Raw genomic sequence first — 230,686 nt, forward strand, 5'->3', positions numbered from 1 at the left:
ATCGAACTCCAAATACCAGGCCCGCGGCCCGAACATCGACCGGCGCACCTACCAAGCCACCATCGCCATCAACATCATCACCAACGGACCTTGACGAACCCGACGCTGGCCTAACTGAACGGCGTTGCCTCTAGTCCACAGTGGTCATCGAAGAGTCCCCATCATGCCAGGATCCCGGCCGGTACGAACACGTGGGTTCCTCGGCGAAGACGTCACCGGTCATCGCGTACGCCCGGGCCCGCGAGCCGCCGCAGACCGTGCGGAACTCGCACACCCCGCACCGGCCGCCCAGCCGGTCCGGGTCGCGCAGGGCCGTGAACAGCGACGAGGTGCGGTAGATGTCGGTCAGCGGCTGATCGCGGACGTTGCCGGCGGCCATCGGCAGGAAGCCGCTCGGGAACACGTCGCCGCGGTGCGAGACGAAGACGAAACCGTTGGCGGCGCTCACCCGCAGCGGTGGGCGGCGGGACCGGCGGCCGCCGTCGAGCAGGCCGAGGGCGGCCAGGTCGCGGTGGAGGCGCCGGTAGAGGGCGCCACGACCGTCCGGGCCCTGCCCGCCGCCACGCTGGATGCAGACCCGGCGGAAGTGGTGGGCCTCGGTGGTCTTGACCGGAACGGTCTCGCCGATGTCGTACAGAGCGTGCAGGACGTCCTCGGTGTCGTCCGCGCCCAGGGCCCGCAGGGCGGATCCGCGGCCCGTCTGGACCAGGAAGAATACGCTCCAGAGCAGGGCGCCGCGGTCGCGTACCAGGGCGGCGACGCCCGGCAGATCGGTCACCGTGTCCGCGGTGACCGTGGTGTTGATCTGCACCTTGAGCCCGAGTTCCCGGGCGTCCTCCCAGGCGCGCAGCGTCGCCGTGAAGACGCCGGGCACGCCCCGGAACCCGTCGTGGCCGGTGGGTTCGGCCGCGTCGACGCTGAGCGAGATCGCCCGGGCGCCCGAATCGTGGAGAGCGGCCAGGGCGTCGCGGGTCAGGGTCGGGGTTCCGGACGGCGACACCGACACCGCCAGGCCCAGGGCGGTGCCCGCACCGACCAGGGTGTTCAGGTCCGGGCGCTGGAACGGGTCGCCGCCGGTGATGACGAACAGCGGGGACGGGCGGCCGAAGGCGGCCACCTGGCGCATCAGGCCGACGGCCTCGGCGGTGGACAGTTCCCCGGTGTCGCGTTGCGGCCGGGCCTCGGCGCGGCAGTGCCGGCAGGCCAGCGGACAGGCCTGGGTGGCCTCCCAGATCACGATGAAGGGGCGGTCGGTGCTGTCCTGCCGGGGGATCCGGACACCGGTCGCCGTGCTCGACCGCATGAGAAGCTCCTCGGGATTGATGACCGGCTCCGGTGCACTCTGCGCCGGGCGCCGCCGGTCCGGTCAGGGCCGGAGGTCACGTTCCGGCCGGGACCCACCGGGCTCAGCGGCGCGGATCCCAGACGAAGGCCCGGGTGGCCGCCGCGACCGCCGCCACCGCCGTGACGAGCAGCAGCGCCACCGCCACCGGTGACCCGTCCGCGCCGGGAACCCGCCAGGCGATCCGGGTCAGCTGGGTGATCGCGGCTCCGGGCAGCAGCAGCATCGCCCAGCCGACCTCGGCCGGCGGGGTGCGGGCCACCCAGAACGCGCCACCGAGGAACGCCAGCGCGATCGGCGTGGTCGTCAGCTGCGCCAGTTCGGGCGCCGAGGTGAAGGCCGCGGTCAGGGCGGCGAGCGCGCAGGCCGTCACGATTCCGGCCAGTACGGCGGGCAGCAGCGGGCCGGGCCGGACCCCGCGCAGGTCGAGGGCGGCGGACAGCAGCAGCGCCTGAGCCAGGGTCAGCGCCGCGGGCGGGGTCAGGACGGCGGTCAGGATCGCCGCGTCGGAGGCGCCGCTGCCACGCAACCGGCGCAGCACGTTCTGCTGGCGGCGGGACGCCAGGGTGGTGGTGCCGGAGACGTACGCGGTGAGCGTGACCAGCGTGACCAGCAGCAACCCGGCGGACGTTCCGGAACCGGCCCGCCCGGTGTCCGCCTCCGCCCACAGGATCAGCCCGCCGAGCGCCAGTGGCAGCACCGCGCCCATCGACAGTGTGAACGCGCTGCGGCGCAGCATGGTGAACTCGGCGCCGGCGATCAGCAGCCAGGCCCTCATCGCAGCATCCCGCCGTCCATCACCACGATCCGGTCGGCGAGCCCCTCCGCCTCCTCCGGGTAGTGGGTGCTGACCAGGATCGAGGTGCCCGCGTCGCGGTGTTCCCGCAGCAGCTTCCAGGTCCGGGCCCGGGAGTCCGGGTCGAGCCCGGAGGTCGGCTCGTCGAGCAGCAGCAGCCGCGGCCGTCCGCACAGGGCGACGGCCAGATCCAGGCGCCGCCGTTCACCGCCGGACAGCTGCCGTACCCGCATCCCGGCCCGGTGCTCCAGGTCCACCGCGCCGAGCAGTTCCCCGCCGACCGGGCGGCGGTGCAGGCGCAGCCACAGCCGCAGCGTCTGGGCCACCGTGAGGTCCGGGGCCAGGCCGCTGTCCTGCGGCACCACGCCGACCTCGGAGGCGAGGCGGCGGCGTTCGGCGTACGGATCCCGGCCCAGCACCCGGATCCTGCCATCGGCCGGCCGCCGGTGCCCGATCAGCAGCTCCATGGTGGTGGTCTTCCCGGCGCCGTTCACGCCCACTAGCGCGACCATCTCCCCGGCGGCGACTTCGAGATCAACACCGCGGGGGCCGTACGCGAACCGCAGGCCCCGGCACGAAACAGCATTCATGTCGTCGACTATCAGCGCCGGCCCGCCGGGTTCGTAGTGTCAGGCGCACACGAGCCCGGATGACAGATGTCATCGACTTTCGCGTCCGGGCCGGATCGAACCGCATCATGGTGGCGTGACATCGCTGCGCCGCTTCACCTGGTACACCCTGCTCGTCTGCCTGGCCGGCGTCGTGCTGATCGTCGTCGCCCAGCCGCCGGGCGCCACGGCACGAGTCGCCGTGTTCGCCGTGGTGGTGCCGGTGTGCCTGGTCGCTGGCCGGCTTCTGGCCGTGCCGGTCCTCGGCACGCCACCGCCGCCGGCCGCCCTGACGATCGCCGCCGTGCCGGCCGCGGCGGGCCTCCTGCTGTACTCACGGATCGACGGCGCGGGCGGGTTCCCGTGGGTGCTGCCGTTGGCCGTCGTGCTCGCCGGCGTCCCCCGGGCGCTGTGGCCGGCCGGTCTGGCGCTGGCGTTCGCCGCCTCGCTGGCCGGCGGCCGGCACGACCTCGGCGGCGCCCTCTCCGACACCGCGATCACGGCCCTGTGCACGGCCTCGGTCTACGCCCAGATCTGGATCTGCACCGTCGCGGAAGGCCTCGACCGGGCCCGCCAAACCGAGCGGACCACCGCGGTCACCGGCGAGCGGCGCCGGTTCGCCGCCGAACTGCACGACATCCAGGGCCACAACCTCCAGGTCATCGCGCTGAAGAGCGAACTGGCCGAACGGCTCGCCGCCACCGACCCGGCCCGTGCGGCCGAACAGATGCGCGAGGTGCAGGAACTGGCCCGGCAGGCGCTGGGCGACACCCGGGAGCTGGTCCGCGGCTACCGGTCGGTGTCCCTGGACACCGAGATCGCCAACGCGGCCCGGGTCCTCGGCGCGGCCGGGATCCGGTCGTCGATCTCGCTGCCGCCGGATCCGCCGGTCCTGGCGCCGGCCGTGGAGAACCTGTTCGGCCTGGTCGTGCGCGAGTGCACCACCAACGTGCTGCGGCACAGCACGGCGGCCCGCTGCGAGATCACGCTGACCGGCGACGGGGCGCTGCGTTTCGTCAACGACAACCCGTTCGAGGGCCCGGACGGCCCGGCGGGCGGCCTGGCCGGGCTCCGCGACCGGCTCACGGCCGCCGGTGGCAGCCTGCGATTCCGGCGTACGGACGGCGAGTTCACCGTGACGGCGGCCCTGCCGGTGGCGGCGGCCCGGTGATCCGGCTGCTTCTCGCCGACGACGAGGGCCTGATCCGGGGCGCTCTCGCCGCTCTGCTCGCCCTGGAGCCGGACCTGACCGTGGTGGGTGAGGCCGCCGACAGCGTGACCGCCGTCCGGGTGGCCCTGCGTGAACGCCCCGACCTGGCGGTCCTGGACCTGGAGATGCCGCCCGGTGACGGTTTGCGGGCGGCGGCCGAGATCCGGTCGAGACTCGGCATCCCGGTGGTCCTGGTGACCCGCCACGCCCGTCCGGCCGTGCTGCGCCGCGCCCTGGCCGCCGGGGTCGCCGGGTTCGTCCCGAAGACCACGCCGGCCGCTCGCCTCGCCGAGATCATCCGGACGGTGCATTCCGGTCGCCGCTACGTGGACCCGGAGATCGCGGCTAGCGCCCTCACCGAGGACGAGTGCCCCCTCACCGACCGTGAGCTGGAGATCCTGGCGGTGGTCCGCGGTGGCGCGCCGATCGCCGAGGTGGCCGCCACCGTGCACCTGGCTCCCGGCACGGTCCGCAACTACCTCTCCGTCGCGATGGCCAAGCTCGGTGCCGACACCCGCCACGCGGCCGCCCACCACGCCTGGCAGCAGGGCTGGATCTGAAACCGCCTCAGGCGGAGGCACGCTCGGCTGACGGCCTTGATCATGTGTGGTTGGATCCCGGGCTGTGACGACACAGACCGCACCGGCACAGCCCGGCTGGTTCACCCGAGAGCGCTACGGCACCCCCGCGACCGTGGCGGTCTCCGTACTGGCCTTTCTCGGCCTGCTGATCTTCGCCGGCTTCACGCTGTCCGAGGGCGCCCCCATGATGTCGAACGCCTGCGTCGGCGACACCGGCCAGATGGTCTGCCCGATCGACGGGCCGGACTGGGTTCGCCCGGTCCCCGGATGGGCCGTGCTCCTGGGCCTGCTGGCGGGCCTGGCCGGTACCGCCGCGGGCCGCCCGCTGCGCCGCCCCGGCCTGATCGCCGGTTTCGTGTGGGTGACCGTCGCTCTGATTCTCACCTGGGTGTTCGGGTAGGCCCGCGAGGGATGACCGAAGTGGTATGGGTCCGCCGGGCGCCCGTTCGTTCACAATTAAAGCTGTCTATACAGCCTGGTGAACGGAGCTCCCCCCATGCCCGCTCCCACAGTCCATCGTCGCCTCGTGGCGCTGCTGATACCGGTCCTCACAGGACTGCTGGTCGCCTCCGTCACGGTGCTCCGGGCACCGTCGGCGGCAGCCGCCGCGCCGCTGACGGTCGCCCAGGCGATCAGCAGCCAGAGCGGCACCGGGACCGTCGTCGGCTACATCGTCGGCGAACCCACCGCCACCGACACCGTCCGGTTCAGTTCCTTCATCGGCGACACGGCGCTGGCCATCGCCGACAGCGCGGCCGAGACCAGCACGAGCCGGATGCTGTACGTCCAGATCACCAGCTCGTACCGCTCGGCGTTCGGGCTGGCCGGCAACCCGTCGAACGTCGGCCGGGCGCTGACGGTCACCGGCACGCTGACCGCCTACTTCTCGCACGCCGGGCTCAAGTCGCCGACCGCCATGACGTTCGGCGGCACGGCCACGACCAGCCCGACCGCCACGGCCGGCCCCACGGCCTCCAGCACCACCGACACCTACTACGCGGCGGCGCTCGGCAAATCCGGGTCCAGCCTCAAGTCGGCGCTGCACACGATCGTCTCGACCGGGGTCACCACGATCTCGTACGACGCGGTGTGGAACGCCCTGAAGGTCACCGACCAGGACCCGGCGAACTCGGCGAACGTGATCCTGCTGTACTCCGGGATCAGCCGGTCCAAGACGCTCAACGGCGGGGCGACCGGCAACTGGAACCGGGAGCACGTGTGGCCGCAGTCGCACGGTGACTTCGGCACCGCCAACGGCCCCGGCACCGACCTGCACCACCTGCGGCCCGAGGACGTCACGATCAACGCGCTGCGCGGCAACAAGGACTTCGACACCGGCGGCAGCGCGGTCTCCGGCGCCACCGGCAACTACACCGACGCCGACTCGTGGGAACCCCGCGCCGCGATCAAGGGCGACGTGGCCCGGATGGTGTTCTACATGGCGGTGCGCTACGAGGGCGGCGACTCCTGGGCGAACCTGGAGCTCAACAACTCGACCGCGAACGGCTCCAACCCGTACCTCGGAAAGCGCTCCACCCTGCTGGCGTGGCACACGCAGGACCCGCCGACGGCGGCCGAGCGCACCCGCAACCAGGTCATCTACGCGAGCTACCAGCACAACCGGAACCCATTCATCGACCACCCTGAGTGGGCGGCCTCGATCTTCGGCTGAGCCGAGAGCCGAGCCCGGCCCCCCGAGCGGCCACCGTCGTCCCCCCGGCGGTGGCCGCTCTACATCATGATGTGCTGCATGGCGATTCATCGATGGCGGCCGTGCGCGGCGCTGGTGGCCCTGCTGGTGCTGCTCGCGACGTCCGGCTGCAGCGGCATCAGCAGTTGCGGGTGCATTCAGTCGCTGCCGGCCGACTGCGTCCCGGAGACGACCACGATCACCTGGTCGAACGTGGACCATCGGGTGGATCTGGTGTACACCTACCAGCACCTGGTGGTCGAGTACCCGGAGGCCGGCGTCCAGGCTCCCGATCAGGGCCCGGTCTATCCGGGGTTGCCCGTCATCGGCCTGCAATGGATCCGGATGGACCATGCGACATGGGACCCGGTGCTCGCCGCCTCGCTCGGCGAGCACCTCGGCGTACCGGTGCGGATCGACCGGCCCGCCGACACGGCCAAGGACGCCGGCAAGGGCTTGAAGTACGACCCTGACGTGCCGGCGTACATCACCTACGACGCACTCAAGCTGGTGACCGCCGACTTCACGCTCTCCTGCGGTGACTACTCCGAGGGCACCTTCACGGCCTGGACGGAGAAGCGGTCCGGGGTGCACGCGTGCGGCTCCCCGATCACCGACGACTACGTGGCCGAGGCCGACTGGGGGTGCCCGCCGCGGGCGGAGTCGCCTACGCCGACGTGGACGTCGATGCCGGGGAAGAAAGATGCCGGTGCAGGAACGACGCCGCCGACTCGGCCGCCCGGGTGACGTGCGGCTCCACGTCGTACAGATCGATGTGCTCCTCCGCGTCCAGCCAGACCAGCTCCTTCGGGCCGGGTGCCGCGTCGTACGCCGCCTCGGCCAGCTCCGGGGAGCAGTAGGCGTCGATGCGGCCGTGCACGATCAGCAGCGGGGTCGCCCCCAGTAGCGGGGCGGCGCCGAGGGCGTCCAGGGTCATCAGCGAATGCAGCGAGCCGTAGGTGACCCGGTTGTCCCAGCGTTCGGCGGCGCCCCGGGCGGTGCCGTAGTAGGCGTACGGCTCGTCGCCGCCCATCGCCGCCGTCCCACCGTTCGGGGCGACGGCGGGCAGCTCCTCGTCGTACCGGTCGATGAAGGACCGGATCGCCGCGCGGTAGCCCTCCGGATTCCCGTCGCTGAACCGGGCCGGGCTGTTGTACGCCCCGGCGATCCCCACCACCGCCCGGATGCGCGGATCGGTGGCGGCGGCCCGCACCGCGTAACCGCCGCCGAGGCACACCCCGACCACCGCCACCCGGTCGGTGTGCTCGCCGAGCAGGCTCACGGCCGCCCGCAGATCGGACAGTTTGCCCTGGCTGTCCTCATGCGCCCGGCGGCCGCCGCTCTCCCCGAACCCGCGGTGGTCGAACGCCAGCGTGGTGAACCCCCGTGCCCGCAGCAGTGCCGCATAGGTGCCCACGACCTGCTCCTTGACCCCGGTGAACGGCCCGGTGAGCACCACGGCCGGCGCTCCGTCCGCGGCGACCGACAGGTTTCCGGCCAGGGTGATCCCGTCGGCGGTGAACGTGACCTGTTTCGACATCCGGCGCTTCCCCTTCGACGTACGTCGTTGCGTGCATCGAACCTAGGCCGCGCCGGTGGTCCGGGGCTACCTGAAATAGGTAACCGGGTCAAATCGGGGCATAACTGGACAAAGTTAAGATCGTTGAGTGCAGTATCGGTGGTCGTGGGCGGCATCACCGGGTGAGCCGGGGGGACTGCACCGAAGTGAACACTGCAACGATCATGGCCGTCACCCCCTTCGGGCTCCCGGACGGGCGGCTGCTGGCCGCCTGCTGCCGGGCCGGGGTGCAGGGCGTGCTGGATCTCAGCGGACACGACGGCCCGGCGGCCGCCGAACTGCGCCGGGCGGCGCGATGGGTGCCGGGCCGGTTCGGGGTACGGGTGAACGCCACCCTGACGGCGGCGGACCTGCCGGAGCAGGTGGACACCGTGGTCGTGCCGGCCGGGATCAGCGCCGCGGCCTGGGGCGGCCGGACTGTGCTGGCCGAGGTGACCGGCCTCGTCCAGGCCCGCGCCGCGATCACCGACGGCGCCGACGGCCTGCTCGCCCGGGGCGTCGAGACCCGCGACCCGGACGCCGGACTGTCCGTCTTCGTCCTGCTCCAGCAACTGCTCGCCGAACTGGGCGTGCCGGTGTGGGCGTGGGGCGGCATCGGCCCGCACACCGCGGCGGCCGCGGTCGCCGGGGGAGCGGCCGGCGTCGTCCTCGACACGGCTCTGGCGCTGCTGCCGGAAGCGTGCCCGCCGCCGGCGATGGCCGCCGCGCTGACCCGGCCCACCTCGGGCGCCGGCCTGGACGCGTACCTGGCCGCCGACCTCGCCCGCCGCCACCGCGACGTGCCCGGCGTGATCCGGGCGATCCGGGCGGCCGTCGAATCCGGGCGCACCGCGCCCGCCCTCGGCCCGGGCGCCCCGCTCGCCCGGCGGCTCGGCACCACCCTCCCGGTGGTCCAGGGACCGATGACCCGGGTCAGCGACCGTCCCGAGCTGGCGGCCGCCGTCGCCGCCGGCGGCGGGCTGCCCTGTGTCGCGCTGTCGCTCGCCGACGGCAAGACCAGCCATTCCCTGCTGCGGGCGACGGCGCGGGCGGTGGCCGGGCGGCCGTGGGCGGCCGGTATCCTCGGCTTCGCCCCGGAGGAGACCCGCGCCGCCCAGCTCGACGCCATCCTCGAGGCCCGCCCGGCCGCCGTGATCATCGCCGGTGGCCGCCCCGACCAGGCGGACCGGCTGGAGTCGGCCGGTGTCGCCGCGTTCCTGCACGTGCCGTCGCCCGGCCTGCTGCGGCAGTTCCTCGGCGCCGGGGCCCGCCGGTTCGTCTTCGAGGGCGCCGAGTGCGGCGGGCACATCGGCCCGGCCAGCAGTTTCGCGCTCTGGCAGGCGCAGATCCCGGTCCTGCTCGACTGGCTGGACGAGCACCCCGGCGACCACCTCGACGTGCTGTTCGCCGGTGGCGTGCACGACGCCCGCTCGGCGGCCATGGCGACCGCCGCCGCGGCGCCGCTGACCGCCCGCGGCGCCGGAGTGGGCCTGCTCATGGGCACGGCGTACCTGTTCACCGCGGAGGCGGTCGGCTCGGGCGCGATCGGGCCGGTGTTCCAGCAGGAGATCCTGCGGGCCCGGGCCACCACCGTCCTGGAGACCGCGCCCGGCCACCTGACCCGCTGCGTGGACAGCCCGTACGCCGCCGAGTTCACCGCGGCCCGGGACCGGCTGCGTGCCGCCGGAACACCGGACCGGGAGATCTGGGACGCGCTGGAACGCCTCAACCTGGGCCGGCTGCGACTGGCCAGCAAGGGCCTGCGGCGTACCGGCGGGGACCTGGAACCGGTCGACGAGCGGGTGCAGCGCGACGGTGGCCTGTTCATGGCCGGTCAGGTGGCGGTGCTGCGCGACGCCGTCACCACCGTGGCCGAGCTGCACGCCGAGGTGACGGCCGGCGCCGCCGCGTGGCTGGCCGTGCCGCCGGCCGACGCCGGGGCGCGGCCGGAACCGGAGCGCGCCGCCGCACCGCTGGACGTGGCGATCGTCGGCCTGGCCGGCATCTTCCCCGGAGCCGGGGACACCGCCGCCTTCTGGTCCCGGGTGGTCGCCGGCACCGACGCGATCACCGAGGTGCCGGCCGACCGGTGGGACCCGGAACGGCACGACGTGCCGTCGCGGTGGGGCGGATTCCTGCCCCGGGTGCCGATCGACCCGGTCGCCTGGGGCATCCCGCCGGCGTCGCTGGCCGCGATCGAGCCGGTGCAGCTGCTCGCCCTGGAGGCGGCCGGCCGGGCCCTCGCCGACGCCGGATACCAGCCGTTCCCGGACGCCGCCGGCAGCGGGCGGGTGTTCGACCGGTCCCGTACCGCGGTGGTCTTCGGCGCCGAGTCCGGCGGCGAACTGGCGCACGCGCTCACCCTGCGGGCTGTGCTGCCCGCCTACCTGGACCGGGTGCCCGAGACCCTGGACGCGCAGCTGCCCGCCTTCACCGAGGACACCTTCCCCGGCGTGCTCGCCAACGTGATCACCGGCCGGATCGCCAACCGGATGGACCTCGGCGGCGCCAACTACATCGTGGACGCCGCCTGCGCCTCCTCGCTGGCCGCCCTCGACGCCGCCTGCCGCGAACTGGTCACCGGCAGCGCCGACCTGGTGCTGTGCGGCGGCGCCGACACCCACAACAGCCTGCTCGACTACCGGCACTTCGCGGCCGCCGGGGCGCTGTCGCCGACCGGCCGGTCCCGCCCGTTCGACGCGGCGGCCGACGGCATCGCGCTCGGCGAGGGCGTCGGCTGCCTGGTGCTCAAACGGCTGGCCGACGCCGAACGCGACGGCGACCGGGTGTACGCGGTGATCAGCGGTGTCGGCAGCGCCAGCGACGGCCGGGCCCGCGGGCTGACCGCGCCCCGCCCGGAGGGCCAGCGGGCGGCGCTGCTGCGCGCCTACCGGCAGGCCGGGGTGTCACCGGCCGAGGTGGGGCTCGTCGAGGCGCACGGCACCGGCACGGTGGTCGGCGACCGCACCGAACTGGCCACCCTCACCGGCGTGTACACCGAGGCCGGCGCGGCTCCCGGCACGGCGGCGCTCGGCTCGGTGAAGTCGCAGATCGGCCACACCAAGTGCGCGGCCGGCATGGCCGGTCTGATCAAGACGGCACTGGCCATCCACACCGGCATCCGCCCGCCCACCACGCACCTCACCCGCCCGCACGACGACTGGTCGGAGGAGAGCCCGTTCGCCTTCGACCGGGTGGCGCGACCCTGGCCGGACACCCTGGAACGACGGGTGGGCGCGGTCAGCGGGTTCGGGTTCGGCGGCACCAACTTCCACGCCGTACTGACCGGCCACCGCGGGCCGGAACCACGGCACGGCCTCGACCAGTGGCCGGTGGAGCTGTTCCTGTTCGCCGGCCGGGCCGACGCCGTCTGGCTGCGCGGACTGCTCGACACCCATCCACAGGCCCGGCTGCGGGATCTTGCCCGGACCGCGGCCGCGCGGCTGTCGCGCACCGCGGCGGCGCCCACCCTCTCGGTGCTCGCCACCTCGATCGACGACCTGCGGTCCCGCCTGGAAGACCTCGACCACGACGGGGTACGGGCGGCCGAGCGCCCGAAACTCGCACTGCTCTTCCCGGGCCAGGGCAGCCAGCGCGTCGACATGTTCGCGTCGCTGCTGGTCACCTTCCCCGAGCTGCGGGAACCGGCCGAGCGCGGCGGTGACTGGGTGCGGGCCCTCTACCCCGGCGCGGCCTTCGACCCGGACAGCGCCCACCGCCAGCGCAAGCGGCTGCGCGACACCCGCAACGCCCAGCCCGCCCTCGGGCTCACCGGCCTGGCCGCCCACCGCTTCCTCACGATGCTCGGCATCACCGCCGACATGGCCGCCGGCCACAGCTACGGCGAGCTCGTCGCCCTCACCGCCGCCGGCGCGCTGCCGGACACCGCCCTGTCCGCGCTGAGCCTGCGGCGGGCCGAGGAGATCCTCGCGGCCGCCGGATCCCAGCCCGGCACGATGGCCGCGGTCACCGGCCCGCCCGACGAGATCGCCGACGAGATCGCCGCCGTCGACGGGGTGGTGCTGGCCAACCACAACGGTCCCGACCAGACGGTCATCGCGGGCGTTCCCGGCGCCGTCGAACAGGCCGGCGCCCGGCTGCGGGCGCTCGGCCACACCGTCACCGCCCTGGACGTGGCCTGCGCCTTCCACAGCCCGCTCGTGACCGCGGCCGGGCCCGGGTTCACCGCGGCGGTCGCCGGACTGTCGCCCCGGGCGCCCCGGATCCCGGTCTACGCCAACCGCACCGCCCGGCCCTACCCGGACCGGCCCGCCCTGATCGCCGTCGAACTGGGTGACCAGATCGGCTCCCCGGTCCGCTTCGCCGAACAGATCGAGGCGATGTACGCCGCCGGCGCCCGCGTCTTCGCCGAATGCGGCCCCGGAACCATCCTCAGCAACCTGGTCGGCGCCATCCTGGCCGACCGCCCGCACCGGGTGGTGAACTTCGAGCAGGCCGGCGGGGGCCTGGCCGGCGCCCTGTCCGCGGTCGCCGAACTCGCCCTGGCCGGGGTGCCGGTGCACCTCGACCCGCTCTACCGGGGCCGGGACGCCGCCGACCTCACCGACACCGTCCCGGCGGCACCGCCGCGCTGGACCGTCGACGGGCACGCGGTCCGGACCGCCGACGGCGCCTACCTGACCGGCGGGATCGCCGCCGCCCGCCCGCTGCCGGCCGCCGCCCCGGCCGGCGACGCCGACCGGCTCATCGAGGACTACCTGCGCACCACCCGGGAGTTCGTGGCCACCCAGCGCGACGTCATGCTCGCCTACCTGGGTACGCCACCGCCGGCCGCGATCGAGCCGGACCGCGCCCCGGAGCCCACGGCGGCACCGGCGGTCGCGGCCGCCGTCCCGGCCCCGGCCGAGCCGGTGGACACCCTCGACCGGGTACGGGCGGTGATCAGCGCCCGTACCGGCTACCCGGTCGACCTGATCGGCCCGGACGTCGACCTGGAAGCCGACCTCTCCATCGACTCGATCAAACGCACCGAGATCGTCGGCGAGCTGACCGGCGGCGCCGGGCCCGTCCTGGAGCGGCTGGGCCGTGCCCGGACCGCGGGGGAGATGGCGGCGCTGCTCGACGGCGGGCCGGCGGCCGCCGCGCCACAACGGTTCCTCCGTGAGTGGGCGCCGGCCCCGCCGGGCGCGGACGCCGTGCCGGCCGGGCGCACGGTCACCGTCGACGGGCCGGACGAGCTGGCCCGGGCGCTGCGCGAGCGGGGCGTTGCGGTCGTGGCCGACGGCGACGACCTCGTCCTGGCCGAGGCGCTGGGCGACGGCGACGACGAGCAGCCGTGGCTGCCGGTGCTGTTCGAGAAGCTGCGGGAGGCCGCCGGGACCGGCCGCGGGGTGCTGGTCGCCGCGGTCGACGGCGACCCCCGCGCCGACGGGCTGCCGGGCTTCATCCGGTCGATGCGGCAGGAACGGCCCGGCGTCCTGACCCGGCTGGTCAGCGTGCCGTCCGGGGCGGACCCGGCGACCGTCGCCGCGCTGCTGACCGCCGAACTCGGTGACCGCGACGGTGAGCCGGTCGTCCGGCACGACGCGAACCGGTCGGCGCCGTCGGTACGGCCCGTGCCACCGCCCCGGCCCGCCGGACGGGCCACCACCGAACTGAACCGGGACTCCGTGGTGTTGCTGGTCGGCGGCGGGCGCGGGATCACCGCGACCGTGGCGGGCGAGTTCGCGGCCCGTACCGGCTGCCGGATCGTGCTGGCCGGGCGGACCGCGCCGGACAGCGAGCCCGAGGACGCCGAACTGGCCGCCGCCACCGACCTGAACGCGCTGCGGCGTGTCCTGGCCGTCCGCGACCCGGCCGGCGTCGACCAGCGGGCTCGGGCCGTGCTGGCCCGGCGGGAGGTGGCCGCCACCGTCGCCGAGCTGCGCGCCGTGAGCCGGACCGTCGAGTACCACACCCTCGACGTGACCGACGCCGACGCGGTGCACGCGCTCGTGAAATCGGTGCACGCCGCGTACCGGCGGCTCGACGGGGTGGTGTTCGCGGCCGGGGTGATCGAGGACCGGCTGCTGGCCGACAAGACCACCGACTCGTTCCGGCGCGTCTTCGGCACCAAGGTCGACGGCGCCCGCAACGTCCTGGACGCCCTCGACCACCTGCCGGACGCGCCCGGGTTCGTGACCCTGTTCGGCAGCGTCGCGGCGGTCCGCGGCAGCCGGGGCCAGTGCGACTACGCGGCCGCCAACGACGCCCTCGACGACTGCGGCCGCCGCTGGGCGGCCCGCACCGGACGGCGCTGCCTCACCGTCCACTGGGGGCCGTGGGCGCCGGACCGCCGGCACGGTGGCATGGTGACCGCCGAGCTGGCCGGCCGGTACGCCGCACAGGGCGTCCAGCTGATCGACCCGGCCGCCGGCGCCGCCGCCCTGCTGGACGAGCTGACCCACGGCGACCCGGCGCTGACCAGCGTCGTCTACGCGGCCCCGGGCTGGTGACCGTGGAACCGGTCGCCGTCGTCGGCATGGCGGTGCTGTTCCCCGGCGCCCCCGACCTGGACACCTACTGGCGCAACATCGTCACCGGCACCGACAGCGTCACCGAGGCCCCACCCGGGTACGGGCTGCCCGCCGGCCGTCGCGGCGGCTTCCTCGGTGACCTGGCCACCGTCGACCCGGCCGCCCTCGGGGTGATGCCGGCCGCGCTGCCGCTGACCGAACCCGATCAGTTGATCGCCCTGCACGTGGCGAACGCGGCGCTCGCCGACGCCGGCTTCGAACCCGGCACGTGCGACCCCGGCCGGATCGGTGTGATCCTCGGCCGCGGCGGCTACCTCACCCCCGCCCTGTCCCGGTTCGACCAGCGGGTACGCGGCGCCCACCAGCTCGCCCACACGCTCACCGAGCTGCTGCCCGACCTGGACCCGGACACCGCGGCCCGGATCCGGGACGCGTTCGCCGACCGGCTCGGCCCGGTGTCGCCGGGCGCCGAGATCGGCCTGGTGCCCAACCTCGCGGCCGCCCGGATCGCCCACCGGCACGGGTTCGGCGGCCCCGCGTACACCGTCGACGGCGCCTGCGCCTCGTCGCTGCTCGCCGTCGACCAGGCCGTCGCCGAACTCGCCCGCGACCGCTGCGACGTGGTGCTCGCCGGCGGCGTCCACCACGCCCACGACGCCACCCTGTGGAGCGTCTTCGCCGGGCTCGGCGCGGTCAGCCCGACCGGCCGCAGCCGGCCCTTCACCGGCGCCGCCGACGGCCTGGTCATCGGCGAGGGCAGCGGCATCGTGGTGCTCAAACGGCTGGCCGACGCGCGCCGCGACGGCGACCGGGTCTACGCCGTGGTCCGCGGCACCGGGGTCTCCGGCGACGCCGGCGCGGCCAGCCTGATGAACCCGGTCTCCGCCGGTCAGGCCGCCGCGCTGCGCCAGGCGTGGTCCACCGCGGGACTCGACCCCACCGGCCCGGACGCGGTCGGCCTGATCGAGGCGCACGGCACCGCCACGGCGGCCGGCGACGCCTGCGAGCTGGCCACCCTGCACGACGTGTTCGGGCCCGGCGGCCCGGCCGTTCTCGGTTCGGTGAAGGCGCTGATCGGCCACACCATGCCGGCCGCCGGGATCGCCGGATTCGTCAAGGCCGCCCTCGCCGTCCACCACGGCGTGCTGCCGCCGATGCCCGCCTGCGACGACCCGCACCCCGGGCTGGCCGCCACCCGGTTCCGGCCGATCCCGGTGGCCCGGGCCTGGTTCGGCCACACCCGGCGGGCCGCCGTCAACGCGTTCGGGTTCGGTGGCGTCAACGCCCACGCCGTCCTGGAAGCGGCCCCGGCCGTCGGCCGCCCGCCGCGGGTCCGGGAACCGGTGCCGGTGCTGCGGCTGGCCGCCGACACCACCGACGAGCTGGTCGCGCTGCTGGACCGGCCGCCGTCCGTACCGTCCGGGACCGGCCGGATGCGGCTCGCGATCGTCGCGCCCACCGCCCGCACCCTGGCCACCGCACGCCGGGTGGTCGCGGCCGGGCAACCGTGGCGGGGACGCCAGGACATCTGGTTCAGCCCACGGCCGCTGCTGGCCGGCGGGCAGGGCCGGATCGCGTTCCTCTACCCGGGCCTGGAGGGCGAGTTCGAGCCGCGGGTCGCCGACGTCGCCGCCCGGATGGGCCGGGACCTGCCACTGCCCGGCACGGGCGGCCTGCACGCGCACGGCGTGTCGGTCTACCGGGCCAGCCGGCTGCTCGACGCCGCGCTGCGCGACCAGGGGGTACGCCCGGACGTGCTGGCCGGGCACTCACTGGGGGAGTGGACCGCCATGGCGGTGGCGGCCGGCTACCACGACGGCGAACTGGAACCCGTGCTGGAGGAGTTCGCCGACGCCGTCCGGCAGGTGCCCGACGTGGTGTTCGCCGCGATCGGCGCCGGCACCGGCGCCGTGGAGCCGTTCCTGGCCGGGACCGGTGTCACCGTCTCGCACGACAACGCGCCCCACCAGTGCGTGGTCTGCGGCCCGGCCGGCGAGGTCGGCAAACTGCTGCTCGCCCTGGCCGGGAACGGGATCACCGGGCAGGTGCTGCCGTTTCGGTCCGGCTTCCACACATCCCGCCTGCGGCCGTACGTTCACCGGCTCACCGCGGCCGCCGAACTGCTCGACGCGAGGCCGTGGCGGATGCCCCTGTGGTCGGCGACGACGGTGGCGCCGTACCCGGACGAGCCCGGCGCGATCCGCGAGCTGTTCGTCCGCCACCTGCTCGAACCGGTCCGGTTCCGGCCGCTCGTCGAACAGTTGCACGCCGCCGGGGTCCGCGCCTTCGTCCAGGTCGGACCGGGCGGCCTCGCCTCACTGGTGCACGACGTCCTGCGCGGCCACGACCACCTGGCGATCGCCGCCACCACCCCCCGGCGGACCGGGATCGGGCAGCTCACCAGGGTGCTCGCCGCGCTGTGGGCCGAGGGCGCCGAGCCCGGCGGGGACCTGCTCGCGCCGGGGAACCCGCGGTCGTCCTCCGGGGCGACGGTCCGGCTGCCGCTGGGCAACCCCGTGGTGTCGCTCGGCGAGGACGCCGCCGCGCTTCTCGGCCGTGTCGCCGTACCCGCCGGATCCGGTGACCACCGGGCCGCCGCCATCGCCGCCGAGACCGCCCGGGCCGCGGCCGACGTCGTCGCCGCCGTCCGGCGGCGCGCCACCCCCGCCGCCACCACCACGACGCGCCGCCAGCTGTCCCTGGACCGGCTGCCCTACCTGCGCGACCACACGTTCGTGCAGCTGCCGCCCGGCTGGCCGGAACCCGGCGACGGCTTCCCGGTGGTCCCCGCCACCGACCTGATCCGGCACCTGTGCGACGCGGCCCGGCCCACCGCGAGCGGCGTGGTGACCGGCGTCCACGACGCCGGGTTCGACCGCTGGCTCGCTGTCGCGCCGCCGGTCACCGTCACCTTCGCGGTCGACACCGACACGCCCGACCGCCGCCGGGTCACGGCACAGGGGTACGCCCGCGCCACCGTCGCGTTCAGCGGCGCCTACCCGCCCGCCCCGCCGGTGTGGCCGCAACCCGCCGAACCGGGCCGCGCGCCACGCCTGACCGCGGCCCAGATGTACGCCGGCCGCTGGATGTTCCACGGCCCCGCCTACCAGGGCGTGACCGGCATCGACGGGATCGGCGCCCGGCACGTGCGCGGCACCCTCACCACCCCGGCCGCCGGCGGCGCCCTGCTGGACAGCGCCGCCCAGCTCGTCGGCTACTGGATGACGGAGGAACTGGACGGCGACAACCGGGCCTTCCCGGTCGCCCTCACCACGCTGCGCCTGTACGGCCCCGACCCGGCCCCCGGCGAGACGCTCACCTGCCACGTCCGGATCGCCGCCGTCACCGGCGGCACGGTCACCGCCGACCTCCAGCTCGTCCACGACGGCACGGTGTGGGCCGAGATGCACGGCTGGCGGCTGCACCGGTTCACCAGCGACGACGCGGTCCGGGCCGTGGACCGGTCGCCCGGCACCGCCCGGCTGGCCCGCCGCCACGAGGCCGGCTGGCACTGGGCCACCACCCACTGGGCCGACCAGGCCAGCCGCGACCTGATCGCCCGCACCTATCTCACCCCCGCCGAATGGGCCCTCTACCAGCGGCGCCCGGCCCGCGGCCGGGACGCCTGGCTGCTCGGCCGGATCGCCCTCAAGGACGCGGTCCGCACCATGCTCACCGACCCCGAGGTCTTCCCGATCGAACTCGACACCGGCAACGACGAGGCCGGACGGCCGTGGATCACCGGACGGCACGGGCGCCGGCTGCCGCCACTGGCCGTGTCCATCGCCCACCACGGATCGATCGGCGTCGCCCTGGCCCGCCCGTCCGGACCGGTCGGCATCGACGTCCTCGAGGTCGCCGACCGCGACGACGCCACCGTGGCCGCGGCGCTCACCCCGGCCGAACGGGAGCTGCTCGGCGGCGACCGGGCCGTCTGGTTCACCCGCTTCTTCGCCGCCAAGGAGGCCGCCGGCAAGGCGCTCGGCACCGGCCTCGGCGGCAACCCGCACACGCTGCGCGTCATCGCCGCGAGCGACACGGAGGCCACCGTCGCGACCACGGCGGGCGATCTGCGCGTACGCCTGACCGATCTGCATCACGAAGGCCGACGGCACGTCGTCGCCTGGACCACCGACCGAGAGGTGCTGCCGTGACCACCGAAACCGTTCTCGCCGAGATCGGTGACCTGATCCGCGAGGTCCTCGACGGGTACGACCTCGGCGCCGTGCCGATCACCCCGGACACGTCGTTCGACGCCGACCTCGCCTTCGAGAGCATCGACCTGGTGGTGCTCGGCACCCTGCTCACCGAACGCTACGGCCCCGGCATCGACGTGGCCGGATTCCTGTCCACCCGGACGCTCCCGGAGATCATCACGTTGCGTGTCGGCGACCTCGCCGGGTACGTGACGGCCCGGTTGGAACACGCCTGAGCCGATGGCCCACATCACCACCAACGGGGTACGCCTGCACGTCCAGCGGATGCCGTCGCCCGATCCCGGCGCGCCGCCACTGGTCCTCATCCACGGCCTGCTCGACACGATGGCCAGCTACTACTTCAGCATCGCGGCGGCGATCGCCGGCCTCGGGTTCGACGTCATCGCCTACGACCTGCGCGGCCACGGCCGCAGCGAACGACCACCGCGGGGGTACCGGGTGGACGACGCCACCGACGACCTCACCGGACTGCTGGCGGAACTCGGCGTCGCCGGCCCGGTGCACCTGATCGGCTTCTCCTGGGGCGGCACCGTCGCCTTCCGGTACGCCCACCGCTTCCCGGACGGTGTCGCCTCCCTGATCGTCATCGAATCCGAGCCGCCGACCGTGGCGTGGGCCGACCGTGCCACCGACGGACTGCGCGAACTGTCCGCTCACCTCTCCGACGCCGAGGAGATCGCGCGGGCCGAACTCGGGGCTCTCGTGCCCGCCATGGCCCGGCGGCTCACCAGCAGGGCGCGCGAACTCGCCGTCGCGACCACCCTCGTCGAGGACGTCATCGACCGTACCGGTCTGGTCGACGTCTATCCGGACGGCTGGCTGCGATGCCCGCTGCTGCTGATCGTCGGTGGCGATTCCCGCCTGCACTCCCGTCTGGACAGCATCGTCGGCCTGCTGCCGCCGTGCGACGTCGTGGTGGTGCCCGGCCAGCACCACCAGCTGCTCGCCTTCGCGCCGCAGGAGGTGGCCGCCGCCGTGCTGCCGTGGCTGGCCGCCCGCCGGGACGCCCTCGCCGGGGCCGTGACGCCGTGAGCCGTTTCCTGTTCGTGGTGCCGCCGCTGACCGGCCACCTCACCCCGTTGCGGCCGGTCGCCGCCCGCCTCGCCGCCCGCGGCCACCACGTGGTGTGGGCCGGGATGGGCCCGTGGCTGCGGGAACGTCTCGGGCCCACCGCCGAGGTCCACGACTGTGTCCCGGCGTCCTTCACCGTCGGCGCCCGCGAACCCGGCCTGCGCGGGCTCGCCGCGCTGCGGTTCCTCGTCGAGGACTTCCTGCTGCCGCTGGCGACCGCGATGCTGCCCGGGCTCCGCGCCGCGATCACCCGGCACCGCCCCGACGTCGTCGTCGCCGACCAGCAGGCGTGGGCCGGCGCCTACGCGGCCGCCGAGGCCGGACTGCCCTGGGCCACCTCCGCCTCCACGTCGGCGGAACTGCTCGACCCGTACCCGCCCGCCCTGCACGACTGGCTGTCCGGCTGCTTCGCCGCGGTCGCCCACCCGCGGGCGGTCGCCGACCCACGCCTGTCACCGCACCTGATCCTGGCGTTCACCATCCCGGAGCTCACCGGCCCCGCCACCGCCGCGCCGGCCTCGGTGCGCTGGGTCGGCCCGGCCCCGCAGGACGACCCCGGCGCCTGGACCCCGCCCTGGCCCACCCGCCGGCCGCTGGTCCTGGTCACGCTCGGCACCCAGTCCACCGAGACCGGGGCCCGCTTCCTGCGGGCCTGCGCCGAGGCCCTGGCCGCGCGTCCCGGCCTGCACGCGGTGATCGCCGACCCCGGCCGGGTGGTCGGGCCGTGCCCCGGCCACGTCCACGTGACGCCGTGGGTGCCGCAGCAGGCCGTCCTGGAACGGGCCGGCCTGGTGATCTGTCACGCCGGGCACAACACCGTCACCGAGTCGCTGTGGCACGGCCGGCCGCTGGTGGTGGCCCCGATCCGCGACGACCAGACCATCGTCGCCGGCCAGGTGGTGAGCGCCGGCGCGGGTGTCCGGCTGCGCTTCGCGCACGCCACCGCCGCCCACATCGGCGCGGCCGTCGACACGATCCACAACGATCCGGGGTACGCCCACGCGGCGGCCCGGATCCGTACGGCCTTCCACGCCGCCGGTGGCGCGGACGAGGCGGTCACCCACCTGGAATCTCTCGCACGTTCCACGACTCTGATCCCGGAGGCCACCCGTTGAACGGGTCGATGCTGCCCGCCGCCGTCGCGGCCGCCGTCCTGCTGCTGGACGGGCTGCGCCTGCGCGCCCGCCTCCGCGCCATCCCGGCCCTCTCCCCGGTCCCCGCCCGGAATCCGGTAGTGGTGCCGGCCAAGCCCGCCCGGAATCCGGTCACAGTGTCCGCCTCATCCGGTGTCACGGCCGGCGAGGCCATCTACGTTCCGGCGGTGCGGGAGCCGGACGCCCGGTCCGACGGGGGCGACGCGCCGGAGGACGGGACCGACCGCTTCATCCTGATCACCGCCGCCGGGGTCACCGTCGACGAGCGGACCCACCGGGAGGCCGTGGCCCACGCGGAGGGGGAGGGCCTCGCCGTACTGGACCTGGTCCCCGCCGACCTGCCGATGTCCGAAGCGTTCACCCTGGTCCGCCAGGTCGACCCGGCCACCTACCGGACCGATCCGCTGGCGCCCGGCCGCGGCGCCGGTCAGGCCCTGCTGGTCGACGCGGCCCTGGCGGCCCGGGCCGGTGTGGAAGCCGGCGGGGGCCACGATCCGGCCACCATGATCCGGATCACCGACCGGCTCAAGAAGTACGCCGCGGCCGACGTAGGGCTGGTCGTGACCCCGGCGGTCACCGCCGTTCCCGCCGGCCCGGCGACGTTCCCCGCCCGGCTGCGCGCCTCCACCACGTCGGTGCACGCCACCCTGGCCGTCCGCCTGTACGGCTACCTGCTGCTGGCCACCGCGATCGTCCTCGACCCGGCGTGGGGACTGCTCGCCCTGGCCGCCTACGCCGCCCAGCCCTACCTGGTGACGGCCGGCACCGCCCTGCGCCCGGCCGACCGCGCCCGGGCCGCCTGGCTGCGCCCGGTCCGCGATCCGCTGCGCTGGTGGCGCTGCGCCCGGGGAACGTGGCGGTCACCGTACGACCGGGAGATGGACGAACGCCGGGCCCACGCCCGGACCGCCTATGCCCGGGACCTGGCCGACGGAACCGGCCGCTTCTTCGAGCCCCGCCGTGACGACTGTCCCTGGTGCGGCGGCACCAGCCTGCGGCGCCGTCTCACCTCCCCGGACCGGATGGTGGGCAAGCCCGGTTCCTTCTCGCTCGACCGGTGCGCAGACTGCGGGCACATCTTCCAGAACCCCCGGCTGAACGCCGCCGGCCTGGAGTTCTACTACCGTGACGTCTACGACGGACTGGGCCAGTCCGCCGCCGAGAAGCTCCTGGCCGGCCACGTCGACTCCTACCGTGGCCGGGTCGACATGGTCCGCGCCCACACCAGCCCGCGCGGGTGGCTGGACGTCGGCACCGGTTGGGGCCACTTCTGCCGGTACGCGGCGCCCGAGCTCCCCGGCACCGTGTTCGACGGCCTCGACATGGGCGACGGCGTCCTGGAGGCCCAGCGCCGCGGCTGGATCGACACCGCCCACCAGGGCATGTTCCCCGAGTCTGCGGACGGTCTCACCGGCCGCTACGACGTCATCAGCATGCACCACTACCTGGAGCACACGCTCGATCCGCGGGCCGAGATCGAGGCCGCGGCCCGTGCCCTGCCACCCGGCGGCCACCTGCTCATCGAGGTCCCGAACCCGCGGTTCGGCCCGGCACGCCTGTTGCGCAGCCTGTGGATGCCGTACTTCCAGCCACAGCACCTGAACCTCATCTCGCTGCCCCGGCTCGTCGAGGCGATCACCGCCCGGGGCCTGACCGTGGTCGCCACCGACACCGGCCGGGCCCACCAGCCGTGCGATCTGTCCGCCGCGGTCCTGCTCTGGGTGAACAGCCACTTTCCCGACCCGAACCGGCCGTGGGCGCCGCGGCCCGCGACCCGCCTGATCCGCGCCCGGCACGCCGTGGCCTGGTGCGTGACCGGTCCAGCCCTGGTCCTCGCCGCCGTGGCGGACCGGCTGCTGGGCGCCGCGATCGCGCCCACCTCCGGCGGCAACTGCTACCGCCTTCTGGCCCGCAAACCAGCGGCGGGCTGAACGTCAGCCGGCGGCCGTGACGGGCGCGCCGCTCCGCGTACCCTCGACGGGTTTCGGCGATCCACCACGGCTATGGGCCACGTGAGCGACCACGACACCGTCACCGTGTGCGCCCACCCACCGGGTGACCGAATGCAAGGCGGAGCAGGACCCCTCAGCCCGCGCCGAGGTAGCGCAGGATGGCCAGCACACGGCGGCTGTAGCCGGTGACGTGGGACAGGCCGAGCCGGTCGAAGATGGTGTTCACGTGCTTCTCGACGGCGCTCTGCGAGATGTGCAGCCGGGCCGCGACGGACGCGTTCGTGTGGCCCTGCGCCATCTCGTGCAGCACCTCCCGCTCGCGTGGGGTGAGGGCGCGCAGCGGGTCGCCGTGTGTGGTCGTGGACATCAACTGCTGGACCACCTCCGGGTCGAGCGCGGTGGCCCCGCCCGCGACCCGTTCCAGCGCGTCGAGGAAATCGCCGACGTGCGCCACCCGGTCCTTGAGCAGGTAGCCGACGCCGTCGGAACGGTCGGCCAGCAGGTGCGCGGCATACCGCTTCTCGACGTACTGGGACAGCACCACGACGGCGGTGCCCGGCCATCGGCGGCGGATCTCGACGGCGGCCCGCAGTCCGTCGTCGGTGCCGCCCGGCGGCATCCGGACGTCGGTGACCACCATGCCGGGCCGGTGCTCGGCGACCGCCGCCAGCAGCCGGTCGGCGTCGGCGACCGCGGCCACCACGTCGTACCCCTCCTCGGCCAGCAGCCGGACCAGGCCCTCCCGTAGGAGTGTGGAGTCTTCGGCGAGGACTATCCGCACGGCAGCTCCACCCGGATCGTGGTGCCCTCGCCGGGCGGGCTGCGCACCTCGAAGCGGCCGTCCAGGGCGGCGACCCGGCGGGCGAGCCCGTGCAGGCCGGAGCCGTCCGGGTCGGCGCCGCCCACCCCGTCGTCGGCTATCACCATCTCCACCCCCGTGGCGCTCGGCCCGACCGCGATGGTGATCACGGTAGCCGCGGCGTGCTTGGCGGTGTTGGTCACGGCCTCGCACGCCACGAAGTAGAGCGCGGTCTCGACCGGCCGGCCCGGTCGGGGGTGCGGCGCGAAGTCGATCCGCACCGGTACGGCGGACCGCTGCGCCACCATGGCCAGCACCTCGTCGAGGGAGCTGTGCGCCAGCGCCGACGGGTACACCCGCCACGCCACCTCGCGCATCTCCTCGACGGCCCGCTGGGCGTCGGCGTGCGCCTGGTCCAGCAGCATCCGTGTCCGCTCCGGGTCGGCGCCGCGGCGGGCCCGGCCGAGCAGCATGCCGAGCGCGACGAGCCGCTGCTGCAACCCGTCGTGCAGGTCGCGTTCGATGCGCTGCCGCTCGACGTCGACGGCCGCGACCACCTCGGCCCGGCTGGCCGCCAGCTCGCCGATCCGCCGTTCCAGCTCCTCGCGGGTGCTCGACTCGAGAAACGTCCGGGCCAGCCGGGCGTCGAGCCCGGCCACCGTGACGAAGCCCTGGAGGTTGAGCGTGAGCAGGGCGAGGCCGAGCAGCACCTGACCCAGCAGTTGCGGCACGGTCATGGTCCCGGCCAGGACCGAGCGGACCACGATCCCGGCGAGCGCCACGCCGGTGACCAGCAGGGCGGTGACGAGGCCGCCGAGAAGGGCGGGCAGGGCCCGGGCCGCGAGATAGCCGAACACCCGCGGCCCGGCCGGCGGCAGGGGTGGGGGAGCGGGTTCGCCGGCGGCCCACGCCAGCCGGCGCCGTTCCCGGCCGGCGATCCACCGCGCCGCCCCGGCGGACGCCGCGGCCACTCGGCGACGCGCGGCCGGCGCGACCGCGACCAGGCCCAACGTCAGGGCGGTGACCAGCAGGAAGATCAGCTCCGCGAGCCCGGTGAAGGCCCCGGCGGTGACCGCGGCCGGCACTCGCGCCCACTTCCGCAGCACGGCGATCGACATCCGTCCCCCTCGGAGTCAGCGCTCGCCCGGCCGGCGCGCGGTCCGGTATACAGTGCCACGCTCGCCGGAACCCGCCGGGCCGGTCGCCGGCCTCACCGCCCGCTCGCGCCGGATCCGCCGCAGCCGGAGTGCCACGAAGATCGCGGCGGCGATCGCGCACACGACGATGACGGCCTTCTGGAGGAGCCCCGCGTACTCCTCGACACGATGCCAGTTCTCCCCGAGCTGGTAGCCGGCCAGCACGAACACGACGTTCCAGATCGCGCTGCCCGCCGTCGTGTACAGCAGGAAGCGGCCCACCGGCATGCGCTCCACCCCGGCCGGGACCGAGATGAGGCTGCGGAAGATCGGGATCATCCGCCCGAGGAACACCGCCTTCGCCCCGTGCCGCGCGAACCACGCCTCGGTCCGGTCGAAGTCCTCCACCTTCACGAGCGGCAGCCGCTCGACGATCGCGCGCAACCGGTCCCGCCCGAGCAGGGCGCCCACCCGGTAGAGCGCGAGGGCGCCGGCCACCGAGCCGAGCGTCGTCCAGAGGATCGCCGCGGGCAGGCTCATCCGCCCCTGCCCGGCCGCGAACCCGGCCAACGGCAGGATCACCTCACTGGGAATGGGCGGAAACAGGTTCTCCAGGGCCACCGCGAGGCCCGCCCCGGGCGCGCCGAGGGTCTCCACCAGGCCGACGACACCATTTTCCAGGTCACCGAAAGTCATGCCCCGACGCTATGAATCCGCGGGCCCGGCGACCATGAGGCCGGCCCTCCGACCTGGACGGACCGTTCCACACCGCCGCTCCTGCGGAAAACCACACCCCCGGATTCGGCGGAGCCGTGGGTCAAACCTCTGGGTTACCTGGTGTGACGAAACTCGCGAACGGTGTAGCTTGCGATCTCGCTGGTTAACCTGGTCAGAGTGACTGGCAAGCCTCTCGGTGAACATCGGACCATCCGCAGCGCCGGCGTGCTCGGCATGTGTGGCCTGCTCGCGGGCCTCGCCGTGGCCTCCGCAGCCTTCCCGGCCGTCGCGATGGCCGGCCTGGCCGCCAAGGTCGGGTCCGAGGAGCTGCAGGAGCTCCCGACCGAGTTGATCGAGCAGGCGTCACCCCAGGTGACAAGGGTCTACGCGTCCGACGGTAAGACCCAGATCGCGCTGATGTACGACGAGTTCCGCAGCGACGTGCCCCTGGCGAAGGTCTCGCAGAACATGCAGGACGCCATCGTGGCCGCCGAGGACCACAAGTTCTTCGAGCACCGGGGCGTCGACCTCAAGGGTGTGGCACGGGCCTTCGTCAACAACAACCAGGGCGGCGGCAAGCAGGGCGCCTCCACCCTGACGATGCAGTACGTGCGGATGGCGCTGGCCTACTCGGCGACCGACCCGCAGCAGGTCGTCGACGCCACCAAGGACACCGTGCAGCGCAAGGTGTCCGAGATGAAGTACGCGGTCCAGGTCGAGAAGGAGCTCACCAAACAGGAGATCCTGGAGCGCTACCTGAACATGGCGCCGTTCGGCAACGGCGCGTACGGCATCAGCGCCGCCGGCCAGGTCTACTTCGGCAAGTCCCCGGCGAACCTGTCGGTGGCCGAGTCGGCGCTGCTGGCCGGCATGGTGAAGGCCCCGACCGCGTTCGACCCGACCACCGCCACCGGCTACCCGCAGGCGCTGGAGCGGCGCGACTACATCATCGACAACATGCGGGACCTCGACCAGATCACCGCGGCCGAGGCCACCGCCGCCAAGAAGGTGAAGGTGCCGAAGACCGCGACCCGCCCGTCGCGGGGCTGCGTGTCGGTGGCGAAGAACCACTGGGGCTTCTTCTGCGACTACTTCTACCGGTGGTGGCTGAGCCAGAGCGCCTTCGGCGAGACCTCGTACGACCGGGAGCGCCTGCTCAAGAACGGCGGCTACCGCATCGTCACCACCCTGGATCTGGACGCCCAGTCGGACGCCCGCAAGGAGATCACCGACCGGCAGAGCGACGACAACAGGAACGCGCTGATGCTGGCCGCCGTCGAGCCCGGCACCGGCGCGGTCCGGGCGCTGGCCGCCAACCGCAAGTACGGGATCGACGACGCCGACGACCCCCGCAACGAGCTGTCCTCGAACCCGGACCTGGCGGGCAAGGGCATCCGCGGCACCTACCCGAACACCACCAACCCGATCATCACCGGCAGCGCGGACGTCCCCGGCTACCAGGCCGGCTCGGTGTTCAAGATGTTCACCATGGTGGCCGCACTGGAGACCGGCAGGGAGCTGGACACCACCATCTACTCGCCGCAGCGCTACAAGTCCGGCTACCTGGACTCCTCATCGGAGTCGTGCGACGGCTACTACTGCCCCGGCAACGCCTCCTCCCGCGAGTCCGGCAACTTCACCATGTGGACCGCGTTCGGTAGGTCGGTGAACACCTACTTCGTCCCGCTCCAGGAGGAGATCGGCGCGGAGAAGGTGGTCGACGTGGCCAAGCGCTTCGGCGTGCAGTTCCGCGACGGCGACGACGCCAACCGGGCGAACGACCCCGGCCAGGCCCACGAGTGGGGCGCCTTCACCCTCGGCGTCTCGGCCTCCACCCCACTGGACATCGCGAGCGCCTACGCCACCCTGGCCGCCGACGGGAAGTACTGCACGCCCACGCCGATCGAGAGCATCACCACCGCCGACGGCACCGAGATCGGCGCCGGTCAGCCGGACTGCACCACGGCGACCACCAAGGAGGTGGCCCGCAAGGCGCTCGACGCGGCCCGCTGCCCGGTCGGCGACCGGGCCCAGCTCGGCGACTGCGCCGGCGCGACGGCCCCGCAGGTGCGCGACGTGGTCGGCCACCCGGTCTTCGGCAAGACCGGCACCACCGACAACGACAAGACCGCCGCCCTGGTGGTCGGCACCCGCTCCCTGGTGGTGGCCGGCTACCTGGCCAACCCGGACTGGGCCGGCCACACCGACCGGATGTCGCACAGCATCGTCAACCCGGCGGTGTACGAGACGCTCGCCGACTACATGGAGGGCAGACCGGAGGAGGACTTCCCCACCCCGTGACCATGTCACTCCAGCCTGCGGCACATCCGCAGGCTGGAGATGTGGTCGTCGACCCGGGACAGGGCGGCCCGCACCGTCTCCACCGGCTGGAAGCCGCGAGCCCGGTAGAACCCGATCCCGGCCCGGTCCCCGAGGAACACCGACACCCACAGCTCGGTGCCACCCGCGGCCCCGATCTGCTCGGTGACCCGGTCCAGCAGCAGCGTGCCCAGCTCACCCTCCCGCACCGCGGCGTCCAGATAGACCCGGGACAGCTCGCCGGCCGCCGGACCGGTCATCCCGCCGCCGGCCACCCCCAGCACCAGGCCGTCCTCTTCGACGACCTGATAACCGAACCACCCCGGCGGCGCGGGCGCGATCTCCTTCGCCACCCGCTCCCTGCTGTAGAACTCGACGACGCTGCGCTCGATGTAACCGTCGGGCAGCAGCTCACGGTAGGCGTCCCGATACCCGCTGGAGCAGATCGCGGCGATGCGGGCCACATCGGCATCGACGGCGGGACGGACGACGGCGGTCAACGATGATCCAGGCACGCCCGCAACATTAGGCCGCGTTCAGCCGTACTCTCAATCGGTCAGCGACCTCCGTTGGCGGCCACGGTGAGGATCTCGGTGACCACGTGCTGGGCGGCGCCCGGCTTTCCGTGTGCCGCCGCCGCCTGAGCCATGGCGGCCCGCCGGTGCGGGTCGGCGAGCAGCCCGACGACCTCGGCGTGCAGCCGCCGCGGCACGGCCGAGTCACCGTCGAGCATCACGGCCGCGCCCTGTGCGGCCAGATGCCGGGCGGTGATGCGCTGCTCGTCCCCGGCCGACTGCGGGTACGGAATGAGCACGCAGACCTTGCCGAGGGCGGTCAGTTCGGCGACCGTCCCGGCGCCGCTGCGGGCCACCACCACGGTCGCGGCGGCGATCACGTCGGGCAGCTCCTCGTGGATGAACTCGACGAGCCGGTAGCGCTGCACCAGGTGCGGCGGCAGTTGCCCGGCGGCCTCCTGCATCTCCGCGTACCCGTGACTGCCGCACTGGTGCACGATCTGGCAGTGCGGCAGCAGGTCGGCCAGCGCTCCGATGAGCATCCGGTTGACCTGCTGGGCGCCGGTCGCGCCGCCGGTGACGAGCACGACCGGGAGGGCCGGGTCCAGCCCGTACGCCGCGAGGCCTTTCGCCGGATCGCCCTGGAGCATGGCCGAGCGCACCGGGTTGCCGGTGACCACGGCCCGCTGCCGGGCCGACTCCGGCAGGTGTTCGAGGGACGCCTCGTGGCTGAGCAGGATCCGGTTGGCGAACCGGGCCAGGATCCGGTTGGCCAGCCCGAGCGCGAGGGTCTGCTCGTGCATGAGGTAGGGCACCCGCAGGCAGCGCGCGGCGAGCCCGATCGGCACCGACACGTACCCGCCGGTGCTGAACACCACGGCGGGCCTGGTGCGGGCGACGGTGAACACGGCCTGGAGGATGCCGAGCGGGATCCGGAACGCGTCGACGACGTTGCGGGCCAGCTCACGCGGGTTCGGTGAGCGCCGCAGTTTGCCGGTGGTGACGGCTTTGAAAGGGATCCCGTTACGCTCCGCGATCCTGGCTTCGAGGCCGTCGGCGACCCCGACCCAGAGCAGCTCGGGTGCGGTGCCGGTTTCGGCGAGGCGGGCCTGGAGGGTATTGATCGTGGTGAGGGCAGGGTAGGTGTGCCCGCCGGTGCCACCACCGGTGACGATCATGCGGAACGACTGCAGGCGCTGGGTGCTGTAGAGAGACATCAGGCCGCCTACCCTATGCGACACCGCCGAGCATGGCACGGTGCAGGTCGGCCGGATTCAGGGGACTGAGCGGCCGGGCGGCCAGCCACGCCGCGCCGGCTGCCGGGTCCAGGCTCGTCCGCGGCTTCCGCCCGCGTTCCGACAAGACCTTCAGGACCCCGTCTCGTACGGGTGTGCCCGCCGCCAGCAGTCCGCCCGCGAGCACGACGGGCCCCGGTTCGGCCAGGTCGTCGAGGGTGCGCACGAGACAGCCGACGGCCTCCCTGACGATGGCCGTGGCGTGCGGGTCGTCGTCGCGGGCGGCCGCGCACACGACCGGCGCGAGCCCGTCGATCGCGGGGAACGGCAGCGCCTGCGCCCAGTAGACCAGGTCGTCGGCGCTGCCCACTCCGGCTCGCGCGGCGATCAGCGCGGCGAACGGCGTGTCCCAGTTCCGCACGGCGACGCGGACCGCCCGCAGCCCCAGCCACCGCCCGGATCCCTCGTCACCGAGCAGCCAGCCGAGCCCGTCGCTCGTCCGTACCACCTGATCGTCCTTGATCGCGGCAGCGATCGCGCCGGTCCCCGCGATGAGCACCGCCCCGCCCGGCGCGGCTGTGCCGGAGGCGAACGCGGTGACCGCGTCGCCGGCCACGGTGACCGGCCCGCCGATGCCGAGCGCCGCCCCGAAGGCGCAGGCCGCCGCGGGTCCCGCGATGCCGAGCGTGGCGGCCCGGACGAGTGCGGGGGAGCGCCCGCCGAGCGCTTGCCGGACGGCGGCGGCGACCTCGGCGGCGGCCCGTTCCGGCCCGTGGGCCAGCGGGTTGCCGGGCCCGGCCCGTCCACGGCCGACGATCTCGCCGTGGACGGTCGCGACCACGGCGCGTGACGAGGTGCCGCCCGCGTCGACTCCTGCCACCAGCTCCATGGCGGAAATCGAAACATAGGCAACAGTTATTGACTAGCCCTCTCGGTGGTCGTAATTTTCATCGGCAACAGCAATCGATGAAAAGGATGACCGACGTGACGGGTGAGAGCGGCGGACTGCTCGGACGACTGCGTATCGAGGGACCCGGCATGCCCGAGGCGCTCGCCAGGATCGCCGAGACGATCCTGGCCGACCCGGAGACGACCGCCCACCTGAGCATCGTCGACCTGGCCGAGCGTTCCGGGACCTCGACGGCGACGGTGACCCGGTTCAGCCGGACGCTCGGGTTCCGTGGCTACGCCAACCTGCGCGTGGCCGTCGCCACCGAGACCGGCCGGGCCGAGCAGGCCCGGTGGGACACCGACATCAGCGGCGACATCGCCCCCGGCGACGCGCTCACCGACGTGCTCGGGGTCGTCACCGCGGCCGACACCCGGGCCATCCAGGACACCGCGGCCGGCATCGACGTGGCCGCCGTCGAACGGGTCGCCGGCGCCATCGCCGCCGCCGGCCGGGTGGAGATCTTCGGCCTGGGCAGCAGCGGCACGTCGGCGCGGGAGATGGCGTTCCGGCTGGAGCGCATCCGCGTACCGGTGTGGCACCGCACCGACTCGCACACCGCGCTGACCAACGCCGCCCTGCTGGGGCCGGGTGACGTGGCGATCGGGCTGTCGCACTCCGGCCGCACCCGGGAGGTCATCGAGACCCTCGCCGAGGCCGCCGACCACGGCGCGCTCACCGTGGCGGTCACCAGTTTCAGCCGTTCACCGCTGGCCGAGGTGGCCGACGTCGTCTTCTCCACGGTCGTGCAGGAGACCACCTTCCGCCTGGCGGCTCTCTCCTCGGTGCACTCCCAGCTGCTGATCCTCGACCTGATCTACGTGGCCGTCGCCCAGCGCACCTACGAGCGCACCGCCGAAGCCCTCGAACTCACCGTCCGCGCGGTCGAGGCCCACCGCCTCCCCGAGAAGTCGCCCACGCGACGGCGGCCGCGCAGGCAGAACCCCTGATGAGGAGCGCACATGTCACATAGAAGGATCGCCGTCGCCGTCGCCACCGTGCTGAGCCTGGCCGCCTGTTCCGGCGGCGGCGGGAACAACGGCTCGGACGGATCGCCGCAGGGCGTCCCGGCTGTCCGCGGCGAAGGCAGGACGATCACCGTGTGGGTGATGGACGGTGACTACACCGACACCACCCTCCAGGCGATCAACAAGAAGTTCACCGAGGCCACGGGGGCCTCGGTGGACCTCCAGATCCAGCAGTGGGAAGGCATCACCACCAAGATCAGTACGGCGCTGTCGACCACCGGCACACCGGACATCCTCGACCTCGGCAACACGCAGGTGCCCGGCTTCGCGGCCAACGGCGGACTGCTCGACCTCACCCCGTACCAGAACGATCTGAAGCAGGGCCGGACCTGGCTGGCCGGTCTGGAGGATCCGGCCACGGTCGACGGCGCGCTCTACGCGGCGCCGGGCTTCGCCGGAGCGCGGGCGGTCATCTACAACAAGAAGACGTGGGCCGCCGCCGGCATCACGGCCGTGCCGAAGACGTACGCCGAACTCGCCGCCGCCCTCGACAAGATCAAGTCCGGGAACCCGGCCGCCGACTTCGCCCCGTTCTACCTGCCCGGCCAGTACTGGTTCGCCGGCCTGCAATTCCTCTGGGACGCGGGCGGCGAGATCGCCACCCACGAGGGCGGCACCTGGAAGGGCGGCTTCTCCACCCCGGCCGGGCAGAAAGGCCTGACCGAGTTCAAGACCTTCCAGAACACCTACTCCACGCCCGCGTCCCGGACCCTGGACACCATCACGCCCGACCAGACGCAGCTGTTCGCCGACGGCAAGACCTCCGCCATCCTGGCCACCAGCGGCTCGATCGGCCTGATCCAGAAGGCCAACCCGGCCATCAAGAGCGAGGACATCGGCACCTTCCCGTTCCCCGGCACCTCCGGAAAGACCCAGCCGGTCATGCTCGGCGGCTCCGACTGGGGCATCGCCGCCAAGAGCGACGCCCACGACCTGGCCCTGCAATGGGTGAAGATCGCCGCGAGCCCGGCCGTGCAGGACGAGTTCGTCTTCGGCACCGACGGCTGGATCCCGAACAGCACCGAGGGCATCCAGGCCGCCCAGGCCAAGGGCCTCACCGAACAGCAGCAGGGCTTCTTCGGCGGCGCCCTGTCCTCGAAGGCCACCCCCGCCGCCGCCCAGTGGCCCACCATCGAGGGCGACAAGAGCATCAACCAGGTGTTCTCCGCCGTCGCCTCCGGCGCCGAGACCCCCGAGGCCGCCGGCAAGGAGTTCGACGCCCACCTCGAAACCACCCTGGCCACCGGTCAGTGACCGCACGGCTCGACCGTAGGGACCTGGCCCCGCTGTGGCTGCTCAGCCCGGCGGGCCTGGTCCTGGCCGTGGTGACGCTCGCACCGATCGGCTTCCTGGTCTTCACCTCGTTCACCAGCTACAACCAGCGCACCCTGTTCACCGGCGTCTACACCTTCGTCGGCGCCGACCAGTACGCCGAACTGCTCGAAAGCCCGGCGTTCTGGGCCTCACTCGTCCGGACCGTGCTGTTCACCGCGGCGATGGTGGCCGGCAGCGTACTGATCGGCATGGGTGTCTCCCACCTGCTGACCCGCCTGGGCCGAGCATGGCGCTACACGGTGACCGTCGTCCTGATCGTCGCCTGGGCGATGCCCACCGTGGCGTCGTCGCTGGTCTGGAACTGGCTCTTCCAGCCCGGGTACGGCGTAGCCAACTGGATGCTCGCCCAGCTCCGGATCTTCGGCGACACCACCAGCCTGAACTGGGCACAGGACCCGGCACTGGCGTACGTCTCGATCTGGTTGTTGATCGTCTGGCAGGCGGTGCCGTTCATCGCCCTCACCCTGTACGCGGCCGAGACCCAGGTCCCGCACGAGTACAAGGAGGCGGCCCGCCTCGACGGCGCGAGCGAGTTCGCCGTCTACCGGATCGTGGTGCTGAACTTCCTGCGCCCGACCCTGCTGCTGGTGACCCTCCTGTCGGTGATCTGGGACTACAACGTGTTCAACCAGATCTGGCTGATCTCCCGGGGCGGCCCCGGTGACGCCACGTCGACACTGGGCGTCTACACGTACAAAACAGCCTTTGTCGGTTTCCAGATCGGACACGGCGCCGCCATCTCGGTGGTGACCACCGTGTTGCTGCTCGCCCTGACCGCCGTCTACATCCGTAACCTCCTGAGAGCGGGCGAGGACCTTTGAAGAACGCCGTCGCCGCCGTCTTCTGCCTGGTGTGGCTCTTCCCGGTCTACTGGATGGTCAACACCGCCCTCAAACCGCGCCCCGAGGTGATGACGCCGACCCCGCACTTCTGGCCGCACGAGCCGACCCTGAACAACTTCACCGCCGCCGTCACCCAACCGCAGTTCCTGACGAATCTCCGCAACAGTGTCGTCGTGGTCGCGGCGACCGTGCTGGCGTCCATCGTGCTCGGCATCTTCGCGGCGGCCGCGCTGTCGAGGTTCCGGTTCCCCGGCCGCCGGGCGGTCATGGTCGTGATCCTGGCGGTGCAGATGCTTCCGGCCACCGCCATGCTCATCCCGCTGTTCACCATGTTCAACAGCCTCGACCTGCTCGGCACGTACCTCGCCCTGATCCTCGCCTACGTGGCGACCGTGCTGCCGTTCTCGATCTGGGTGATGCGAGGCTTCTTCGTCGCCATCCCGGCCGAGGTGGAGGAGGCCGCCCAGATCGACGGCGCGGGCACCTGGCGGATCCTGGTCAGCGTTCTGTTCCCGCTGGTCGCGCCGGGCGTGATCGCCACCGGCATCTTCGCGTTCATCGCCGCGTGGAACGACTACCTGATCGCCTACACGTTCATGCAGGACGAGAGCCGCTACACGCTGCCGGTCTGGCTGGCCTCGTTCACCAACCCGCACACCGGCACCGACTTCGGCGCGCAGATGGCCGCTTCGGTGCTCTTCTCCGTACCGGTGATCGTGTTCTTCCTGCTCATCCAGCGCAACCTGGTCGCCGGCATGTCCGCCGGCGCCGTGAAGGGCTGAGTCCGTTGCTCCTTCCCCGTCCGCTCACCGCCGTCCCCGGTCAGGGCGAGTTCGTCCTCGACCACCGCACCACCCTCGGCGCCCCGGCTTCACTGGCCGGCGTTCTCGCCTCGTTGCGGGCGGCGCTGCGCCCGGCCACCGGGCTGCCGCTGCGCGAGGCCGAGCCGGCCGGCATCACGCTCGCCCTCGACGGCACCCTCGGCGCCGAGGCCTACCGGCTGCGGGTCACCGCCGAATCGGTCACCGTCACCGGCGGAGCGCCGGCCGGCGTCTTCCACGGCTGCCAGGCGTTGCTCCAGCTGCTGCCGCCGGCCATCCACCGAAAGGCCGCGGTGGCCGGCGTCCGATGGTCGCTTCCGGCGATTCAGGTGTACGACCACCCGCGCTTCCCCTGGCGCGGCCTGATGCTGGACGTGGCCCGGCACTTCCTGCCCAAGCACGAGGTGCTGCGGATCATCGACCTGATGGCCCTGCACCGCCTCAACACCCTGCACCTGCACCTCACCGACGACCAGGGCTGGCGGGTCGAGATCCGCCGCTACCCCCGCCTGACCGAGGTCGGGTCGTGGCGGCGGGAGAGCCAGGTCGGCGCGTCCGGCGGCCGGCCCGACGGTCGCCCGCACGGCGGCCACTACACCCAGGACGACATCCGGGAGATCGTCGCCTACGCGGCCGAACGGTTCGTCACCGTGGTCCCGGAGATCGAAACCCCGGGTCATGTGCAGGCCGCGCTGGCCGCCTACCCGTCACTGGGGGTGACCGGCGAGCCGCTGGAGGTGTGGACCCGCTGGGGCGTCAACCGCAACGTCCTCAACGCCGAGGAGTCCACGGTCGCGTTCTTCACCGGCGTCCTCGACGAGATCATGGACCTGTTCCCGTCCCACCACATCGGCGTGGGCGGCGACGAATGCCCGCAGGACCAGTGGCTGGCCGACCCGCGCAGCCGCCAGCGGATGGCCGAACTGGGCGTCACCGACCTGCGGGCCTGGTTCGTGGGCCGGCTGGGCGCCCACCTCACCGCCGCCGGCCGCCGCCCCTTCGGCTGGGACGAACTCCTCGAAGGCGACCCGGTCCCCGGCGCCGTGATCGCCTCCTGGCGCGGCACCGCCGGCGCGGTGACCGCCGCCCGCCGCGGCCACGACGTGGTCTCCTGCCCCGACGACATGGTCTACCTCGACTACCGCCAGTCGGAGCTGCCGACCGAGCCGATCCCGGTCTCCATCCCCCTGACCGTGCGCGACGTCTACGCCTTCGACCCGGTCCCACCCGCCCTGACCGCCGACGAGGCCCGCCACATCCTCGGCGGCCAGGCCAACCTGTGGACCGAACACGCCGACTCCCCGCGAACCGTCGACTACCTGCTCTTCCCCCGCCTGTGCGCGGTGGCCGAGGCCCTGTGGAGCCCACCCGGCGGCGACTACGCGGACTTCGACCGCCGCCTCACCCACCACCGTCAACGCCTGACCGCCTTCGGCGTCGAACACCGCCACCCCGACGGCCCCCACCCTTGGCAACAACGCCCCGGCATCCCGGGCCGCCCAGCCACCCGCGAACAACGAGCCGCCCACATAGCCCGCCTGGTCGCGGCCTTCCAAAACCCATGATCCCCGGTACGCCGACGCGCCCGCCCCGGGACAGCGCTCAGGACCCACGGCTCATCCCTCGGCCACAGCAGCATCCCCCCGACGTGGCTGTCCGACACGCTGGGCGTCCCCGGCCGCGGGTGCAGCCGCGTCGCCGTGCGCGCGAACGCCCCGATGCCCCCGAACGTCGGCTCAGGCTCCGCCCCCTGAAGCGGCGACCCGACGGCCGGTTGCGGGCCGGCCTGGACAAGTAGGTCGAGACATGGGCGAGTCCTGGAAAGGCTGCCGGCGTCTCAACCATCCCGGGGGCGCCCGGCGTTATGGATAGCGAGAGGGGTGATGCATGGGCGAGGTCGACGACGACTTCCGTGAGTTCGTGGTGTGCCGGTCGCCGGCGTTGTCCCGGGTCGCCTACCTGCTAACCGGGGATCATCACCTTGCCGAAGATCTCCTGCAGGCCGCTCTGGCCAGGGCCTTTCCGCGCTGGCGGCGGATCCGCGACGGAGATCCGGCGGCCTATGTCCGGCGGGTCATGTACCACCAGCACATCTCGTGGTGGCGGCGCCGGCGGGTGGTCGAGGTCCAGGGGTGGGAGGGGCTGGATCCGGCGGGGGCCGATTCGTCCGAAGCGAGCGCGTTGCGGCTGACGCTTGCGGCGGCGTTGCGCCGGCTGACCCCGCGTCAGCGGGCTGTGCTCGTCCTGCGGTTCTACGAGGATCTCACTGAGGCGCAGGTGGCCAGTGAACTGGGGCTCAGCGTGGGCACGGTCAAACGGCACGGGCACGACGGCCTGAGCCGGCTGCGGACGATCGCGCCGGAGCTCATCGAGGCGGCGACGGACCGGGCGGAATCGGATGTCAGCACAGAGTGGAGGGTCGGATGACAGCGCGACTGCGGGAGGTGATGCGGGCGGCGGCGCAGGACGTCCCCACGTACGCCGTCCATGACCAGGCCCGGGCGGCAGCGCGGCGTACCCGCCGGCGGACGCTGGCCGCGACGGCGGCCGTCGCGGTGATCGGCGTGCTGCTGGTGCTGTGGAGCCCGATCAGTCAGGCGCCGGGACCGGACCGGGCCGCGGAGCAGCCCGCCGCGCTGCCCGACCGCATTGGTGTGCCGCCACCCGGGACGCTCCGTGTCACCGACCGACCGCGGCTCGAGCAGGCGGCCGTGCTGTTCAGCGGCGGCTACTCCGCCGGAACGTGCCCGTTCGTCGACGAGTGTGATGCGCTGACACTCGTCGACGCGCACACCGACCGGTACCGCATCTTTCTCACCAGCATCCCGGAGGCCCCGGCAGGGCAGGAGGTCGTCCTGGCGGCCGACGGACGTCGTGTCGCCCACTCGGGCGGCTACATCGACGACCCGTATGTCAGGATCATCGATCTCCGTACCGGGCTGACCCGGGACGTGCCGAGCGCGATCAAAGGAAGCGGCGGGTCCTTTCCGGTCAGCTGGTCGCGGGATGGGCGGTGGATCGCCGTGCGGGACGCGATCAGTGCGGACCAGGACGGCGTCCCCGAGTCGATACTGTCCATCGTCGACCTCGACAGCGGACAGTGGCGAAGACTCGCCTCCGGCCCGACGATGGACGGTTTCAGCGTCGCGTTCGCACCGGACGGGCGGCGGTTCGCCTACCAGGTCGCGGGGACAGTCACCGTCGCCGCACTGGACGGCTCGACGGCCGGCACGTCGTTCAGCGTATCGGACGATCAGGCGCTCGGCGGCAAAGGCGCGTGGACGCCCGACGGCCGGTCGCTGACGATCGTTGAGCGGCAGGGAGCTGACTGGACGCTGCGATACGTCGATCCCGTGACCGGCGCCGCGACGGGTGGCCCGGCGACCCCGGCCGTCACCGGGAGGACGGGGATCCGGCTGCTCGCCTGGCGCGACGACGGGTCCGCGCTCATCGCCGCATTCGAGCCGAGTCCGAATTCACCCACCCGTTTCGACAAGTCGTTGTCGCTGGACGAGCGGACCTACTACGGCGAGGTGCACCGCGTCGACCTGCTCGCCCTGACCCCGGGCGGCGCCGCGCCGACGACGGTGCTGTCGTCCGAGGACGGGGTGCGGGCCATCGACGTCGCCGACGACATCGCCGTCACCGGGCGGATGCGGGAAGGCAACCCACCGAACGGGTTCGGCCCGCGATTCTGGTTCTGGACCGGTTTGGTGACGGTCATCGGGGCGTCCGTCTTCCTGTTCCGGCGACGCTGGGAGATCCTGTTCGGTCCATCGCGGTGGCAGTTCGAACTGGTCCGCCGCATCCGCTGAGCTTGGATGTCGTACGAGAGCACCGCGCACCCCGACGCAACCCGGCAGCGGCCCGTCCGCGCCGGCGTGATCCGGGTGCGTGGGCCGTGCGCGGTGACTCTCGCGCGCCCGTTGATCGTGACCTTGCTGTCAATCTTGATGCCACCGGATCTTCCCGGCCGACATGGCTTTGGAGTAGGACGGCTCAGTCCGGCTGGCGATGGCGCTTGTAGACGAGCCGTCAGAGGGTGGTTCGGGATCGTTCGGGTTGATATATGCGTTGGGTCCGTTTGGAGATCGTTCTGCGGGTTCGCTCCATGACCTGCTGCGCTGCCAGACGAGGGAGAAGGCCGGCAGCTGGGAGGATCCGAGCGCGGTCGCGGTGGACACCCAGTCGGTCCGGGCGGCGAACCACGTCCCCGCCGCCACGACCGGCAAGGATGCGGGTAAGCGGGTGCCGGGCCGCAAACGCGGCCTGGCCGTGGACGCCCTTGGCCTGATCATCGCCGTGGTCGTGACCGCGGCGTCGGTCACCGACAACGCGATCGGCATCCGACTACTGGACAAGATCGCCGAACACACCCCGACGGTGACCATGGCCTGGGTCGACGCCGGGTTCAAGCAGAACGTCGCCGCGCACGGCGCCGTGCTGGGCATCGACGTCGAGGCCGTCAAACGCACCGACACCCAGCCCGGGTTCGTGCCGGTCAAGAAACGCTGGATCGTCGAGCAGGTATACGGCACCCTGATGCTGCACCGCCGCCTGGCCCGCGAATACGAGAGCCGCCCCGAATCGTCGGCGTCACGCACGCTCTGGGCGTCGATGGCCGGCATGGTCGCCGGCTGACCGGAACCAGCACCCCGACCTGGCGCAACGCGTAAGGCCCAGCCGGTGCACCTCGACACCATCCTCGGCCTGATCACCGAACGCGAGACCACTGCCGCCGCGACCGCGGGACGGCTCCGCGAGCAGATCACCCTGCTGCAGACGGAACTGAGCCGCATCGATCGTGAGCTGGCCGATCTGGCGACCACCCGCACCATGCTGCAGCACCTCGCCGCGACCGAGTTCACCGCCGACGACCCCACCATCGTCAGCTCTGCCTACCAGCAGATCCTCGCGGTCCTGGGCACCGCGACCGCCGGCATGCGGGCCAAAGACGTGGTTCTGGCCCTCATCTCGTGATCGCATCTGACCCCGGGCGTCTCTGATCAGGGGCTCAGAAGGACCCGCTTGCGGAGGAGATCGAAACCGGCTCGGCCATACATTTGCCGTTTGAGCATTTTGATGCGGTTCACGTTGCCCTCGACCGGTCCGGAGCTGTGGTCGAGGGTCAGACCGTTGACGACCGCGTCGTAGTCGCGGATCAAGCCGTTGGCGAAGGAGTGCAGGTCGGGCTGGTCGTCCGCGCGGACCTCAGCGATCCACTGGGCGAGGTTCTGGCCTTGACGCCGGACGAGCATGGTCGCGAACGTAGCGACGTGGGCGGCCAACTGATCCAGGTGCGGACAACGGCTGCGGAGGTTGGCGAAGGTGGCCTGATCCTCGGCGGTGAGGGCATCCGGGTGTTGCAGGACCCACGAGACGATCTGTTTGGTCTTGACCGGTTTCGGGAGGGCCGGAGGTGGTGGCTTCTCCTGCTGCCAGGGCCGCAGCCAGTCACGCAGGGTGCTGTAGCCACCGGTGTAGCCCAGCGCCTTGATCTCCTGGTGCAGGACGGTGATGGTGGTGCAACCGCCGGTCCAGCGCTTCCGCAGGTGGTCGGCGTAGGCGTCGACCTTGCTGAGCCGGGATCCTGGGCCGTACTGCGTGAGCAGGTCCTCGACCTGTTCAGCACGTAGGTAGCGACGCACGGTTTCTCGGGCCAGGCTGGTCTCCCGCACGATCGCTTTGATGCTCTTGCCGACGGCATGTAGTTCTTGAACCTGCTGGTAGTGGAGCCGGGTTCGGGCAGCAGCGCGTCCTTCAAGACGCGTCGGCGCTGGCTGGCCCGCGGCTTCGGTGGCTGCGGGCGGGTGGTGCCTGGTGCCCGCGAGGCAGCGTGGATGGCGGGCGACGGTCTTCTCGACGTATCCGGCCAGGTTGTGCAGCAGGTGCCATCGGTCGGCGACCTGCACCGCGGCCGGTGCGTGGGCTCGGACGGCTTCGGCGTAGGCGCCTGCCCGGTCACGGCAAACTACTTCGACACCGGGATGTTGCTGCAGCCAGGCGCCGACGGTGTCGACGTCGCGTCCCGGGAGCACGTCGATCGGGCGGTGCGTCGCCATGTCGATCAGCACGGTGCCGTAGCGGTGCCCGCGGCGCAGAGCGAAGTCGTCGATTCCCAGGACCTTCACCTCTGACGCAGGCGGTGCGGGGATTCGCCGGATGACCCGCAGCATCGCAGTCCGGCCGACCCGCATCCCGAGCCGGACGGCCAGCCGAGTGCCGGCACGACCGGCCAGGGCCAGCCCAATCTCCTGAAGCGCGTCCGTGGCCGGCTGGCTGCGTCGGGCGTATCGGCTGGTCAAACCTGGCACCTGCTCGACGAACGTCACCGCCGAACAGCCCGCTGACGAGCAGAAGAACCTGCGGACCTGGAGTTGCAGCACCAGCCGCCGGCCACCGAACACGGCGTCCGCGATCCGCCTGGTGTAGCGGCTGTGCACCCGGTCGGCGCGGTGGCCGCACGCCAAGCAACGAGCCTCCGACGTCCGAGCATGCGCCTCAACCAGGAGATATCCGGGCAAGGTCCGGAGCCGGTCAACAATCACGCCATCCAGATGCGGGAACAACGCCCCAAGATCAAACTCGGCACGCCCGCACGAAGATACACAGTGGATCAAGCGCGACGGGGGTTAGATGCGATCACGAGATGAGGGTCAGAACCAAAGACGTCTGCCTCGCCCTCGACATCGAGCCCTTACCGAAGAACGTCGAAGGCGCCCGCGCGAAGTTGAAATGCCTGGTAAACCGCGGAATCGTGACGGAGAAGCAGCCCGGAATCTTCGCCCTGATCCAGAAACGGAGCTAACCTCCCGGAACGCCCTCTGAATACGGCTCCGGGTCTCGTGCCAGTGTCTCCCACGTCACCGGCGTCTGCGCGCGTCCTGCTTATTCCAGATGGAGTAGCCGCCCTCCCCGTACTGTTCGACAGCCTTGGCGTGCGCCTCTTCAAGTGATGTCGCGAAGACTCGAAGGTCAAGCACCGGCTGGCCATCTACGATCTTCTTTCCTACGTACTCTCGAACCATCCCACGAGCGCCAGATTGCGCATCGGCCTGAGTAAATCCATCATGCTCTGATCCGTTACTCACAGCACACTCCATCTCGTATCAGGCAGCCGTCACGACGACAACCTATACAACTAGCGCATTGTGATGCTGATCTATTCACTGGCAGCCGGATCGCGCTCACGATCTCCCGCAGATCATGCTCACCCGTGCGGCCCGCTACCGAACACGTCGCGACCGCCAGGCCTCCAGGAACGGGCCCAGCAACGCCCACTGCTCATCGGTGACGTCACTCGGATACGGCTTTCGATCTCCCATGAGCGGCCAACGCCGCAGCTACCAGCACCGTTGTGACCAGGATTCATCTCTCGCGCCATCGAGTGATCACTATCTACCGCGAACCCGCAGAACGATCTCCAAACGGACCCGACGCATAGATCAACCCACCGCCCCAAAGCCACGTGGGCGGTGGGTTCCTCGCGCCTCAGTTGGACCAGGTGTAACCGGCCAGGGCCTCACCCGGGCCAGCGAGGACGGCCGCGATGGTGGCGAGCAGAAATGTCGTGACGGTCAGGACCACAGTTCGCAGACGCACAATGATCTCCCCACATGAGGTGAACGTGCCTGTTCGAGCCGAGAGTACCGACTGTCGTCGACATAGGCGTCCCTCAGCCGGCGTCGTCCAGCGTGACGCAACTGCGTGCCGGGCTGCTCGCCCACGCCACTTGCAGGGCCGGGTGCCGCGCCAGCCGTTGCTCGACGGCTCGGATGGCGCGGTCCCGTTGCGGGCCGGGCGCGCTGAAGTTCAGGCCGGTGTCCGCAGGGACGGGCCGGCCGAGGTCGGCCAGTCGGGGCGTGTCCGGGAAGACCATGTCCAGGTTGACCTGCCAGATTTCCGGCTGGTACCGGTCTTTGTCGATCCACGTATCCCGAACGTCGACGGTGAACTGCCGGGTGAAGGTCAAACTGGGCAGTCGGTCGTTCCAGCTGTACCGGCCCCATTGCACCATGAAGCCGTCGACGTCGTTCTCCACCGGTTCCAGACCGTGGACCGGCAGCGCCAGGAACTCGGTGAACGCCTGCCATGCCGCCGCGACGTCGTGCACATGGTCAGGATCGACGCCGTGCCGGCGGAGCAGACCGGCCAGCATCTGCGCCGTGTCACGCCACGGGAGTCCCACGGCGGGCAACGCTACCGGAGGCGATCCTTACCGGATCGTCAACGCAGTAATGAGAGCCAGGTGGGGCACGTCGGGAGCAGGGTGGCGGATCGACACCACAATCACGCCCCGGCTCGGGTCGGTTGGGGTGACCCGGTCACGTCGTACCGATGGGTCTTCGACAAGCCTACGGCCCGTCGGTGCTGGGAAGCGGCTGAGGGCGGTTCAGCTGGTTCACAGGGGGCATCTCACAGGATCGGCGCATGTCGCTACGTCGATTCTTTGCGGCCACCTGCGTGGTGTTCGTTGTCGGTGAGGTGGTGCTCCGGCTGTCCTGGATCGCCGGTGGCCGTTGGGGGTACACCGCCTGTGACCGGACCGACCTCGGAGATCAGCCGGCCGGCGGGTGTGGCGCTGACCAGGTGGTCGCGGTGCCGTTCGGGGCGGGGTGGGGCGCGCTCGGCCTCTGCGTTGTGCTTGCGGTGGTCATCGCGTACGCGGATCGGTTGAAGCCTGCCGTGACCTGGGTGGCGGCCGTGATTCTGCTTGTCCTGGCTTTTCCGCTGCATCTGCTCTTCGAGATTCCGGCGGGAGTCGCGGGGCATCCCACGGACTGGCGGGATATCGGTGGCCGGGTCGTGTTGCTGGCCGGTGGCATCGCCTTCGCCGGGTTGGCGAACGCGGTGGGGCCGCCGCGCGGCCCGGCGCCGACCGGGTTCCGGCGGGTGCCGGGGTGGGCGCGGCGCTGGGCCTACGTGGCGGTGGCGCTGCCGGTCGTGGGCTGGGCCGTGCCGCACGGGCTGTGGGTGCTCGGGGTGCCGTTCGGGATCTCCGAGCAGACGCTGCGCGGCGCCGACGGGGACCTGTCGACGGCGACCGGGGTGGCGATCACCGTGGTGCCGCCCCTGGCGGGACTGCTCGTGCTCGGGCTGGTGCAGCGGTGGGGGCAGCGGTTTCCGCGGTGGGTGCCGGGGCTGGGCGGTCGGCGGGTTCCGCGGCTGCTGGCGGTGCTGCCCGCCGGAACCGTGGCGATCACTCTGGCGACCTACGGCGTGTTGAGTTTCGGGGTGTTCGCCGGGCAGGTGCTGGACGGGGAGCAGAGTTGGGCGCAGGTCCGGGACGGCTGGGCGACGGTCGCCACGTTGCTGGTCTTTCTCGGCTGGGGCGTGGCCGTGGGCGTGACGACCGCCGGATATGTCGTGGCGACCCGCGGGCCGGCCGACGGATAGTGCCGAGAAGAACCACGGCCGGACGTCCGCTATCTGCGGCGAATGAGACGGTCCGAAGGGCCGGATTGCATCCTCCCGCTACGATAGTCGGTGTGACGGAACCGCAGCTTGCTTGCCCACTATGTCGCGGAACGGATTTCCGGCAGGAGGAGTCTCGTCAAGACAGTCGGTGGGGATTCACCAGTCATCGCATGACATTGATGATCTGTGTCCGTTGTCGCTATGTCCTCCACTTTTACGACAAGAACAGCATCTTCGACTTCGACTGATCGCTGAGCAGCGTCTCGGCGACGTGACGATGTTGCCTGTCAAACCCTCGGATGGCCTAGCGGTGCAGGCTCGAATCGAGTGAGAACAGCTGCTCCTCCAGCGTGGGAAAGGCTGCTTCCGAGCGTGTCCAACTGATCATCCTCAAGAGCCAGGATGTGTTCACGCGCTCGTGCTCCGGCTGGAGAGTTCAGCCTGGAAAGCGGCGATCAGGTCGTCGAAATCCTCTGCGGTCGCGCCGTCGAGAATGCTCATCATTCGCAGTCGCCGCTCGAATTTGTTGCTCACTCTTCGCATGGTGTTCCGGTGAGGCGAGAACGTTCCGGACAGTTCCTGCCGGACACCGATGGGTCGCGACGGAAGCCATTTGCCAAGCGATGGTGTCGTCAGGTTCGGTCGGTGCGGCGGGCGTAGGCGCGGGCGGCGCGGGCGCGGTCGCCGCAGCGGACGGAGCACCAGTGGCGGCGGCCGGTGCGCAGCAGGTAGCGGACGCACGGGCTGGAGTCGCAGGCGGTCAGGCGGGCCGCGTCGGCGCCGGTGAGCAGGTCGGCGGCGGAGGCCGCCAGTACTCCGAGGGCGTGGTCGACGGCCTGGTCGGTCGGGTGCGGCGCGGCCCGGTGCAGGCCGGCGGCCGGGTCCCACCGTAGTTCGGCGGCGGTCGGGACCCGGGTGAGGGCCGTGTTGATCGCGGCCAGTGATCCGGCCGGCGGCTCGGTGCCCTGGAGGTGGGCCGCGAACAGTTCCCTGATCCGCTCCCGTAGGGCCCGCAGCCGGCCCGCGCAGATCTCGTGCAGGGCGGTGCCGGCCGGGGCCAGGTCCCGTTCGGTCAGCCAGCGGGTCGCGTCCTCCGGGGTGCCGAGCAGGTCGACGGCCTGGCCGGCGGGCATCGAGAGCCGGCTGTTGGCGAGGTCGAGACCGGGGTAGCGGTCGGCGCCGGGCGCTGCGGGAATCACGAGCCTCACGGTACAGCTTGCGTTTATCCGTGACAAACGGCTAGCTTCACGGATGACGGCCCTTCTATCCGTGAGGTTTCCATGTCAGAGGTCATCCCTGTCCAGGCCTTCGGCGGCCCGACCGCCCTGTTCGAGTACGGCGGCCTGCGCCTGCTCACCGACCCCACCTTCGACGAGCCGGGCAGCTACACCTCGCCCAGCGGCACCACCCTGACCAAGCTGGCCCCGCCCGCGGCCTCGCCGGACTCCCTCGGCCGGATCGACGTGGTGCTGCTCTCGCACGATCAGCACGCCGACAACCTGGACGACTCCGGCCGCGCCCTGCTCGCCGGCGTTCCGCTCACCCTCACCACGGTCAGCGGCGCGGAACGGCTCGGCGGCACCGCCCGCGGTCTCGCCCCGTGGGAGTCCGTCCAGGTCGGCGCGGTGACGATCACCGGTGTCCCGGCCCGGCACGGCCCGGCCGGGTGCGAGCCGATCACCGGTGAGGTGACCGGATTCGTGTTGACCGGTGCCGGATTGCCGTCGGTCTACGTCAGCGGCGACAACGCCGCCCTGGAGTTGGTCGAACAGGTCGCCGAGCGGTTCGGGCCGATCGACACGGCGCTGCTGTTCGCCGGGGCGGTGCGGACTCCGCTGTTCGACGGGGCGCTGCTCACCCTCGACAGCGAGCAGGCCGCCGAGGCCGCTCGGATCCTCGGCGCGCGACGGATCGTCCTGGTGCACTTCAACAGCTGGGCGCACTTCACCGAGGGCCGCGACGCCCTGGTCAAGGCGTTCACCGCGGCCGGCCTCATCGACCGGGTGCAGCTCGACTGATTCCGGCGGCGGAGTGGCGGGCTGGCCTCGTCGCCGGATGCAGTCGGACTGACAGGGCCTCATCGGCCGGGTTCGGCTGGAACGGCCCGGCGGTGGGCGCGCAGGCCGGTCCGGAGCAGGGCCGCGGACAGGACGATCAAGACCGGTTCGAGTACGAAGGCCGCGCTCAGCCCGTACCGATCAGCGAGAGTGCCGAGCAGGAAGGGCGACGCCGCCGTGACCAGGCCGAGCGCCACCTGGGATCGCGCGTTGGCGGTGTCGCCCTGGCCGGGCGCGGCGTCCAGGGTGAGGCCGACGGCCAGCGGGTACAGGTTGGCGACGCCGGCGCCGCACAGGAACAGGCCCGCGATGGCCGGAGCCGGGTGGTCGGCGAGCCAGAACATCAGGAACGCGCCGCCGGTCAGCGCCAGCGACGCGTACAGAAGGGGAATGCTTCGCCCGGGACGGCGGGTGACCGCCGCGCCCAGCGTGCGCCCGATCAGGATGCCGAGGTAGTTGGCGCTCAGCGCGGTGCCGGCGGCCGCCGCGGACAGGCCGGTGGTGAGCAGCATCTGCGGGCCGAAGTAGACCAGGCAGAACTCGATGGCCGCGCTCATCGCGGTCAGCACGGCGAAGAGCCAGGCTGCCGGTGGTAGGCGGCCGGGCTCCTCGCCGGACCGGTGTCGCGCCGTGGCCGGCAGCGTGGTGCCGCGACAGCGCAGGTAGAGCGCCAGCAGGCAGACAGCCGGCAGGGCGAACGCCACCCGCCAGCCGAGGGCGCCGGCCGCCAGCGCGCCGAGGATCAGTGGCGCGAACACGGCGGACGCGCCCGCGCCGATGTTGGCCTCGGTCAGCGCCTGGTCGCGGCGGCTGCCGTGCCGGTCGGAGAGGATCGCCTGGGTCACGGCGACCAGGGCGGCGCCGCCCACGCCGAACAGGACGGCGGCGGACAGCGTGACCGGCACGCCCCGGCCCAGGGTGAACATCGCCGCCGCGACCGTGTTGATCGCGGCTGAGCCCCAGAGCAGCACGGCGCGGGGCAGACGGTGGGCCGCGAAGGCGAACCCGGCGCCGGCGGCCGCGGAGCCCAGGGACCAGAGCACCGAGTAGAAGCCGAGCAGTGTGTACGAGAACCCGAGCTCGTCGCGGAGCAGGGTGACGGCGGGGCCGAACGCGTACAGCCAGAAGGTGAAGGAGCCGAGCACGGCGTAGGAGAGGACGGTCGGCGCGTCCCGCTCGAAGGTTGTGTAACGATACACAAGTAGAGTCTGCGGCATGGCACGCGATTCCGGCAACTCCAAACGACGACCGACCATGGGCGAGGTCGCCCGGGCCGCCGGGGTGTCACCCATGTCGGTGTCGTACACGTACTCCCAACCGGAACGGGTCTCCGCCGAGACCGCCGAGAAGGTGCGCGCCGCCGCCCGGCAGCTCGGCTATCCCGGCCCGCACCCGGCCGCCCGGTCGCTGCGCCGCGGGCGGGTCGGCTCGCTCGGCGTGGTGCTCGGCGAGCGGTTGAGCTACGCGTTCGACGATCCGCAGGCGGCCCGCTTCCTGGCCGGGGTGTCCGATGTGTGCGCCGCGGAAGGGGTGGGTCTCACCCTGGTCCCGGTGACCGGCGCCGCCAGCGACGCGCAGCGGGTCGCGCAGGCCGCCGTGGACGGGTTCGTCGTCTGGACGACCAGCGACGACGACCCGATCCTGGACGCGGTCACCGGCACCGGCCTGCCCGCGATCATCCACGCCGGACCGGAACGCCCCGGCCTGCCGGCGATCGGCGCCGACGACCGTGCGGCGGCCGTGGCGATCGGCCGGGTAGCGTTCACGGCGGCCCGGCGGCCGGTCGTGCTCGGGTTCCCGCTCGACCGCGACCGCGCCCGGCAGCTGCTCACCGGTGACCGGGTCGGGGAGATCCGCTACCACGTCACGCGCCGGCGCTGGGAGGGCTTCCGGGAGGCCTGGGGCCACGCGGCCGTCGACCTGAGGCTGGCGGCGTGCCCCGTCAACCACACCGCCGAGGGTGAGGCGTTCGCGGCCGAGCTGTTCCGCGCCGCCGACCCGCCGGACGCGATCGCCGCGATGAGTGACGAGCTGGCTCTCGGGGCGCTGCGGGCGGCGGCGAGCGCGGGTCTGCGGGTGCCCGCCGATGTGGCGGTGACCGGTTGGGACGACAGCGACGCGGCCGCGCCGGCGGGTCTCACCACGGTGGCGCAGTCGCTGCGTGACCAGGGCGCCGACTGCGCGCGGGCGGCGCTGGGGCAGGCCCCGCGGACCTCCTGCCGTGACGCGTGGCGGGTGGTCGCCCGCGCGACCACCCGGCCGTAGGGGCCGCGGTCAGTGGATGGGGCGGCCGTGGGCGTCGGGGACGCCGGACTTGCGGTAGAAGTAGGTGTTGATCTGGTCGCGCCACTCGTCGGCGCTGCGCTGCTGTTCGTCGAGGCGTTCGGTGACGCGGGCGTGCAGGGCGGGGTCGACCAGACCGGCCGCCTCCTGCCAGCGGTCGCGCATGGCGCTGACCCGGTGGGCGCCCGCGAAGTGGGTGTCGTAGATGTGCTGGATCACCGTGACGCCGCTGTGCAGGACGTGGCCGTACGGCACGTGGTGGAAGAAGAGCAGCAGCTCGTCGGGGCAGGTGGCGAGTGACTCGTAACGGTCGGCCCACGCGGGCGGGTACTGGGCGGTGAAGCCGGTCCCGGTGGCGACGGTCCGGTCCACGCCGACGCCGTCGCGGTCGGCGAAGTGGTAGGTGCCCCACGGTGTGTACTCGTAGCCGTCCACGTCGGGGCCGTAGTGGTGGCCGGGGCGGACCATGAAGCCGGCGCCCAGCGGGGCGGTGTACTGCTCGTAGGTCTGCCAGGACTCGTCCATCAGGTCGTGCAGGATGTCACGCAGCTCCGAAGCGGCTCCGGGGAAGGTCAGGTCGATCCACTCGTCGAGGATCGCGATCGGGTCGCGGGCGGGGTTCCAGGCGAGACGGCCCACCGCGTACAGGTTGGCCTGGGCCAGGGGGTGGCCGGTCCAGAACGGGTCGTCGCCGGCGTTCGAGACGGCGGCCAGCCCGGACACGTGACCGGCGACCGCCCGCAGCACCTCGCTCCACATCGGCGGCAGGTAGCAGACGTGCCGCTGCTGGCCGGTGTACTCACCGGTGACCTGCAACTCCACGGCCAGGCGGGTGGACGGCATGCCGAGCAGCACCGGGGAGATCGGCTCGCGCGTCTGGAAGTCCATCGGACCGTGCTTGACCTGGAGGATCACGTTGTCCCGGAACGCGCCGTCCAGGCCCGCGAAGTGGTCGTGGGCGGCCCGCGCGCGATCGGTGGAGCGGTCCCGCCAGTCCTGCCGGTGGTTGTAGACGAAGGCCCGCCAGTGGACCACCCCGCCGTACGGCTCCAGGGCCTCGGCCAGCATGTTGGCCCCGTCGGCGTGGCTGCGGCCGTAGGTGAACGGGCCGGGCTGCCCCTCCGAGTCGGCTTTCACCAGGTAACCGCCGAGGTCGGGGACCGCCTCGTGGACCCGTGCCGTGGTGCTCTTCCACCAGGCGCGGACGGCCTCGTCGGCGGGGTCGGCGGTGGACAGGTCGCCGAGGATCACGGGGGCCGCGAAGTTGACCGACAGGTGGACGCGGATCCCGTACACCCGAAAGGTTGAAGCGAGAGCCGCGACCTCGGTGAGCCGATCGGTGAGCAGACGGGTCTCGGTGGTGTGGACGTTGACGTTGTTGATCGCGACGGCGTTGACGCCGGAGGCGGCGAGCAGCCGGGCGTAGTCGCGGACCCGGCCGAGATCGCACGGCCGCCCGTCGTGCCAGAAGAGCGAGCCGCCGGAGTAGCCGCGCTCGACCTGGCCCATCACCGGGTGCACGTCGATGTTGTCCCAGTGGTCGAGCATGCGGCGGGCCAGCGCGGGCACGTGCCGTTCGTCGGCGAGGGCCGCATCGAAGGCGCGTTCGCCACGCCGGGCCACCTCGAAGAAGCCGTTGAGCAGGCCCGATGGCCCGTCGGCGCTGATCACCGTGGCGTCGCCGCGGCGTCCCAGCCGAAAACCCTCGCCGCCCGGGCCGGCGATCGACAGGATCAGCTCCGCGGTCTTTCGATCCTGTACGACGACGCCGCCGAACCGGGCGCAGGCCTGGGCGATCTCGTCGCGGACCGTGTCGGCGAGCGGCCCGCTGCCCTGGACCAGGACCCGCCGGGAGCCGATCGCCCGGAACGCCTCGGCCGGCAACCAGGCTGGGTGGATCATGCACGCCTCCGCAACTCATCGACGACTCACGATATCGGACACCGTGCCATATCATGCCGCCCTTCACGCGGATGGGGTGATTACTCCTTTATGCTCCTGATGTCCGTTTACGATCCCCCCGCCGGAGTCCGTGATGCCCTACCCGACCGCGATCTTCCGTAGAGTCGTCGCCGCCTGCGCGGCCATGGCGATGACCTCGACAGCCTGGGCCGCCCCCGCGGCCGTCGCCGCCCGCGCCACCGCGCCGGACCCACTCCAGTACGTCGCGCTCGGCGACTCCGTCGCCGCCGGGCACGGGGCCGCCGCCACCGGTGACGCCTGCGGCCGGAGTTCCGCCGCCTACCCGACCCTGCTCGCCCGGCAGGCGCGCGGCTCCATCACGCTGCGCTTCGCGGCCTGTTCCGGCGCGACCGCCATCGACGTCGCCACCCGGCAGGCGGCCACGCTGAGCCGGGAGACGGATCTGGTCACCATCACGGCCGGCGCCAACGACCTGGGCGTCAAGCAGGTCCTGCTGGCCTGCCAGAGCCCGGCCCGGGTGGCCGCCTGCCGCACCGGCTACGCCGCGATCAACCGCAGACTGTCCACGACCCTGCCGCGCGATCTCGCCCGGATGATCCGCACGGTCACCACCGCCGCGCCGAACGCCCGGGTCGTGGTGACCGGTTACCCGCTGCCGTTCGCCCGGACCAGGCGCTGCGCCGGCGTACCGGTCCAGCCGGCCCTGCGGGTTCGCTCGAACCAGGTGATCCACCAGCTCAACGTGGCCATCGCCGAGGCCGCGAGGCAGTCCCGGGTCCGCTACGTCGATGTGGCGCGGCCGTTCGCCGGGCACGAGCTGTGCACGGCGCGCCCGTGGCTGATCGGCGCCGAGGGCATCCGCGACAACACGGTCCTGCACCCCACCGCCGCGGGCCAGGCCAAGGGCTACTTCCCCGCCCTGGTCGAGGCCGGTCTCGCGGGCCGTCCCTGACGGCCGTCCGTGCCCGCCGGGCCGTCCTCCCGGTGGGCACGGACGCGGTCCTTCACGAGGCCTGCCGCACCGGCATGTCGGTCAGCCAGACCTCGGCGAGTTCATTCAGGGGTACGCCGAGCGCCCGGCTCAGGCACACCACGGTGCCGAACGCGGGCGCCGGCAGCCGCCCCGCCTCGATCTTGCGCAGCGTCTCCGGGGAGATGCCGGCCGCCAGGGCCACCTCGACGAGGCCACGGCCACCGCGTGCGGCCCGCAGTGCGGCGCCGAGGCGCTGACCAGCGGCGATCTGTTCGGCGGTGAGCGGTTGGCGAACCATGGCAGCAGGATATCCTCCCCTCCACGGCGTGGTATATAAATACCGGTATAGAAATACCGCGCCGGGAAGGGAAGGCTGTCGTGATCGAGCTCAAGTCCGCCGAGGAGATCGGCCGGATGGCGGTGACCGGCCGGTTCGTCGGCGAACTGCTCGCCGAACTGAGCGGTGTCGCCGGTGTCGGCGTCAACCTCATGGACATCGAGCACCACGCCCGCCGCCGCATCAAGGAACGCGGCGCGGAGTCCTGCTACTGGGACTACGCCCCAGCGTTCGGCCGCGGACCGTTCCGCAACGTGCTCTGCCTCTCGGTCAACGACGCGGTGCTGCACGGCCTGCCGCACGACTACCTGCTGCGCGACGGTGACCTGCTCAGCATCGACATGGCGGTCGGCATCGACGGCTGGGTCGCCGACTCCGCGATCTCCGTGATCGTCGGCACGCCAGACCCGGCCGACCTCAAGCTGATCGAGGCCACCGAGGTCGCCCTGGAGGCCGCCATCACGGCCGCGCAGCCCGGCGGGCGCCTCGGTGACATCTCCGCGGCGATCGGCGAGACCGCCCGCTCGTACGGCTACGGCGTCAACGGCGAGTTCGGCGGCCACGGCATCGGCCGCACCATGCACGAGGACCCGCACGTCGCCAACAACGGCCGGGCCCGCCGCGGCATCCGCCTCGACCCGGGCCTGACGATCGCCATCGAGCCGTGGTTCTGCCGCACCACCGACAAGATCCGGTACGACGAGGACGGCTGGACGATCCGCTCGGCCGACGGCTCCCGCACCGCCCACTCCGAGCACACGGTCGCCATCACCGAATCCGGCCCGCAGGTGCTGACCCGGCGGGACTAGCCAGGACCTCGTCGATGCCGGTCACATCCGGCTCGCCGAGGGTGTCGTACACCAGGTGCACGGTCGCGTCGGTGATCCCGCAGTACCCCGAGATCCCCACCCGCAACTGCAGGTCGATGGCCTTGTCGAACCCGTGGGTGGTGTAGTGGGCCGCCGAACCGGCCGCCAGCCCGACCCAGCGCATCCGCTTGCCCTCCAGGGTGGACGGCTCGTAGGCGAACCCCCGGTTCCACACCCGGTCCACCCACCCCTTGGCGATCGCGGGCAGCCCCCACCACCAGACCGGGAACACCACCACGATCAGGTCGGCGGCGGTGATCCGTGCCATGTGCGCCCGCACCTCGGCCGAGTACTCCTTGGCGGCGTCGTTCCAGTCGGGCTCGTCGTCGGGGCGCAGCACCGGGTCGAAGCCCTCCCGGTACAGATCCAGGAGGTCGACGGTCCAGCCGTCGGCGGCCAGCATCCCGTGGGCGCGGGCCGCTGCGGCCGCGGTCAGCGAGTCCGGGCGCGGGTGGGCGACGACGACGAGTGCGTGCGGCCGGCTCACTCGGAACCGCCCTGGGCGAGCGCCGGGTAGTCGGTGTAGCCGGTGTGGTCGCCGCCGTAGAACGTCGCCGGGTCGGCGTCGTTGTACGGCCCGCCCGCCAGGATGCGGACGTCGAGATCCGGGTTGGCCAACCACAGGGTCGCCAGCGCGACGGCGTCCGCCACCCCGGACTCGACCGCCTCCACGGCCGACTCGGGCGAGGCCGGGTACGCCTCCGCCGACGGGTGCGGGTTGAGGACCAGGGCGCCCGGCCACGCGGCGCGCAGTCGCCGGGTCAGGTCCCGGTCGCCGCCCTCGATCAGGTGGACATAGGCCAGCCCCTGCCCGGCCAGCGCCGCCAGCAGGGCCAGGTAGACCGGCGCCGGATCGGCCTCGCGTACGTTGTTGAATGGGTTTCCCGGAGACAGCCGGATGCCGGTGCGCTCGGCGCCGATGCGGTCGGCGACCGCGGTGACGACCTCGACGGCGAAGCGGATCCGGTTCGCCACCGGTCCGCCGTACGCGTCGGTGCGCAGGTTGGTGTTGTCGGCGAGGAACTGGTGGATCAGATAGCCGTTGGCGCCGTGGATCTCCACACCGTCGAACCCGGCGTCGACGGCGTTGCCGGCCGCGGCGGCGAAGTCGGCGACCGTGGTGTGGATGTCCTCGGCCGTCAGCGCGCGCGGCACCGGATGGTCGAGCATCCCGTCGAGGCTGAACAGCTGCTCACCGGAGGCGACCGCGGACGGCGCCACCGGCAGTTCCCCGTTCGGGTAGAGAACCGGATGGCCGATCCGGCCGGTGTGGGTGAGCTGGGCGACGATCCGCCCACCCCGCTCGTGGACCGCGCCGGTGACGGCACGCCAGCCCTCGACCTGGTCGGCGGTGTGCAGTCCCGGGGTCAGGAGGTAACCCTGCCCGATCACGCTGGGCTGGATGCTCTCGCTGATGATCAGGCCCGCACCGGCGCGCTGCCGGTAGTACTCCGCGGTCAGCGCCGTGACGACGCCGTCCGCGGACGCACGGCTCCGCGTCATCGGGGCCATCAGCAGGCGGCTCGGCAGTTGCAGCTTGCCGAGCGTCACCGGATCGAAGATTTTGGGCATGAGGAGACCTCCGAGAATGCTTGATTGACTCAAGCATCACCCTGGCACAATTGCTTGAGTCAATCAAGTGTTAGAGTTTCGGCATGGCCGTCCCTTCCGGTCCCGTCTCCCCGTCGACCGAGGCCGAGCGCGCGATGTTCGACTTCGTCGACGCCTACGACCGCGCCTACGAGGTCGCCGCCGACCGCCACGGGATGACCGTCGCGCAGGCCTGCGTGCTCGGCCGGATCGCCCGGCCCCGGGGGATGCGGGAACTGGCCGACGAACTGGGCTGCGACGCCTCCAACATCACCCAGATCGTCAGCCGCCTGGAGGCCCGCGACCTCGTCGAACGCCACGCCGACCCGCACGACCGCCGGTCCCGCCGCCTCACCCGGACCGCCGCCGGCGACGAACTCAACGCCGCCTTCGAGAAGACCTTCGAGTTCGCCCGGGCGGCCACGTCCAACCTCACCCTCGACGAGCAGGCCCAACTGGCCGAACTCCTCCGCAAGGCACTCGGCCGGCCGTCCTGACGGCTGCGATCATGGGTGACCGAGAAACCGACTTCAGGACAACCCGGATTCACCACGCGCCCACGCGCCCGCCGCCACGGTCACGGTGAGTGACTCCGGCAGGTACCCCGGGGCGCGACCGGCATCAAGCGCCACCACCCGCCTGGCGCGAGTGGCGTGACGGCCGGGAGCAGCACCCCGGATGCCTGGCAAGCAGCACCGCGACCACCCATCCGGCGCGAGTGGCCGTCCATGCGGGGGTGTCCAACCGATCTCAGCCCGGCGGGGGCGGCACAGGCCGGAGTAGGCAGCGAGATCGCGCCGACCGGACGGGACGGCACTGATAAGGCGGGGGCGAGGACGCGCGTACCGGAAAGGGGTTGGAAGTGGACCTTGAACCGCGAAGGATCTTCAGCTGCCGTCCTGGACAGCCTGGTGGATCAGGTAGTAGACCCAGTCGACGCTGATGTTGTGTTTGTGGGCGATCCACTGGACGTCGTACCCGGCGCCGTACTCGGCCACGATGGTGTCCACGTCCGGATAGGACGGGGCGGACGGCGTGTAGTACGACGGCGTGTGGTACGGCGACGCCGGCTGGGGGTCGAAGCGGACCTCCCGCTCGACCACCAGGTAGACCTGCGCCACGGTGAGGCCGTACCGCGCCGCGATGTCCTCCACGGCATGACCCTCACCGAATTCGGCCACGATGCGGTCGTCCCGGCTCTCCGTCACGTCGTCAAGGTAGCCGGTCGTGGCTATTCCAGGCCCTCGCGTGGGATCGGGGCGCCGATCCGGAAGTCCCGGAAGGTGACCTCCAGGCCCTCGCGCTGCGGTGAGCAGCACATGACGCCCACGTCGACAGTCTCCGGCAGGTCCAGGTGGCCGAGCCGGACCAGATGCCAGGTCCCGTCCGGGTCGCCGCGGTGCACGCACACCGCCGAGCCGAAGCGGGTCAGGCGCAGCGCGAGCTCGCCGCCGAACCCGGGCAGCGCCACGACGGACAGGTCGGAGAAGTCGCGGGTGACGACGGTGCTGAGCTGCACGGCGCCGGAGGTCACCTCGACGCCGGTTTTCAGCCAGGTGGTCTCGCCGGCCCGCAGCATCAGACCGGCCTGGTCGAACAGCGCCGAGTGCCCGGCGGACACCACCACCTCGGCGGTGAAGTCGCCGGTCACCGGCCGGTGGTAGAAGTGCCCGTCGTCGGTGACGTAACCGTAGAACGTGCGCCGCCAGAAGTCCGTCTTCGGGCCGGTGGTGACCCGGATCGTCCCGTCCTGATCGGACCACTGCGGGGGCTCGTTGAGCCACGACATCGACATCACGTGATCATATTTATGATCCGCACTCCGTAGGGTTCGAGGGTCAGTGGATCTCCGGGGAGGAGGCCATCCCCGGCGGGGACGGCCGGGAGGTCGACCGGCGACGATCCGTGGTTGAGGATGAACAGCAGGCGGGAGCCGTCCGGGGCGACGCGGACCGCGGTCTCCACCTCGCCCAGATCCGGGTAGGGGCCGAGCAGCCAGTGCCGCTCCAGCACCTGACGGACCACCCAGGTGACGCCGGCGCAATCCAGACCGGCGCCCACGTACCAGCCATGACCGGCGCCGAAGTCGTTGCGGGTGACCGCGGCAGTGCCGGCGTACCAGTCCTCCTCGTACCGGCCGACCACCTCGGCGCCCTGCGGCAGGACCAGTTCGAACAGCAGCCGGGACTGGAATGTCGCGTCGCCCACCCGGACCCGGTTGACGTAGACGGGTTCGCGGGCGTCCCACTCGTCCACGCGTACCCCGAGCAGCGCGCCCAGCGGGCCGGGCACGTCGGTGAGGAACGCGTTGTCGTTCTGGTCGACCCGCCCGGACAGGAACGTGGTGACCACCGAGCCGCCGCGGAACGCGACCGCCGACAGCCGCTCGGCCAGATCGCCCTTGATCATGTGCAGGGCGGGGGCGATCACCACGTCGTAGCCGTCCAGCGGCGCGGTCACCGGTATCACGTCGAGGTCGGCGCCGAGCGTCCACAGCGCCCGGTGGTAGGCGGTGACCACGTCCAGGTAGCGGACCAGCCGGGACGGGCCGTCGGAGATCTCCAGCGCCCACCACGAGTCCCAGTCGAACAGCAGCGCCACCCGGGCCGGGGTCCGCGCGCCCAGGGTGACCCCGCCGAGGGCGGACAGTTCGGCGCCGAGCGCGGCCACCTCGCGGAACACCCGGGTGTCCGCGCGGCCGGCGTGGCCGATCACCGCGCCGTGGTATTTCTCGCTGGCCCCGCGCCCGGCCCGCATCTGGAAGAACAGCACCGCGTCGGCGCCGTGTGCGACCGCCTGCCAGCTCCACAGTCGCATCACGCCGGGCCGTTTCAGCGGGTTGACGTCGCGGCAGGCGGTGACGCTGGGGGTCTGTTCCATGAGCCAGAACGGCTGCCCGTCCTTGAGGCCGCGCATCAGGTCGTGGGCGAGCGCCATCCGGGCGGGGGAGCGGTCGTCGGGCGGGTAGTTGTCCCAGGAGGCGAAGTCCAGGTGCGGCGCCCAGCGGTGGTAGTCGATCGGCCGGTACAGGCCCATGAAGTTGGTGGTGACCGGGGTGTGCGGGTCGGATTCGCGGATCGCCGCCTTCTCGTCGCGGAAGTTGGCGAGCATCGCGTCCGACATGAACCGCAGGTAGTCGAGGGTGATGCCCTGGAAGGCGGTGTGGTCAGGGCCGCGCCAGTGTTCGGTGAGCGCGGACGGCGGCTCGATCTGGTCCCAGTCGGTGAACGTGTGCGACCAGAAGGTGGTGTACCAGGCCTCATTCAGAGAGGAAAGGCTGCCGTAGCGGGTGCGCAGCCAGTCACGGAAGCCGTCGGCGCACAGATCGCAGTAGCAGGCGCCGCCGTACTCGTTGCCGACGTGCCACGCGATGACCGCCGGGTTCCCGGCGTAGCGCTGGGCGAGGCGGCGGGCCATCTCGGTGGAGAGCCGCCGGAAGACGGGGGAGCTGGGGCAGGAGTTGTGCCGCTGCCCGTACCGGTGCTCGCGTCCTTCGAAGTCGGTGCGGGTCACCTCCGGATGCCGCTTGGCGAGCCAGGCGGGGTGCGCCCCGGTTCCGGTCGCGAGGCAGATCCGGCGGCCCTCGGCGGCGGCCGTCTCGACGATCCGGTCCAGCGTGGTGAAGTCGTAGACGTCCGGTCCGGGCTGGGTGAGGCCCCAGGTGAAGACACCGACCGTGAGCGTGTCGATGTGCGCCTCGTCGAACAGGCGAGAATCCTGTTTCCACACCTCTGAGGGCCACTGCTCCGGGTTGTAGTCGCCGCCGTAACCGATCTTCAACGGGTGAACTCCTTCCGGACGACGGCGATCAGCCGCCGGCTGTTGTGCAGCAGTGCCAGGACCAGCACCGATCCGGCCAGCGCCACGACCGCCTCGGAACTGGCCAGCACGCCGCCGAGAACCACGATCACGAGACAGCAGTTGCCGAGGCTCACGCCCGGTGTCCGGATGACGAGGTACGCGGCCAGGCGCGCCACGTCTCGGGTACGGAACGCGAACAGTGAGGTGATCACGAGTGCGTTCAGCATCCACACCGTCGCCGCGGCGCCGACCAGCAGCGACGGCGCCACCCACCACCCGGGCAGCCCGGCCGCGCCCAGGTTGGCCAGGTTCACGGCGAGGACCGTGATCCAGCCGAGCCAGAACGCCCAGACCAGCAGCGCGCCCCGGGCGTTGAGACGGTAGCCGCGCCGGAACGCCGCCGCCGGCCGCAGCTCGGTCAGGTCGCTGCCGCGGTGGTGCAGCGCGTAGAGCGCCGCCGACAGCGCGGGCCCGACCGGCAGCGCGCACAACGCGACGAGCGGCAGGTTGCCGACGGTCCGGTCGAGCAGGAGCGCCACGAGCCCGGGCAGGGTGGTGACCACGAGCAGCGCCTCGACGACGAGCAGGTTGTGCACCGTCGCGGCGGCCCGCGACAGCGGTCCGGCGCCGAACGCCAGCTCGCTCATGCCGTCACCTCCGCTTCGCTCCGGCGCCGCCATGAGTTGAACACTGAGCCTGATGACTCGCTCGCAAGCTCGCTCATGGTTCGTCCCCGGACACCAGGCGGGAGTCGTCCCACCACGGCGGGGTCTCGTCGACCACCGGCGTGAGCTCCAGCAGGGTGACCTCGTGCCGGGCCAGGACGATCTCGATCTCCGCGCGGCCGTCGGCGACCGGCACACTGCGGTGGACGCGGGCCGGTTCCGCGGCCTCCCGCAGCATGTCGATCTGCCGGGGGGTGGGGGAGTGCGGCCGCCCCATCTCCCGCCACGCCGACCACGCGTTGCCGCGTTCGTCGTCGACGCTGGACCGCAGCAGGAACACGGCCGGGCCGGGCGCCGGGACGGACAGCAGCACGTGGTGGGTGGCCGGCGAGTTGGCGGCATCGGTGTGGTCGACCGGCGCCCAGGCCAGGACGGTGACCCGGCCCGAGGCGTCGGCGGTGACCAGGTGGTCGGGTCCCCGCGAGACGAGGTCGGGCGCCAGGCGCGCGAGGAACGCGTACAGATGAAAGATCGGCTTTTTGATCTGGCGGTGTGTCAGCAGGCCGAATCCGCCGTGGAAGAGCGCGGTGGGTACGCCCTCCTCCTCGAACATGTCGCTGAACGTCCAGTAGGCGAACGAGTCGCACAGGTCGCCGCCGCCGGCCAGCACGGGGGCGAGGTAGGCGGCGTGGAACGCGGTGTCGTGGACCGGGTTGTCCGGCCGGTACGACGAGTTGAATTCGGTGATGTGCACCGGCAGACCTCCCAACGGTGTTCCGGCCAGCTGTCTACGGGGGAGCGCGAACTGTTCGAGCAGTGCGGACGCCGGCGCCAGGCTCTGGTGGACGCCGAACGGGACGTGCCGGGCCGGCCCTGACGTGTAGGCGTGCCGGCTCACGAAGTCGATCGGCACGTCGTGGCGGGAGACGAATGCGGCGAACGTCTCCAGCCACTTGTCGTCGCCGGGGGAGATGGCCGGGCCGCCCACCTGGAGCGAGGCGTCCACGTTCTTGACCGCGTTCGCGGACACCTCGTACAGGTGGTGGTAGGCGTCCGCGTCGGCGTCCTGCCAGAACTGCGGCAGGTTGGGCTCGTTCCACACCTCGATCGGCCAGCCGCGTACCTCGTCGATGCCGTAGCGGCCGATGAGATGCCGCAACGTGGCACCGATGAGGCCGGCCCACTCGGTGTGCGACGCCGGTGGGGTGACGTTGCCGCCCCACCAGAAGACCGTCTGGTCGCCGGAGGCCAGCCCGGACGGCATGAACCCCAGCTCCAGGAAGGGGCGGACGCCCAGTTCGAGATAGGCGTCCACGACCTGGTCGAGGTAGGTGAACGCGTGCCGCACCCGCCGTTCGCCGTCGTGGACGTACGGCCGGTGGATGCCCATCCCGTCGCTGAACAGCCCGTGCCCGCGGATGTGCCGGAACCCGATCTCCCGCTGGATCAGTGCCAGAGAGTCCTGGTGGTCACGGCGCAGCGCGAGTTCCATCCGGCCGGTGCCGACGCATTCGCGCCACGCGGTGGGGAAGCGGCTCATCAGCCGTGTTCCTTCTTGTACCGCTCGTACGCCTTGTTCTGGATGTCCATGTACTGGGCGGAGTTCTTGCCCTCCAGCTCCTTGACGTAGGCGTCCCATTCGCTGAGCGGCCGCTGCCCGAGGATGAACCGCAGGGTCTGCTGGTTGACGTGGTCCTTGAGTGCCGACGCCCACAGGGTGACCTGCTCGCGCTCCACGTCGTTGAGCGGGGCGGGCGGGTCGACCGGGCGGATCTCGCGCTTGTTCATCTCGGCCTGGAACGTCTTCTCCTCCTCGGAGAACTGCGAGTTGAGCATCGCGGTGCTGCCGCCGTACGCGAACACGCCGTTGAAGAACCCGTAGTCGACCTGGAGGTCCTTGGGCGCGTCCGGGTTGAGGCCGCCCCACTTGACGCCCGGGTCGAGCTTGAAGCTGCCGTCGTCGACCTTGCCGGAGTACGTCTGTCCCTCGATGCCCCACTTGCTGAACATCAGGCCGGCGTCGGAATACCAGAGCCAGTCGATGAACTGCATCATGGCCACGAAGTTCTTGCCCTCCAGCGCCTTCTTGCTGATCATGATGCCGTTCTCGAGGCGGCTCTCGCCGGGCAGCGTGGCGCCGGCCGGGCCGGTCGGCAGGATCAGCTTGGACACCTTCGCGCCGGGGACCTTGGCGATGTCCTTGCGCAGCTCGTTCACCAGGGTCTGCGCGTTCGCGCTGATCATGAACGACTTCCCGTTGGCGAATTTCTGGCGGGCGATGTCGTCGGTCTGGGTGAAGCTCTCCGGGTCGATCAGCTTCTCGGCGACCAGCGTGTTCAGGTACTGGAGCATCTGCCGGTACTCGTCCATGGCGCCGGAGAACACGAACTTCCCGGCGGCGGCGTCCCAATGGGCCGGCCGGTAACCCCAGCCGGCGTGCGTGCCGTACGAGGTGGCGATCAGGTTCAGCAGGTTGTTGGCGCCGGGCTGCGGCGGCGTGCTCCACCGGTCGGAGAGCGGGTAGACGTCCGGGTGGGCCTTGCGCATCTCCCGCAGCACGGTGGTCAGGTCGTCCCAGGTCTGCGGCTGGGACAGCCCGAGCTTCTCCATGACGTCGGCGCGCACCCCGAGCGAGTAGTCCTGCCAGGTGTTCTCGTGCAGGCCGGGCAGCAGGTAGTACTTGCCGTCCTGTGCCTTGAAGCCGTCCAGGTTGGGCTGGAGGTTCCAGCGGGCGACCTTCTCCTTGTAGTGCGGCATGAGGTCGATGTAGTCGCTGACCGGGAGGATCGCCCCGCTGGCGATGAACGCCTCCTCGTCCGGGTGGTACGTCTTCGGGATGATCATCGGGGCGTCGCCGGCGCTCACCATGACGCTGCGCTTCTGGTTGTAGTCGCTGCCCGGCACCGCGGTCGACTCCAGCGTCACGTTGGTGCGCTTGGTCAGCTCGGCGAAGAACGGCCAGTCCGCCTTGTACGGGTAGCCCTGGTTGCTGAGCATCATGATCGAGAACGTGATCGGCTCGGTGGCCTTGAACTGGTCACCGGCCTTGAACCCGTCCATGGCGCCGGCGCGCTTGCCGTCCAGGCCTTCGGTGGACTCCTCGCCGTCACCGCAGCCCGCGACGGTGGTGACGGCGGCGGCTCCGAACGCGGTGAGTAGGTGTCGTCGGGTCAGCTGAACCATGGGAGGACTCCTCGGTTATCCCTTGACGGCGCCGAGCATGACGCCGGAGACGAAGTAGCGCTGGATGAACGGATAGACGAGCATGATCGGCAGCATGGTCAGGACGATGGTGACGGCCTGGATGCTGGCGGCGACCTGGAGCGCGGTCTCGCTGGACGCGGTGATGTCCGTGCCGGAGGTGGCGCCGGCGATGAGGTTGCGCAGGTAGACGGTGACCGGGAACAGCTCCTGCCGGTCCATGTAGAGGAACCCGGCGAACCACGAGTTCCAGAACTGGACGGCGTAGAACAGCAGCATCGTGGCGAGCACCGCCTTGGACAGCGGCAGCACGATCCGCGCCAGGATGCCGTAGGTGCCGAGGCCGTCGACCGCGGCGGCCTCCTCCAGCTCGGTGGGAAGGCTCTCGAAGAACGCCTTCATCACCAGCAGGTTGAACACGTTGATGGCGTTCGGCAGCACGATGGCCCACAGCGTGTTGCGCAGCTCCAGTGAGCTGACCAGCACGTAGTTGGGGATCAGGCCGCCGTTGAAGAACATCGTGAAGACCGCGACACCGACCAGCAGGGCGCGGCCGCGCAGCCGGTGCTTGGACAGCACGTACGCGTAGCAGGTGGTCAGCACCAGCGAGATGGCGGTGGCGACCACGGTGTAGACGACGGTGTTGCGGTAGTTGATCCAGAACAGCGGGTCGGACATGACGTTCTGGTACGTGGTGAGGTTGAACCCCTTGGGCCAGAGCGTCACCTGCCCGGACCGGATCTCGTGTTCGCCGCTGAACGACCGCGCCACGATGTTGACGAACGGGAACAGCGTCACGACCACGACCCCGGCCAGCACGAACCCGTTGACCGCCTGGAAGACCCGGTACCCCCGGGTGGGCCTCACCACAGGCTCGTCCCGACCGTGCGGCGCGAGAGGGTGTTGGCGCCGAGCACCAGCGCCAGCCCGATCAGCGACTCGAACAGGCCGATCGCGGCCGCGTAGCTGAAGCTGCCGGAGACGATGCCGACCCGGTACAGGTAGGTGGCCACCACGTCGGCGGTGGAGTACGTCAGCGGGTTGTAGAGCAGCAGGATCTTCTCGAAGCCGACCGCCAGGAACGTGCCGATGTTCAGGATCAGCAGCGTGATCATGGTGGGCCGGATGCCGGGCAGCGTGACGTGCCAGGTCTGCCGCCACCGGTTCGCGCCGTCGATGCTCGCCTGCTCGTACAGGTCGTTGTCGATGGTGGTGAGCGCGGCCAGGTAGAGGATCGTGCCCCAGCCGACGGTCTGCCAGACCTCGGAGGAGACGTAGATGGTCCGGAACCAGGCGGGGTCCTGCATGAACGCCACCGGATCCTGCCCGAGCGTCCGTAGCCCCTGGTTGACGACGCCGTCGACCGCCAGGGTCTGGAAGATCAGGCCGGCGATGACCACGATCGACAGGAAGTGCGGCAGGTAGGAGATGGTCTGTACGAACCCTTTGAGCCAGCGGGTGCGGACCTCGTTGAGCAGCAGCGCCAGCACGATCGGCAGCGGGAAGCAGAACAGCAGGGTCAGCCCGCCGATGATCACCGTGTTGGCGAACACCTGCCAGAACGTCGGGTCGTTCAGGAACATCTCGAAGTAGCGCAGCCCCACCCAGTACTCGCCGAGCAGGTCGCCGCCGGGTTCGTAGCGCCGGAACGCGATGACGTTCCCGATCATCGGCAGGTAACGGAAGATCAAGAAGAACAGCAGCGGGAGTACGGCCAGCGAGTACAACTGCCAGTCCCGGCGCAGCGCCTGGCCCCAGGTGCGACGGCGGGGCCGCAGGGGAGTGGTGGGCGGTTCGGCCACCCGTTGCGGGGTGCGGGTCATTGTCATGGCCGCACCCTTTCCACGGCACAGTCCGGCTGGAGGCGACGGTCGTGGCGGGCGCGTCGCTCCTCACCGGTGATTCGCAGCCGGACGGTGGCCGCGATGTCCGTGCTGGAGCGGCCGAACCGCAGCTCCACCTCACCCGGCTCGACGATCCGGTGCCCGTCGAGACCGGTGAACGACGTCAGATCGGCGTGCACGGTGAAGGTGACCCGCGCCGCCTCCCCGGGTTCCAGGGCGACCCTGGTGAAACCGATCAGCCGCACTACCGGCCGGGTGACCTGCGCGACCGGATCGTGCAGGTAGAGCTGCACCACCTCGGTGCCGGCCCGGTCGCCGGTGTTGCGGACCGTGACGCCGACGGTTGCGTCGCCGTCGACCGGCCACTCCACCGGCTCGCCCGGCTCGTCACCGCTCCAGTCGAACGTCGTGTAGCTCAGGCCGTGACCGAAACCGAACGCGGGCGTCGGATCCACCGACGACACCTCGGTGCGCCGGCCCAGCGGCGGGGACAGATAGGTGGCGGGCAGGCCACCGGCGTCCCGGGGCACGCTCACCGGCAGCCGCCCGGACGGGTTCACGGCGCCGGTCAGGATCTCGGCCAGCGCCGGCCCGCCGCACTGGCCGGGGAAGAAGGCCTGCACGATCGCGGCGACCCCGTCAAAATCGACATCGATCGGGTACGGGCGCCCGGCGAGCAGAAGCAGGACGACCGGGGTGCCGGTCGAAAGCAACGCCCGGACCAGTTCCGCCTGCACCCCGGGCAGCCGCAGGCCGGTGGCGTCGCAGCCCTCGCCCGAGGTGCCCCGCCCGAACAGCCCGGCCCGGTCACCGACCGCCACCACGCACACGTCGCTCGCGGCGGCGGCCGCCACAGCGGCGGTGAACCCGGAGGTGTCCGTCCCGGTGATCGCGCAGCCCTGGGCGTACGCCAAACCGGGAACGACGGCCGTGAGCGACGCGCGCAGGGTGGGGACCGCGACGCCCGTGTCGTGTTCGGGATGGTGCTGGCCGACGTGAACCGGGAACGAGTAGCAGCCGAGCATCGCGAGCGGGTCGTCGGCGACCGGGCCGGCCAGAGCGACCCGCAGCCCCGGCCGCAGTGGCAGGATCCCGCCGGTGTTACGCAGCAGCACCACCGACTCGCGGGCCAGGCGCAGCGCGAGGTCACGGCTGTCCGGGTCGTCGAAGGTGAGGTCGCCGGCGCCGTCGGGCAGCGGTTTCCAGTCGTCGTCGAGCAGCCCGAGTTCGGCCTTCTGGGTCAGCACCCGCAGCAGCGCCCGGTCGATCAGCGCCTCGTCGATCCGCCCGTCCCGGACCGCTTCGACCAGCGGCGCGCCGAACGTGTCGACGGTCGGCAGTTCGACGTCGATCCCGGCGCGCAGCGCGATCCCGGCGGCGTCCACGCCGTCCTCGGCCACCCGGTGCAGCCGCTCCAGGAAGCGGATCGCGAAGTAGTCGGCCACCACGGTCCCGGTGAAACCCCAGTCGTCGCGCAGCAGGTCGGTGAACAGCCAGGCGCTGGCGGCCGCCGGGAGGCCGTCGATCTCGGCGTACGAGTTCATCACCGACCGGGCCCCACCCAGGCGCAACGCCATCTCGAACGGCGGCAGCACCACGTCGGCCAGCTCGCGGGCGCCCATCGACACGGGCGCGTGGTTGCGGCCGCCGCGCGATGACGAATACCCGGCGAAGTGCTTGAGGGTCGCCACCACGCCGGCGCCCTCGATGCCCCGCACGTACGCCGCCCCGATCGTCCCGACCAGGTAGGGATCCTCGCCGATGGTCTCCTCGGTGCGGCCCCACCGGTAGTCGCGGGTCACGTCGAGCACCGGGGCCAGGCCCTGGTGGATGCCGGCGGCCCGCATGCTCTCCCCGATCCGCCCGGTCATCTCCTCGACCAGGTCCGGGTCGAAGGCCGCACCCCAGCTCAGCGGCGCCGGGTAGACCGTGGCCTTCCAGGCGGCCAGCCCGGTGAGGCACTCCTCGTGCACCTGCGCCGGGATGCCGAACCGGTTGGCCGCCTGGATCCGCTCCTGCGACGCGGCCAGCGCCCGGGCCGCGGCCGCCGGCTCCACCGGAACCGTGCCGAACGGCCGGGTCAGCTGGCCGAGACCACTGCCGATCAGCGCGTCCAGCGGTGGTGTCGTGCCGGTCATGTCGGCCTGGTGCGGGGCCACCCCGGCGCCGTCGGCGCCGGCGCCCACCCACACCCCGGCGAGCTGCGCGATCTTCTCCTCCAACGTCATGAGGGGCACGAGAATCTCGGCCCGCTCGATGGGGGAGAGGCGCGGATCGTGCCAGCGTGCGTCCGGTCCGGAAGTGATGCTCATGCCACCCCAGTCGGTAGATTCTCCGAAAGTTTCATCGAAGTTACGGCATGTATGGCGGCGAACGTAAGCCCCGGTTTTCGGTCATGTCAAGGGCCTTGACCTGGCAAGCCTGATGACGCTCAATGTGGACTACATCGATGTGCTGCGAGTATCGTGCTCGTCGATGACGACAGATGATCACGAAAAATCCGAGGCTAGGGCGTGATGTTTCGATGACCGAGTCGGAGTCCGGGCCCGCCACCATCGCCGTCATCGCGGACGAGGTCGGCGTCTCCGCGGCAACCGTGTCCAAGGTGCTCAACGGCCGCGCCGACGTGGCCGCCCGAACCCGTGCCCGGGTCGAGGAGAGCCTGGAACGGCACGGCTACCGGCGCCGCAGCCGGCGGCTCCCAGCCGTCACCGGGCACATCGACCTGGTCTTCCACGAGTTCGACTCGGCCTGGGCGATGGAGGTGATCCAGGGCGTCGAGGCGGTCACCGCCCCGGCCCGGGTCGAGCTGGTGGTCTCCCAGCTCGGCGGGAAGCACCGACCACCCCCGCACTGGGCCGACGACGTGCTCGGCCGCAGCCCGCTCGGCGTGCTGCTGGTGCTGTGCAGCCTCACCGACACCCAGCGCCGCCAGCTGGAACGGCAGCGGATCCCGTTCGTCGTGCTGGACACCGACAGCGCCACCGCCGCCAGCGTGCCCACGGTCGGCTCCAACAACTTCAACGGTGGCCTGCTCGCCACCCGCCACCTGCTGGAACTCGGCCACCGCCGGATCGCCGTCATCTCCGGGCCCCAGGACGTGCTGTGCAGCCGGGCCCGGGTGGCCGGCTACCGGTCGGCGCTCGACGAGACCGGCCTGCCCGCCGACCCCGACCTGGTGCGCTACGGCCTGTTCACCGGCCACACCGGCTACCAGCACGGCCTCGAACTGCTCGACCGGCCCGACCCGCCGACCGCCATCTTCGCCGGCTCCGACATGCAGGCGATGGGCGTCATCCGGGCCGCCCGCAGACTCGGGCTCCAGGTCCCGGCCGACCTGTCCGTGGTCGGCTACGACAACGTGCCGATGGCCGCCTGGTCGGCCACCGCGCTGACCACCGTCGACCAGCACGTGCAGACGATGGCCGGCACCGCCGCCCGGATGCTGCTCGACCTGGCCCAGGGCGCGCCCGTCCCGATGACCCGGATCGACCTGGTCACCGAGCTGGTCGTGCGGGAGAGCACCGCCCCGCCCCGGAGCACGTGATGTCCTCCATCGCCGAACCCGACGGCTTCGACGCGTTCTGGAAGGCCACCCTGGACGCCGCCCGCGGCCCGGCCCTGCTCGACGTCACACCCGGTCCGGACGACCTGCCGCTGTTCGAATGTTTCGACGTGACTTTCGGCGGGTTCGGCGGTGACCCGATCCGGGCCTGGTACACCCGGCCGGTTTCACTGGGCGCGAACCTGCCGGCCGTCGTCGAGTTCGTCGGGTACGGCCGCGGGCGCGGCCTGCCGTTCGAACGGCTCACCTGGCCCGCCGCCGGCTACGCCCACCTGCTCATGGACGTGCGCGGGCAGGGCGACCAGTACGGCTGCGGCGGCGACACCCCCGACCCGCGCCCGTACTCCTCCGGCGGTCCCGGCCCGGTCACCCGCGGCATCCTCGACCCGTACGACTACTACTACCGCCGGCTCATCACCGACGCGGTCCGGGCCGTCGACGCCGTCCGCGCCCTGCCCGGCGTGGACCCGGCCCGGGTCGCGGTCGCCGGCAACAGCCAGGGCGGCGGGCTGGCGATCGCCGTCGCCGGCCTCGTCCCCGACCTGACCGCGGTGCTCACCTCGGCCCCGTTCCTCTGCGACATCCGCCGCGCCGTCGACCTCGCCGGCGCCGAGCCGTACGCGGCGATCGCCTCCTACCTGTCCGTGCACCGCGACGCCGCCGACACGGTGTGGCACACGCTGTCGCATTTCGACGGCGTCCACTTCGCCCGCCGGGCCGAGGCTCCCGCCCACTTCGGCATCGGCCTGCGCGACACGGTCTGCCCGCCGAGCACCGGTTTCGCGGCCAGCAGCCGGTGGCGGCCGCCCCACGAGATGCGGGTGTACCCGTTCAACGGCCACGAAGGTGGCGAGGCGTACCACGTACGCGATCAGCTCCGCTGGCTCCGCGACATGGTCACCCGATAGAAGGAAGCCGTTCCCCTTCAACCCCGGCCCCGGAAGACTGGCGGGGCCCGAGCCGGTGGAGGAGACGAGATGAGGCCTGCGGTCGTCGAATACGTCGCCGCGCGCACCCTGGAGGAGGTGCTGGCCGCGCTGGCCGACGGGGAGACCGCGGTGCTCGCCGGCGGTCAGAGCCTCATCCTGGAGCTGACCGCGCAGGAGGCGGCGCCCCGCCGGGTGGTCGACATCAACGAGGTGGCCGGGCTGGACATGCTCACCGAGTCGGGCGGGTTCGTCCGGGTCGGGCCGCTGATCCGGCATCGTGAGTTCGAGTCGGACACGATAGGCGGGGCGATCGGCGAGCTGATGCGCACCGTGGTGCGGCACATCGGGCATCCGCCGATACGCGCCCGCGGCACGATGCTGGGGAGTCTGGCGAACGCGAATCCGGCGGCCGAGTGGCCCGCGCTGGCGGTGGCGGTCGGCGCGCACCTGGACCTGATCGGGCCGCGGGGGTGCCGGACCGTGGCGGCCGGCGACTTCTTCACCGGGCCGTTCACGACCGTACGCCGTCCGGAGGAATTTCTGCTGGAGGCCCGCCTGCCGGTGCTGGCGACGGGCACCGGCACCGGCTACGCCGAGGACCGCCGGATGACCGTCTATCCGCAGGCGGCCGCCATGGCCGCGGTCACGGTGACCGGCGGCGTGGTCGGCACGGCGTCGATCGGCCTGGTCAACGCCGGCCCGTGCCCGGTCCGCGCGCGGGCCGCGGAGCGGGCGCTGACCGGGTCGGAGTTCTCGGACGCGGCCATCCTGGCCGCCGCGGAGGCGGCCGCGGAGGTCGACGCCATCACCGACCGGCGGGCCTTCCAGACGCTGACCCGCCGGGCGCTGACCCGGGCCCGCGACCGTCTTCAGGGTGCTTCGAGCATCGGGGCCAGGTAGCGGCGGGCCAGGACGCGCAGCTGCTCGGTGTCGTCGAGGTCGACGACCCGGCTCGGGATGGCCAGGAACGAGGCGGACAGGCGGGTCCACATCTCGGCCACCAGGTTCACGTCGACGCGCTCGGAGATGTAGCCGGCCTCCTGCTCGCGGCGTAGCTGGCCGGCGACGAACTGCTGGACGGTGGACAGGGTCTCGCCGCCGTCGCTGATCATCGACGGGACCAGCAGGTCGGGTTCGGCGGACATCAGGCCGCCGATCAGCGGGTTGCTCCGGAACGCCTGCAACGAGCTGACGAAACCCACCACCACGCGGTCGGCGGCGGTGCGGGCCTCGGCGATGTCCAGCAGGAACTGGTCGAAGTAGCGCCGGAACTCGCGCCGGACCACGTGCTCCACCAGCAGATCCTTGGTGGCGAAGCGGCGGTACGCGGTGATCCGGGAGACACCGGCGCGGCGGGCGACGTCCTCCATGGTGGAGCGGCGGATGCCCATCCGGCAGAACTGGTCGTAGGCCGCGTCGAGCAGCCGGGCGGTGACCTCGTCGCCGGGGTCGGCCGGCTCGAAGGCGTCGGCCAGGGCGCGTCCCAGCATCGACATGGTCATCCTCCCCCGAAATGTGTTTACACGATGCGTATCAGCGTATCAACGTCTCGCACATATCGATGAACGTAAAAATTCAAGCTTGTGAACGAGGAAGCCCTGTGCTCTCATGGCTGATACACCGAAGCAGTTCGTGTTTCACCGTATCAAGGCTGGAGTGAAGCATGGAACCACTCAGCAGGCGCAACATGTTGAGAGCCGGCGGCGCGCTGGGCGCCCTCGGGGCGATGAGCGTCGCCGCGCCGGCACAGGCACAGACACTGTGGACCTGGTCTCCCACCGGATCCGTGGCGGGCAAGGGCGCCGGCGCCGACCCGCGATGGGTGTGGGACGAAGAGGCCGACCCGCTGGTCGCGTCCCTCATCGAGCGCGGCGACGTACCCCGGGTCAACGCCCTCCTACGGACCTGGAAGAAGAACGGTCAGCCGCTGCCCGACGGGCTCCCGGCCGACCTGCGCGCCTTCATGGAACGCGCCCGGCAGCTGCCGTCCTGGGCCGACCCGGCCAAACTCGACCTCGCCGTGAAGTTCAACGAGAAGCGCGGCCTCTACCTCGGCGTCCTCTACGGCCTGGCCAGCGGAATGATGAGCACCGTCATCCCCAAGGAGGCCCTGGCCGTCTACTACTCGCAGGGCGGCGCGGACATGAAGGACCGCATCTCCAAAACCGCCAAACTGGGGTACGACATCGGCTCGGTCAACGCCTACAAGCCCGACGGCGAGATGATCGTGACCGCCGTCAAGACCCGGCTCGTGCACGCCGCCGTCCGCCACCTGCTGCCGCAGTCTCCGTACTGGACACCGGTCGCCGAGGAGGACATCCCGATCAGCCAGGCCGACATCATGGTCACCTGGCACAGCCTGCCCACCACGGTCATGCGGAAGCTGACCGACTGGAGGGTCCCGATCCCGGCCGCCGAGTCCGCGGCGTTCCTGCACTCGTGGCAGGTCGGCGCGTACCTGCTCGGCGTCAAGGAGGAGTACATCCCCAACTCCTGGGCCGAGGCGAACTCGCAGGCCGAACAGGTCCTCGACCCGATCCTGCGGCCCACCCCGGAGGGCATCAAGCTCGCCGACATCCTGCTCAACCTCGGCGCCCCGATCGACGCCGGCATCCTCAGCGCCCCGATCCTCGGCGCGTTCACCCGGTTCATGCTCGGCGACGAGATCGCCAACTGGCTGAAGATCCCCCGCGAGCTGATCTGGGACCCGCTGCTGCGGACCGCGTGGGGACCCTTCATCGCCGTACGCGAAGGATTGTTGCCCTTCCCGTTGGCCCCGAAGGCCTACTGGCTGTTCGACGAGTTCCTGCGCAAGGCCGCGCTGCTGTTCCTGTCCAACGCCAAGCCGATCAGCATCGAGATCCCGCTCACCAACCGCCCCACCTGATTCTTCAAGAGGAGAGAACAGCATGGCCGAGCTGAGCCGGCGCAAACTACTGGTCGGGGGCGGGGCGCTGGGTGCGATGGGCGCCTTCGGATTCCCCACCCCGGCCTTCTCCCGCGAGGTCTCACCCTGGACCTGGTCGCCGACCGCCTCGATCGCCGGCAGCGGCACCGGCGCCGACCCGCGCCAGATCTGGGACACCGAGGCCGACCCGGTCTCGGCCGAGCTGCTCGACACCGGCGCGGTCCCCGAGGTCAACCGGCTGTTGTGGAACTGGACCCGCAACGACCAGCCGCTGCCCGACGGACTGCCCGGCTACCTGGTCGACTTCATCGAGAAGGCGCGGCAACTGCCGTCCTGGGCGGACCGCGCCAAACTCGAGACGGCGGCCACCTTCAACAAGTCCCGCGGTCTCTATCTCAACCTGCTCAACGGTGTCGGCGGCGGCATGCTGAGCACGGCCATCCCCAAGGAGGCGTGGTCGGTCTACTACTCCAAGGGCGGCGCCGACATGGAGGACCGGGTCGCCAAGACCAGCCTCCTCGGCTTCTCGGTCGGATCGCTCAACGCGTACCGGCCGGACGGCGACTGCATCGTCCAGGCGGTCAAGACGCGACTGGTCCACGCAGCGGTGCGGCACCTGCTGCAACAGTCGCCGCACTGGAAGTGGGGCGTCCCGATCAGCCAGGAGGACATCCTGGTCACCTGGCACACGCTCCCCACCTACGCGATGCGCAAGATGCGGGAGTGGCAGGTCCCGATCAGCGCCGCCGACTCCCAGGCCTACCTGCACGTCTGGCAGGTCACCGCACACATGCTCGGCGTGCGCGACGAATACATCCCGGCCACCTGGGCGGCCGCCAACGCCCAGTCCGACCAGGTGCTGCCGCCCAACATGGGACCCACCCGGGAGGGCGTCGAACTCACCGACATCCTGCTCAGCCAGCTCGCCGAGCAGACCAGCCCGGCCAGCATCAGCCGGCCGCTGGTCAACGCCCTGGCCCGCTACCTCGTCGGCGACCAGGTGTCCGACTGGGACCAGATCGAACGCGAGCCGATCTGGGAACCGCTCGTCGCACGCGCGTGGCCGCTGCTGGTCAAGTTCCGGGAGAAGCTCATCCCGCTGCCGCTGGTGCCCGAGGTCGCCTGGGTGCTGGACGAGGCCGCCCGGCAGTACATCCTCCTGTTCCTCACCAAGGCCAAGGAGACCAAGATCGAAATTCCGACGATCAACCGGCCCGAAGGATGACGACATCCCGGCGACGGTTCCTGGGATATGTGCTGGCGGCCCCCGTCCTGGTGGCCGCCGCCTCCCCGGGTGAGGCACAGGCGGCCGAACTGCTCGACCTCAACGACATCATGACGGCCGCCGCCCTGCCCACCTCCGGGCTGATCTCGGTGGAGATCAACGCCGACGGCACGGTGTCGTTCGCCCTGCCCAGAGCGGAGGTCGGGCAGGGCATCACCACCTCCACGGCCATGCTCATCGCGGAGGAACTCGCCGTACCCCTGCACCGGGTGAAGGTCACCCTCGCCGACGCCCGCCCGGAACTGCTGTTCAACCAGATGACCGGCGGCTCCAACACGACGATCGCCACGTACACCCCCATCCGGGTGGCCGCCGCGGTCGCCCGGCAGCGCCTTCTCGCCGCGGCGGCCACCGAGTTCGGCTCCACCGACCTGCGGCTCGCCGACGGCGTCATCAGCACCCGCGACGGCCGCCGGATCGGCATCGGTGAACTGGCCACCAAGGCGGCCAGCCCACGCACCCTCGCCGTACCGGTGGAACTGACCGCGAAGGACGACTTCACCGTCATCGGCCGCCCGCACGGCCGCGTCGATGCCCGCGACGCCGTCACCGGGCGCAAGAAATTCGCCATGGACGTCACCGTGCCCGGCGCCAGACCCGCCATGGTGTGCCGGCCACCTACCATCAACGGCAAACCCGGCACGGTCGCCAACCTCGACGAGGTCCGCGCCATGCCGGGCGTCACCGACGTGGTCACCATCTCCACCGGTGTCGCCGTCCGCGCCGACACGTTCGGCCAGTGCATCGACGCGGTCCGCGCACTGCGCGTCACCTGGAAACCGGGCACCGTCGAGGGAAAGTCCGACACCACCGTGCTGCGCGAACTGGCCTCGGCCGAACTGCCCCTCGGACCGCGGCCGATCACCCCGTACGTCGAAGGCCGGTTCACCTTCCACTTCCGCAGCAACAGCGCCCTCGAACCCAACTGCGCGATCGCCGACGTCCGCGGCGGCCGCGCCGAGATCTGGTCGGCCCTCAAATCCCCGATCGTCGCCAAGCAGACCATCGCGGCCCGCCTCGGGCTGCCGCTCAGCGCCGTCACCGTGCACGTCACCGAAGGCGGCGGCTCGTTCGGCCGCAAGCTGTTCTTCGACGCCGCCCTCGAAGCCGCCGAACTCTCCCAAAAGCTCGGCAAAGCGGTCAAACTCATGTGGCACCGCGCCGACGACTCCCGGCAGGGCCGCACCCACCCGATGGCCACCTCCCGGGTCCGCATCGCCTACGCCGGAAACCTGGTCCTCGGCTTCGAACAACGGCACACCAGCGTCACCACCGACCTCGGCCACGGCCTCGGCGAACTGTTCACCGCCATGGCCGCGAAACTGCCGATCGGCGACAAGGCGTTCGCGCAGACGTTCTTCCAGTTCAGCCACACCTCGCCGTACGACTTCGGACTGCACAGCCGGCTGCTCAGCGAAACCGGCAAAGGCTTCAACACCGGCAGCATGCGCAACGTCTACTCACCCGACACCACCTGCGCCCGCGAACTCGTCGTCGACCAGGTCGCCGCCCGAATGGGCCGCGACCCGTACCGGTTCCGCCACGACCTGCTCCGCGGCGACCGCTCCCGCGCCGTCCTGCGCGCCGCGGCCGAAGCCGGCGGCTGGGGACGGGCACTACCCGCCGGAGTAGCCCAGGGCATCGCCTTCCACTCCGAGTACAAAGGCGTCAGCGCCTGCCTCATCGAGATCGATTGCCGGCCGGACACGGTGAACCGGCCGATCCGCGACGGCGTGGCCGGACCCCGGGTCACCCGGGCCGTCTTCGCCGTCGACGTCGGCCTCGCCGTGAATCCGCTCGGCCTCGAAGCACAGATGATGGGCTGCGTGATGGACGGCATCGCGCTCGCTCTCACCTCCAGCCTGCACCTGCGCGACGGCTACTTCCTCGAGGCGAGCTGGGACAACTACTTCTACACCCGGCAGTGGAACACCCCACCCGACCTGCGGATCATCATCATGCCCAGCGACTCCGACCAGCCCGGCGGCGCCGGAGAACTCGGCGTGTCAGCGGCCATGGCGGCGGTCGCCTGCGCCTACGGACGGGCCACCGGCACCATGCCGACCACCTTCCCGATCAACCACGGCACCCTGTCATTCGTCCCGAAACCGACCATCCCACCGATTCCCGCCTCCCCGGTCGACGGACTCGACCACGTCCGATAGAACAGGGGGTCTGAGTGCCTGAGCACACCTTCCGGGTCAACGGTGAACAGGTCACCGTCGATGTCGACAGCGACGTGCGCCTGCTCTGGGTGCTGCGCGACATCCTCGGCGTCACCGGCCCGAAGTACGGCTGCGGCATCAACGTCTGCAAGGCCTGCACCAGCCACCTCAACGGGCGAGCGTTCAACCCGTGCGCCGTACCGGTCCGCGACCTCGGCCCCGGCGACGAGGTGACCACCATCGAAGGGCTGGCCGCCACCGCCGGCGCCGACCTGCACCCGATGCAGCAGGCCTGGCTCGACCACGACGTGGTGCAGTGCGGCTACTGCCAGCCCGGCCAGATCATGGCGGCCGTCGACCTGGTGCGCCGGGTCGCCGCCGAGGGCCGGGAGATCACCGACGCCGACCTGGACGGCATCCGCAACATCTGCCGGTGCGGCACCTACGCGCGCATCCGGGAGGCGATCAGGGCGGCCGCCGCGTCCGGCGGTTAGGATCGCGCGGACCGAAAGGTGGCACATGACGAACACGATCACACCGCTGCGCTGGTACGCCGTACTCGCCGTGGTGTTCTTCGGGATCCTCCCGGCAGTGATGGTGACCATGCTGGTGGCCCGGGGCACCACACCCGGCGAGGGCTGGCTGCTGGTCATCGGCGGGGTCCCGCTGGTGATCTGCTCCGTCATCCTGCTCTTCCGCGCCTGGGGCACCACCGACGACCCGGAACTCGCCGACCGCCTCTACCGGCGGTGCATGGCGTTCGTCGCCGGCGCCGATGTGCTCATGCTCGGCGGCAACGCGCTCCTCAAAATGACTTCTTAGGGGTACGGACGCCGCAGTCGCCAACCGCAACCACGGCCGTTCCCGCAGCTCAGCCCGGCTCACTGCCGGGTCCGGCCATTGCCGCACCCACCGGGCTGAGCTGCCGGGTCACCGACAAAACCGGCACCTGATCGTCAAGGGCCAATATCCTCCGAGTGGCCGCCGGAAACATCCAGCGGCTACCGTGCGTCGTTCGAACGACGGAAGGCCGGGACCGATGCGGATCTTGCTGGTGGAGGACGACCGCCGGGTGGGCGCGGTGATGACCTCGATGCTGCAACGGCGCGGCTACGCGGTCGAACACGCCGCAACGGCCACCGCGGCGCTCGAGGCCGCCCCGTGCGATCTCGTGCTGCTGGACCTCAACCTGCCCGACGGCGACGGCATCGACGTGTGCCGGGTGCTGCGCGCCCGCAACGAGAACCTCGGCATCATCGCCGTCACCGCCCGAGGCGAGGAACGCGACCGGGTGACCGGCCTGCGAGTCGGCGCCGACGACTACGTGGTCAAGCCCTTCTCGATGGCCGAGCTGCAGGCCCGCATCGAGGCCCTCCTCCGGCGCACGATGCGCTCCGCCCCCGCACCGGCCCAGGTGGTCGAGGTCGGCCCGCTCCGCATCGACCTGGGCGCCCGCACCGTCACCGTCACCGGCGAGCCGGTCAACCTGACCCGCAAGGAATTCGACATCCTGGCGTCGCTGGCCCGCCAGCCCGGAATCGCCCTCACCCGCGAGCGCATCATGCTGGACGTCTGGCAGACCACCTGGTCCGGCAAACACACCCTGGAGGTCCACGTCGCCTCCCTCCGCAACAAACTGGGCGACCCCGACCTGGTCCAGACCGTCCGAGGAGTCGGCTACCGCCTCCGCTCCACCTGACCCCCAAGCGATGTTCGCCGCCGAACTGGTGGTCCCTCGCCGACGAGGCTCCGGGTCATCAGCCTTGTAGGGCGCTCTACTCCTCCTCGGGGTTCTGGCCGAGCTTCCGCAGCAACTCGCCTAAATGCTGCTCCAAGGCGGTAGCCGCGATCTTGCGGGCCGCGGCACGGCTCGTCTCCAATACCTGCCGCGCGGTGTCCGTTTCGCCATTGGCGATCAGCATTTGACCGAGGGTGTTGCCGACGATCGCGAGACCGTCGGGTCGTTGCAGGTGTTCGAGGATCTGGAATGCTTTGACCACGTTAGGCGCCGCGGCTTCGAATTCCCGGCGGTCCAGTTGGATCTCCGCGATACCCCAGGTGGCATTCGCGATGCCGTCCAAGTCGTCCAACCGCTCGAAAGCTGGCAGCACCTTCTCCTGACGAATGCGGAGTGCTTCGTCCTGTTCGCCGCGTTGGTGGAGGATGTCGGCGATTTTTCCCCAGGTGGTGGCGGTGGAGCGGGTGTCGCCGAGTCGTTTGTAGACGGGTAGTTGGTCGTGGTGAATGCGGAGTGCTTTGTCGTATTCGCCGCGTTGGTAGAGGATGTCGGCGATGTCGCCCCAGGTGATGGCGGTGGAGCGGGTGTCGCCGAGGTGTTGGTAGACGGGTAGTTCGCGTTCGTGGCGGATGCGGAGTGCTTCGTCGTATTCGCCGTGTTCGTAGAGGATGTCGGCGATTTTTCCCCAGGTGGTGGCGGTGGAGCGGGTGTCGCCGAGTCGTTCGTAGACGGGTAGTTGGTCGTGGTGAATGCGGAGTGCTTCGTCGTATTCGCCGCGTTGGTAGAGGATGTTGGATATGTCGCCCCAGGTGATGGCGGTGGAGCGGGTGTCGCCGAGGTGTTGGTAGACGGGTAGTTCGCGTTCGTGGCGGATGCGGAGTGCTTCGTCATATTCGCCGCGCCGGAAGAGGATGTCGGCGATGTTTCCCCAGGTGATGGCGGTTTCGCGATCTGAATGGGCAGTGGTGAACATGTCCCGGGCCTGACTGAGCAACTGCTCGGCCCGATCCAGTTCACCACGGGTTATCAGCAGGCGGGCGTATTCGGCGATGACCCGAGCGTGTTCCAGCGGGTCGGCTGTGGCACCTTCCATGGTGGCTTGCTTGACCGCCCGGTCAAAGAGTGCAGCGGCAGTGTCGCCATCGCCGCTTACCTGCGCGGCGTCGGCGACCTGCCGTAGCAGTAGGGCCGGTGCCGGGCTGCCGTGTCGGTCGAGCACCGAGATGGCCGCTTGCCCGAGCGCCAGAGCCTGCGCGGCGGGCCCGGAACCCAAGGTCCACACCGCGCCCGCCGCATATCGGGTGGTCACCGCCGGATCGTCAGCCAGGACCGCCAATCGGGTCAGTTGCAGGTCCAGGGCCGGATCCCAGGGAGACTGCTCTTTGGGGCCGGTCCACGCCGCAGCCAGGGGCTGAACCGCCGCCGTCGCCAGTTCTACCTGCTCCGGCTCGGTCAATGGGGTGAGCCGACCGGCGGCGAGAGCATTGACCGCGACGGCGGTGGCCGCCTGGCTGTGAGGGTCGGGGAAGGTGTCGGCCAGCCCCAGCCCGCACAGTCGCTGAACCGTTCCGCCGGTCCGAGTTTCGAGCAGGACCGTGACCGCAGGCGGCATGGGTAGGTCGAACAGGCTCAGCGCTCGCAGGAGGGCGACGTGGTCGGGCCCGGCCTGGCCGATCAGGGCATCCAGGGCGAGGTTCTCCACGAACGCCCGAACCTCGCCGTCGGTGGGCAGATCTCCCTGGTCCAGGTAGGTTTCCATGTCGGTGACGGCCTGTTCGGCGCGAGCGGGCGTGACCTCCGAGCTATAGACCAGCCGCAACCCGACCAGATCCTGGAGACCGGGGTTGCCCCCGCTGAGAGCCATCGCCCGCGCCGCCAGTCCGGCCCGCGCCTCCCGCAACTCCTCCGGCGACACCGCCCGCTGCCGAACCGCGAGCTTGCGTTGCGCCACATCCGACAACGGGGCCAACTGCACCGGTGTCAACCGGTCCTCCAGCCCGTCCAACGCGAACACGAACCGGCTGGTGACCACCAGTCGGCTGTCACTGCGGTCCGGATCGAACGCCTGCAAGACGGCCGCCAGCACCGGCGCGAACCCCGCGGACACACGATGCGGACCCTCCGGGCGCGGTTCGAGGACCTGCTCCAGATCATCGATGATCAGCAGCAGCGGTCGCTGATGATCATCGCCGTTCTGCGTGCACGGACCGGCCAGTAGATCAACCAGGACCCACCGCAGCGCCTCCGGCCGATCCCGCACCTCGGCTCGCCGGGCCTCGATCATGGCTCGCGCGGCCGGGTTGTCCTGCACCGCGGTCGTGATCGCGTCCAGCACGCCGAGCGCGGTGTAGTCGCCGAACAGCACCGCGACCGCCCGATCAGGGAACCGGTCCGCCAGCCGGGCCGCCAGGCTCGACTTACCCAGACGACCCTGCCCGTTCAGCAGCACCCCGGCCTGCTCGCCACCGCGCAGTACGCGCAACGCCTGCCGCATCTCCCGCCGCCGGCCGACGAACATGTCCGCCGAGGCCACCGGAACGTGCTGGCGTTTCAGGTCGAGGAACGTCTTCGTCCCGTGTATCGCGGACACCTTCTGTCGTTTACTGGCTCCGGCGACGACCGGTCCACCGCCGGCCGGGCCGAGCCAGATTCGGGCCAGATGCCAGTCCGCACGCAACGGTGGCTGGTCACAGGCCAACAGCTTGCGGCGGGCGTCACCGACCGCCAGCACCAAGTCCTGCCGTGACCCCAACTGCTGGTAGAGATGTTGGGCGAACAGGGTCGCGGCGCCGTCGGTGACCGACCCGTCCCAGCCCACCACCGCCGGGATCCCTGCGGTCACCAGTTCGGTGGACAGGGAATGCGCCACCGGCACCACCACATCGGCACCCGCCTCGGTGTCCGTGGAACGATGGTCGGGGCCGGGCGCGAGATACCCGGTCGCGTCCGCCGGTGTAGCCGTCAGACACGCTGACACGAACATCAACCGCGGCATCACCGACAACTGCTTGACCAGCTCAGCCGCTGTAACGGGCCGACCATCGCCGACCTCGTTCTCCATCATGAGTACCGGCACCCGGGGCCCACCCGCCGACGCGGGCCAGTTGTTCACCCCGTGACAGGACAGATGCAGGACCGGGAGCCCGTCGAGGTCCGCCCACCGCAACCGCAGCTGGTCGGGATCCCCGGTGTCCTCCACGACCAGGTCCACCTGCCGGTCGCCGACCGCCGTCAGGATGGCCGATTCCTCGGCCTCGAAGTCCAGCTCGTGCTGCCCGGCCGGGGCCGAGGCCATGAACATCAGCCCCAGCCGGAACCTGTCGAGCGGCGGAGCAGCCGACGGCTTGCCCAGCCGGCGAACCACCTCGAACCGGCGGAGCGCATCCGCGGCCAGAAACCCACCCTGGTCGGCCAGCACCTCCCACGGCGCCCGCAACACCGCCCAGCCGGCTGCGGACGGCGCCCGCGGTCCTTGAATCTCGAACATCAACGGTGTCGCCGCCCGGTCCAGCAGCAGGGTCAACTGCCTCAGGTCACCGTCGAGCCACGCGAACAGCTCCCGGCCCAAACCGAGGAACACGGCGTCATCGGCCTGCGTGTGGATCGCATCCACATAGCGGCCGGTCACATCCCGCAGCAGCTCGACGTCAAAGTCCTCCAGAGACCGGGGAGTACCCACCCGCTGCCCGGCGACCAACACCTCGAACCCGGCAGCATCCAGAACCAGACCGGTAACCACCCGCGCAGACCTCCTGACCCGGCACCGACAGCTCCGCAACCCGTCAGCCGTCACCACTATCTGGCGGACAGCGATCCGCTCCTGCTTCCAATGCGGTGACGATCCGTAACGTGGCGGGGCTCGTCGATCGGAAGCACCCGATCGTGTCGCCGGCCGGCGTGAGCTGATGGGCTGTGCGGCGTGACCAGTAGCTGACCAGGAGTCGGTGCCAGGGGGCCGGCGCGATCGCGGTGGCCGCCTGGGTGACCACCGCGCATCGGCTGGCGAGCTGGGTGTTGCGGCCGGTGACCCGGCTGGGCGTGGTAGCGCACGAGACCGCCGTGGGGGACCGTGCGGTCCGGGTGCAGCCCGGTCTCGGCCCGCCCGAGCTGCGAAGACTGTCGGCGAGCTTCAGCGAGAGCGTCCGGGGAGTCGGCTCAGGAGACCGGCCTCAGTCGAGCAGGGGCCCGCCCAGGTCCTCCACCCGTTCGGCGGTGGCCGCCCGGCGCACCCATTGTTCGAGCTGGTCGAGGTCGGTGCAGGCGGCAATCGTCGCCCGAGCCTTGTCGGGGACGTCCACGCCGCGCGCGTCCAGGAAGGTGAGGATCGCCCGGGTCTCTCCCTCCGCTTTGCCCTCGGCCTTGCCCTCGGCTTTACCTGCGGCGAACTGTCGCTGGGACCACTCGCTCTTGTAGGGGTAGTCGGTGGTGGGCATGTAGTCCTCCAGCAGCTTTCTGGTCGCGGCGGGCAGCACGGTGAGGATGAAGTCATGGTAGAGCGTCGCAGTGTCGGGATCGATGGCGTCGAGGGCGGTGAACAGGGCTCCGAAGAGTGGGTGGGGATCGGTGTGGGCGGCGTGCGCGAGGACCGAGAGCACGGTGAGTTCGGGTAGTCGGCGGGCGTTGTCGGGGGTGGTGATCACGGGCACCTCTTGGGGGCCGAAGGCCATCGGGGTGATGGTGGCGGGTGGGAGGCCGATGACGATGGGGTGTGCGGCCCAGTCGGCGACGGGTTGGTGTGGGCAGACCACGAGAAGAGCGACGGGGCAGCCGAGCCGGGCGTAGAGGGTGGCGACGTAGGCGGGCCAACTGCGTTGCTTCCTGCCGTCGATGCGGCGCTGGACTTCGATGACGACGGCGAGGACGGTGGCGCCGGATCGGTTCAGGGTGACGACGGCGTCGGCGCGGTATTCGGTCGGGGCGACGTCGTTGAGTTCGGCGGAGGTGAGGATGGCTTCGTCGTAGTTCGGGAGGTGGTCGTGCAGAGGTCCGTCGAGGAGTTCGGCGGCGAGGGACGGCCGGTTCCGGAACATCTCGATGAGGACCTCGTGTGTCTGCGAGGGCATGGGGGTTAGCGTAGCGCTAGTTGCCTCATGATAGGTAGTCACTCGACAGGGTGGCGAATGCCGTGGCTGTAGTGGCTGCCTTTCTGGTGGGGAGGGCGAGCGCCGTTCCGGGTGTGGGCCCGCGGTCTGCTGCGTGACCATTCGGTGACCACGGGCCCGTGCCGACGGTCCGTGTGGTCGGCTACCGTTTGCGCGCTGGGTAAGGAGCAGATCGGGGGAGCGCCCGTGCGCAGGCGGCTGGTGGTCACCTACCTCCTGCTGCTCTGCATGGTGCTGCTGGCCCTGGCCATTCCGCTCGCCGTGACCGTGGCCAGCCGGGAGACGGACCGTGCGGTCGCCGACCGGCTCGCCGACGCCACCCGGTTCGCCTCGCTGGCCGCGCCCGCCGTGCGCAGCGGGGAGCTCGACGCGGTGACCGACGAGTTGCGCCGCTATCAGGAGCTGTACGGGATCGGCACGATGCTGGTCGACCAGGATCAGCGGGTGCTCAGCGTCTTCGGGAGCCGGCCCGCCGACCCGGCCGGCGCGATCCGGGGCGCCCTGGCCGGGCACCAGGTCGGCAGCCCGGAGACGTTGTGGCCGTGGACGACCGAACCGCTGGTGGTCGCCGTTCCGGTCAGTGACGGCGGCGCCGTACTGGGCGTGGTGTTGACCGTCTCGCCCACCGACCGTAACCGGCGCGCCGTGCTGGTGGTCTGGCTGGTTCTGGCCTTGGTCGGCGCGATCGCGGTGGCGGCCTGTCTGACGACCGCGCACCGGCTGGCCGGATGGGTGCTGCGGCCGGTGACCCGGCTGGACGCGGCGGCCCACGAGATCGCCGCCGGGGACAGCGCGGCCCGTGTGCAGCCCGGCCTGGGCCCGCCCGAGTTGCGCCGGTTGTCGGCGAGCTTCAACGAGATGGCGGACGCGGTGGCGGAGGCGATGGAGCGGCAGCGGTCGTTCGTGGCGCACGCCAGTCATCAGCTGCGCAATCCGCTCACCGTGCTGCGGTTGCGGATCGAGGATCTGGGTGGTGGCCTCGACGACGAGGAGCTGCGCGCCGATCACGAGATCGCCCTGGAGGAGACCGACCGGCTCGCCGACGTGCTGGACGGGCTGCTCGCCCTGGCCCGCGCGGAACGTGGTCAGCAGCGGGTGGAGGTGGTGGACGCGGTGTCCCTCGCGCGTAATCGGGTGCAGGCGTGGCGGCCGCTCACCGAGCGCCGGGAGATCGAGTTGGTCGCCGTGCTGCCGGACGAGCGGCTGCCGGCGCGGATGGTCGCGACGGCGCTGGATCAGGCGCTGGACGCGCTGATCGACAACGCGCTGAAGTTCACGCCGGCCGGCGGGAAGGTCGAGGTGGAGGTCGCGGCCCGCGACGGTGGGGCCGAGGTGACGGTTCGTGACACCGGTCCCGGTATGACCGAGGAGCAGCGGCGGCGGGCCACGGAACGGTTCTGGCGGGCCCCGGACGCGCAGAACGTCGACGGCGCCGGTCTGGGCCTGTCGATCGTGGCGGTGCTGGTGGAGGCGTCGGGTGGCCGGTTCGCGCTGGCGCCCGCGGCGACAGGTGGCCTGGCCGCGACCATCTGGTTCACGTCGTAAATTTAAAACCTTCTTGACAGTTATGAACGTCGATAGAAAGCTCGCCTTAGAGAGCGCTCTCCCCGTTCCTCGCGCTGACAAGGACTCCCCATGAAACGCTCGATCCTCCCGATCATCGTGGCCCTGGCGGCCGTCTTAGCGACGCCGGCCGCCGGCATCGCCGCAGGTAAACCCGAACCCACCGCCCCGGTCCGGCTCGACCTGGCGCCCGGCATGCTCGACGCGATGCGCCGTGACCTCAAGCTGACCGACACCCAGATCGCCGAGCGGCTGACCACCGAGGCGGCCGCGCCCGTCGTCGAACAACGGCTGCGCAAGCGACTGGGCGGAGACTTCGCCGGCGCCTGGATCCCGGCCGGCGGCAGCCGCCTCACCGTCGCCGTGACCGATCCGGCGGACGTCGGCGCCGTACGCGAGGAGGGCGCCGTCCCGAAGATCGTCGCCCGCTCGGCGGCGGCCCTCGACGCGGCTCGCGCCAAGCTCGACCGCAACAGCGCCGCGGCGGGCGACGAGATCCGCAGCTGGTACGTCGACCCGGCCACCAACAGCGTCGTCGTCACCGCCGCACCGGGCGCCGAGGCCGCGGCCAAGCGGTTCGCCCGCGACAGCGGAGCCGGCACGGTCACCGTCCGGACGGCGGACGGCGCGCCCCGGCCGATGTTCGACATCCGCGGCGGCGACCAGTACGTGATCAACGGCAACACGCTCTGCTCGATCGGCTTCGCGGTGGCCGGCGGCTTCGTGACGGCCGGCCACTGCGGCGGCGCCGGCAGCCCGACGCTCGGCTTCAACAACCAGGCACAGGGCACGTTCGCCGGATCGTCCTTCCCCGGCAACGACTACGCCTGGGTACGGACCAACGCCAACTGGACGCCGCAACCGTGGGTCAACAACTACGCCGGCGGGAACGTGCTGGTCGCCGGCTCGCAGGAGGCGGCGGTCGGCAGTTCGATCTGCCGGTCCGGCCGCACCACCGGCTGGCGCTGCGGCACCCTGCTCGGCAAGAACGAGACGATCAACTACCAACAGGGCGCGGTGTCCGGGCTGAGCCGCAGCAACGCCTGCGCCCAGCCGGGGGACTCCGGCGGCTCGTGGATCTCCGGCAACCAGGCCCAGGGCGTCACCTCGGGCGGCACCGGCAACTGCACCACCGGCGGCACGATGTGGTTCCAGCCGGTCAACGAGATCCTTCAGGTGTACGGCCTGAGCCTCACCACCAGCGGTGGCGGCACCCGTACCGCGATCGTCAGCAACTGGAACAACAAGTGCCTGGACGTGCCCGGCGGCAACTACTCCGACGGCGTACAGGTGCAGATGTGGCCGTGCAACGGCCTCGACCCGCAGAAGTGGGAGGCGGTCAACGGCACGCTGCGCTCGGGCAACAACAAGTGCCTGGACGTGCCGTGGGGCTCCACCGCCAACGGCGTGATCATCCAGATCGCCAACTGCAGCGGCAACCCGGCCCAGCAGTGGGTGCTCAGCGCCGCCGGCGACCTGGTGAACCCGCAGGCCAACAAGTGCCTCGACATCAAGGACTGGAACGGCGACGACCGGGCCCAGCTCCAGCTCTGGGAGTGCGCCGGCACCGCCAACCAGAAGTGGCGCCGCGGCTGACCTGACGACCGGCCGATCCCGTCACGGGACGGGATCGACCGGCGCGGCTCAGGCCACCGCCACCGTGTCGGCGGCGACCGGCTCCAGGGCGGTGCGCAGGATCTCGCGCACGTCGGAGACGATGTGCACGGTCAGCGCCGCCCGCACGTCGGCCGGGACGTCGTCGAGGTCCGGCTCGTTGCGGGCGGGCAGGTAGACCTCGGTGAGCCCGGCCCGCTGGGCGGCGAGCAGCTTCTGCTTCACCCCGCCGATCGGCAGCACCCGGCCGGTCAGCGACACCTCACCGGTCATCCCCACCTCCGCGCGCACGTTGCGGCCCAGCAGCAGCGACACCAGCGCGGTCGTCATGGTGACGCCCGCCGACGGCCCGTCCTTGGGCACCGCGCCGGCCGGCACGTGCAGGTGGATCGGGTGGTCCAGCTGCTCCGGCGAGATGCCCAGCTCACCGGCGTGCGCCCGGACCCAGGAGAGGGCGATCTGCGCGGACTCCTTCATCACGTCACCGAGCTGGCCGGTCACCGACAGCCCGCCGGTGTTGCCGGGCAGCAGCGACGCCTCGATGTAGAGCACGTCACCGCCCATCCCGGTCACCGCCAGCCCGGTCGCCACGCCGGGGACCACGGTGCGCTCGCCGGACTCCGGCGTGAACCGGGGACGGCCGATCAGGTCCTTCAGGTCGCCGGCGTCGATGGTGGCCGGCAGTTCCCGGAGGGACACCTTGCGGAACGCCTTCGCGAGCAGGCGCTCGAACGACCGTACCCCTGCCTCCCGGGTGTAATCGGCGGCGATCTCGCGCAGCGCCTCCTCGGTGACGGTCACCTCGCCGGGCGAGAGGGCGGCGCGTTCCAGCTGGCGGGGCACCAGATGGTCGCGGGCGATGGCCACCTTGTCGTTCGCGGTGTAGCCGTCGATGCCGATCAGCTCCATCCGGTCGAACAGCGCCTGCGGGATCGTCTCCAGCACGTTGGCGGTGGCGATGAACAGCACGTCCGACAGATCCAGGTCGAGGTCCAGGTAGTGGTCGCGGAACGTGTGGTTCTGCGCCGGGTCGAGGACCTCCAGCAGGGCGGCGGCCGGGTCGCCGCGGTAGTCGCTGCCGACCTTGTCCACCTCGTCGAGCAGCACGACCGGGTTCATCGAACCGGCCTCCCGGATCGCCCGCACGATGCGGCCGGGCAGCGCGCCGACGTACGTGCGCCGGTGGCCGCGGATCTCCGCCTCGTCCCGGACCCCGCCCAGGGCGACCCGGACGAACTTGCGGCCCAGCGTGCGGGCCACCGACTCGCCCAGCGACGTCTTGCCGACCCCGGGCGGGCCGGCCAGCAGGATCACCGCGCCGGAGCCGCGGCCGCCGGCCGTCGTCAGGCCACGGGACTCGCGGCGGGCGCGGACGCCGAGGTATTCGACGATGCGGTCCTTGACCTCGTCCAGGCCGTGGTGGTCGGCGTCGAGGACGGCCCGGGCCGCCGCCAGGTCGGTGCTGTCGGTGGTGCGGGCGTTCCACGGCAGGTCCAGCACCGTGTCGAGCCACGTCCGGATCCAGGAGGCCTCCGGGTTCTGGTCACCGGCGCGTTCCAGCTTGCCGGCCTCGGTCAGCGCGGCCTCGCGTACCGGCTCCGGCAGGTCCGCCGCCTCGATCCGGGACCGGTAGTCGCCGCCGCCGTCCGGCTCGCCCTCGCCGAGCTCCTTGCGGATCGCCTTGAGCTGCTCGCGCAGCAGGTACTCGCGGTTGCGCTTCTCGACGTTCTCCCGGACGTCCTTCTCGATCGTCTCGTTGACCTCGGACTCGGCCAGGAAGTCCTTCGTCCACTCGATCAGCAGCCGCAGCCGGGCCTCGACGTCGGGCGTCTCGAGCAGCTCCCGCTTGCGGTCGTTGGACAGATAGGGCGCCCAGCCTGCGGTGTCGGCCAGGTCGCCGGGGTCGTCGATGGCACTCACCGAGTCGATCACCTGCCACGCCTCGCGGCGCTGCAACACCGAGACGACCAATTTCTTGTACGCGTCCGCGAGCTCCCGCACCTGCGGGCCCGGTGTGCCGGCCGGGGCGGGATCGGCCTCCACCCACAGGGCCGCGCCGGGGCCGGTCACGCCGCTGCCGATGCGGGCCCGGGTGCCGGTGCGCAGGACGGCGGCCGGGGAGCCGCCACGGATTTTGCCGACCTGCTCGACGGTGGCCACCACACCGTACGAGGCGTACCGGTCCTCCAGCCGCGGGGCGATCAGCAGCTCGGAGCCGGACGAGGTGCGGGCCGCGTCGACGGCGGCCTGGGCGGCCTCGTCGAGGACGACCGGGACGACCATGCCCGGAAGCAGGACGACGTCGTCGAGGAACAGCACAGGAAGTCGCTTGCCGGTCACGTTTACCTCCGGGGAGTTGAGTACGTCGGACTCAACTTCACCGGCCCCGGCGATCTTCCGGCGTTCACTGTCGGCGAACAGCTCAGGGTTTGACCGACCGGTAGTAGCGGGCCGCGCCCGGGTGCAGCGGCACCGGCAGGGTGGAGATCGCGGTCCGCGGGTCCAGCCGCTCGGCCGCCGGATGCGCCGACGCCAGCACCTCACGCCGCTCCATCAGCAGCCGGGTCAGCTCGTACGCCAGATCCTCCGGCATCGACTCCGACGCGACCAGCAGATTCGGCACCGCGATCGTGGCGACCGGCGGCACCGAATAGGCCGATGTCGGCACGTCGCGCACCACGTACACGTCGCTGTATTTACGCCGCAGATCGCCCGCCCACCTGGACAGATCCACCACCCGGATGCCGACATCGGCGCCGAGCTGCTTGATCCCGGTGACCGGCAGCCCGCCGGAGAAGAAGAACGCGTCGATCTCGCCGTCGCGCAGGGCCCGGATCGAGTCGTCCAGGTTCAGCTGCCGCCGGTACATCGCGTTCGACATGTCCGCCACCGACAGCAACCGGTCCACGGTCACGGTGGTGCCCGAGCCGCGGGCGCCCACCGACACCCGCATACCCTTCAACCCCTCCAGGGTCGCGATCGGGCTGTCCGCGCGGACCACCAGGTGCAGCAGATCGTCGTACACCCGGGCCAGAGCGACCACCGTCGGAGCCGGCGCCCCGCCGGTGACCAGGACATCCGCCTGGGTGAAGCCGATCTCGGCGGTGCCCTGCGACACCTTTTCGACGTTCTCCGCCGACGCCGCGGTCACCAGCACCTCCGCCTTGGTGCCGGGCAGCTCCCGGTCGACGACGCCGGCCAGGGCGCTGCCGATCGCGTGGTAGACGGCGGTCGGACTGCCGGTGGCGATCCGCACCCGCCGCTCCTGCGTCGCGTGACCGTCACAGCCAGTGACTGTCAGGAGTGCGAGCAGACCGGCAAGTGTCGCGCGGCGGCTGCTTCGGAGAGGCACCTTGATTCCCTACGCGGGAGAGCTCGGTCCGCGCAAGTTTCCCTCAAGTCTTCGCCGGGGGAGTACCGGCCGAACGGGCGGATCGGCCACGGTGTCGGATAACCGCGGGAGGGAGAAGCCGATGGACCAGACGACGACACGCACGGTCGTACTCGCACGTGCGCTGCCCGCCGCCTTCGAATCGGCCTGCCTCGTGGAATGCGTCGACACGGCCCGCCCTCAGCGGCCGTCGCCGTTGAGGCAGGTCCCGCGGTCCGGTGAGGCCCTGGCGGAGTTCGACCGCGCGGAGGCGGCCGACCGGCTCGCCTTCCTGCTCACCGACCTGGGATGCGCCGCTGCACGGGAGACCTGGTCGGGCGGAGGGCGCCGCCGATACCAGGTGCAGCGGGTGCTCGTACAGGAAACCCAGCGTCTGGCCACCAGCCGGATGCTCGAGACGGCCTGGCGACAAGGGCGCCAGGCCCTCCTCGACTCCACCTCGCTCGGCGCCTCGTCGCCCCGGCACGCCCAGCGGCTCGCGCTGGCACAGGCCGCGTGGCGGGCCGCACTGCTGGCCGCCGGCCAGCGCCGCCGCCGGGACCTGATCTGGGTGACGGTCCGCGACCAGGAGATCGCCGCCGTGCTGGTCCGGGCGGCCCGCCTGCTCGGCGCCACCGCCATGGTCACCCGCCGCTCCGGCTGCGTCGTGGTCACCGTCTCCGCCGAGGCCGCCGACCTGCTCCCCGCCACCCCGCCGCGCCTGGGCCTGCGCTCCGCCGTCTGAGGGTCCACGCGCTTGACTTGATCGGCAATTGTCGAACCGTGTCAGACATGCCGCGACAGGATGGGCCGAGGCGCCGGATCGTTCGGCGAGGGGGCAAGGCCGTCATGGCCGGCGTCGTCGGGGTCGGTGCGGTCGCGTTGATGCGCCGGGACTTTCCGCAGGTGTCGTCGCTGTCGACGGTGCTGCGGACGGTCAACCCCTGGTGGGCGCTGGTCGCGCTGGTGCTCGGGACCGCGTCGCAGTTCGCGTTCGCCTATCAGCAGCGGGTGCTGATGGTGGCGATGGGCGTGCCGCTGCGGCGCAGGGACGCGATCGCGCTCACCTACAGCAGCGGCGCGATCTGCATGGTGGCGCCCGCCGGCGGAGCCGTCGCGGCGGCCTACACGTTCCGGCACTATCAGCGCCGCGGCGCCGATCATGCCGTGGCACTGACCGTGACGTTGGTGTCGGGCGTCATCACGGTGCTCAGTCTGCTCATGCTGTTCGGCGCGGGGTCGGTCGTCTCGGCGGGGCTGTCCGCCACGACATGGCGGCCGCTCGACCTCGGCGCCAGCCTGTCGGCGGTCGCCGTCGTTGCACTGCTGCTCCTCGGGATGCGGTTTCGGAGTGCTCTGGCCGTACGATCACGGGATCTGTTGAATCGGTTTTCGCTCTTTGCCCGGCTTCTTCGGCAGGCTGACCGGGCGCTTCGGGCCAGCCGGGCCGTCGGCGGCCGGGACTGGGCGGCGGCGCTGGCCCTCGCGGCCGGCAAATGGGTGCTCGATCTGGCGTGTCTGCTCGCGGTCGCCGAGGCCTTCCGGGCCGACGTCGGATGGGTTCGGGTCGCCGCCGTCTACCTGACCATGCAGGTGGTGCGGCAGATTCCGGTGACGCCCGGAGGCATCGGGCTGATCGAGGCCAGTCTCCTCGCGGGACTGACGACGGCGGGCGCCGGCGCGGCGAGCGCCTTCGCGGTGGTTCTCGGGTATCGGCTGATCACGTTCTGGTTGGTGCTCCCGGTGGGGTTCGCGGCGCATCTGATGTTGCGGGCGGCTCCGGTCGCCGAGCGCCCGACCCGGGTCGCGAGGGCAGGATGACGGCCGGCAAGCGAATCGAAATCACCGTGGGCCTGCATCGCGATCCCGCACCGGTCCGGACGGACGGATCCCTGACCCGCGTCGACTACTCCGACCGGTTCACACTCACCACCGAGGTGACGGCCACCCCCGAACAGTGGGCCCGGGCCATGTTCGGCCGGGTCGGCGTAGGCGGCGCAGGAGCGGTCACCGGTACGGCCGGACGATCAGCACCGGGCAGCCGGCGTGGTGCAGCAGTTGCAGACCGGTGGAGCCGAGCAGGGTGCCGGTGAACACGCCGTGGCCGCGGCTGCCGACCACGAGCAGCCGGGAACCGTGCGACACCCCGTTGAGGACGGCGGCCGCGGTGTCGTGCGACAGCAGGACCTCCACCGGCACGTCCGGGAACTTGAGACGCCACGGCGACAACTGCTCCTGCAGGCGGGCGCGTTCGGCGTCGTCCTGTTCCGGGGTGTGCACCTCGGCCGGCGGGAAGCCTCCCCGGTACGTCGGCAGGACCGGCAGGTACGAGCGGACCACCACCAGCGAGGTGCCCAGGTCGCGGGCCGCGGTGAAGGCGGTCTCCAGCACCTCGTCGGCGGTGTCGGCGTCGTCCGCGCCGACCGCGACCGGTCCGTCCGCATCGGTACGCCCGCGGACCACCGCCACCGGGCAGTGCGCGTGCATGGCGACCCGCTGACTGACCGAACCCAGGCCCAGGCCCGGGAACCCGCCATGACCGCGATGGCCGAGCACCATGAGCCCGGACTGCTCGGAGGCGATCACCAGCTGGGCGGCCGGGTCGCCGGCCAGCACCCTGGTGCTCACCTGCACTGCCGCCGCAGTCCGGGCCTCCTCGGCGGCGCGGGCCGCGATGTCGTCGGCCACCCGGTGGGCCGCATCGAACCGGCGGCCGCTGAAGTCGTACCGGTTGGCCGCCGCGTCCCAGTCCAGCACGTGCACGAGCAGCAGCGGCCGGTCGTCGCGTACGGCTTCCCGGGCCGCCCAGCGCACCGCGGCCCGGCTGGGCTCGGTGCCGTCGACGGCGACCACGATCGTCGAGGTGCGCATGGGTTCCTCCCTGGGTCGGTTCGTACCCTCAGCCTCATCGGCGTCGATGTGCCCCGGCAGGGCGGAAGGTCCCGCCCGGCCGGGCCGTACGTCAGCGGGAGTCGGAGGCCGGGCCGGCGCCTACCGCGGCGCGACCGGCCTCCAGGCGGGCCACCGGCACCCGGAACGGGGAGCAGGACACGTAGGTGAGCCCGGCGTCGTGGAAGAAGCGGATGGACGCGGGGTCGCCGCCGTGTTCGCCGCAGACGCCGGTGGGCAGGCCGGGCCGGGCCGCGCGGCCGCGTTCGACGGCGGTGCGCACCAGTTCGCCGACGCCGAGCCGGTCCAGGGTCTCGAACGGCGAGGCGCCGAAGACACCGAGGTCGAGGTAGCGGCCGAAGAACGCCCCCTCCACGTCGTCACGCGAGAATCCCCAGGTCATCTGGGTGAGGTCGTTGGTGCCGAAGGAGAAGAAGTCGGCGCTCATCGCGATCTGGTGCGCGGTGAGGGCGGCCCGCGGGACCTCGATCATGGTGCCGATCGGGATCGGTGGGGCGCCGGGCACGTCCGACAGGACGCGGACGGCCTCCGCGCGTACGATCTCGAGCTCCTGAACCGCGCCGACCAGCGGGACCATGATCTCCGGGCGCGGGTCGCCGCCCGCCGCGAGCCGCTCGGCGGCGGCCTCGGCGACCGCGCGGACCTGCATCGCGAAAAGGCCGGGCACGACCAGGCCGAGACGTACGCCGCGCAGCCCGAGCATCGGGTTCTGCTCGTGCATGCGGCGGACCGCGGCCAGCAGCCGGCCGTCGCTGCCCGGGTCCTCGCCGAGCGCCTCGGCCCGGGCCACCCGCGCGGTCAGCTCGTCGAGCGGCGGCAGGAACTCGTGCAGTGGCGGGTCGATGAGCCGTATGGTGACCGGCCGGCCGTCCATCGCCGCGAGCAGCTCCACGAAGTCGTCGCGCTGCAGGGGCAGCAGGGCCGCGAGCGCCGCCTCGCGGTCCCCGGTGCCGGTGGCGAGGATCAGGCGTTCCACGAGTTCGCGCCGGTTGCCGAGGAACATGTGCTCGGTCCGGCACAGTCCGATACCGGTCGCGCCGAAGCGGTGCGCGCGGCGGGCGTCGGCGCCGGTGTCGGCGTTGGCGTGCACGCCCAGCCGGGCCACGTGGCCGGCGTGCGTCATCAGCCGTTGCACGGCGGCCAGCAGCGGGTCGCCCAGCGGTGACAGCTCACCCTCGAAGTAGCGGACCACGGGGGAGGGGTGCACCGGCACCGGGCCGGCGTACACCCGGCCGGAGGTGCCGTCGATCGAGATGACATCCCCGGCGTGCAGCACCCGGCCGGCCACGGTCAGGCTGCCGTTCTCCGCGTCGACCTCCAGTTCGTCGGCGCCACACACGCAGGTCCTACCCATGCCCCGGGCCACCACGGCCGCGTGCGACGTCTTTCCACCACGGCCGGTCAGGATGCCCTGGGCGGCGATCATGCCGGGCAGGTCGTCCGGGTTGGTCTCCCGCCGCACCAGGATCACCGGGCCGGTCGCGGCGGCGGCCGTGGCCGAGTCGAAGACGATCGCGCCGACGGCGGCGCCGGGGGAGGCGGCCACACCGGTGGTCAGCGGCGGCGGGGCGGCCGCCGTGTCGAAGCTCGGGAACATCAGCTTCGCCAATTGCTCGCCGGTCACCCTCAGCAGCGCCTCGTCCAGGGTGATCAAACCCTCCTCGACGAGCTGGGCGGCGATCACGAAGGCGGCCGCCGGGGTGCGCTTGCCGACCCGGGTCTGGAGCATCCACAGGGTGCCGTCCTCGATGGTGAACTCGATGTCGCAGAGGTCGCGGTAGCGGTGCTCCAGCTTCTGCATGATCGACAGCAGCCGGGCGTGGCTCTTCGGGTTGATCTCGGCGAGTTCGGCCAGGCCAATGGTGTTGCGGATGCCGGCCACCACGTCCTCACCCTGGGCGTTGGGCAGGTAGTCGCCGTACGCGCCGCGCCGCCCGGTGGCCGGATCCCGGGTGAACGCCACCCCGCTGCCGGAGTTCGGGCCGCGGTTGCCGAAGACCATCGCCATCACGTTGACCGCGGTGCCCAGGTCCTGCGGGATGCGCTCCTGCCGGCGGTAGAGCACCGCCCGCTCGGCGTTCCACGATCCGAAGACCGCGCTGATCGCCGAGAACAGCTGCTCGTGCGGTGACTGCGGAAAATCCCGGCCGGTGTGCGCCGCGAACACCTTCTTGTAGGCGCCGACCAGGTCACGCAGGGCGGGGGCGCCGAGGTCGGCGTCGGTCGCGGCGCCCGCGGCGGCCCGCGCGGCCGTCAGCTCGGCCTCGAACTCCTCACCGGGTACGCCGAACACGGTCCTGCCGAACATCTGGATGAGACGGCGGTACGAGTCCCACGCGAACCTCTCGTCCCCGCTGTGCCGGGCCAGCCCCAGCACCGTGGCGTCGTTGAGGCCGATGTCCAGGATCGTCTCCATCATCCCGGGCATGGAGAACCTGCCACCCGAGCGGACCGACAGCAGCAGCGGGTCGGCCGGGTCGCCGAGTTGTTTGCCCAGCCGGGCCTGGACCAGCCGCAGGTGCTCCTCCACCTCGTCGAACAGGCCGGCCGGCATGACGCCGGTACGCAGGAACTCCCGGCAGGCGCCGGTGGTGATGGTGAACCCGGGCGGCACCGGCAGGCCCATCCGGGTCATCTCCGCCAGGTTGGCGCCCTTGCCGCCGAGCAGGTCCTTGAGATCCTTGTTCCCCTCGAAGAAGTCGTACACGTAGCGGGACATCGTCATACCCTCGTCCTGGTCGGATGGCGGGCGGTCCCGCCCTCGCCTTCCGTGTTATCGCCGATGCGCCCCGGAAGGCAGGGCCGGAGGTCCCTACCCCGCGGGCCGGCGGGCGACCACTGTGAGAGCAACGGATCCGCGAGCCCGGGAGGCCACGATGCGGACATGGAACGTTGGTGACGTGATGACCCAGGCCGTCGTCTCGGTGGGGGAGGACACCTCGTACCGGGAAGTGGTCGACGTGCTGATCGGCCACCGGTTCAGCGCCGTCCCGGTGGTCGACGGGTCGCAGCGGGTGGTGGGGGTGGTCTCCGAGGCCGATCTCCTTCGCAAGATCGAGTACGCCGGTGCGGCGAAGCGGCGGATGTTCGAGAGCCGGCGGCGGCGCGGTGAGCGGGACAAGGCGAACGGGCGTACGGCCGCGGAGCTGATGAGCGCACCGGCCGTCGTCGCGGCACCGGGCATGCTGGTGACGGCGGCCGCGCGGCTGATGGAGGCCGAGGCGGTCAAGCGCCTGCCGGTCGTCGACGGCCAGGGCCGGCTGGTCGGTGTCGTCTCCCGTGGTGACCTGCTGAAAGTCCACCAGCGGCTGGACAGCGAGATCCTCGCCGACATCGAGAAGGCCGTGCTGGAGCCGTTTCTGGCCGAAGACGCCCGTGCCGTCACGACCCAGGTCGTCGACGGTGTGGTGACACTGACCGGGAAGGTCGAGCGCCGGTCGTCGTCGGAGATCGCGATCCGGCTGGCCCGGCAGGTGGCCGGTGTGGTCGAGGTGAACTCGTGGCTGGACTACGACTTCGACGACCGCGAGTTCCGGGGGCCGCGGCAGCCCTTCGGGGCCGACTCCCCGGGCCCGAGGCCCCCGTTCGGCCCGGAGTCGACGGCCGGCCGCTGAGCCGGGGCATCCTGGCAGCAGGCAACCCGAACAGGAGGTGGATGATGACACGGTTTCGACGATCGTGACCCGTCCGAGGTCCGAGACGAAGACGTGGTGGTCGGCGTGGACGGCTCCCCGCCGGCGCGAGCCGCACTGCGCTGGGCGGCCCGGCAGGCACGGCTGACCGGAAGCCGCCTGTACGCGGTGACCGCCTGGCAGATTCCGGCCTACTACGGATGGGTGCCGACCGCGCCCGAGGAGGACATGGCCGAGGCCGCCGGGAAGGTGCTGACGACCGCGGTGAACAGCGTCTTCGGCGACGCCCCTCCGGACGTGGAGGTGGTGGAACGGGTGGAACCCGGGCACCCGGCACAGGTCCTGGTCGACCTGTCCGCCCACGCATGCCTGCTGGTCGTGGGCAGCCGTGGCCACAGCACGTTCGGCGGAGCGCTGATCGGCTCGGTCAGTCAGCAGTGCGTCCAGCACGCGCACTGCCCGGTCGTGGTGGTCCGCGGCAACTGGTGAAGCCCGGTCAGGTGACCAGTGCCAGTGGGCAGGCGGTGTGCCCGATCAGCGCGCCGGTCGTGTCACCGACCGGGCCCGCGGCGGCGCCCACCACCAGGAGAGCGGCGTGGTCGGCGAGCGCGCGGAGTGCGGCCCCGGCATCGTCGTCGTGCAGGATCTGCCGTTCGGTCGCCGCGGTCTCGGAGGGGGTGAGGCCCTCGCGCATGGCTGTGGCCAGCATCAGGTCGGCCTGGGCCGGCGTCTCGGGGCCCATCCGGTAGGCGTCGATCTCCCAGCAGCGGCCGGTCCAGACGTGCACCAGGCGCAGCGGCGCGTGCAGTTCGGCGGCCCGCGCCCGTGCATAGCTCACCACGGCGCCGACACGGGTGTCCCCGGTGATCGCGGCGAGGACCACGTCGCCCGGTGGGGGTGTGTCCGGTATCAGCTCGACCGCGTTCCCGTCCGGGTGCGTGCGCAGCCGCCAGTGGGTTTCCGGGCCTAGCCGCGTGCGGATCGCCGCGGTCAGTTCGTCCACCGATGTGTGTGCCGTCGTCGTGTCCATGGGTCACCCCAGACCATCGCCAGTAAGCGGCCGGACCCACCCGGCCGGTGGTGTCTGAATTATCCCGCGGCCGGCAGGTCCCGCGGGTCGAATGGACCCCCGGGACCTGCCGGGCGGCGGTGTCCGGCGCCACATTCGCGCGCTTACCGTGCGGGTATGACCAGTGACGCATCGGTAGCGGAGAGGCTACCCGTGGTGGTTGGTGTCGATGGGGCGCCGGCTGATCTGCAGGTGGTCGACATGGCCGCCGGGGAGGCGGCCTTCCGGGGCGTTCCGTTGCACGTGGTCCACGCCTGGCCCGGCCGGCCGGTGTCATGGTCGCGGCACCAGCCGGACGGCCGCCACCTGCTGGAGCTGGCGATCCGGCGGGCCCAGCTCGCGTACCCCAGTCTGATCGTCGGAACCCAACTGGTGGACGAAGGCGCCGCCGAGACGCTGGTCCGCTGGTCGGCGCGGGCCGGCCTGCTGGTGGTGCGGCACCGCGACGAGGGCGGCTCCGGCCACGGCTGGGGTTCCACGGCGGCGTACGTGGCGCATCACAGCGTCTGCCCGCTGCTGGTCCACCGCGGCGCGGCGCCGCCACGCGGGCCGGTGGCGGTGGCCGTGTCCGGACGGCACACCGCGACCCTGCCGTCCGCGTTCGAGGCGGCGGCCCGGGCCGGGTGCGGCGTCACCGCGGTGCACGTCAGGGAGGCCGGCGACCGTCTGCACACGGCGCTGGCCGAATGGTCCGCACGGTGGCCGGACGTGCCGGTGGACCGGCTGGTCATCGAGGACGACGACGTGGCGTACACGATCGATCGGGCGTCGCGCCGCTGCCGGCTGCTGATCGCCGGCCGGGGCCGCAAGGGCTGGTCGGTCGAGGCCGTCTACAACTCCGGCGGGGTGACCGGCGGCCGACAGCTGTGTCCAGTCCTGCTCGTGCCGCCGGGGTGGCCGGTGGCCGACCGGGTACCCGCCGGAGTCGCTCGGCCCGCCGGGCGCTGACCATGGATAGCGGGACCTTCGTCCCTGTTCGCCCGGGTCCGGCTGGTCGAGGATGGGCATCGGCGTAGGTGGTCGTGAGGCTGACCTATGTCGATGCCCTGGCGTTGTTCATCGCGGTCCAGATTCTCCTGTTACCCGGGAGGACATGGCATTGCCCCCGGATCCACCGGATGACGGGCCGGAAACCGGTGACAGCGCCGGGGCGCCGGCCACCCTGGAAGGGCCGCGGGTGACCCAGCTCGTAGTCGATGCGATGTCTTGCGCTTCTTGGTCAACGCACTAGCAGGCCGAGCGTTTCTTGGGGAGATAGAGGGCGTAGGCGTGGTCGGAGGATCGGGGGTCCTCGACGTAGGTGGCAGTGATCAGGTGGGTGTCGTCCAGCGACTGCAAGTAGGTGACGGTCTTACCGGTGGGGACGTCGGCGCAGGAGAGGACCCGGCCGGTCTTGGCGTCGAGCTTGACGAGGAGGCGGTCGCCGCCGTACCAGGAGGGGGAACTGACCCAGATCGATTTATCCTCGGGGCGCAGTTCCCGATGGTCGTAGGCACCGAACTGGTAGCCCGTCTCGCGGGTTTCCCCGGTCACCTTCCAACGGGTCGTGCCGGACGGCTGATCGACGATGAGCATCTCGCCGCCGCCCTGGACGTGGGCGTAGCCGCGGTAGTCGACCCCGGCACCGGTGGCGACCAGCTTGCCGCTGTCGGTCATCGCGTAGAAGCGCGCCTTGTAGTCGTTGCCGTCGGAGTTGTGATGTTCGAGGAGCAGGCAGTCCGAGCCGTCCGCCGCGCAGCCGTGCACCGCCACGCCGTCGGGACCCCTGCTGTCGGAGGTGGACGGCCAGGATGCGGGGCGGAGCTCACTGCTGACGACGCCAGTGCGCGCGTCCAGCACCTTGACGTGGATGTCGGGGGAGGTCCCGCAGCCCGCGTCGACCACGACGAAGGCGCCCATCGGGTTCCAGTTGGCGTCGCGGTCGCAGCCGGTCTGCTCGGTCTGCCACAGTTTCCTGCCGGTCGCCAGGTCGTAGCCGGCCAGTTGCCAGGCCCAGCCGACCAGCAGCGTCGAATCGGCGGTCGTGAAGGCGGCGCCGGAGTAGTAGCCGCTGACACTCGACACGTTGAACCAGCCGGTGATGACGCCCTCGCCCTGCGGCTCGAACTCCGCGTGCCACGCGATCTTCCCGGTCAGCGCTTCCAGAGCCACCAGGCCGCCATCGTCCCAGCCGGCCACCACGAGCTTGCGTCCGTCCAGCTCGACCACTCGCACGTCGGAGACGGCGGGATCACCGGCGCGCTCGTACGACCAATGGGCAGCGGCGTCCAGCGGGGCGTCGATCGGCTGGGCGACCACCTTGTGCTCGAACACGGTGACCCGAAGGGTGTCGTCGATGGCCAGCGGCGGCGCCGGGAAATTCTCGATCACCGTGCCAGGCGGTGCGGACACGGCGACGACCGCGCCGGACGCGGTGTGCACGGTCTCATCCCAATCGAAGCTGCTGTCCTTCGCACCGAGGCTGCAAGCGGCAAAAGACAGTGTGAAACCGGCGGCCGCCACGGCCGCGGTCAACCTTCGCAACATGTGCAGTGTCCTCCCGTGAGGGGAAGACCCTAACGCGCCCGGACGGTCTGACCGGCGCCGAGGTGGCGGCGCCGAGGGGTCGTTGGTTGCTGCAGTTCGACGTGGACGACCCAGCGAAGGCGCAACAGTGGGTGCCGTGGCTCGACCCCACCACCAGGGCCACCAACTGGGTGTGGGTCAAGGCTGAAGACCTCGCGCTCATCGAGAACCAGACGACCGTGCCGGAGCCGAAGAAGACGCCGGACACCGAGATCGTCACCCCCGACGAACCGGACCACCGCGCCCTGGACCGGACATGCAAGTACGGGCAGGAACGCGAGTACACCGCCGTCGTGCCGCAGCGCCTCGACAAACCGATCGTGCTGGGCACCACCCGGGCAATCCCGGCGGCGGCGCCGGCCGCCGGTTCGGAATACGGCGTGCAGATGATCATCCCCGGTATGCAGGCCGCCGACGGCGCCGTCCTCGAGGTGGCCACCGAGAACATGCTGGCCTTCGTCGCGGAGATCCGGGCCCGCGCGGAGGAAGCGCGACCCGGTCGGAACTCCTCGGCCAACCCGGCGCCTACACCGCGCTGGCCGGCGAGCCGATCCGGGATGAGGCCACCAGCCGGGACGGGTGGAAGGTGTCGGTCGACGGCAAGCCGCAGACGATCCCGCTGCCCGGCGTGACCTCGCCCAGCTGCGCGGCATGTCCACCGGAGCGCCGACCATCGTGGTGAACGACAGCTCGTGGTGGTGGAGCAGCGCGGTCGGCCGCGCCATCCCGCTGCCGGAACGCACCCGCTCCTGACCTGTGGTAACGGCCCTGAGGAGGCCGACTGCCGAGCCGCGTCCTCGGGGGGTCACCGCCCGCCGGGCATGGCTCGGCATGAGCGCCACGAAGGCCAGCGGCAGTGCCCGGCAGACGGTCGACCCAATGAGTGACGCATACCCCATGAGTGGCGTTCACCGTTCCGAGTCATGCGGATGCCCCGGCGAGAAGCGGCTCACCGCCGTGCAGGACCACGCGCATCCGTTTGAGTCCGTGGTCAGCCGCGTGCGCGGCCCATCCTGGTCGCGGCCGCCCCCAAATTGGCTCTTGCATCCTCCACCGCCGGGGGTGAACGGGGCGTTCCACTTCCTTGGTTGTGGAACGGATCGGCCGCCGATCCTCGGGCAACCGCCGTGTGCCGCGGTTCCGCGCGCCGACCGGGCAAGCCCGGCCAACCTCTCAGCCTGTTAGCGGGTCGGCCATCGCTGCGGGGTCCGCACCGCAACCCCGCCGCATCGAGGTTCAGCTTCTACCCTCGTTCTAGCTGGGGAAAGGCTTCGCGTACGGCGGTGAACGCCTGCCGGTATCCGTCGCGTCCGTAGACGTATGCCAGGCATACCAGTGTTTCGAGCGCTGCCGCCAGCGAGTCCTCCATCGCCGAGTGGAACAGGGTGCTTATCGCCCAGTCCTGCGGTGACTGCTCGCTCCCCCCGTCAGGCGGTACGGGGATACTGGTCCGGGCGACGTCCGCGGCGTTGAGGATCGACCAGACAACTCCGCTGTCGTCGAACGGCTTGGGCACCTTCCTGCCCTCGCGTAGCGCGGCGACTGCCGCAGCGATCTGTGGAAGATCGACCAGGCCAGCCTGCTCCAGCGACCGTAGCGTCGCCCACGTCGCGATGTGCCGCTGCGTGGCGTCATCCGCGTCAGCGACGGCGAACTCCAGATCGATGTCCAGTTCGGAGATCGCGTCCAGGTACAGACCCTCGGCGTGGCGGAGCCGGTCGTTGGGGATCCGGTCACCCCACCGTTCCCGTGCCTGCTGCTCCTGCCCTTCCGCTTCGTGCTGCTCGTCTTCCTGCTGCTCCTGGGGTGTCAGGGTCCGCCGGGCCCGGTGCCAGTACGCCGCCTGCTTGCCGCTCTGCTTCACGATCCTGCCGCTGGCCGGCGGGGCTGGCCAGAACTGCAGCAGGTAGGCGTCAAGGGTCTCGTCGGTGGTGTCCGCCTCGTCCATCCCGCGGATGCTGTACCGGACTCGGTACTGGTTGCTGGGCAGCTCGAACTCGAACGCGTCGCCGTCCAGCCCGGCCAGGACGGCTCGATCAGACATCGCCGTGAAGGACACCTCCACGATCTCGTCCCAGGTGTCATCGAGCGGCGGTGCGCCGGGGTGCAGCTCGACCCGGAACGGGAGCCAGCCGGTGTGCGTGCCGGTGGTCAGCACGAGGACTCCCTCGACCCCTGCCCCGCAGAGGCCGTTGCTCTCGTCCGCCCAGGCATCCTCGATGTCGTACTCGACTTCGTACGGGTCCTCGCCGCTGGCTACCGACGCCGAGCCGTATGTCACGAACACCCGCGGCTCGTCCAACAGCACCTTCATCCCTGTGCGCCTCTCGATCGTCGGCATCTTCGATGCACGTCATGCAGTTCAGATCATTCGACACCACCGGCGCATTGCCGCGTGACCGAACCGAGGTGGATCCTTTCGTCGCCGCACTGCGGTTGGCGCCGGACGCCGGGTGCGTTCCAGCTCGATGGAGTGGAACAGGTCTTCCGAGATGTGATCATGTCGAGCGGCGGTTCCAAGCAGCAGGTGTCGTTTTCCGAAGTCGTGTGCACGGATGTCCGTACTCCTCAGCACGGATAGCCGACGGCGTGAGGGGCGGGGTCCCCACCCCGCCCCGTTGCCCTGTTTAGTAGCCAGTGGTCAGGTGGTCGAGCAGGCAGGTGGTCAGGGCGCGTGTGGCGCCGGCGAGTGCAGCGGTGATCACGGCGAGGGTGATCCGGGTGCGGCGCGGCTCAGGATCGTCCGGGTGTTGCGGGGTTCGGGTCATCGGATGCTCCCTGGATGTTGTTGTCGGTGGACCAAATGCGGAGCCGGCGCCGGCTTGGGCTTTCAGCCTTGAGCAATCCATGAGGGGCAACCCTGAGTGCCGACCGGTGTCGGGCAGTCCACGACAGGTAGCGGTGCGGCATCATCGGTAAGCGATGGATGCCGATGAGTCCCGACCAGTGCGCCGCCCGCCCGCGAAGCGTGCCCCGGTGCGGCGGCCGCGGAACCTGGCCCGGCCCGACCTGGACGCCGGGCCGCGACGGGATGTCCGCGATCTGCTGTATGACCTGCACGAGAGGGCAGGCAGGCTCGCGCTGGAGGATCTGGAGAAACGGATCCGCGCGGATGATCGTCTCGACGGGGCACCGAAGAAGGATGTGATCCACCGGATCATCTCCCAGGGTGGACCGGCCGGTGTATTTGGCGCAGGTGCGTCAGATCGCCCCGCCCGAGTTGCTCGGTCGTGAGGCGGAGCTGGCGGAGTTGGCCCGATTCTGCCTGGACGAACAGGCCGGTCCGTATGTGTGGTGGCGGGCGGGGCCGTAGGCGGGTAAGTCGGCGTTGTTGGCCGCCGTGACCGGGCAACAGGTGCCGGCGGTGATCGACGAGTCGTTGCGGGAGACGTGGCTGCTGGACCTGCTCGGCCAGGCCGCGGAGTCTTGCCAGCGGCGAGGTGTGCGGCTGGTGCTGCTCGTCGACGGCCTGGACGAAGACCGGGGCGTGACTACCGGCCCGCACGCGCGCAGCATCGCCGGGCTGCTGCCGGGTAGGCCGTCGGCCGGGATGCGGGTCATCGTCGCGGGCCGGCCCAACCCACCCGTGCCGGAGGACGTGCCCGACTGGCATCCGCTGCGTGTTCCGGGCATCATCCGGCCGCTGGCTGATTCTCCTTATGCTCGTGACCTGCAACGGCTGGGGCAGAGCGAGTTGAAACGGCTGCTCAACGGCAGCAAATTCGAGCAGGACCTGCTTGGTCTGCTGACCGCGGCTCGGGGTGGTCTGTCCGGCGACGACCTGCACGAGTTGACCGGGGCCGGGCTGGTCTTGGTTGAAGAGGTGCTGCACACCGTGGCCGGGCGCACGTTCACCCGCGGTTTCCGGCAATGGGCCGACACCGATGGACCGCTGGTGTATCCGCTCGGTCACGAGGAACTCGCCGCCCGCTGCTACCTTGGCGCAACCCGGCTGGCTGGCTACCGCGACCGCCTGCAAGTGTGGGCCCAGCGGTACCGTCGCCCCGCCGGTGGAGGCCCGGCCTGGCCGCCGGGCACCCCGGAATACCTGCTGTTCGGCTACCCGCGGATGCTGGTCACTGACGGCGAGGTGTCCCGGCTGGTCGACCTGGTCACCGACCCTGACCGGCACGACCGGATGTTGGCACTGTCCGGCGGCGACGCCGCCGCCCTCGTCGAGATCACCGCCTGCCAAGACCTCGTTCGTGCCGAGCGAGAACTTGATCTGGAGGCGATGCTGCGGCTGTGTATCCGCCGCAGCAACCTCGCCGACCGCAACAGTCGCATCCCCACCGACCTGCCCGCCGTCTGGGCCGCTCTCGGACAACCCGCCCGCGCGGAAGGCCTCGCTCGGTCGATCACCGAACCGGCCCGGCAGGCTCGGGGCATTGGCCGAGGTGTCCAAGACGGTCACGGCGGCCGGTGACCCCGACCGGGCCCGGCAACTCGCCGAGCGAGCCGAGGCCGTGGCCCGCACGATCATCGACCCGTACGAGCAGGCGCAGGCGATGACCGCGGTGGCTGGGGCGATTGCCGCCACTGGCGACCACGACCGGGCACGTCGGCTTCTGTGCGAGGTATTGGCGACAGAGTCGTGGCACGTGCCTTTGCCGGTGTTGGCCCAGCATTGGCCGCAGGTGGTGCTCCGGTGTGTGGATGCGGTGTCCGGTAACGAAAGTTCACGAGACATGCGGGCGCCAGCGACATCCCCCAGGTCGAATCTGTAACAGAACTCGTGTCCGCGCCTTCGTAACGCGCTCGGGGTTCGCGATACAGGTCCGGGCGTGCGGTTCGGCTACGGACGGGTCTCCACTCGCGACCAGAACCCCAACGCCCGGCACGACGCACTCACCGCAGCCAGCGGCGAACAGATCTTCATCGACAGGTCTCCGGCAACCTCGTCCGCCGACCCGAATTCGACAAGGCGCTGCTGGTCGTCCACCGCCGCGGCGACCAACTCGTGGTCATCAAGATCGACCGGCTCGGCCGCTCGCTCGAACATCAGCCGGTGGCGGCTGCCGGGCGTAGGTGGCTGTAGACCGTCTCCCGGCTGATGCCGAACTCCCTGGCCAGCGCGGACTTCTTCGCACCAGCGGTGGCACGTTCGCGCAGTTGCTGCGCTTGCTCGGTGGTGAGCGCTGCTGTACCGATCACGGCGCTCCGGTCGACGAACTTCGCCGACACGACATTCCGGGCTGGCCGGGAGCGGCACCTGTCGACTCGTCACCGGAGGCGAGGTCGGCCTCGTCTGGGATGGCGTATCTACTCTGAATGGATGCGAACGCTTCGATGGGTGCTTTCGCCTGTGTTGTGGCCGGTCTTCCTCGCCTGGAGATGGTTCACCCCGCGGGTGCGGGTCGATCCCGCCGTGGCGCGACTGGGCCTGCTGCGCATGGCGGCCCAGGCATTGACCTTCCTGGCACTGCTGGCCCTCTTCGGCACCGATCGCGAGGATCTCACCGACTCCCTGGCGAAGGGCATGGCGGGCGGGATCTGCATGTTCGGCGTTGCCTTCTTCGGCGGTCTCGCCTACCTCAATCGGTTCGACACCTTCACCGATGGCTGGCGTCGGATCCGGCCGGCGGCGTGGCGCTTCATCTCCTGCTACCTCGTCCTGCCGGTGGTGTTGCCGGTGAGCTGGCTGGCCGACTACACCGCGGCCCATCCCATGCCGAGGTGGCTGTTCTATCTGGCCCAGGTGCCCCAGGCCTGGGTCACCATGCTGGCCGTCGCGACCTTCCTGTTGATCGCACGCAACTTTTTCAACGCCGGCGATGTGAATCCCCTGCTACCGGCCCTGATCACGCCGTTGCTGAGCATCGGCGGACTGCTGCTCGGCCTAGGCGAGCACTCCCGGGTGCCTGGCTATGTGTCGATCCCCGTCAGCGTCATCGGCACCTTGGCGAGCCTTGTGCTGGCCCGGATCGAGTACAACCTCGTCCGGAGCCGCTATCGCTGCACCCTCATGCGACCGCCCGAGATCGCAACGGATCCGGTGACCGGCGAGCGCCACTGGGTCCCGGCCGGGGCCACCGGATGCGAGCGCCGGGACAACCGGCACCCGGTCAACCGCCGCTCGAGGGATACGGCCGGGTGAGGCTGCGGTAATTGTCGTTGCGGCCCGGGGGCCAACCAGTGACGTGCAAGCATTCCTCGAGATTGTTGTTGCAGCCGATGCACAGCAGACCGCGGATCAGCCCGGTGAAGTGGTCGTCGTCCAGGATCGCGCCGGGGGATTGCTGGCACAGGTGGCACTGTGCGCCGAGCTCGACGACGAGCCGGCCGAGCACGCCGACCGTGGTGCGGCGACGACCTGCAAGACCGTTACCCAGCTACCTCACCGACCCGGCGCCCCCGGCTGCCACGAGCGGCTGACCTTGAGGGGAGATTGAACCGCACCGTCGAGAAGAACCTGCTGGCGATGCCAGCGACGACTCGCTGCGCCAACGTCTCACGCTGGCCCACGAACGCATCGGTCAGCTCCGGGCGGAGAACCAGCAACTCCGCGACGCCCTCGCCCATGCCCACGGGCAACTGCGCGCATCCCGCCTGAACGGCCAGGATCGGTGATCAAGGAGAACCCGCCACGAACCAAATGCCGACGTCAGACCGGGGCGACGACTTCGACGACCGTGGCGGTTCCCACTACCGGCATGCCCTCATGCATGGTGATCTCCTGACCTGGTCGCAGGTCATACCAGTCAGCCGGAGACAACGGCGCCAGTCGAATAGAGCCGGTAGCACCCGGCGCCAGCTCCGTCGCATACTCCACCCAAATACGAGCTACCCGCAGATCGGGTTCGCCAGCGCCGGTGCGCCGGCCTGTATCCCAAAGAGGACGCAAGACTCCGGGACGCGGGATAGCGATCGACCGGCCACCCTTCGCTGGCGGATTCAAGCGCAGCTCGGCGCGAAAGACCCCGTGGACGCTCTCCCAGCGACCCCAGTGACACCAAGCCGCGATATCGCTGAGCCACATCAGCTCAGCAGCCTCGATGAGCAGGTCCCACCACTGGGCGCTGGGTCGCCAGCCGTCATACAGGTCGGCAAGGAGGTCCAACGCGACTTCCCATTCGTTGTGATCGAGATACTCACGGACGTCAGCGGCTGTCACACCAGCCTCGTTGACGACGTCGGCCGGAACCAGCGCCGCTGCCCGACCAAGTAACTCGACAACATCCATCCGATCATTCTCCAACGGCGTCACCGGACACTGTGAGCCAGACCCGAGTACGGCGCAGTCGAAGACATCTGTCCACGAAACGAAACGGCAGGTCAAGAAGCAGACTTGAAGATCGAAGTCGAGATATGCGCCGCCATGATCGACCGCCTCGTCCACCACGCCGAAGTGATCTCCCTGAAAGGCGACAGCTACCGGCTCAAAGACCGCGACCTCGGCCGCGTCCCGGCAGCCACCGAAACCAACGACTGAAGACCAACGAGACCTGGGGTGGTCATTTTTCAACCGGAACAGGATGGTCAAGATTCACTCGGCGTTGACAGTCGCCGGCCGCGAGCCGATCAACCGCTGCCGGAACCGCTCAAATAGAAGCAAAAACCCCGCTGGACGACCAGCACTCATGCAGGTATGCACGTCCAATACGCCTTGGTAGCCAGTTCTCCTGGTGGCGGGAACAAGCCAACGACATCGCCGACATCTGTCGCAACCTGCCCCGGTGGCTCCGAGACGGCGAGCCTGCAAACTGACCCGCCAGATTCCTTGGCTCGAGTACTCGATCGTCCGATATTCCTGGTGATCCGTCACGCATGTCTCTCGGCGGACACCATCCCAGGAGATGCGCATGTCGAGTCGCCAGTTCGTTACCTTCGAGGTCGCCGGCCAGTTCTTCGGCGTAGACGTGGGCGCCGTGCAGGAGGTGCTGTCGTACAGCGAGTACACGCCGGTGCCGATGGCGCCGAACGTGGTCGGCGGCCTGTTCAACCTGCGCGGGCAGGTGATCGCCGCGGTGGACCTGCGTGCGCAGTTCGGGTTGCCGCGCCGGGACATGTCCGGCCTCGTGATGAACGTGATCGTGCGGTACGCCGGTGAGCCGGTGAGCCTATTGGTGGACCGCATCGGGCAGGTCGCCTATCTGGACGCTCAGTTGTTCGAGGAGCCGCCGGCAACACTGACCGGCCCGTCACGTGCGCTGGTCACCGGCGCGTACAAGACCGACGGTAGGCTCCTGCTGGTGCTGGACGTCGCCGAGTGCGTGAACACCGCCCGCGTCCCGGCTTAAGACCCATAGTCGTCACGCCGTGGCTCGCCGAGATCCGCCGTGGCAATAGCCACCGATTCCACGTTCCCGCTTCCCAACATGGTCGTCATTGCCGCGGCCGAGCTTGCCGCTCAACCTCCCGCTGGCTTCGGTCGCGAGTTCGGTCCCGAATGTCGATGATCTTGGGGAACCATTGCGCTTCCGCTGGGTTTCCTGGTCGTGAGTTTCGGACCACGGTCGGCACCGGCGCTCGGTGGCCCATGTTTAGGTGGGTCTGGTCCGTGCCGGTGCAGCTGACTTCCAGCTGAGGGCGTCCGCAGATCGTTAAGAAGCGGCAACGCCGGCTGACCGGTGTCGAGGACATGGTCCTGTCGCTGTCGGCCAAGGGCCTGACGACCGGAGAGATCAGCGCTCTCCTGGCCGAGGTGTATGGCGCCGAGGTCTCACGCCAGACCATCTCCCCGATCACCGACAAGGTCATGGACGGCATGGCCGAGTGGCGGAACCGGCCGCTGGACCGCGTCTGCCCGGTCGTGTTCCTGGACGCGATCAACGTCAAGATCCGGGCTCTGTCGACGATCTTGTGATGGTCATCGTGCGAGCAGAACGCGTTTGCGGAGCAGGGCGAGACCGGCACGGCCGAACATCTGCCTCTTGATTATCTTCAGGCGGTTGATGCTGCCCTCGACCGGTCCCGAACTGTGTGACAGGGTCCGGCCCTCAACGCCTTCGACCTGGCCTTCGACGGCCGCTTCACCGCAGGACGCAACTAACCATCACAACATCGAGCTACACCGTTATCTTGACCGGCCCTGGCCTCACCACCACCCGCCGCTGCGACGGCCGACCCGCCGGCGCCCTCTGCCGTAGAACCGAGCAACAGCCGAACGCTTCTGAACCAGGTCCCAACGTGTTGAAACGGCAGTCAACGCCTGGCATCGTCGCCGGCCGTAGCGCGCCACGAACCCTCCTCACCACGGCGTTCGAACCGCACCATCGCGGCCATTTGCTCTCCATGCGCCACAGCGATGTCCCGGCGGGCGAAAGCCGGCATCGCCGCAGCCACCAGGACGACCACGGCAACCGGCATCACCAGATGCTCCGGCTCGAACCGGACCGCCGCTCCGCGTCCACCTGAACGGGGACAGCGGCAGCCACGCCTCGACCGCCGCGGTCGGCAGCGCGTTCACCGCCAAGCCGACGGCGAAGACCAGGATGGCCGGCGCTCACGGGCCGTCCAGCAGGCGCTGGACGGCCGCCGTCACGGCAGCCCGGTCCAGCGCCACGGCGGCCTCGGTGAACCCCTCCCGGATCGAGTCCCGATGCCGGGTACCGGCCAGGTCCAGCAGCGCGGTCACCGGCCGGTTATCGGCGAGGTAGAGGGCGCTGAAGGCGTGGATCCCGCGATCCAGGGCGGCCTCGGCGAGCACCTCGACCAGCGCGGTGGCCAGCCCCGCCCGCCGCCACGCCGGGGTCACCGCCACCGCCACCTCGGCGCTGCCGTCCGGCGTCCCCTCGTATCGGGCCACGGCGATGCCGTCACCGGTCGCCGGATCCATCGCGACCAGGGCGAACCGCCGCTGATAGTCGACCGTGCAGAGATAGGTCAGCAGCTGTGGGGTGATCCGTGGCGGCGGGCCCAGGAACCGGCGGCGCACGGTGTCCGGATCGGCGGTGCGGATCGCGTGTGCCAGCGGGCCACGGTCGGCCGGAACGATCGGGCGGACGAAGACCGTGCGGCCGTCGGGCAGGCGCAGCTCCCGCTCGTACCCGGGTGGATAACCCGGCGGCACGGCGTCCGGATGACGAATCGGAATCGGTCCCATCATCATCCATGGTCGCTGATGACGGGCCGATCGGTCACGGGGCGGTCAGGGGAGCATCACCAGCCGGGCCAGGACGTCCTCGATCGAGTCGTTGATCTCGTCCAGCTGGCGTGTCTCGCACAGCACCTCGGATCGACCCGGCTCCGGGACGGCCACCTCCCTGATCCCGAGCGATCTGTCGAATACGGTGACAACGGCGGCACACATCGTGCGACGCCTTCGCACCAGGCCTGTGACCGGATCATCACCCGCCTGGTACGCGCTGCTCAGGGTCGTTGGACCCGGCGTTCGGGACGGCCCGGCGGGTGTCGTTCCGCCTCAAGCTCCGCGCCGCTGTGGCAGGCTGGGTGAGGTTGTGACGGGGCGCCGCCGGGAGGACACCTTGACCGCTGACACGCAGACCCGTGACCTGCTGGCCCAGGCCGCGGGCGCCGCCCGTTACGCGCCGTCGGTCCACAACACCCAACCCTGGCGCTGGGTGGTGTACCCCGACCGCCTGGAGCTGTTCGCGGTGACCGAACGGCAGTTGCGCTTCCAGGACCCGGACCAGCACATGCTGCTGATGAGCTGCGGCGCCGCGCTGCACCACGCCCGCGTCGCCCTGGACGCCGACGGCTGGGCCCATGAGGTCGAGCGTCCCGCCGCCGAGCCCCTCGCGATCATCCGGCCGCTCGAACGCCGTACCGCCGACCCGGCGGCCGTCCGCCTTCTCGACCAGCTGTCGCGGCGGCACACCGACCGCCGCACCATGAGCGACGAACCGGTCGACGTGAAGGTCCTCGACGCGTTCACCGCGGCCGCCGCGCAGGCCGGCGCCGATCTGTGCCTGCTCAGCCGTGATCAGGTCATCGAGCTGGCCGTCCTGGTGGAGCAGGCGCAGAAGGCGGAGACCTCCGACGATCTGCTCCAGGCCGAGACCTCCACCTGGGTCGGCGGGGACCGCGCCGACGGCACCGGCATCCCCGACGCGAGCCTGCCCGCCGAACCGGCGCAGACCACCGTCGCGGGCCGGGACTTCGGCGTGACCGGCACCCTCCCGGCCGGGGCCGGGCACGACAGCGCCGTCACCTACGCGGTGCTCTACGGCAGCGGCGACGAGCCGGCCGACTGGCTGCGCGCCGGCGAGGCGCTCAACGCCGTGTGGCTGGCCGCCACCGAGCACGGCGCGGCCCTCACCCCGTTGAGCGGCCCGGTCGAGGTGGGTTTCACCCGGCAGCGGCTCGGCCACATGCTCGGCGGCGTCGGCACGCCGTACCTCGTGATGCGTCTCGGCATCGCCGACACCACCGGCCCGGCCGCCGAGCCCACCCCGCGCCTGCCCATCGAGCAGGTGGTCGAGATCCGTGACTGACCCCCGGCCGAAGGTCCCATTGGCCACCATCCATGTTTTGGGACGTTCGGCCTTGAACCTCCGCACACCACCGCCGCACGGTGGGGGTGTAGCGCGGGCACCCCCGCCCGCGCGCGGAGGTGATCCCTGTGGACACGGGGCGCTCGACCCGGGTGACGCTGCGGACCGCGGTGCTCGCCCTTTCCCTTCCGGCACTCACTCTGACCGCCGCGCCGGCCGTCGCCGCCGACGTCACGCCCTACCGGGCGCAGGTCTTCACCCAGGGGTACGACACGAGCAAGGTCGCCACCCTCACGTTCGATCTGGACTGGCGCACCGGCACGGCTGACCAGATCGCGGCCAGTAAGGCGAATCTGGACACGGTGCTGCGCGTGTTCGCCGCCAACGGCATCACCGGCGGCTTCGGTATGACCGGACGATTCGCCGAACAGAACCCGGCCGAGGCGCGGAACATCGCCGCCCAAGGCCACAAGATCATCAATCACAGCTGGAGCCACCCCGACTTCATGACCCTGACCCAGGCCCAGCGCTGGTCCCAACTGGACCGGACCGAGGCGGCGTTCCGTGCCGCGGGCGTCAGCTCGGCCGGCTGGTTCCGGGCGCCGTACCGGTCCGGGTACACGAACGCCGCACTCAACCGCGATCTCGCGCTGCGCGGCTTCTACATCAACGCCGACTGGACCTTCGACACCACCGGCTACCAGGGCGCCGACTGGGCCACGGTGAGCGGCCGCATCGACCGCTTCCTCAAGCCGGGAGCGATCGTCGTCATGCACGTCAGCATCCCGTCCAGCGACCCCGGCAACCTGCAACAGATCATCGACAAGATCAAAGGACAGGGGTACGCCTTCGTGAGCCCCTTCCAGGCGGTCACCCGAGGCCCGATCCGGAGGGCGTACCTGACCGCCGGCGGACCGTCCTCACTGGGCACCGCCACCACCGGGCCGATGCAGGCCACCACGGCCGGCACCGAGGTCCAGTGGTTCCAGAGGGGACGGCTGTACTACTCGGCGGCGACCGGCGCCCACGCGGTCCGCGGCGCGATCCTCACCAAGTACCGCGCGCTGGGCACCGCCGGCTCCTTCCTGCGCTACCCGACCGCCGGCGAGCGCCCCGGCGCGGGCGGCGGCTGGTACAGCACCTTCCAGGGCGGCTCGATCTACTGGTCGGCGGCGACCGGCGCCCACGAGGTGCACGGCGCCATCCGTACCAAATGGCTGGCTCTCGGCGGTGAGGGCGGCCATCTCGGCTACCCGCGCTCCGACGAGACGGCGGTCAGTGTGGGCCGGGCCGTGCAGTTCCAGCGCGGGAACGTCTACTGGAACAGCACCGACGGGGCCCATGTGGTTCGCGGCGGCATCCTGACCCGCTACCTCGCGCTCGGCGGCACCGGCAGCCGGCTGGGCCCGCCCACCAGCGACGAGTACGCCGTCACCGTGGGCTGGCGCAGCGACTTCCGGCACGGCTCCCTGACCTGGAACAGCACCACCGGCACCATCACCGTCGTCTACCGCTGACAGACGCCGGGGCCGGGCATCGCGGCCCGGCCCCGGCGCTCGGCGTTCCGGCGGCTGATCGGCTGGCGCGCCTATCACGGGCGTATCTACAGTACCGGCGACGAACCGGCCGACTGGCTTTGCGCTGGCGAGGCGCTCAGCGAGGTCTGGCTGGCCGCCACCGAACACGATGCGTCGCTGACCCCGCTGAGTAGCCCGGTCGAAGAGCCCTGCACCCGGCAGTGGCTCCGCCAGATGTTTGGCGGTGTCAGTACACCGCACCTGTGATGCGTCTCGGCAATCCGACACCAGCACCCTGAGCCCGGCATCCACCCCGCGCTTGCCGATGGATCAGGTGGTCGAGATGACGCGGCCGAGGGATCATCGATCTGCATCCATCGAGGCAGGCAGGCTCAGGTCGCCGCTTTCTGCCGCAAGCCGCCGGTGATTTAATTCAGCGTGGCTGGTTGGCTCGTCGGGCTGACCATCTTCCTGCTCTTCACCATGTGGCTGTGGCGGTCCGGTCAGGACCAGGCCTTGACGATCGCGATCGGTGTGGCGGCCGCCGTGCTGGTGGGCCGCCACCATGACGGCTGTGACCGCCCTCTGCGGCCGCCGCTTGTTCGGCGGCGGGTGGTGGGTTGATCCTGCCGCTCTATGCCGAGGTCAGGCGGGCGTCGGTGAGCACGACGACGCCGTTCGGGTTGCCGCATTCGATGCGGAGCGTGAGCTTCTCGGCGTGGTCGACGGGTGCGGAGAGTTCGGCCGAGGCTGTGGGCGTCGCCGTCTTCTGCGTGGCCGCGATCGTGGTGTCCAAGCCGCCGTCGGAACGCTTGGTGCCGATCATCGCGGACACGTAGGTCGCGGCCTGTTGATCGGTGCCTGCCGGAAAATACGGGCGAACGGTGACGTCGAACTGCGCATACCGACCGAGAAGCAGGTAGGTGACATCCGAGGTTTGGTCGCCGGTCTCGTTGGACGGACACCGGATAGCGATCTCGTGGCCGGTGTAGCCGGGCTTTCCCCGGATCGTTCTCGGCACCTCCGTCAGGTCGGTCGCGCCCGATTCAGGATGGAACGCCCCACCGGCCAGAAACGTCGTGGCCTTTGCACGTGGACTGACCGTCGTTGCGCTGGTGGGCAGCGTTCGATGCGAGTCACTCTCCTTGCCGGTCGCTACCCGACCGGCCTTCTCGCCGTCTGGATCATCGCCGCCCGGCTGCCGCGGCATGAGCCATGCGAACAGTGCGACGATCAGGGCGAGAACCCCGGCGGCGGCGCTGATCACACCCGCGCGGACACCGGCGTCCCAGCGACGGTTTCTGCCACTGCCTGCATTCGGGGTCGGGGTGACCGTATTGACCACGGCGCGCCTCCTCGTCAGAGATTGACCAGACATCAATAGATCTGACGGACAGGACGGAGGCCGGCGGAGCACCAGTGAAGTGACGGACTTCCGACACAGGATACGGCCGTGTTTTCACGATACGGTGCCGGTTGCCTACCAATAGTGATCAATCTGAGAATGCGGGCTAGAGATGAGCACATCAGATCCCCACGGCCCGGCGGGCGGAGCGCGGCCGTCGATGGGCAGCATTCCTTCGCATCACGGTCAGCCGGCCCCGCCTTCGTCGAGTGATGTCCCCTCGAACGGGGTTTCACCGATCCCATCGCGGCGTCGCGGAACGGGATCGGCGGTGCTCGCACTGGCGGTCGCCGTGCTCGCGCTACTCGTCGGCTCGGTCGCCGCCGTGCAATCGTGGCGCGCCGCCGACAAAGCGAGCCAAGCCCTCGAACGGATCGATGCACTAGCGGTTCCGCCACCGGTCGTGCCCGCCACACCGGTTCCCACCGAGTCGCCCACCAATGCGGCGCCCAACACGGAGCCGGTGCAGGAACCCACCGACCTGACTGCCACCGGCGCGGTTCCGGTGCTGGACGCCCAGACCCAGTACAAGGAGAGATACGCCGGCCAGAATCTTCGGGTGCCCGCCGACTGTAATGAGGCCACCTACGTCGATCTTGACGAGCCGCGTGTGAAGGTGGATTCGTCGGCCGCTGAGTTCTATCACGAGGACCCCTGCGGGTCGGGTGCCGCTTATCTCAAGTTGTCCAGCGGCGTCGAAGGCAGCGTGGTCAACTCCGCGGTGGTCACCCCGTTCGAGTGCGCTGAGCACATTCGAACCAGCCCGATGTCGTCGGACTCTTACCCGACCCGCCGTGGACAGGTCTACTGCATCATGACCTCCCTGGACACTGCACGGGCCACGGCCGGGACCTGGAAGATGGTGCTGCTCGAGGTGACGGCGACCGGCCAGGACGGCACGGTCACCTTCAAGGCCTCGGCCTGGAACATCCCCGATTGATGGTCCCGCACCGATGGCGACACCCGAATTCCCTGCTTCCGCGCTGGGTCGCGCCGACCTGGCGGCCCCTAATTAGGCGGTGGCCCGGTAGCGGAGCACGACCACGCCGCTGTCCAGCGGGGTCGCGTCGATCAGGTCGAAACGGTGCGGGTCGAATCCGGTCGTGGCGAGGGGGATGCCGGCGCCCGCCACGATCGGGTTCAGCTTGATGACCAGTTCGTCGACGACGGGCAGCAGCTGCCCGGCCAGGCTGCCGCCGCCGGCCAGCCAGATGTCCAGGCCGGGCTGCTGCTTGAGTTTGTCGACCAGGGCGCGCGGATCGTCGGCCACCACCTGGACGGCCGGATCCGCCGAGGCCGGCAGCGTGCTGGAGAACACGAACTGCTTCAGATGCGCGTACGGCGAAATGATCCCGGCCTGTAAGGCCGGCTCGTAGGTGTGCCGTCCCATCAGCACCGTGTCGAACACGCGGTTCGGGCCCTCGGCGCCGAGTGGGCCGCGCAGGTGGGTGGGCACGGTCTCCGGATATCGCGTGCCCATGAACGCGGTGACGTCGTCGTGGATCGTCATGAAGTCCCACGAGCCGTCGGGCGCGGCGATGAATCCGTCGATGGTGGCGGCGACGAAATAGACGAGCTTTCGCAAGATGACTCCTCGGTCGATCACAACCACTATGGCTGTCGTGGTTCGTAAACTACAGCACCTGTAGTGGTTACTGCTAGTGTCCGGACATGGTCAGAAATCCGGAGCGCCGTCGCGCCCTCGCCGACGCCGGGCTGCGCGTGCTCGCCGCGAGCGGGGCCCGCGGGCTCACCCACCGCGCTGTCGACCAGGAGGCCGGGGTGCCCGCCGGTACGGCGTCGAACTACTTCCGGTCCCGCGACGCGCTGCTGGGCGCCCTCGGCGAGCGGATCATGGAGCGGTTCGCCCCCGACGAGACGGTGGTCGCCGGTCTGGCCGCCCGCGAGCCGGGCCGGGAGTTGTTCGTCGACTACCTGCGCTACATCCTGGAGCGCACCACCCGGCAGCCCGACCTGACCCGGGCGCTGATCGAACTGCGACTGGAGGCGGCCCGGCGGCCGGGACTGTCCGAGATCCTCGGCGGCACCCTGCGGGCCGGCTTCCGCGACGACGTGGCGTTCCACCTCACCACCGGCCTGCCGGGCGGTGCCTTCGAGATCGCGCTGCTGCACTATGCGATGGACGGCCTGCTGCTGGACATGCTGACCACGTCGATCGGGGCGGACGCCGATCCGGACGAGGTGGTGACGGCCTTCGTGGACCGGCTCGTCTTCTGACGCCCCTGGGTCAGCGCCACCCCGTGACGGGACGGTACTGTCCCGGTGTGGCGTTGAGTTACCTTCCCGGGATGGCGTCGTAGTGGCGACGGCCGCCGGGCCCCCGGTCGGCCCGGAGCAGCTCAGGGCGCATGCCGCCCAGCTCGACCGGTTACGCGTGCGGCTCGGGCAGGTCCGGCTCACCGGACGGCAGATCGAGAAGGGCCAGACCGCTTTCGGGGCGCTCTGCGGCTGGATCCTCACCGGCCTGGGTGACCGCTATCAAAAACACGACGAGCTTCTGGCGTACGTCGAGGAGACGCTGGTGCTGACCGTTCGCGGTCTGCGCCGGGTGGCCGCCGGTGAGCAGCCGCTGGCCGAGATGGTGGGCCAGCCGGACGAGAGCTCCGCCGACGAGGACGCCCCGTCGGCCCCGGAGATCATCGACGGCGTGCTGGAGGCGGTCAACAGCCGCGACTGGGTGGAGCCGCTGCTCGCCGAGGCCGCCCCGGTCGCCGAGTTCGCCACCCCGGTGACCGGCGTGTTCATGCTGCTGCGCACCGGTGGACTGGAGTACGCGACCACGCATGTCGAACCGCTTCGCCGGCTGCTGGACGATCTCACCGGCACCCCGGAGGTGGTCGCCGACCAGGCCGGCCACTGGGACGTGATGGCCGGTGACCTGCGCCGGCTGGCGTCCGATCTGGAGTGGTGCCTGGCCGGGGCGTTCCCCGGGCCGGAGCGGCCGGACGTGCGCGCATACCTGGACATCATGGCGAACAACGTGGAGGCGCTGCGCGGGCTGGCCGCGACCTCGACGGCCATGACATTGATCACCAGGTCGGCCGGTGACCTGATCCTGCTGGCCCGCGACATCGTGCGCGGCCTGATCGGCGACCTGTTCGCCCGGGCGAGCCTGTGGGTGATCGACAGTCCGGAGGTGGTGACCCGGCCGGTGCTGGTCGCGCGGCTCGCGAGCCTGGTCACCGCGGCGTGGCGGATCAACGCCTACGTCACCGCGCTGACCACCAGCATCGCGAATCTCTCGCGCAGCATCGACGGTTGATCGCGGGACCTTACCGTACGGGCGGGCACGTTCCCTCCCGCCCCGGGCTAGGCGGATAAGCCCTCCAGCGCTTAGGTTAGGCGAACCTAAGTAAAGGGGGATCCGATGAGCGCGGAAACCTGGTCGGCGGAGTCCTTCCGGGAACTGACCGACGGCCTCGACCCGGCCGTGGTCGCGGCCGGTCCACCGCCTGTCCCGGACCTGGCCGGGCCCTGGCGGGTGCGGGTGGCCGACCCGGACGCCGGTGACGGCAAAGTGGTCGCCGACTGGATGGCACTGCCGCACGTGGACCTGTTCTGGGAGCAGAACTGGCCGGTCGAGCGGTGGGACGCGGTGCTCCGGCGGCAACTCGCGGGGGCGTGCACGCTGCCCCTGATCGCCGCACGCGACGGGGCGGACCTGGCCTACCTGGAGGTCTACCGGACGCCACGCGACGTGGTCGGCCGGTACTACCCGGCCGAGCCCTACGACCTGGGTGTCCACATCGCCGTCGGGCCGCTCGAGGCGACCGACCGCGGTCTCGGCCGGGAGCTGATGGCGGCGCTGGTCGACGGCCTGTTCGCGGCCGATCCCCGGTGCCCGCGGGTGGTCGCCGACCCGGACGCCCGGCACGCCATGGCGCGCCGGATGTTCGCGGCCGCGGGATTCGAGCCGCTCACCGAGGTCGATCTGGGACACAAGTGTGCCGCGCTCATGTCGCATCCACGACCCGCTTTACGCGCCTGAAATTGTTAGGTTAGCCTAACCTCCGCACGGCAGTGCCGCTCCGCTCGAAAGGGCCTGACCTTGAATCCCTCCGACTCCACGGTGTACGACCTGGTCGGCATCGGTTTCGGACCGTCCAACCTGGCCCTCGCCATCGCCGTCGAGGAGCACAACGCCCGGTGCGCCCGTCTCGAGGACCGCATCGAGGCCGTCTTCCTGGAGAAGCAGGAGGAGTTCGGCTGGCATCGCGGGATGCTGCTCGAGAACGCGACGATGCAGGTCTCCTTCCTCAAGGACCTGGTCACCATGCGCAACCCGGCCAGCGACTTCAGCTTCGTCTCCTACCTGCACGCCCACGACCGGCTCGCCGACTTCATCAACTACAAGACGATGTACCCGCTGCGGGTCGAGTTCCACGATTACCTCAGCTGGGCCGCCGGCCGGATGAAGAACAGCGTGGCGTACGGGCACACGGTCACCGACGTCATCCCGGTCACCGGCCCTGACGGCCAGGCCCGCGCGGTCGACGTGATCGCCCGGCACGCCGCCGGCACCCGGGTCGTACGGGCCCGCAACGTGGTCGTCGCCGCCGGCCTGGAAGCGGCCCTGCCACCGGAGGTCACCGCCTCCGAACGGGTCTGGCACAACCTCGACCTCCTGCACCGCGTCGAGACGTTCGAGGTCGAGCGGCCCCAGCGGTTCGTCGTGGTCGGCGCCGGCCAGAGCGCCGCCGAGACGGTCGCCTTCCTGCACGAACGCTACCCGGCCGCCGAGGTCTGCTCGGTCTTCTTCCGGTACGGCTACAGCCCCGCCGACGACAGCAACTTCGCCAACGGCATCTTCGACCCGTCCGCCGTGGACCTCTACTACGGCGCCCCGGACGACGTGAAACGGATGCTGTTCGACTACCACCGCAACACCAACTACTCGGTGGTGGACGGTGACCTGATCACTGAGCTGTACCGCAAGGCGTACGGTGAAAAGATCCTGGGCCGCAACCGGCTCCGCATCCTGAACGCCTCCCGGGTCACCGGCCTGAAACCGCGCCCCGACGGCGTCGAACTCGTCGTCGAACACCTGCCCACCGGCGAACTGACCGAGCTGAGCGCCGACGCCGTCGTCTACGCCACCGGCTGCCGTCCGGTCGACGCGGCGACACTGCTCGGCGCGACCGGCCCGCGGTGCCGCCGCGACGACGAGGGCCTGCCGCGCATCGGCCGCGACTACCGGCTCGTCACCGACCCGGCCCTGCACGCCGGCGTCTACCTCCAGGGCGCGACCGAGCACACGCACGGCATCACGTCCTCCCTGCTGTCCGCGGTGGCGGTGCGATCCGGCGAGATCGTCGCGTCGGTCGCCGCCCGGCTCGCCGACCGCCACCCCGTCCCGGCCGCCGAGCCGTGGACGCTCGTCACCTCCGGAGACCGACCATGACCGCCCCGCTGCCCACGTCCGCCGCCGAACTACAGGCGCAGATCGCCGAGGTCCTCGAGGAGCCGGCCGACAGCTTCGGCCCCGACGACGACCTGATCGACGTCGGCCTCGACTCGATCCGGCTGATGACCCTGGTCGAGCGCTGGCGCTCCGGCGGCGCCCGCCTCGATTTCGCCGACCTCGCCGAGGACCCCACCGTCAACGGCTGGTGGGCCCTGCTGACCGCCGCGCGGCAGGAGGCGGTCCGATGAGCACCAACCCGTTCGAGGACGACGACGCCACCTACCTGGTCCTCGTCAACGACGAGAACCAGCACTCGCTGTGGCCGTCGTTCGCCGAGATCCCGGCCGGGTGGACGGTCGCCCACCCGGAGGACTCCCGCGCCAACTGCCTGGAGTACGTCGAGAAGACCTGGACCGACATGCGCCCCGCCAGCCTGATCCGGGCCATGGGCACCCCGTCCACCTGAGCCGCTCTGCCACGACCCGCCGTCCGCCTGAGCCGCTCCTGCCACGACTCGGCCGTGCGCCTGAGCTGCTTCTGCCACGACTCGGCCGTGCGCCTGAGCTGCTTCTGCCACGACTCGGCCGTGCGCCTGAGCTGCTTCTGCCACGGCCCGCCGTCCGCCTGAGCCGCTCCCGCGGCGACTCGGCCGTGCGCCTGAGCCAGTCCTGCCACGACCCGCCGTCCTTCCACGGCGGGTCGTGCCTTTTCACCGCCGCCTACGGAGGAGTTCCGTGCCCGCCACGATCGTCCAGTACGACCTCAAGCCCCGCCTGCTCCAGGTCCGCAACGTCCAGCGGATCACCCCGCGCATGGTCCGCGTGACCCTGGGCGGCGACGACCTCGACGGCTTCCAGGGCCCGGCCCCCGCCGACCACGTCAAGGTCTTCTTCCCGGCCGACGGCGCCGACCTGCCGATCATGCCGACCCTCGGCCCGAACGGCCTGATCCCGCCGCCGCCCGGCACGCCCCGCCCGGTGTTCCGCGACTACACGGTCCGCGCCCACCGCCCCGGCGAACTCGAACTCGATTTCGTCATCCACGGCGAGGGCCCGGCATCCACATGGGCCGCCCAGGCGAGCGAGGGCCAGACCGTGGGCGTCCTGGGCCCCCGCGGCTCGGTCCTGATCCCGATGGACCTCGACTGGTACCTGATCGCCGGCGACGAGACCGCCCTGCCCGCCGTGGCCCGCTTCCTGGAGCAGATCCCCGCCGGCCGTCGAGTCCTGGCATACGTCGAGGTCGCCGCCGCCCTGGAGGAGCAGAAGCTGACCTGGAACGCCGACGTCACCCTGACCTGGCTGCACCGCAACGGCGCCGAGCCCGGCACCACCACCCTCCTGCTCGACGCGATCACCGCCACCGAGCTCCCGCCCGGCGACGGTTTCGCCTGGATCGCGGGCGAGGCCACCACTCTCAAGCCGATCCGCCGCCATCTACGCGACGACCGCGCCCTGTCCTCGAACGCGATCGACGTAGACGGCTACTGGAAGCGAGGCATCCAAAACCTCGACCACCACGCCCCCGACGAGGACTGACCCCCAACCTCACCCGCCCTCCGCCTCTCACCCGCCCTCCGCGCCTCGGCCACCCCCGTTCCGCGGCGATCTTGGACGTTCGTCCACCGTTTTCGGTGGCCAACCGTCCAAGATCGGCGGGTGCGCCGGGCGCGTGTGGCCCGCCGGTTCTCCGGCGCCTCGCGCCTTCGGCCTCGCAGCGATCTTGGACGTCTGGCCACCGAAAACGGTGGTCAAACGTCCAAGATCGGCGGTCGTCTCCAGCGTGTTCGGCTCCACCTGACCTCACTGGGTGAGCAGCGTGAGCGCTTGCTTGTCCCTTGGCGGCTTGTGCTCCTCGATTTATGGCGATCTTGGACGATTGCCCGCCCGCGGAGGTGGTGAGACGTTCAAGATCCGGACTGGGCGTGCGGCGTGAGCGCAGTCCTGTCTGTAGGTGACTCGTGTTTCTCGCTCGCGCTTTCCCGATTAGCGCCGATCTTGGACGCCTGGCCACTGATAGCGGTGGTGAGACGTCCAAGATCGGGACTGGGTGGGAGGTGTGAGTGTGGGCCTGTTCGTTGGCGACTTGCGCTTTCGGATTCACAGCGATCTTGGACGTTCGGCCACCGAAAACGGTGGTCAAACGTCCAAGATCGAGCCGGGCGGGGTGGGCGGAGGCGCGAGCGTGGGTGTGCGGGGCCCGGGCGTGAGGTGGGTGCGCGGGGCCGGGCGTGGGTGCGCGGGGCGGGCGTGGGGTGGGTGTGCGGGTCTGGGCGTGGGTGCGCGGGGCGGGCGTGGGGTGGGTGTGCGGGGGCGGGCGTGGGGTGGGGGATGGTGGAGGTGGGGTCAGGGTTCGGGGGTGGGGGAAGTGGGCGTGAGGAGGTCGTCGGCGCTTGGGTCGTGGAGGCTGGCGTTGCGTAGGTTGCGGCTGGCCGCGCCGACGCCGAGTGCTCCGGCCGCGCACAGGGCGCCGCCGGCGAGCAGGGCCATCGCCGGGCCGGCGACGCGGGCTGCCAGGGCGACCTCGACGCTGCCGATGGCCGGGCCCACGTTGGTCTGGGCCAGCCACAGGCTGCTCACCCGGCCCTGGAGGTGGTCGGGGGTGTTGTGCTGGAGCAGGGCGCGGCGCAGGATCTCCGAGATGGTGTCGGCGGCGCCGAGCAGGGCCAGGAAGAACAGGGCCGCCAACAGCCAGTCGGCGGTCAGGCCCAGCCCGGCCACGGCCACGCCGCACGCGGCGGTGGCCCAGATCAGATGGCGGCCGGTGTGCTTGACCGTGCCGGTCCAGCCGCTGGCCAGGGCGGCGATCATCGCGCCTACGCCGGGGGCGGCGTAGAAGAGGCCGAGGACGGTGCCGCCGTCGCCGTACATCTTCTCGGTCAGTTCGGGGAAGATCGCGGTCGGCATCGCGAAGACCACCACGACCATGTCGATGATCAGCAGGCCGGCGATCAGCCGGTTGGAGGCCACGAACCGCAGGCCGCCGGCGATCGAGCGCAGCGGGCTCTCCTCCTCGAAGTCACCGGCGGGGGGCTGCGGCCTGATGAAGGCGATCAGCGCCGTGGTGATGAACGTGGCGACCGCGGTGAGGCCGTAGTTCCAGGACAGGCCGGCGAGTTCGGTGAGGCCACCGGCGACCGACGGGCCGACGATCGCGCCCAGCTCGGCGGTGATCGCCATCAGCGCCCCCGCCGCCGGCAGCTGGTCGCGGCCGACCAGGTTGGGGGTGGTGGCCATCAGCGCGGTCGCGGACAATCCGTTCAGGACGCTGTTGACCGCCGCGGACAGATAAATCACCCAGAGGTACGGGCTGTCCGCCGACGCGTTCAGGGCCAGCACCGCGAACACGACCACCGCGGAGCCCCGGGCCAGCAGGATCAGCTTCCGGCGGTCCATCCGGTCGGCCAGGATGCCCCCGGCCAGGGTGCCGATCAGCATCGGGACCATGTTGACCACGCTCACCAGTCCCACGTGCCAGGACGAGTGCGTGATCTGCCACACCTGCAACGGCAGCGCCACGAGGGTCAGGCCGAGGCCGAGTAGGGACACCAGGCGGGCGGCGAACAGGAAGCGGAAGTCCCTGCTGGTCCTGAGTGGTGTCACGTCGATGACGAGGTCACCGAGGCGCATCGGCGTCTCCTTGCGGGATAGAAGCGGGTGATCGAGAAGGCCAGGCCAACATAGGTTAGCCTCACCTAAATTGTTCGTCGTTCGCTGGGAGCGCCACACCATGCCCGACCTCCGGGATTCCGCCACCGTCTCGATCGGCACCCCGTTGGAGCACACCGGCGCGTACGTCCTCGACGCCGGGCTCCAGCCCGTGCCGTCCGGTGTGGTCGGCGAGCTGTACCTGACCGGGCCGTCGCTGGCACGCGGCTACCGGGGGCGGCCGGCGCTGACCGCCCAGCGGTTCGTGGCCGACCCGTACGGCGACCCCGGCGACCGCATGTACCGTACCGGCGACCTGGCCAAGGTCCGCCCGGACGGCGAGATCGAGTACGTGGGCCGCGCCGACCAGCAGGTGAAGGTCCGCGGCTTCCGGGTGGAACTCGGCGAGATCGAGGCCGCCCTGTCCGCGCTGCCCGGTGTGGCCGGCGCGGCCGTCCTGGCGGTGCCCGGCCCGGTGGTCCGCCTGGCCGGTTACGTGGCGGGTGACGTCGATCCGGCCGCGCTGCGCGCCGAACTTGCCGCCACCCTGCCCGACTACCTGGTCCCGGCGGTGATCGTCCGGCTGGACCGGCTGCCGCTCACCCCGAACGGCAAGGTCGACAAGCGTGCCCTCCCGGCGGCCGAGATGCCGGTGGTCGCCGGCCGCGCCCCGGCCACCCCGCTCGAAGCCGCCCTGTGCGCCCTGTTCGCCGACGTTCTCGGCCTGGACACGGTCGGCGCCGACGACGACTTCTTCGCCCTCGGCGGCCACTCGCTTCTCGCCACCCGCCTGATCGGACGGCTCCGCGCCGATCTGGGCCGGGAGATCAGCCTGCGTGACCTGTTCGCCGCGCCCACCCCGGCCGGGGTGGCGGCCGCCTCCACCGAGCAGGCCCCGGCGCGGCCCGCGCTGACCCGCCGCGACCTGCCGGAGACCGTGCCCCTGTCGTACGCCCAGCAGCGCCTGTGGTTCCTGAGCCGCCTCGACGAGGACACCACCGCGTACCACATGCCGTTGATCGCCCGGCTCACCGGCGACCTGGACGTGCCCGCCCTGAATGCCGCCATCGGGGATCTCGCCGACCGGCACGCCACCCTGCGCACGGTCTTCCCGGCCGGCCCGGACGGCGTCCCCTACCAGCGCGTCCTCGACGATCGGCCGGTCCTCGGGCGCACCGGCGACGTGGCCGCGACGATCCGCGAGCCGTTCGACCTGACCCAGGATCTGCCCCTGCGGGCCGCGCTGCGCAGGATCGACGACACCACCCACGACCTGGTCCTGCTGCTGCACCACATCGCCGGCGACGAGTGGTCGATGAAACCGCTGATGACCGATCTGGCCACCGCCTACCGGGCCCGCCGCGACGGTCACGCCCCGGACTGGACGGCACTGCCCGTCTCGTACGCCGACTATGCCCTCTGGCAGCGGGAACTGCTCGCCGCCGCCGAACCCACCCAGATCGCGTTCTGGCGCGACGCCCTGGCCGGCGCCCCCGACGTGATGGACCTGCCCACCGACCGGCCCCGCCCGGCCGTCGCCGGGGGCGAGGGCGCCACCGTCGGCTTCCACCTGCCCGCCGACCTGGCCGACAGGGTTCGTGCCGCGGCCGCCGGCAGCAGCGTCTTCATGGTGCTGCACGCGGGCCTCGCCGCCCTGCTCACCCGGCTCGGCGCCGGCACCGACATCGTGGTCGGCACCCCGGTCGCCGGCCGTGGCGACACCGCCCTCGACGATCTGGTCGGCTTCTTCGTCAACACCCTCGCATTGCGCACCGACACCTCCGGCGATCCCACGTTCGCCGAGTTGCTGGACCGGGTGCGGCAGACCGACGTGGCCGCTTTTGATCACGCCGACCTGCCGTTCGACCGGCTCGTCGAGCGGCTGAACCCGGCGCGGTCGCTGGCGTACCACCCGCTGTTCCAGACGCTGCTGGTCTACCGGGCTGGGCTGGGGGAGACCCTGGATCTGGCCGGACTGGACGCGGCCATCGAGATCACGCCGGCCGGGGACGCCAAGTTCGACCTGACGGTGAGCGTCGCCGACGGTGGCGCCGGGCAGCCGATGCACGCCGGGCTGGAGTTCCGGGCCGCATTGTTCGACCGGGCCACCATGGAGACGTTCGCCGACCGGTTCACCCGGCTGCTGGCCGCCGCGGTGGCCGAGCCGGACCGGCCGATCGGCGCGATCGACCTGCTCACCGCGGATGAGCGGGACGCCGTCCTGCACCGGTGGAACGACACGGACCGGCCGATCGTGCGGGCGACCCTGCCCGGTCTGGTCGCCGAGCGGATCGCCGCGACCCCGGATGCGCCGGCTGTCACCTTCGAGGGTTCGACCCTGTCCTACCGGGAATTCGGCGAGCGGGTCGATGCGCTGGCCCGCCGCCTGGTCGCGCGGGGCGCCCGGGGACGGATCGTCGCCGTACAGATGCCCCGGTCTCTTGATCTTGTCGTTGCCCTGCACGCGGTGCAGCGGGCCGGTGGCGCGTATCTGCCGATCGACCCCGATCTGCCGGCGGACCGGATCGCGTTCATGCTGGCCGACGCCGATCCCGCGGTGATTTTGACCGGAATTGATCTTTCGGACGCAGCAGTTGATCTTCCGGTGGTCAAAGAGACCGACCCCGCCTATCTCATCTACACCTCAGGATCGACGGGCCGGCCGAAGGGCGTGCTCGTCCCACACGTCGCCATCGTCAACCGCCTGCTGTGGATGCAGCACGAATACCGGCTCCAGGAAGGTGAGCGGGTCCTCCAGAAGACCCCGGCCAGCTTCGACGTCTCCGTCTGGGAGTTCTTCTGGCCGTTCCTGGTCGGCGCCCACCTCGTCGTGGCCCGCCCCGACGGCCACCGCGACCCCGCCTACCTGGCGGAATTGATCCGCGACGAGCAGATCACGACGGTCCACTTCGTGCCGTCGATGCTCCAGGCGTTCCTGGCCGAGCCGACCGCCGCGACCTGCACCGGGCTGCGCCGGATCATCACCTCGGGCGAGGCCCTGCCGGCTGCCCTGGCGAGCGACTGCCTCGCCCTGCTCCCGGCCGAGTTGCACAACCTGTACGGACCCACCGAGGCCGCCGTCGACGTCACCTCCTGGGCGTGCGCGCCCGGCGACCAGGTCGTACCGATCGGCCGTCCGGTCTGGAACACCCGCCTATACGTGCTGGATCGCCACCTCAAGCCGGTCCCGCCGGGCGTTCCCGGCGAGCTGTACCTGGCCGGAATCCAGCTGGCCCACGGCTATCTGGACAGGTCCGGGCTCACCTCCGAACGGTTCGTCGCCAACCCGTTCGGCGCGGGCCGCATGTACCGCACCGGCGACCGGGCCCGCTGGCGCTCCGACGGCGCCGTCGAATACCTGGGCCGCACCGACGACCAGATCAAACTGCGCGGCTTCCGGATCGAGCTGGGCGAGATCGAGGCCGCCCTGACCACGGCGTCCGGCGGCCCCGCGGCCGTCGCGGTCCGCAACGACATGCTGGTCGGCTACACCGTCAACCCGGTCGACCTGGAACCGCTGCGCCGCACCCTGCCCGCCTACATGGTCCCGTCCGTGACCGTCCGGCTCGACGCGCTGCCGCTGTCGCCGAACGGCAAACTCGACCGCCGCGCCCTGCCCACCCCGGCGATCACCGCGACCGGCCGCGCCCCGGAGACCCCGCAGGAACGCACCCTCTGCACGATCTTCGCCGACCTGCTCGGCCTGGACACGGTCGGCGCCGACGACGACTTCTTCGCCCTCGGCGGCCACTCGCTTCTCGCCACCCGCATGGTCAGCCGGATCCGCCTCGAACTCGGCGCCGAGATGCCGCTGCGGTCCGTCTTCGAAGCCCCGACGCCCGCGGGACTCGCTCTGCGCCTGACGGCTGCGGGTCCGCAGCGTCCTTCACTGACAGCAGGGGTACGCCCGGAGCGTCTTCCCCTCTCCGCGGCTCAGCAACGCCTGTGGTTCCTGGACCGCCTGGACGGGCCGGGCGCCACCTACCACCTGCCGCTGGTGCTCAAGCTGTCCGGACCGGTCGACGTCCGGGCGCTGGCCGCCGCGATCACCGACCTGACCGTGCGCCACGAGACGTTGCGGACCGTGCTGCGCACCGAGGACGGGGAGGCGTACCAGGAGATCCTCGACCCGATTCCGGTCACACTGCCGGTGCTGCCGCCGGACGATTTCGACGCGGCGGTGAACACGCCGTTCCGCCTGGACGCGGAGCCGCCGCTGCGGGCCGCACTGATCGCCGACGGGCCGGACGAGCACCGGCTGCTCCTGCTGCTGCACCACGTCGCCGGGGACGAGTGGTCCCTCGAACCGCTCTGCTCCGACCTGGCCGTGGCCTATACGGCCCGCACCGCCGGGATCGCGCCGGACTTCACCGCGCTGCCGGTGCAGTACGCCGACTACACCCTCTGGCACACCGAGCTGCTCGGCGCGATCGGCACGGAACAGGCCGAATACTGGACGTCGGCGCTCGACGGCCTGCCCGAGGTCCTCGAACTGCCCACCGACCGGCCCCGCCCGGCCGTCGCGTCCAGCGCCGGGCGCCTGCACGGCTTCACCATCCCGGCCGACCTGCACCGCGGACTGCGCGACCTGGCCAACAGCACCGGCACCAGCCTGTTCATGGTCCTCCAGGCCGGACTCGGGGCGCTGCTCACCCGGCTCGGCGCGGGCACCGACCTGCCGATCGGCGTGCCGGTCGCCGGGCGCGCGGACGCCGCCCTGGACCGGCTCGTCGGGTTCTTCGTCAACACGCTGGTGCTGCGCACCGACACGTCCGGCAACCCCGGCTTCCGCGAGCTGCTCGATCGGGTCCGGGCCGTCGACCTGTCCGCGTACGACCACGCGGACCTGCCGTTCGACCGGGTCGTGGAGGCGGTCAACCCACGCCGGTCGGCCGCCTACAGCCCGCTGTTCCAGGTGATGCTCTCCTACCAGAACGGCATGCAGCAGGCACCGGTCCTTCCCGGCCTGACCGCCGAGATCGCCTACACCGAACCGGAGATCGCCAAGTTCGACCTGACCGTCAGCGTCGCCGAGACCCCCGGCACCGACGGCCTGGCCGGCTACCTCGAATACCGCATCGACCTGTTCGACCCGGCCACCGTTGCCCAGCTCGCCGACCGGTTCACCCACCTGCTCGCGGCCGCCGTCGCCTCACCCGACCGGCCGATCGGCGACCTCGACATCCTCGCGCCCGCCGAGCGGCCGGTCGCGGCGGCGCCGATCGCGGCCGTCACCGTTCCCGAGGTGCTGGCCGCGCAGGCCCGCCGCACCCCGGACCGGACCGCTGTCACCGACGGTGAACGGGCTCTCTCCTTCGCCGAGCTGGACGTGGCCGTGGAGAGGCTCGCGACCTGGCTACGCCGGCAGGGTGCTGGACCGGAAACGGTCATCGGGCTGCGGCTGCCGCGCGGGGTGGACGCGGTCGTGGCGCTGCTCGGTGTGCTGCGCTCCGGAGCGGCGTCGCTGCAACTCGACCCGTCCTACCCGGAGACGCGGATCGCCGCCATGACCGCCGCCGCGAAACCGCTGCTGGTCCTGGACGCGCTGCCGGCCCTCGACGGCCCGGTCGACCAGATGCCGTACCCGCACCCATCGACCGCCGCCTACGTGATCTTCACGTCCGGGTCGACCGGCACCCCGAAGGGCGTCGTCGCCACCCACGGCAGCCTCGGCACCCTCTACGCCTCGCACGCCACCCGCCTCTTCCCGGCCGACGGGCTGCGGATCGCCCACACCGCCCCGTTCACCTTCGACTCCTCCTGGGACCCGATCCTGTGGATGGCCGGCGGCAACACCCTGCACGTGGTCGACGGCGACACCTACCGTGACCCGGAGGCGCTGCTCGCCCTGCTGCGCTCCGAACGCATCGACTACCTCGACTTCACCCCGTCCTACCTGGCCCAGCTCGTCGCGGAGGGCCTGTTCGACGGCGACCACCACCCGGGCATCGTCACGGTCGGCGGCGAGGCCGTCCCGGCCGCCCTCTGGGACCGTCTTCTGGCGCAGCCCGGCCTTCTCGCCATCAACCAGTACGGGCCCACCGAGACCACCGTGGACGGCTACGTCTGGTGGAACACCGGCGCGGCCGCCACCGCGGGCAGCGCCGCCTACGTCCTCGACGCCGCCCTGCGCCCGGTTCCCGCCGGGGTCACCGGCGAGCTGTACGTCGGCGGCGCCTCGGTGGCCCGCGGCTACCTCGGCGACCCGGCGCTCACCGCCACCCGGTTCGTGGCCGACCCGTACAGCGGCGGCCGCATGTACCGCACCGGCGACCTGGCCCGCTTCGGCTCCGACGGGGTGCTGCGCATCCTCGGCCGCGCCGACGACCAGGTGAAGATCCGCGGCTTCCGCATCGAACCCGCCGAGATCGAGGCGGTGCTGCTCGAACACCCCGCGGTGGTCCAGGCCGCGGTCGTCATCCGCGAGGAGCGTGGCAGACAACTTGTCGCGTACGTGGTGGGCGCCGCCGATCCGGCCACGGTGAAGACGTACGCGGCCGAGCGCCTGCCCGACTACATGGTCCCGGTCGCCGTCGTGGTGCTGGACGCGCTGCCGCGTACCGCCAACGACAAGCTGGACCGCAACGCGCTGCCCGCCCCGGATCTGGCCGTCGAGAACGCGGCCGCCGCCAGCGCCGCCGAGGCCACCCTCGCACGCCTGTTCGCCGAGGTCCTCGGGGTGCCCGGGATCGGTGTCACGGACGGGTTCTTCGACCTGGGCGGCGACAGCATCTCGTCGATCCAGCTGGTCAGCCGGGCCCGCGCCGCCGGTCTCGTGGTCACCCCGCGGGACGTGTTCACCCACCAGACGCCGCGGGCGCTCGCTGCGGTGGCCCGTGAACTCGACGGCGCCCCGGTGGAGACGGCCGCCGACGCGCTCGGCGAGATCCCGGCCACCCCGATGGCGGCGTGGCTGACGTCGCTCGGCCCGGTCACCGCCGGGTACCACCAGTCGGTGGTGCTGCGGGTGCCCGCCGGCGCCGACCTCGAACCAGCCCTCACCGCCGTGCTGCACCGCCACGACCTGCTCCGGTCCCGCCTCGACGGCGACACGCTGACCGTCCCGGGCGAACTGCCCACCGACTGGTTCCGGGCCGTTCCGCTGGTGCCGACCGCCACCGAACCATCGGGCGGCCGGTCTGAGCCGGTGTGGCAAGGGCTGGTCGATGTCGAGTCGGCGGCCGCGATCGCGCGGCTCGACCCAGGCGTCGGCCGCATGGTGCAGGCCGTCCACCTCGACCATGGGGACGAGCCCGGCCGCCTGATCCTGGTGATCCACCACCTGGTCGTGGACGGTGTCTCCTGGCGGATCATCCTGGACGACCTGCGGGCCGCCTACGCGGGGACTCCGCTGCTGCGGTCGGGCACCTCGTTCCGGAGGTTCGCGCAGGCCCAAGCCGCCGAGGACCGGTCGGGCGAGCTGCCCTACTGGGGATCGGTGCTGGCCGGGGACGAGCCGCTGCTCGGGTCGCGGCCGCTGGACCCGGCGCTGGACACCACCGCCACCTCCCGCGAGCTGACCCTCACACTGCCCGCCGCGGTGGCCGGGCCGCTGCTCGGCACGGTGGCCGCCGCCTTCCATGCCGGGGCCAACGACGTGCTGCTCACCGGGCTCACCCGGGCCGTGCAGGCGTGGCGGGGGAGTGCGGGCGCGCTGATCGACCTGGAGGGCCACGGCCGCGAGGTGGACGGGCTCGACGCGACCGTGGGCTGGTTCACCACGGTCTACCCGGTCCGGCTCTCCGCTGGCGGGAACACGGCCACGAGTCTGAAATCGGTCAAGGAGCAGCTTCGCGCCGTACCAGGGAACGGCCTTGGGTTTGGGGTTCTGCGGTGGCTCTCGGGTGAGCTTGCCGATGTGCCCGCTCCGCAGATCGGTTTCAACTATCTGGGGCGGATGCCGGCGCCTGCGGACGTCGATTTCGGGGTGGCGCCGGAGCGTGCCGCCGCCGGTGGGGCGCTGGACATGCCGTTGCCGCACGCCGTCGAGGTTAACGCCGCGACCGTGGGCGGTGAGCTGCGGGCGACCTGGACGTGGGCCGGTGGGGTGCTCGACGAGGCCGACGTGCGGGCGCTGGCCGAGGCGTGGTTCGCCGAGCTGACCGAAATCGCACAGCTCACTGAGGGAGGGCTGACGCCGTCCGACGTGACCGCCGACGTCACCCAGGGTGATCTGGACGCGCTCGGTGGTGGGCTGGTCGACGTGTGCCCGCTGTCGCCGTTGCAGGAGGGCATGCTCTTCCACTCCGAGTTCGACGCGGACGCGCCCGATGTCTATCTGAGCCAGCTCGCCATCGATCTGGCCGGGCCGTTGGATGTAGCCGCGCTGCGGCGGGCCGTGGACACGCTGTTCGCACGGCACGCCAACCTGCGGGCCTGGTTCGGGCGCACCGGCGACGGGCGGACGGTCGCCGCGATTCCGGCCACCGTGGACGTGCCGTGGCTGGAGGCCGACTTCGACGACGGGTTCGAGCAACGCGACCGGGCCCGCAAGTTCGACATCACCCGGGCGCCGCTGGCCCGGTTCGCGCTGCTGCGGCAGGGTGTGGACCGGCACCGGCTGCTGTTCAGCAACCACCACGTGCTGCTCGACGGGTGGTCCACGCCGGTGCTGCTCGGGGAGCTGTTCGACCTGTACCGGGGGCGGAGTCTGCCCGCCGCCCCGCAGTACCGCGACTACCTCCGGTGGCTTGCCGGCACCGACCGGGAGGCCTCGCGGCAGGCCTGGCGGTCTGCGCTCGAGGACGTCACCCCCACCCTTGTGTCCGGGCCGGCGAACGCCCGCGTGGCGGTTCTGCCCGGCACCATCACGGTTTCGGTCGACGGCGATCGGCTGTCGGCCGCCGCCCGGCGGCTCGGCGTCACCCTCAACACCGTCGTGCAGGGAGCTTGGGCTCTTCTGGCCGGGCAGCTCACCGGCAGTAGCGACGTGGTGTTCGGGGCCACCGTGTCCGGCCGGCCCGCCGAGGTGCCCGGCGTCGAGACGATGGTCGGGCTGTTCATCAACACCGTGCCCGTGCGAATCCGGCTCGACCCCGCGGAGACGCTCGGCCAGTTGCTGCGACGGGTTCAGGCCGAGCAGGCGGTTCTGCTCGACCACCAGCACCTCAGCCTCGCCGAGGTGCAGCGCCTTGCCGGGGAGGGGGACCTTTTCGACACGCTCGCCGTGTTCGAGAACTACCCCTACGACCCGGAGAAGGCCGCCGAGACCGTCGCCGGGCTGACCATCGGCGCTGTCGCCGGGCGCGACGCCACCCACTATCCGTTGAACGTCACCGTCACCCCGGGTGACGGGCTCCAGGCGCACCTCGACTACCGGCCGGACTGCTTCTCTCCTGAGGAAGCCGGAACCATCGCCGGGCAACTCGCCGCCCTTCTCGGCACGATCGGTGCGGACACCGGGCGGCTGGTCGCCGCGACCAGCGTCGTCACCGCCGACTCGGCCCAGTACGGCCACCCTGCGCAACCGCTCACGCCGGTCGCCGCGTTGCCGTCCTCGCCGGCCGGCGCGTCGCCGTTCACGCCGATCACCTCCTGTCTGGCCGAGCACACCGGCACGGCTGTCGTCGGGCCGGACCGGACGCTTTCCTTTGCCGAACTCGACGCCGAGTCCAACCGGGTCGCCAACACGCTGCTCGCACTGGGCGCCGGGCCGGAGACGGTGGTGGCGCTGCGGCTGCCGCGTGGCGCGGACGCGATCGTCGCCCTGTTCGGCGTGCTCAAGGCCGGTGCGACCGCGTTGCCGATCGACGCCGCCTACCCGGCCGACCGGGTGGCGCTCATGCTCGCCGACGCACGGCCGGTGGTCACCCTCGACACGTTGCCGTCCGGCGGTGCGGCTACGCCGCCGCCGGTTTCGCCGGAGCCGGGCCAGGCGGCCTACATCATCCACACATCGGGATCCACCGGTACGCCCAAGGGCGTCGTCGTCAGCCACGGCTCGATCGCGAACCTGCTCGCCGGGCACCGCCGTGACCTTTTCCCGTCGGCCGGCCGACTTCGGATCACGCACACCGCGTCGTTCGGGTTCGACGCCTCCTGGGACCCGATCCTGTGGATGCTCGCCGGGCACGAGCTGCACGTCCTCGACGACTACGCCGACCCCGACGTGTTCCTCGCCCACCTGCGCGAACACCGGATCGACGGGATCGACTTCACCCCCGCCTACCTGGAACAGCTCGTCGACCGCGGCCTGCTCACCGGCCCCGGCCACGTACCGTCGGTGGTGTCGGTCGGCGGCGAGGCCGTGCCGCCGGGGCTGTGGCGGACGCTGCTCGACGCCGGGGTGCGGGCCCTCAACCTGTACGGGCCGACCGAGTACACGGTCGACGCGTACCAGTGGACCCCCGACGGTGGCACGCCGATCGCCGGGACCACCGTGCGGGTCCTCGACGCCGCGCTGCGCCCGGTGCTGCCCGGCGTGACCGGCGAGCTGTACCTGACCGGCCCAGGTCTGGCCCGCGGCTACCTCAACCGGCCCGGCCTGACCGCCGAGCGTTTCGTCGCCGACCCGTTCGGTGAGAGCCGCATGTACCGCACCGGCGACCTGGCCCGCTTCACCGACGGCCGGCTCGAACTGCTCGGCCGCGCCGACGACCAGGTCAAGATCCGTGGCTACCGGATCGAGCTGGGCGAGATCGAGGCCGCACTGGCCGCCCTCCCTGGCGTGATCCAGGCGGTCGCCATGGTCCGCGAAGACCATCCCGGGGTACGGCGACTCGTCGGCTACGTCGTCGGATCCGCCGATGTGGCCCTGCTGCGCGACCGGCTGCCCGACTACATGGTCCCGTCCGCGATCGTCACCCTCGACGCGTTCCCGCTCACCCCGTCCGGCAAGGTGGACCGGCGTGCCCTGCCCGCCCCGGCGCAGCCGGCCGGCGCCTCCCGTACGCCGCGTACCGACGCCGAACGCCTGATCCAGACCCTGGTCGGCGAGGTGCTCGGGGTGTCCGCCGGGATGACCGACAGCTTCTTCGACCTCGGCGGCGACAGCATCTCGTCGATCCAGCTGGTCAGCCGGGCCCGCGCGGCCGGCCTCATGCTCACCCCACGACAGGTCTTCGAGGAACGTACGGTCGAGGCGCTCGCCGCCGTAGCAGCGCCGGTCACGCTCGACCGGGCCGAGCCACGCGACGCGGCCTACGGCAGGATTCCGGCCACCCCGATCATCCGCTGGCTGCGCGACCTGACCGGCGGCGACATGGCTCTGGCCGCCGGCTACAGCCAGGAGATCCTGGTCCACCTGCCCGACGGCCTCACCGACGACACGCTGCGATCGGCCCTACAGGCGGTCTACGACGCACACGACCTGCTCCGAGCCGCCCTCACCGATGGCTGGGACCTGTCGGTTCCCCCTCCCGGCGCCGCTGTCCCGTTCCGAGTGGGCGGTGCCGATGTGGCCACCGAACTGACGGCCGCCCAGCAGCGCCTGGACCCGGCCGCCGGCCGCATGATCGAGGCCGTCCGCCTGCGGCTGAACGAAGGCGACCGCCTGCTTCTGGTCATCCACCACCTGGCCGTCGACGAGGTCTCCTGGCGCATCCTGCTCCCCGACCTGGCCGCCGCCTGCGAAGGCCACCCGGTCACCCCGGCCGGCACCTCCTTCCGCCGCTGGACCACCCTGCTCGCTGAGCGTGACGCCGCTTCCGAGACCGCCCTCTGGACGGCTGCCCGGGCCGCCGGAGCGCCGCTCGGGGACCGCCCGCTCGACCCGGCTGTGGACACCACCGCCACGCTGCGGCGGCTGGAGATCAGCGTCCCGGCGGAGCCACTGCTGTCGGCGGTGCCGGTGGCGTTCCACGGCAACCCGGAGGATGTGCTGCTCACCGGGCTCGCCCGGGCGCTGCCCGGATGGCGGCGGGCGCACGGCTACGGCGACGACACGGTGTCCGTGGTGGATCTGGAGAGCCATGGCCGCGCGGATCTTCCACGCGCCGACACGGCCCGGACGGTCGGCTGGTTCACCAGCCTCTACCCGGTCCGGCTCGACCCGGGCACTGGCGACGCCGCCGCATCGCTGAAGCTGGTCAAGGAGCAGTTGCGGGCCGTACCGGACCGGGGTGTCGGATTCGACGGCGGCAGCACCGGGCCGATCTGCTTCAACTACCTCGGGCGGGCCGGGTCGTTCACCGGCGAGCCGTGGTCGCCCGCGCCGGAGTCGTCCCAGCTGCGGGGCGGCGCGCGGGAGTTGCCCGTGGCGTACCCCCTCGAAGTGAACGCCGACATCCGCGACGGCGACCTCGTCGCCGTGCTGACCTGGCCCGATGGGGTGTTGACCGAGGCCGCGGTGGCCGACCTGGCCGAGCGCTGGCAGGACGCCCTGCGTGAGCTGGCGGCCGTCGAGCGCGGCGGCCGGACCCCCTCCGACCTGCCACTGGTGGGCCTTACCCAGGCCGAGATCGACGAGATCGAGGCCGCCCACCCGGATCTCGCCGACGTGCATCCGCTGTCACCGCTCCAGCGGGGCATGGTCTTCCACACCCTGCTCGACGACTCCGGCCCCGACGTCTACGTCACCGAACTCACCATCGACCTGTCCGGCCCGCTCGATGAGGACCGGCTGCGCGCCGCCCTCGACACCGTCCTCTCCCGCCACGAGAACCTGCGGATCGCCGTGCACCGCACCGCCGCCGGCTCGGTCGTCGCGGTCGTCCCCCAAACCGCCAGCGTGCCGTGGTCGGACACCGTCCCGGACCGCTTCGACCTCGCCACCGCCCCGTTGATCCACGCCAGCCTGTCCGAAAGCGGCGGCACCAGCGATGCCGAGCCGGGTGCAGTGGCCGAAAGCGGCGCGGCCGGGCGGCGGCTCACCGTCACCAGCCATCACCTGCTGCTGGACGGATGGTCGACGCCGCTGTTCATCGGCGAGCTGATGGCCGCCTACCAGGGTGGCGGCCTGCCCACGGTCGCGCCCTTCCGGCGCTACCTGTCCTGGCTGAACGAGCAGGACCCGCAGGTTTCCCGCCAGGCGTGGCAGCTGGCGCTGGACGGCGCCGAGCCGTGTCTCGCGGCCGCCGCCGGGCACCGCGAGCCGATCCACCCGGCCGAGATCACCGTCGGACTGGACGTGGCGCTCGACGACGCGGCCCGCACCCTCGGCGTCACCATGAACACCGTCGTACAGGGCGCCTGGGCCATGCTGCTGGCCGGCCTCACCGGCCGCGACGACGTCATCTTCGGCGCGACCGTCTCCGGCCGCCCGCCGGAGGTGGACGGCGTCGAGCGGATGATCGGCCTGTTCATCAACACCGTCCCGGTACGGGTGCGGCTGCATCCGGGCGAGACCCTCGCCCAGCTGCTCACCCGCATCCAGGCCGAGCAGGCCGCTCTCACCGCCCACCACCACGTCGGCCTCACCGAGATCCAGCGGCTGGCCGGCGCGGGCGAGCTCTTCGACACCCTGGCCGTGTTCGAGAACTACCCGTTCGACCCGGACCAGGCGGCCCGCGACGCCGACGGCCTCACCATCACCGGCGTGGGCGGCAGCGACGCCACCCACTACCCGCTGAGCCTGTCGGTGATCCCCGCCGAGACCCTCGAGCTGCACCTCGAATACCGCCCGGACCGCTTCACCGCCGACCGGGTCACCGAACTGGGGGAGCGGCTCGCCCAACTGCTCACCGCTTTCGCCACCGACGCGCGGCAGTTGGTCGGCCGAGTGCCGAACCCGGGTGCGGCAGCGCCCGTGACCGGCCCTGAGATCGGCGAGAAACCGCTGCTGCCGGCCGTTTTCGCCACCACGGTGGCCGAGAACCCGAACGAGGCCGCACTGGTCGCGGGGCAGAGGCGACTGACGTTCGCGCAGCTCGACGCCGCGTCGAACCGGCTGGCGAGGTGGCTGATCGCCCAGGGCGCCGGGGCGGAGACGTACGTGGGCCTGCGGCTGCCCCGCGACGAGTCCTACGTGATCGGCCTGCTGGCCGTGCTCAAGTCGGGCGCGGCCGCCCTGCCGATCGACACCACCTATCCGGCCGACCGGGTCGCGCTCATGCTGGACGACACCCACCCGGTCGTGGTCCTGGACGAAGACGGGCTGCCCGACCTGGACGGCTACGACGAGGGCCCGCTGACCACCCGAATCGACCCGCGCCAGACCGCGTACGCCATCTTCACCTCCGGCTCCACCGGCCGCCCGAAGGGTGTGGCGGTCACCCACGCCGCCATCGCCAACCTGCTCGCCTCGCACCGCGCCGGCGTGTTCACCGAACAGCGGCTGGCGATCGCCCACACCACCTCGTTCTCGTTCGACGCGGCCTGGGACCCGATCCTGTGGCTGTTCGCCGGTCACGAGCTGCACGTGCTCACCGACGACGTCTACCGCGACCCCGAGCCGATGGCGGCCTACGTCGACACGCACCGGATCGGCTACCTCGACTTCACGCCGGCCCACCTGGGCCAGCTGCTCACCGCGGGCCTGCTGGGCGAGGGCCGGCACCGCCCGAGCGTGGTGTCGGTCGGCGGCGAGGCGGTCCCGGACACCCTGTGGCGGCAATTGGCCGCGATCGACGGCCTGACCGTCAACAACCTGTACGGCCCCACCGAGTACACCGTCGACGCCTGGCACTGGCAGTCCACCGGCCGGTCGCGGCCGATCGGCGGCACCCGCACGTACATCCTGGACGGCGCGCTGCGGCCGGTCCCGCCGGGCGTTCCGGGCGAGCTGTACCTGGCCGGCGCCGGTCTGGCCCGCGGCTACCTGAACGCGGCCCGTACCGCCGAACGGTTCGTCGCCGACCCGTGGCAGGCCGGCGAGCGGATGTACCGCACCGGCGACCTGGCCATGTGGGAGCCGGCCGGCAACCTGCGGCTGCTGGGCCGCACCGACGACCAGGTGAAGATCCGCGGCTACCGGATCGAGCTGGGCGAGGTGGAGGCCGCCCTGGCCGCGTTGCCCGGCGTCGACCAGGCGGTCGTGGTGGTTCGCGGCGAGGGCGCGCGCCGCCTGATCGGCTACGTGACCGGCGAGGCCGCCGACGTGCGGGAACGGCTCGCCGCCACGCTGCCCGACTACATGGTTCCGGCGGTGATCGTCCACCTCGGCGAGCTGCCGCTGACGGCCAGCGGCAAGGTCGACCGGGCCGCGCTGCCCGCCCCGGACCTGGCGGCGACCACGAAGAGGGAGCCCGTCACCGCGGCCGAACGGATCCTGTGCGATCTGTTCGCCCAGCTCCTCGGCCTGGAGACGGTCGGCGCCGACGACGCGTTCTTCGACCTGGGCGGCGACAGCATCTCGTCGATCCAGCTGGTCAGCCGGGCCCGCGCGGCCGGGCTGGCGATCACCCCGCGGCAGGTGTTCGACCACCGCACCCCGGCCGGCCTGGCCGCGGTGGCCGGCGCGGTCCGCGACGACGCCGAGCCGCGCGCCGAGGCGTTCGGCGAGGTGCCGTTCACGCCGATCATGCACTGGCTGCACGAGCTGGGCGCCGGCACGCGCGGTTTCAGCCAGGCCGTGATGATCTCGTGTGAGAAGGAGAACCTGCCGGCCGCCCTCCAGGCCCTGCTGGACACGCACGACCTGCTGCGCGCACGCACCGACGGCACCCGCCTGATCATTCCTCGGCCGGGCACGATCACCGCCGAGGACGTGCTCAGCGACTGGTCAGGCGACTGGGCCGCCGACGCCCGCCGCGCCCAGGCGGAACTGGACCCCGACGCCGGGATCATGCTGCGTGCCGTCCACGGCGACGGCCGCCTGCTGCTGGTCGCCCACCACCTGGTCGTCGACGCGGTCTCGTGGCGGATCCTGCTGCCCGACCTGGAAGCGGCCCAGACCGGCCGGCGGCTGGAGCCCGCGCCGACGTCGTTCCGCCGCTGGTCGCGCCGCCTGTCCGAGGAGGCCGCGAGCAGGCGTGACGAGATCGGAGCGTGGCGGCGCATTCTCGCCGGTGACAACACCCCATTGGGCGTACGCCCACTCGGGCCCCAGGACACCACGGCCACCATGCGTCACCTGCGCCGGACGCTGACCGGGGCGGCGCCGCTGCTCACCACGATCCCGGCCGCGGTACACGGCAACGTGGACGACGTGCTGCTGACCGCCCTCGCCGACGCGTTCGGCCGCCCGTCGATCCTGGTCGACCGGGAGACCCACGGCCGCGAGGACCTGGGCGTGGACACCTCCCGCACGGTCGGCTGGTTCACCAGCGTCCACCCGGTCCGCATCTCCGCCGGCGGCTCGATCAAGCGGGTCAAGGAGGAGCTGCGGGCGGTCCCCGGCTCGGGCATCGGCTACGGGCTGCTCCGCTATTTGGACGGCGAACTGGCCGGCACCGCCCAGCCGCAGATCGCCTTCAACTACCTGGGCCGGGCCGTGGCCGCCGCCGAAGGCAGCCAGGGAATCGGCGAGGGTGGGGCCGACGCCGACATGCCGGCCACCCACGTCATCGAGATCAACGCGGAGGCGTCCCCGGACGGCACCGAACTGGTCGCCGACTGGTCCTGGCCGGACGGCGTGCTCACCGAGGAGCAGGTCGCCGCCTACGCCGACGCCTGGTTCACGGCACTACGAAGGCTGGGCGGCGAACACGGCCACACCCCGTCCGACTTCCCACTGGTCAGGACGGGCCAGCCGGAGATCGACCGCCTCGAAGCCACCTACCCCGGGTTCGCCGACCTGCTGCCCGCCTCACCGTTGCAGGAGGGCCTCGCCTACCACGCCGAACTGGGCGCCGACGTCTACACCGTGCAGCTCGCCTTCGACCTGGAGGGCGAGGTCGACGCGGCGCGACTGCGCACGGCCGCCCGCGACCTGCTGCGGGCCCACCCCAACCTGGCCGCCGGCTTCCTCCAGGGCGAGCACGGCCTGCTCGCCGTGATCCCGGCCGACCCGGAACCCGCGTGGCGGGAACTCGGCGCACCCACGGATGCCGACTGCGAGCGGGCGGCCGAGGAGGACCGGGCGCCGTTCGACCTGGCCGCGCCGCCACTGTTCCGGTTCACCCTGCTGCGGCGGGGCCCGGGACGCAGCCGCCTGCTGATCTCCAACCACCACATCCTGCTCGACGGCTGGTCCACGCCGCTGCTGGTCGGCGACCTGTTCGCCCGGTACGCCGGACAGCGCCCGGCCGCGGTCACCCCGTACCGGGAGTATCTGACGTGGCTGGCCGGGCAGGACCCGGCGGCGGCGCACGCGGCCTGGGCCGACGCCCTGGAGGGCCTGGACCGGCCCACCCGGGTCGCGCCGGACACGCCGCCCGCGCTGACCGTTCAGGAACAGCACGAGGTGACGCTGCCGGAGGACCTGACCGCGGCCCTGACCGGCTGGGCCCGGACCCGCGGGCTCACCCTGAACACCGTGGTCCAGGGCGTGTGGGCGCTGCTGCTCGGCCAGCTCACCGGCCAGGACGACGTGGTGTTCGGCACCACCGTGTCCGGCCGTCCGGGCGGTCTGCCCGGCGTCGAGGACATGATCGGCCTGTTCATCAACACCGTTCCGGTACGCGTCCGCCTGCACCCGGACCGCACGGTCGGCGACTACCTGGACACCGTCCAACGGGAACAGTCCCGGCTGCTCGACCACCAGCACCTCGGCCTGGCCGAAATCCAGCGGATCGCGGGATCGGGAGAGCTGTTCGACACCCTCGCCGTGTTCGAGAACTACCCGTTCGACGCGGAGAAGGCGCGGCAGACGTTCGCCGGGCTGCGGATCACCGGGGTCGTCGACGAGGACACCACCCACTATCCGCTGGCCCTGGCCGTGAACCCGGGCGACCGTCTGGTGCTGCAACTGCGGTACCGGGCGGACGCGTTCACCACCGCCGAGGCCGAGGTGCTCGGTGAGCGGCTGCACGCCCTGTTCCGGGCGGTGCCGGGCGCCGCCGCCACCCCGATCGGCCGGTTGTCGCTGCTCACCGCCACCGAGGCAGGCGAACTGGCCGGGTTCACCGGCCGGGCCGGCGGCTACCAGCCGCAGACCGTCGCCGAACTGTTCGCCGCCCACCAGCGGCCGGACGAGATCGCCGTGGTCTGCGAGGACCGGCGGCTCACCTACGTCGAACTGGACGCCGCCTCCAACCGGCTGGCCCGGGTGCTGCGCAGACACGGCGCCGGCCCGGAGCGGACCGTGGCGCTGGCCCTGCCCCGCGACGTCGAGATGGCGATTGCCGTGCTGGCCGTCGCCAAGGCGGGCGCCGCGTACCTGCCGATCGACCCGGCCTACCCGGCGGCCCGGATCGCGCACATGCTCGCCGACGGCCGCCCCGTCGTCGGCCTGGCCACCCGGGCCACCGCGGCGGCGCTGTCCGGCGTCGAGACGCTGCTCATGGACGACCTAGACGAGACCGACGACAGCCCGCTCGACGTCCACGTGGATCCGCGCCACCCGGCGTACGTGATCTACACGTCCGGGTCGACCGGCCTGCCGAAGGGCGTCGTCGTCACCCACGAGGGCGTCGCCGCACTGCTCGCCACCGCACGCGAGTCGTTCGGCGTGGACGAGAACTCGAGGGTGCTCCAGTTCGCGTCGATCAGCTTCGACCTGGCGTTCTTCGAGCTGGCGATGGGCCTGCTCACCGGCGCCCGGTCGATCGTCGTGCCGTCCGCCCGGCGGGTGGCGGACCGGGCGCTGACCGACTACATCACGTCGAACGGCGCCACCCACATCGCGCTGCCACCCGCGGTGCTCGGCGCGCTGCCGCCGGACGCCGAACTGCCCGCCGGGGCCGTGCTGCTGTGCGGAACCGAGGCGGTCACCCCGGAACTCGCCAGGCGGTGGGGCGAGCGCATGCGGTTCATCGACGCCTACGGGCCGACCGAGGCGACGGTCAACTCCACCCTGTGGGAGTACCGGCGCGGCTGGGACGGCGCCCGCGTCCCGATCGGCGTCCCCGACCCGGGAACCACCGCATACATCCTGGACAAGGCCCTGCGACCGGTCCCGGTGGGCGTCAAGGGCGAGCTCTACCTGGGTGGTCCCGGCCTGGCCCGGGGGTACGCGGGACGCCCCGCCCTGACCGCCGGACGTTTCGTCGCCAACCCGTGGGAGCCGGGACAGCGGATGTACCGCACCGGTGACGTGGTGTCCTGGCGCGAGGACGGCAACATCGACTTCTTCGGCCGTTCCGACGACCAGATCCAGCTGCGTGGTTTCCGGGTCGAACTCGGCGAGATCGAGGCGGCCCTCGCAGAGCAGCCGGAGGTACGCCAGGCCGCCGTCGTCCTGCGCACCGACCACGGCATCAAACGGCTCGTCGGCTACGTGGTCCTCGACCGCCCCGCCGGTGACCTGCGGGACCGGCTCGCCGCCACCCTGCCGGAGCACATGGTTCCGGCGGCCGTCGTCGAGCTGGACGCGCTGCCGCTCACCCCGAACGCCAAGCTGGACCGCCGGGCGCTGCCCGCGCCGGAGTTCACCGTGGGCGGCAGCGGACGGCCGCGCACCGCCACCGAACGCCTGGTCTGCGGTGTGTTCGCCGACGTGCTGGGCCTGGACCAGGTGGGCGTCCAGGACGGCTTCTTCGACCTGGGCGGGCACTCGCTGCTGGTCGTGCGGGTGCAGATGGCGTTGCAGGGGACGGTGACGGTGCCGGACATCATCGCCAACCCGACCCCGGCCGCCCTCGCGCGGCTGATCGACTCCGGCGCCGAGCCGGGGGCCGCGCTGCGGCCGCTGTTGCCGCTGCGCCCCACCGGCGACGGGGAGCCGCTGTTCTGCGTGCACCCGGCCGCCGGGCTGGGCTGGTCGTTCGCCGGGCTGGCCCGGTACACGAGACGGCCCGTCCACGCGTTGCAGGCCCGCAGCCTGACCGAACCCGGGCACACCCCGACCGCCGAACAGATGGCCGCCGACTATCTCGCCCTGATCCGCGAGATCCAGCCGGACGGCCCGTACCACCTTGTCGGCTATTCGCTGGGCGGGACGGTGGCGCACCTGATGGCCACCGAGCTGCGCCGCGCCGGGCAGGACGTGCGTCTCGCCCTGCTCGACGCGTACCCCGGAAAAGAAGGAAGCGGAGAAACCGGCCCGGCGGCCGGCGACGGCCTGGACTTCCTGCTCGCCCTGTCCGACCTGGACGCCCTGCCGGCGGACCGCGACGAGGCGTTCGCCGCGCTCAGCGGATCGGGGGTCCTGGCCGGCCTCGGACGGCCCGCACTGGAGGCGATCGAGGCCAACCTCGCGGCCGCCGGCGGGCAGGTCGACGGCGCCGCGCTGGGCTTCTTCGACGGCGAGTTGCTGCTGTTCACGGCGGCGAACGAGGAGGCCGACGACGCGTTCCGGGCGGACGCCTGGGAGAAGCACGCCGCATCGGTACGGGTGGTGCCCGTGCCCTGCACCCACGACGAGATGACCGACCCGGCCGCGCTCGCGCTGATCGGCCCGGAGCTGGCGAACACCTGGGAGAACCACCGATGACCGAACACCTGCGGCTGTCCCCGGCCCAGTCCCCGCTCTGGTACGCCCAGCAGCTCGACCCGGCCAGCCCGGTCTACAACACCGCCGACTACGTGCGGATCGAGGGCCCGCTCGACGTGGCGCGATTCGAGGCGGCCGTCCGGCAGATGGCCGGCGAGGCGGAGTCGCTGCACACCCGGTACGGCTCCGACGACGCCGGCCCATGGCAGGTGATCGACCCGCGGCCGTTCCCGTTCCCGGTCCGCGAGTGTGGCGAGGACGAGGCGCTCGCCTGGATGCGGGCGGACGTCCGTACCCCGGTGGACCTGGCCGAGGGCCCGCTGTTCGCGCAGGCGCTGTTCCGGGTCGGCCCGCAGACGTGGCTGTGGCATCAGCGGATCCACCACATCGCCATCGACGGGTTCGCGTTCTCGATGCTGGCCCGCCGGGTCGCCGACCTGTACACGACGGGGGAGGGGCGCCCGTTCCGCCCGTTCGCGACCGCTCTCGACGTGGCCGGCGCCTACTTCGCCTCGCCGAAGCACCCGGCCGACCGGGAGTTCTGGCGCGGCTACCTGGACGGGATGCCGGAGCCGGCCGCGCTGGCCGCCCCGGCGCCGGTCGCCGACCACACGGTCCGGGCGGTCACCCGGATCGGCCCCGAGCGGGCCGCCGAGCTGAAGGGCCTCGGCGTCGGCTGGCCGGAGCTGTTCGCCGCGGCCACCGCCGCCTACCTGCACCGGATGACCGGTACGACCGAGGCCGTGCTCGGCCTGCCGGTGATGGGCCGCCTCGGCACCCCGCTGCTGCGTGTCCCGGCGATCGTGATGAACATCGTGCCGCTGCGGGTGCCGGTCCGTCCCGACCAGACGCTGCCCGCCCTGGCCCGGCAGATCGCCGCCGAGATCAAACGGTCCCGGCCGCACCACCGCTACCGGCACGAGCAGATGCGGCGTGACCTGGGGCTGGTCGGCAGCGACCGGCGGCTGTTCGGTCCGGTGGTCAACGCCATGCCGTTCGACAACGACCTGCGGTTCGGGGCGGCTGTCGGCACCATGCACAACATCTCGGCCGGGCCGGTCGAGGACCTGGCGCTGGGCATCCGCGACTTCGGTGACGGCACCGGGATGAGCCTGGAGGTGGACGGCAACCCGGCCCGCTACACCGAGTCCGGCCTGGCTGATCATCTCGACCGGCTGCTGCATTTGCTGGCGGAGCCGGAGACGCCGCTGGGCCGGTCGCGGCTGGGCCCGGCGGTCGCGCCGCGCCGTCCGGTGTGGCGGGATCGCGACGCCATGCCGGTTCTGGACCGGATCGCCGCGCAGGTGGAGTCGGCCCCGGATGCGGGGGCGGTCGAGCAGGGCGGGACGCGGTACACGTACGCCGAGTTGTGGGCGAAGGCCGGCGCGGTCGCCGCCGGCCTGGCCCGTCGCGGGGTCGAGGCGGACAGCCTGGTGGCCGTGCGGATGCGACGGGAGCCGGACGCGATCGTGGCGATCCTGGGCGTGCTGCTGGCCGGTGCGGCGTATCTGCCGATCGACCCGGACGGCCCGGCGGGACGCAACACGGATGTGCTGGAGGACGCGCGGCCGGTCCTGATCCTCGACTCGGCAGTGGCCGGATCGGGGGTGGTACACCGGAACGTGCCGGGGGACGCGCTCGCTTACGTGATCTACACCTCGGGTTCGACCGGCCGCCCGAACGGTGTGGAGATCAGCCGGGGCGCCCTGTCGCATTTCGTGGCGGCGGCCACCCACCGGTACGGGTTCACCGACAGTGACCGGGTGCTCCAGTTCGCGGCCCTCCACTTCGACGCGAGTGTGGAGGAGATCTTCGGCACTCTCTCGACCGGTGGGACGCTGGTGTTGCGCGAGCCCGAGATGCACGCCTCGGCCGAGACGTTCCTGAAAGCATGCGCGGAGCTGCGACTCACCGTGCTCGACCTGCCGACCGCGTTCTGGCACGAACTGGTGCACGCCCTCACCACCCAGGACATCAGGGTCCCGGATTCGGTACGCACAGTGATCATCGGTGGCGAGGCGGCGCTGCCGGACCGGGTCGCCGCGTGGCAGAAAATCGCCCCGAATGTCCAGCTCTTCAACACTTACGGGCCGACCGAATCCACTGTGGTGGCCACCTCCGCGTCGATCGGACGTTAGGTAAGCCTTACCTCATGTGGTAGAAACTCAGCGCGGCCTAGCCGCCTGATTCCGACTGCTCCCCGGGAGTTCATGATGTCCCGCTTCACCCAGCGCATGGGTGCGCTCCTGGCCGCGGCCACGGTGGCCGCCGCCCTCGGCGCCTGCTCCTCCGAGGCCGAGCCGGCCGGCTCCGGCGCGAGCGCCGCCCCCGCCTCCACCACCCGCGAGATCACCGACGCCTCCGGCGCGAAGGTGACCGTCCCGTCGGCCCCGAAGAACATCGTGGCCCTCGCCGAGACCGACCTGGACGCGGCCCTCGCGCTCGGCGTCACCCCGATCGGCGCCAGCAAGTCCCGCCAGGGTGACTCGGTCGCCGGCTACCTCGCGCCGCAGCTGCCCAACGTCAAGCTGGTCGGCGAGATCGTCGAGCCGAACATCGAGGCCATCGCCACGCTGGACCCGAAGCCCGACCTGATCCTCTACGGACACTTCCTCGACCCGGACCCGGCGCAGATCAAGGACCTCAACGCGATCGCGCCGACCGTCATCACCAGTATGGTCGACAGCACCTGGAAGGACAGTCTCAAGGGCGTCGCGAACGCGCTCAACCTGGAGGCCAAGGCCACCGAGGTGCTCGCCGGCTACGACAAGAAGGTCGCCGACACCAAGGCCGCCATCACCGCGAACGGCGCCGCCAAGGTCAGCCTCGTCCGCTGGAACCCGCAGGGCCCCTCCTACCTGCAGAAGCAGCACTTCTCCAGCACCATCGTGGAGGAACTCGGTCTCAAGCGCCCGGACGCCCAGCTCACCGAGGGCACCGGCCCGTCCGACCCGGTCAGCCTGGAGAAGCTCGACGTCCTCGACGCCGACTACATCTTCCTCGGCACCCTGAACAACGACGGCGCCGCCGCCCTCGAGCAGGCCAAGGCCAACGCCTCCTGGAACCAGCTCGGCGCGGTCAAGGCGAACAAGGTCGTCGCGGTCGACGGTGTGCCGTGGACCTCACGCGGTGGCCCGATCGCGGCCGGCATCGTCCTCGACGACATCGCGAAGACCCTCAAGGGCTGACACCCACGATGCGAGAGGTGAGCTGGCAGTACACGGACGGGCGTGGGGCCACCCTCTCCCTTCCGCAGCGGCCGCGGCGCGTCGCCGTCGCCGAGCTGCTGGCCACCTCGACGCTGGCCGCCGCCGGGATCCGTCCCGTCGCGGCGGCCCTCGGGCCGGATCCCGGCGGTGATGTCTGCTTCGCCGCCGCCGGGTTCGCGCCCGCGGGTGTGGCCCGGCTGGACACGCCCGGCGATCCCGCCATCGACCCCGGCCTGCTCGCCGCGTCCCGGCCCGACCTGGTGGTCGACCGGTTCCCCCGCCACCACGGTCTGCCGACGGTCGTCCTGCCGCTCAAGGAGCGCGGCCAGTCGCTCGACGACCTGCTCGCCGAGACGGCCCGGCTCGCGGTCGCCCTCGGTGCTTCGCCTCCGGCGACCGATTCCTATCAGGCCGCGAAGCTCCAGGTCAGCGCGGCGCTGAAGGGCCGCACGATCATTTTCGGGTACGCGCGGGGCACGCGACTGTCGATCCTGGACCCGTCCCGCTACCCCTGGCTGGTGACGCTCCAGGAACTGGGGCTGCGGGTCCTCGGCGACCGCACCCCCGACGACGGGCCGCACGGCACCCCGGTGCCGTGGGCCGCCGCACGAGCGGACATGATCTTCGTCAATGGGGAGACACCGCCCGGCTTCCGCGCCCACCCGTGGGACGACACCTGGCACGCGTTCTCCCACCCGAACTACGCCCGCCTGTTCACCGCACTCACCACCCTGGACCGGACCGCCGCGTGACGAACACCCTGCCCCGCCGAATCGCGGGCCTGCTGCTCTGCCTCGCCCTGCTGGCGCTCGCCGTGCTGCTCAGCCTCGCCGTGGGCGCCCGTGCCATCCCGTTCTCCACGGTCGTCGACGCGCTGTGGCACTCCGACGGGTCGCCCGAGGCCGTCATCGTCACCACCCAGCGCGTACCCCGTACCATCCTCGGGCTTCTGATCGGCATGGCCCTCGGCCTGGCCGGCGCCGTCATGCAGGCGCTCACCCGCAACCCGCTCGCCGACCCCGGCCTGCTCGGCGTCAACTCCGGCGCCGCCGCCGCGGTGGTCACCGCGATCAGCTTCTTCGGCATCACCACCGCCTCCGGGTACGTGTGGTTCGCCTTCGCCGGAGCGGCCGCCGCCACCGTCGTGGTCTACCTGCTCGGCGCCGGCGGCAAGGGGCCCGGCGGACCGGTCCGGCTCGCCCTGGCCGGCACGTCGATCGGCGCGGTCCTGGTCGCCTACACCTACGGGGTGCAGATGCTCGACGCGAAAGCCCTCGACCAGTTCCGGTTCTGGATCGTCGGCGGCCTCTCCGGCCGGGACCAGTCGGTGCTGCTCGACGTGCTGCCGTTCCTGGTCGCCGGCATCGTCATCGCCCTGCTGCTGAGCCGCCCGCTCAACGCGCTGTCGCTCGGTGAGGACACCGGCCGGGCCCTCGGCGTGAACCTGGCCGGCACCCGGCTCGCCTCCGCCGCCACCGTCACCCTGCTCTGCGGCGCCGCGACGGCCGCCGCCGGCCCGTTCGCCTTCATCGGGCTGGCCGTCCCGCACGCGGCCCGCGCCCTGATCGGCGCCGACCTGCGGTGGGTGCTGCCCTACGCCATGCTGCTCGCCCCGGTCCTGCTGCTCGGCGCGGACGTCGTCGGCCGGGTCGTGATCACCCCGAGCGAACTGGAGGCCGGCATCGTCACCGCCCTGGTCGGCGCGCCCGTCCTCATCGCCCTGGTCCGCCGCCGTCAGGTGGTGCCGCTGTGAGGACTCTCTCGCCGGCCCGCTCGATCAAGGACGTCCGCCTCGCCGCCGACCGCGTCTCGTTCCGCGTCGAACCCCGTACCCTCGTGGTCTGTCTGATTCTGATCCTGGTCACCGCCGGGCTGGTGCTGGTGTCGCTGAGCGTCGGCGACTATCCGGTGCCGTTCCCCGAGGTGATCAAGTCGTTGCGGGGGGACGGCAGCCGGCTCGCCGAGCTGTTCGTCGTCCAGCGGCGCCTCCCGCGCGCCCTGGTCGCCGTGGTCGCCGGCATCGCCTTCGGGGTCAGCGGCGCGATCTTCCAGCGTCTCACCCACAACCCGCTGGGCAGCCCCGACGTCATCGGCTTCGGCTACGGCGCGTCGGTGGGGGCCATCCTGGTCATCCTCTTCTACGGCGGCGGGGCGCTGCTCACCGCCACCGGCGCCTTCGCCGGCGGGCTGATCGCGGCGATCGCGGTCTACCTGCTCGCCTACCGCAACGGCGTCAACGGGCTGCGGCTCGTGCTCGTCGGCATCGGCGTCAGCGCGATCCTCATCGCGATCATCAACTACCTGGTCAGCCGGGCCGACCTGCGCGACGCCCGGGCCGCCACGGTGTGGATCGTCGGCAGCCTCTTCGAACGCCGGTGGGGTGACGTGCAGCTGGTCGGGTTCGGGCTGCTGCTGCTCATCCCGATCACCGTGATCCTGTCCCGCTACCTGCCGATGCTCGAACTCGGCGACGACGCGGCCGCCGCCCTCGGCGTACCGCTGGAACGGGCCCGTCTCGGGCTGGTCGTGGTCGCGGTCGGGCTCACCGCGATCGCCACCGCCTCCACCGGGCCGATCGGTTTCGTGGCCCTGGCCGGGCCGCAGCTGGCCCGACGGCTCACCCGCTCACCCGGCGCGGGGCTGACCGCGGCGGGCCTCATGGGCGCGCTGCTGCTGGTCGCCAGCGACCTGATCGCCCGGCGGGCGGTCGCCCCCAGCGAACTCCCGGTCGGCGTGGTGACCGCCGGCGTCGGCGGCATCTACCTGGGCTGGCTCCTGCTGGTCCACTCCCGCCGCACCACCTGACCGGACCACCCTCTCAGCTGGAGCCGCGGACCGTCAGGGAGGTCGGCAGCCGGCCGGCCGGCGGCAGGGCCGGATCGAGCAGACGCCGCACCGCCGACGCGGCCTCCTCCTCGACCGGCATGTAGACCGACGACAGGTCGGCGGCCTCGGCCAGGGCGCTGCCGTCGAAACCGACGACCGCCACATCGTGCGGCACCCGGCGACCGGTCTCACGCAGCGCCTGCAACACGCCCATCGCGGTCACGTCGCAGGCCGCGAACACCGCGTCGAGCTCCGGTTCACGCAGCAGCAGCTCCCGGGTGGCCGCGTAGGCGGTGGGCCGGGTGAAATCGCCGTCCACCGACACCACCGGCAGGCCCGCGCCGGCCATCACCCGCAGGAACCCGGCCTTGCGCTCGTCGGCGCACGGCGTGGACGGGCCGAACACCGCCCCGATCCTGGCCCGGCCGGTGGCGACCAGATGGGCGGCCGCCTGGCTCCCGCCACTGTCGTTGTCGGGCGCCACGAACACCACCCCGGGCGCGGAGCGGCCCAGCGCCACGGTCCGCGACCGGCGGGCCAGGGCGGCGCCGGCCGCGCCGGGCAGGTTGATCAGCAGGCGGCCGAACGGCGCGTCGTCCTCATCGGAGGGGGCAGCGGCCACCCGGCGTACCTCCAGGGAGAGATCCTCACCGCCGAGCGCGCGCATCGCGCCGGCCAGCACCCGCCCGTAGAAGGGTTTGGCACTCATCGCGGCCGGATCCGGGTCGACGATCAGCACCTCGATGCGGTCCCGCCGGTGCGGGCCGCCGCGCCCGGTGGCCAGGGCGCGAGCCGCTGTGTGCGGCTCGAAACCGAGCCGGGCCGCCACCGCGCGAACGTGATCACGAACGGTCGGCGACGTACCGTACACCCCGTTGATCGCGCGGGAGGCGGTGGTCTTCGACACGCCGGCCACGCGGGCGACATCGGCCAGGGTCGGGTGCCGTTTGTCCATGGTCACGACGATAGCCGTACATGTGGACGATCCATGATTGACACCGCGACCTAGGTTGTGCGCGTGAAGATAAGGTATCTACTGCACAACGCGTACGGAGTCGGTGGAACGATCCGTACGGTCTTCAATCAGGCCAACGCGTTGTGCGCCACCCACGACGTCGAGATCGCCAGTGTGTACCGCACCGCGGAGACTCCAGCCTTCACGCTGGACCCACGGGTGCGGCTGGTCTCGCTGACCGACCTGCGCACCGACGGCACCAGGTGGAACGGCCCGCCCCGCCGGCTGCTGCGCCGGACCCGGGCCCTGCGCAACCCGCTGCCGCACGGCCGGGACTTCCGGTACCACCGCTGGGACCCGATGGTCGACCTGCGGATCATCCGGTACATGCGCGCCCAGAAGGACGGGGTCCTGTTCAGCACCCGGCCGGCGCTCAACCTGCTGTCCGCCTGGTTCGCGCCGGGCCGGCTGATCCGGATCGGCCAGGACCACATGAACTTCAGCAGCTACCGCAAGGGCCTGCAGAAGCGGATCGTCCGCGCCTACCCGCGCCTGGACGCCGTCACCGTGCTGACCCGCGCCGACCTGGCCACCTACCGGGAGGCGCTCGGAGGCGAGGCGCGACTGTTCCGGATCCCCAACGGCATTCCGCCACGGACTCCGACGGCCGAGCCGGACCGCACCCGGACCGTGATCGCCGCCGGGCGGCTGGGCCGGCAGAAAGGCTTCGACATGCTGATCGACGCCTTCTCCCTGGTCCACGAGCAGCACCCGGACTGGCGGCTGGACATCTTCGGCGCGGGCCAGGCACGGGACCGGCTCACCGCCCGGATCGCCGAACGCGGCCTCACCGACGTCGTCCGGCTGCGCGGCGTGACCCGCACCCTCGACGCCGAGTTCGCCAAGGCGTCGATCTTCGCGCTCTCCTCCCGCAAGGAGGGCCTGCCGATGGTGCTGCTCGAAGCCATGAGCGCCGGGCTGCCGGTGGTGTCGTTCGACTGCCCGACCGGCCCGGCCGACGTGGTCGACGACGAGGTGAACGGGCTGCTGATCCCGCCCAAGGACGTGCCCGGCCTGGCCGCCGGCCTGTCCCGGCTGATCGAGGCCCCCGCCGAGCGGGAGCGGATGGGCGCCGCCGCACGGACGACCGCCTCCGGCTACGAGATGCCGGTGGTCGTCGCGCAGTGGGAGGAGTTCTTCGCCGACCTGCTCGGCCGCCGCCGGGTGGTGCCATCTCAGCGTGACGGCGCGGCGGAGGACGCCGTCACCGGACCGGCGCGGCGCCGCTGACACGGTCACCGGTCAACGGCAGCGAAACCTCGAAGGTGGTGCCCGCGCCCTCGGTGCTGCGGGCACTCACCTCACCGCCGTGATCGTGGACGATCTGCCGGACGATGGCGAGCCCCAGCCCGCTGCCGCCGGTGCCCCGGCCGCGTGCCGGGTCGGCCCGCCACAGCCGGTCGAAGACCAGCGGCAGGTGCTCCGGTGCGATCCCGACCCCGGTGTCGGTCACCTGGAGCACCGCCCGGTCACCGCTGGCGTGCGCGCGCAGGGTGACCGAGCCGCCGGACGCGGTGGCGCGTAACGCGTTGCCGACCAGGTTCCCGACGATCTGCCGGATCCGGTCGGCGTCCGCGTCGGCGAACACCGGACCGTCCGACTCGACCGTGAGCCGGACGCCCACCGCGTCGGCGGCCGGCCGGTGCGCGGTCCGCGCCGTCTCCATCAGCTCGGCCAGATCGGTCGGCTCCCGGTGGTAGACCAGCGCCCCGGCCTCGGCCAGCGCCAGCTCCTGGAGGTCGTCGACGATCCGCTGGTTCAGGATCACCTCGTCGTGCAGGGACGCGAACACCTCCGGCGTCGGCTCGATCACCCCGTCCTGGATCGCCTCCAGGTAACCGCGCAGATTCGCCAGCGGGGTACGCAACTCGTGCGCCACATCCGCGATGAGCCGCCGCTGATCCTCCTCCGCAGCCCGTACCGAATCGGTCATCTGATTGAAGGCCCGCGCCAGCTCGCCGATCTCGTCGCGGCCGTCGTCGGGCACCCGCCCGGCCCGGTCGCCGTCGGCGAGCCGGCGGGCCGCCGCGGTCAGCGTGCCGATCGGGCGCAGCACCCGCCGGCTGATCAGCAGCGCGCCGCCGACCGCCAGCGCCGCCACCACCACGGTGATCAGCAGGACCGGGCCGGTGTCCAGCGCCCGTACCGGCTCGTTGGCGGCGCCGATCGTCAGCAGCAGCGTGGGCGGGGCCACCTCCGAGTCGGTGATCCGCCGCCGGAACGCCTCCCGCAGGCAGCCGGCCTCGGCACACTGCCCCACCTCGAGACGGTCCGCCTCCCGCGTCCCCTCCGGGAAGGGCCCGGGCCGGCAGACGTCGAGAGTGTCCGGATCAACACCGGAAAGACCATGACGGGGTACGCCGTCCGCGCCCACCATGCCGAGCGGCGTATAGCCGGCCCGGAACAGGCACGCCGACCGCACCGTCTCCTCCCGGTACGCGCCGATGGCCGTGAGCGTCGCCATCCGCTCGTCACCGCCGTCCGGCAGCACCAGCGTGGGCAGCGGGTCGACGATCACCGCGACCGGGCCGGGCGGCCGGGCGGCGCGACCGTCCATGTGATCGGTATCGGCCACCGCATTGCCGTACGGGTCGACCAGCCGAATCCGCTGCCCGGTCTGCGCCCGCAACCGCTTCAGGGTCTGGTCCACCCCCTCCCAGGTGCCGTTACGCAGCGCCTGGGCCCGCAACTCGCCGCGGATCATGTCGGTCGTCTCCCGGGACGCCGACGCCGCCTCGCCCACCTGGTCGCGGGCCTGCCACCAGGTCAGCGCCACGGTCAGCCCGGTGGCGCCCAGCCCGACGACGGCGACCAGCAGGAAGACGCGGATCCGGAAACTCACGGCTCGGCCGCCAGCCGGTAGCCGCGCCCGTAGACGGTCTGCACGTACCGTGGATCGTCCGGGTCGTCGCCGAGCTTGCGCCGCAGATTGCGCACGTGGGCGTCGACCGTGCGCTCCAGAACGTACCGGTCGAAACCGAACGCCTTCGCCAGGATCTCGCCACGGGTGAACACCCGCCCCGGCGCCCCGGCCAGCACCTCGATGATCCCGAACTCCTTGGCGGTGAGCACGATCGGCCGCCCGCCGACCCGGACCTCGAACCGCCCCACGTCGACTTCCAGATCCCCGGTACGCAGCACCGGCTGATCCCGGTCCCGCAGCGCCCCCGACCGGCGCAGCAGAGCCCGCACCCGGGCCGCCAGCTCACGCGGACTGTACGGTTTGGTCAGATAGTCGTCGGCCCCCGCGTCCAGGCCACGCAGGATGTCGTCCTCGCCGGCCCGGGCCGTCAACATGAGGATCGGAACGTCCGACTCGGCGCGCAGCACCCGGCAGACGGTGACCCCGTCGAGCGCCGGCATCATCACATCGAGCACCACGAGATCCGGCCGCCGCTGCCGGCACGCCTCGAACACCGCGGGCCCGTCCCCGACCAGCGTGACCCGGTGCCCTTCCCGCCGCAGATAGGCGGCGGCGAGCTCGGCCTGCTTGGGGTTGTCCTCGGCGATCAGGATCTCGGTGGCCACCCCACCGATCCAAACACCGCCCCGCAACCTGGGGGACCGCGACGTCTGCTACGTGTGATGCCGGAACGGGATCCGGCCGCCGCACCAGTTCGGGCAGGTCCTCGCCGGCCCGCACGAGATGGAATGCCAATCAAGCTCCCTCGACCACCTGGCCGCCGACGACGAGACAGCCCGGCTCTTCCGCCTTGCCCGCGGCCCCGCCGATCTGCCCTGGCTGGACATCGGCAACGCCTTCTTCATCGCCGTCTGTCACTACGCCGGTGACGACACCGCCATCGCACTGGACCATCGAACCGACCCCGCCGACCCCCGAGTCGTCGGCAGCGACCTCTGGACCGTCCCCGGCCAGTACCAATGGCGCACCATCACCGACACGTTCTCCGCCTTCGCCGTCGCACTCGGCCTCGATCCCAGCTGATCACCGTAGCGGCACCTTGGGCGTGCCGACGACGGCACCGGAGAAGCCGTTGAACGCCACCTCACAGATAGCTGATGCACTCCTCTGGGAACGACAATCCGACTCCGGCCGGCCCGGACGCCTAAGATGACCTCTGATGGCCAGTTATGAACAGCGGTCCTCCGGTGCTACGGCCGGCTGGACACCCGCGGGAGAAGCCCTACGATTGCTGGCCGGCGCTCCTGCCGAGCTGGACGTCGCCGTCAAAGGGCTCAGTCGCAGCAGTGGTGTCTATGCGTGGTGGGCTGCCTCAGCGGTCTTTCCCGATCTGCCCGGGCCGCCCAACGAGAATGTCCCGTCGCTACGGCTGCTGTATCTCGGCCGGGCGACCAACCTGCGGGGCCGGATTCTGCGCAACCATCTCAGACGGTCGGGCAGTTCGACTCTGCGCCGCACGCTTGCCGGGCTGCTCCTGTCCGAGGGCTATCGGACACACTGGACCGATCGTGTTGTCCTGGTGCCTGAAGACGAGGCACGGCTGACCCGATGGATGTACGCGCATCTACGCTTGACCTGGGCGGAGGAACCTGAACCGGTCGCCGTTGAGGCCGAGCTTGTCCGTCGCCTGCACCCACCACTGAATGTGCACGGCGTCGACCCCGAACATCTTCAGGCTGCCGTTGTCGCCGCCAAGAACGCATACAACGCCTCCAGCGGGCCGCCGGACCCGGGCTGACCCGTCGCCGCGGAAGTCGTCCAGAATCGGCTGTGCGCGCTTCGGTCGTTGCCGTGACGCCCTCACCGGCCGCGGGCCGTGCTACGGACAGGCGGCTCACGCTCGTGCCGATTTCAATGCGTCTGGAACGACAATCAGTCTCTGCGGCCAGCCCTTCGCGAGTCGCTGTCATCAGCGCAGTCAATCATGGTGTAACCATCGACGAACCCCTGACGCAACTGCTCGGCCAGCTCAGCGCAGGTCGTCGCCTTAATACCAGCAAAATGGCCGCATTGCACGTCCCCCACCCCAGCAGCAACGAGTGCCTCGCAGCTGTCGACCAAGCCGTCGCCGTTTTCATAAGAAGGGGCCGCCGACGCGCCGACTGCTCCCAGCACCATCACCAACGCAGCGGCCACCAGCGGTATCCGGCCTGGTCTCATGCTTCTCCGTTTCGTCGCAGCCCAATCGACGGCGCCGCGCCAGAGTTGAAGGAAAGAGCGACCCTCCTGGGCACTGCTCGGCCAGCGCGTCGGGATAGTCTCGCCGGTTGCACTCTCGTGCCGCGATGCGCGTGTGCCTGTGCTGGCGTGTTGCCTATCTGCATAATGCCTGCATGTCGCATGTCGATCTTACCGTGGACGGGTGGCTGGCCCTCTCCGATGCTGGTGCTGACGGCGTTGCTGCCGCTATCGCTCAGGACGTCGGGGCTGCGCTGGTGTCGGTCAGCACCCGCGGATTTGCCGGCCGGAGTGGGCGGGTGGCGCTGTTCGAGCGTGACGGCATCCGGTACGCGTTGGTGCCCGGCGGCACGGTGGAGCTCGGTTGTGATCCTGCACGGTTCGTTCCCACCTCTCGCCAACTGCAAGATTTCGCGGAGGCGGTAGCCGAGTACTCGGTACCCGAGTCGATCCACCGCTTCCTGGACGAACAGATGTCCCCCATGCGCCGGGCGACCCTGCCGGCTCGGCTGGTCGCTGTGCGCTCGCTTGACGCCGACTCGCTATTGACAGCCGAGCATGACGGCACCGACGACCACGAATCCGTCATGGCCCGGCTGGAGTGGCGAGGCCTGCGGCCGCCCACACCGGACGAGTGGGAATACGACTGCGGTGCCGGAGCGACCACGCTGTTCCGATGGGGCGACGAATACCCTGACGGCGAGCCCTACGGTGATGTCCCGTTGATCCAGAATCCCAACTTCTTCGGACTCGTCATCGGCGATGACCCGTACCGGGCGGAATTCACTACCGACCCGGCAGTGCTGTGCGGCGGTGACGGCGGCAGCGCGCTGTGCGGCGGCTATGGCGCGTTCTTGTCCTGGATCACCCTGGCCACCGCCTACCGCAACCCGACCCTCGCCGAAATCACCTACGAGGGCTATCTCGTCGGCGAAACGCCCGTGCGCCCTGTCCTGCCAGTGCCATGATCATCCAACCTCAACTGCCGTTGTCCGTGCTCGGGCTGGCCGCCGCCGTCACGCCCGCCGGTCGGCTGTGACGGCCCGGTGCCTTGTCGTGCCGGGTTGAGTGCGTCTGCTCCGGTTGGTGGCGGCGTCCCGACCACCAAACCCGCCGCAGAGTCCATCCGGCTGCCTGCCACGTCTGAATGCAGGCCCGGCCGTACCCGGTCAGTCCCTCGTCGGTCTCCTCCAGGCATCCGCCGCCGGCCGCGTTCCGGTTGTTGTAGGCCGGCAGCATGGTCCGGACGCCGAGGTCGTAGAACTCGCGCACCCGCTCCAGGCGCCCCTTCCAGGGGACTGGAGTCCTCGAGATCGAACGCTACGGCCACCCGGTCGGTGCCGAGATCGGCGATGCCGCCTGGCCAGGCCGAACCGGTCGTCCGCGGCGATCCGGGCCGCCAGTGCCGCAGGAGCGCGGCGGTCTCCACGTAGCTGTGCGGGGCGTAGGCGGCGTTGACCGATACTTCGCTGCCGCCCGGCCGCCGGTAGCGGGCCGGCTCACCGAGGTCGGCCTGTGGGGACAGCGGCAGACAGCAGTGCTGTTCCCACAGGCCGACCGCGTCGTCATGATCACCCAACGCTACCGGCGGTGCACGTGACCGCTGGTGGGGTGTTGCTGCCGCTCCAGGAGCCGAGCAGACCGAAGGTCGTGGTTGCCCCGGCGTCCAGGACACCGTTGTAGCCGGCGTTGCGGACAGTCACCCCCGTCTCGCTGTTGCTCATCGTCCCGTTCCAGACCTGGCTGACCCGCTGGCCGTTCGCGAAGGACAGCGTGACCGTCCAGCCGTTGATCCTCCTCGTTCCGGCGGTCACCCGGACCTCGCCCTGGAAGCCGCCGGTCCACTGCCCGGCCTGGGTATAGGTCGCGGTGCATCCATCTCCGGGCGGCGGTGTGGAGGCCGAGGCCGACGGTGACGGAGGCGTGGACGGCGAGGTGGTGGCACCGCCCCACGCCGACGGGCCGTCCAGCCAGGACGCGCGCTGGGTCATCCAGGTACGCATCACCTGCACCTGACCGGCCCAGGTCGGCGTGGTGTCGGTGATGAACGGCCCGACCATCCGGCTGCCCAGGTTCGGCCAGCGCTGGAAGTTGCGCTGGGCGGCGGCGGTCAGCGGTGCGGCCAGCGCGTCCACCCGGCTGGTCAGCGAGGTGGTGGCGAGCAGGCCGCGGCGCAGCGACTGCCACCGGGTCTTGAGGTCGTTCTGGAACGCCGGGTCGGCGAGCAGGATCTGGAACCAGTCGTTGGCCCGCGGGCTCCGGGTCTGCTGGTACTGCCAGCCGGCGGTCTGCTCGTTGCCGAAGAAGCCGCCGACACCGAAAGTCAGGTCGTAGTCCCACAGCGGCCCGGCCACGATCGGGCCTTCCCGGTCCTTGTAGAAGTAGGTGCTGCGCAGATAGGAGTCCATCTCCCGGCTGAGCTCGTTGAGGATGATCAGGTCGACCCAGGAGCCGACGTCGATCCAGGTCCGGTAGCCGGTCTGCGGGTCGGTGAGCCGCGGGCTGTGCAGCATGTCGTGGAACTGCTGGAGGTACTGCGTCAGCCAGGCACGCTGCTGCGTGTTCAGCGGGGACGGGTCCTCGACCTCGAGGAAGTTCCAGCAGGTCGCGGTGGCGCCGGTGCAGGTGAGCGTGGGTTCCTCGGCGGCCAGCCACTCGAACTTGAAGATGTAGCCGCCGGCGATCTTCGGCAGCGTGGTGTCCTCCTCCTCGAGCTGCTTGAGGTCGAGCCGGTCCTTGCTGTTCTTGATCGTCTCAACCAGCATGTAGACGCCCTGGTAGTCGGCGGCCGCCACCGGTGTGGAATCGGTGTTCAGGTAGAGCTCGACGAAGCGGTAGCGCGGCGTCGCCAGGCCCATCTCCCGGCCGAGGTCGTAGACCAGGGCCTCGCGGATCAGCGACTTGTCGCTGAACGGCCCGCGCAGCACCCAGTCCGAGTCGGCCGGCATGCCGAGCACCGGATGGTCGGCGTCGTCGTCGTCGTTGTCCCGGAACTCGAGCCGGTAGGGCGCTTTCTCGAACATGGCCGACGACTGGCCGCGCAGGTGGATGCCGGTGCGGGTGGCGAGGGCCGGTGCGGCGGACAGAGAGGTCCGGCCGGCCGTGGTGTCGAAGACCATCGCGGCGGCGTCCATGTAGTCGCGGCCCGGCTTGCCCTTGCCGTAGTTGTCGATCAGCAGCAGCGGCAGGTCGTGCTGGGTGTCCACGGCGCGAGCCACGTAGAGGGCAGTGCCCGGGGCGCCGGTGGCCGAGCCGTTCAGGAAGGCCTGCGCCCGCAGTTGGGTGGTGCCGGTCAGGGTCAGCGGCCGGCCAGGGTAGACCGCCGAGGCGGTCGCCGGCCGGGTGCCGTCAGTGGTGTAGCGGATCTCCGCACCGGCGATCGCGGTGCCCAGCGCCACCGACACCGAGCCCTGGAAGGTGCCGCTGGGCACCGAGAACGTGATGTCCCCGGCGGGCTCGCCGGCGGCCGCCGCGGTGGTGACGCCGGCCGTGGTGAGCAGCATCGCCAGGATGACAAGGGCGACGGTCCGGATCGTGTGCCTACCCATGGAGCAGGTCCTCTCTGCTGAGGGTGAAGTGCTGTCGGAGGACCCGGCGCCACGGCGCCGCCGGCAGGTCCGTGCGGAGCGCGGCGAGGCCGGTGGCGTACTTGGAGATGGCGACGGGACGGTGGCCGCGGCGCCACAGGAGGCGGTCAGCCTCGGCGGCGGTCGAGACGGTCTTCGTCTCCACGATCGCGACGCCGGGCAGCCGCAGCTCGCGGCCGTCGGCGATCCAGCGCAGATCGGTGTCCACGGTGACCCGGCTGTCGCCCGGCATGAGCAGTGCGAACCGCAGGTAGGCGGTGCGCAGCACGGGGGTGAGGCCGGCCCGGTCGGCGGGCGACAGGCCGTGCCGGGCGAAGATCTCGTCGAGGAAGGCGAGCCCGGTTTCGGTCGGGTGCGGCTGCCCGGGCACGTGCGGTGCCCGGTACTTGACCGTGCTGCCGCGCGGGCCCGGCACCTTCGCCTCCAGCCAGCAGGAGCCGGAGTCCACATAGGTCCGAGTCCTGATCTTGAAACGGCGCCGATGCCGGTACGCGGTCCGCAGGTAGCTGACCAGACCGGGAGTGTCGAGGTAGAGCGACTCGTAAGTGAAGTGGCGGATCCCGTCGATCTCCAGTACCCGGGCCGCCGGCGCGAGCTCGGCGAGCAACCGGCGCGCGTCACCGGCCGGCAGGAGGTACTTGCGGTCGAACCGGCACTGCAGTGCGGCCCGCTGATCCATCTCGGCCAGGCTGACGGCGGGCAACGCGCCCAGCGTGTCGAATGCGACGGCCGCGGTCATCGCTGCCCCGCGTAGGTCGGCGGGCTGACCGGGGCGATCAGCTTGCCGGGCCGGCCGGCGTACCGGACGTCGACCACGGTGGAGTCGTTGATCAGGTCGACCCGCAGCAGCCGGCCGGAGTAGACCTTGGCGCCGAGCAGGTCCTCGAGCCGGCGGATCAGCTCGTCCTCACTGGTCACGATCGAGTCGAGGACGATGATCTGCTGGCGGTAACGGCCCAGCACCCACCGGTTGTCGACGATCGCCAGCACCACGAGGATCAGGCCCATCAGCGCGATGTTGCGCCAGATCGAGCTGGTCTCCAGGGCGCCCAGCAGACCCAGCGCGAGCGCCGAGAAGAAGTAGGCGACCTCGTGCTGGTCCAGCTCAGTGGACCGCAGCCGGATGATGGAGAGCACGCCGAACAGCGCGAACCCCAACCCGAGGCCCGCCCCGGCGTCGCTGGTGCGCAGCGCGTCGGCCACGGCGAGCACCCCGATGTTGACGGCGAAGTAGGCCACCACCAGGTCGCGGCGCCGGTGCCGCGGGAAGTAGAGCCCGAACACCAGCACGGTGACGGCCAGAAGTTCGGCCCCGAGTAGGGCGAATTCGGACATCTGCGGTCCCCCTCCGAGCGAGAGAACGTATCGAAAGTTTCGGTGAACATCCGGAACTTCGACCGAAGGCTAGGGTTAACATTCGATGAATGTCAATGTTTTCTCGCGGAGCGGCCCGCGGGTGACCGGCTCACAGTCCAGGTCCTCGAGAATCGCGGTGCAGCTGCGGAGCAACACCTCGGCGGCCCGGCGAGCCCCCGCGCCGGACGCCACGGTGGTCTGCCCGTGCCGGCGCGGCGGCGTTCCTCGGCCGCCGGTCACAGCGCCTTCGGCGGCGCGTCCGGGTCCATGCCGAGCCGCTCGCAGTGCGCGTCGCCGTCCCCGCCGATCAGCCGGGGAACCTCCACCGCGAGCTCGGCCGGCAACTCCACCCGGCCCGTTCGCAGCGCCATGAGCAGGCGTAGCTCCGGAACTCGTGCGCGTTCGCGATCAGTCGCTCGCGCTCGGCGGCGCGATGACCGGTCGCCGGGTGCGACTCGGCCCCCAACAGGTGCTCCAGCGCCACCAGCGCGGTCCGGGCTTTCAGCGCGGCGCCGGGTGGTAAACAGATCGCTCATCGCGGCCCGCAGCTCGGTCAGCCCGCTGTGCTGCACGCCGAGCGCGGCCCGGGTTGCCGGTACGGGTCAGCGTGGTGGCCACTCGGATGCCGCCGAGTCCGAAACGGTACACCAGCGCGGCCCGGCGTTCGACCGGGATCTCGACCGGAAGTTTCGGTCCGGCGAGGCGGACGGGGAGCAGGAGCGCGTCGGGCGTCCTGCCACGGCAGCGCGGCGATCGCCGCGAAGGCCGCGAACTCGTCCTCCCGCAACATCCGCCCGGCGTACGCCATCTGCCCGGCCACCGCGAGAACGTCCAGCCGGTTCCGATCACGGGTTTCCCCTGCTCAGTGTTGCCGCGGCGAAGTTGACCATCACCACACGCGTGGTGCAAGGCGGCCAGCCCCTGGGCGTGGCAGGGTGCCTTGGGTTACCGCTCGGCAAACTCCCACCACAGGACCGGGCACCACCAGCGCCGGACGTCTCAACCGAACGCCGCCCGCACCGGCTGACCGTGAGGCAAGTTGTGCGGCGGGACGGTAGGCGGATCCACCGGCATCCGGAACTGGCGATGAGAGTGCGTCCCAGTAAGCCCGGCCATCTAATTTCAGGAAGCCGGTTACCATGAATGATCAGAAGGAATTGATACGGCACCTTCGATGTCACAAAACCCCACACCTGACCCTACCCTGTTCGAATTGAAAGCGTTTCAGCGGCCACGATCATCTGGCTGATGAGAGGTAGCCGGATAGCGCGGTCGCAGTATGGCGCTACCTGGGTTCATGCGGCGGGGAATGCGGCTGCAGCGTTCGACCGCGGCCCTTTCGGACGTATTCAACTCGCGCCTGGTCGAGGCTCAAACTTCCGTTCGGTCCGCCCCTGACGACTGCGCTGTCGTGATTGTCTTGACCGTCGTCCTCCCACCCGCACTCATCGCAGATTTCGTAGCTCCCTCGTTCCGACAACGTGGCGTGGCCGCAGCAGGGACAGGTGTAAGGAGCATCGCGGACCGCCGCGATCACGTTCCTCAGCGAGGTGTACTGGTGTAGCCAATCCGTCCTGCGGCGGGCCGGGTCGTCTTGGACGGGAGCATTCTCCGTCGGCTGGTGGGCTACGGCAGGGCCGTCTTGGGCGTTTGGATCCGCTTCCAAATGGTTGTGATGAACACCGCCGGCCCTGGCGTCTTCCGTAGCCATGTATCGTTCGTCCGGCGTGATGCGCCACCGCCAAAGGCCCACATTGCCGAGGCGTCCGGTGTGCCGGAGCAGGACCTGCGTGGAATGCTGCCGCTTTCCGGTCTCCTGCCGCTGCTGGATGGCCGCGTCCGGCGCCAACCGAGCGAGCACGCGTGTACTGAACTTCGCGGGTATCCGCCAGTTCACATTCAGACCCTGGGTGATGTCGTAGGTGTGGAGCACGACCTCGGCGACGCCGAGCGCTGCGAAACCACTGACGTCGCAGGGCCCGAAGTGCCAGGCCCGCGTGTCCGGCCCCGCGGCTCGCAGCGCCGCGACAAGCAGCCCACCGCATGCCTCGACGACCGCCAACACCTCCGATACCGAGGCGTCGTCGCGGATCACCAGATCCAGAGGCAGGTACGCATCCTGCGCCCGGCCAGCCACTTGAGCCGCGTAGGCAAGCAGGTCATGGCCGACGTGGACAAGCGTCTCCCGGCATGTCCAGTCCAGGGTGCCGGCCGTGACCGACCAATCGAGGGCCACCAGTGGTTCGAGAACCTCGCCCATCGTTCGGACTGCACGCTCCAGATCTTGGGCTTCCATGCGGCGGATTCTGACAGGCTAGGCAGGCCGGGTCATCCGGCCCGTACCGGCTACGGCCTGCGAGCCGCTTGCGCCGACAGGCTCGCCTCCGCGAAGGAGCGATTACGCACGACGGCGTACAGACCGATGACGGCGACCAATCCGGCGATCAAGCGCTCCCCAGACGTCATCACTACATCTTTCCCCCGGGATCACTGATGACTCCATCGAACTGCAGGAAGCCTTGTGGAGCACGGATGCACACTTCAGCCGCTAAATGTGCGTCGGGCGAACAGCTGTAACGGCAGGTCGCAACCTTGAGCAGGCAGTGGGGCCAAGCCCGGGAGCACGCGCACGTTCTGCTTGAATCGTGGCGTGACGGAGTGGGCGTCTCTGCGGGACGCGTACGGATCCGCCGAGCAGGTACCCGCCTTCTTGGCGGCTGCCGCAGCGGCGGATACCGAGACTGACGACGCTTGGGCCAACCTGTGGACCCGTTTGTGTCACCAAGGCACGGTCTATAGCGCGAGCTACGCCGCGCTCCCCGCCCTCGCGCAGATGAGTCGTCGGCGTGGACCCGGCGGGTACCTTGCCGCGTTGCACCTTGCAGCCGCGATTGTCGCGTCCCTCGACGGCCCGGAGGATCCGGCTGTGGTGCGCCAGCGGTACGAGAACGAGCTGGCCGCTCTCCACGCCGTAGCCGTTCAGAACCTTCAGTACGCGACCAGTGACATGGAATTCATCTACGCGCTCGAAGCGCTCATGACGTTCGAGAATGGCGACATATGGCAGCGGAACCTCCACTGGCTCGCCAACGGTGAGGCAGAACTCGACTGCCCGTCCTGCGGCGAGCATCTGTTACTGGACCTCGAGGGTCCGGATTTCTCCATGGCGAGCTTCGGCGACGCTTCCCTGGCACCGACAGCGGTAGCGCCTGTCAAGCATGCGGAAGCGACAATCGAAGGCCGGCTGCAAGCCCTCTTGCAGGCCCATGGCCGACCAGCCGTCACTGGTAAGCTGCTCTATCTCTTCGGGCGCGCAACCTGCCCACGATGCAGAGTGCCGTTCCACGTTCCCCGAGCATTCGAGTGACGACCGGACTTGCTCCCGAATACCGGCATTCATCCCCGAGCCGGTGCCCACACTCATTTGCCGCTGTCCGCGCTCGGACCGGCCGCCGCAGTCACGACCGGAGGCCGACTTTCGGGGCCGGCCTCTTGCCGTGCCGAGAAGAGTGCGTTGACCTTAGCGGGTTCTGAGTGCGGCACCCGGGCGCGCCCGTCGACTCTGGCCCTGCATGATGGTCGGAATCGTCATGGGCCGACGCCGGAATGTATCGGCGCCTTAGCAAGGAGTTACTGCGGTGACACCGACTCGACAACGCCGGTTGGCGGCTGCGGAGGCGATCGAGGCTCACGTCCGACGTTTCTTCGCCGGGCATGGAGTGGAAGTCATCAACTATGATCTTGGGTTTGGCCGTCGGAGACGGGTACCCGACTTCCGAGTCCTGGTCGTCACTCCAGGGCCTCGAAGCAGTAACTGGGCGTACGTAACCGTTGGCTGCTGGTCGGCTTTCAACGTCGAGGGTCACGGGATCGAATTCGTGATGATGTCGAGAGAGCGCGAGGCCACCATAATTGATCTGATCGCCATGGTCGCCTATTACCACGCGAGTCACCATCTGGATCACTGGCACACGATGCCGATCGGCGGTCCTTGGCTTCCGGGTTCGGCGTGCGACCACCTGCTCGTCAGTCTTCCATACCTGCATGGACCCGACCTCGAGCTGTGTGTTTTGCCACAAGGCCATGCCCGTCTTTTCTGGCTACTACCAATAACCGCAGCCGAGAAGGTATTCCGGCAGCAGCATGATACCGAGGTTCTGGAGCAACGGTTCGATGACGTCGGGATCGATCCCACAGATCCGCTGCGCGCATCGGTTGCCTGAAAATCGGGGAAGCGTCGGGCTCTGCCTCCTGCCTCTTTGAGGCAAAACTGGCCAGCAAGCGTCGCCACGGTTTCGGTGTCCTCATTTGCCGCGATCAAGGTTTCCGATCAGCCTTTCGCCGCTTTTCCTCGGCGTCAGCGATGCCGTGGGCAACGGCGGTCCGGATCACCCGGTACAGCACGGCAACACCCAGTAATGAAAGCGCTATCGATCCGATGTCCCCGTCCACGGCACGTAGGCTAGATGATCATCTCGGTCGTCGACAACGCCGAGCCCGCGCTTCACTGCGGTTGGGCCGGCTCGCACGCCGCACCTCACCTGGAGAACGCCGCCCGAGTGCAGCACCTCTCGGGCATCGTTCGTATCCGTGCATCCGGATCTGCCGCGATCCGCGCTCGATGAGCTGTCGTGGTCTCCGGGCGTCGGCCGGCACACGCTCGTGCCGACGAGAGGGCACTCGGTCATGCCGATAAGTACGGCGAAGCATGTACGACCGGGTGCGCCGGATTGCTTGACCGCGTACTCAGGTCATATCGTGCCCAGCCATGATCGAGTTAAGTTCGATGCCGCGGATCCAGCACCGAACTCGGCTGTTGTTGGTTGGGTGGCTATGCCTCGGAATGCTGAGCGCGTGCAGCGGCGGTGATGTCGTTGATCCCATAGACCGGCGGAGCCACGTGCCGACGACGTCTCAGCCAACCACTCCACAGGACGGACATGCCGAAGCCATGACTCGCATCGTCGAAATCCACGTTCCGCTGACCAACGGCCGCGACCTGTCAGCAGGGTCCTATGCCTTTCCCTGGATTGACAAGATCGACGAATTTTTGATCAATCTGGAGGACGAAGGCCAGGTGGAGGTGTACGACGAAAGCGAAGAATACGGCGACACCTACGTCTTCTTCCTTACCGGAGCGGCCGACCCGGTGCTGCTGTTTGCGGCGTCGCGCGTGGCTTCTCTCGACGGAGTTCCGGCTGGCGCCTTCGCCATGTTGACCGACGAGAACGCAAGTGAGATCGGTCTGGGACGACGCATCGAACTGCCGTTGCGATGAACGAAAACGCAGAGAATCGAAACATCGCACGTTCGGGGTGCCGGAGAGGCATCAATTTGCCACTGATCGGGCCCGCGCCGGGCCACCGGACTTGAACCGGCTCATTCCGAACTACTTGGGTGCTCAGCTTGAGCATGGCGCACTTTCCCATCTGCTTTCGCCCAGGTCTTGTGCGCGAAGCGGCGCGGTGGGCCTGCGTGCTCTATGTTCCGATCATGAAAGCGATTCGCTCCTGGCTGCTGCTCTTCGTGATCGGACTGGTACTCAGCGGCGTGACCGTGTTCCCGCTCGTCGCCGAGATGCGGCTGCTATCCGAGGCAGTGCATACAGTGTCGGCGCCGGACGGGCTGATCACCTGGATCGACCGAGTTCAAGACGGGCTGGTCGCCACCGGTGCGAACTACCCCTTCATCGCGTACGGAACGGATTGGCTGGCCTTCGCCCACCTGGTCATCGCGATGGCCTTCTGGGGGCCATGGCGTGACCCGGTACGCAACATCTGGGTGATCGAATGGGGAATGATCTGCTGCGTTGCGATCATCCCGCTGGCACTGATCGCCGGGCCGGCCCGGCACATCCCGCTGCGGTGGACCGCGATTGGCATGTCCTTCGGTGTTTTCGGCATCATTCCGCTGTTCATGGCGCGGCGTCTCGTCAAGCGGCTGCCAACGACTCCGGCACCTATCCTTTGAGGCATGGCTTGGGTGCCCATCCGGATCTGGCACCGCCGACCCGTTACGGCCCGAACGGAGCGTTCCGCCATACTCATTCGCCGCAGATCGGACGGCAGTCAACGCTCCCCGGCGTCAAGACATCTCGACGAAGTCGTGCTCAGCCATGTTGGTCACGGCGGATTCCAACGCGTTCCTCGTCACGCTGGGAACTACCACGATCCGCTCGGCGAAGTAGCCGCGATGCGCGAGGCCATCGCGCACGCTCTGTGACAGCCGCGTCGCATCGTAGAAGGTGATCGATCGCTCGCCGGCGGCCCAGCGAACGGTGACTTCGATCCAGCCTTTTTGCTCGGTTTCCCACCAGGCGTAGTCGTCCATGTCGATCGGATAGATGATGTGAGGTTCCATTGCGCGAAAGCTCCGTCCAGCAGGTGTAGGGCCAACAGCGTCACGAGCCAGCCAAGAGTGAACCCGCGCATCATCAGGGAGCTGCGACCAGGCAAGCACGTTGTGATCGAACAGCATCTGGCATAAGAGACCGCACCAGGTCGTTGCCCGTCCCCGCCTTGGGGAACCATGTGGACAACCGGGCCAGCCCAAGGCCAGATGTACTATCCTGCCGCGATAAAGGTGTATCGGGTGTCGGGCGCGCGAGGTGCCGGGCGGCAGCCGTCGCTCGGGGAGAACCTCACGACAGGGGACCACAGCCCGGCACCTTGACAGGGTAGGTCGCGGTCATGCAGCCGATGTCAGGCCACGCTATGCGTCGTGAACGTTGTCCGTTCGAGGACTCTGGAACCCATGGCGCGGTGTGTGGCGCTCTGGTAGGCGTTGGCCAGCCAGACAGCGACCTCGGTAGTGCGGTAGCCGTATCAGCCGTGGTTGCCGACGTGCAAGTCCAGGTCATCCCTCACCGCGAGTGCGCCGAGCGTGATCAGGTGGTCGTTGTTGATCGAGTAGGGCTGGGCGAGCAGCAGTGCGGCCGTCGAAGGTCCAGCGGGTGACATGGTCGGCCCACCGGCCGAGGCCGCCGCGGCAGCCGCCCGACGGCCACCGTTCGCCGTCAAGCCAATGCAGCCCCGAACTGCCCGGCGGCCGCCGGCCCGGCCTGCTCGTCGGCGCGGACCTCCTGTCCTGGAGCGATCCGCTGAGCATCCGGCCGGGTGTGTTCGTCGGGTACAGCCCCGCGCTGGCAGTGGGGGTTCCGAGCTGCGCCCGCCGGCCCACGACCAGTGCCGCCGGCAGCCTGACCGCCCGGTCACCGTGGCCAGGTCGACCGCCCGGATACGGCGGTGGACGAGCTGCGGTGGCACCGCCGTCTCGTACAGCGAGGTGGTAGTCGACGGGATCTACGTCCAGATCAAGCAAGCCGGCGGCACCGACCGCACCGACGAGGTGCTCCGCACCCTCCGCCGGTCCTGACCGTTACGAACGCACCTCGGCAGCACCGGCGCCGCTGACCTCGGCCGCATAGACCCCGTGCCAAGATCCGGGGCAAGCCGTTCAGTGTCAGAAGCGTTCCCAGCATCCCCATGCGCATGCCTGGCGGTACCGCCGTACTTCCGATCTGCCGTCGCCCGTCCTCACCGTTGCGAACACGTGCCGCTTCACCTCGTCCACGCGGTAGGACGTGAACGTCATCACCTTGTCGCCGGCAGGGCTCGGCACGTCGCCCTTGATGGCGGGCCCTGCCTGGAGGGCCCGGCCGTCGGGTGCGAGTTGAATGGGGACGAGTGCCTGTTGCCGGGCTGCATCGGGGTTGCCAAGTTCGACCAGGACGAGTGCGTCCTCGGTGGCCGGTGCGTTGGCGGGTTCTTCCGTGAGGAATTCTGCGTACACCGGCTTGGCGGCGTGCGGCAGCATTAGGCACGGTATGTCGTAACCGTTCGATCCGTTGCGGAAGCGAGTGGTAGCACCAGACACACCACAGAATGAGAGGTTCTTGACGGTCGCGTTCGCCCAGTCCGTCTTTCTGATCGTGGAGGCGCCGGTGACCGGGGAAGCCGAGGCGCTCGGTGAGGAGGTCGACGCGGCGACACTCGGCGAAAGGGTCGGCTTGGAGGTGGGGATGGTCGAGGCGGGACCGCTCGCCGAGGCGGCAGCGCTCGCCCAGGCACCCACCGGTGACGCTTGTCCGGGGAGCTGCTGAGGCGCGGCCGTGCAGGCGGTCAGGGCCGCAAGGCTCAAAGCAGCGATCACCAGGGGTTGCGCCCGCATGGGGGTGTCCTTCCGTCCAGGAACATTGGAGTCTTACTTGGTGTGATGCAGGCTGCGACGATTCGGTTCGCGGTTGGCGAGAGCAATCCTGGATACCTGTGGATGAGCGCAGGGGGTGTGACGGGGGCCGGACGGCGCGTCCCGTCCTCCGGTCGGGTGAGCATCCTGATCTGCCGTGCGGGCCAGGACAGGTGGATCGTCGAGCCCGAGCCAGACAAACGCGTGTACCGAGCCTTGCAGCCCCGCGAGCCGACCCGAGGGACTCCTGTATCTGGCGGCCCCGGGATGGCTGGCGGGTGCCGTCCCGGAAAGGACCGATTAGGGATGGAGGCTATTTTCCCTGTTCAAGTGCCATTTGGGCGTTCCGCCAAATCGTCTCCATTCAACGCCCGAGTTCAGCGGGTGACGATCGTTCCGGCGATCAGGTCGTGGCCAGTGCGGCCGTCCGGGCGACATCCAAATATCAGGTCGGCAATGAGGAGCGCCGCCCCGGCCAGCACGGGCAGGTCGTCGGCCAGTGAGCGCGACGGGTCTGATCCCGGCGCTGAGGAGGTGAGCCTGTCGAGAATCAGAACAGCGATCACGTACGCGACGGGAAGCGCCGCCTCCCGGACGATCGAGCGCCACCAACCGGCACGGCCGCCGTTGACGTCGACGACGCGAATGCCAGTGAGCCGTTTACCGAGGGATGCTCCGTGGACTGCGGTCGGCGCGACGATCACCGTTAGCACAGCGATCACGACGGCTGCGGCTCCGCCGAACAGCACCGCGAGGAACCCGCCGAGTTCCGCCCACCCTTCCGTTGACCCGCTCAGGGATGCCGAACCGACCAGGGCCACGGCGACGGCGACCGTGCCCGCGACAACCGTCAGATCGATCACCCGGGCTGGCAGCCGACGGCTCAGCGGCGCCGGTTCAAGGGGTTCGCCTCCACGCGAGTCCGCGGGCGGCGGAGGTGTCATGGTCACTGCGGAAACGATGCCATAGCACCACAAGGTCGGCGCTGCCGAGAGAAAAGCGCTCGGCAGGTCCAGACGGCCAGCGCCAGCGTCAGGACGTTGATGATCACGCCAGCGAACCTGGCGGTGCCCGCGGCCGGTGCGAACCGGGCGCCTGGGCGAAGGGCTTCGACCGTTTGTCGCGGAAGTCCTCGACATCTTGGACAGGCACAGAGCTTGGCGGTGCTCGACCTCTTTCATTGATCGTGGAGCGGCGGCCACTCGGCCTGGCTACGGCTCGTTACTGACACTCAAGCGTCGGAGCGGAAGACGTCCGCTTCTGCCGCTGATCGCGCGGCTGTGGCGGCGCCGGAACCCGCTGTCGCCCTGCCGAGTGGTGTGCGACGATCTCGGGGTCCCGACAACAGGCGCACCGGGGCGCCCGAGGCCGTAGGCCGAACCGGTAGCAGTACGAGGCGACTCACGGGGCGGTCGTACGCGTGGATGCACGAACGGCAACCTGAAAAGGCGTATCGGACCCGACTACGCATTGTGCACCGCACTCAACTGCCGCGATCCGCGCTCTTCGGTCGACCTGACGGTGGTGTCGCTCCGTAGTCTTTCGGACGACCTGTCGCACGCCCGCACATGGCCTGGCCGTCACCGTGCCCCGGCGAGCCTGTGGCGACAGCTGTACACCTGGCAGCGGCCGTGCCTATTCGGTATGGCCGCTGCCAGGAACTCCGAGGATCAGCCGCTACGACGGTTGCCGTACTGGCGAGGGCTCTGCACGGTGCCGGAACGGCCTGGGACGCGGCCCGCGGTACCCCCAGTGTGCTGGGCGGTCGCCTTGCCCTTGGATCGGCGTGCCGCCCGGTTCTCGAAGGGCTGCGGTAGCTCCTCGGGTCCCGCTTCGGCGTCATCGGTAGGATTGGCGTCACTGGTGGAGTCGGTCATCGGTGTCTCCTCCTGCTGTTCAGGGCCGGGCTACTCGTTGCGGATCTTGAGGCGTGGCCTCGGCGATAAGCAGACGGTAGCGCGTGGACCAACCCGAGCCCGGTTCAACCACTCAGTAGCCGATCCGGTCACGCCCGAACCAGCGCTGGCGGATCGTCCGCGTTGCCGTCGGCGAGATGAGCGGTCAGGGGCCGCCCTTGGCTTCCAGGCCAGGCAGGTTCCGGACGGCGGCGCCCGGAGAGGGCCATGCGAGCCGGTACAGCGTGCCGCGCCCGGATCTGGCCGCGAGGTACGCGCGGCACGAGAGGTGGTAGTTACCGTTCCGGCGGTCGACGACCTGGGCGCGGAATGTCGGCGGTGACCATGCCGATTTCCCCGATGGGCACTTGGGCTGTCACATCGCCGGAAGGGCTGAGGAAACAGGTTGGTCCGAGGCCCACTCGGTCGTCGCGCTTGCCGGTGACATCAGCGGACGCCAGCCACATGTTGTTCTCGCGGGCCCGGTGGGCCCGGATCTCGTTGTGCCGGCCCTGCCACCAGATGGCCTTCTCACGGCGCATCATGTTTTGCGCCGGCAACAGAAGCACACTTGCTCCACCGGCGGCCACGGCAGCGGCTGCTTCGGGAAACTGGGCGTCGTAGCAGATGTTGATCCCGAAACGTATGCCGCCGACGTCGAAGACCGGGTAGTCGTCGCCGCGGGCGAAGATCGACTCCCCGCTGGTCAGAAACGTTTTGCGGTAGCGGCCCAGGAGTCGGCCGTCCTCGATGACGGCGGCGGTGTTGTAGTAGCGGTGACCGGTGCGTTCAATCATGCCGAGGACCAGGACCGGCCGGAGGTCTTTCACCCTGCCCAGCACCCTGTCGAATTCCGCGGAGCCGAGTTCGAACGCCTGTCCGTGGACGTGCTGCTCGGTGACGAGGTATCCCTGCAGGAAGCACTCGGGAAACACCAGCAGGTCGACCTCCTCGGCCGCCGCCCGCTCGGCGAAGTGCTGTACCACCTCTACCGCGGCGTCCACATTCCCGAGGATCTCCGGCGTCTGGCAAACCCCGATCCGCATCACCCGAGGCTATTGGCGCGCCCACCACCGGAGCCAGGAGGCTACCGCCGAATTCGCGACTCATCTGCCGCCGAGCGGGCGCGCCGGGCTACCGGACTCGAACCGGCTCATGCCTCCGCGGGCGAGGCCCGCATCTTGGGCAACATGATTGAACATGACGCACCCTTCCCATGTGCCTTTGCCCGGCGCGCGGAAGGACGGTATCGCATAGTGCAACGGAGAGCGCCAGCCCATCTGAGCGGCGTCCTCTCAAGTAGCCGCAGAGAAGGCGCAGCCGGTCTTGTCTCGGTCGGAGCCGCATCGCCCGTCGTAGGCACTCTCGGTGACGTAGCAGGCTGGTCCACCGTGACGCCGGAGCAGGGCCCGAGGTTGAACGACGAGCCGGATGTTCGAGGGGTTGTCTGCCTTGTGATCCACGTCGAGGATCTCCCGCGGGAGGTCGCCGAAGGTGGTCGGGTAGCGTGCTGCGGACCAGAGGCAAGATCAGGTACGGCTGCGGTGCGCGTACGGTGAGAATGGAAAGTGGTTTGAGGGGATCGGCAGTAGTTTGCGCCTTGGCCGTCGTTTCACTCGCCGCCTGTGGCAGTGATCGTGAGCCGGCGGCGGTACCCGTCGTCACCTCACCGCCGTCTGTGCTGGTCCGCGCGGAGCCGGCAGACCCGCAGATCCTTGCCCGGCTCGCCGGGCGCTCCGGTCATTGGCGGGCGTCGTTGGGTGTGCCGGGCGGTCAGGGCGACCTCACGGTCCGGTACCGGTGTACCGGTGGCGGCGAATTGATCGTCGGCACCGACCTGGGCGGCGAAACCGCCAAGGCCACGAGCACCTGTGATGGCGTCACCAGGCTCCACAGTGCCGGCTCAACGGAGACGGTGGCCGTCACGGTCGAGCCCGATGGTGCTCAGCGATGGTCGCTGGTCGTCGTGCGGGGTCCCTACGAACCGGGCGACGACTGGCCGAAGGGCGCCCCGGAGATCGACCCCGCGCCGGGCTGGTGAGTGGCCGGTAATCTGCGGCGGTGGACTGTTATGCCTGCCGTAACAACGAGGGCTTCGATCGACTGCCGCCTCGGGAGCGGGTGGCCGCGGACCGGTTCTGGCGGGTGGCGCACGACTTCAACAGCAGTCTGCCCGGGTGGCTCGTCCTGGTTCCGCGGCGTCACGTGACCTCGATCGCGGAGCTGACCGACGACGAGGCGAGCACGCTCGGGCTCTGGCAGGTGCGGCTCTCGCGCGCTCTGCGGGCGGTTACCGGCTGTGTCAAGACGTACGTGGTGCAGTTCGCCGAGAAGGAGGGCTTCGCACACGTCCATTTCCACCTCGTGCCGCGCATGCCGGACCTGCCCGCTGAGCGTCGTGGGCCGGGCGTCTTCCGCTACCTGAACGACACCGATGCCCGCCTGTCCGAGGCGCGACGCGACGAACTCGCCGTCGCCGTCCGGGCCGCCCTGTGATGATCGACCTCGCGGTTGAGTGCGACGGGTGTCGCCGCGAGTAGGGCCGCCGGTGCCTTCGTCGTGGGTCTCGCGCCGGATCCGTCCGGCCTCACCGGGGCCGACGTGGTCGTCGGCTTCCTGGACGAGGTCGTCCACGTGCTTCACAGGCCGGCGGCCGCGTCGTAGCGGCCGCGCAGGTCGGCCATCTCCTCGGTGGACAGCGCTTCTTTTTGAGCCATTTCGGCGTACGGCGACGGAAACATCTGCCGCAGCCGGTCGACGTACTTCACCTCGGCGGTCGCCTCGACCACCTGGATGCCGGGCGGATCGCTGGACATGTTCAGGATGACCGGGCCGGCGAGTTTGACCGCCACGTCCCACGGCCGCTGCTGTTCGGCGACCCCGCACAGGTGGAAGCCGTAGACCGCCGTCACGTCGGTGAGCGTGCCGGCCCCGGCCGGTTCGTAGCCGTAGACGCGGACTCCGCAGATGACCGCCGCGTCCGCCGCCTGGGCGCCGTGACCGGCGTGCTGGTGCTGTTCCGGGCTGGACTGTTCGAGTGACGTACGCATCCGGGTCATTATTTGATCTTGCAGGGACGAAGTGCCGGGCCGCGTCAGCGCGACCGCACCGGCCGCCGCCGTCAGCAGCGCCACCGCGGCCCCTATGTAGCGGGTCCTCATGATTCACCTCGGGGGAGTGCCCGGCCCGGGAGGGGGCATCCCGGGCCGGATGGGTCGGGACGGTCAGGCGAAGTTGACGTCGCTGCACCACATGTAGGCCTGGTCGAGGTGCGAGGCCTGCCAGATGACGAAGAGGATGTGGTGCCCGGTGTAACCCGAGGTGGTGATGTTGAACGAGATGTTCTGTGCCGGGGCGTACCTACCGGTCTGCGTGATGAAGTCGAGGTTGCCCCAGCCGAGGCTCTGGGTGGCCGGGTTGAACCCCTGCTTGCTCACGTAGACGCGGAAGTAGTCGGCGCCGTGGCTCGCCTGGTCGTACAGCTGGACGGTCATGTTGCGGCTGACGTTGGTGACCTTCCAGGCGCCCGTCCGGTTCAGGCTGTCGTTGCGGGCCAGCCCGTTGCTGCACAGCTGACCGTCGGGGGTACGGGCCTGGAACTGGCCGCCGAGCCCGTCCCGCAGCGCGCTCATCCAGTTCCACATGGTGTCCGGGTTGGCCTGGAACGCCTGGTAGCACATCGGGTCCTGGGTCTGCATGGCCGGGTTGGTGTGCTGGCTGCCCCAGGTCTTCCAGCACTGATAGGCGCGGGTTTGCGGGCTGATGATGGTGCCGTGCGCCTGGGCCGCTCCGGTCCAGGGGAGCATGCTGATCATCGTGGCTAGCACGACCAGCAGCGCCTGGAGGGGCCGGCGGTGGGATCGACGGGACTCGTGTCGGGGCACGATACGTCCTCCATTCCTCGGCTTTCAGGGGATTGGGAGCGCTCCCGGCAAGTATTACGTCAATGTGTCGGGATATCAACCAATGTCAATCAGCTAAGTGTGCCGATCGGTGTTGACAGCGAGACCGGCGGCGGATCGGATAGCGGAGTGAAGGCCGTCGTCCACACCCGATACGGGAATCCGGACGTTCTGCACCTGACGGACGTGCCCGACCCGGTCCCGGGTGACCGGGAGATCCTGATCAGGGTGCGGGCCGCCGAGGCCACCAAATCCGACTGCGAGCTGCGGGCCTTCCGGTTCTCGGTGAAGTGGTTCTGGCTTCCCCTGCGAATCGCGACCGGCATCCGGAAACCGCGACGGAGCATCCTGGGCGGCTACTTCGCCGGTGAGGTGGTGTCGGTGGGCGGCCGGGTCACCGATTTCGCCGCCGGTGACCCGGTCTACGGCTCCTCCGGACTGCGGCTGGGCGGGTACGGCGAGTACGTCGTCGTTCCCGAGGACGCCGCGATCGCGCCCAAGCCGCGGACCATGACGTTCGCGGAGGCGGCCGCCGTTCCGCTCGGCGGGCTCAACGCGCTGCACTTCATGCGGCGCGCCGGCATCGAACCGGGGGAGCGGGTGCTGATCAACGGTGCGGGCGGCAGCATCGGCGCGCATGCCGTCCAGATCGCCCACTCGATGGGGGCGCACGTCACCGCGGTCGATCACGCGATCAAGGAGGACCTCGTCCGCCGTCTCGGAGCCGATGACTTCGTCGACTACGCCAGCGTCGATGTCACGACCACGGGCCGCCGGTTCGACGTCGTCTTCGACATGGTCGCCGGGAGTTCGCACCGGCGGCTGATCGGCATGCTCGAACCGGGCGGGCGCTATCTCAACGGCAACCCGCGGCTGTCGGTGCTGATCCGAGGGCTGACCAGCCGGAGCGTGATCGTCACGTTCGCGCCGGAGGGCAGGGAGGATCTGGCCGACCTCGCCGAGATGATCGAGGCCGGGGCCGTGCGGCCGATCGTCGACCGGGTCTACCCGATGGCGCAGGCGGCCGAGGCGCACCGCCGGGTGGAGACCGAGCAACGGCTCGGCGCGGTCGTGATCGCCATGGGTGACGCCGAGTGAACCCCGGCCGGTCGTGCGGACCGGCCGGGGTTCACTGAGGCGGGTCAGCGCAGGTCGAAGCGGTCCAGCTCCATGACCTTGACCCATGCGGCGACGAAGTCCTTGACGAACTTCTCGCGGGCGTCGGCGCTGGCGTAGACCTCGGAGAGGGCGCGCAGCTGCGAGTTCGAGCCGAAGATCAGGTCGACCACGGTGGCGGTCCACTTGACCTCGCCGGTGGTCACGTCCTGGACCTCGTACACGTGCTCCTGGGACTCCGACGCCTTCCACCGGGTGCCCGGGGAGAGCAGGTTGACGAAGAACTCGTTGGTGAGAGCGCCGCCGGCCAGCGCTCGCAGGCCGCCGACCAGGACGGTCATCTCCGGCGCGGTGAGGTTCAGCATGTACGCCCGCTCGACGAGCAGCACCTCGGGTGGGGTCTTCTCGTCCGGCCGCAGGTAGTTGCGGAAGCCGTCGGACCGCGGCTCCAGGACCTTGAACGACTCGACGTCGGTCTGCTCCTGCGAGGCGTCGGTGCGGCCCGGGTGGAACGGCACGGTCACCGGGTGGCCGGCGTCCGCGGCGGCCTTCTCCACGGCGGCGCCGCCGGCCAGCACGATCAGGTCGGCCAGCGAGATCTTCGCGCCGCCGGACGCGTTGAACTCCTGCCGGATCTTCTCCAGCGCGTCGATCACCGGGATGACCGGCTGGTTGACCTCCCAGCCGCGCTGCGGTTCCAGGCGGATCCGGGCGCCGTTGGCGCCGCCGCGCTTGTCGGTGGACCGGAAGGTCGCGGCCGACGCCCAGGCGGCCGATACGAGCTGGTCGGTGGTCAGGCCGGATTCGAGGACCTTCGACTTCAGGGCAGCGACATCAGTCTCGCTGACCAGAGGGTGGTCGACGGCCGGGACCGGGTCCTGCCACAGCTGCGCCTCCGGCACCCACGGGCCGAGGAAACGGCGGACCGGGCCCATGTCACGGTGCAGCAGCTTGTACCAGGCCTTGGCGAAGGCGAGGGCGAACTCGTCGGGGTTCGCCAGGAAGCGGCGGGAGATCTTCTCGTACGCCGGGTCCATGCGCAGCGACAGGTCGGTCGTCAGCATGGTCGGCTTGTGCTTCTTCGACGGGTCGTGGGCGTCCGGGATGATCGCCTCGGCGTCCTTGGCGACCCACTGCTTGGCGCCGCCAGGGCTGGTGGTGAGCTCCCACTCGTACCCGAAAAGGATCTCGAAGAAGCGGTTGCTCCACTGGGTCGGCCGGTCGGTCCAGGTGACCTCGAGCCCACTGGTGATCGTGTCGGCGCCCTTGCCGGTGCCGTGCGTGCTCAGCCAGCCCAGACCCTGCGCCTCCAGCGGCGCGCCCTCCGGCTCGGCGCCCACGTGGTCGTCGGCGACGCCCGCGCCGTGGGTCTTGCCGAAGGTGTGACCGCCGGCGATCAGCGCCACGGTCTCCTCGTCGTTCATCGCCATCCGGGCGAACGTCTCCCGGATGAAGTGCGCCGCGGCGAGCGGGTCGGCGTTGCCGCGCGGGCCCTCCGGGTTGACGTAGATGAGGCCCATCTCGGTGGCGCCGACGCCCTCGGACATGGTCTTCTCGGACACGTACCGCGCGTCGCCGAGCCACGCGTCCTCCGGGCCCCAGAAGATCTCCTCCGGCTCCCACACGTCCTGGCGGCCGAAGCCGAAGCCGAACGTCTTGAAGCCCATCGACTCCAGGGCCACGTTGCCGGCCAGCACCAGCAGGTCGGCCCAGGAGACCTTCTGCCCGTACTTGGCCTTGACCGGCCACAACAGGCGGCGGGCCTTGTCCAGGTTGGCGTTGTCCGGCCAGCTGTTGAGCGGGGCGAACCGCTGCCCGCCGTCACCGGCGCCGCCGCGGCCGTCGTGGATCCGGTAGGTGCCGGCGGCGTGCCAGCTGAGCCGGATCATCAGGCCGCCGTAGTGGCCGAAGTCGGCCGGCCACCAGTCCTGCGAGGTGGTGAGGACCGTGACGATGTCGGCCTTGAGAGCCGCCACGTCGAGCTTCCCGAACTCCTTGGCGTAGTCGAAGTCCGGGCCGAGCGGGTTGCTCTTCGACGAGTGGGTGTGCAGCACCGACAGGTCGAGCTGGTTGGGCCACCAGTCGCGGTTGCCGCGCGGACGGCCACCGGTCTTCGGGGTCGGCGAGTCGATCGCCGGGTTCTCGCTCTCGCTGCCGTGCGCAGTCACCGAGTCGTGCGCGACCGGACAGCCGCTCTGCTTCGGATCTTGGATGTCGCTCATCAGCTACCTTCTTCCGAACGTTTGGTCACGCAGTCGGGGCAGGTGCCCCAATAGACGACCTCCGCCTCCTCGACCACGAACCCGTGATCGTCGGATGCGGTGAGGCAGGGGGCGTGTCCGACCGCGCAGTCGACGTCGGCGATCGTGCCGCAGCCGCGGCACACGACGTGATGGTGGTTGTCGCGGACCCGGGTCTCGTAGCGAGCGGTCGCGCCGGCGGGCTGGATGCGCCGGATCAGGCCGGTGTCGGTGAGCGCTCGCAGCACATCGTAGACCGCCTGGTGGGAGACCGACGGGAGATCCGCTCGCACCAGCTCGATCACCGTGTCGGTGTCGACGTGCGGGTGGTCGCGCAGCGTGGCGAGCACGGCCAGGCGTGGCCGGGTCACCCGCAGCGAGACGGCCCGCAACTGCGCCTCGAGGTCGGACGTCATGCCACGACCTTAACCCGCTTTTCTGGAATCGTTCCAGTTTTACCGGAGGGTGGCCTGGCGGGGCCGCTCTCAGCGGGGCGGCTCCCAGCCGGGACGGGTGGGCCGCAGGCCACCGCGCGGGTCACGGTAGCGGTAGACCACGTACGGGCGGGTGAGGTAGCCGACCGGCGCGCTGAACGCGTGTATCAACCGGGTGAACGGCCAGCACGCGAACAGCACGAACGCGGCGATGATATGGATCTTGAAACCGGCCGGGACGGCGGTCATCAGCGCGACGTCCGGTTGCAGCGTGAACAGCGAGCGCAGCCACGGCGACACGGTCTCCCGGTAGTCGTAGCCGCCGCCGGCGATGTTTGCCTTCACGGTCGCCCACAGACCCAGCAGGATCACGGCCGCGAGGACCACGTACATCGCCTTGTCGTTCTTGGTCGTGGCGGCGAAGACCGGGCCGGTGAGACGGCGGCGGAGGATGAGGATCGCCATGCCGATCAGCGTGCACAGCCCGGCCACCGTGCCGATGAAGACGGCCATCAGGTGGTAGAGGTGTTCGGTGATGCCCACGGCCTCGGTCCACGACTTGGGAATGAGCAGGCCGACGACGTGCCCGATGAGCACGAACAGCACCCCGAAGTGGAACATCGGGCTGCCCCAGCGCAGGTAGTTCGTCTCGTACAGCTGGGAGGAGCGGGTGGTCCAGCCGAACTTGTCGTACCGGTAGCGCCAGACGGTCCCGCCGATCAGCACCACGATCGACAGGTAGGGGAAGACCACCCACAGGAACGTGTTCATCGACTGCTCCCGAACGGTTGCAGGCCCACCTGTTCGGCCGGTGGGCCGGTACGGGCCAGGGCGGTGGCGGCGTCGAGCTCCCCGGGCGTGGCGGCCGGCAGCAGCGCGCGGACAGCCTCGACGGCGTGCCGGTAGACGGACTTCTCCAGCGACCGCGCCAGCAGGTCCAGGCCGACCCGGTTCTCCCGCAGCAGCCGCCAGCCGGTGTCGTCGGCGGCCGCCAGGTCGAGGACCGCGGGCAGGTAGTCGGGCAGTTCGCCGTCGACCACCTCGTACCCCGAGGCCTTGAACGCGGCGGCGAAGCCGGCCAGCGCCTCACCGCGCCGGCGGGTGTCACCGCAGGTGTAGTAGGTCAGGTGCAGACTGGACCGGCGGCGGAAGTCGAACTGGTCCACGTATTCGGTGCGCAGGGCTCCCGGCTCGCCGCCGGCCCGGTGGGCGGCGACCGGCCGCAGCGATCCGGCGACCCGGGTGGGCAGCGTCGGCAGGGCGTCGAGGATCAGGGGTACGGCGGTGAGCACGTGATCGTCGGGGTAGCGCAGCAGCAGGGAGGCGGCCCGGGCGGCGAGAGCGGTCACGACCGGTCCTCCTCGCGCGGCGGGAACATGCCCTCCGGAGTGCCCTTGCCGTCCCAGTTCAGCAGGTTGAGCCGGCGCGGCTCGTCGGCGGTCTGCCGGTCACGCAGCATGTGGAAGGTCTCCACCTGCACCGGCACCGGTGTCCCGGACGCCTCGCCGAACGGGCCGGTCTGGTACATGCCGGGGCCGCCCTCGTAGTCCAGTGAGCACTCGGCGCCGAGACCCTCCAGCCGGTGGGCGTCCTCGGCGTGCGCGGACGGGATGACGTACCGCTGCTCGTACTTGGCGATCGCCAGCAGCCGGTACATCTGGTCCATCTCCTCAGGCGTCATCCCGACGGCCGCCGGGATCGAGCCGTCCGGCTTCTCGCCCAGGTTGATCCGCCGCTGGTAGGCGCGCATCGCGGCGAGCCGGTTCAGGGCGTCCCGGACCGGGGCGGGGTCGCCCGCGGTGAACAGCTCGGCCAGGTACTCCATCGGGATGCGCAGCGCGTCCACGGCGCCGAACAGGTTGTGCGGGTCCTCGCCGTCGTGGCCGGTGTCGCGCAGCACGTCGACGACCGGCGACAGCGGCGGGATGTACCAGACCATCGGCATGGTGCGGTACTCCGGATGCAGCGGCAGCGCCACCTCGTACTTCATGATCAGGTCCCAGACCGGCGAGCGGCGGGCGGCGGCGATCCAGTCCTCGGGGATCCCGGCGGCGAGCGCGGCCTTCGCGACGGCCGGGTCCCAGGGGTCGAGGAAGACCGAGCGCTGGGCGTCGTACAGGTCGTGCTCGTCCTCGACGGCGGCGGCCTTCGCGACGGCGTCCGCGTCGTACAGCATCAATCCGATGTAGCGGAGGCGGCCGACGCAGGTCTCGGAGCAGATGGTGGGCTGGCCGATCTCGATCCGTGGGAAGCAGAACGTGCACTTCTCGGCCTTGCCGGTGCGGTGGTTGAAATACACCTTCTTGTACGGGCAGCCGGTCACGCACATCCGCCAGCCCCGGCACCGGTCCTGGTCGACCAGCACGATCCCGTCCTCGGCCCGCTTGTAGATGGCGCCGGACGGGCAGGACGCGGCACACGACGGGTTGAGGCAGTGCTCGCAGATGCGCGGCAGGAAGAACAGGAACGCCTTCTCGTACTCCTGGCGGACCTGGTCGGACACCTTTCGCAGGATCGGATCCCCCTGGAGGACCTCGTTGCCGCCGCCGAGCGAGTCGTCCCAGTTCGCCGACCAGGTCACCTTGGTGTCCTCGCCGGTGAGCAGCGACTTCGGCCGGGCCACCGGCAGGTCCTCACCGGCCGGGGCGGTCAGCAGGTGCTCGTAGTCGTAGGTCCAGGGTTCGTAGTAGTCGCCGATCCGCGGCATGATCGGGTTGGCGAAGATGCTGAACAGCCTCTTGATCCGGCCACCGGAGCGGGGCTTGAGCCGCCCGGTCCGGGTCCGCACCCAGCCGCCCTGCCAGCGCTCCTGGTCCTGGTAGGTGCGCGGATAGCCCTGCCCGGGGCGGGACTCGACGTTGTTGAACCACACGTACTCGACGCCGGAGCGGTTGGTCCACGCCTGCTTGCAGGTGACCGAGCAGGTGTGGCAGCCGATGCACTTGTCGAGGTTCATGACCATCGCGATCTGGGCCATCACGCGCATCTCAGTACTCCACGTCCTGTGACCGGCGGCGGATGACGGTCACCTCGTCGCGCTGGTTGCCGGTCGGGCCGAGGTAGTTGAACGCGAACGACAACTGGGCGTACCCGCCGATGATGTGGGTGGGTTTGACCAGCAGCCGGGTCAGCGAGTTGTGGATGCCGCCGCGCCGGCCGTTGATCTCGGCTTTCGGCACGTCGATCACCCGCTCCTGGGCGTGGTAGAAGTACACCGTTCCCTCGGGCATCTTGTGCGACACGACGGCCCGGCAGACCACCACGCCGTTGCGGTTGACCGCCTCGATCCACTCGTTGTCGCGAACCTTGATCTTCGCGGCGTCCGCCTCGCTCATCCACATGGTCGGCCCGCCCCGGGACAGCGTCAGCATGATCAGGTTGTCCTGGTACTCGGAGTGGATCGACCACTTCGAGTGCGGCGTCAGGTAGCGCAGGGTGATCTCCAGCTCGCCGTTGCGCCCGAGCCGCGGTTCACCGAAGAGCTTGTGCATGTCCAGCGGCGGCCGGAAGATCGGCAGCGCCTCACCGGCCTCGTGCATCCAGTCGTGGTCGAGGAAGAAGTGCTGCCGCCCGGTCAGCGTGTGCCACGGTTTGAGCCGCTCCACGTTGATGGTGAACGGCGAGTAGCGGCGGCCGCCGGTCTCGCTGCCCGACCACTCCGGGCTGGTGATCACCGGAACCGGCCGGGCCTGGCAGTCGGCGAAGGTGATCTGCTTGCCCTCGTGCTCGGCGGCCAGGTCCGCGAGCCGCACCCCGGTACGTTTCTCCACGTCGTGGAAGCCCTCGGTGGCGACCCGCCCGTTGGTGGTGCCGGACAGCGCCAGGATCGCCTCGCACGCGTGGACGTCCTTGAGCAGCGACGGCCGGTCGCCGAGGACCACACCGTTCTTGCGGCGCAGGTACTCGATCTCCGGGTTGACGTCGACGTGCACGCCCTTGACGGTGGTGCCGAGCGTGTCGAGCAGCGGTCCGAGCGCGCCCAGCCGGTCGGCGACCGCCCCGTAGTCGCGTTCCACCACCACGATCTTCGGCATGGTCCGGCCGGGCACCGGCACCTCGCCGGTCTCCTGCCAGTCGACGACCCGACCGCACGGGGTGGCCATCGCGTCCGGCGTGTCGTGCAGCAGCGGCGCGGCCACCAGGTCCTTCCGTACCCCCAGATGGGTTTTCGCCAGGGCGGAGAAGTGCCGGGCCAGGCCGTGGAAGATGTCGAAGTCGGTCCGGGTCTGCCACGGCGGGCTGATCGCCGGGGTGAACGCGTGGATGAACGGGTGCATGTCCGTGGTGTTCAGGTCGTGCTTCTCGTACCAGGTGGCGGCCGGGAGCACGATGTCGGACAGCAGCGTGGTCGACGTCATCCGGAAGTCGAGGCTGAGCATCAGGTCGAGCTTGCCCTCGGGCGCCTCACCCTTGCCGGACACGTCGGTGGCCCGCAGGTTCGAACGGGTGCCGAGCAGATGCTTGAGGAAGTACTCGTTGCCCTTCGCCGACGAGCCGAGGATGTTGGCCCGCCAGGCGGTGAACACCCGGGGCCAGTTCTTCGGATCGTCCGGGTCGGCGCAGGCGAACCCGAGCCGCCCGGAGTGCAGCTCGCCCGCCACGTGGGAGCCCGGGTCGTCGCCGGCCTCGTCGGCCAGGTCCAGCGGGTTGCGGTCGAACGTCGGCATCGACGGCATCCAGCCCAGGCGCGCCGACTGGGCGAGCAGGTCCATGGTGTGCCGTCCGGCGAACTGACCGGTGCCGGTCGGTGACGCGATCACGTCGGCGGTGTAGGTGTCGTACCGCCACTGGTCGGTGTGCGTGTACCAGTACGCGGTGCCGATCATCTGCCGCGGCGGCCGCACCCAGTCCAGCGCGAAGGCGAGCTGCTGCCAGCCGGTGACCGGGCGGCACTTCTCCTGGCCCACGTAGTGCGCCCAGCCGCCGCCGTTGACACCCTGGCAGCCGGTCAGCGTGACCAGCGCCAGGATCGCCCGGTAGGTGGTGTCGCCGTGGAACCACTGGTTGACGCCCGCGCCGAGCAGGATCATCGACCGGCCGCCGGAGCGTTCCGCGTTGTCGGCGAACTCCCGCGCCACCCGGGCCACCTGGGCGGCCGGAACACCGGTGATCGGCTCCTGCCACGCCGGCGTGTAGGGCTCGTCCGGGTCGTCGTAGCCGGTCGGCCACTGCCCGGGCAGACCCGGTCGGGACACCCCGTACTGGGCCAGCATCAGGTCGAACACGCTGGTTACGAGGTGGCCGTCGATCATGCGGGTGGGTACGCTCCGGCGTACCGTGCCCGGCTCGTCGAGGTCGAAACGCGGCAGCACGATCTCCACCGCCGGGCCCGCGCCCAGGCAGGTCAGCGCCGGTTCGATGTCGCCGAGATCGAGATTCCACTGACCGGGCTCGTCGCCGAACCGGTGCCCGAGGCTGCCGCGCGGCACCGCGGGCGCACCGGTGGCCGAATCCCACACCACCGGCTTGAAATCGTCACCGTAGAACCGGTCCGGCTGGTAGGCGCCGTCCGGCCGCCGCCGCAGCGTGATCAGGTAGGGCAGGTCGGTGTACCTGCGCACGTAGTCGACGAACGGCGGGGTGCGCCGGTCGACGAAGAACTCCTTGAGGATCACGTGGCCCATCGCCATCGCCAGCGCCCCGTCGGCGCCCGGCTGCGCCGGCATCCACTCGTCGGCGAACTTCACGTTGTCGGCGAAGTCCGGGCTCACCACCACGACCTTCTGCCCCCGGTAGCGGGCCTCGGCCATCCAGTGCGCGTCCGGGGTCCGGGTGACCGGGATGTTGGAGCCCCACATCAGCAGGTAGGAGGCGTCCCACCAGTCGCCGGACTCGGGCACGTCGGTCTGGTCACCGAACACCTGCGGCGAGGCCACCGGCAGGTCGGCGTACCAGTCGTAGAACGACAGCATGGTGCCGCCGATCAGGCTCATGAACCGGGCGCCCACCGCGTGCGACACCATCGACATGGCCGGAATCGGGGAGAACCCGGCGATCCGGTCCGGACCGTACTCCTTGATCGCGTGCACGTGGGCGGCGGCGGCCATCTCCAGGGCCTCGTCCCAGTTCACCCGGACCAGGCCACCCTGGCCGCGGGCCAGCTGGTAGGCGCGCCGCTTCGCCGGATCGTTCTGGATCTCGGCCCACGCGGCCACCGGGTCACCGAGCCGCTGCCGCGCCTCCCGGAACATCTCGATCAGAACCCCTCGGGCGTACGGGTACCGCACGCGCGTGGGGGAGTAGGTGTACCAGGAGAACGCCGCCCCGCGCGGGCAGCCCCGTGGCTCGTACTCCGGGCGGTCCGGCCCGGCGGTCGGATAGTCGGTCTGCTGCTGCTCCCAGGTGATGATGCCGTCGCGGACATACACCTTCCACGAGCACGACCCGGTGCAGTTGACCCCGTGGGTGGAGCGCACCACCTTGTCGTACGACCAGCGATCGCGGTAGAAGGCGTCCGCCTCCCGCCCGCCGATCTGGTAGAGCGCCCGACCGTCCGGCGAGACCTTCGCCCGCCTGATCAGACCGCCGAACTGCAACAACGCCTGTCCGGAACCGTCCGCCATGGAGCGATCCTCCCGATTGATTTGCCTCGGTCCCACATTCGTACGAGCCGCGCCCCGGTGCAAGCGGAATGGCGAACCCGGCCCCGGATTTGTGTAACCCTGACCGGAGAAGACTGCCCACACGGAGAGACCGATGAGCACTTCACCGACGACCGGCCGCCCCAACCTGATGCTGTTCCTGGCCACCCTCGGGTTCGCCCTCAACTTCTGGGCCTGGGCGCTGCTCAGCCCGCTGGCCAGCAGATTCCAGGCCGAACTGGACCTCACCTCGTTCCAGCAGGCGCTGCTGGTGGCCGTACCGGTGGTGGTCGGCTCGGTCGGCCGCATCCCGGTCGGCGCGCTCACCGACCGCTACGGCGGCCGGACCATGTTCCCGCTGATCACAATGGTCACCATCGTCCCGGTTCTCTACCTGGGACTGTTCGGCCACGACGCCCTCGTCTCGCTGCTGGTCGGCGGGTTCTTCCTGGGCATCGCCGGCACCACCTTCGCGGTCGGTGTCCCGTTCGTCAACGCCTGGTTCCCGCCGGATCGGCGCGGCTTCGCGGTCGGCGTGTTCGGCGTCGGCATGGGCGGCACCGCGATCAGCGCCCTCACCACGGTCAAGCTGGTCGACGCCGGGAGCACGGCCACCCCGTTCCTGATCACGGCGGGGGCGCTGTTCGCGTACGCCGTCGTGGCCTGGCTGCTGCTGCGGGACGCGCCCGGCCGGACGGTGCCCACCGCGCCGCTCGCGCAACGCCTCGGCGCCGCGATGAGACTGCGGATCACCTGGCAGGCGTCGGCGCTGTACGCGGTCTCGTTCGGCGGCTACGTGGCGTTCTCGGTCTACCTGCCCGCCTACCTGAAGACCGCCTACGACCTGACCCCGGCCGACGCCTCCAACCGGATGGCCGGATTCGTGCTGCTCGCGGTGGTCATGCGGCCGGTCGGCGGCTGGCTCTCCGACCGGATGCCGCCGGCCCGGGTCCTGGCCGTGACCCTGGTCGTGGTGATGGCCGGCGCGCTGGTGCAGGCGTTCACGCCGCCGCTCATGCCGCTGGGCACGATCGCGTTCCTGTCCATGGCCGCCGCCCTCGGCGCGGGCAGCGGTGCGACGTTCGCGCTGGTCGCGCAGCTGACGCCGGCCGCTCAGGTCGGTTCCGTGACCGGCATCGTCGGCGCCGCGGGTGGGCTCGGCGGGTTCGTGCCACCGCTGGTCATGGGCGGCATCTACCAGCGGTTCGACTCGTACGCGCTGGGCCTGGTCCTGCTGGCCCTGGTGGCCGGCGCCGCCCTGCTGCTCGACGTGCTCTCGGTGGGCCGCCCCCGCCCGGGCAGCGTCGCCCACGCGTGACGGGGACCGTCCGGGCGCGTGCGTCCTTTGATGGGGGACCGCCCGGGCGCGTGCGCACACGCCCGGACGGCCGCCATCAGGCCGGGTCGTAACCGGCGATGTGCAGCGAGAACGCCCGGATCGACCCGGTGTCCGCGCCGACCCGGTCGGCGACGTGCAGCGTCCACGTCCCGTCGACCGGTGCGGTCCGCAGCGCCGACAGCGGGGTGGCCGGCTTCCAGCTGCCGGTGAACGGCGCGTTGCTGGACAGCGCCGACGCGAACGGTGTCGCGGCCGCGTCGTCGAACACCGCCTGGCACAGGTTGTTGCCGCTGCCCCCGGTCCGCGAGAACAGCGTCACCGAACGGCCGTCCGGCGCCTTCAGCGTGCCGATCAGGTCGCCCACGAAGGTGTGGTCGACGCCGACCGTGGTGGCGCCGGTGGCCGTGGAGCACTCGGTGCCGTCGATCGACACGGTCAGCGCCGACGCGAACCCGACGCCGCTGACCTCGACCGCGGCGGAGGCCCCGGTCGGGTCGTTGTCCGGGATCGGCACCACCGCGCCGCCGTAGGCGAAGTCGCGCACCGTCGCCGACGGCTGTCCCACCGGCACGTTCACCGTCCGGGCGGTCGGCGACAGCACCCCGGCGAAGGTGACCCGGGTCTGCAACGTCACCGGCCGGCCCAGCGGGTAGTCGGCGGCCAGCGTCACCGTGTAGTCCCGGGTCTTGGACGCGCCCGCCGCGATGGTGCCGTACGACCGGGACCGCGGCGTGACCGTCACGCCCGGATCCGAGGTGGACACCACCACGCTGACCCCGGTCGCCGTGCCGTCGCCCTCGTTGACGGCGGGCACCGTGACCGTGGCCTTCTCACCCGGCTCCAGGTGGGCGTCACCGTCGCCGGTGGTCGGGGTGACCGTCGGCTCACCGGCCCGGACCAGCGGCTGCGGGGTGGCGCCGGTGTTGCGCAGCAGCAGGTCGGCCCGGATCACGCCGTTGCCGGTGCGCTGGTCGAACCCGGCCGGCGCCAGGTCCAGGGCGGTCGACGTGAACGCGGCCCGGATCTCCTCGCCGGTCATCCCCGGGTTGCCGGAGAGCGCCAGCGCGGCGATCGCGGCGGCGTGCGGCGCCGACGCCGAGGTGCCGAAGAACGGGTTGAAGTCGGACAGTGACGTGGCCACCCCGTCGGCCGCGGTGATCTGCGGTTTGACCCGCACCACACCACCGGTCGAGGAGAGGTTCCCCGGCGTGTACGGCGTGCCGTCGGCGGCGTAGAACACCCGGCGCGGCCCGTCCGAGGTGAACCGTTCCGGCTGTGACTGCCGGGTGTGCACGTTCGGGTACGGGCCGACCGGGTTCGCCGGGTCGCCGGTCTCCAGGTCGAACGGCAGCGCGGCGGCCGCCGGGGTGGCCGCCACGGCGAACGCGTTCTCGGCGGCGCTGTGCCCGCGCAGCACACCCGGGGTGGAGAACCCCATCCGGCCGCGGAACACGGTGAGCTGCAGGTACCGGTCGGCGCCGGCGAACTTGACGACCGCCACCTTCTGGCCGGTGGTGGCGCCGGTCTGGAGGATCTCCCACGGGTCGTCGTCGCCGTCCTGCACGTCCTGGGAGAACGACGTCACGTTGCCGGCCGAGTTGATCAGGTACAGGTCGTAGTCGTTGGCCGAACCGGCCAGCGGGTCCGCCCACCACAGGGTGGTGATCCGGCCGTCGCTGTTCGGCGACAGCGGGTTGAGGATCGACACGCCCTCGCCCGGGTCGAAGTCGTGCGCGTCCCCGGCGAACTTGCCTAGGCCCAGCCCCGAGTCGGCGAAGTCGCCCTCCCAGTTGCCGGAGGACCCGTCGAGGGTGTTGCCCTCGTTGCCGGCCGAGCTGAAGTAGTACGCGCCGTCCGCGGTCACCGCGTTGACCGCCTGCGCCGGCAGACCGTCCTGGAACGGGCTCTCGTGGTAGTAGACGACGTCGTCGACGATGATGTCGCAGCCGCCGGTGAAGCGCAGCGCCCGGATGTTCTCGGCGAAGCTGGCCTCGCTGGTGAACGCCGTCGCGAAGCCCAGCTCGGCGTTCGGCACCAGGTCGTGGATGATCTCCAGCATCGCGGTGCCCTCGTCGCCGCTGCCCTCCTGGCCGGGCAGCACGTCGACGTCGGCGGGCAGGTCACCGGAGGCCTGCGAGTCGGCGAGCGAGTCCACGCCGTCGGACAGGGCGCAGACCTTCACCCCCACGCCGGTCACCTTGTGCCTGGTCCGGGCCGTGTCGGCGGCGTGTGTGCGGTCGCCCTCGGAGACGACCGAGCCGGCGGCCGCCGTGGTCAGTTTCGGGGCCGTCCTGAGAGCCGTCTCGATCCGGGCGGTCTTGCTCTCCTTGGACTCGTTCTTCGGTTTGGCGTCCGGGTCCCTCTGGTGGCCGGTGATCGCGCCGTGTTCCAGGTTGACCGCGGTCACGTCCTTCCAGGAGGCGATCTCCGGCAGCGTGCCGAGCGGCGCCTCCACCAGGACCGTACCGGTCTGTGCGGACGGGAAACGGATCCCCGCGCCGGCCTTGCGGAGCCGGCCGAGCAGGTCGTCGCCGACCTTCTCGGCGTGCACCTCGACCTCGACCGTGCCGGACTTGGTGACCTCGACGCCGGTGGTGAGCGCCGGCAGCGCGCTCGTGGCCACCTTGCTGTTCCGTTTGCGCAGTTCGACGGCGAGCCGGCTGTCGAGCTTGCGCTCGTCCGGGCTCATCGACTTCTTGAGTTCCTGCAGGGCGGCGATCTGCGCGTACGCGTGATCGTCGGGTGATTCCGCCCGGGCCGCGGTGCCGGTGATCCCGACCACGGTGGCGCCGATAGCGAGCGCAGCAACGGTTCTTCGAAGCATGCAGTCCCCCACTGGCATCTATCGATTCGATGTCCGTGGATGTTATCGGGATCGGGATCAATGTTCGAGCACCGCAACCGGATCGCTCTCCGACCGGATCGGCGGCCGCACCCGCCGGACCGCACGGTGGTACGTCCACGCACCGGAAGGCAAGGAGCGCACTGAGGTGAGAAAGACACGGATCATCACCGCGATGGCCACGGCGATCGCGGTCGCTGCCCCGATCGTCGGCACCCCCGGCACTGCCCACGCCGCGGTCCCCGGAGTCGCGCAGAACTACAGCAAGCTCATGTACCGCAGCCTCACCGTCGACGCGACCAAGGCGGCGCTGCGCAAGACCCTGACCGTCCAGAAGGCGGCGCTCAAGACCCGTACCACCGAGGTCACCGCCGCCACCAGGGCCGACGCCGCCGCCCGGAAGAAGCTTGCCGATGTCACCACGGCGCACGCGGCCGTACACGAACGGCTCAAGACCGCCGAACGCGGACTCTCTGACACCAAGAACAGACTGGCCCGCGCGAAGAAGCAGCGCCCGCGCAGCAAGAAGGCCGTCACCAGTGCGACCAAGGCCGTGACCTCGGCCACCGCCACCCGCGACGCCCGCCGCAAGAGGCTGCACGAGGCCGCCACCGTCCTGCGCGCCGCCAAGGCCCAGGCCAGGACCGCCGCCACCGGCCTGCAGAAGGCGGCCGCCGTGCGCCAGGCCGCCGCCGCGGCGATCCCGAAGACCGAGCAGCGCATCGCCACCGCCGGAACCGCGGCCGGCTTCGCCGCGCAGGCCACCACGCTCAGCCGCGACGTGGTCACCGAGATCCGCCCGAAGTTCGCCCTGGCCGACACCACCACGGTCTACGGCACCACGGTCCACCGCAACGTCGCCTACGCCTTCAAGCGGATGGTCGACGACGCCCGCGCCGACGGTGTCGCCATCTCCGGAGGCGGCTTCCGCACCAAGCAACGGCAGGTCGAACTCCGCAAGATCAACGGCTGCCCCGACGTGTGGACCGCGCCGGCCTCCTCCTGCCGCGTCCCGACCGCCATCCCGGGCCGCTCCCTGCACGAACTCGGCCTGGCCGTCGACGTCACCTCCGACGGCAAAACCTTGACCAAGAAGACCAAGGCCTTCAAGTGGCTGTCCGCCAACGCCGCGAAATACGGCTACGTCAACCTGCCCTCCGAGGCCTGGCACTGGTCCATCACCGGCGGCTGACCCTTTCCCGGCACGATCTTCCAAACCCGTTTCCGGTACGCCCGACCCCGTCCCGTTCCGATCAGGGCCGTTCCGCCCTGCCACGCGATCTCGCTGCCCGGTCCGGCCTGTGCCGCGCCCGCCGGGCTCAGATCGGTGGCCGGGCGGGCCGGCCCGGTCGCCACCACCCATCTGTCGTCGCTCCCGGCCGTTTCGGTCAGGCTGGGCGGGTGGTCGCGGTGTCGGCGGCCCGGCTTGCCCTCAGCAGTCGCGCTGGGTGGTGTTGCTGGCCAGCCCGTCCGGGTGGCGCGATCTTGAGTGATCGTGACTGTCCGCGCGTCCCCGATTGCCCAAGATCTATCTTCCCTGGAAGATCTTGGGCGACTATTGACCGCCGGATGGCAACCAGGCATCAAGATCGGCCCGACAGTCACAATCGCCCAAGATCGCTGGCGAGTCGGGCTGATGCCGCGGCCATCCGAATGCGCGACTCGACATCGCGGCACTGCCGCAACCACCCGCCTGGCGTGAGTGGCGTGACGGCTGAGAGTGGCGCCTCGGTTGCCTGGCGGCCACAACCGCGACCCCCCGGAGTGAGCGGTAGCACATGCGGGGGCGTCCAACCGATCTACGCCCGGCGGGGGCGGCAATGGCTGAAGTGGGCAGCGAGAGGGGCCGGGCGGGCGGAACGGCCCCAAAACGAACGGGACGAGGTCGCGCGTACCGGAAGACAGCTCGCCCCACGAAAGCCCTTCAGAAGCGGAGGATGCTGCCCTCCGCGTTGCCGGCCAGGTAGAGAGCGCCGTCCGGGCCGGTGGCCAGGCCCGCGAAGGGGCGCGGCACGCCGGGCAGGTCGTGCACCATGAGGGCCGGCTGCGGGTCGCGGGGTGGCACGACCGGCAGGTCCTCGGCCAGCACCCGCGGTTCCGGCCCGAGCGCGATCAGGCGGCGGCGGCCCGACTCGACGACCACCGGGCGGCCGTCGGCGATGGCCAGGCCCTGCGGGGCGGACAGGCCCTCGGCCACGGCGACCGGCTTGCCGTCCTCGAGGCGATGGACCGCGCCGTGCTCCTCGTCGCTGACATAGCAGCGGCCCTCCGCGTCGACCGCGACCCCGGCCGGCCGGCCCAGCCCCTCGGCCAGCACCTCGACCGTGTCGTCGACGGTGATCGCCAGCACCCGGCCGGCACCGGACTCGGCGATCACCACGGCGCCGTCCGGGCGTACCGCGATGCCGAGAGGGTGATTCAACGCGACCTCGCGCATCCGCAGCGATCCGGAGATCCGGTCGTAGGTTCCGGTCTGGCCGTACTGCGAGGTGAAATGCAGCTGGTCGCCGGAGGCGGCCAGGCCGTGCGCGAACGGCAGCAGCGCCCGGTCGATCCGGTAGTGGTCGGCGGTGTGCACCTTCCCGTCGTCGTCCACCGCCACGCCGTAGGGGCCCGCGAAGCCGTGCGGCACGATCTCCCGGGTGGTCCCGTCCGGCAGCACCTCGGTGATTCCGGCCGAGGCGAAACTGGACACGAACATCCGGTTGTCGGCCGAGAACGCCGCGTTGTCCAGGCCGGGCACCCCGGTCGCGATCGTGGTCCGCCGGTCGCCGTCGATGCGCACGATGGTGCCGTTCTCGTCGACGAGCAGCACGTGCAGGACGCCGTTGCGATCGAAGCGGACGGCCACGGTCTGCGGCAGCTCGTCGGCGAACAGCTCCGGTTCGCCACCGTCGGGGCCGACCCGGTGGACCGAACCCGGGAACATGTGCGGGAAGTAGAGGCGCCCGTCCGGGCCGGCCTGCATGGCGTTGCCCAGCATCAGGCCCTCGGCCAGCACGGCCGGCTCACCCGCGCCGATCTCCAGCACCCGGCCGGCGAAGGCCATCTCGTTGACGAACAGCCGGTTGCCGAGGCAGCAGATGCCGTTCGGGTTGCGGATGCCCTCGGCCACCACGCTCAGCTCGCCGGCCGGGGTACGCCGCCACACCAGGCCGGGCGCCAGGTCGACGACGTACAGGTTGCCGTCGGCGTCGAACGCCAGATCGTCGGGGGACTGCAACGGCCCGTCCGCGCCGATCAGCACCGACACCTCGCCGGTGTGCACGTCGACCGTGCGGATCCGCCCGGCCAGGTACTCGGCCACGTACAGCAGCCCGTCCGGGCCGAACGCGATGCCGTTCGACCCGCGCAGCGGTGAGGGTCCGGTCAGCCGTTCCACAGCACCTGCTCCATTCCTCCGTCGGTACGCCAGCGGCGCAGGGTGTCATGGAAGACGATCGGGCCCGGACCGAACGAGAAGGTCGCCGCCATCGGCTGGCCCTCGTTGTTGTAGTAGCCGGGCGTGCACTCGGCCTGGAACGCGTAACTGCTGTGCGCGTTGCGGTCGATGGTGGCGGCCCACTCGTCCTCGGCGTCCAGCGTCGGCTCGATCCGCGGGGCGCCCCGCTCGCCGGCCTCGGCGACCATCGCGCCGATGTGGGTGGCCTGCTCCTGGAGGATGTGGACGAAGTTCACCGCGTTCGCGTTGTGGATCGGCCCGAGCTGGAACAGGTTCGGGAAGCCGTGGCTGGTGAGCCCGTGCAGCGTCCGGAAGCCGGTCGCCCAGTGCTCGAAGATGTCGCGCCCGCCGCGGCCGGTCACCCGCAACGTCCCGGACAGCACCCCGGAGATGCCGACCTCGAACCCGGTGGCGAAGATGACGCAGTCCACCTCGTACTCCTGGTCGCCGACCACGACCGAGGTCGCCGTCATCCGGGTGACGCCGCCGTGGTCCGCGGTGTCCACCAGCGTGACGTTCGGCCGGTTGAACGCCTGGAGATAGTGGTCGCTGAACGTGGGGCGTTTGCACATGTACCGGTACCAGGGCTTCAGCAGCTCGGCCACGGCCGGGTCGGCGACCACCTCGTCCACCCGGGCGCGGATGCCGTCCATCGTCGCCGCGTCGGCCAGCTCCAGCTGCTCGTCGGTCAGCCCGGAGTGGGTGCCGCTCAGGAACACGCGCTGGAGCTTGGCGGTCGCCGTCCACCGGTCGTCGATCAGGTCCACGTCGGCGTGCCCGCCGCTGACGATGGTCAGGAAGTTGTCCATCCGCTCCCGCTGCCAGCCCGGCTTCAGATCAGCGGCCCAGGAAGGGTCGGTGGGCCGGTTGTCGCGGAGGTCCACCGTCGACGGGGTGCGCTGGAAGACGAACAGGTGCCCGGCCGACTCGGCCAGATGCGGGATCACCTGGATCCCGGTGGCGCCGGTGCCGATCACCGCCACCCGCCTGCCGGCCAGCCCGTCCAGGCCGCCGGTCTGGTCGCCGCCGGTGTAGCCGTAGTCCCACCGGCTGGTGTGGAAGGTGTGGCCCCGGAACTCGTCGATGCCGGGGATGCCGGGGAGCTTCGCCTGGGTCAGCAGACCCGAGGAGATCACCACGTACCGGGACCGGAACGCGTCACCCCGGTCGGTGGTCACCTGCCACTCGCACGTGTCGTCGTCCCAGGTCAGCGACGTGACCTTGGTGTGGAACAGGGTGTCCTGGTAGAGGTCGAACCGCTTGCCGATCGCCACCGCGTGCTGCCGGATCTCCTCGCCCGGGGCGTACCGCCACTTCGGGACGTAGCCGACCTCCTCCAGCAGCGGCATGTAGACGGTCGCCTCGATGTCGCAGTGGATGCCGGGGTAGCGGTTCCAGTACCAGGTGCCGCCGAAGTCGCCCGCCTCGTCGATCATCCGGATGTCCCGCACACCCGCCTGGCGCAGCCGCGCCCCGGTGAGCAGACCGCCGAACCCGCCGCCGATCACCGTTGCCTCGACCCGGTCGGACACCGGATCGCGCTCGATGCGCTCGGTGTACGGATCCTTCGCGTAGTAGCCGAACTCGCCGCCGGCCGTGGAGCGGTACTGCCCGCCGGCGTCCGGCCGGATCCGGCGGTCGCGCTCGGCACGGTATCTCGCGCGCAGCGCTTCGATGTCGCGGGTCGTGGACATACGTCCCCTTCCGACAGGGCCCCGTGGGCGTGCATCGCCGAACGAAAGCTAAGCCGCGCGCGAACTTTAAAGCAAGTGACTGGCGAAAGGTCCACATTGATCAACACATCGAGTCAGGCGGATCTCTGCCATGCGGAGATCCGACAGCGGAGAGGGCTTCCTCACCGGCGAGGTGAAGAAAGAGGATGACCGAGGCGAACCTGACCGAACTAACACGGGGATGACAGTTTGAGCAGGTCAACAACGCCGGCGCTGGCCGGCGTACCAGAGATTCAGCTGATCGACTTCGACCTGGTCACCGGGCCGGCCGGGCCGTCCCGGCTGTTCCTGCACGGTTTCGGCGGCGACAAACACCAGCTGCGCGGGCTGGGCGACGCGCTGCCGCAGGCGAGCCGGTCGATGTACGTGTCGCTGCGCGCCCACGGCGACAGCCCCCGCCCGGCCTGGGGCTACTCGGTCCTCGACTTCGCCGCCGACGTGCACCGGGTCGCCGACCTGCTGCGGCCGCCGGTCGACGTGATCGCCTACTCGTACGGCGCCCTGGTCGGCGCCGCATGCGCCGCCACCTGGGGCGACGGCCTGATCCGCAGTCTCGTGGTGATCGACCAGTCGTTCACCGCCGACCCGGCCCAGCACGAGGCCGACGAGTGGGCCGAGGGCAGCTACCTGCGGTGGATGTACCGGTACGGCCGCATGGTCGAGCGCCTCGGCATCCCGGTGCACGTGCTCGCCGCCCAGCACAGCGACATGATCGGCCCGGAGGAACGGGGCCGGATGACCGCCGCCGGGATCCGCGTCACCACCATCCCCGGCGACCACGGCGGCTGCCTCGACGACCCGGCCCGCCTCGCCGCGGTCATCACCGGGCGCCCATGCTGACCGGCCCAGCCCGGAAACTGGTGACCGCACAGCTGGTCACCAACATCGGCAACGGCGCGTTCGCCACCTGCTCGGCCCTCTACTTCACCCAGGTCCTCGGGTTCTCCCCGGCGGCGCTCGGCCTCGGCCTGGCCGCCGCCGGAGTCGCGGGCGTGCTGGCCGGTGTCCCGGCCGGCCACCTCGCCGACCGGTACGGCGCCCGCCGCGTCGCCGTCCTGCTGGTCGCCCTCACCGGCGTGGCGGCGGCCGGCTACATCGTCCTCGGCTCGTACCCGGCGTTCGTCGCGATCGCCTGCGCGTGGGCGCTGTTCGACCGCGGCGGATACGCGGCCCGGCAGGCCCTGATGGCCGCCGTCCTCTCCGGGCAGGACCTGGTCCAGGCCCGCGCCCGGCTGCGCGTGGTCACCAACATCGGCATGGCGATCGGCGCCGGCGTCGGGGCGCTGGCGCTGGCGGCGGACACCCCGCAGGCGTACCGGATCGTGCTCGGCCTGGACGCGCTGACGTTCCTCGGCTGCGCCGTCCTGCTGCGCCGGCTGCCCGCCGCCCCGCCCACCGCAGCCGTTCGGCAACCCGGCGAGCCTCGCCTGGCCGTCCTGCGGGACCGGCCCTACGCCACGATCACCCTGCTCTCCATGGTGATGTCGCTGCACGTGCCGGTGCTCGACGTGATCCTGCCGCTGTGGATCGTGCTGCACACCGACGCGCCGAAACCACTGACCGCCGCCCTGGTCGTGCTGAACACGGTCACCGTCGTGCTGTTGCAGGTGCGGGTCACGACCGGCATCGACACCGTGCCCACGGCGGTGCGCGCCACCCGTACCGCTGCTCTGGTCCTGGCAGGCATGTGCCTGTTCTTCGCGGCATCCGACGGGCGTGACGCCGTGGTGGCGACGGTGCTGCTGGTCGCCGCCGCGGGCCTGCACGTCTACGGCGAGATGGTCCAGTCGTCGGCCGCCTGGGTGTTCGCCTACGAACTCGCGCCACCCGACCGGCAGGGCCAGTACCAGGGCTTCTTCAACTCCGGTACGGCCGTGTCGCAGATGGTCGCCCCGGCCGCCCTGACCCTGCTGCTGATCGAGGGCGGCCGGCCGGGCTGGCTCGTGCTGGCCGCCGCCTTCCTGGCCGCCGGCTGGGCGACCGGCCCGGCCACCACCCGCGCCCACCAGTACGAACGGAGCACCCCTTGACGACCGTCGCGCCGCGTGACCCGGCCGAACTCCAGATCGCCGACCTGTGGCGGGAGATCATCGGCATCCCCGAGGTGGGGGTGCACGACGACTTCTTCGAGGTCGGCGGGCACTCGCTGCTGGCGATCAGCGTGGTGGTCGGCATCCGCCGGCTGTTCGGGGTGGACGTCACCGCCGGGCAGCTCCTCGAAGCCAACACCATCGCGAAACTCGCCGAGATCGTCCGCGGCGGCAACCCGGGGGAGGCGCCCAGCCCGCTGGCCCGGCTGCGGCACGGCGACCCGGAGCTGGCCCCGGTCTACGGGCTCCCGCCGGTCTCCGGCACCACCCTGGTCTACGTACGGCTCATGCAGGCGCTGCCCCGCAACCGGCCGTTCTGGGCGTTGCAGTCGGTCGGCCTCCAACCGGGGGAGCAGCCGCTCACCACGGTCGAGGACGTGGCCGCCGACTTCATTGCCCGGGCCCGCAAGGTTCACCCGGCCGGGAAACCGTGGCACCTGGCCGGCTACTCGATGGGCGGTGTCTACGCCTACGAGATCGCCAAACAGTTGCACGCCGCCGGGGAACCGGTCGGCCTGGTCGGGCTGCTGGACACCCGGCCCACCGCGGACACCGGCGGCGACGAGGACTACGCGCTCAACGCCCTGCTGCGCCGCGGCCTCAAGCTCGACCTCGACCTGGACGAGGTGCGGGCCATGGAACCGGGCGCCCGCGCCGAGCTGCTGCTGACCGAGGCGGTCGCGGCCGGCACCGTACCGGCCGACTTCGACCGCGACCGGCTGCTGCGGATGGTCGACATGTACCGCTACAACCTGGAGGCCCTGGTCGGCTACGACCCGGCCGGCTACCCGGGCACCGTCACCCTCTACCGGGTGACCGACCACGCCATGGAGCCGGTCCTGCTGCCGCGTGACCTCGACTGGACCCGGCGGGCCGGTGAACTCGTCGTCCACGACGTGCCGGGCCACCACTTCAGCATGATCGAACCCGGCCAGGTGGAGACCATCGCCGCCCTGATCGACGCCGCCACAACCACGGAGGAAGAACAGTGACACCGATCGGCATCGTCCGCAACGAGCGCATCACCCCCGAGGACGACCACTGGGGCAAGGTCGACTCGGTGATCGAACTCGACGCCACCCAAGTCGACGCCGACGCCACCCTCGGGCTGGAGGAGTTCTCCCACATCGAGGTGGTCTTCTCCTTCCATCTGTGCGACCCGGCCAGGACCACCCGCGGCGCCCGGCACCCGCGCGGCAACACCGCCCTGCCGAAGGTCGGGGTGCTCGCCCAGCGGGTCAAGGACCGCCCCAACCACCTGGGCGTCTCCCGCTGCGAGCTGATCCGCGCCGACGGGCTGCGCCTGCACGTCCGCGGCCTCGACGCCATCGACGGCACTCCCGTGCTGGACGTCAAGGCGTTCCTGAGCGCCATGGTCCCGCCCGTCGAGGCCGTCCGCGAACCCGGCTGGGTGCACGACGTCATGAAGTCCTATTACCTCTAGGAAGGACATCCGCATGGCCGTTCATGACCTGGAACTCGACCTTGGAGCCCTCCTGGAGCGCAACCCGGCGCTCCAGATTCCCCGCGACGAGTACAACATCAACGTCACCTCCAACGAGGGCGGCCGGCTCACCCCCGCGGAACTCACCGACGAGATCGCGGCCTTCCCCGGCGCCGGCCAGCCGGCCCACCTCTACTTCCACCTGCCGCTGTGCAACTACATCTGCCACTTCTGCAACTACGTCAAGCGCCTGGTCCCCCGCGGTAAAGAGGACTCGTCGCTGCGGCTGTGGCAGGACCTGCTGATCGAGGAGTCCCGGCGCTGGCTGGACCGGTTCGGCTGGGTGTCCGACGCCCGGATCGACTCGTTCTACATCGGCGGCGGCACCGCGGCCCTGCTGCTCAACAGCGCGGGCACGATCACCCCGCTGGTCGAGCACGTGCGCCGCCACTATCAGCTGACCGACGGCGCCGAGTTCAACATCGAGGGCAACCCGGAGAACTTCACCCGCGACAACCTGACGCTCGCCCGGGACCTCGGCTTCAACCGGTTCAGCCTGGGCGTGCAGTCACTCCAGGACGAGGTCAACGAGTTCACCAAACGACGGCACACGGCCGAGGAGTCGCTGTCCGCCGTCCGGAACCTGCTCGACACCGGCTGCCCGTTCAACGTCGACATGATGTTCGGGCTGCCCTACCAGACACCCGAGTCGGTGCGCGCCGACCTCACCGCGCTCACCGAACTGGGCGTCCCGACGATCACCATCTACCGGCTGCGCAACGCCGACCGGGCCGAGATGGGCATCGGCAACCGGGCCGTCTGGAACAACCCGGCGGTCCGCGACCGGCTCATCCAGCAGGGCTACTTCCCGGACCTGACCTCCACCTACGCCATGCGGCAGGCGGCCGTCGAGGTGCTGCTCGACCACGACTACTACCCGAGCCCGTGCGGCTGGTGGAGCCGGCCCGGCACCTACGAGGGCGGCAACATCCCGCAGACCTCGAAGAACAAGTGGGAGCACTACGACACGATGATCGCCCACGGGCCCGGGGCCTACGGGTGGCTCACCGGTGACGGCGCCGAGTTCACGCAGACCCACAACGACACCGACATCTCCGGGTACGTGCGGTACATGCAGACGCAGCCGGACCTGCCGCTGGCGTACGGCCGCCGCCTCGACGGGCACAAGGCGATCGGCACCGCGCTCGGCTTCAACTTCAAGGCCAACCAGCCGATCGTCCTCGACCGCTACAAGCGGCAGTTCGGCGCCGACCTCCTCGAAACCGAGCCGTTCGCGTCCGCGTTCTCCGACCTGATCGACCGCAAACTGGTCGAGGTGGTCGACGGCGGGGCCGCGCTGAAACCCACCCTGGACGGTGAGGCCCTGCACGAGGAGATCATCTACCACTACTTCCACCAGCGGATCAGCCTGTCCGACGCCCCGGTATGCAGGCGTTGATGAGCGGATCCCCCGACACCGGGTGGCTGGCCGGCGACGACCGGCCGGCCCCGGCCACCCTCAGCGGCGCCGAACGGCGGCTGTGCGACCTGCACGGCGCCGAGACCGCGGTGGTCCTGTCCGGGCCGGGCGCGGCGACCGCGTACGCCCTGGCCGCGCTCACCAACCCGGGCGGCCACGTGATCGTCTCCGCCGGACTCGGCGGCGCCGCCCGCGAACACGTCGAGCAGGAGTTCGGAGAATCCGGGCGGACCGTCGACTTCGCGGACTGCGACGACCTCGACGCGGTCGCCGCCCTGGTCGACCCGCGGACCCAGCTCATCCTCACCGAGTCGATGACCGACCCGGGGATGCGGCCGATCCCGGTCAACGACCTCGCGGCGCTCGCCCACAGCACCGACCTGCTGCTGGTCGTCGACAACACCGCGCTGTCCCCGGCCCAGTTGCGGCCCCTCGACCTCGGCGCCACCGTCGTCGTCGAGACCTGCACCCCCTACCTCGACGACCAGGCCGGACTCGGGCTGTCGGCGGTTTGCGGCCCGTCGCGGCTGCTGCGCCGGATCAGCGCGCAGGTGGCCCGTACCGGTGGGCGGCCCGACCCCTGGTCGGACCGGATGCTGGCCCAGGCACTGCGCACCCTGGACCTGCGGATGGCCGCCCACCACCGGCACGCCGACGAGATCGCCGAGTTCCTGCGCAAACACCCGGCGGTCGCGACGGTCCACCGGGCCGGCTTCGACGAGGCGCCGTGGGCGGTGGAGACGCACACCGGCTTCGGCGGCCTGCTGTCGTTCACCACCCACGAGCCGGTCGACGCGGCCCGGACCGGTGGCGCGATCACGGTGCCCGCCTGGGAACAACCCGGTCTCGACCCGTACCTGGTCCGGGTCGCGGCCGGACACGACGACGCGGCCACGCTGATCGGGCGGCTGCGTGCCCTGCTGTCCCAGGAGGCCGCCGCATGATCGCCGGAGTCGACCTGGCCGGCTGGCGCGAACTCGCCGGTGCCGTCCGCCGGGCCTCCTGGGAGGCGCAGGCCACGATCAGTGTCTCCGCCGCCGAGCCGGAGATCACCGTGCGGCCCATGCTGCTCGGCCCGTCCCGCGTCGCCCGCCCCTTCACCGTCGCCGGCGATCCGGTCTCGCTGCTGCTCAGCGCCCTCGCCGCCGACACCGCGGCCACCGTCGCCATCTCACTCACCCGGCAGGGCGCGCTCCCCACAAAGATCAACATCCGGGGGTACGCCGGGCAAGCGCCGAGAATGGGAGTGCACCTCGACGTAGCCGGCCTGGTCACATCCGCTCAACTGGCGGCGGCCGCCGACCACGTCCGCCGCTACAGCGTCATCCTGCGCACCCTGGCCGAGCCGAGTTCCGTACGCCTGCTGCTCGTGACCCCGGACGGCTCGCAACCGGTCCACTTCGCCGAACCGTCGCCTGCCTCGCCGTCGCTCGGCTTGCCATCGCCTGGCTCGCCGTCGGTGCGCTTCGCCGGACCGTCGAGTGCCGATGCCACCGGTGAGGCGCATGCCGTTTGGCGGCAGGGCGCCCGGTCCACGGTTACCGCCGCCGACCGCGCCATCGTCATCGACCGGCCGAAACAGTTGTTCGGGACCGACCGCGGCCCGTCACCGGAGGAATGCCTGCTCGCCGCTCTGGCCGCCGAGACCCGCATCCACACCGGCGGTGAGGTGCATGTGTCGGCCCGCCAGGACCTGCGCGGCGGCCTGGGCTTCGACGGCGCCCCGGTCGGGCTGCGCGACATCCTCGTGCAGTGCCTCGACCCGGAGGCGGCGATCCCGGCCCCCGGCCCGGTGCTCGAACTGCTGCGACAGCCCACCGACGTATCCATCGAGATCGAGAACCGGAGAACACCAGATGCCCCGTGAATGGGACGCCACCACCTACGACTCCCTGCCGCTGCCGCACAAGTTCTGGGGCAAGCGCACCCTCGCCCGCCTGGATCTCGCCGGCACCGAGACCGTCCTCGACGCGGGCGCCGGAACCGGCCGGGACACCCTCGCCCTGCTCGACCTGCTCCCCGAGGGCCGGGTCGTGGCGGTGGACGGCTCGGTCAAGATGCTCACCCAGCTCAAGGCGAAACTCGACGGCAAACTGGACCGGGTCGACGTGATCAACGCCGACCTGACCAAGCCGCTGCCCGTCGAGCAGCCGGTCGACACGGTGTTCAGCGTCGCCACCTTCCACTGGATCCACGACCACAGCGCCCTGTTCGCCAACATCGCCCAGGTGCTGCGCCCGGGCGGCTGGTTCGTCGCCGAATGCGGCGGCCAAGGTTGTGTACGGCGGGTGCTCGGCGCCGTCGAGGACGTGCTCGGCCAGCCCGCCGACGCCGCCTACTTCGCCGGCGTCGACGAGACCGTGGAGCGGCTGCGCGAGAACGGGTTCACCGACATCGAGGTCGACCTGCTCGACGACCCGGCCACTCTGGAACCGGGCGAGCAGCTGGAAAGCTACCTCGGCACGGTCGTCATCGGCCCGTACGTCGACCGGCTCCCCGAATCCGAACACCGCGGCTTCGTCCACAACGTGGCGAGCCGCCTGCCGGAGCCGGTGATCGACTACGTCCGGTTGAACATCAAGGCCCGCCGCAAGGGTTGAGAAGGGAGTGCCGTGCGCAGCGTTCGGCTCGCCGTCGTCTACGACACCGGCGCCGCCTCGCCGCTGGAGCTAAGTCTCCTGGCGGCCAGGTACGCGCCGATGGCGGTGATCGTGGGCGACTCACCGCACGCGGCCGCCATGATGCCGATGTTCGCCGAATTCGACCACGTCACGACCCTCGCCGGCGCCGGTGTGGAGGTGGGCGGCGTCGTCCCCACCCTCGCCGGCGCCGACCTGAGCGCGGACGGCGTCGTCACGTTCAGCGAGCGCATGCTGGTGCCCACGGCGGTGCTCGCCGAACGTCTCGGCCTGCCGTTCCACACCCCGGACGTGGCGGCGCTGCTCACCGACAAGCACCGGCAGCGCGAGGCCCTCGACGCGGCCGGGGTGACGCCCGTACGCCACCGGCCGTTGACCGATCCCGCCCGGTGGCCGGAGGCGGTCGCCCACACCGGCCTGCCCGCCGTGGTGAAACCACGCCACGGCGAGGCCAGCCGCGACACCCACCTGCTGCGAGACGAGGCCCAGGCCGCCGCGATCCTGCCCGGACTGCCGCCCGGCGCGTTCGTCCTCGAGGAGTACCTGCAAGGACGCCCGGAACCGAACTTCGGCGATTATGTGTCGGTCGAGTGCGTGGCCGCCGCCGGCACGGTCACCGCCCTCGCGGTGACCGGCAAGTTCCGCATCCTGCCACCGTTCCGGGAGACCGGCGGATTCTGGCCGTCGCACCTGAGCGACACCGAACAGGACGAGGTGGCGGCCCTGGCCGTCGCCGCCGTCGAGGCCCTCGGCGTCACCACCGGCCTGAGTCACGTCGAGATCAAACTGACCCCGTCAGGGCCCCGGATCATCGAGGTCAACGGGCGGCTCGGCGGTGGCATCGCCGAACTCGCCCACCGCGCCGCGGGCCTCGACCTGCTGGATCTGGCCGCCCGCGTCGCCCTCGGCGAGACCCCACCTGTACGGCGGGCTCGCCCCGATCGTGTGTACTTCCAGCACAACACCGTCGCACCCGAACAACCGTGCACGGTCACCGCCATCCACGGCATCGCTGCGGTGAGCGCGACACCCGGAGTCCACCGGATCCGCCCGTTCGTCCGCCCCGGCGAGCGGTTACCCGGCGGCGTGCACACCCACGAACTCGACATGCTCACCGGTGACGCCGCCGACCACGCCGAGATGATCCGGATCCTCGATACCGCACTGACCGAACTCGCCTACGAACTCGACGGTTCCCGCCTCTACAGCGCGCCGCGTCTTGACGGTGCGCGTTCTCCCGATGTCGCGTGGGGTGTTGATAGCCCGCCTGGTCTTGACGGTGCGCCTTCTTTCGAGAACGCGTCTCTTGTTGACGGTGCGTCATCTCTCGATGGCGCGTCTTTAGTTGACGGTGCGCCTCGTGTTGATGCTGCGTCTGATGTTGACGACGCGGTCCATGTTGATGCTGCGTCTCACGTTGACGACCTGTCTTGTCTTGACGACGCATCTTGTCCTGGCGATGCGTCTTGTCTTGATGACGCATCTTGTCCTGGCGATGCTTCTTGTCTTGACGATGGGTCGCGTGTACATGGCATGCCGGATGGCGACGGTGCGTCTCAGGTCGACGGTGCCTGGCGGGCCAGTAGGTAGCCCGCGTGCAGACGATTCCGGGCGCCCAGCTGGGCCATGATCTCGGCGACATGCCGTTGACACGTGCGCAGCGACAGCCCGATCCGCCGGGCGATCACCTTGTCCTCCTCGCCCTCGACCAGCAGGCGGATGATCTGCGCCCGGATGTCGTCGGTGACCGACAACGCCGGCGCGGCCCGGTCCGGGAACGGCAGCGCCGCGATCCAGAACCGCTCGAACTGCTCGGCGAGACAGCCGATCAGATTCGGCTCCCGCAGCAGCACCACACCGTCCGGGCCGGAGCGGACCGGTGCCACCGCCACCGTACGGTCGAAGATCAGCAACCGGGCCGCGCCCGGCGCCGAACTGCGAATCTCGGCGCCCAGTGCGGTCAGGTCCCCGGCCCGTGCCGCGGTCGGCGGGCGGTACCGGTCGGCGTGCCGGTACAGCATCCGCAACCGCACCCCGCGCCGCGGCAGCTCGTCGGCGACCAGACCCGGCCACGGCTCGCCCGGCTCGCAGACCAGCACCTCCTCGGTGCAGCGGGCGGCCAGGTCGGCGACCGTCCGGCTCACCTCGTCAGCCCCCTGCACCAGTTCGATCGCGTGTTCAGGGGCCCGGCCCGGCAGCCCGGCCCGGTACGCCGGTATCAGATCGTCGAGCGCCAGCCGCGCCTCGTCGGCCTGGGCCCGCAGCTCGGCGATCGCCTGCTCTACCGGCCCGAGCAGCAGTGTCCGGGCGATCTCCGGCGACACCGCGGCCAGCCGGCGGCCGTCCCCACTCGGCCGCAGCAGGCCCGCGGCGACCAGCCGTTCCACGGCCGCACCGACATCCCCCAGAGCCTCGGCGGGTGCGGCCTGCTCGACGCCGGCGTGACCGGCCGCGGCGGGTTCGGGGCGCTCGATGTCGGTGCGGTCGGCTGCGGTGACGTCTCGCGGGCCGAGGGCCTCGCTGAGTTCGGCGCGGTCGACGTCGGTGCGGGCGGCCGCGTAGGCGTACGCCCGCACCGCCGTCTCGCCGAGCTGTTCCCAGCGGAAATCGCCCAAGTCCGCGCCCTCCCCGTCGTACCGCGGTGTCCACATTAATCACGGGAGTTCGAAATGCCGCACCACATGATCAACAAACAGGTCGCCGCGCGTGCCGTCGAGCGCCCGGACGCCGTCGCGGTGATCGATCGGGGTGTCGCGGTGGACTACCGCACCCTCGACGCGGCGGCCGAGTCCGCCGCCGCCGAACTGGCCCGGCACGGCGCCGGCCCGGGAACCTTCGTGGCGGTACGCCTGCCCCGCGGCGCCCACCTCGTGATGACGCTGCTCGCCGTGCTGAAGACCGGCGCGGCGTACGCGGCTCTCGACCCGCGCTGGCCCCCGGACCGCGTCGGCCTGCTCCTCGATGCCCTCGACCCGCCGGTGGTCGCCGGCCCGTCCGACTGGAATCCGCTCTCCCATGATCTGTCCGAGTGGGCGGCCCTGGGGGAGCGGCCACCCACGGTCGACGTCACCGCCGACGACCCGGCCTGCGTCTTCTTCACCTCCGGCACCACCGGTGTGCCCAAGGGTGTGGTGTCCCCACACCGCGCCACCACCCGGCTGTTCGCCGCCGGGGGACCGCTCTCCTTCGGTCCTGGCACCGTGATGTGCCAGTCGTCGCCGCCCGCCTGGGACGCGTTCAGCCTCGAACTGTGGGGGCCGCTCACCACCGGCGGAACGGTCGTCGTCGCCCCCGACGACCACCTGCTGCCGCACGTGCTGCACCACCTCGTCACCGCCCACGGCGTGAACACCGCCTGGCTGACCGCGTCGCTGTTCAACCTCTTCGTCGACCTGGAACCGGACTGCTTCACCGGCCTGACCCACGTGCTCACCGGGGGCGAACGCCTGTCACCGCCGCACATCGGCCGGTTCCTGCGGCGGTTCCCGGAGACCGCTCTCCTCAACGGGTACGGGCCGGTGGAGACCTGCGTCTTCGCGACCTGCCACCCGATCGTCGGGGCCGACGTGGACCGGCCGGACGGGATCCCGCTCGGTCGCCCGGTTCCGGACACCACGATCGAGCTGATCGACGGCGAGATCCACATCGGCGGGGCCGGGCTGGCGCTGGGCTACCTCGGCGACCCCGGAGCCACCGCCGAGCGCTTTCGGAACGCGCTCTACCGTACCGGTGACCTGGGTATTCTCGATGATGACGGGGTGCTGCACTTCCGTGGCCGCGCCGACCGCCAGGTCAAGATTCGTGGCAACCGCATCGAACCGTCCGAGATCGAGGCGGTCACCAGCGGCATCGGCCAGGTCAAACAGTGCGTGGTCGTCCCGGTCCCGGGCGCCCGCCCGGGCACCTACGAGAAACTGGCCCTCTTCTACACGGCCCCACCCGGCAGTGGCCCGGCCTGGCTGCGCAGCCGCCTGGCCGCCGTCCTCCCGCCCTACGCCGTCCCCGACACGATCCGCCAGGTCCCCTCGATCCCGGTCACCCCGAACGGCAAAGCCGACACCCGCCTCCTGCTCAACCGCCTGTGACCCGCCGGGCCCTGAGTGCCGGCTGCTCAACCGGGTGCGACCCGCCAAGCTCCGGGCGCCGGCTGTTCGACCGCCTGGGACCCGCCGGGCTCCGGGCGCCGGCTGCTCAACCGCGTGCGACCCGCCAAGCTCCGGGCGCCGACTGTTCGACCGCGTACGGCCCGCCGGGGCGGGTGCCGACTGTTCAACCGCCGCCGACCCGCCGGGCTCCGGGCGCCGAGCGCAGCACCCGCAGCAGACGGCCCGGGGTCAACAGATGGGTGGGCGGCGCCAGCATGTTCGAGACCCTCAAGAAGGCCGCGCCCAGAGCCGGATCCCGGGACGCGGCCGCACGATAGTGCGTCAGGTAGGCGTTGAGCGGCCTGTCGACGGCACGCCGCGGGCCCTTCGCCTGCGGAAACCGCAGATCGGTGCCGGTAGCCAGCGACCACGGTGCGGCGACCAGGCGGGCCGCCTCGGTGAAGTAGCGATCGGTTTCGGTCAGCCGGGTCAGTAGCAGTGCCTGGAGCGCGGCCACCGTGATCCCCTGGCCGTAGATCGGATTGAAACTGCACAGCGCGTCACCGACCACCACGAACCCGTCCGGGCGGCGCGGCAGACGTTCGTAGTGGTGGCGGACGCTCGCCGGAAAGCGCATCCGGACCGGATCATCGAGCGCGACCGCCGTACCCAGGAAGTCTTTGATCTCGGGCCCGGGAAACGATCGAGCGAAAGCGAGAATCCCGGCGTCGTCGACCGGAGGTTCGTCGCCGTGCATGCCCGCGAGCAACAGCACGACCCGGCCACCCTCCTGACGGATAGTGACGCCGGTGCGTGGCATCCCCGGGTACGGCGCCATGATCACCGCGAAGTCGATACGACCCGGCTCATAGTGATAGTGACGGGTCGAATAGACCACGTCGGTGCGCACCGTACTCGTCGGCACCTCCCCGTAGCCGAGTTCCCGCAACCACACCGGCGACCGCGACGACCTCCCACCCGCGTCGACGACGAGATCCGCTTCGATCTCGTTATCCACACCATTCATTCGTACGCGTACGCCGCGCACGCCTCCCGCATGCAACAGCCCGGTGACGTCGGCGCCGTCGATGATCTCCACGTTCGGGAGAGCGCGGACCCGCTCTCGGATCAGGTGCTCGAGGAGCGCCCGGGTCACCCCGTAGACCGGCATCGGCGACCGCGCGCGCCGCATCGGATAGCCATCGAGATACCAGTGGCAGTCGTCGTGCAGGTCGCCCTGCGGTACGCCGGCCGCCAGCATCTCGTCCACGAACCCGGGAAAGAGCTGGTCGAGAACGGTGCTGCCACGAGCCAGGAGGGCATGGGCCTGCCGACTCTGCGGCACCCCACGCCGGGGACACGCGGTCTCCGGAAGCCTGTCCCGATCAAAGACGGTCACCCGCCCGCATTGACCGCTGAGTCCCCGCGCGGCGAGCAGCCCCCCGATGCTCGCCCCCATGATCACCACCCGCTCCATGCAGATGACCTTGGCGAGTATTCCGCCCGGGGTCCTGACTCTTTCCCCTGAATTCAGGCCATCGTGCCCGGCGAACGCCATGGACACGTCCGTCAGTTCCAGTCATGACCGTCATAGAGCAGTGGGTGGAGGTGCACCGTTTGGCAGTCGAGGGGCAGGTGCCGGCGATCGCCCGCGACGTCGGCGGCCGGTTGGGTGAGTTGTTCCTTCGCGGGTCCCGGTTCAGGGACGTGGAGGCCATCGCCAGCTTGACCCTGACATTAGGAACGGATACTGACGCCTTGTATCACCTGGGTTGGGCTCAGTCCGCCACCGGGCGGCCCCAGCAAGCACTGGCTACCTATGAGCAGGCCCGGCGTCTTCGCCGGGCGGACGGCGACCGAGGCGCCGAAGCGGCCATCCTCAACAACATCGGCCACGTTCACGACAGCCTGGGTGATCGGCAGCGCGCGCTGGATTACTTCCAGCAGGTTTTGCCGATCTGGCGGGAGGTGGATGATCGGCGGAGCGAGGCGATCACTCTCAGTAACATCGGTGGCGTTTACGATGGCTTGGGTGATCGGCGGTTGGCGCTGGAGTACTTCGCTCAGGCCTTGCCCGTCAGCCGGGCGGTGGGGGACCGGGCGGGTGAGGCGGCCACCCTCAACAACATCGGCAATGTGTATCACCGCCTGGGCGACTCTCGGCGCGCGCTGGCCTACTTCCAGCAGGCGTCGCCGATCTGGCGGGAGGCGGGTGATCGGTTGGGTGAGGCGGCCACCCTCAACAGCATCGGTGGCGTGTACCAGATTCGGGGTGACCTGCGGCAGGCGCTGGCCTACTTCGAACAGGCCCTGCCGATCCGGCGGGAGGTCGGTGATCGGTTGGGTGAGGCGACCACCCTCAACAGCATCGGTGGCGTGTACCAGATTCGGGGTGACCTGCAGGAAGCGCTGGCCTACTTCGAACAGGCCCTGGCGATTCAGCGGGAGGTCGGTGATCGGGTGGGTGAGGCGATCACGCTGAACAACATCGGCGGGGTCTATCAACGCTGGAGTGATCTGCGGCGGGCGTTGGAGTTCTACGAACAGGCATTGCCGACCCAGCGGGAGGTGGGCGATCGGGCGAGCGAAGCGGTGACCCGGTACAACATGGCGCTCATCTACCGGGAGGAGGGGGACCTCGACCGCGCGGTCAGCGAACTGGAGATCGTCGTCGAACTCGACCTGCAAGTCGAACACCCGGATCTCGAATCCGACACCGCGATGCTGGAGCAGGTGCGCCGGGAGCGCGACACCGGCCGCTGATCAGGCCGCGATCACCATCATGGGGTACGAACGGACGTCGCGGCCGCCGGTGCCGACCGTTTCCGCCGGGCGGCCGCCCGGCGGAAACGGCGACGAGGACATGGTCGCCTCCTACCACGCCGGTCTCATCGACCGACCACTACTGCGGGACCCGGGCCGAGACCTCGTCGAGGGCCTCCACATCGGCGACGCTCAGGTTCAGGGTCGCGGAGGCGATCAGCGCCGGGAGCTGGTCGAGGGTACGGGCGCTGGCGATCGGGGCGGCGATGCCGGGCCGCCCGCGCAGCCAGGCCAGCGCCACGGCCGCCGGGGCGACGCCGTGGTCCCGGGCGATCTCCTCCAGCACCTTCACGACGGCCAGCCCCGCGTCGTTGAGGTAGTTGCCGGCGGCGCCGCCCCGGATCGCGCCGTCGAGATCCTCGGCCGTCTTGTACTTCCCCGTGAGGAACCCGCTGGCCAGCCCGTAGTAGGGCACGACAGCCAGATTCTCCTCGGCGACGACCGGGGCGTTGTCACTCTCATAGCCACCCCGGCGAACCAGGTTGTAGTGCGGCTGCACGGCGACCGGCAGGGTGAGCCCGTTCCGGCGGGCGATCCGGAACCACTCGCGGATCCGCTCACCGGTGTAGTTCGACAGGCCGATCGCCCGGATCTTGCCGTCCTGGACCAGCCCGTCGAACGCGGCCGCGGTCTCCTCGAGCGGCGTCTTCGGGTCGTCGAAGTGCGCCCAGTACAGGTCGATGTGGTCGGTCCGCAGCCGCTTCAGCGAGGCGTCGGCGGCGGCCCGCACGTTGGCGGCGGCCAGGCCGCGGAACTGTGGGTGCTGACTGACCTTCGTGCCGATGACCACCCGGTCCCGGCTGCCGCGCGAGGCGATCCAGTCCCCGATGATCGTCTCCGACTCGCCGCCGGAATTGCCCGGCACCCAGGCCGAGTAGCCGTCGGCCGTGTCGAGGAAGTCGCCCCCGGCCTCCACGAAGGCGTCGAGCACCTGGTGCGACGCGGTCTCATCACTGGTCCAGCCGAACGTGTTGCCACCCAGGGCGAGCGGAAAGACCTCAAGCCCAGCACCGATGCCACTCATGAAGATCACCGTACTCCCCGACTGTGAAGACAAAATCAATCGACCGTCACCATCCTGTCCGTCAGTCCCAGTCATGACCACTGTCGAACGCTGGGTCGAGGTCCACCGCCTTGCGGTGGCCGGCCGGGAACCGGCGATCGCCCGCCGGCTCGAGCAGGTGCTGGCGCCGAAGTGGCTGCTCACGTCCCGGTTCACGGACGCTGCGAACCTCGCGCGCCTGACGCTGACTCTGGGGCCGGACGCCAGCGCCTTCTACGATCCGGGATGGGCCGAGTCCGCGACCGGAGATCTCCGGCAGGCCCTGTCCATCCAGCGTGAGAACTCCAACCTGGACGTGGTCCTCGCGAGTGGGGGAAGGCTGAGCGAGGCCGTCAAATTGCAGCGGCGGGCGGTGGCGCTGGCCGAGCAGGTGAGCCGTCCAGACCTTGATCGGTTGCGGGCACTCCTCGCTCAAATCGAACAGGCGGCGAGAGCCCAGGCGGAAGAGGCGCCGTCATGACCTCGATCGAGCAGGTGGTCGAGGTTCACCGCCTGGCGGTGAAGGGACGGGAGACGGTGATCGCCCGGAACATCGGGGGATGGCTGGCGACGGTGTGGCTGCGCGGGTCGCGCTTCACCGACGTCATCGATCTCGCGCGCCTGACCCTGACGCTCGGTCCGCATGCGCCCGCCCTCAACCACCTCGGTGGCGCCCAATCGTCCCTGGGGCGGCTTCAGCAGGCTCTGTCCAGCTATGAGCAGGCGCTGCGCCTCTACCAGGAGACCGATGACCGGGGAGGCGAGGCCGCCGCTCTCAACAACATCGGTGGCGTGTTCGAGAGCCTCGGCGACCGGCGGCGGGCGTTGGACTATTACCAGCGGGCGCTGCCCCTCACCCGGGACGTCGGTGGCCGGGAGGGCGAGGCCGCCGCTCTCAACAACATCGGTCTCGCCTATGACGGCCTCGGTGAATGGCAGCGTGCGCTGGAGTACTACCAGCAGGCTCTGCCGATCAGCCGCGAGATCGGTGACTCGGCCGGCGTGGCGGTGACTCTCAGCAACATCGGCCTCGCCTCTCGCCATCTCGGAGATCCACAGCGGGCGCTGGACCACTACCAGCAGGCGCTGTCGATCCAACGGGACATCGGTGACCGGGCAGGCGAGGCGACCACGCTCAACAACATCGGTCTCGCCCATGACGGCCTGGGGGACCAGCCAGGCGCGCTGGACTACTACCGCCGGGCTCTGTCGCTACGGCGTGAGGTCGGCGACCGGCAGGGCGAGGCGGTGACCCTCGCCAACATCGGCGTGTTGCTGGGCGACGTCGGAGAGAGCGAGCGGGCGCTCGAGTTCTTGCGGAAGGCACTGTCCATCCGTCGGGAGATAGGCGACCGGGTGGGCGCGGCGACCACGCTCAACAACATCGGCGCGATCCTGTTCGGGCTGGGCGACCTCGACGGGGCGAGGGAGGGCATGGAAGAGGTCCTCGAGGTCGTCCTCGAAGTCGGTGATCGCAGTTCCGAGGTGGTCGTCAGATCCAATCTGGCCGCTCTGCTGGTGGAGATGGGGAGGGTGGACGAAGCCCTCGAGTTCCAGCGCGGAGCGGTTGATCTGGCCGAGCGGATGGGACACCCGGCATCGGGTGCGCTGCGCAGGTACCTCGGCGACATCGAACAGGCAGCGAGAGAGAACGAGGATCGGTCGTGAGCCGGATGAATGTGTTCGAGCTGGAAGTCTTCGAGCAGACCTCGGACTACTCCGAGCTTCGGCTGTCCAGCGGCGACGGGAAGCCGAAGACGCGGGCGCTCGACAAGGCCGCCATCGAGGAGCTGATCGGGGTGGTGGAGCATGTCTACACCCCGCATGCGATCGCTCAGAAGCTCTTCGAGTCGTCGCAGCTGCGGGAGCTCGGGGCGAAGCTGGCGGAACTGCTGGACTCCGACGAGCGGTGGCTCGAGGACGTCCTCGGCAGCCCGCCGGGCAGCACGCTGCGGATCACGGCGGCCGAGCGGCTCCGGCATCTGCCCTGGGAGCTGCTCGCCAGGGACGGCGCCTATCTGACCGTCTCCGGGACGGCGCCGCTGCTGCCGGTGCGGGCCATCGGCACCAACGCGGCTCTCAAGGAACCCGTCGCTCCCGGTAACCGGCCCCTGCGGGTGCTGTTCATGGCCACCTCCCCGGAGGGGGTCACGCCGGTGCTGAACTACGAGCGGGAGGAGGGGGAGATCCTGGCCGCGACCTCGCGCGCCGGCAGCGAGCTGGTGGTCGAGGAGAGCGGCACCCTGGACGGTCTGCGGTTCCTCAGCCTCGACCACGGTGAGGGCTATTTCGACGTCCTGCATCTCAGCGGCCACGCCACCATCGGGAAGGACGGGCAACCCGTCTTCGTGGCCGAGGACGAGCTGGGCCGGCGCTCCGATGTGACCGCTGATCAGATCGCCCAGGCCATGGCCGGGTACTGGCCCCGCCTCGTCTTCGTCTCCGGCTGCCTCACCGGGAACGCGCCCGACGGCGGAACGCTGCCGTCGATGAGCGAGAGCCTGGTACGGGCCGGTGCCCCCGCCGTACTGGGATGGGCTCTGCCGGTCGGTGACCTGGCGGCGACCGAGTTCGCGGCACAGCTCTACCAGGCGCTCGCCGACGGGCAGCGCCTCGACCGGGCGATCGTCGAGGCCCGCCGGCACCTGTTCGCCCAGAAGAGCTGCGACTGGCACCTGTTGCGGGTCTACGCCGACCGTTCGCCGCTCGCGCCCCTGGTCACGCCGCTGCGGACGTTCGGGCGCGCGCTGCCGCGGATCCGTTCCGCCGACCAGGACTTCCTGGATCCGCAGACCCGGCTGTCCCGGGTGGCGTCCCGGGCCGCGTTCGTCGGGCGGCGGCGCGTCATCCAGCGCTGTCTGCGGACCCTCAAACAGCCCCTGGGTGGGCCGGGCGCCGCGGAGGCCCTCGTCCTGCAGGGGATGGGCGGTCTCGGCAAGAGCAGTCTCTCCTCCCGGCTGCTGGAGCGGATGCCCACCCACCAGCGTGTCGTCTGGTACGGCCGGGTCGATCCGACCAAGTTCCGGGAACTCACCGACAAGATCGATTTCCCGACCATGGAGCAGCAGATCGAGGCCACCAAGCTGCTCGACAACGAGCAGGCCCCGCTCGCCGTCCGGCTGCGGTTCCTGTTCAAGGGGCCGCTCGCGCAGACGCCGTGCCTCTTCGTGTTCGACGACTTCGAGGAGGGCAACCTCGAGGAGCGCAACGGCGGCTACGTCCTCTCCGCCGAGATGGCCGACATCCTGCCGGCGCTGCTGAAGGCGATCCGCGAGACCGGCAGCCCCAGCCGCGTCATCATCACCAGCCGGTACCGTTTCCCGGAGCCCGCCGGAACCACCGTCGTCGTCGAGGCGCTGGAGACCCTGTCCCAGGTCGAGCAGGACAAGAAGATCTCCAACCTGGCCAACCTGCGGCCCGGTTCCGCTCTCGACCCCGGCATCCGGGAGCGTGCCATCGAGGCCGCGGCCGGCAACCCGCGTCTGCTGGACTGGCTGGACCTGATCGTCGCCGACTCCAGCCTCGACATCGACGGCTTCATCACCGCCATCCAGGCCGAGGCGGACCGTTTCCGCCGGGAGACCATCCTGGCGAAGAAGCTGCTCAGCTCTCAGCCCGAGGATCTGCGGCGGATGCTCGCCAAGGTGAACGTCGTGGAGCTGCCGGTGCCGGCCGAGACGGTCCGCGCCGTCCACGACCATCCGGACGCCGACAAGCACATCCGGCGGGCCGCCGATCTCGGCCTCCTCGAAGAGGGCACCGACCCGGAGAACGGCCAGCCCCGCTACTTCGTCTCCAACGTCCTGCGCCCGCTGATCCGCCCGCTCCTCACCGACGAGGAGCACGTCGCGGCGTGCGCTGCGGCCGCCCGCTCCCTCTACAAGATCTGGGTCACCGACCCCGCCGAGTCCGATTCCACGTCATGACGTCCGTTGAACGATGGCTGGAGGTGCACCGCCTGTCGGTGGCCGGCGGGGAGCCGACGATAGCCCGAGACCTGGCACGCCGGCTGTCGCCGACATGGCTACAGCGGTCGCGGTTCACCGATGTTGTGGCTCTCGCATGCTCGACCCTGACGTTGGGCCCGGACGCCGCTGCGCTACATCATCTGGGCAGGGCTCAGACCGCCATCGGCCTGCACCGGCAGTCGCTGGTCTCATATGAGCAGGCCCTGGTCCTGTGCCGGTCGGCCGGCGACGAGTCGAACGAGGCGGTCATTCTCAACGAACTCGGCGTCGCACACAACCGCCTCGGCGACTCGCAGCTAGCGCTGGAATTCCTGGAGCAGGCTCTGCCCCTGGCCCGGGAGACGGGAAACCGGATAGGGGAGGCGGCTGCGCTGAACAACATCGGTAGCGTCCACAAGCGTTTGGGCGATCCACGTCGGGCGTTGGGCTACTACGAGCAGGTGGTGCCCATCGTGCGAGAGATCGGCGATCAGGGTGGCGAAGCGGCAGCTCTCAACAATATTGGTGGCGTGTACGACGAGTTGGGTGATCCTCGTCGGGCGTTGGGTTACTTCGAGCAGGTGGTGCCCATCGTGCGGGATTCGGGCAATCGGGCCGGTGAGGCGATAGCCCTCAACAATATCGGGCTCGTGTACAGCGCACTGGGTGATCAGCTTCGGGCACTGGAGTATTGCGAACAGGCGCTGCGGATCCAGAGCGAAGTGGGCGATCGGGCGGGTGAGGCGACAACCCTCAGCAATATCGGTCTTGCGTACAGCGACCTGGGCGATCGGCGCCGGGCGGTGGGGCACCTCGCGCGAGCGGTGTCCATCCGCCAGGAGATGGGTGATCGGATTGGGGAGGCGATCACCCGGTTCAACAAGGCGATGGTTCATCGGGCTGCGGGCGACCTCGATCAGGCTGTCCGAGAACTCGAGTCCGCCGTCGAGCTTGATCGACAAATCGACTACCGGGACCTTGATGCCCATATTGCCGCGCTCGAGCACGTGCGTCAGGAACTGGCACGGGCGCGCGCCGCATCCTGATTTCGCGGCGCTCCGCCCGTACCGGAAACGGGTTCAGGGGTTTGTGGCTTCCTGGCGGATCCGGTCGAATTGCGCGCCCATCGCCTCGGCCAGGGCCTGTGCCGCCGAGAGCGGGCGGACCATGACCATGAACGAGTCGATGAGGCCGTTCTCGTCGTAGTGCAGGAAGTCGCAGCCGGTGATGGCCTTGCCGTCGACCTTGGCCTCGAAGACGAGGGCGTGGTCACGGTCGTCGGCGATCTCGCGGACGTAGTGGAAGTCCTCGAAGACCCGCAGCACGCCGCGGAGGATGGCCGCGGTGATCGGCTTGCCCTCGTAGGGCTTGAACGCGACCGGGCTGGTGAAGACGACGTCGTCGGCGAGCAGCGCCTCGATGGCGGCGGCGTCGCGGGCTTCCACGGCTTTACGGAAGGTGGTCATCGATCCTCCGGGGGGATAGTCAATTTGTTGACTATAGCCGCCCGGGTTCGCCGAGTCCGCCGACCAGCCGTCCAGGGTGATGGAGCGCGATCCGTGGCCAGCGACCGGTGTCCAGGCGTGCCTCCAGCAGGTGCAGCGCGGCCAGATCGTCGGCGGGCTGGAAGGCGCAGTGGCCGGTGGCGTTCACGTAGAGGCTGCGGAAAAGATCCGGGCGGTGCCGGGTGTGCGCGGCGTACCAGGCGACGTGCTCGACCGGGACCAGCTCGTCGACGAGGGTGTGCATGGTCAGGTGCGGAACCCGCAGCGGTCCGTTCACCATCGACGAGTGGCGCAGGTCCGCGACCGCCCACGGGTCGGCGGTCACGTCCGCCGTCGCGGTGAGCCGGTTCAGGTCGGCGCGCAGGTCGAGGCCCGCCTCCCGGTAGAGGGCCCGCACCTGCACCGAGTGAACACTTCCGGTCAGCAGGGCGCGGTAGTCGACGCCCTTGTTGTAGGCGCTGTTGCCGCCCGCGGAGAGCTCGATCTGCTGGCGGGCGGTCACGTACCGGCTGAGGGCGCCGCCGGCGGTGAGCGCGAGGAACTGCCGCTGCTGCTGCTCGGCCGGGTCGCCGGTCCCGCCGGACAGGTTGAACAGGGCGGCGGCCAGCGCGATCCGGGCGCGGCCCTGGGGCGAGGCCTGCGCCTCGGTGGTCACGGCGAGGATGTCGGCGGCGGCCTGCGCGGCCTGCTCCGGGCTGTCGTAACGGACCAACGGGATGGTACGGCCGGGAGCGAGCAGTTCGGAGAGCGCGTGCAGCCCGTCCAATTGGTAGTTGTTGAGGTTCAGCCCGCCGGCCACGATCCCGCACGTGGTGAGCACCCCGTCGATGCCGCCGCGCGGGTCGTGCGCCTGCCGTGCGCTGACCAGGCCGCCCATTGATCGTCCGATGGCGATGGTCCGTCTCGGCGGCGTGCCGAGGACGTCCTCGAAGGCGCGCAGGGCGGCGCGCTGGTCGGGGAGAGCGGTTTCCAGTGCCCACATGGTCGGGCCGGAATAGGAGGAGCCGACCATGGCGTACCCCTCGGCGAGCAGCAGCTCCCGCGTCCGGTCGCTGGGCGCGTCCTGCGGGCGCAGCGGGCCGAAGCCGTGCGCGAAGAGCAGGACCGTGCCGTTCCAGTCGTCCGGGATGTGGCCCAGCCAGGTGGCCCCGCTCGCAAGCGTGCCGCGGTGCTCTCCGGCGGGTGGGGCCGCGGTGGCCGGGCTGCCGGGCAGCGCGGCCGCGACGGCCAGAGTCATTGCCAAGGCCAAACACTTCACGGTACGCATGAGGTCCTCCCTGAGGCTCGCGTGCCCGCCATCGTCCCGCCGTATATTTGAGAAAGTCAATGATTGAGGTTTTCAATGTCTGAACATCGGCTGCTCGGATCGGACCTGGCCGCCGACCCCGCCTTCCTGCTGGCTCGTGCCCGTGCGGTGACCAGCGGCGCCGCGAACGCCCGCCTGGCGCCGCTCGACCTCAAGGTCCGGTCACTGTCGGTGCTGTGGCTCGCCGGCCAGGACCTGGGGCCGACGCAGCGGGAACTCAGCGAGTTCCTGAACCTCGACCCCAGTCAGGTGGTGGCTCTCGTCGACGAGTTGCAGCGGCGCGGGCTGGTCGAGCGCCGCCCGGACGAGCGGGACCGGCGCTCCCGGATCATCGTCGCCACGGCCGACGGCCGGGAGCTTCTGGAGCAGGGGCTCACGGCGGTGCGGGTGGCCGGTGACGTCAGCTTCGCGAACCTCACCGACCGTGAGCGCAAGACCCTTGCCGAACTGCTGACGAAGGTCGCCTTCGGCTGACGTTCCTAGGAGGCCTGGAGCTGCCACATCGCTTCCGGGCTCTCGGTCGGGTTGGCCAGGATCAGCCAGTCCGGCCGTTCCGCCTCGAAGACGATGGAGAGCCGGCCGGTGGTCTCCCCGAAACCCTCCGAGCATCCCGTGATCGCGCCCACCACGGAACCGTCCGCGGTCCTCAGCTGGAACTTGCCCAGGGCCAGGACCGCCGCATCGGCCGCCGGCTCCACGGTCAGGTCGACCGTGACCCGTGGACCCGAGGCGCAGCCCCCGGTACCCGTGGTGGCCCGGGTGGGCGTCACTCGCAACTCGGTCTGGTCCACGAACACCGTCACCGGCTCACCCAGCCACTGGTCCAGGGCGTTCGGGTCGGCGACCTGAACGCGTCCCTTGGTGAAGAACGAGTCGATGATCGCCTGCTTCCCGACCTCGTTCCCGGCCGGCTCCTTGGCCAGAATATTCCGGCCCACCAGGAGAATCACCAACAGGGCGAGCATCGATCCCAGCACGCGACGCCATAGTTCCGGCGTCCATCCGCTGCCGTATCCGCCTGCCATCCCGCCTCCAAGATCAACGCCGTGACGGTGGATGCTACGACACCGCCGGACGGCTGCTTCGATGGAGGAGTGATGAGGCAGAACAGGACATCGCCGCCGCTGGTCCGGATCGATCTCGGCGAGGTGCCGTACGAGCGGGCCATGACCGACATGGACGAGTGGGTCCGGCAGCGGCGTGAGCGGGCGACCGGGGACCGGCTGTTCCTGCTCAGCCATCCGCCGGTGGTCACCTACGGGCGGGCCACCAGCCCGGAGCACCTCGCCGCGCTGTTCCCCGGCATCCCGGCGGTGCCGACCGACCGGGGCGGGCTGGCCACCTACCACGGCCCCGGCCAGCTCGTCGGCTACCTCGTGCTGGGGCTGCGCGAGCGCGGACCCGGCGACATCGTCCGCTGGCTGGAACTCGGCCTCATCACCGCGCTCGCCGACCTCGGCCTGACCGCCGTCCGCCGGGACACCCCGCGCGGCGCCACCAGTCTGGTCGGGGTGTGGACGCCGGACCACCGCAAGGTCGCCTCGATCGGGATGCGGGTGCGCGGCACGATCACCAGCCACGGCTTCGCCCTCAACATCGACCCGGACATGTCGGTCTACGACACGTTCACCGCCTGCGGCCTGCGCGACGTCGAGATGACCTCGGTACGGCGGATGGCCGCCGAGCAGGGCGTCCGGATGCCGTCGGACGCCGAGATCCGGGACGCCGTCGCGGCCCGCCTCGGAGCGGTCACGACGGGCTGAACGGTGACTACTTCCCGGCGAGCGCGGCGAAAACGGCCAGCAGGACGCCGACTCCGGCGTTCACCGCGATGACGAAGCCCCGTTCCCACCCGGCCGGGGCCAGGGAGACGCCGACCACGACGGTGACCACCGCGGCCACGGCCATGCCGATCCGCGCCGCGCACTGATCCGCGGTCCCGTGGCGCCGGCGCAGCACCGACGACAGGATCACCAGCGCGCCGACCGAACCCGCTACGCCGGCGATGAGCATCGGCACGCCGAGCTCCGGCACACCCGACCGGATCCCGTCGGCCCCGCTCCACGCGAGCAGACCGAAGATCACCACAGCCATCGCGTGCAGGACGGTGCTGACGACTCGTACTTCAGGCATGGCCCATCGTGGCATCCGGAGGTGCCGATTCCCAGATCAGAATCTGGCGGTGACGGGTGAAACCGTTACGCCTGTAGAAATCGACCGCCCGGCGGCCGGAGTGGACGGTCACGTGCAGCAGCCCCCGTTCGCGGGCCTTCGCCAGGATCGCGGCCATCAGCGCATCCGCCACATTGCCCCTTCGCACGATCACCCGGCGGAGTCTGGAGAGCGTCGTGGTCGAGGTTTCGCTCACGACCCTTTCCCGGTACGCGTGACGTCGTCCCGCCTCATCGGGGCCGTTCCGTCCGGTCGGCGCGATCTCGCTGCCCACTCCCGCCTGTGCCGCGCCCGCCGGGCGTAGATCGGTGACCGGGCGGGCCGGCCGATCGCCGCGTTCTCATGCGCCGCCGGTCACGGCCGGATCGCCATTCGGCCACCCCGAGCGGGTGGTCACGCTCTTTCCGGCCAGGCACCCGGGTTGCCCACTTTCGGCCGTCACGCCGGTCGCCCGAGGCGGGTGGTCGCGGTCCCGCGAGGTGGGTGGGCACACACGGTGGCGGTGTCGTGGTCGCCCACATGGCAGACAGCCGTGGCAGCCGCACACGCGGCGTCTTCCGTGTGCGGCCACCACGGCTTCTGCCGACCGGCCGTGTGCGCCGGCCTGGGAAGGCGAGCCGCGCGCGGCCACCGGTCACGACCGGCCAGCCATCGGGAGGCCGTGCCGATCGGAGGTCAGCCGGCCGCCCGCAGCCGTCCGATCTCCGCAGTAGCGGTGTCGTAGTCGACCCCGACCGCCCCGAGCCTCGCAACGGCGGCGTTGTCCGTCGCGGCCAGCAGACCGAGCAGCAGGTGTTCGGTGCCGACGTGGTCGTCGCCCCACCGCCGGGCCTGCTGAGCGGCCCGGACCATCACCTCCTCGGCGGCCGCCGTGAACGGGATGTGGGACGGCGACGGCCGCTGCCCGGGCGGCAGGATCTCGGCGATCGCGTCCTCCGCACGCGCACACGAACCGGCGAGGCCGGCCACCACCCGCGCCGCCAGTCCACGCCGCACGGCGAGCAGCGCGAGCAGAACGTGTGCCGGCGCTATCGCCTCACCGCGGCGGTCCTCGGCCTGCTGCCGGGCCAGCCTCACCACGCGCCTCGCGCGATCGTCGAACCGGGAGATCGGTGCCTCATCGCTGATCACGGCCGCTCCAGGACTTCCGCCGACATCCGCTCCCACTATGGCAAAGCGCCGTCCGGCGGTGTAGGGCACACTCCGCGGATGGAATGGTTCTCGGTTCGGTGTATTTGCCGGTTCGGCAACGGGACGCCCGCGACTTACGAGGAACGGATCACGCTCTGGCGTGCGTCGACGTACGCCGAAGCAGTGACCTCGGCCGAGGCCGAAGCGAAAGCGTATGCCGCCGATGTGGCCGGTGAATATCTCGGCTTGGCGCAGGTCTACGCCCTGTCCGACGAACCCGGTCACGGGGCGGAGATCTTCTCCCTGCTCCGTGGGAGCACCCTCGAACCGGACGCCTATCTGGACGCGTTCTTCGATACCGGAGACGAGCGGCAGGGCGCCATCGAGTCCCCATAGCGACAGCGGAATCGGACTGACGGCGGCTCAGCCGAGGTGACGGGGGTGGAGTGGACCGCCCAGCTCGACGGAAAGCTCGCCGAGGAGGCGCCGGTAGGCGATGCCGTCCTGTCGGGGTGACTCGTCGCCGATCTCGATGGCCACCTCGTCCGCGAAGAAGGCCGACTGCTCCAGTTGCGAGAGGAGGTCGGTCCACCGCACGCCGGTCCGGGTCATCCGCGCGGTGGTCGTGCCGATGTCGGTGCCCTTGCGGAGGCGGCGCCGCTGGGCGCCGGACAGGCTGATCGTGTACCGCGAGGAGGCCCGGTCCGCGATGTCGTCGACCCGGGCCCGCCAGCGGTAACTGGCGCCCGGCGCCAGGTCGCCGGGACGGAACTCCAGGGGCGGGGAACCGCCCACGTTCATCGTCTCGCCGCCCCCCAGCCGCTCGTACTGATAGATCAGCTCCTCGCCGTTGCCGTCCGCCAGCGCCGTCGTCAGTGCGGTGCCGGTCACCGGCCGCCCCGGGCCGGTCACACAGACCTTGTGGCCGGCGGTCAGTAGCGGGGTCGGCGCCGGCGGTACCGGCGCGGCCGGAACCCACAGTGCCGGGTCGACGTAGGTGCCGTCCGGCCGTGAACAGACGACGACAGCTGACGTGTTCGGCTGGTCGCGGTATTCGTCGAAGATCTTCTGGGCTGTTTCCCGGCAGCGCGCGCACAGCGGGGCGGGCCCGGTTCGTACTCCGTGATGCCGAGCCCGGCGATAGGGGACCGGGGAGATCGCGCAGGCGTTCCTCGTCTCCGAGCCGGCGATGGCGGCCCGGCTGACCCGGGCGAAGAAGAAGATCACGGCCGCCCGGATCCCGTTCCGGGTGCCCGGCGAGGCCGACTGGCCGCAGATCCTGACGCTCTACGACGACCTGTCGGGGGTGTGGCCGTCACCGGTGGTGGCGCTGAACCGTGCGGTGGCGGAGGTCCACGGGCCGGAGCCGGCGCTGGCCGAGGTCGAGTGGCTGGAACTCGGCGGTCGCCTGGCCGGTTACCGGCACCTTTCGGCCGTTCAGGCGGACCTGCCGCGGCGGCTGGGCCGGAACGCCGAGGCGGCCCACGCCTACCGGCGGGCCCTGGATCTGACCGGCAACGAGACCGAACGCGCCTATTTCACCGAACGCCTGGCCGAGGCCACCACGGTCAACCCACGGGGGCGGTCGACTCGCGGGTGATCAGGCGGCACGGGACGGTCTCGGTGCCGGAGCCGAGGGTGCCGCCGATCGCGGTGAACAGGCGCTGGGCGGCCAGGCGGCCGAGCTGTTCCAGGTTCATGTCGACGGTGGACAGCGGCGGCCGGGCGTTGGCGGCCAGGATGTTCCAGTTGTCGAATCCGATCACCGCGACCTGGGACGGCACATCGAGTTTCTCCTGGTGGAGGACGTCGAGGACGCCGCGGGCGATCTCGTCGGAGCCGGCGAAGACGGCGTCGATCTCCGGGTCGCGTTGCAGCAGCATGCGGGTGGCGCCGCGGCCCCACGCCTCCGACCAGTTGCCGAACCACACCTGATCGCCGGCGAGTTCGAGGCCCTCCTCGGTGAGTCTGGCCAGGGCGCCGGTGGCGCGGTCCTGGGCGGCGCCGTAGGTGGCGTCGCCGGTGATGTGGGCGATGCGGCGGCGGCCGTGCCTGATCAGGTGGTCGACGGCGAGGCGGCCGCCGCCGATGTTGTCGGTGACCAGGGACAGGTCGGCCGGGTCCTCGGACGGCGCGTACGCGTAGATGACCGGCACCGGCAGCTCGCCCAGCGACGGGCGGGCGTCGGGGCGGGCGCCGACCACGATGAGCCCGTCGACGCGGCGCGACAGCAGGGCCCGCAGGTGGTGCTTCTCGCGCACGTTGTCGCCGCGGGCGTCGCAGAGGAACACCGATGTCTGGTCGGATCCGAAAGCGTCCTCGGCGCCCATCAGGATCGGGATGGAGAAACGGCCCTCCAGGTCGGAGGTGAGCAGCCCGACCGTTCCGCTGCGCTGTGTGATCAAGCCCTGGGCGAGGGTGTTGGGCGAGAAGTTCAGCTGCTCGGCAGCGCGAATCACCCGGTCACGGGTGCTGGCGCGGACCTGGGGCTGTCCGTTGAGGGCCTTCGACGCGGTCGCGATGGAGACGCCGGCGAGCTTGGCGACTTCGCGGAGCGTGACGGGACGGTTGGTCACGGGAGCACCTCCACATCGGAGCGGGTCATCGAAGCTCTTGACAACGGTTTTTCCTCCGTATTACGTTCCGGAAAACCTTTTCGGTACGCCTGGCTCGTACCTCTTCACTGCTCAACTCGTCCCGAGCGTACCCGCGAATATACCCGCACCGAAACTCACCGAAAACCGGAGGTGCTCCGTGCGTCGAATATTGAGCGCCGCCCTGGCAGGCCTGCTCATCACCGGGCTGGCCGCCTGTGGCGGGGACGGCGACAAAGGAACAGCCGCCCCGCCGGCCGGCGCCGGCGTCGAGGGGGTCGACGACGGCTCCGAACTGACCCTGTGGACCCGCGCCCCCCTCGAACTGCAAGCCAATGCCCTGGTGAAGGCGTACAACGCCTCGCACAAGAACCAGGTGAAACTGACCATCGTCCCGAACGACGACTACGTGGCCAAGGTCGGCGCGGCGGCCGGCAGCGGCGACCTGCCCGACCTGTTCGCCGCCGACATCGTCTACGTGCCGAACTGGACCAAGTCGGGCCTGTTCTGGGACCTGACCGAGAGCATCGGCCAGCTCTCCTACGCCGACAAGATCAACCAAGGGCACGTCCAGGCCGGCACCTACGAAGGCAAGAAGTATGTGCTGCCCTTCGTTCTGGACCTGTCGGTGGTGTTCTGGAACAAGGGGCTCTACAAGGAGGCGGGACTCGACCCGGAGAAGGGCCCGACCACCCTGGACGAGTTCAAACAGCAGGCCCTCGCCGTCCAGAAGCTCGGCAAGAAGGACGTCTACGGCACCTATTTCGGCGGCAACTGCGGCGGTTGCAACGTCTTCACCTGGTTCCCGATGGTCTGGGCCAGCGGTGAGGAGGTGATGGACCCGGCCGGCACGAAGTCGATGCTCAACGGCCCGGCCGCGCAGAAGGTCTACTCCACCTGGCGGGAACTGCAGGCGGCGGGTGCGATCGCGCCGGGCGCGAAGGACGAGACCGGACCCACCTGGGTCGCGGCCTTCCAGGAGGGCAAGGTCGGCGTGATGCCCTACCCGGCGACGCTGCTGCCGACCGCGTCGCAGACCGTCGATGTCGGCGTCACCGCGATCCCGGGCGTCTCCGGTGGTGGCTCCACGTTCGTCGGCGGCGATGGCATCGGCATCTCCAAGGACTCGAAGAAGACGCAGCAGTCGTGGAACTTCATGTCCTGGCTGATGTCCGAGGCGGCGCAGGTCGAGGTGCTCGCCAAGAACAACTCCAGCGTGGCCCGCACCGATCTGGTGGACAACCAGTATTCGGCCAAGGACCCGCGGGTGGTGACGATCAACAAGGCCGCGGCCTCGCCGCAGAGCAAGACCCCGGTCTCGGTCAACTTCCAGCAGGCGTTCAACGCGCCGGGCAGCCCGTGGGTCACCCTTCTGCGCAATCAGGTGTACGGCGACGCCGGCAGCCTCGAGAAGGACAACGAGGCCCTGACCGGAGTCCTGGCCCAGTGACGAGTGGCGGCGCCCGGTGGCGGAAACCGGGCGCCGCACCAACCCGAAGGACCGACCCACCGTGGCATCTCCCGTCAGCACCCTGGAACAACAACGGAGCTCGCCGGCCGTACCGGTGAAGGGTTCGAAGCGACGTCGCAGGCCGAAGCTGACCGGATGGGCCTACGCGGCACCCACCGCGTTGTTCGTCCTGATCTTCTTCGTCGTGCCGGTGATCCTGGTCGCGCGGATGTCGGTCTCCGACTGGGGGCTGTTCACCGGCGACCGTGGCTGGAACGCGCCGGAGAACTACCAGGACGTCATGGACGACCGGCTGCTGTGGCCGGCCGTCTGGTTCACGATCAAGTACACCGTCGTCACCACCGTCATCCTGCTCGGCCTGGCGCTCGCCCTGGCACTGCTGGTGCAGGAATCGAGCCGCTGGACCGGCATCCTGCGCAGCTCCTTCCTGGTGCCGTCGGCGCTCGGCCTGGCCTCGGCGTCGCTGCTGTTCTACGCCCTCTACTCGCCGCAGAGCACCCCGCTCGGCTTCCTCGGCATCGACTCGTTCCTCGGCACCCCGAACTCGGCGCTCTGGTCCACGGTGGCGCTGATCGTCTGGCGGTTCGCCGGCTTCTACATGCTGCTGTTGCTGGTCGGGTTGCAGAGCATCTCCGGTGACGTCTACGAGGCGGCCCGCCTGGACGGCGCCAGCCGGATGCAGACCTTCCGGCACATCACGGTGCCGCTGCTGAAACCGTCGCTCGCGCTGTGCGCCATCCTCTGCGTGACCGGCTCGCTGCTGGCCTTCGACCAGTTCTACATCCTCACCAAGGGCGGCCCGGACAACAGCACGATCACCATCGTCCAGCTGGTCTACAACATGGCCTTCTACGGCCAGAACAACCTGGGCCGCGCCGCCGCCCTCTCGATCCTCGTCCTGGCGGTTCTGCTGGTCGTCAACGTCCTGCAGTTCCGTGGCCTGCGCGGCAGGGAGGACTGACCATGCGCACCCCGCAGCACGTCGTCGGCGGCGGCCTCGCCGTCCTCTTCCTCTCCCCGCTGGTGTGGGCCGCGGTGGCCTCGGTCAGCCCGCAGGCCGGCACCGCGCAGACCTCCGGCTGGGGCCTCGGCAACTACCAGACCCTCGCGAACTACCAGGCCGGAATCGGGCAGTACCTGCTGAACTCGACGATCGTGTCGGTGTGCACGGTGCTGTTCACGCTGGGCGTGTCCCTGCTCGGCGGGTACGCGTTCGCGATGTTCCGCTTCCCCGGCCGGAACCTGCTGTTCCTGGTCACCCTGGCCATCCTGATGGTGCCCTACGCGACCCTGCTGATCCCGCTCTACGTCCTGCTCAACGACCTCGGCCTGCAGAACTCGCTGGTCGGGCTGGCGCTGGTGCTCACCATGTTCCAACTGCCGTTCGCCGTCTTCATGATGCGCATCTCCTTCGAGGCGGTGCCCAAGGAGCTCGGCGAGTCGGCGCTGGTCGACGGCTGCGGCAGCTTCCGCGCCCTGCTGCACATCATGCTCCCGGCGGTGCGGCCCGGCCTGATCACCGTCGGCCTGTTCGCGTTCCTGGCCGCCTGGAACGACTTCATCACCCCGCTGGTGCTGATCAGCGACTCCGACCGGGCGCCCCTGCCGCTGGCCGTCGCCAACATGCGCCAGCAGGTGATGGGCATCGTCGACTACGGCGCCACCGAGGCCGGGGTGGTCACCCTCGCACTGCCCTGCATCCTGCTGTTCCTCGCCCTCCAGCGGCACTACGTCCGCGGGTTCCTGTCCGGCGCACTGAAGGGTTGACTCTCACGTGACGATCGAGAAAGCCGTCGTGTCCGGCGAATGGACCGGGCGCGGCGGGACTCCGGCTGCCCCGAGCGCCGGCCGGCTGCGGCCGCTGGGCCTGCACGAGGTCACCCTGCGTCCCGGGTTCTGGCAACGGCGGCAGCACACCAGCCGGACCGCCTCCTTCGACCACATCGAGCACTGGCTGGAACGGGCCGGCTGGCTCGGCAACTTCGGCGCGACCGTGGAGGGCCGCCGCGGGCGCGAGTTCTCCGACTCCGAGGTCTACAAGTACCTGGAGGCGCTGGCCTGGGCCGGCGATCCGGCGTACGAGGACCGGTTCCACGCCATCGTGGCCCGGGTCGCCGCGGTCCAGCAGCCGGACGGCTACCTCAACACCAACTTCGGGCGGCCCGGCCAGGCCGCCCGCTACAGCGACCTGGAGTGGGGCCACGAGCTCTACTGCTACGGCCACCTCATCCAGGCGGGGGTGGCCCGGGCCCGCACCCACGGTCACGACGACCTGGTGACCGTGGCGGTGCGCGCCGCCGACCACGTCTGCGACACGTTCGGCCCGGACGGCATCGGTTCGGTCTGCGGGCACGCCGAGATCGAGCCCGCCCTGGTCGAGCTGTACCGGGTCACCGGCAACCGCCGCTACCTGGACCAGGCCCGGCTGTTCGTCGAGCGCCGCGGCCGGCAGGTGCTCGACGACATCGAGTTCGGCCGCGCCTACTTCCAGGACGACATGCCGATCCGCGAGGCCCGGGTGCTGCGCGGGCACGCGGTCCGGGCCGTCTACCTGGCGTCCGGCGCGGTCGACGTGGCCGTCGAGACCGGCGACACCGAACTGCTGGAGGCGGTCGCCCGGCAGTGGCGGGCCACGGTCGCGCGGCGTACCTATCTGACCGGTGGCATCGGATCCCGCCATCAGGACGAGGCGTTCGGCGACGACTTCGTGCTGCCGCCGGACCGCGCCTACCAGGAGACCTGCGCCGGGGTCGGCTCGATCATGCTGGCCTGGCGGCTGCTGCTGGCCGAGGGCAACCCCCGCTACGCCGACCTGATCGAACGGGTCCTGTTCAACGTCATCGCCACGTCACCGTCCGACGACGGCACCCGATTCTTCTACACGAACACGCTGCACCAGCGGGTCCCCGGCATCGAACCGGCCGCCGACACCCTGGTCCCGCGGGCCGCGTCCAGCCTGCGCGCGCCCTGGTACGCGGTGTCCTGCTGCATGACCAACCTGGCCCGCACGTTCAGCAGCCTGGCCGCCTACCTGGCCACCACCGACGACGACGGCGGCGTGCAGCTCCACCAGTACACGCCGGCGTCGATCCGGGTGGGCGACATCGGTCTGGACATCGACACCGAGTACCCGGCCGACGGGCGGGTCACCATCCGGGTGGTGTCCGCGCCCGAGACGGCGTGGACGCTCACCCTGCGGATCCCGCACTGGGCCACCGAGGCGACCCTCGACGGCGTGCCGGTGGCGCCGGGCCTCGCCGCGGTGCGTCGCCGTTTCACGGCGGGCGACACGCTGGTGCTCGATCTGGCGGTCCGGCCGCGGCTCACCTTCCCCGACGCCAGGATCGACGCGGTACGCGGAAACGCCGCCGTGGAACGCGGACCGGTCGTCTACTGTCTCGAATCCCTCGACCTGCCACCCGGCCTGACCGTCGACACCGTCCGCCTGGATCCCGCCGCCGAGCCGGTGGACCGCGACGGCGCCGTGATCGTCACCGGGCACATCCACCCTGGCCACGACACGAGCTGGCCCTACGGTCCGCCCCCCGCTCCGAGTCTCGCTGATTCGGTGGAGATTCCGCTCCACCCCTATCACCGCTGGGCCCGTCGTGGTCCGTCCACCATGCGCGTCTGGCTACCCACCACCTGACCCCGTCCCCTCGACCGGAAGTGAGCGCCACCGTGATCTCCCGTCGACACCTTCTCCAGATCGGCGCGGCCGCGGCCGGCGCCACCACCCTCGGCGTCCCCGCCGCCGCGTCCCCGGCGTCGTCCAGAAAGAAGGTCAACGGCCTGCCCGTACCGAAATCCTGGAAGGCCGTCCCGTTCGACCTGGACCGGGTCACCCTGGCCCCGAGCATCTTCACCGAGAAACGCGACCGCATCCTCGCCTACGCCCGCGCCTACCCGGCCGACCGAATCCTGGCCAATTTCCGGGCGGCCGCCGGATTGGACACCCTCGGCGCGCACCCGCCCGGCGGCTGGGACGACGCCACCGGCAATCTGCGCGGCCACTACAGCGGCCACTTCCTGTCCCTGCTCGCGCAGGCGTGGGCGGGCACCGGCGAGGCTGTCTTCAAAGAGAAACTCGACTACATCGTCACGGCGCTCCAGCAGTGCCAGGACGCCTGGGCCGGGCAGGTCGGTCAACCCGGCACGCCGCCGCCCCCGGCCACCTGGACGAGCGAGGGTCTGGAGCTGTCCGGCGACGGCCAGTACGTGGGCCTGCCGGACGCCACCATCGACGGCCTGACCCAGGCGACCGTCGTCATCCGACTCAAGATCAACGAGTTGCGGACGTGGTCGCGGGCGTTCGACTTCGGGGCCGGCCCGGCCGTCAACATGTTCCTGACCGTCCACGACGGCACCGGCCCCCGGTTCGCCATCACCACCAGCGGCAGCGGCGGCGAGCAGCGGATCCCGGTCGCCACCCCGTTGCCGGTCGGCGAATGGGTCGACCTCGCTGTCACCCTCGACGGCCAGGTGGGTGTTCTGTATGTCAACGGGGTGGCGGCCGGCACCAACCCGGCCATGACGCTCACCCCGGCCGACCTGGGCGCGCCCAAGAACAACTGGATCGGCCGCTCCCAGTACGGCGACGCCGGCCTGAAAGCGGTCGTCGGTGGGTTCCACCTGTTCGACCGGGCGCTGACCGCCGGCGAGATCGCGGCGAGCACCGGCAATCTGGCCTGGTACCGCTTCGACGAGACCAGCGGGACCACGGTCGCCGACTCGTCCGGCCGGAACTGGGACGCGGCCGTCGTCACCGGCGCCGGCGGACCGCCCGGCCCCAGCCACGCCGGTTTTCTGGCCGCCTACCCGGAGACCCAGTTCATCCAGCTGGAGCAGTACGTCACCTACCCCGCGATCTGGGCGCCCTACTACACCTGCCACAAGATCATGCGCGGGTTGCTGGACGCGCACACCCTCACCGGCAACGCCATCGCCCTCGACGTGGCCCGCGGCATGGGGGAGTGGGTGCACTCCCGGCTGTCGAGGCTGCCCCGCGAGCAGCTCGACCGGATGTGGTCGCTCTACATCGCCGGCGAGTACGGCGGCATGAACGAGGTGCTGGCCGACCTGGCCGCCCTCACCGGCGACCGCACCTTCCTCACCACCGCCCGGTACTTCGACAACACCGGGCTGCTCGCCGACTGCGTGGCCGGAACCGACACCCTCGACGGGAAACACGCCAACCAGCACATCCCGCAGTTCCTCGGCTACCTGCGCCTGTTCGAGCAGGGCGAGGGCACCGGCTACCGGACCGCGGCCGCCAACTTCTTCGACATGGTCGCCGGTCACCGCACCTACGTGCACGGCGGCACCGGCCAGGGCGAGGTGTTCCGCGGCCGGGACGTGATCGCCGGCAGCATCGTGGGCGCCACCAACGCGGAGAGCTGCGCCGCCTACAACATGCTCAAGGTGGCCCGGAACCTGTTCGCGCACACCCCGGACGCCCGGTTCCTCGACTACTACGAGAAGACGCTGGTCAACCAGATCCTCGCCTCGAAACGGGACGCCGACAGCACCACTGACCCGCTGGTCACCTACATGGTCCCGGTCGGGCCGGGCGCGCGGCGCGGCTACGGCAACATCGGCACCTGCTGCGGCGGCACCGGCCTGGAGAACCACACCAAATACCAGGACACCGTCTACTTCCGGTCGGCGCGCGACGACGCGCTCCACGTCAACCTCTACATCCCGTCGACGCTGCGCTGGGCCGAGCGCCGGGTCACGGTCACCCAGGCCGGCGACTATCCGCGCACCCCGGCGACCACCCTCACGATCAGCGGCAACGCGCGCTTCGACCTGCGGCTGCGGGTGCCGTCGTGGGCCGGGTCCGGCTTCGCCGTCACGATCAACGGCAAGAAGCAGAGGGTACGGGTGGGAAGCGACGGCTACGCCGGTTTCGAGCGCTCCTGGCGTACCGGCGACCGGGTCGAGGTGAGCTTCCCCTACCGGCTGCGCGTCGAGCCCACCCTCGACGACCCGGGCCTGCACGCCCTGCTCTACGGCCCGATCGCCCTGGTGGCCAAGTCGGCGAGCACCGCCTATCCGGAACTGCCCGCCGACCTCGCCGCGGCCGTCCAGCCCGGCGACCGGCCGATGACGTTCACCACCGGGGACGTCACGTTCGAGCCGTTCTACCTCGGCGACACGGCCGCCTATCACGCGTACGTCCGCGCCCGCTCCTGAGAGACTCGCTCCTGAAAGAAGAGCCATGCCGAAACCCCGCCACACAGCCGGGGCGACCGCCGCCCTGCTCATCTTGACCGTTCTGTCCCCGGTCGCCGCCCAGGCCGCCCCGAACAGCGCCACCCCGTACCCGGTCTTCAAAGGCGACGCGAATCCGGTGCCCGACGACCGCACCGGCTACCACACCCGCAACCAGCTCCAGGCGATCTTCGACGCCGACGTGGCCGCCGGCGCCGGCAGCAGCACCGACAACGACTTCTGGATCGACCGGATGCTGGCACGCACCGGGAACCAGCCGGGTGGCTCCAACGGCGACGCCAACCAGTACCTGTTCAGCCGGGGCCGCGCCCTGTTCATGAAGACCCACCAGCCGGGCATGCTCGGGTTCGGCGGCGAGGTCGCCTACATCGAGTCGATCGCCGGTGGCCAGGGCGCCTACACCATCACCGCGTCGGTCGGCGGCACCGAGGTGGCCCTCACCGAGGATCCCGCCCAGCGGAAGCAGACGCCCAGCTACTGGCGGGGCGTGTTCACCGACAGCGCGGCCGGGCTGCGGGTGGTGCAGACCAAATACATCACCGACGCCAACGTCGCGGTCACCGACCTCGAGGTGAGCAGCGGCAACGGTACGGCCGAGGACGTCACGCTGGTCGCCTCGTCACCGTTCGCCCGTACCGTCGAAGGGTCTGATCCTGAACTGGCCGGCGCGGTGCGCGCCTTCAACAAGCTGACCGACCTGTTCCCGCGATTCTCCGGCGACGGGTTCGCGCCGGCCGATGGCAGCTTGCGGCGGACCGTGAGCGTTCCGGCCAGCGGGTCGGTGCGGGTGAAGGTGCAGCTCGGGTTCGTCGCCCGGGAGGTCCCGGCGTCGGCGGGCGAGTACACCCGGTTCCGCGGGCTGAGGCCGGCGGACGCGTTCCGGGAGCACGTCACCGTTTACAACCGGTGGTGGGCGCAGAACGTGCCCTACCTGGACACGCCCGAGGACAACATCGACAAGACGCTGTTCTACCGCTGGTGGCTGATGCGGTACAACTTCCTCGACGCCGACCTGCCGGGCAACGACTACCAGTTCCCGACGTCGATGGAGGGCGTGCTCGGCTACAACAACGCGATCGTGCTGACCGTCGGCATGTTCGTCGACGACCTCAAGTACTTCCGCGATCCGGTCTACTCCTACGGGCCGTGGATCTCCGCCGGGGAGGTGGCCAGGAGCGGCAAGTACGTCGACAACCCGGGCGACCCGGCGAACTGGTCCAACAGCTACACCCAGTACATCTCCGAGGCGGCCTGGCGTTCCTATCAGCTGCACGGCGGTCCACCGGCGGTCGCCCGCAATCTCGCCAGGTACGCCGAGTACGACGTGGAGGGTCTGCTCGACGCCTACGACTTCGACGGCAACGACCTGATCGAATACAACTGGGGCGCCATGACCGGCAACGACGCCGACGCGGTGTCGTTCGACTGGCGCTCCGGCTACCTGGACCGCACCGAGAACGCGTACCTGTACTCGAACGCGAAAGCCGCGGCCGCCGCCTACCGGACCGCCGGGGACCCCGCGAAGGCCGCCGAGATGGACGCCCTCGCCGAGCGCATCAGGGCCGCTGTCCTGGAACACCTGTGGGAGCCGGCCCGGGACACGCCCGACGAGATGGGCCACTACGGCAACCTGCTCAAACACCGGCACGTCGCGTCCGGTGACCTGGTGCCGTGGAAGGAGATCAACAACTACTACCCGTACGCGGTCGGGCTGATGCCGAACACCGCCGAACACCGCGAGGGGCTGCGCCTGTTCGCCGACGCCGCCCAGTACCCGATCTTCCCGTTCACCACGGCCAACCAGGCCGACAAGGCGGCCGCCGCGGCGCAGGGCGACCCGGGCAGCAACAACTTCTCGGTGATCAACTCGACGGTGACGTTCCGGATGCTGTCGTCGGTGCTGCGCAACTACCCGACCGGCTACATCGACGCGGAGTGGTACAAGAAGCTGCTCTACTGGAACGCCTGGGCGCACTACCAGGGCAACGGCGACAACCGGTACCCGGACCAGAACGAGTTCTGGGCCGACGGATCGGCCGCGAACCAGAGCATCGGCTACCGGTCCTGGATCCACCACACCATCCTGGGCGCCACCAACTTCACCGTCATCGAGGACGCCATGGGGCTGCGGCCCCGCGACGACGCGAAGATCGAACTGGACCCGATCGACATCGGCTGGGACCACTTCACCGCCAACAACGTCCGCTACCGCGACCGGGACCTGAGCGTGGTCTGGGACGCGCCCGGCGGGACCGACCACTACGACTCGGCGCCGGACGGCTACTCGGTCTACCTCGACGGGCAGCTCGCGTTCACCGCCTCCGGCCTCGGGAAGATCGTCTACGACCCGGCCACCGGGCAGGTGTCCGCGGCGCCCGGCATCACCGTGTCTTCTTCAGCGGCGGTCGCCGTGAAAGCGCCGCAGGAGGTGGCCTTCGCGGGCGACGCCCGG

Annotated in this window: 190 protein-coding genes and 4 pseudogenes (1 of these 194 cut by a window edge); 109 read left to right on the forward strand and 85 right to left on the reverse strand. The window is 70.8% G+C overall.

What is annotated here, in order from left to right; all coding sequences use genetic code 11:
* Positions 1–130: 130 nt before the first annotated feature.
* The 3 genes from KZ829_RS24095 to KZ829_RS24105 form a co-directional block, all read right to left on the reverse strand.
* Positions 131–1,303, reverse strand: a complete 1,173-nt coding sequence (locus KZ829_RS24095) for a TIGR04053 family radical SAM/SPASM domain-containing protein (RefSeq protein ID WP_220146190.1) — start codon at positions 1,301–1,303, stop codon at positions 131–133.
* Positions 1,304–1,406: 103 nt separating this feature from the next.
* The gene (locus KZ829_RS24100; RefSeq protein WP_220146191.1) at positions 1,407–2,120 is read right to left on the reverse strand and encodes an ABC transporter permease; all 714 of its coding nucleotides are present in this window, start codon (positions 2,118–2,120) and stop codon (positions 1,407–1,409) included.
* Positions 2,117–2,728, reverse strand: coding sequence for an ABC transporter ATP-binding protein (locus tag KZ829_RS24105; protein ID WP_220146192.1), 612 nt, complete (start codon positions 2,726–2,728; stop codon positions 2,117–2,119). Before KZ829_RS24105 ends, KZ829_RS24100 begins: the two co-directional genes overlap by 4 nt.
* 115 nt (positions 2,729–2,843) lie before the next feature.
* Here KZ829_RS24105 and KZ829_RS24110 point away from each other — a divergent pair, with 115 nt between their 5' ends.
* The 5 genes from KZ829_RS24110 (at position 2,844) to KZ829_RS24130 (ending at position 6,974) form a co-directional block, all read left to right on the forward strand.
* Complete coding sequence (locus KZ829_RS24110; protein ID WP_220146193.1) at positions 2,844–3,917, forward strand: sensor histidine kinase; 1,074 nt, start codon at positions 2,844–2,846, stop codon at positions 3,915–3,917.
* Positions 3,914–4,516, forward strand: a complete 603-nt coding sequence (locus KZ829_RS24115) for a response regulator transcription factor (protein WP_220146194.1) — start codon at positions 3,914–3,916, stop codon at positions 4,514–4,516. The genes KZ829_RS24110 and KZ829_RS24115 overlap by 4 nt, the downstream gene beginning before the upstream one ends.
* A gap of 64 nt (positions 4,517–4,580) precedes the next feature.
* Positions 4,581–4,937, forward strand: a complete 357-nt coding sequence (locus KZ829_RS24120; RefSeq protein WP_220146195.1) for a hypothetical protein — start codon at positions 4,581–4,583, stop codon at positions 4,935–4,937.
* Between the two features lie 126 nt (positions 4,938–5,063).
* Entirely contained in the window at positions 5,064–6,209 is a 1,146-nt protein-coding gene (locus KZ829_RS24125; protein WP_308285637.1) for an endonuclease, read from the forward strand.
* Positions 6,210–6,287: 78 nt separating this feature from the next.
* Positions 6,288–6,974 (forward strand): hypothetical protein, encoded by a 687-nt coding sequence (locus KZ829_RS24130; protein WP_220146197.1) that lies wholly within the window; start codon positions 6,288–6,290, stop codon positions 6,972–6,974.
* On the opposite strand, the gene KZ829_RS24135 is transcribed toward KZ829_RS24130, so the two are convergent.
* A complete protein-coding gene (locus tag KZ829_RS24135) occupies positions 6,895–7,767 on the reverse strand; it encodes an alpha/beta hydrolase (RefSeq protein ID WP_220146198.1) in 873 nt (290 codons plus the stop codon). The genes KZ829_RS24130 and KZ829_RS24135 overlap by 80 nt on opposite strands.
* Positions 7,768–7,970: 203 nt before the next feature.
* On the opposite strand from KZ829_RS24135, the gene KZ829_RS24140 reads away from it, so the two are divergent.
* Genes KZ829_RS24140 through KZ829_RS24165 form a run of 6 tightly spaced genes read left to right on the forward strand, consistent with a single transcriptional unit; the run spans position 7,971 to position 22,634 of the window.
* Positions 7,971–14,240 (forward strand): type I polyketide synthase, encoded by a 6,270-nt coding sequence (locus tag KZ829_RS24140; RefSeq protein WP_220146199.1) that lies wholly within the window; start codon positions 7,971–7,973, stop codon positions 14,238–14,240.
* A 2-nt stretch (positions 14,241–14,242) separates the two neighbouring features.
* Positions 14,243–18,415 carry a beta-ketoacyl synthase N-terminal-like domain-containing protein gene (locus KZ829_RS24145; RefSeq protein ID WP_220146200.1) on the forward strand — a complete coding sequence of 1,391 codons (4,173 nt, stop codon included), beginning with the start codon at positions 14,243–14,245 and terminating at the stop codon, positions 18,413–18,415.
* On the forward strand, positions 18,412–18,693 hold the full coding sequence (locus tag KZ829_RS24150) for an acyl carrier protein (RefSeq protein WP_203834162.1): 282 nt from the start codon (positions 18,412–18,414) through the stop codon (positions 18,691–18,693). Before KZ829_RS24145 ends, KZ829_RS24150 begins: the two co-directional genes overlap by 4 nt.
* Positions 18,694–18,697: 4 nt before the next feature.
* Positions 18,698–19,510 carry an alpha/beta fold hydrolase gene (locus tag KZ829_RS24155; RefSeq protein ID WP_220146201.1) on the forward strand — a complete coding sequence of 271 codons (813 nt, stop codon included), beginning with the start codon at positions 18,698–18,700 and terminating at the stop codon, positions 19,508–19,510.
* Positions 19,507–20,664: a glycosyltransferase gene (locus tag KZ829_RS24160; RefSeq protein ID WP_220146202.1), complete on the forward strand. Its 1,158-nt coding sequence runs from the start codon at positions 19,507–19,509 to the stop codon at positions 20,662–20,664. Before KZ829_RS24155 ends, KZ829_RS24160 begins: the two co-directional genes overlap by 4 nt.
* Complete coding sequence (locus KZ829_RS24165; RefSeq protein WP_220146203.1) at positions 20,661–22,634, forward strand: class I SAM-dependent methyltransferase; 1,974 nt, start codon at positions 20,661–20,663, stop codon at positions 22,632–22,634. Before KZ829_RS24160 ends, KZ829_RS24165 begins: the two co-directional genes overlap by 4 nt.
* A gap of 154 nt (positions 22,635–22,788) precedes the next feature.
* Here KZ829_RS24165 and KZ829_RS24170 read toward each other — a convergent pair whose 3' ends face one another.
* Genes KZ829_RS24170 through KZ829_RS24180 form a run of 3 tightly spaced genes read right to left on the reverse strand, consistent with a single transcriptional unit; the run spans position 22,789 to position 25,286 of the window.
* Complete coding sequence (locus KZ829_RS24170) at positions 22,789–23,436, reverse strand: response regulator (protein ID WP_220146204.1); 648 nt, start codon at positions 23,434–23,436, stop codon at positions 22,789–22,791.
* A complete protein-coding gene (locus tag KZ829_RS24175; RefSeq protein WP_220146205.1) occupies positions 23,427–24,572 on the reverse strand; it encodes a sensor histidine kinase in 1,146 nt (381 codons plus the stop codon). Before KZ829_RS24175 ends, KZ829_RS24170 begins: the two co-directional genes overlap by 10 nt.
* A 15-nt stretch (positions 24,573–24,587) precedes the next feature.
* Positions 24,588–25,286, reverse strand: coding sequence for a DedA family protein (locus tag KZ829_RS24180; RefSeq protein WP_220146206.1), 699 nt, complete (start codon positions 25,284–25,286; stop codon positions 24,588–24,590).
* Between the two features lie 255 nt (positions 25,287–25,541).
* Here KZ829_RS24180 and KZ829_RS24185 point away from each other — a divergent pair, with 255 nt between their 5' ends.
* On the forward strand, positions 25,542–27,608 hold the full coding sequence (locus KZ829_RS24185; RefSeq protein ID WP_220146385.1) for a transglycosylase domain-containing protein: 2,067 nt from the start codon (positions 25,542–25,544) through the stop codon (positions 27,606–27,608).
* Between the two features lie 5 nt (positions 27,609–27,613).
* On the opposite strand, the gene KZ829_RS24190 is transcribed toward KZ829_RS24185, so the two are convergent.
* From KZ829_RS24190 to KZ829_RS24200, 3 genes are read right to left on the reverse strand one after another with little or no spacing between them, the layout of a single operon-like run.
* Positions 27,614–28,126 carry a GNAT family N-acetyltransferase gene (locus KZ829_RS24190; RefSeq protein WP_220146207.1) on the reverse strand — a complete coding sequence of 171 codons (513 nt, stop codon included), beginning with the start codon at positions 28,124–28,126 and terminating at the stop codon, positions 27,614–27,616.
* A gap of 56 nt (positions 28,127–28,182) precedes the next feature.
* Complete coding sequence (locus KZ829_RS24195; protein WP_220146208.1) at positions 28,183–29,358, reverse strand: UDP-N-acetylglucosamine--N-acetylmuramyl-(pentapeptide) pyrophosphoryl-undecaprenol N-acetylglucosamine transferase; 1,176 nt, start codon at positions 29,356–29,358, stop codon at positions 28,183–28,185.
* Between the two features lie 13 nt (positions 29,359–29,371).
* Entirely contained in the window at positions 29,372–30,265 is an 894-nt protein-coding gene (locus KZ829_RS24200) for an N-acetylglucosamine kinase (RefSeq protein WP_220146209.1), read from the reverse strand.
* 86 nt (positions 30,266–30,351) lie between these two features.
* On the opposite strand from KZ829_RS24200, the gene KZ829_RS24205 reads away from it, so the two are divergent.
* The 9 genes and pseudogenes from KZ829_RS24205 (at position 30,352) to KZ829_RS24245 (ending at position 39,331) form a co-directional block, all read left to right on the forward strand.
* Positions 30,352–31,275 (forward strand): MurR/RpiR family transcriptional regulator, encoded by a 924-nt coding sequence (locus tag KZ829_RS24205; protein ID WP_246636187.1) that lies wholly within the window; start codon positions 30,352–30,354, stop codon positions 31,273–31,275.
* A gap of 12 nt (positions 31,276–31,287) precedes the next feature.
* Positions 31,288–32,607: an extracellular solute-binding protein gene (locus KZ829_RS24210; protein ID WP_220146211.1), complete on the forward strand. Its 1,320-nt coding sequence runs from the start codon at positions 31,288–31,290 to the stop codon at positions 32,605–32,607.
* Positions 32,604–33,509, forward strand: a complete 906-nt coding sequence (locus KZ829_RS24215) for a carbohydrate ABC transporter permease (RefSeq protein ID WP_220146212.1) — start codon at positions 32,604–32,606, stop codon at positions 33,507–33,509. Before KZ829_RS24210 ends, KZ829_RS24215 begins: the two co-directional genes overlap by 4 nt.
* The gene (locus tag KZ829_RS24220; protein WP_246636188.1) at positions 33,506–34,312 is read left to right on the forward strand and encodes a carbohydrate ABC transporter permease; all 807 of its coding nucleotides are present in this window, start codon (positions 33,506–33,508) and stop codon (positions 34,310–34,312) included. The genes KZ829_RS24215 and KZ829_RS24220 overlap by 4 nt, the downstream gene beginning before the upstream one ends.
* A 5-nt stretch (positions 34,313–34,317) precedes the next feature.
* Positions 34,318–35,916: a beta-N-acetylhexosaminidase gene (locus KZ829_RS24225; protein ID WP_220146213.1), complete on the forward strand. Its 1,599-nt coding sequence runs from the start codon at positions 34,318–34,320 to the stop codon at positions 35,914–35,916.
* Positions 35,917–36,238: 322 nt separating this feature from the next.
* On the forward strand, positions 36,239–36,778 hold the full coding sequence (locus tag KZ829_RS24230; protein ID WP_220146214.1) for a SigE family RNA polymerase sigma factor: 540 nt from the start codon (positions 36,239–36,241) through the stop codon (positions 36,776–36,778).
* Complete coding sequence (locus KZ829_RS24235) at positions 36,775–38,166, forward strand: WD40 repeat domain-containing protein (RefSeq protein ID WP_220146215.1); 1,392 nt, start codon at positions 36,775–36,777, stop codon at positions 38,164–38,166. The genes KZ829_RS24230 and KZ829_RS24235 overlap by 4 nt, the downstream gene beginning before the upstream one ends.
* Positions 38,167–38,458: 292 nt before the next feature.
* A pseudogene (locus KZ829_RS24240) lies at positions 38,459–39,027 on the forward strand (transposase); the annotation flags it as partial.
* A 10-nt stretch (positions 39,028–39,037) separates the two neighbouring features.
* Positions 39,038–39,331 (forward strand): hypothetical protein, encoded by a 294-nt coding sequence (locus tag KZ829_RS24245; RefSeq protein WP_220146216.1) that lies wholly within the window; start codon positions 39,038–39,040, stop codon positions 39,329–39,331.
* A 26-nt stretch (positions 39,332–39,357) separates the two neighbouring features.
* Here KZ829_RS24245 and KZ829_RS24250 read toward each other — a convergent pair whose 3' ends face one another.
* Both KZ829_RS24250 and KZ829_RS24255 read right to left on the reverse strand, forming a co-directional pair.
* On the reverse strand, positions 39,358–40,899 hold the full coding sequence (locus tag KZ829_RS24250; RefSeq protein ID WP_443611886.1) for an ISL3 family transposase: 1,542 nt from the start codon (positions 40,897–40,899) through the stop codon (positions 39,358–39,360).
* 1,127 nt (positions 40,900–42,026) lie between these two features.
* Positions 42,027–42,539 carry a hypothetical protein gene (locus KZ829_RS24255; RefSeq protein WP_220146218.1) on the reverse strand — a complete coding sequence of 171 codons (513 nt, stop codon included), beginning with the start codon at positions 42,537–42,539 and terminating at the stop codon, positions 42,027–42,029.
* A gap of 242 nt (positions 42,540–42,781) precedes the next feature.
* On the opposite strand from KZ829_RS24255, the gene KZ829_RS24260 reads away from it, so the two are divergent.
* Positions 42,782–43,747 (forward strand): hypothetical protein, encoded by a 966-nt coding sequence (locus KZ829_RS24260; RefSeq protein ID WP_220146219.1) that lies wholly within the window; start codon positions 42,782–42,784, stop codon positions 43,745–43,747.
* Positions 43,748–43,839: 92 nt separating this feature from the next.
* A complete protein-coding gene (locus tag KZ829_RS45065) occupies positions 43,840–44,016 on the forward strand; it encodes a hypothetical protein (RefSeq protein WP_504739919.1) in 177 nt (58 codons plus the stop codon).
* A 160-nt stretch (positions 44,017–44,176) separates the two neighbouring features.
* On the opposite strand, the gene KZ829_RS44105 is transcribed toward KZ829_RS45065, so the two are convergent.
* On the reverse strand, positions 44,177–44,302 hold the full coding sequence (locus KZ829_RS44105; RefSeq protein ID WP_281428212.1) for a hypothetical protein: 126 nt from the start codon (positions 44,300–44,302) through the stop codon (positions 44,177–44,179).
* A gap of 98 nt (positions 44,303–44,400) precedes the next feature.
* Positions 44,401–45,003 (reverse strand): CGNR zinc finger domain-containing protein, encoded by a 603-nt coding sequence (locus KZ829_RS24265; protein ID WP_246636190.1) that lies wholly within the window; start codon positions 45,001–45,003, stop codon positions 44,401–44,403.
* Positions 45,004–45,048: 45 nt separating this feature from the next.
* Between KZ829_RS24265 and KZ829_RS24270 the strand changes: the two genes are divergently transcribed.
* Complete coding sequence (locus tag KZ829_RS24270) at positions 45,049–45,786, forward strand: MBL fold metallo-hydrolase (RefSeq protein WP_220146220.1); 738 nt, start codon at positions 45,049–45,051, stop codon at positions 45,784–45,786.
* Between the two features lie 59 nt (positions 45,787–45,845).
* Here KZ829_RS24270 and KZ829_RS24275 read toward each other — a convergent pair whose 3' ends face one another.
* Positions 45,846–47,024, reverse strand: coding sequence for an MFS transporter (locus KZ829_RS24275; protein WP_220146221.1), 1,179 nt, complete (start codon positions 47,022–47,024; stop codon positions 45,846–45,848).
* Positions 47,025–47,040: 16 nt separating this feature from the next.
* On the opposite strand from KZ829_RS24275, the gene KZ829_RS24280 reads away from it, so the two are divergent.
* Positions 47,041–48,090: a LacI family DNA-binding transcriptional regulator gene (locus KZ829_RS24280; RefSeq protein ID WP_220146222.1), complete on the forward strand. Its 1,050-nt coding sequence runs from the start codon at positions 47,041–47,043 to the stop codon at positions 48,088–48,090.
* Positions 48,091–48,099: 9 nt separating this feature from the next.
* On the opposite strand, the gene KZ829_RS24285 is transcribed toward KZ829_RS24280, so the two are convergent.
* On the reverse strand, positions 48,100–50,010 hold the full coding sequence (locus KZ829_RS24285) for an alpha-glucuronidase (RefSeq protein ID WP_220146223.1): 1,911 nt from the start codon (positions 50,008–50,010) through the stop codon (positions 48,100–48,102).
* A gap of 133 nt (positions 50,011–50,143) precedes the next feature.
* Here KZ829_RS24285 and KZ829_RS24290 point away from each other — a divergent pair, with 133 nt between their 5' ends.
* The gene (locus tag KZ829_RS24290; protein WP_220146224.1) at positions 50,144–50,983 is read left to right on the forward strand and encodes an SGNH/GDSL hydrolase family protein; all 840 of its coding nucleotides are present in this window, start codon (positions 50,144–50,146) and stop codon (positions 50,981–50,983) included.
* A gap of 52 nt (positions 50,984–51,035) precedes the next feature.
* Here the strand turns inward: KZ829_RS24290 and KZ829_RS24295 are convergent, their stop codons facing one another.
* Entirely contained in the window at positions 51,036–51,302 is a 267-nt protein-coding gene (locus KZ829_RS24295; protein WP_220146225.1) for a helix-turn-helix domain-containing protein, read from the reverse strand.
* 80 nt (positions 51,303–51,382) lie between these two features.
* Between KZ829_RS24295 and map the strand changes: the two genes are divergently transcribed.
* Positions 51,383–52,150 carry a type I methionyl aminopeptidase gene (map, locus tag KZ829_RS24300; protein WP_220146226.1) on the forward strand — a complete coding sequence of 256 codons (768 nt, stop codon included), beginning with the start codon at positions 51,383–51,385 and terminating at the stop codon, positions 52,148–52,150.
* Here the strand turns inward: map and KZ829_RS24305 are convergent.
* The gene (locus KZ829_RS24305; RefSeq protein WP_220146227.1) at positions 52,110–52,697 is read right to left on the reverse strand and encodes an NAD(P)H oxidoreductase; all 588 of its coding nucleotides are present in this window, start codon (positions 52,695–52,697) and stop codon (positions 52,110–52,112) included. The genes map and KZ829_RS24305 overlap by 41 nt on opposite strands.
* Complete coding sequence (locus KZ829_RS24310; protein ID WP_220146228.1) at positions 52,694–53,782, reverse strand: alkene reductase; 1,089 nt, start codon at positions 53,780–53,782, stop codon at positions 52,694–52,696. Before KZ829_RS24310 ends, KZ829_RS24305 begins: the two co-directional genes overlap by 4 nt.
* Positions 53,783–53,865: 83 nt before the next feature.
* Here KZ829_RS24310 and KZ829_RS24315 point away from each other — a divergent pair, with 83 nt between their 5' ends.
* Entirely contained in the window at positions 53,866–54,297 is a 432-nt protein-coding gene (locus tag KZ829_RS24315; RefSeq protein WP_220146229.1) for a MarR family winged helix-turn-helix transcriptional regulator, read from the forward strand.
* A 390-nt stretch (positions 54,298–54,687) separates the two neighbouring features.
* On the opposite strand, the gene KZ829_RS24320 is transcribed toward KZ829_RS24315, so the two are convergent.
* The 9 genes from KZ829_RS24320 to KZ829_RS24360 all read right to left on the reverse strand — a co-directional run bounded on the left by KZ829_RS24320 (position 54,688) and on the right by KZ829_RS24360 (position 65,623).
* Positions 54,688–55,008, reverse strand: coding sequence for a hypothetical protein (locus KZ829_RS24320; protein ID WP_220146230.1), 321 nt, complete (start codon positions 55,006–55,008; stop codon positions 54,688–54,690).
* Between the two features lie 23 nt (positions 55,009–55,031).
* Positions 55,032–55,595 carry a DUF1349 domain-containing protein gene (locus KZ829_RS24325; protein WP_220146231.1) on the reverse strand — a complete coding sequence of 188 codons (564 nt, stop codon included), beginning with the start codon at positions 55,593–55,595 and terminating at the stop codon, positions 55,032–55,034.
* Positions 55,595–57,580: a beta-galactosidase gene (locus KZ829_RS24330; RefSeq protein ID WP_246636192.1), complete on the reverse strand. Its 1,986-nt coding sequence runs from the start codon at positions 57,578–57,580 to the stop codon at positions 55,595–55,597. Before KZ829_RS24330 ends, KZ829_RS24325 begins: the two co-directional genes overlap by 1 nt.
* Positions 57,577–58,248 carry a hypothetical protein gene (locus KZ829_RS24335; RefSeq protein ID WP_220146232.1) on the reverse strand — a complete coding sequence of 224 codons (672 nt, stop codon included), beginning with the start codon at positions 58,246–58,248 and terminating at the stop codon, positions 57,577–57,579. Before KZ829_RS24335 ends, KZ829_RS24330 begins: the two co-directional genes overlap by 4 nt.
* Before the next feature lie 73 nt (positions 58,249–58,321).
* The gene (locus KZ829_RS24340; RefSeq protein WP_220146233.1) at positions 58,322–59,806 is read right to left on the reverse strand and encodes a GH39 family glycosyl hydrolase; all 1,485 of its coding nucleotides are present in this window, start codon (positions 59,804–59,806) and stop codon (positions 58,322–58,324) included.
* The gene (locus tag KZ829_RS24345; RefSeq protein ID WP_220146234.1) at positions 59,806–61,449 is read right to left on the reverse strand and encodes an ABC transporter substrate-binding protein; all 1,644 of its coding nucleotides are present in this window, start codon (positions 61,447–61,449) and stop codon (positions 59,806–59,808) included. Before KZ829_RS24345 ends, KZ829_RS24340 begins: the two co-directional genes overlap by 1 nt.
* A 15-nt stretch (positions 61,450–61,464) precedes the next feature.
* Entirely contained in the window at positions 61,465–62,334 is an 870-nt protein-coding gene (locus KZ829_RS24350) for a carbohydrate ABC transporter permease (protein ID WP_229806955.1), read from the reverse strand.
* On the reverse strand, positions 62,331–63,296 hold the full coding sequence (locus KZ829_RS24355; protein ID WP_246636193.1) for an ABC transporter permease: 966 nt from the start codon (positions 63,294–63,296) through the stop codon (positions 62,331–62,333). Before KZ829_RS24355 ends, KZ829_RS24350 begins: the two co-directional genes overlap by 4 nt.
* Positions 63,293–65,623, reverse strand: coding sequence for a beta-xylosidase/alpha-l-arabinosidase (locus KZ829_RS24360; RefSeq protein WP_220146235.1), 2,331 nt, complete (start codon positions 65,621–65,623; stop codon positions 63,293–63,295). The genes KZ829_RS24355 and KZ829_RS24360 overlap by 4 nt, the downstream gene beginning before the upstream one ends.
* Before the next feature lie 212 nt (positions 65,624–65,835).
* On the opposite strand from KZ829_RS24360, the gene KZ829_RS24365 reads away from it, so the two are divergent.
* The 3 genes from KZ829_RS24365 (at position 65,836) to KZ829_RS24375 (ending at position 68,705) form a co-directional block, all read left to right on the forward strand.
* On the forward strand, positions 65,836–66,858 hold the full coding sequence (locus tag KZ829_RS24365) for a LacI family DNA-binding transcriptional regulator (protein ID WP_220146236.1): 1,023 nt from the start codon (positions 65,836–65,838) through the stop codon (positions 66,856–66,858).
* The gene (locus KZ829_RS24370; protein WP_220146237.1) at positions 66,858–67,784 is read left to right on the forward strand and encodes an acetylxylan esterase; all 927 of its coding nucleotides are present in this window, start codon (positions 66,858–66,860) and stop codon (positions 67,782–67,784) included. The genes KZ829_RS24365 and KZ829_RS24370 overlap by 1 nt, the downstream gene beginning before the upstream one ends.
* A 69-nt stretch (positions 67,785–67,853) precedes the next feature.
* Positions 67,854–68,705 carry an FAD binding domain-containing protein gene (locus tag KZ829_RS24375; protein ID WP_220146238.1) on the forward strand — a complete coding sequence of 284 codons (852 nt, stop codon included), beginning with the start codon at positions 67,854–67,856 and terminating at the stop codon, positions 68,703–68,705.
* Here KZ829_RS24375 and KZ829_RS24380 read toward each other — a convergent pair.
* Entirely contained in the window at positions 68,675–69,301 is a 627-nt protein-coding gene (locus tag KZ829_RS24380) for a TetR/AcrR family transcriptional regulator (protein ID WP_239140667.1), read from the reverse strand. The genes KZ829_RS24375 and KZ829_RS24380 overlap by 31 nt on opposite strands.
* Positions 69,302–69,468: 167 nt before the next feature.
* Between KZ829_RS24380 and KZ829_RS24385 the strand changes: the two genes are divergently transcribed.
* From KZ829_RS24385 to KZ829_RS24410, 6 genes are all read left to right on the forward strand, one after another.
* Positions 69,469–70,692 carry an oxygenase MpaB family protein gene (locus KZ829_RS24385; protein ID WP_220146239.1) on the forward strand — a complete coding sequence of 408 codons (1,224 nt, stop codon included), beginning with the start codon at positions 69,469–69,471 and terminating at the stop codon, positions 70,690–70,692.
* 22 nt (positions 70,693–70,714) lie between these two features.
* Positions 70,715–71,938 carry an oxygenase MpaB family protein gene (locus tag KZ829_RS24390; RefSeq protein WP_220146240.1) on the forward strand — a complete coding sequence of 408 codons (1,224 nt, stop codon included), beginning with the start codon at positions 70,715–70,717 and terminating at the stop codon, positions 71,936–71,938.
* A complete protein-coding gene (locus KZ829_RS24395; RefSeq protein WP_220146241.1) occupies positions 71,935–74,163 on the forward strand; it encodes a molybdopterin cofactor-binding domain-containing protein in 2,229 nt (742 codons plus the stop codon). The genes KZ829_RS24390 and KZ829_RS24395 overlap by 4 nt, the downstream gene beginning before the upstream one ends.
* A gap of 14 nt (positions 74,164–74,177) precedes the next feature.
* On the forward strand, positions 74,178–74,657 hold the full coding sequence (locus KZ829_RS44630; protein ID WP_220146242.1) for a (2Fe-2S)-binding protein: 480 nt from the start codon (positions 74,178–74,180) through the stop codon (positions 74,655–74,657).
* A 25-nt stretch (positions 74,658–74,682) separates the two neighbouring features.
* Positions 74,683–74,985 (forward strand): hypothetical protein, encoded by a 303-nt coding sequence (locus KZ829_RS24405; RefSeq protein WP_220146243.1) that lies wholly within the window; start codon positions 74,683–74,685, stop codon positions 74,983–74,985.
* A gap of 217 nt (positions 74,986–75,202) precedes the next feature.
* Complete coding sequence (locus KZ829_RS24410; protein ID WP_220146244.1) at positions 75,203–75,862, forward strand: response regulator transcription factor; 660 nt, start codon at positions 75,203–75,205, stop codon at positions 75,860–75,862.
* 76 nt (positions 75,863–75,938) lie between these two features.
* On the opposite strand, the gene KZ829_RS24415 is transcribed toward KZ829_RS24410, so the two are convergent.
* Entirely contained in the window at positions 75,939–79,640 is a 3,702-nt protein-coding gene (locus KZ829_RS24415) for a tetratricopeptide repeat protein (protein WP_220146245.1), read from the reverse strand.
* Positions 79,641–79,882: 242 nt separating this feature from the next.
* On the opposite strand from KZ829_RS24415, the pseudogene KZ829_RS43235 reads away from it, so the two are divergent.
* A pseudogene (locus tag KZ829_RS43235) lies at positions 79,883–80,020 on the forward strand (hypothetical protein); the annotation flags it as partial.
* Between the two features lie 50 nt (positions 80,021–80,070).
* On the opposite strand, the gene KZ829_RS24420 reads toward KZ829_RS43235, so the two are convergent.
* Entirely contained in the window at positions 80,071–80,964 is an 894-nt protein-coding gene (locus KZ829_RS24420) for a hypothetical protein (RefSeq protein WP_220146246.1), read from the reverse strand.
* Positions 80,965–81,189: 225 nt separating this feature from the next.
* Between KZ829_RS24420 and KZ829_RS24425 the strand changes: the two genes are divergently transcribed.
* Both KZ829_RS24425 and KZ829_RS24430 read left to right on the forward strand, forming a co-directional pair.
* Entirely contained in the window at positions 81,190–82,548 is a 1,359-nt protein-coding gene (locus KZ829_RS24425; protein WP_220146247.1) for a HAMP domain-containing sensor histidine kinase, read from the forward strand.
* Between the two features lie 90 nt (positions 82,549–82,638).
* A complete protein-coding gene (locus tag KZ829_RS24430; protein ID WP_220146248.1) occupies positions 82,639–84,162 on the forward strand; it encodes a ricin-type beta-trefoil lectin domain protein in 1,524 nt (507 codons plus the stop codon).
* A 48-nt stretch (positions 84,163–84,210) separates the two neighbouring features.
* Here the strand turns inward: KZ829_RS24430 and lon are convergent, their stop codons facing one another.
* Together lon and KZ829_RS24440 are read right to left on the reverse strand one after the other, a co-directional pair.
* Positions 84,211–86,520 (reverse strand): endopeptidase La, encoded by a 2,310-nt coding sequence (gene lon / locus KZ829_RS24435; RefSeq protein WP_308285638.1) that lies wholly within the window; start codon positions 86,518–86,520, stop codon positions 84,211–84,213.
* Positions 86,521–86,602: 82 nt separating this feature from the next.
* Positions 86,603–87,538: a TAXI family TRAP transporter solute-binding subunit gene (locus tag KZ829_RS24440; RefSeq protein WP_220146391.1), complete on the reverse strand. Its 936-nt coding sequence runs from the start codon at positions 87,536–87,538 to the stop codon at positions 86,603–86,605.
* Positions 87,539–87,653: 115 nt separating this feature from the next.
* Between KZ829_RS24440 and KZ829_RS24445 the strand changes: the two genes are divergently transcribed.
* Both KZ829_RS24445 and KZ829_RS24450 read left to right on the forward strand, forming a co-directional pair.
* A complete protein-coding gene (locus KZ829_RS24445) occupies positions 87,654–88,295 on the forward strand; it encodes a hypothetical protein (protein WP_220146249.1) in 642 nt (213 codons plus the stop codon).
* Between the two features lie 104 nt (positions 88,296–88,399).
* Positions 88,400–89,371, forward strand: a complete 972-nt coding sequence (locus tag KZ829_RS24450) for a lysylphosphatidylglycerol synthase transmembrane domain-containing protein (RefSeq protein ID WP_220146250.1) — start codon at positions 88,400–88,402, stop codon at positions 89,369–89,371.
* A gap of 186 nt (positions 89,372–89,557) precedes the next feature.
* Here the strand turns inward: KZ829_RS24450 and KZ829_RS24455 are convergent, their stop codons facing one another.
* The gene (locus KZ829_RS24455) at positions 89,558–90,421 is read right to left on the reverse strand and encodes a universal stress protein (protein WP_220146251.1); all 864 of its coding nucleotides are present in this window, start codon (positions 90,419–90,421) and stop codon (positions 89,558–89,560) included.
* Between the two features lie 91 nt (positions 90,422–90,512).
* The gene (gene ppdK, locus KZ829_RS24460) at positions 90,513–93,179 is read right to left on the reverse strand and encodes a pyruvate, phosphate dikinase (protein ID WP_220146252.1); all 2,667 of its coding nucleotides are present in this window, start codon (positions 93,177–93,179) and stop codon (positions 90,513–90,515) included.
* A 157-nt stretch (positions 93,180–93,336) separates the two neighbouring features.
* Between ppdK and KZ829_RS24465 the strand changes: the two genes are divergently transcribed.
* Entirely contained in the window at positions 93,337–94,074 is a 738-nt protein-coding gene (locus KZ829_RS24465; protein WP_220146253.1) for a CBS domain-containing protein, read from the forward strand.
* Positions 94,075–94,179: 105 nt separating this feature from the next.
* Entirely contained in the window at positions 94,180–94,581 is a 402-nt protein-coding gene (locus KZ829_RS24470) for a universal stress protein (RefSeq protein WP_308285639.1), read from the forward strand.
* Positions 94,582–94,588: 7 nt separating this feature from the next.
* Here the strand turns inward: KZ829_RS24470 and KZ829_RS24475 are convergent, their stop codons facing one another.
* Complete coding sequence (locus tag KZ829_RS24475; protein ID WP_220146255.1) at positions 94,589–95,122, reverse strand: universal stress protein; 534 nt, start codon at positions 95,120–95,122, stop codon at positions 94,589–94,591.
* A gap of 156 nt (positions 95,123–95,278) precedes the next feature.
* Here KZ829_RS24475 and KZ829_RS24480 point away from each other — a divergent pair, with 156 nt between their 5' ends.
* Positions 95,279–96,109 carry a universal stress protein gene (locus tag KZ829_RS24480; RefSeq protein WP_220146256.1) on the forward strand — a complete coding sequence of 277 codons (831 nt, stop codon included), beginning with the start codon at positions 95,279–95,281 and terminating at the stop codon, positions 96,107–96,109.
* Between the two features lie 279 nt (positions 96,110–96,388).
* Here KZ829_RS24480 and KZ829_RS24485 read toward each other — a convergent pair whose 3' ends face one another.
* Positions 96,389–97,582: an outer membrane protein assembly factor BamB family protein gene (locus tag KZ829_RS24485; protein WP_220146257.1), complete on the reverse strand. Its 1,194-nt coding sequence runs from the start codon at positions 97,580–97,582 to the stop codon at positions 96,389–96,391.
* 191 nt (positions 97,583–97,773) lie between these two features.
* On the opposite strand from KZ829_RS24485, the gene KZ829_RS24490 reads away from it, so the two are divergent.
* The gene (locus KZ829_RS24490) at positions 97,774–98,358 is read left to right on the forward strand and encodes a hypothetical protein (protein WP_220146258.1); all 585 of its coding nucleotides are present in this window, start codon (positions 97,774–97,776) and stop codon (positions 98,356–98,358) included.
* A 611-nt stretch (positions 98,359–98,969) separates the two neighbouring features.
* On the opposite strand, the gene KZ829_RS24495 is transcribed toward KZ829_RS24490, so the two are convergent.
* Positions 98,970–100,040, reverse strand: coding sequence for a hypothetical protein (locus tag KZ829_RS24495; RefSeq protein ID WP_220146259.1), 1,071 nt, complete (start codon positions 100,038–100,040; stop codon positions 98,970–98,972).
* Between the two features lie 313 nt (positions 100,041–100,353).
* Positions 100,354–100,494: a hypothetical protein gene (locus KZ829_RS24500; RefSeq protein WP_220146260.1), complete on the reverse strand. Its 141-nt coding sequence runs from the start codon at positions 100,492–100,494 to the stop codon at positions 100,354–100,356.
* A gap of 572 nt (positions 100,495–101,066) precedes the next feature.
* Here KZ829_RS24500 and KZ829_RS24505 point away from each other — a divergent pair.
* The gene (locus tag KZ829_RS24505) at positions 101,067–102,152 is read left to right on the forward strand and encodes a hypothetical protein (protein WP_220146261.1); all 1,086 of its coding nucleotides are present in this window, start codon (positions 101,067–101,069) and stop codon (positions 102,150–102,152) included.
* A 504-nt stretch (positions 102,153–102,656) separates the two neighbouring features.
* Complete coding sequence (locus KZ829_RS43240) at positions 102,657–102,764, forward strand: hypothetical protein (RefSeq protein ID WP_504739923.1); 108 nt, start codon at positions 102,657–102,659, stop codon at positions 102,762–102,764.
* On the opposite strand, the gene KZ829_RS24515 is transcribed toward KZ829_RS43240, so the two are convergent.
* Positions 102,728–102,880 carry a helix-turn-helix domain-containing protein gene (locus tag KZ829_RS24515; RefSeq protein ID WP_246636194.1) on the reverse strand — a complete coding sequence of 51 codons (153 nt, stop codon included), beginning with the start codon at positions 102,878–102,880 and terminating at the stop codon, positions 102,728–102,730. The two genes, KZ829_RS43240 and KZ829_RS24515, sit on opposite strands and share 37 nt — an antisense overlap.
* A 121-nt stretch (positions 102,881–103,001) precedes the next feature.
* Between KZ829_RS24515 and KZ829_RS24520 the strand changes: the two genes are divergently transcribed.
* Positions 103,002–103,823, forward strand: coding sequence for a hypothetical protein (locus KZ829_RS24520; RefSeq protein ID WP_220146263.1), 822 nt, complete (start codon positions 103,002–103,004; stop codon positions 103,821–103,823).
* Here the strand turns inward: KZ829_RS24520 and KZ829_RS44910 are convergent.
* The gene (locus KZ829_RS44910) at positions 103,792–104,016 is read right to left on the reverse strand and encodes an endonuclease domain-containing protein (protein ID WP_220146264.1); all 225 of its coding nucleotides are present in this window, start codon (positions 104,014–104,016) and stop codon (positions 103,792–103,794) included. The genes KZ829_RS24520 and KZ829_RS44910 overlap by 32 nt on opposite strands.
* A 314-nt stretch (positions 104,017–104,330) precedes the next feature.
* The gene (locus KZ829_RS24530) at positions 104,331–104,909 is read right to left on the reverse strand and encodes a hypothetical protein (RefSeq protein WP_220146265.1); all 579 of its coding nucleotides are present in this window, start codon (positions 104,907–104,909) and stop codon (positions 104,331–104,333) included.
* Between the two features lie 126 nt (positions 104,910–105,035).
* On the opposite strand from KZ829_RS24530, the pseudogene KZ829_RS24535 reads away from it, so the two are divergent.
* The 3 genes and pseudogenes from KZ829_RS24535 to KZ829_RS24545 all read left to right on the forward strand — a co-directional run.
* Positions 105,036–105,158, forward strand: a pseudogene (locus KZ829_RS24535) (ATP-binding protein); the annotation flags it as partial.
* Between the two features lie 370 nt (positions 105,159–105,528).
* Positions 105,529–105,966 carry a chemotaxis protein CheW gene (locus KZ829_RS24540; protein WP_220146266.1) on the forward strand — a complete coding sequence of 146 codons (438 nt, stop codon included), beginning with the start codon at positions 105,529–105,531 and terminating at the stop codon, positions 105,964–105,966.
* Positions 105,967–106,259: 293 nt separating this feature from the next.
* Positions 106,260–106,511 (forward strand): annotated as a pseudogene (locus KZ829_RS24545) (transposase); the annotation flags it as partial.
* A gap of 660 nt (positions 106,512–107,171) precedes the next feature.
* On the opposite strand, the gene KZ829_RS24550 reads toward KZ829_RS24545, so the two are convergent.
* Together KZ829_RS24550 and KZ829_RS24555 are read right to left on the reverse strand one after the other, a co-directional pair.
* Positions 107,172–107,771, reverse strand: a complete 600-nt coding sequence (locus KZ829_RS24550; RefSeq protein ID WP_220146267.1) for a GNAT family N-acetyltransferase — start codon at positions 107,769–107,771, stop codon at positions 107,172–107,174.
* A 45-nt stretch (positions 107,772–107,816) separates the two neighbouring features.
* Positions 107,817–107,978, reverse strand: coding sequence for a hypothetical protein (locus KZ829_RS24555; protein WP_220146268.1), 162 nt, complete (start codon positions 107,976–107,978; stop codon positions 107,817–107,819).
* 175 nt (positions 107,979–108,153) lie between these two features.
* On the opposite strand from KZ829_RS24555, the gene KZ829_RS24560 reads away from it, so the two are divergent.
* The 3 genes from KZ829_RS24560 (at position 108,154) to KZ829_RS24570 (ending at position 111,263) form a co-directional block, all read left to right on the forward strand.
* The gene (locus KZ829_RS24560; RefSeq protein WP_246636196.1) at positions 108,154–109,122 is read left to right on the forward strand and encodes an Acg family FMN-binding oxidoreductase; all 969 of its coding nucleotides are present in this window, start codon (positions 108,154–108,156) and stop codon (positions 109,120–109,122) included.
* Between the two features lie 128 nt (positions 109,123–109,250).
* A complete protein-coding gene (locus KZ829_RS24565; protein WP_220146269.1) occupies positions 109,251–110,639 on the forward strand; it encodes a polysaccharide deacetylase family protein in 1,389 nt (462 codons plus the stop codon).
* A gap of 438 nt (positions 110,640–111,077) precedes the next feature.
* On the forward strand, positions 111,078–111,263 hold the full coding sequence (locus KZ829_RS24570; RefSeq protein ID WP_220146270.1) for a hypothetical protein: 186 nt from the start codon (positions 111,078–111,080) through the stop codon (positions 111,261–111,263).
* Positions 111,264–111,273: 10 nt separating this feature from the next.
* Here the strand turns inward: KZ829_RS24570 and KZ829_RS24575 are convergent, their stop codons facing one another.
* Positions 111,274–111,984, reverse strand: coding sequence for a hypothetical protein (locus KZ829_RS24575; protein ID WP_220146271.1), 711 nt, complete (start codon positions 111,982–111,984; stop codon positions 111,274–111,276).
* 331 nt (positions 111,985–112,315) lie between these two features.
* Here KZ829_RS24575 and KZ829_RS24580 point away from each other — a divergent pair, with 331 nt between their 5' ends.
* A complete protein-coding gene (locus tag KZ829_RS24580; protein ID WP_220146272.1) occupies positions 112,316–112,984 on the forward strand; it encodes a hypothetical protein in 669 nt (222 codons plus the stop codon).
* 72 nt (positions 112,985–113,056) lie between these two features.
* On the opposite strand, the gene KZ829_RS24585 is transcribed toward KZ829_RS24580, so the two are convergent.
* Positions 113,057–113,629 carry a dihydrofolate reductase family protein gene (locus KZ829_RS24585; RefSeq protein ID WP_220146273.1) on the reverse strand — a complete coding sequence of 191 codons (573 nt, stop codon included), beginning with the start codon at positions 113,627–113,629 and terminating at the stop codon, positions 113,057–113,059.
* Positions 113,630–113,715: 86 nt separating this feature from the next.
* Between KZ829_RS24585 and KZ829_RS24590 the strand changes: the two genes are divergently transcribed.
* From KZ829_RS24590 to KZ829_RS24620, 7 genes are all read left to right on the forward strand, one after another.
* The gene (locus tag KZ829_RS24590) at positions 113,716–114,282 is read left to right on the forward strand and encodes a TetR/AcrR family transcriptional regulator (protein WP_183220232.1); all 567 of its coding nucleotides are present in this window, start codon (positions 113,716–113,718) and stop codon (positions 114,280–114,282) included.
* An 82-nt stretch (positions 114,283–114,364) separates the two neighbouring features.
* Complete coding sequence (locus tag KZ829_RS24595) at positions 114,365–115,327, forward strand: hypothetical protein (protein ID WP_220146274.1); 963 nt, start codon at positions 114,365–114,367, stop codon at positions 115,325–115,327.
* Positions 115,328–115,432: 105 nt separating this feature from the next.
* Complete coding sequence (locus tag KZ829_RS24600) at positions 115,433–116,053, forward strand: GNAT family N-acetyltransferase (RefSeq protein WP_220146275.1); 621 nt, start codon at positions 115,433–115,435, stop codon at positions 116,051–116,053.
* A gap of 60 nt (positions 116,054–116,113) precedes the next feature.
* Entirely contained in the window at positions 116,114–117,466 is a 1,353-nt protein-coding gene (locus KZ829_RS24605) for a lysine N(6)-hydroxylase/L-ornithine N(5)-oxygenase family protein (protein ID WP_220146276.1), read from the forward strand.
* Entirely contained in the window at positions 117,463–117,717 is a 255-nt protein-coding gene (locus tag KZ829_RS24610; protein WP_183220239.1) for a phosphopantetheine-binding protein, read from the forward strand. Before KZ829_RS24605 ends, KZ829_RS24610 begins: the two co-directional genes overlap by 4 nt.
* A complete protein-coding gene (locus KZ829_RS24615; RefSeq protein WP_220146277.1) occupies positions 117,714–117,935 on the forward strand; it encodes an MbtH family protein in 222 nt (73 codons plus the stop codon). The genes KZ829_RS24610 and KZ829_RS24615 overlap by 4 nt, the downstream gene beginning before the upstream one ends.
* Positions 117,936–118,203: 268 nt before the next feature.
* On the forward strand, positions 118,204–119,007 hold the full coding sequence (locus tag KZ829_RS24620; RefSeq protein WP_308285640.1) for a siderophore-interacting protein: 804 nt from the start codon (positions 118,204–118,206) through the stop codon (positions 119,005–119,007).
* Positions 119,008–119,814: 807 nt separating this feature from the next.
* Here KZ829_RS24620 and entS read toward each other — a convergent pair.
* Positions 119,815–121,098 (reverse strand): enterobactin transporter EntS, encoded by a 1,284-nt coding sequence (entS, locus tag KZ829_RS24625; RefSeq protein WP_220146278.1) that lies wholly within the window; start codon positions 121,096–121,098, stop codon positions 119,815–119,817.
* Between the two features lie 70 nt (positions 121,099–121,168).
* Between entS and KZ829_RS44120 the strand changes: the two genes are divergently transcribed.
* The 6 genes from KZ829_RS44120 to KZ829_RS24655 all read left to right on the forward strand — a co-directional run bounded on the left by KZ829_RS44120 (position 121,169) and on the right by KZ829_RS24655 (position 147,480).
* Positions 121,169–141,466: a non-ribosomal peptide synthase/polyketide synthase gene (locus KZ829_RS44120; RefSeq protein WP_220146279.1), complete on the forward strand. Its 20,298-nt coding sequence runs from the start codon at positions 121,169–121,171 to the stop codon at positions 141,464–141,466.
* Complete coding sequence (locus KZ829_RS24635) at positions 141,463–143,604, forward strand: AMP-binding protein (protein WP_220146280.1); 2,142 nt, start codon at positions 141,463–141,465, stop codon at positions 143,602–143,604. Before KZ829_RS44120 ends, KZ829_RS24635 begins: the two co-directional genes overlap by 4 nt.
* A gap of 75 nt (positions 143,605–143,679) precedes the next feature.
* A complete protein-coding gene (locus tag KZ829_RS24640) occupies positions 143,680–144,654 on the forward strand; it encodes an ABC transporter substrate-binding protein (RefSeq protein WP_220146281.1) in 975 nt (324 codons plus the stop codon).
* 17 nt (positions 144,655–144,671) lie between these two features.
* Positions 144,672–145,427, forward strand: a complete 756-nt coding sequence (locus KZ829_RS24645) for an ABC transporter substrate-binding protein (protein ID WP_220146282.1) — start codon at positions 144,672–144,674, stop codon at positions 145,425–145,427.
* Positions 145,424–146,428, forward strand: coding sequence for a FecCD family ABC transporter permease (locus KZ829_RS24650; RefSeq protein ID WP_308285641.1), 1,005 nt, complete (start codon positions 145,424–145,426; stop codon positions 146,426–146,428). Before KZ829_RS24645 ends, KZ829_RS24650 begins: the two co-directional genes overlap by 4 nt.
* Positions 146,425–147,480, forward strand: a complete 1,056-nt coding sequence (locus KZ829_RS24655; protein WP_308285642.1) for a FecCD family ABC transporter permease — start codon at positions 146,425–146,427, stop codon at positions 147,478–147,480. The genes KZ829_RS24650 and KZ829_RS24655 overlap by 4 nt, the downstream gene beginning before the upstream one ends.
* Before the next feature lie 13 nt (positions 147,481–147,493).
* Here the strand turns inward: KZ829_RS24655 and KZ829_RS24660 are convergent, their stop codons facing one another.
* Positions 147,494–148,456 (reverse strand): LacI family DNA-binding transcriptional regulator, encoded by a 963-nt coding sequence (locus KZ829_RS24660; RefSeq protein ID WP_220146283.1) that lies wholly within the window; start codon positions 148,454–148,456, stop codon positions 147,494–147,496.
* A gap of 63 nt (positions 148,457–148,519) precedes the next feature.
* Here KZ829_RS24660 and KZ829_RS24665 point away from each other — a divergent pair, with 63 nt between their 5' ends.
* Entirely contained in the window at positions 148,520–149,746 is a 1,227-nt protein-coding gene (locus KZ829_RS24665) for a glycosyltransferase family 4 protein (RefSeq protein ID WP_220146284.1), read from the forward strand.
* Here KZ829_RS24665 and KZ829_RS24670 read toward each other — a convergent pair.
* Positions 149,721–151,358 (reverse strand): sensor histidine kinase, encoded by a 1,638-nt coding sequence (locus KZ829_RS24670; protein ID WP_220146285.1) that lies wholly within the window; start codon positions 151,356–151,358, stop codon positions 149,721–149,723. The two genes, KZ829_RS24665 and KZ829_RS24670, sit on opposite strands and share 26 nt — an antisense overlap.
* Positions 151,355–152,044, reverse strand: coding sequence for a response regulator transcription factor (locus KZ829_RS24675; RefSeq protein WP_308285643.1), 690 nt, complete (start codon positions 152,042–152,044; stop codon positions 151,355–151,357). The genes KZ829_RS24670 and KZ829_RS24675 overlap by 4 nt, the downstream gene beginning before the upstream one ends.
* Positions 152,045–152,162: 118 nt before the next feature.
* Between KZ829_RS24675 and KZ829_RS24680 the strand changes: the two genes are divergently transcribed.
* Together KZ829_RS24680 and KZ829_RS24685 are read left to right on the forward strand one after the other, a co-directional pair.
* The gene (locus KZ829_RS24680; protein ID WP_220146407.1) at positions 152,163–152,462 is read left to right on the forward strand and encodes a hypothetical protein; all 300 of its coding nucleotides are present in this window, start codon (positions 152,163–152,165) and stop codon (positions 152,460–152,462) included.
* Between the two features lie 136 nt (positions 152,463–152,598).
* Positions 152,599–153,177 carry a GIY-YIG nuclease family protein gene (locus tag KZ829_RS24685; RefSeq protein WP_220146286.1) on the forward strand — a complete coding sequence of 193 codons (579 nt, stop codon included), beginning with the start codon at positions 152,599–152,601 and terminating at the stop codon, positions 153,175–153,177.
* A gap of 134 nt (positions 153,178–153,311) precedes the next feature.
* On the opposite strand, the gene KZ829_RS24690 is transcribed toward KZ829_RS24685, so the two are convergent.
* Positions 153,312–153,575 (reverse strand): hypothetical protein, encoded by a 264-nt coding sequence (locus tag KZ829_RS24690; protein WP_220146287.1) that lies wholly within the window; start codon positions 153,573–153,575, stop codon positions 153,312–153,314.
* A 197-nt stretch (positions 153,576–153,772) separates the two neighbouring features.
* Here KZ829_RS24690 and KZ829_RS24695 point away from each other — a divergent pair, with 197 nt between their 5' ends.
* Positions 153,773–154,585 (forward strand): hypothetical protein, encoded by an 813-nt coding sequence (locus KZ829_RS24695; RefSeq protein WP_220146288.1) that lies wholly within the window; start codon positions 153,773–153,775, stop codon positions 154,583–154,585.
* 10 nt (positions 154,586–154,595) lie between these two features.
* Here KZ829_RS24695 and KZ829_RS24700 read toward each other — a convergent pair whose 3' ends face one another.
* The 6 genes from KZ829_RS24700 to KZ829_RS24720 form a co-directional block, all read right to left on the reverse strand.
* Positions 154,596–154,889 (reverse strand): membrane dipeptidase, encoded by a 294-nt coding sequence (locus tag KZ829_RS24700; RefSeq protein WP_220146289.1) that lies wholly within the window; start codon positions 154,887–154,889, stop codon positions 154,596–154,598.
* Positions 154,890–155,188: 299 nt separating this feature from the next.
* On the reverse strand, positions 155,189–157,165 hold the full coding sequence (locus KZ829_RS24705; RefSeq protein WP_246636197.1) for a CotH kinase family protein: 1,977 nt from the start codon (positions 157,163–157,165) through the stop codon (positions 155,189–155,191).
* Positions 157,158–157,943 carry a polyphosphate polymerase domain-containing protein gene (locus tag KZ829_RS24710; protein ID WP_220146290.1) on the reverse strand — a complete coding sequence of 262 codons (786 nt, stop codon included), beginning with the start codon at positions 157,941–157,943 and terminating at the stop codon, positions 157,158–157,160. Before KZ829_RS24710 ends, KZ829_RS24705 begins: the two co-directional genes overlap by 8 nt.
* The gene (locus tag KZ829_RS24715; protein WP_220146291.1) at positions 157,940–158,539 is read right to left on the reverse strand and encodes a DUF4956 domain-containing protein; all 600 of its coding nucleotides are present in this window, start codon (positions 158,537–158,539) and stop codon (positions 157,940–157,942) included. Before KZ829_RS24715 ends, KZ829_RS24710 begins: the two co-directional genes overlap by 4 nt.
* 257 nt (positions 158,540–158,796) lie before the next feature.
* Entirely contained in the window at positions 158,797–158,931 is a 135-nt protein-coding gene (locus tag KZ829_RS44125) for a hypothetical protein (RefSeq protein ID WP_281428213.1), read from the reverse strand.
* Between the two features lie 914 nt (positions 158,932–159,845).
* Positions 159,846–160,856, reverse strand: a complete 1,011-nt coding sequence (locus KZ829_RS24720) for a CPCC family cysteine-rich protein (protein WP_220146292.1) — start codon at positions 160,854–160,856, stop codon at positions 159,846–159,848.
* 576 nt (positions 160,857–161,432) lie between these two features.
* Between KZ829_RS24720 and KZ829_RS24725 the strand changes: the two genes are divergently transcribed.
* Complete coding sequence (locus KZ829_RS24725) at positions 161,433–161,927, forward strand: hypothetical protein (RefSeq protein ID WP_220146293.1); 495 nt, start codon at positions 161,433–161,435, stop codon at positions 161,925–161,927.
* A 271-nt stretch (positions 161,928–162,198) separates the two neighbouring features.
* Positions 162,199–162,783 carry a suppressor of fused domain protein gene (locus KZ829_RS24730; protein ID WP_220146294.1) on the forward strand — a complete coding sequence of 195 codons (585 nt, stop codon included), beginning with the start codon at positions 162,199–162,201 and terminating at the stop codon, positions 162,781–162,783.
* Between the two features lie 94 nt (positions 162,784–162,877).
* On the opposite strand, the gene KZ829_RS44130 is transcribed toward KZ829_RS24730, so the two are convergent.
* Complete coding sequence (locus tag KZ829_RS44130) at positions 162,878–163,012, reverse strand: hypothetical protein (RefSeq protein ID WP_281428214.1); 135 nt, start codon at positions 163,010–163,012, stop codon at positions 162,878–162,880.
* 316 nt (positions 163,013–163,328) lie between these two features.
* Here KZ829_RS44130 and KZ829_RS43260 point away from each other — a divergent pair, with 316 nt between their 5' ends.
* Together KZ829_RS43260 and KZ829_RS24740 are read left to right on the forward strand one after the other, a co-directional pair.
* Positions 163,329–163,838: a hypothetical protein gene (locus KZ829_RS43260; RefSeq protein WP_246636198.1), complete on the forward strand. Its 510-nt coding sequence runs from the start codon at positions 163,329–163,331 to the stop codon at positions 163,836–163,838.
* 134 nt (positions 163,839–163,972) lie between these two features.
* On the forward strand, positions 163,973–164,530 hold the full coding sequence (locus KZ829_RS24740) for a hypothetical protein (protein WP_372453894.1): 558 nt from the start codon (positions 163,973–163,975) through the stop codon (positions 164,528–164,530).
* 114 nt (positions 164,531–164,644) lie between these two features.
* Here KZ829_RS24740 and KZ829_RS24745 read toward each other — a convergent pair whose 3' ends face one another.
* Both KZ829_RS24745 and KZ829_RS44135 read right to left on the reverse strand, forming a co-directional pair.
* Positions 164,645–165,037 (reverse strand): hypothetical protein, encoded by a 393-nt coding sequence (locus KZ829_RS24745; RefSeq protein WP_220146296.1) that lies wholly within the window; start codon positions 165,035–165,037, stop codon positions 164,645–164,647.
* 347 nt (positions 165,038–165,384) lie between these two features.
* The gene (locus KZ829_RS44135; RefSeq protein ID WP_281428215.1) at positions 165,385–165,519 is read right to left on the reverse strand and encodes a hypothetical protein; all 135 of its coding nucleotides are present in this window, start codon (positions 165,517–165,519) and stop codon (positions 165,385–165,387) included.
* 256 nt (positions 165,520–165,775) lie between these two features.
* Here KZ829_RS44135 and KZ829_RS24750 point away from each other — a divergent pair, with 256 nt between their 5' ends.
* Positions 165,776–165,934, forward strand: coding sequence for a hypothetical protein (locus KZ829_RS24750; protein ID WP_220146297.1), 159 nt, complete (start codon positions 165,776–165,778; stop codon positions 165,932–165,934).
* A gap of 87 nt (positions 165,935–166,021) precedes the next feature.
* On the opposite strand, the gene KZ829_RS24755 is transcribed toward KZ829_RS24750, so the two are convergent.
* Positions 166,022–166,375 (reverse strand): hypothetical protein, encoded by a 354-nt coding sequence (locus tag KZ829_RS24755; RefSeq protein WP_220146298.1) that lies wholly within the window; start codon positions 166,373–166,375, stop codon positions 166,022–166,024.
* A gap of 79 nt (positions 166,376–166,454) precedes the next feature.
* On the opposite strand from KZ829_RS24755, the gene KZ829_RS24760 reads away from it, so the two are divergent.
* Positions 166,455–166,661, forward strand: coding sequence for a hypothetical protein (locus KZ829_RS24760; protein WP_220146299.1), 207 nt, complete (start codon positions 166,455–166,457; stop codon positions 166,659–166,661).
* 463 nt (positions 166,662–167,124) lie between these two features.
* Here KZ829_RS24760 and KZ829_RS24765 read toward each other — a convergent pair whose 3' ends face one another.
* Together KZ829_RS24765 and KZ829_RS24770 are read right to left on the reverse strand one after the other, a co-directional pair.
* The gene (locus tag KZ829_RS24765; protein WP_308285644.1) at positions 167,125–167,928 is read right to left on the reverse strand and encodes an RDD family protein; all 804 of its coding nucleotides are present in this window, start codon (positions 167,926–167,928) and stop codon (positions 167,125–167,127) included.
* Positions 167,929–168,938: 1,010 nt separating this feature from the next.
* Positions 168,939–169,688: a carbon-nitrogen hydrolase family protein gene (locus KZ829_RS24770; RefSeq protein WP_220146301.1), complete on the reverse strand. Its 750-nt coding sequence runs from the start codon at positions 169,686–169,688 to the stop codon at positions 168,939–168,941.
* A 554-nt stretch (positions 169,689–170,242) separates the two neighbouring features.
* Here KZ829_RS24770 and KZ829_RS24775 point away from each other — a divergent pair.
* Both KZ829_RS24775 and KZ829_RS24780 read left to right on the forward strand, forming a co-directional pair.
* Positions 170,243–170,683, forward strand: a complete 441-nt coding sequence (locus KZ829_RS24775; protein ID WP_220146302.1) for a hypothetical protein — start codon at positions 170,243–170,245, stop codon at positions 170,681–170,683.
* 20 nt (positions 170,684–170,703) lie between these two features.
* On the forward strand, positions 170,704–171,138 hold the full coding sequence (locus KZ829_RS24780) for an HIT family protein (protein WP_220146303.1): 435 nt from the start codon (positions 170,704–170,706) through the stop codon (positions 171,136–171,138).
* A gap of 143 nt (positions 171,139–171,281) precedes the next feature.
* On the opposite strand, the gene KZ829_RS24785 is transcribed toward KZ829_RS24780, so the two are convergent.
* Positions 171,282–171,803 carry a hypothetical protein gene (locus tag KZ829_RS24785; protein ID WP_220146304.1) on the reverse strand — a complete coding sequence of 174 codons (522 nt, stop codon included), beginning with the start codon at positions 171,801–171,803 and terminating at the stop codon, positions 171,282–171,284.
* A gap of 63 nt (positions 171,804–171,866) precedes the next feature.
* Positions 171,867–172,526 (reverse strand): lytic polysaccharide monooxygenase auxiliary activity family 9 protein, encoded by a 660-nt coding sequence (locus KZ829_RS24790; protein WP_220146305.1) that lies wholly within the window; start codon positions 172,524–172,526, stop codon positions 171,867–171,869.
* A gap of 147 nt (positions 172,527–172,673) precedes the next feature.
* On the opposite strand from KZ829_RS24790, the gene KZ829_RS24795 reads away from it, so the two are divergent.
* Complete coding sequence (locus tag KZ829_RS24795; RefSeq protein WP_220146306.1) at positions 172,674–173,642, forward strand: NAD(P)-dependent alcohol dehydrogenase; 969 nt, start codon at positions 172,674–172,676, stop codon at positions 173,640–173,642.
* 44 nt (positions 173,643–173,686) lie between these two features.
* On the opposite strand, the gene katG is transcribed toward KZ829_RS24795, so the two are convergent.
* From katG to KZ829_RS24825, 6 genes are all read right to left on the reverse strand, one after another.
* Complete coding sequence (gene katG, locus KZ829_RS24800; RefSeq protein WP_220146307.1) at positions 173,687–175,882, reverse strand: catalase/peroxidase HPI; 2,196 nt, start codon at positions 175,880–175,882, stop codon at positions 173,687–173,689.
* Positions 175,882–176,316, reverse strand: a complete 435-nt coding sequence (locus tag KZ829_RS24805; RefSeq protein ID WP_208469388.1) for a Fur family transcriptional regulator — start codon at positions 176,314–176,316, stop codon at positions 175,882–175,884. The genes katG and KZ829_RS24805 overlap by 1 nt, the downstream gene beginning before the upstream one ends.
* 69 nt (positions 176,317–176,385) lie before the next feature.
* Positions 176,386–177,105 carry a respiratory nitrate reductase subunit gamma gene (gene narI, locus KZ829_RS24810; RefSeq protein ID WP_220146308.1) on the reverse strand — a complete coding sequence of 240 codons (720 nt, stop codon included), beginning with the start codon at positions 177,103–177,105 and terminating at the stop codon, positions 176,386–176,388.
* Positions 177,102–177,683, reverse strand: a complete 582-nt coding sequence (gene narJ / locus KZ829_RS24815; RefSeq protein ID WP_220146309.1) for a nitrate reductase molybdenum cofactor assembly chaperone — start codon at positions 177,681–177,683, stop codon at positions 177,102–177,104. Before narJ ends, narI begins: the two co-directional genes overlap by 4 nt.
* Complete coding sequence (gene narH, locus KZ829_RS24820; protein WP_220146310.1) at positions 177,680–179,320, reverse strand: nitrate reductase subunit beta; 1,641 nt, start codon at positions 179,318–179,320, stop codon at positions 177,680–177,682. Before narH ends, narJ begins: the two co-directional genes overlap by 4 nt.
* 1 nt (position 179,321) lies before the next feature.
* Positions 179,322–182,897 carry a nitrate reductase subunit alpha gene (locus tag KZ829_RS24825; RefSeq protein WP_220146311.1) on the reverse strand — a complete coding sequence of 1,192 codons (3,576 nt, stop codon included), beginning with the start codon at positions 182,895–182,897 and terminating at the stop codon, positions 179,322–179,324.
* Positions 182,898–183,030: 133 nt separating this feature from the next.
* On the opposite strand from KZ829_RS24825, the gene KZ829_RS24830 reads away from it, so the two are divergent.
* Positions 183,031–184,233 (forward strand): MFS transporter, encoded by a 1,203-nt coding sequence (locus KZ829_RS24830; RefSeq protein WP_220146312.1) that lies wholly within the window; start codon positions 183,031–183,033, stop codon positions 184,231–184,233.
* 76 nt (positions 184,234–184,309) lie between these two features.
* Here KZ829_RS24830 and KZ829_RS24835 read toward each other — a convergent pair whose 3' ends face one another.
* Positions 184,310–187,078 carry a S8 family serine peptidase gene (locus KZ829_RS24835; protein WP_246636199.1) on the reverse strand — a complete coding sequence of 923 codons (2,769 nt, stop codon included), beginning with the start codon at positions 187,076–187,078 and terminating at the stop codon, positions 184,310–184,312.
* 166 nt (positions 187,079–187,244) lie between these two features.
* Between KZ829_RS24835 and KZ829_RS44140 the strand changes: the two genes are divergently transcribed.
* The gene (locus KZ829_RS44140) at positions 187,245–188,288 is read left to right on the forward strand and encodes a M15 family metallopeptidase (protein ID WP_308285645.1); all 1,044 of its coding nucleotides are present in this window, start codon (positions 187,245–187,247) and stop codon (positions 188,286–188,288) included.
* 732 nt (positions 188,289–189,020) lie between these two features.
* Here the strand turns inward: KZ829_RS44140 and KZ829_RS24845 are convergent.
* Together KZ829_RS24845 and KZ829_RS24850 are read right to left on the reverse strand one after the other, a co-directional pair.
* Entirely contained in the window at positions 189,021–190,478 is a 1,458-nt protein-coding gene (locus KZ829_RS24845; RefSeq protein ID WP_220146314.1) for an SMP-30/gluconolactonase/LRE family protein, read from the reverse strand.
* Positions 190,466–192,232 carry a flavin-containing monooxygenase gene (locus KZ829_RS24850; RefSeq protein ID WP_220146315.1) on the reverse strand — a complete coding sequence of 589 codons (1,767 nt, stop codon included), beginning with the start codon at positions 192,230–192,232 and terminating at the stop codon, positions 190,466–190,468. Before KZ829_RS24850 ends, KZ829_RS24845 begins: the two co-directional genes overlap by 13 nt.
* 228 nt (positions 192,233–192,460) lie before the next feature.
* On the opposite strand from KZ829_RS24850, the gene KZ829_RS24855 reads away from it, so the two are divergent.
* Genes KZ829_RS24855 through KZ829_RS24895 form a run of 9 tightly spaced genes read left to right on the forward strand, consistent with a single transcriptional unit; the run spans position 192,461 to position 201,514 of the window.
* Entirely contained in the window at positions 192,461–193,111 is a 651-nt protein-coding gene (locus KZ829_RS24855; protein WP_220146316.1) for an alpha/beta fold hydrolase, read from the forward strand.
* Complete coding sequence (locus KZ829_RS24860) at positions 193,105–194,301, forward strand: MFS transporter (RefSeq protein WP_220146317.1); 1,197 nt, start codon at positions 193,105–193,107, stop codon at positions 194,299–194,301. Before KZ829_RS24855 ends, KZ829_RS24860 begins: the two co-directional genes overlap by 7 nt.
* Complete coding sequence (locus KZ829_RS24865; RefSeq protein ID WP_220146318.1) at positions 194,298–195,353, forward strand: thioesterase domain-containing protein; 1,056 nt, start codon at positions 194,298–194,300, stop codon at positions 195,351–195,353. The genes KZ829_RS24860 and KZ829_RS24865 overlap by 4 nt, the downstream gene beginning before the upstream one ends.
* Positions 195,350–195,805, forward strand: coding sequence for an SAM-dependent methyltransferase (locus KZ829_RS24870; protein ID WP_220146319.1), 456 nt, complete (start codon positions 195,350–195,352; stop codon positions 195,803–195,805). The genes KZ829_RS24865 and KZ829_RS24870 overlap by 4 nt, the downstream gene beginning before the upstream one ends.
* A gap of 13 nt (positions 195,806–195,818) precedes the next feature.
* Positions 195,819–197,264 carry a radical SAM protein gene (locus KZ829_RS24875; RefSeq protein WP_220146320.1) on the forward strand — a complete coding sequence of 482 codons (1,446 nt, stop codon included), beginning with the start codon at positions 195,819–195,821 and terminating at the stop codon, positions 197,262–197,264.
* A complete protein-coding gene (locus tag KZ829_RS24880; protein ID WP_220146321.1) occupies positions 197,264–198,229 on the forward strand; it encodes a PLP-dependent transferase in 966 nt (321 codons plus the stop codon). Before KZ829_RS24875 ends, KZ829_RS24880 begins: the two co-directional genes overlap by 1 nt.
* Positions 198,226–199,152: an OsmC family protein gene (locus KZ829_RS24885; RefSeq protein WP_220146322.1), complete on the forward strand. Its 927-nt coding sequence runs from the start codon at positions 198,226–198,228 to the stop codon at positions 199,150–199,152. The genes KZ829_RS24880 and KZ829_RS24885 overlap by 4 nt, the downstream gene beginning before the upstream one ends.
* Positions 199,142–199,885, forward strand: a complete 744-nt coding sequence (locus tag KZ829_RS24890) for a class I SAM-dependent methyltransferase (RefSeq protein ID WP_220146323.1) — start codon at positions 199,142–199,144, stop codon at positions 199,883–199,885. Before KZ829_RS24885 ends, KZ829_RS24890 begins: the two co-directional genes overlap by 11 nt.
* Positions 199,886–199,897: 12 nt before the next feature.
* Positions 199,898–201,514: an ATP-grasp domain-containing protein gene (locus KZ829_RS24895; RefSeq protein ID WP_220146324.1), complete on the forward strand. Its 1,617-nt coding sequence runs from the start codon at positions 199,898–199,900 to the stop codon at positions 201,512–201,514.
* Here KZ829_RS24895 and KZ829_RS24900 read toward each other — a convergent pair.
* A complete protein-coding gene (locus KZ829_RS24900) occupies positions 201,481–202,539 on the reverse strand; it encodes a helix-turn-helix domain-containing protein (protein WP_220146325.1) in 1,059 nt (352 codons plus the stop codon). The genes KZ829_RS24895 and KZ829_RS24900 overlap by 34 nt on opposite strands.
* 54 nt (positions 202,540–202,593) lie before the next feature.
* Between KZ829_RS24900 and KZ829_RS24905 the strand changes: the two genes are divergently transcribed.
* Entirely contained in the window at positions 202,594–204,009 is a 1,416-nt protein-coding gene (locus tag KZ829_RS24905; RefSeq protein ID WP_220146326.1) for an AMP-binding protein, read from the forward strand.
* A 184-nt stretch (positions 204,010–204,193) separates the two neighbouring features.
* Here KZ829_RS24905 and KZ829_RS24910 read toward each other — a convergent pair whose 3' ends face one another.
* Positions 204,194–205,486, reverse strand: coding sequence for an FAD-dependent oxidoreductase (locus tag KZ829_RS24910; protein WP_220146327.1), 1,293 nt, complete (start codon positions 205,484–205,486; stop codon positions 204,194–204,196).
* Between the two features lie 104 nt (positions 205,487–205,590).
* Between KZ829_RS24910 and KZ829_RS24915 the strand changes: the two genes are divergently transcribed.
* Positions 205,591–206,772, forward strand: a complete 1,182-nt coding sequence (locus KZ829_RS24915; RefSeq protein ID WP_220146328.1) for a tetratricopeptide repeat protein — start codon at positions 205,591–205,593, stop codon at positions 206,770–206,772.
* Between the two features lie 139 nt (positions 206,773–206,911).
* Here the strand turns inward: KZ829_RS24915 and KZ829_RS24920 are convergent, their stop codons facing one another.
* Positions 206,912–207,856: an aldo/keto reductase gene (locus tag KZ829_RS24920; protein ID WP_220146329.1), complete on the reverse strand. Its 945-nt coding sequence runs from the start codon at positions 207,854–207,856 to the stop codon at positions 206,912–206,914.
* Positions 207,857–207,929: 73 nt separating this feature from the next.
* Here KZ829_RS24920 and KZ829_RS24925 point away from each other — a divergent pair, with 73 nt between their 5' ends.
* The 4 genes from KZ829_RS24925 to KZ829_RS24940 are packed head-to-tail and all read left to right on the forward strand — an operon-like array spanning position 207,930 to position 212,867.
* Positions 207,930–208,355, forward strand: coding sequence for a hypothetical protein (locus KZ829_RS24925; protein WP_220146330.1), 426 nt, complete (start codon positions 207,930–207,932; stop codon positions 208,353–208,355).
* A complete protein-coding gene (locus KZ829_RS24930) occupies positions 208,352–209,542 on the forward strand; it encodes a tetratricopeptide repeat protein (protein WP_220146331.1) in 1,191 nt (396 codons plus the stop codon). Before KZ829_RS24925 ends, KZ829_RS24930 begins: the two co-directional genes overlap by 4 nt.
* Before the next feature lie 5 nt (positions 209,543–209,547).
* A complete protein-coding gene (locus tag KZ829_RS24935) occupies positions 209,548–211,800 on the forward strand; it encodes a CHAT domain-containing protein (protein ID WP_220146400.1) in 2,253 nt (750 codons plus the stop codon).
* Positions 211,797–212,867: a tetratricopeptide repeat protein gene (locus KZ829_RS24940; RefSeq protein ID WP_220146332.1), complete on the forward strand. Its 1,071-nt coding sequence runs from the start codon at positions 211,797–211,799 to the stop codon at positions 212,865–212,867. Before KZ829_RS24935 ends, KZ829_RS24940 begins: the two co-directional genes overlap by 4 nt.
* A 33-nt stretch (positions 212,868–212,900) precedes the next feature.
* Here the strand turns inward: KZ829_RS24940 and KZ829_RS24945 are convergent, their stop codons facing one another.
* Both KZ829_RS24945 and KZ829_RS24950 read right to left on the reverse strand, forming a co-directional pair.
* A complete protein-coding gene (locus tag KZ829_RS24945) occupies positions 212,901–213,287 on the reverse strand; it encodes a nuclear transport factor 2 family protein (protein WP_220146333.1) in 387 nt (128 codons plus the stop codon).
* 31 nt (positions 213,288–213,318) lie between these two features.
* Positions 213,319–214,569, reverse strand: a complete 1,251-nt coding sequence (locus KZ829_RS24950) for an alpha/beta hydrolase family protein (protein ID WP_220146334.1) — start codon at positions 214,567–214,569, stop codon at positions 213,319–213,321.
* Between the two features lie 99 nt (positions 214,570–214,668).
* Here KZ829_RS24950 and KZ829_RS24955 point away from each other — a divergent pair, with 99 nt between their 5' ends.
* Complete coding sequence (locus KZ829_RS24955) at positions 214,669–215,106, forward strand: MarR family winged helix-turn-helix transcriptional regulator (protein ID WP_220146335.1); 438 nt, start codon at positions 214,669–214,671, stop codon at positions 215,104–215,106.
* A gap of 5 nt (positions 215,107–215,111) precedes the next feature.
* Here KZ829_RS24955 and KZ829_RS24960 read toward each other — a convergent pair whose 3' ends face one another.
* A complete protein-coding gene (locus tag KZ829_RS24960) occupies positions 215,112–215,597 on the reverse strand; it encodes a hypothetical protein (protein WP_220146336.1) in 486 nt (161 codons plus the stop codon).
* Positions 215,598–215,729: 132 nt separating this feature from the next.
* Here KZ829_RS24960 and lipB point away from each other — a divergent pair, with 132 nt between their 5' ends.
* Positions 215,730–216,395: a lipoyl(octanoyl) transferase LipB gene (lipB, locus tag KZ829_RS24965; protein ID WP_220146337.1), complete on the forward strand. Its 666-nt coding sequence runs from the start codon at positions 215,730–215,732 to the stop codon at positions 216,393–216,395.
* A 7-nt stretch (positions 216,396–216,402) separates the two neighbouring features.
* Here lipB and KZ829_RS24970 read toward each other — a convergent pair whose 3' ends face one another.
* The 3 genes from KZ829_RS24970 to KZ829_RS24980 form a co-directional block, all read right to left on the reverse strand.
* The gene (locus tag KZ829_RS24970; protein WP_220146338.1) at positions 216,403–216,765 is read right to left on the reverse strand and encodes a hypothetical protein; all 363 of its coding nucleotides are present in this window, start codon (positions 216,763–216,765) and stop codon (positions 216,403–216,405) included.
* Entirely contained in the window at positions 216,758–217,000 is a 243-nt protein-coding gene (locus tag KZ829_RS24975; protein ID WP_308285646.1) for a GNAT family N-acetyltransferase, read from the reverse strand. Before KZ829_RS24975 ends, KZ829_RS24970 begins: the two co-directional genes overlap by 8 nt.
* Before the next feature lie 479 nt (positions 217,001–217,479).
* Positions 217,480–217,935: a Clp protease N-terminal domain-containing protein gene (locus tag KZ829_RS24980; protein ID WP_220146339.1), complete on the reverse strand. Its 456-nt coding sequence runs from the start codon at positions 217,933–217,935 to the stop codon at positions 217,480–217,482.
* A gap of 78 nt (positions 217,936–218,013) precedes the next feature.
* Between KZ829_RS24980 and KZ829_RS24985 the strand changes: the two genes are divergently transcribed.
* Complete coding sequence (locus KZ829_RS24985; protein ID WP_220146340.1) at positions 218,014–218,331, forward strand: hypothetical protein; 318 nt, start codon at positions 218,014–218,016, stop codon at positions 218,329–218,331.
* Between the two features lie 27 nt (positions 218,332–218,358).
* Here KZ829_RS24985 and KZ829_RS24990 read toward each other — a convergent pair whose 3' ends face one another.
* Entirely contained in the window at positions 218,359–219,162 is an 804-nt protein-coding gene (locus KZ829_RS24990) for a hypothetical protein (RefSeq protein WP_220146341.1), read from the reverse strand.
* Here KZ829_RS24990 and KZ829_RS24995 point away from each other — a divergent pair.
* Entirely contained in the window at positions 219,125–219,535 is a 411-nt protein-coding gene (locus KZ829_RS24995) for an RNA polymerase sigma factor (RefSeq protein WP_220146342.1), read from the forward strand. The genes KZ829_RS24990 and KZ829_RS24995 overlap by 38 nt on opposite strands.
* Here the strand turns inward: KZ829_RS24995 and KZ829_RS25000 are convergent.
* Positions 219,504–220,511 (reverse strand): LacI family DNA-binding transcriptional regulator, encoded by a 1,008-nt coding sequence (locus KZ829_RS25000; protein ID WP_220146343.1) that lies wholly within the window; start codon positions 220,509–220,511, stop codon positions 219,504–219,506. The genes KZ829_RS24995 and KZ829_RS25000 overlap by 32 nt on opposite strands.
* Before the next feature lie 178 nt (positions 220,512–220,689).
* On the opposite strand from KZ829_RS25000, the gene KZ829_RS25005 reads away from it, so the two are divergent.
* The 6 genes from KZ829_RS25005 to KZ829_RS25030 form a co-directional block, all read left to right on the forward strand.
* Positions 220,690–221,979 carry an ABC transporter substrate-binding protein gene (locus tag KZ829_RS25005; protein ID WP_308285647.1) on the forward strand — a complete coding sequence of 430 codons (1,290 nt, stop codon included), beginning with the start codon at positions 220,690–220,692 and terminating at the stop codon, positions 221,977–221,979.
* Positions 221,980–222,040: 61 nt separating this feature from the next.
* Complete coding sequence (locus KZ829_RS25010) at positions 222,041–222,961, forward strand: carbohydrate ABC transporter permease (protein ID WP_308285648.1); 921 nt, start codon at positions 222,041–222,043, stop codon at positions 222,959–222,961.
* A gap of 2 nt (positions 222,962–222,963) precedes the next feature.
* A complete protein-coding gene (locus tag KZ829_RS25015; RefSeq protein WP_220146344.1) occupies positions 222,964–223,767 on the forward strand; it encodes a carbohydrate ABC transporter permease in 804 nt (267 codons plus the stop codon).
* A gap of 7 nt (positions 223,768–223,774) precedes the next feature.
* Positions 223,775–225,649, forward strand: coding sequence for a glycoside hydrolase family 127 protein (locus KZ829_RS25020; protein WP_308285649.1), 1,875 nt, complete (start codon positions 223,775–223,777; stop codon positions 225,647–225,649).
* A 32-nt stretch (positions 225,650–225,681) separates the two neighbouring features.
* Positions 225,682–228,195 carry a beta-L-arabinofuranosidase domain-containing protein gene (locus tag KZ829_RS25025; RefSeq protein ID WP_220146345.1) on the forward strand — a complete coding sequence of 838 codons (2,514 nt, stop codon included), beginning with the start codon at positions 225,682–225,684 and terminating at the stop codon, positions 228,193–228,195.
* 25 nt (positions 228,196–228,220) lie between these two features.
* A protein-coding gene (locus KZ829_RS25030) for a galactose-binding domain-containing protein (RefSeq protein WP_220146346.1) crosses the window boundary here: on the forward strand, positions 228,221–230,686 show its beginning. The gene runs 2,982 nt beyond the window's last position; 2,466 of the gene's 5,448 nt are visible here — the first part of the coding sequence; it begins with the start codon at positions 228,221–228,223; its stop codon lies off the right edge, out of view.

The sequence above is a fragment of the Actinoplanes hulinensis genome, assembly GCF_019429605.1.
Taxonomy (GTDB): Bacteria; Actinomycetota; Actinomycetes; order Mycobacteriales; family Micromonosporaceae; genus Actinoplanes; species Actinoplanes campanulatus.

Excerpts from the sequence above, each read along its gene's own strand:
- KZ829_RS24740 (WP_372453894.1), top strand. The coding sequence starts at position 163,973 with ATGGCGCACTTTCCCATCTGCTTTCGCCCAGGTCTTGTGCGCGAAGCG.
- KZ829_RS24530 (WP_220146265.1), bottom strand. The coding sequence starts at position 104,909 with ATGGATGTTGTCGAGTTACTTGGTCGGGCAGCGGCGCTGGTTCCGGCC.
- KZ829_RS24925 (WP_220146330.1), top strand. The coding sequence starts at position 207,930 with ATGACCACTGTCGAACGCTGGGTCGAGGTCCACCGCCTTGCGGTGGCC.
- KZ829_RS24100 (WP_220146191.1), bottom strand. The coding sequence starts at position 2,120 with ATGAGGGCCTGGCTGCTGATCGCCGGCGCCGAGTTCACCATGCTGCGC.
- KZ829_RS24720 (WP_220146292.1), bottom strand. The coding sequence starts at position 160,856 with ATGGAAGCCCAAGATCTGGAGCGTGCAGTCCGAACGATGGGCGAGGTT.
- KZ829_RS24345 (WP_220146234.1), bottom strand. The coding sequence starts at position 61,449 with ATGGTTCAGCTGACCCGACGACACCTACTCACCGCGTTCGGAGCCGCC.
- KZ829_RS24195 (WP_220146208.1), bottom strand. The coding sequence starts at position 29,358 with ATGTCTCTCTACAGCACCCAGCGCCTGCAGTCGTTCCGCATGATCGTC.
- KZ829_RS24890 (WP_220146323.1), top strand. The coding sequence starts at position 199,142 with ATGCCCCGTGAATGGGACGCCACCACCTACGACTCCCTGCCGCTGCCG.
- KZ829_RS24095 (WP_220146190.1), bottom strand. The coding sequence starts at position 1,303 with ATGCGGTCGAGCACGGCGACCGGTGTCCGGATCCCCCGGCAGGACAGC.
- KZ829_RS24825 (WP_220146311.1), bottom strand. The coding sequence starts at position 182,897 with ATGGCGGACGGTTCCGGACAGGCGTTGTTGCAGTTCGGCGGTCTGATC.
- lipB (WP_220146337.1), top strand. The coding sequence starts at position 215,730 with ATGAGGCAGAACAGGACATCGCCGCCGCTGGTCCGGATCGATCTCGGC.
- KZ829_RS24970 (WP_220146338.1), bottom strand. The coding sequence starts at position 216,765 with ATGCCTGAAGTACGAGTCGTCAGCACCGTCCTGCACGCGATGGCTGTG.
- KZ829_RS24370 (WP_220146237.1), top strand. The coding sequence starts at position 66,858 with ATGTCCTCCATCGCCGAACCCGACGGCTTCGACGCGTTCTGGAAGGCC.
- KZ829_RS24520 (WP_220146263.1), top strand. The coding sequence starts at position 103,002 with ATGCGAACGCTTCGATGGGTGCTTTCGCCTGTGTTGTGGCCGGTCTTC.
- KZ829_RS24500 (WP_220146260.1), bottom strand. The coding sequence starts at position 100,494 with ATGACCCGAACCCCGCAACACCCGGACGATCCTGAGCCGCGCCGCACC.
- KZ829_RS24805 (WP_208469388.1), bottom strand. The coding sequence starts at position 176,316 with ATGACGTCCGACCTCGAGGCGCAGTTGCGGGCCGTCTCGCTGCGGGTG.
- narH (WP_220146310.1), bottom strand. The coding sequence starts at position 179,320 with ATGCGCGTGATGGCCCAGATCGCGATGGTCATGAACCTCGACAAGTGC.
- KZ829_RS24985 (WP_220146340.1), top strand. The coding sequence starts at position 218,014 with ATGGAATGGTTCTCGGTTCGGTGTATTTGCCGGTTCGGCAACGGGACG.
- entS (WP_220146278.1), bottom strand. The coding sequence starts at position 121,098 with ATGCGCCTCGGTGACCTCGTCATCGACGTGACACCACTCAGGACCAGC.
- KZ829_RS24885 (WP_220146322.1), top strand. The coding sequence starts at position 198,226 with ATGATCGCCGGAGTCGACCTGGCCGGCTGGCGCGAACTCGCCGGTGCC.
- KZ829_RS24685 (WP_220146286.1), top strand. The coding sequence starts at position 152,599 with ATGGCCAGTTATGAACAGCGGTCCTCCGGTGCTACGGCCGGCTGGACA.
- KZ829_RS24450 (WP_220146250.1), top strand. The coding sequence starts at position 88,400 with ATGGCCGGCGTCGTCGGGGTCGGTGCGGTCGCGTTGATGCGCCGGGAC.
- KZ829_RS24615 (WP_220146277.1), top strand. The coding sequence starts at position 117,714 with ATGAGCACCAACCCGTTCGAGGACGACGACGCCACCTACCTGGTCCTC.
- KZ829_RS24955 (WP_220146335.1), top strand. The coding sequence starts at position 214,669 with ATGTCTGAACATCGGCTGCTCGGATCGGACCTGGCCGCCGACCCCGCC.
- KZ829_RS24905 (WP_220146326.1), top strand. The coding sequence starts at position 202,594 with ATGCCGCACCACATGATCAACAAACAGGTCGCCGCGCGTGCCGTCGAG.
- KZ829_RS24660 (WP_220146283.1), bottom strand. The coding sequence starts at position 148,456 with ATGGACAAACGGCACCCGACCCTGGCCGATGTCGCCCGCGTGGCCGGC.
- KZ829_RS24375 (WP_220146238.1), top strand. The coding sequence starts at position 67,854 with ATGAGGCCTGCGGTCGTCGAATACGTCGCCGCGCGCACCCTGGAGGAG.
- KZ829_RS24210 (WP_220146211.1), top strand. The coding sequence starts at position 31,288 with ATGTCACATAGAAGGATCGCCGTCGCCGTCGCCACCGTGCTGAGCCTG.
- KZ829_RS24695 (WP_220146288.1), top strand. The coding sequence starts at position 153,773 with ATGTCGCATGTCGATCTTACCGTGGACGGGTGGCTGGCCCTCTCCGAT.
- KZ829_RS25015 (WP_220146344.1), top strand. The coding sequence starts at position 222,964 with ATGCGCACCCCGCAGCACGTCGTCGGCGGCGGCCTCGCCGTCCTCTTC.
- KZ829_RS24745 (WP_220146296.1), bottom strand. The coding sequence starts at position 165,037 with ATGCTGTTCGATCACAACGTGCTTGCCTGGTCGCAGCTCCCTGATGAT.
- KZ829_RS24410 (WP_220146244.1), top strand. The coding sequence starts at position 75,203 with ATGCGGATCTTGCTGGTGGAGGACGACCGCCGGGTGGGCGCGGTGATG.
- KZ829_RS24785 (WP_220146304.1), bottom strand. The coding sequence starts at position 171,803 with ATGAGGACCCGCTACATAGGGGCCGCGGTGGCGCTGCTGACGGCGGCG.
- KZ829_RS24480 (WP_220146256.1), top strand. The coding sequence starts at position 95,279 with ATGACCAGTGACGCATCGGTAGCGGAGAGGCTACCCGTGGTGGTTGGT.
- KZ829_RS24875 (WP_220146320.1), top strand. The coding sequence starts at position 195,819 with ATGGCCGTTCATGACCTGGAACTCGACCTTGGAGCCCTCCTGGAGCGC.
- KZ829_RS24340 (WP_220146233.1), bottom strand. The coding sequence starts at position 59,806 with ATGAGCCGCTTCCCCACCGCGTGGCGCGAATGCGTCGGCACCGGCCGG.
- KZ829_RS24850 (WP_220146315.1), bottom strand. The coding sequence starts at position 192,232 with ATGTCCACGACCCGCGACATCGAAGCGCTGCGCGCGAGATACCGTGCC.
- KZ829_RS24380 (WP_239140667.1), bottom strand. The coding sequence starts at position 69,301 with ATGTCGATGCTGGGACGCGCCCTGGCCGACGCCTTCGAGCCGGCCGAC.
- KZ829_RS24155 (WP_220146201.1), top strand. The coding sequence starts at position 18,698 with ATGGCCCACATCACCACCAACGGGGTACGCCTGCACGTCCAGCGGATG.
- KZ829_RS24360 (WP_220146235.1), bottom strand. The coding sequence starts at position 65,623 with ATGAGCATCACTTCCGGACCGGACGCACGCTGGCACGATCCGCGCCTC.
- KZ829_RS24325 (WP_220146231.1), bottom strand. The coding sequence starts at position 55,595 with ATGTCGATGTCGTGGCTCAACGAGCCCCCGCAGTGGTCCGATCAGGAC.
- KZ829_RS24405 (WP_220146243.1), top strand. The coding sequence starts at position 74,683 with ATGACGAACACGATCACACCGCTGCGCTGGTACGCCGTACTCGCCGTG.
- KZ829_RS24310 (WP_220146228.1), bottom strand. The coding sequence starts at position 53,782 with ATGCCCAAAATCTTCGATCCGGTGACGCTCGGCAAGCTGCAACTGCCG.
- KZ829_RS24860 (WP_220146317.1), top strand. The coding sequence starts at position 193,105 with ATGCTGACCGGCCCAGCCCGGAAACTGGTGACCGCACAGCTGGTCACC.
- KZ829_RS24555 (WP_220146268.1), bottom strand. The coding sequence starts at position 107,978 with ATGTGTGCCGCCGTTGTCACCGTATTCGACAGATCGCTCGGGATCAGG.
- KZ829_RS24390 (WP_220146240.1), top strand. The coding sequence starts at position 70,715 with ATGGCCGAGCTGAGCCGGCGCAAACTACTGGTCGGGGGCGGGGCGCTG.
- KZ829_RS24185 (WP_220146385.1), top strand. The coding sequence starts at position 25,542 with ATGTGTGGCCTGCTCGCGGGCCTCGCCGTGGCCTCCGCAGCCTTCCCG.
- KZ829_RS24635 (WP_220146280.1), top strand. The coding sequence starts at position 141,463 with ATGACCGAACACCTGCGGCTGTCCCCGGCCCAGTCCCCGCTCTGGTAC.
- KZ829_RS24835 (WP_246636199.1), bottom strand. The coding sequence starts at position 187,078 with ATGCTTCGAAGAACCGTTGCTGCGCTCGCTATCGGCGCCACCGTGGTC.
- KZ829_RS24315 (WP_220146229.1), top strand. The coding sequence starts at position 53,866 with ATGGCCGTCCCTTCCGGTCCCGTCTCCCCGTCGACCGAGGCCGAGCGC.
- KZ829_RS24420 (WP_220146246.1), bottom strand. The coding sequence starts at position 80,964 with ATGCCCTCGCAGACACACGAGGTCCTCATCGAGATGTTCCGGAACCGG.
- narI (WP_220146308.1), bottom strand. The coding sequence starts at position 177,105 with ATGAACACGTTCCTGTGGGTGGTCTTCCCCTACCTGTCGATCGTGGTG.
- KZ829_RS24540 (WP_220146266.1), top strand. The coding sequence starts at position 105,529 with ATGTCGAGTCGCCAGTTCGTTACCTTCGAGGTCGCCGGCCAGTTCTTC.
- KZ829_RS24430 (WP_220146248.1), top strand. The coding sequence starts at position 82,639 with ATGAAACGCTCGATCCTCCCGATCATCGTGGCCCTGGCGGCCGTCTTA.
- KZ829_RS24940 (WP_220146332.1), top strand. The coding sequence starts at position 211,797 with ATGACGTCCGTTGAACGATGGCTGGAGGTGCACCGCCTGTCGGTGGCC.
- katG (WP_220146307.1), bottom strand. The coding sequence starts at position 175,882 with ATGAGCGACATCCAAGATCCGAAGCAGAGCGGCTGTCCGGTCGCGCAC.
- KZ829_RS24830 (WP_220146312.1), top strand. The coding sequence starts at position 183,031 with ATGAGCACTTCACCGACGACCGGCCGCCCCAACCTGATGCTGTTCCTG.
- KZ829_RS43260 (WP_246636198.1), top strand. The coding sequence starts at position 163,329 with ATGATCGAGTTAAGTTCGATGCCGCGGATCCAGCACCGAACTCGGCTG.
- KZ829_RS24930 (WP_220146331.1), top strand. The coding sequence starts at position 208,352 with ATGACCTCGATCGAGCAGGTGGTCGAGGTTCACCGCCTGGCGGTGAAG.
- KZ829_RS24995 (WP_220146342.1), top strand. The coding sequence starts at position 219,125 with ATGGCGGCCCGGCTGACCCGGGCGAAGAAGAAGATCACGGCCGCCCGG.
- KZ829_RS24960 (WP_220146336.1), bottom strand. The coding sequence starts at position 215,597 with ATGCTCGCCCTGTTGGTGATTCTCCTGGTGGGCCGGAATATTCTGGCC.
- KZ829_RS24105 (WP_220146192.1), bottom strand. The coding sequence starts at position 2,728 with ATGAATGCTGTTTCGTGCCGGGGCCTGCGGTTCGCGTACGGCCCCCGC.
- KZ829_RS24200 (WP_220146209.1), bottom strand. The coding sequence starts at position 30,265 with ATGGAGCTGGTGGCAGGAGTCGACGCGGGCGGCACCTCGTCACGCGCC.
- KZ829_RS24495 (WP_220146259.1), bottom strand. The coding sequence starts at position 100,040 with ATGAAGGTGCTGTTGGACGAGCCGCGGGTGTTCGTGACATACGGCTCG.
- KZ829_RS24755 (WP_220146298.1), bottom strand. The coding sequence starts at position 166,375 with ATGCTGCCGCACGCCGCCAAGCCGGTGTACGCAGAATTCCTCACGGAA.
- KZ829_RS24395 (WP_220146241.1), top strand. The coding sequence starts at position 71,935 with ATGACGACATCCCGGCGACGGTTCCTGGGATATGTGCTGGCGGCCCCC.
- KZ829_RS24945 (WP_220146333.1), bottom strand. The coding sequence starts at position 213,287 with ATGACCACCTTCCGTAAAGCCGTGGAAGCCCGCGACGCCGCCGCCATC.
- KZ829_RS24590 (WP_183220232.1), top strand. The coding sequence starts at position 113,716 with ATGGTCAGAAATCCGGAGCGCCGTCGCGCCCTCGCCGACGCCGGGCTG.
- KZ829_RS24640 (WP_220146281.1), top strand. The coding sequence starts at position 143,680 with ATGTCCCGCTTCACCCAGCGCATGGGTGCGCTCCTGGCCGCGGCCACG.
- KZ829_RS44135 (WP_281428215.1), bottom strand. The coding sequence starts at position 165,519 with ATGTCACCCGCTGGACCTTCGACGGCCGCACTGCTGCTCGCCCAGCCC.
- KZ829_RS24335 (WP_220146232.1), bottom strand. The coding sequence starts at position 58,248 with ATGAGCGAGCTGGCGTTCGGCGCCGGACCGCTGTCGCGGGCCGCCGCG.
- KZ829_RS24770 (WP_220146301.1), bottom strand. The coding sequence starts at position 169,688 with ATGCGGATCGGGGTTTGCCAGACGCCGGAGATCCTCGGGAATGTGGAC.
- KZ829_RS24710 (WP_220146290.1), bottom strand. The coding sequence starts at position 157,943 with ATGACCGCGGCCGTCGCATTCGACACGCTGGGCGCGTTGCCCGCCGTC.
- KZ829_RS24475 (WP_220146255.1), bottom strand. The coding sequence starts at position 95,122 with ATGGACACGACGACGGCACACACATCGGTGGACGAACTGACCGCGGCG.
- KZ829_RS24445 (WP_220146249.1), top strand. The coding sequence starts at position 87,654 with ATGGACCAGACGACGACACGCACGGTCGTACTCGCACGTGCGCTGCCC.
- KZ829_RS24550 (WP_220146267.1), bottom strand. The coding sequence starts at position 107,771 with ATGGGACCGATTCCGATTCGTCATCCGGACGCCGTGCCGCCGGGTTAT.
- KZ829_RS24765 (WP_308285644.1), bottom strand. The coding sequence starts at position 167,928 with ATGAAAGAGGTCGAGCACCGCCAAGCTCTGTGCCTGTCCAAGATGTCG.
- KZ829_RS24385 (WP_220146239.1), top strand. The coding sequence starts at position 69,469 with ATGGAACCACTCAGCAGGCGCAACATGTTGAGAGCCGGCGGCGCGCTG.
- KZ829_RS24135 (WP_220146198.1), bottom strand. The coding sequence starts at position 7,767 with ATGTCGAAACAGGTCACGTTCACCGCCGACGGGATCACCCTGGCCGGA.
- KZ829_RS24230 (WP_220146214.1), top strand. The coding sequence starts at position 36,239 with ATGGGCGAGGTCGACGACGACTTCCGTGAGTTCGTGGTGTGCCGGTCG.
- KZ829_RS24235 (WP_220146215.1), top strand. The coding sequence starts at position 36,775 with ATGACAGCGCGACTGCGGGAGGTGATGCGGGCGGCGGCGCAGGACGTC.
- KZ829_RS24680 (WP_220146407.1), top strand. The coding sequence starts at position 152,163 with ATGGAATGCCAATCAAGCTCCCTCGACCACCTGGCCGCCGACGACGAG.
- KZ829_RS24280 (WP_220146222.1), top strand. The coding sequence starts at position 47,041 with ATGGCACGCGATTCCGGCAACTCCAAACGACGACCGACCATGGGCGAG.
- KZ829_RS24600 (WP_220146275.1), top strand. The coding sequence starts at position 115,433 with ATGAGCGCGGAAACCTGGTCGGCGGAGTCCTTCCGGGAACTGACCGAC.
- KZ829_RS24935 (WP_220146400.1), top strand. The coding sequence starts at position 209,548 with ATGAATGTGTTCGAGCTGGAAGTCTTCGAGCAGACCTCGGACTACTCC.
- KZ829_RS24610 (WP_183220239.1), top strand. The coding sequence starts at position 117,463 with ATGACCGCCCCGCTGCCCACGTCCGCCGCCGAACTACAGGCGCAGATC.
- KZ829_RS24295 (WP_220146225.1), bottom strand. The coding sequence starts at position 51,302 with ATGGTTCGCCAACCGCTCACCGCCGAACAGATCGCCGCTGGTCAGCGC.
- ppdK (WP_220146252.1), bottom strand. The coding sequence starts at position 93,179 with ATGTCCCGCTACGTGTACGACTTCTTCGAGGGGAACAAGGATCTCAAG.
- KZ829_RS24290 (WP_220146224.1), top strand. The coding sequence starts at position 50,144 with ATGCCCTACCCGACCGCGATCTTCCGTAGAGTCGTCGCCGCCTGCGCG.
- KZ829_RS44125 (WP_281428213.1), bottom strand. The coding sequence starts at position 158,931 with ATGGCGCTGCGAACGGGCCGGGTGGAGTTGCCGGCCGAGCTCGCGGTG.
- KZ829_RS24180 (WP_220146206.1), bottom strand. The coding sequence starts at position 25,286 with ATGACTTTCGGTGACCTGGAAAATGGTGTCGTCGGCCTGGTGGAGACC.
- KZ829_RS24715 (WP_220146291.1), bottom strand. The coding sequence starts at position 158,539 with ATGTCCGAATTCGCCCTACTCGGGGCCGAACTTCTGGCCGTCACCGTG.
- KZ829_RS24920 (WP_220146329.1), bottom strand. The coding sequence starts at position 207,856 with ATGAGTGGCATCGGTGCTGGGCTTGAGGTCTTTCCGCTCGCCCTGGGT.
- KZ829_RS24140 (WP_220146199.1), top strand. The coding sequence starts at position 7,971 with ATGGCCGTCACCCCCTTCGGGCTCCCGGACGGGCGGCTGCTGGCCGCC.
- KZ829_RS24270 (WP_220146220.1), top strand. The coding sequence starts at position 45,049 with ATGTCAGAGGTCATCCCTGTCCAGGCCTTCGGCGGCCCGACCGCCCTG.
- KZ829_RS24465 (WP_220146253.1), top strand. The coding sequence starts at position 93,337 with ATGCGGACATGGAACGTTGGTGACGTGATGACCCAGGCCGTCGTCTCG.
- KZ829_RS24285 (WP_220146223.1), bottom strand. The coding sequence starts at position 50,010 with ATGATCCACCCAGCCTGGTTGCCGGCCGAGGCGTTCCGGGCGATCGGC.
- KZ829_RS24910 (WP_220146327.1), bottom strand. The coding sequence starts at position 205,486 with ATGGAGCGGGTGGTGATCATGGGGGCGAGCATCGGGGGGCTGCTCGCC.
- KZ829_RS24455 (WP_220146251.1), bottom strand. The coding sequence starts at position 90,421 with ATGCGCACCTCGACGATCGTGGTCGCCGTCGACGGCACCGAGCCCAGC.
- KZ829_RS24130 (WP_220146197.1), top strand. The coding sequence starts at position 6,288 with ATGGCGATTCATCGATGGCGGCCGTGCGCGGCGCTGGTGGCCCTGCTG.
- KZ829_RS24205 (WP_246636187.1), top strand. The coding sequence starts at position 30,352 with ATGACCGACGTGACGGGTGAGAGCGGCGGACTGCTCGGACGACTGCGT.
- KZ829_RS24260 (WP_220146219.1), top strand. The coding sequence starts at position 42,782 with ATGTCGCTACGTCGATTCTTTGCGGCCACCTGCGTGGTGTTCGTTGTC.
- KZ829_RS24175 (WP_220146205.1), bottom strand. The coding sequence starts at position 24,572 with ATGTCGATCGCCGTGCTGCGGAAGTGGGCGCGAGTGCCGGCCGCGGTC.
- KZ829_RS24915 (WP_220146328.1), top strand. The coding sequence starts at position 205,591 with ATGACCGTCATAGAGCAGTGGGTGGAGGTGCACCGTTTGGCAGTCGAG.
- KZ829_RS24355 (WP_246636193.1), bottom strand. The coding sequence starts at position 63,296 with ATGACAATGACCCGCACCCCGCAACGGGTGGCCGAACCGCCCACCACT.
- KZ829_RS24880 (WP_220146321.1), top strand. The coding sequence starts at position 197,264 with ATGAGCGGATCCCCCGACACCGGGTGGCTGGCCGGCGACGACCGGCCG.
- KZ829_RS24365 (WP_220146236.1), top strand. The coding sequence starts at position 65,836 with ATGACCGAGTCGGAGTCCGGGCCCGCCACCATCGCCGTCATCGCGGAC.
- KZ829_RS24705 (WP_246636197.1), bottom strand. The coding sequence starts at position 157,165 with ATGGGTAGGCACACGATCCGGACCGTCGCCCTTGTCATCCTGGCGATG.